This window comes from Ruegeria arenilitoris (assembly GCF_013030265.1).
Taxonomy (GTDB): domain Bacteria; phylum Pseudomonadota; class Alphaproteobacteria; order Rhodobacterales; family Rhodobacteraceae; genus Ruegeria; species Ruegeria arenilitoris_E.
Genome location: NZ_WPZQ01000004.1, coordinates 1 through 227,370 on the forward strand (window position 1 = coordinate 1; position 227,370 = coordinate 227,370).

At 55.8% G+C, this 227,370-nt stretch carries 221 protein-coding genes and 4 tRNA genes (1 of these 225 only partly in view); 127 read left to right on the top strand and 98 right to left on the bottom strand.

The window, feature by feature from the left end; translation table 11 throughout:
- The 4 genes from GOX61_RS07670 to GOX61_RS07685 all read right to left on the bottom strand — a co-directional run.
- The coding region (locus tag GOX61_RS07670; protein ID WP_170332636.1) for a M10 family metallopeptidase C-terminal domain-containing protein at positions 1–2,741 on the bottom strand (2,741 nt) is incomplete at its 3' end.
- A gap of 348 nt (positions 2,742–3,089) precedes the next feature.
- Positions 3,090–4,070 carry an ABC transporter permease gene (locus tag GOX61_RS07675; RefSeq protein ID WP_155147455.1) on the bottom strand — a complete coding sequence of 327 codons (981 nt, stop codon included), beginning with the start codon at positions 4,068–4,070 and terminating at the stop codon, positions 3,090–3,092.
- Positions 4,063–5,070, bottom strand: coding sequence for an ABC transporter permease (locus tag GOX61_RS07680; RefSeq protein ID WP_155147457.1), 1,008 nt, complete (start codon positions 5,068–5,070; stop codon positions 4,063–4,065). Before GOX61_RS07680 ends, GOX61_RS07675 begins: the two co-directional genes overlap by 8 nt.
- A gap of 94 nt (positions 5,071–5,164) precedes the next feature.
- Complete coding sequence (locus GOX61_RS07685; RefSeq protein WP_170332638.1) at positions 5,165–6,871, bottom strand: peptide ABC transporter substrate-binding protein; 1,707 nt, start codon at positions 6,869–6,871, stop codon at positions 5,165–5,167.
- Positions 6,872–7,156: 285 nt separating this feature from the next.
- Here GOX61_RS07685 and GOX61_RS07690 point away from each other — a divergent pair, with 285 nt between their 5' ends.
- The 5 genes from GOX61_RS07690 to GOX61_RS07710 are packed head-to-tail and all read left to right on the top strand — an operon-like array spanning position 7,157 to position 13,740.
- Entirely contained in the window at positions 7,157–8,977 is a 1,821-nt protein-coding gene (locus tag GOX61_RS07690; protein ID WP_170332640.1) for an ABC transporter ATP-binding protein, read from the top strand.
- A 5-nt stretch (positions 8,978–8,982) separates the two neighbouring features.
- A complete protein-coding gene (argE, locus tag GOX61_RS07695) occupies positions 8,983–10,149 on the top strand; it encodes an acetylornithine deacetylase (protein WP_170332642.1) in 1,167 nt (388 codons plus the stop codon).
- Between the two features lie 57 nt (positions 10,150–10,206).
- Positions 10,207–11,373: a M20 aminoacylase family protein gene (locus GOX61_RS07700; protein ID WP_170332644.1), complete on the top strand. Its 1,167-nt coding sequence runs from the start codon at positions 10,207–10,209 to the stop codon at positions 11,371–11,373.
- Positions 11,374–11,390: 17 nt separating this feature from the next.
- Positions 11,391–12,554 (top strand): M20 aminoacylase family protein, encoded by a 1,164-nt coding sequence (locus GOX61_RS07705; protein ID WP_170332646.1) that lies wholly within the window; start codon positions 11,391–11,393, stop codon positions 12,552–12,554.
- Between the two features lie 22 nt (positions 12,555–12,576).
- Entirely contained in the window at positions 12,577–13,740 is a 1,164-nt protein-coding gene (locus GOX61_RS07710; RefSeq protein WP_170332648.1) for a M20 aminoacylase family protein, read from the top strand.
- A 62-nt stretch (positions 13,741–13,802) separates the two neighbouring features.
- On the opposite strand, the gene GOX61_RS07715 is transcribed toward GOX61_RS07710, so the two are convergent.
- Together GOX61_RS07715 and moaA are read right to left on the bottom strand one after the other, a co-directional pair.
- Positions 13,803–15,101: a 3-deoxy-D-manno-octulosonic acid transferase gene (locus GOX61_RS07715; protein ID WP_170332650.1), complete on the bottom strand. Its 1,299-nt coding sequence runs from the start codon at positions 15,099–15,101 to the stop codon at positions 13,803–13,805.
- Between the two features lies 1 nt (position 15,102).
- Entirely contained in the window at positions 15,103–16,110 is a 1,008-nt protein-coding gene (gene moaA, locus GOX61_RS07720) for a GTP 3',8-cyclase MoaA (protein ID WP_155147470.1), read from the bottom strand.
- A 90-nt stretch (positions 16,111–16,200) separates the two neighbouring features.
- Between moaA and GOX61_RS07725 the strand changes: the two genes are divergently transcribed.
- Entirely contained in the window at positions 16,201–16,617 is a 417-nt protein-coding gene (locus tag GOX61_RS07725; RefSeq protein ID WP_170332652.1) for a hypothetical protein, read from the top strand.
- On the opposite strand, the gene GOX61_RS07730 is transcribed toward GOX61_RS07725, so the two are convergent.
- From GOX61_RS07730 to glmU, 4 genes are read right to left on the bottom strand one after another with little or no spacing between them, the layout of a single operon-like run.
- Positions 16,614–17,291, bottom strand: a complete 678-nt coding sequence (locus GOX61_RS07730; protein ID WP_170332654.1) for a DNA alkylation repair protein — start codon at positions 17,289–17,291, stop codon at positions 16,614–16,616. The two genes, GOX61_RS07725 and GOX61_RS07730, sit on opposite strands and share 4 nt — an antisense overlap.
- Before the next feature lie 7 nt (positions 17,292–17,298).
- On the bottom strand, positions 17,299–17,841 hold the full coding sequence (locus tag GOX61_RS07735; protein ID WP_170332656.1) for a pyridoxamine 5'-phosphate oxidase family protein: 543 nt from the start codon (positions 17,839–17,841) through the stop codon (positions 17,299–17,301).
- A 3-nt stretch (positions 17,842–17,844) separates the two neighbouring features.
- Complete coding sequence (gene glmS, locus GOX61_RS07740; RefSeq protein ID WP_170332658.1) at positions 17,845–19,668, bottom strand: glutamine--fructose-6-phosphate transaminase (isomerizing); 1,824 nt, start codon at positions 19,666–19,668, stop codon at positions 17,845–17,847.
- A gap of 3 nt (positions 19,669–19,671) precedes the next feature.
- Entirely contained in the window at positions 19,672–21,024 is a 1,353-nt protein-coding gene (glmU, locus tag GOX61_RS07745) for a bifunctional UDP-N-acetylglucosamine diphosphorylase/glucosamine-1-phosphate N-acetyltransferase GlmU (RefSeq protein WP_170332660.1), read from the bottom strand.
- A gap of 134 nt (positions 21,025–21,158) precedes the next feature.
- Here glmU and GOX61_RS07750 point away from each other — a divergent pair, with 134 nt between their 5' ends.
- Positions 21,159–21,830: an HAD-IA family hydrolase gene (locus GOX61_RS07750; protein WP_170332662.1), complete on the top strand. Its 672-nt coding sequence runs from the start codon at positions 21,159–21,161 to the stop codon at positions 21,828–21,830.
- A 39-nt stretch (positions 21,831–21,869) separates the two neighbouring features.
- Positions 21,870–23,060, top strand: coding sequence for a DegT/DnrJ/EryC1/StrS family aminotransferase (locus tag GOX61_RS07755; protein WP_170332664.1), 1,191 nt, complete (start codon positions 21,870–21,872; stop codon positions 23,058–23,060).
- 4 nt (positions 23,061–23,064) lie between these two features.
- Here the strand turns inward: GOX61_RS07755 and GOX61_RS07760 are convergent, their stop codons facing one another.
- Entirely contained in the window at positions 23,065–24,135 is a 1,071-nt protein-coding gene (locus GOX61_RS07760; RefSeq protein WP_170332666.1) for a Hint domain-containing protein, read from the bottom strand.
- Positions 24,136–24,327: 192 nt separating this feature from the next.
- Between GOX61_RS07760 and GOX61_RS07765 the strand changes: the two genes are divergently transcribed.
- A complete protein-coding gene (locus GOX61_RS07765; protein ID WP_155147487.1) occupies positions 24,328–25,491 on the top strand; it encodes an isovaleryl-CoA dehydrogenase in 1,164 nt (387 codons plus the stop codon).
- A 53-nt stretch (positions 25,492–25,544) separates the two neighbouring features.
- Here the strand turns inward: GOX61_RS07765 and GOX61_RS07770 are convergent, their stop codons facing one another.
- Positions 25,545–26,150 carry an OmpW/AlkL family protein gene (locus GOX61_RS07770; protein ID WP_170332668.1) on the bottom strand — a complete coding sequence of 202 codons (606 nt, stop codon included), beginning with the start codon at positions 26,148–26,150 and terminating at the stop codon, positions 25,545–25,547.
- A 136-nt stretch (positions 26,151–26,286) separates the two neighbouring features.
- Between GOX61_RS07770 and GOX61_RS07775 the strand changes: the two genes are divergently transcribed.
- From GOX61_RS07775 to GOX61_RS07935, 34 genes are all read left to right on the top strand, one after another.
- A complete protein-coding gene (locus tag GOX61_RS07775; RefSeq protein WP_170332670.1) occupies positions 26,287–27,813 on the top strand; it encodes an AMP-binding protein in 1,527 nt (508 codons plus the stop codon).
- On the top strand, positions 27,810–28,460 hold the full coding sequence (locus GOX61_RS07780) for a lysozyme inhibitor LprI family protein (RefSeq protein WP_170332672.1): 651 nt from the start codon (positions 27,810–27,812) through the stop codon (positions 28,458–28,460). The genes GOX61_RS07775 and GOX61_RS07780 overlap by 4 nt, the downstream gene beginning before the upstream one ends.
- Positions 28,461–28,656: 196 nt before the next feature.
- Positions 28,657–29,100: a hypothetical protein gene (locus GOX61_RS07785; RefSeq protein WP_217353804.1), complete on the top strand. Its 444-nt coding sequence runs from the start codon at positions 28,657–28,659 to the stop codon at positions 29,098–29,100.
- Between the two features lie 12 nt (positions 29,101–29,112).
- Entirely contained in the window at positions 29,113–30,717 is a 1,605-nt protein-coding gene (locus tag GOX61_RS07790) for a carboxyl transferase domain-containing protein (RefSeq protein WP_170332675.1), read from the top strand.
- Between the two features lie 10 nt (positions 30,718–30,727).
- Positions 30,728–31,126: a hypothetical protein gene (locus GOX61_RS07795; RefSeq protein WP_170332677.1), complete on the top strand. Its 399-nt coding sequence runs from the start codon at positions 30,728–30,730 to the stop codon at positions 31,124–31,126.
- Positions 31,126–33,057, top strand: a complete 1,932-nt coding sequence (locus GOX61_RS07800; protein WP_170332679.1) for an acetyl/propionyl/methylcrotonyl-CoA carboxylase subunit alpha — start codon at positions 31,126–31,128, stop codon at positions 33,055–33,057. The genes GOX61_RS07795 and GOX61_RS07800 overlap by 1 nt, the downstream gene beginning before the upstream one ends.
- A gap of 75 nt (positions 33,058–33,132) precedes the next feature.
- Positions 33,133–33,987, top strand: coding sequence for a hydroxymethylglutaryl-CoA lyase (locus GOX61_RS07805; protein ID WP_170332681.1), 855 nt, complete (start codon positions 33,133–33,135; stop codon positions 33,985–33,987).
- A 9-nt stretch (positions 33,988–33,996) separates the two neighbouring features.
- A complete protein-coding gene (locus GOX61_RS07810) occupies positions 33,997–34,785 on the top strand; it encodes a crotonase/enoyl-CoA hydratase family protein (protein ID WP_170332682.1) in 789 nt (262 codons plus the stop codon).
- A 187-nt stretch (positions 34,786–34,972) separates the two neighbouring features.
- Positions 34,973–35,338, top strand: coding sequence for an NADH-quinone oxidoreductase subunit A (locus tag GOX61_RS07815; protein WP_170332684.1), 366 nt, complete (start codon positions 34,973–34,975; stop codon positions 35,336–35,338).
- Complete coding sequence (locus GOX61_RS07820) at positions 35,329–35,862, top strand: NuoB/complex I 20 kDa subunit family protein (RefSeq protein ID WP_113824919.1); 534 nt, start codon at positions 35,329–35,331, stop codon at positions 35,860–35,862. The genes GOX61_RS07815 and GOX61_RS07820 overlap by 10 nt, the downstream gene beginning before the upstream one ends.
- 457 nt (positions 35,863–36,319) lie before the next feature.
- Complete coding sequence (locus tag GOX61_RS07825) at positions 36,320–36,925, top strand: NADH-quinone oxidoreductase subunit C (RefSeq protein WP_155147502.1); 606 nt, start codon at positions 36,320–36,322, stop codon at positions 36,923–36,925.
- On the top strand, positions 36,925–37,098 hold the full coding sequence (locus GOX61_RS07830) for a hypothetical protein (protein ID WP_010442775.1): 174 nt from the start codon (positions 36,925–36,927) through the stop codon (positions 37,096–37,098). Before GOX61_RS07825 ends, GOX61_RS07830 begins: the two co-directional genes overlap by 1 nt.
- Before the next feature lie 7 nt (positions 37,099–37,105).
- The gene (locus GOX61_RS22530) at positions 37,106–37,228 is read left to right on the top strand and encodes a hypothetical protein (protein ID WP_302478278.1); all 123 of its coding nucleotides are present in this window, start codon (positions 37,106–37,108) and stop codon (positions 37,226–37,228) included.
- A complete protein-coding gene (locus GOX61_RS07835) occupies positions 37,228–38,451 on the top strand; it encodes an NADH-quinone oxidoreductase subunit D (RefSeq protein ID WP_170332686.1) in 1,224 nt (407 codons plus the stop codon). The genes GOX61_RS22530 and GOX61_RS07835 overlap by 1 nt, the downstream gene beginning before the upstream one ends.
- Positions 38,448–38,822: a hypothetical protein gene (locus GOX61_RS07840; protein WP_170332688.1), complete on the top strand. Its 375-nt coding sequence runs from the start codon at positions 38,448–38,450 to the stop codon at positions 38,820–38,822. The genes GOX61_RS07835 and GOX61_RS07840 overlap by 4 nt, the downstream gene beginning before the upstream one ends.
- Positions 38,822–39,940: an NADH-quinone oxidoreductase subunit NuoE gene (nuoE, locus tag GOX61_RS07845; RefSeq protein WP_170332690.1), complete on the top strand. Its 1,119-nt coding sequence runs from the start codon at positions 38,822–38,824 to the stop codon at positions 39,938–39,940. The genes GOX61_RS07840 and nuoE overlap by 1 nt, the downstream gene beginning before the upstream one ends.
- Positions 39,941–39,982: 42 nt before the next feature.
- On the top strand, positions 39,983–40,210 hold the full coding sequence (locus GOX61_RS07850) for a DUF5337 domain-containing protein (protein ID WP_155147510.1): 228 nt from the start codon (positions 39,983–39,985) through the stop codon (positions 40,208–40,210).
- 7 nt (positions 40,211–40,217) lie between these two features.
- The gene (gene nuoF, locus GOX61_RS07855) at positions 40,218–41,516 is read left to right on the top strand and encodes an NADH-quinone oxidoreductase subunit NuoF (protein WP_058279630.1); all 1,299 of its coding nucleotides are present in this window, start codon (positions 40,218–40,220) and stop codon (positions 41,514–41,516) included.
- 331 nt (positions 41,517–41,847) lie between these two features.
- Positions 41,848–42,264, top strand: coding sequence for an MAPEG family protein (locus tag GOX61_RS07860; RefSeq protein WP_170332692.1), 417 nt, complete (start codon positions 41,848–41,850; stop codon positions 42,262–42,264).
- Positions 42,265–42,340: 76 nt separating this feature from the next.
- Positions 42,341–42,688, top strand: coding sequence for a hypothetical protein (locus tag GOX61_RS07865; protein ID WP_155147515.1), 348 nt, complete (start codon positions 42,341–42,343; stop codon positions 42,686–42,688).
- Between the two features lie 98 nt (positions 42,689–42,786).
- Positions 42,787–43,191: a DUF5333 domain-containing protein gene (locus tag GOX61_RS07870; protein WP_254436797.1), complete on the top strand. Its 405-nt coding sequence runs from the start codon at positions 42,787–42,789 to the stop codon at positions 43,189–43,191.
- Positions 43,192–43,194: 3 nt separating this feature from the next.
- Positions 43,195–45,216 carry an NADH-quinone oxidoreductase subunit NuoG gene (gene nuoG, locus GOX61_RS07875; RefSeq protein WP_170332694.1) on the top strand — a complete coding sequence of 674 codons (2,022 nt, stop codon included), beginning with the start codon at positions 43,195–43,197 and terminating at the stop codon, positions 45,214–45,216.
- 60 nt (positions 45,217–45,276) lie between these two features.
- Positions 45,277–46,314, top strand: coding sequence for an NADH-quinone oxidoreductase subunit NuoH (gene nuoH, locus GOX61_RS07880; RefSeq protein ID WP_170332697.1), 1,038 nt, complete (start codon positions 45,277–45,279; stop codon positions 46,312–46,314).
- Position 46,315: 1 nt separating this feature from the next.
- A complete protein-coding gene (gene nuoI / locus GOX61_RS07885) occupies positions 46,316–46,810 on the top strand; it encodes an NADH-quinone oxidoreductase subunit NuoI (RefSeq protein WP_155147523.1) in 495 nt (164 codons plus the stop codon).
- Complete coding sequence (locus GOX61_RS07890) at positions 46,810–47,499, top strand: DUF4259 domain-containing protein (RefSeq protein ID WP_170332699.1); 690 nt, start codon at positions 46,810–46,812, stop codon at positions 47,497–47,499. Before nuoI ends, GOX61_RS07890 begins: the two co-directional genes overlap by 1 nt.
- The gene (locus GOX61_RS07895; RefSeq protein ID WP_170332701.1) at positions 47,499–47,906 is read left to right on the top strand and encodes a carboxymuconolactone decarboxylase family protein; all 408 of its coding nucleotides are present in this window, start codon (positions 47,499–47,501) and stop codon (positions 47,904–47,906) included. The genes GOX61_RS07890 and GOX61_RS07895 overlap by 1 nt, the downstream gene beginning before the upstream one ends.
- The gene (locus GOX61_RS07900) at positions 47,903–48,505 is read left to right on the top strand and encodes an NADH-quinone oxidoreductase subunit J (protein WP_155147529.1); all 603 of its coding nucleotides are present in this window, start codon (positions 47,903–47,905) and stop codon (positions 48,503–48,505) included. The genes GOX61_RS07895 and GOX61_RS07900 overlap by 4 nt, the downstream gene beginning before the upstream one ends.
- Before the next feature lie 4 nt (positions 48,506–48,509).
- The gene (nuoK, locus tag GOX61_RS07905) at positions 48,510–48,815 is read left to right on the top strand and encodes an NADH-quinone oxidoreductase subunit NuoK (RefSeq protein ID WP_005984024.1); all 306 of its coding nucleotides are present in this window, start codon (positions 48,510–48,512) and stop codon (positions 48,813–48,815) included.
- Between the two features lie 6 nt (positions 48,816–48,821).
- Complete coding sequence (gene nuoL / locus GOX61_RS07910) at positions 48,822–50,975, top strand: NADH-quinone oxidoreductase subunit L (protein WP_170332702.1); 2,154 nt, start codon at positions 48,822–48,824, stop codon at positions 50,973–50,975.
- A complete protein-coding gene (locus GOX61_RS07915) occupies positions 50,975–52,516 on the top strand; it encodes an NADH-quinone oxidoreductase subunit M (protein ID WP_170332705.1) in 1,542 nt (513 codons plus the stop codon). Before nuoL ends, GOX61_RS07915 begins: the two co-directional genes overlap by 1 nt.
- A 15-nt stretch (positions 52,517–52,531) precedes the next feature.
- Positions 52,532–53,974 (top strand): NADH-quinone oxidoreductase subunit NuoN, encoded by a 1,443-nt coding sequence (nuoN, locus tag GOX61_RS07920; RefSeq protein WP_155147535.1) that lies wholly within the window; start codon positions 52,532–52,534, stop codon positions 53,972–53,974.
- Positions 53,975–54,028: 54 nt separating this feature from the next.
- The gene (locus tag GOX61_RS07925; protein WP_170332707.1) at positions 54,029–54,778 is read left to right on the top strand and encodes a biotin--[acetyl-CoA-carboxylase] ligase; all 750 of its coding nucleotides are present in this window, start codon (positions 54,029–54,031) and stop codon (positions 54,776–54,778) included.
- Between the two features lie 11 nt (positions 54,779–54,789).
- Entirely contained in the window at positions 54,790–55,569 is a 780-nt protein-coding gene (locus tag GOX61_RS07930; protein WP_155147537.1) for a type III pantothenate kinase, read from the top strand.
- Complete coding sequence (locus GOX61_RS07935; protein ID WP_170332708.1) at positions 55,566–57,233, top strand: ribonuclease J; 1,668 nt, start codon at positions 55,566–55,568, stop codon at positions 57,231–57,233. The genes GOX61_RS07930 and GOX61_RS07935 overlap by 4 nt, the downstream gene beginning before the upstream one ends.
- Before the next feature lie 13 nt (positions 57,234–57,246).
- On the opposite strand, the gene GOX61_RS07940 is transcribed toward GOX61_RS07935, so the two are convergent.
- Together GOX61_RS07940 and GOX61_RS07945 are read right to left on the bottom strand one after the other, a co-directional pair.
- On the bottom strand, positions 57,247–57,948 hold the full coding sequence (locus GOX61_RS07940; protein ID WP_155147540.1) for an NUDIX hydrolase: 702 nt from the start codon (positions 57,946–57,948) through the stop codon (positions 57,247–57,249).
- Between the two features lie 25 nt (positions 57,949–57,973).
- Positions 57,974–58,372 (bottom strand): DUF983 domain-containing protein, encoded by a 399-nt coding sequence (locus tag GOX61_RS07945; RefSeq protein ID WP_155147542.1) that lies wholly within the window; start codon positions 58,370–58,372, stop codon positions 57,974–57,976.
- An 82-nt stretch (positions 58,373–58,454) separates the two neighbouring features.
- On the opposite strand from GOX61_RS07945, the gene GOX61_RS07950 reads away from it, so the two are divergent.
- Genes GOX61_RS07950 through GOX61_RS07965 form a run of 4 tightly spaced genes read left to right on the top strand, consistent with a single transcriptional unit; the run spans position 58,455 to position 60,488 of the window.
- A complete protein-coding gene (locus GOX61_RS07950) occupies positions 58,455–59,051 on the top strand; it encodes an EF-hand domain-containing protein (protein WP_367646953.1) in 597 nt (198 codons plus the stop codon).
- A gap of 6 nt (positions 59,052–59,057) precedes the next feature.
- Positions 59,058–59,672, top strand: coding sequence for an RNA polymerase sigma factor (locus GOX61_RS07955; RefSeq protein ID WP_155147545.1), 615 nt, complete (start codon positions 59,058–59,060; stop codon positions 59,670–59,672).
- A complete protein-coding gene (locus tag GOX61_RS07960) occupies positions 59,665–60,018 on the top strand; it encodes a hypothetical protein (RefSeq protein ID WP_170332710.1) in 354 nt (117 codons plus the stop codon). Before GOX61_RS07955 ends, GOX61_RS07960 begins: the two co-directional genes overlap by 8 nt.
- Positions 60,015–60,488 (top strand): periplasmic heavy metal sensor, encoded by a 474-nt coding sequence (locus GOX61_RS07965; protein WP_170332712.1) that lies wholly within the window; start codon positions 60,015–60,017, stop codon positions 60,486–60,488. Before GOX61_RS07960 ends, GOX61_RS07965 begins: the two co-directional genes overlap by 4 nt.
- 5 nt (positions 60,489–60,493) lie before the next feature.
- On the opposite strand, the gene GOX61_RS07970 is transcribed toward GOX61_RS07965, so the two are convergent.
- Positions 60,494–61,894 (bottom strand): diguanylate cyclase domain-containing protein, encoded by a 1,401-nt coding sequence (locus tag GOX61_RS07970; protein WP_170332715.1) that lies wholly within the window; start codon positions 61,892–61,894, stop codon positions 60,494–60,496.
- 88 nt (positions 61,895–61,982) lie between these two features.
- Here GOX61_RS07970 and GOX61_RS07975 point away from each other — a divergent pair, with 88 nt between their 5' ends.
- The 5 genes from GOX61_RS07975 to GOX61_RS07995 all read left to right on the top strand — a co-directional run bounded on the left by GOX61_RS07975 (position 61,983) and on the right by GOX61_RS07995 (position 66,380).
- Positions 61,983–62,267, top strand: coding sequence for a DUF3572 domain-containing protein (locus GOX61_RS07975; protein ID WP_170332717.1), 285 nt, complete (start codon positions 61,983–61,985; stop codon positions 62,265–62,267).
- 28 nt (positions 62,268–62,295) lie between these two features.
- Positions 62,296–62,988: an HAD family hydrolase gene (locus tag GOX61_RS07980; RefSeq protein ID WP_170332719.1), complete on the top strand. Its 693-nt coding sequence runs from the start codon at positions 62,296–62,298 to the stop codon at positions 62,986–62,988.
- 120 nt (positions 62,989–63,108) lie between these two features.
- Positions 63,109–64,668, top strand: coding sequence for a trimethylamine methyltransferase family protein (locus GOX61_RS07985; protein WP_170332721.1), 1,560 nt, complete (start codon positions 63,109–63,111; stop codon positions 64,666–64,668).
- Positions 64,669–64,803: 135 nt separating this feature from the next.
- Complete coding sequence (locus GOX61_RS07990) at positions 64,804–65,391, top strand: heme NO-binding domain-containing protein (protein ID WP_170332723.1); 588 nt, start codon at positions 64,804–64,806, stop codon at positions 65,389–65,391.
- The gene (locus GOX61_RS07995; protein ID WP_170332726.1) at positions 65,388–66,380 is read left to right on the top strand and encodes a GGDEF domain-containing protein; all 993 of its coding nucleotides are present in this window, start codon (positions 65,388–65,390) and stop codon (positions 66,378–66,380) included. Before GOX61_RS07990 ends, GOX61_RS07995 begins: the two co-directional genes overlap by 4 nt.
- 81 nt (positions 66,381–66,461) lie before the next feature.
- On the opposite strand, the gene GOX61_RS08000 is transcribed toward GOX61_RS07995, so the two are convergent.
- The 8 genes from GOX61_RS08000 to GOX61_RS08035 all read right to left on the bottom strand — a co-directional run bounded on the left by GOX61_RS08000 (position 66,462) and on the right by GOX61_RS08035 (position 73,938).
- Positions 66,462–67,157: a CbiX/SirB N-terminal domain-containing protein gene (locus GOX61_RS08000; RefSeq protein ID WP_170332728.1), complete on the bottom strand. Its 696-nt coding sequence runs from the start codon at positions 67,155–67,157 to the stop codon at positions 66,462–66,464.
- A gap of 67 nt (positions 67,158–67,224) precedes the next feature.
- Positions 67,225–68,157 (bottom strand): AEC family transporter, encoded by a 933-nt coding sequence (locus GOX61_RS08005; RefSeq protein ID WP_170332730.1) that lies wholly within the window; start codon positions 68,155–68,157, stop codon positions 67,225–67,227.
- Positions 68,158–68,226: 69 nt separating this feature from the next.
- Positions 68,227–69,024: an MBL fold metallo-hydrolase gene (locus GOX61_RS08010; protein ID WP_170332732.1), complete on the bottom strand. Its 798-nt coding sequence runs from the start codon at positions 69,022–69,024 to the stop codon at positions 68,227–68,229.
- Positions 69,021–69,836 carry a TatD family hydrolase gene (locus tag GOX61_RS08015; RefSeq protein ID WP_170332734.1) on the bottom strand — a complete coding sequence of 272 codons (816 nt, stop codon included), beginning with the start codon at positions 69,834–69,836 and terminating at the stop codon, positions 69,021–69,023. The genes GOX61_RS08010 and GOX61_RS08015 overlap by 4 nt, the downstream gene beginning before the upstream one ends.
- Positions 69,833–70,954: a DNA polymerase III subunit delta' gene (locus GOX61_RS08020; RefSeq protein WP_170332736.1), complete on the bottom strand. Its 1,122-nt coding sequence runs from the start codon at positions 70,952–70,954 to the stop codon at positions 69,833–69,835. Before GOX61_RS08020 ends, GOX61_RS08015 begins: the two co-directional genes overlap by 4 nt.
- A gap of 7 nt (positions 70,955–70,961) precedes the next feature.
- A complete protein-coding gene (gene tmk, locus GOX61_RS08025; protein ID WP_170332739.1) occupies positions 70,962–71,588 on the bottom strand; it encodes a dTMP kinase in 627 nt (208 codons plus the stop codon).
- Positions 71,585–72,751, bottom strand: coding sequence for a D-alanyl-D-alanine carboxypeptidase family protein (locus GOX61_RS08030; RefSeq protein ID WP_170332741.1), 1,167 nt, complete (start codon positions 72,749–72,751; stop codon positions 71,585–71,587). Before GOX61_RS08030 ends, tmk begins: the two co-directional genes overlap by 4 nt.
- 14 nt (positions 72,752–72,765) lie before the next feature.
- Complete coding sequence (locus GOX61_RS08035; protein ID WP_170332743.1) at positions 72,766–73,938, bottom strand: SPOR domain-containing protein; 1,173 nt, start codon at positions 73,936–73,938, stop codon at positions 72,766–72,768.
- Positions 73,939–74,140: 202 nt separating this feature from the next.
- On the opposite strand from GOX61_RS08035, the gene GOX61_RS08040 reads away from it, so the two are divergent.
- Positions 74,141–74,230: transfer RNA gene (locus tag GOX61_RS08040), tRNA-Ser, on the top strand.
- A 29-nt stretch (positions 74,231–74,259) separates the two neighbouring features.
- Here GOX61_RS08040 and GOX61_RS08045 read toward each other — a convergent pair.
- Complete coding sequence (locus GOX61_RS08045; RefSeq protein ID WP_170332745.1) at positions 74,260–74,496, bottom strand: hypothetical protein; 237 nt, start codon at positions 74,494–74,496, stop codon at positions 74,260–74,262.
- Between the two features lie 67 nt (positions 74,497–74,563).
- On the opposite strand from GOX61_RS08045, the gene GOX61_RS08050 reads away from it, so the two are divergent.
- Entirely contained in the window at positions 74,564–76,357 is a 1,794-nt protein-coding gene (locus GOX61_RS08050; protein WP_170332747.1) for an AAA family ATPase, read from the top strand.
- A 33-nt stretch (positions 76,358–76,390) separates the two neighbouring features.
- On the opposite strand, the gene GOX61_RS08055 is transcribed toward GOX61_RS08050, so the two are convergent.
- Both GOX61_RS08055 and GOX61_RS08060 read right to left on the bottom strand, forming a co-directional pair.
- Positions 76,391–77,446 (bottom strand): TAXI family TRAP transporter solute-binding subunit, encoded by a 1,056-nt coding sequence (locus GOX61_RS08055; protein WP_254436798.1) that lies wholly within the window; start codon positions 77,444–77,446, stop codon positions 76,391–76,393.
- Between the two features lie 29 nt (positions 77,447–77,475).
- Complete coding sequence (locus GOX61_RS08060; protein ID WP_170332749.1) at positions 77,476–79,956, bottom strand: hypothetical protein; 2,481 nt, start codon at positions 79,954–79,956, stop codon at positions 77,476–77,478.
- 525 nt (positions 79,957–80,481) lie between these two features.
- Here GOX61_RS08060 and GOX61_RS08065 point away from each other — a divergent pair.
- Positions 80,482–81,819 carry an MATE family efflux transporter gene (locus GOX61_RS08065; protein WP_254436799.1) on the top strand — a complete coding sequence of 446 codons (1,338 nt, stop codon included), beginning with the start codon at positions 80,482–80,484 and terminating at the stop codon, positions 81,817–81,819.
- A 19-nt stretch (positions 81,820–81,838) separates the two neighbouring features.
- Here the strand turns inward: GOX61_RS08065 and GOX61_RS08070 are convergent, their stop codons facing one another.
- The 8 genes from GOX61_RS08070 to GOX61_RS08105 form a co-directional block, all read right to left on the bottom strand.
- Complete coding sequence (locus tag GOX61_RS08070; RefSeq protein ID WP_155139153.1) at positions 81,839–82,936, bottom strand: M56 family metallopeptidase; 1,098 nt, start codon at positions 82,934–82,936, stop codon at positions 81,839–81,841.
- Positions 82,923–83,318: a BlaI/MecI/CopY family transcriptional regulator gene (locus GOX61_RS08075; protein WP_155139155.1), complete on the bottom strand. Its 396-nt coding sequence runs from the start codon at positions 83,316–83,318 to the stop codon at positions 82,923–82,925. Before GOX61_RS08075 ends, GOX61_RS08070 begins: the two co-directional genes overlap by 14 nt.
- A 68-nt stretch (positions 83,319–83,386) precedes the next feature.
- A complete protein-coding gene (locus tag GOX61_RS08080; RefSeq protein WP_155139157.1) occupies positions 83,387–83,794 on the bottom strand; it encodes a DUF2160 domain-containing protein in 408 nt (135 codons plus the stop codon).
- Between the two features lie 8 nt (positions 83,795–83,802).
- Positions 83,803–84,600: a carbohydrate ABC transporter permease gene (locus GOX61_RS08085; RefSeq protein ID WP_155139158.1), complete on the bottom strand. Its 798-nt coding sequence runs from the start codon at positions 84,598–84,600 to the stop codon at positions 83,803–83,805.
- Positions 84,597–85,460, bottom strand: a complete 864-nt coding sequence (locus GOX61_RS08090; protein WP_155139160.1) for a carbohydrate ABC transporter permease — start codon at positions 85,458–85,460, stop codon at positions 84,597–84,599. Before GOX61_RS08090 ends, GOX61_RS08085 begins: the two co-directional genes overlap by 4 nt.
- Positions 85,457–86,533 carry an ABC transporter ATP-binding protein gene (locus GOX61_RS08095; protein WP_170332752.1) on the bottom strand — a complete coding sequence of 359 codons (1,077 nt, stop codon included), beginning with the start codon at positions 86,531–86,533 and terminating at the stop codon, positions 85,457–85,459. The genes GOX61_RS08090 and GOX61_RS08095 overlap by 4 nt, the downstream gene beginning before the upstream one ends.
- 1 nt (position 86,534) lies before the next feature.
- A complete protein-coding gene (locus GOX61_RS08100) occupies positions 86,535–87,584 on the bottom strand; it encodes an ABC transporter ATP-binding protein (protein WP_155139164.1) in 1,050 nt (349 codons plus the stop codon).
- An 82-nt stretch (positions 87,585–87,666) separates the two neighbouring features.
- A complete protein-coding gene (locus tag GOX61_RS08105; RefSeq protein WP_155139166.1) occupies positions 87,667–89,406 on the bottom strand; it encodes an ABC transporter substrate-binding protein in 1,740 nt (579 codons plus the stop codon).
- Between the two features lie 279 nt (positions 89,407–89,685).
- Between GOX61_RS08105 and GOX61_RS08110 the strand changes: the two genes are divergently transcribed.
- The 10 genes from GOX61_RS08110 to GOX61_RS08155 all read left to right on the top strand — a co-directional run bounded on the left by GOX61_RS08110 (position 89,686) and on the right by GOX61_RS08155 (position 100,470).
- On the top strand, positions 89,686–91,047 hold the full coding sequence (locus tag GOX61_RS08110; RefSeq protein WP_170332754.1) for a V-type ATP synthase subunit B: 1,362 nt from the start codon (positions 89,686–89,688) through the stop codon (positions 91,045–91,047).
- Complete coding sequence (locus tag GOX61_RS08115; protein WP_170332756.1) at positions 91,025–91,630, top strand: V-type ATP synthase subunit D; 606 nt, start codon at positions 91,025–91,027, stop codon at positions 91,628–91,630. The genes GOX61_RS08110 and GOX61_RS08115 overlap by 23 nt, the downstream gene beginning before the upstream one ends.
- Positions 91,627–93,423: a V-type ATP synthase subunit I gene (locus GOX61_RS08120; RefSeq protein WP_170332758.1), complete on the top strand. Its 1,797-nt coding sequence runs from the start codon at positions 91,627–91,629 to the stop codon at positions 93,421–93,423. Before GOX61_RS08115 ends, GOX61_RS08120 begins: the two co-directional genes overlap by 4 nt.
- A complete protein-coding gene (locus tag GOX61_RS08125; protein ID WP_155139174.1) occupies positions 93,420–93,863 on the top strand; it encodes an ATP synthase subunit C in 444 nt (147 codons plus the stop codon). The genes GOX61_RS08120 and GOX61_RS08125 overlap by 4 nt, the downstream gene beginning before the upstream one ends.
- Entirely contained in the window at positions 93,863–94,540 is a 678-nt protein-coding gene (locus GOX61_RS08130; protein WP_155139176.1) for a hypothetical protein, read from the top strand. The genes GOX61_RS08125 and GOX61_RS08130 overlap by 1 nt, the downstream gene beginning before the upstream one ends.
- Position 94,541: 1 nt before the next feature.
- Positions 94,542–95,234: a hypothetical protein gene (locus tag GOX61_RS08135; RefSeq protein ID WP_170332761.1), complete on the top strand. Its 693-nt coding sequence runs from the start codon at positions 94,542–94,544 to the stop codon at positions 95,232–95,234.
- The gene (locus tag GOX61_RS08140; protein WP_170332763.1) at positions 95,231–97,072 is read left to right on the top strand and encodes a V-type ATP synthase subunit A; all 1,842 of its coding nucleotides are present in this window, start codon (positions 95,231–95,233) and stop codon (positions 97,070–97,072) included. The genes GOX61_RS08135 and GOX61_RS08140 overlap by 4 nt, the downstream gene beginning before the upstream one ends.
- Before the next feature lie 133 nt (positions 97,073–97,205).
- A complete protein-coding gene (locus GOX61_RS08145) occupies positions 97,206–97,988 on the top strand; it encodes a DeoR/GlpR family DNA-binding transcription regulator (protein WP_367646950.1) in 783 nt (260 codons plus the stop codon).
- 3 nt (positions 97,989–97,991) lie between these two features.
- Complete coding sequence (locus GOX61_RS08150) at positions 97,992–98,765, top strand: inositol monophosphatase family protein (RefSeq protein WP_170332767.1); 774 nt, start codon at positions 97,992–97,994, stop codon at positions 98,763–98,765.
- Positions 98,766–98,769: 4 nt separating this feature from the next.
- Positions 98,770–100,470 carry a Na/Pi cotransporter family protein gene (locus GOX61_RS08155; protein ID WP_170332769.1) on the top strand — a complete coding sequence of 567 codons (1,701 nt, stop codon included), beginning with the start codon at positions 98,770–98,772 and terminating at the stop codon, positions 100,468–100,470.
- Positions 100,471–100,541: 71 nt separating this feature from the next.
- On the opposite strand, the gene GOX61_RS08160 is transcribed toward GOX61_RS08155, so the two are convergent.
- From GOX61_RS08160 to GOX61_RS08185, 6 genes are all read right to left on the bottom strand, one after another.
- Positions 100,542–100,616 (bottom strand) — tRNA-Glu (locus tag GOX61_RS08160).
- A 24-nt stretch (positions 100,617–100,640) separates the two neighbouring features.
- Positions 100,641–100,715: transfer RNA gene (locus tag GOX61_RS08165), tRNA-Glu, on the bottom strand.
- Positions 100,716–100,824: 109 nt separating this feature from the next.
- Complete coding sequence (recJ, locus tag GOX61_RS08170) at positions 100,825–102,567, bottom strand: single-stranded-DNA-specific exonuclease RecJ (protein WP_170332771.1); 1,743 nt, start codon at positions 102,565–102,567, stop codon at positions 100,825–100,827.
- A 98-nt stretch (positions 102,568–102,665) separates the two neighbouring features.
- Positions 102,666–103,643: a class II fructose-bisphosphatase gene (gene glpX / locus GOX61_RS08175; RefSeq protein ID WP_155135498.1), complete on the bottom strand. Its 978-nt coding sequence runs from the start codon at positions 103,641–103,643 to the stop codon at positions 102,666–102,668.
- Positions 103,644–103,714: 71 nt separating this feature from the next.
- A complete protein-coding gene (locus tag GOX61_RS08180) occupies positions 103,715–105,001 on the bottom strand; it encodes a homoserine dehydrogenase (RefSeq protein ID WP_170332773.1) in 1,287 nt (428 codons plus the stop codon).
- A 136-nt stretch (positions 105,002–105,137) separates the two neighbouring features.
- On the bottom strand, positions 105,138–105,386 hold the full coding sequence (locus tag GOX61_RS08185; protein WP_170332775.1) for a hypothetical protein: 249 nt from the start codon (positions 105,384–105,386) through the stop codon (positions 105,138–105,140).
- A gap of 101 nt (positions 105,387–105,487) precedes the next feature.
- On the opposite strand from GOX61_RS08185, the gene GOX61_RS08190 reads away from it, so the two are divergent.
- On the top strand, positions 105,488–106,075 hold the full coding sequence (locus GOX61_RS08190; RefSeq protein ID WP_170332777.1) for a TetR/AcrR family transcriptional regulator: 588 nt from the start codon (positions 105,488–105,490) through the stop codon (positions 106,073–106,075).
- Positions 106,076–106,110: 35 nt separating this feature from the next.
- On the opposite strand, the gene GOX61_RS08195 is transcribed toward GOX61_RS08190, so the two are convergent.
- Positions 106,111–107,022 (bottom strand): pirin family protein, encoded by a 912-nt coding sequence (locus tag GOX61_RS08195; RefSeq protein WP_170332779.1) that lies wholly within the window; start codon positions 107,020–107,022, stop codon positions 106,111–106,113.
- 147 nt (positions 107,023–107,169) lie between these two features.
- Here GOX61_RS08195 and GOX61_RS08200 point away from each other — a divergent pair, with 147 nt between their 5' ends.
- Positions 107,170–107,652, top strand: coding sequence for a hypothetical protein (locus GOX61_RS08200; protein ID WP_254436800.1), 483 nt, complete (start codon positions 107,170–107,172; stop codon positions 107,650–107,652).
- 3 nt (positions 107,653–107,655) lie between these two features.
- On the opposite strand, the gene GOX61_RS08205 is transcribed toward GOX61_RS08200, so the two are convergent.
- Genes GOX61_RS08205 through GOX61_RS08215 form a run of 3 tightly spaced genes read right to left on the bottom strand, consistent with a single transcriptional unit; the run spans position 107,656 to position 110,517 of the window.
- Positions 107,656–108,243, bottom strand: a complete 588-nt coding sequence (locus tag GOX61_RS08205; RefSeq protein ID WP_196223222.1) for a TadE/TadG family type IV pilus assembly protein — start codon at positions 108,241–108,243, stop codon at positions 107,656–107,658.
- Positions 108,230–108,793: a TadE/TadG family type IV pilus assembly protein gene (locus tag GOX61_RS08210; RefSeq protein WP_155135486.1), complete on the bottom strand. Its 564-nt coding sequence runs from the start codon at positions 108,791–108,793 to the stop codon at positions 108,230–108,232. The genes GOX61_RS08205 and GOX61_RS08210 overlap by 14 nt, the downstream gene beginning before the upstream one ends.
- On the bottom strand, positions 108,790–110,517 hold the full coding sequence (locus GOX61_RS08215) for a pilus assembly protein TadG-related protein (protein ID WP_254436801.1): 1,728 nt from the start codon (positions 110,515–110,517) through the stop codon (positions 108,790–108,792). Before GOX61_RS08215 ends, GOX61_RS08210 begins: the two co-directional genes overlap by 4 nt.
- Before the next feature lie 419 nt (positions 110,518–110,936).
- Here GOX61_RS08215 and GOX61_RS08220 point away from each other — a divergent pair, with 419 nt between their 5' ends.
- The 8 genes from GOX61_RS08220 (at position 110,937) to rpoD (ending at position 122,141) form a co-directional block, all read left to right on the top strand.
- On the top strand, positions 110,937–112,367 hold the full coding sequence (locus GOX61_RS08220; protein ID WP_170332783.1) for a Glu/Leu/Phe/Val family dehydrogenase: 1,431 nt from the start codon (positions 110,937–110,939) through the stop codon (positions 112,365–112,367).
- Between the two features lie 277 nt (positions 112,368–112,644).
- Positions 112,645–113,898 carry a sarcosine oxidase subunit beta family protein gene (locus GOX61_RS08225; protein WP_170332785.1) on the top strand — a complete coding sequence of 418 codons (1,254 nt, stop codon included), beginning with the start codon at positions 112,645–112,647 and terminating at the stop codon, positions 113,896–113,898.
- A 48-nt stretch (positions 113,899–113,946) separates the two neighbouring features.
- On the top strand, positions 113,947–114,210 hold the full coding sequence (locus GOX61_RS08230) for a sarcosine oxidase subunit delta (RefSeq protein WP_170332787.1): 264 nt from the start codon (positions 113,947–113,949) through the stop codon (positions 114,208–114,210).
- Positions 114,207–117,140, top strand: coding sequence for a sarcosine oxidase subunit alpha family protein (locus GOX61_RS08235; RefSeq protein WP_170332789.1), 2,934 nt, complete (start codon positions 114,207–114,209; stop codon positions 117,138–117,140). Before GOX61_RS08230 ends, GOX61_RS08235 begins: the two co-directional genes overlap by 4 nt.
- Positions 117,133–117,678: a sarcosine oxidase subunit gamma gene (locus tag GOX61_RS08240; protein WP_170332791.1), complete on the top strand. Its 546-nt coding sequence runs from the start codon at positions 117,133–117,135 to the stop codon at positions 117,676–117,678. Before GOX61_RS08235 ends, GOX61_RS08240 begins: the two co-directional genes overlap by 8 nt.
- Before the next feature lie 33 nt (positions 117,679–117,711).
- Positions 117,712–118,008, top strand: coding sequence for a hypothetical protein (locus GOX61_RS08245; RefSeq protein ID WP_155136102.1), 297 nt, complete (start codon positions 117,712–117,714; stop codon positions 118,006–118,008).
- A gap of 80 nt (positions 118,009–118,088) precedes the next feature.
- Entirely contained in the window at positions 118,089–120,038 is a 1,950-nt protein-coding gene (gene dnaG, locus GOX61_RS08250) for a DNA primase (protein ID WP_155136099.1), read from the top strand.
- Positions 120,039–120,152: 114 nt separating this feature from the next.
- Entirely contained in the window at positions 120,153–122,141 is a 1,989-nt protein-coding gene (gene rpoD, locus GOX61_RS08255; RefSeq protein WP_170332793.1) for an RNA polymerase sigma factor RpoD, read from the top strand.
- 174 nt (positions 122,142–122,315) lie between these two features.
- Here rpoD and GOX61_RS08260 read toward each other — a convergent pair whose 3' ends face one another.
- The gene (locus tag GOX61_RS08260; protein WP_254436802.1) at positions 122,316–123,317 is read right to left on the bottom strand and encodes a helix-turn-helix domain-containing protein; all 1,002 of its coding nucleotides are present in this window, start codon (positions 123,315–123,317) and stop codon (positions 122,316–122,318) included.
- Positions 123,318–123,713: 396 nt separating this feature from the next.
- On the opposite strand from GOX61_RS08260, the gene GOX61_RS08265 reads away from it, so the two are divergent.
- The 5 genes from GOX61_RS08265 (at position 123,714) to ribD (ending at position 127,325) form a co-directional block, all read left to right on the top strand.
- Complete coding sequence (locus GOX61_RS08265) at positions 123,714–124,169, top strand: thiol-disulfide oxidoreductase DCC family protein (RefSeq protein WP_367646951.1); 456 nt, start codon at positions 123,714–123,716, stop codon at positions 124,167–124,169.
- A 3-nt stretch (positions 124,170–124,172) separates the two neighbouring features.
- Positions 124,173–124,718, top strand: coding sequence for a DUF4166 domain-containing protein (locus GOX61_RS08270; RefSeq protein WP_170332797.1), 546 nt, complete (start codon positions 124,173–124,175; stop codon positions 124,716–124,718).
- A gap of 504 nt (positions 124,719–125,222) precedes the next feature.
- Entirely contained in the window at positions 125,223–125,636 is a 414-nt protein-coding gene (locus GOX61_RS08275) for a secondary thiamine-phosphate synthase enzyme YjbQ (RefSeq protein ID WP_170332800.1), read from the top strand.
- A gap of 121 nt (positions 125,637–125,757) precedes the next feature.
- Positions 125,758–126,228, top strand: a complete 471-nt coding sequence (nrdR, locus tag GOX61_RS08280) for a transcriptional regulator NrdR (RefSeq protein WP_155143426.1) — start codon at positions 125,758–125,760, stop codon at positions 126,226–126,228.
- The gene (gene ribD / locus GOX61_RS08285) at positions 126,225–127,325 is read left to right on the top strand and encodes a bifunctional diaminohydroxyphosphoribosylaminopyrimidine deaminase/5-amino-6-(5-phosphoribosylamino)uracil reductase RibD (protein ID WP_170332801.1); all 1,101 of its coding nucleotides are present in this window, start codon (positions 126,225–126,227) and stop codon (positions 127,323–127,325) included. The genes nrdR and ribD overlap by 4 nt, the downstream gene beginning before the upstream one ends.
- Before the next feature lie 8 nt (positions 127,326–127,333).
- On the opposite strand, the gene GOX61_RS08290 is transcribed toward ribD, so the two are convergent.
- The 3 genes from GOX61_RS08290 to GOX61_RS08300 form a co-directional block, all read right to left on the bottom strand.
- Complete coding sequence (locus GOX61_RS08290; protein ID WP_170332803.1) at positions 127,334–129,334, bottom strand: capsular polysaccharide biosynthesis protein; 2,001 nt, start codon at positions 129,332–129,334, stop codon at positions 127,334–127,336.
- 3 nt (positions 129,335–129,337) lie between these two features.
- The gene (locus tag GOX61_RS08295) at positions 129,338–130,471 is read right to left on the bottom strand and encodes a polysaccharide biosynthesis/export family protein (protein ID WP_170332805.1); all 1,134 of its coding nucleotides are present in this window, start codon (positions 130,469–130,471) and stop codon (positions 129,338–129,340) included.
- Positions 130,472–130,558: 87 nt separating this feature from the next.
- Entirely contained in the window at positions 130,559–131,857 is a 1,299-nt protein-coding gene (locus GOX61_RS08300) for a capsule biosynthesis protein (protein WP_170332808.1), read from the bottom strand.
- Positions 131,858–132,008: 151 nt separating this feature from the next.
- Between GOX61_RS08300 and GOX61_RS08305 the strand changes: the two genes are divergently transcribed.
- Positions 132,009–132,608, top strand: a complete 600-nt coding sequence (locus GOX61_RS08305; protein WP_170332810.1) for a riboflavin synthase — start codon at positions 132,009–132,011, stop codon at positions 132,606–132,608.
- Here the strand turns inward: GOX61_RS08305 and GOX61_RS08310 are convergent.
- Positions 132,566–133,663, bottom strand: coding sequence for a phosphatase PAP2 family protein (locus GOX61_RS08310; protein WP_254436803.1), 1,098 nt, complete (start codon positions 133,661–133,663; stop codon positions 132,566–132,568). The two genes, GOX61_RS08305 and GOX61_RS08310, sit on opposite strands and share 43 nt — an antisense overlap.
- 410 nt (positions 133,664–134,073) lie before the next feature.
- Here GOX61_RS08310 and ribB point away from each other — a divergent pair, with 410 nt between their 5' ends.
- The 4 genes from ribB to GOX61_RS08330 are packed head-to-tail and all read left to right on the top strand — an operon-like array spanning position 134,074 to position 136,593.
- A complete protein-coding gene (ribB, locus tag GOX61_RS08315; protein WP_155143433.1) occupies positions 134,074–135,195 on the top strand; it encodes a 3,4-dihydroxy-2-butanone-4-phosphate synthase in 1,122 nt (373 codons plus the stop codon).
- A 2-nt stretch (positions 135,196–135,197) separates the two neighbouring features.
- On the top strand, positions 135,198–135,749 hold the full coding sequence (locus GOX61_RS08320) for a 6,7-dimethyl-8-ribityllumazine synthase (RefSeq protein ID WP_170332812.1): 552 nt from the start codon (positions 135,198–135,200) through the stop codon (positions 135,747–135,749).
- The gene (gene nusB / locus GOX61_RS08325) at positions 135,746–136,228 is read left to right on the top strand and encodes a transcription antitermination factor NusB (RefSeq protein ID WP_170332813.1); all 483 of its coding nucleotides are present in this window, start codon (positions 135,746–135,748) and stop codon (positions 136,226–136,228) included. The genes GOX61_RS08320 and nusB overlap by 4 nt, the downstream gene beginning before the upstream one ends.
- A 59-nt stretch (positions 136,229–136,287) precedes the next feature.
- Positions 136,288–136,593 carry a hypothetical protein gene (locus GOX61_RS08330; protein ID WP_155143439.1) on the top strand — a complete coding sequence of 102 codons (306 nt, stop codon included), beginning with the start codon at positions 136,288–136,290 and terminating at the stop codon, positions 136,591–136,593.
- A gap of 214 nt (positions 136,594–136,807) precedes the next feature.
- Here the strand turns inward: GOX61_RS08330 and GOX61_RS08335 are convergent, their stop codons facing one another.
- Positions 136,808–137,233, bottom strand: a complete 426-nt coding sequence (locus tag GOX61_RS08335) for an SRPBCC family protein (protein ID WP_170332815.1) — start codon at positions 137,231–137,233, stop codon at positions 136,808–136,810.
- Entirely contained in the window at positions 137,230–137,550 is a 321-nt protein-coding gene (locus tag GOX61_RS08340) for an ArsR/SmtB family transcription factor (RefSeq protein WP_170332817.1), read from the bottom strand. The genes GOX61_RS08335 and GOX61_RS08340 overlap by 4 nt, the downstream gene beginning before the upstream one ends.
- Before the next feature lie 113 nt (positions 137,551–137,663).
- Here GOX61_RS08340 and GOX61_RS08345 point away from each other — a divergent pair, with 113 nt between their 5' ends.
- On the top strand, positions 137,664–138,095 hold the full coding sequence (locus GOX61_RS08345) for an MmcB family DNA repair protein (RefSeq protein ID WP_155143445.1): 432 nt from the start codon (positions 137,664–137,666) through the stop codon (positions 138,093–138,095).
- A gap of 4 nt (positions 138,096–138,099) precedes the next feature.
- Here the strand turns inward: GOX61_RS08345 and GOX61_RS08350 are convergent, their stop codons facing one another.
- Positions 138,100–138,288, bottom strand: a complete 189-nt coding sequence (locus GOX61_RS08350; RefSeq protein WP_155143447.1) for a DUF6324 family protein — start codon at positions 138,286–138,288, stop codon at positions 138,100–138,102.
- Positions 138,289–138,367: 79 nt separating this feature from the next.
- Between GOX61_RS08350 and GOX61_RS08355 the strand changes: the two genes are divergently transcribed.
- Together GOX61_RS08355 and GOX61_RS08360 are read left to right on the top strand one after the other, a co-directional pair.
- Positions 138,368–138,850: a GNAT family N-acetyltransferase gene (locus GOX61_RS08355; RefSeq protein ID WP_170332819.1), complete on the top strand. Its 483-nt coding sequence runs from the start codon at positions 138,368–138,370 to the stop codon at positions 138,848–138,850.
- Positions 138,851–138,897: 47 nt separating this feature from the next.
- Positions 138,898–138,974: transfer RNA gene (locus GOX61_RS08360), tRNA-His, on the top strand.
- A gap of 145 nt (positions 138,975–139,119) precedes the next feature.
- Here the strand turns inward: GOX61_RS08360 and GOX61_RS08365 are convergent.
- Positions 139,120–141,306 (bottom strand): xanthine dehydrogenase family protein molybdopterin-binding subunit, encoded by a 2,187-nt coding sequence (locus GOX61_RS08365; protein ID WP_170332821.1) that lies wholly within the window; start codon positions 141,304–141,306, stop codon positions 139,120–139,122.
- Between the two features lie 3 nt (positions 141,307–141,309).
- The gene (locus tag GOX61_RS08370) at positions 141,310–141,774 is read right to left on the bottom strand and encodes a (2Fe-2S)-binding protein (RefSeq protein ID WP_170332823.1); all 465 of its coding nucleotides are present in this window, start codon (positions 141,772–141,774) and stop codon (positions 141,310–141,312) included.
- Between the two features lie 140 nt (positions 141,775–141,914).
- On the opposite strand from GOX61_RS08370, the gene GOX61_RS08375 reads away from it, so the two are divergent.
- A complete protein-coding gene (locus GOX61_RS08375; RefSeq protein WP_170332824.1) occupies positions 141,915–142,523 on the top strand; it encodes a TetR/AcrR family transcriptional regulator in 609 nt (202 codons plus the stop codon).
- Positions 142,524–143,004: 481 nt separating this feature from the next.
- Here GOX61_RS08375 and GOX61_RS08380 read toward each other — a convergent pair whose 3' ends face one another.
- Positions 143,005–143,307, bottom strand: coding sequence for a DUF6476 family protein (locus GOX61_RS08380; protein WP_155143457.1), 303 nt, complete (start codon positions 143,305–143,307; stop codon positions 143,005–143,007).
- Between GOX61_RS08380 and GOX61_RS08385 the strand changes: the two genes are divergently transcribed.
- Positions 143,306–144,340: an RluA family pseudouridine synthase gene (locus GOX61_RS08385; RefSeq protein WP_170332826.1), complete on the top strand. Its 1,035-nt coding sequence runs from the start codon at positions 143,306–143,308 to the stop codon at positions 144,338–144,340. The genes GOX61_RS08380 and GOX61_RS08385 overlap by 2 nt on opposite strands.
- A gap of 147 nt (positions 144,341–144,487) precedes the next feature.
- On the top strand, positions 144,488–145,384 hold the full coding sequence (gene rpoH / locus GOX61_RS08390) for an RNA polymerase sigma factor RpoH (RefSeq protein ID WP_170332829.1): 897 nt from the start codon (positions 144,488–144,490) through the stop codon (positions 145,382–145,384).
- A gap of 78 nt (positions 145,385–145,462) precedes the next feature.
- Here rpoH and GOX61_RS08395 read toward each other — a convergent pair whose 3' ends face one another.
- Positions 145,463–146,641 (bottom strand): dipeptidase, encoded by a 1,179-nt coding sequence (locus GOX61_RS08395; protein ID WP_170332831.1) that lies wholly within the window; start codon positions 146,639–146,641, stop codon positions 145,463–145,465.
- A gap of 164 nt (positions 146,642–146,805) precedes the next feature.
- Here GOX61_RS08395 and GOX61_RS08400 point away from each other — a divergent pair, with 164 nt between their 5' ends.
- The 3 genes from GOX61_RS08400 (at position 146,806) to GOX61_RS08410 (ending at position 149,032) form a co-directional block, all read left to right on the top strand.
- Positions 146,806–147,780 carry a Gfo/Idh/MocA family protein gene (locus GOX61_RS08400; protein WP_170332833.1) on the top strand — a complete coding sequence of 325 codons (975 nt, stop codon included), beginning with the start codon at positions 146,806–146,808 and terminating at the stop codon, positions 147,778–147,780.
- A 66-nt stretch (positions 147,781–147,846) separates the two neighbouring features.
- Positions 147,847–148,116, top strand: a complete 270-nt coding sequence (locus tag GOX61_RS08405) for a DksA/TraR family C4-type zinc finger protein (protein ID WP_155143466.1) — start codon at positions 147,847–147,849, stop codon at positions 148,114–148,116.
- Between the two features lie 19 nt (positions 148,117–148,135).
- Entirely contained in the window at positions 148,136–149,032 is an 897-nt protein-coding gene (locus GOX61_RS08410) for a DMT family transporter (RefSeq protein ID WP_170332835.1), read from the top strand.
- A 6-nt stretch (positions 149,033–149,038) separates the two neighbouring features.
- Here the strand turns inward: GOX61_RS08410 and GOX61_RS08415 are convergent, their stop codons facing one another.
- From GOX61_RS08415 to GOX61_RS08430, 4 genes are all read right to left on the bottom strand, one after another.
- Positions 149,039–149,275, bottom strand: a complete 237-nt coding sequence (locus GOX61_RS08415) for a hypothetical protein (protein ID WP_170332837.1) — start codon at positions 149,273–149,275, stop codon at positions 149,039–149,041.
- The gene (locus GOX61_RS08420; RefSeq protein WP_170332839.1) at positions 149,272–151,092 is read right to left on the bottom strand and encodes a M3 family oligoendopeptidase; all 1,821 of its coding nucleotides are present in this window, start codon (positions 151,090–151,092) and stop codon (positions 149,272–149,274) included. Before GOX61_RS08420 ends, GOX61_RS08415 begins: the two co-directional genes overlap by 4 nt.
- Positions 151,093–151,184: 92 nt before the next feature.
- Complete coding sequence (locus GOX61_RS08425) at positions 151,185–152,162, bottom strand: alpha/beta fold hydrolase (protein ID WP_170332841.1); 978 nt, start codon at positions 152,160–152,162, stop codon at positions 151,185–151,187.
- Positions 152,162–152,452 (bottom strand): SCP2 sterol-binding domain-containing protein, encoded by a 291-nt coding sequence (locus GOX61_RS08430; RefSeq protein ID WP_155143473.1) that lies wholly within the window; start codon positions 152,450–152,452, stop codon positions 152,162–152,164. Before GOX61_RS08430 ends, GOX61_RS08425 begins: the two co-directional genes overlap by 1 nt.
- Positions 152,453–152,521: 69 nt before the next feature.
- Here GOX61_RS08430 and GOX61_RS08435 point away from each other — a divergent pair, with 69 nt between their 5' ends.
- The 6 genes from GOX61_RS08435 to GOX61_RS08460 all read left to right on the top strand — a co-directional run bounded on the left by GOX61_RS08435 (position 152,522) and on the right by GOX61_RS08460 (position 158,399).
- On the top strand, positions 152,522–153,091 hold the full coding sequence (locus GOX61_RS08435) for a tetratricopeptide repeat protein (RefSeq protein WP_209016008.1): 570 nt from the start codon (positions 152,522–152,524) through the stop codon (positions 153,089–153,091).
- Between the two features lie 22 nt (positions 153,092–153,113).
- On the top strand, positions 153,114–155,939 hold the full coding sequence (locus GOX61_RS08440; RefSeq protein WP_170332842.1) for a helicase-related protein: 2,826 nt from the start codon (positions 153,114–153,116) through the stop codon (positions 155,937–155,939).
- Positions 155,940–155,945: 6 nt separating this feature from the next.
- Positions 155,946–156,317, top strand: a complete 372-nt coding sequence (locus GOX61_RS08445) for an RNA-binding S4 domain-containing protein (protein WP_170332844.1) — start codon at positions 155,946–155,948, stop codon at positions 156,315–156,317.
- Positions 156,318–156,381: 64 nt separating this feature from the next.
- The gene (fdxA, locus tag GOX61_RS08450; protein ID WP_155143479.1) at positions 156,382–156,720 is read left to right on the top strand and encodes a ferredoxin FdxA; all 339 of its coding nucleotides are present in this window, start codon (positions 156,382–156,384) and stop codon (positions 156,718–156,720) included.
- 281 nt (positions 156,721–157,001) lie between these two features.
- The gene (locus GOX61_RS08455) at positions 157,002–157,514 is read left to right on the top strand and encodes a CarD family transcriptional regulator (protein ID WP_155143480.1); all 513 of its coding nucleotides are present in this window, start codon (positions 157,002–157,004) and stop codon (positions 157,512–157,514) included.
- A gap of 123 nt (positions 157,515–157,637) precedes the next feature.
- On the top strand, positions 157,638–158,399 hold the full coding sequence (locus GOX61_RS08460; protein WP_170332846.1) for an ion channel: 762 nt from the start codon (positions 157,638–157,640) through the stop codon (positions 158,397–158,399).
- On the opposite strand, the gene cobS is transcribed toward GOX61_RS08460, so the two are convergent.
- Positions 158,396–159,160 carry an adenosylcobinamide-GDP ribazoletransferase gene (gene cobS, locus GOX61_RS08465; RefSeq protein WP_170333239.1) on the bottom strand — a complete coding sequence of 255 codons (765 nt, stop codon included), beginning with the start codon at positions 159,158–159,160 and terminating at the stop codon, positions 158,396–158,398. The two genes, GOX61_RS08460 and cobS, sit on opposite strands and share 4 nt — an antisense overlap.
- A 79-nt stretch (positions 159,161–159,239) precedes the next feature.
- Between cobS and cobT the strand changes: the two genes are divergently transcribed.
- Positions 159,240–160,250, top strand: coding sequence for a nicotinate-nucleotide--dimethylbenzimidazole phosphoribosyltransferase (gene cobT / locus GOX61_RS08470; protein ID WP_170332848.1), 1,011 nt, complete (start codon positions 159,240–159,242; stop codon positions 160,248–160,250).
- 31 nt (positions 160,251–160,281) lie between these two features.
- Here cobT and GOX61_RS08475 read toward each other — a convergent pair whose 3' ends face one another.
- Together GOX61_RS08475 and GOX61_RS08480 are read right to left on the bottom strand one after the other, a co-directional pair.
- The gene (locus GOX61_RS08475) at positions 160,282–162,165 is read right to left on the bottom strand and encodes a monovalent cation:proton antiporter-2 (CPA2) family protein (protein WP_155143486.1); all 1,884 of its coding nucleotides are present in this window, start codon (positions 162,163–162,165) and stop codon (positions 160,282–160,284) included.
- Between the two features lie 19 nt (positions 162,166–162,184).
- Positions 162,185–162,640, bottom strand: a complete 456-nt coding sequence (locus GOX61_RS08480) for an Lrp/AsnC family transcriptional regulator (protein WP_155143488.1) — start codon at positions 162,638–162,640, stop codon at positions 162,185–162,187.
- Between the two features lie 146 nt (positions 162,641–162,786).
- Between GOX61_RS08480 and hppD the strand changes: the two genes are divergently transcribed.
- Entirely contained in the window at positions 162,787–163,884 is a 1,098-nt protein-coding gene (gene hppD, locus GOX61_RS08485) for a 4-hydroxyphenylpyruvate dioxygenase (protein WP_170332850.1), read from the top strand.
- On the opposite strand, the gene GOX61_RS08490 is transcribed toward hppD, so the two are convergent.
- Both GOX61_RS08490 and GOX61_RS08495 read right to left on the bottom strand, forming a co-directional pair.
- A complete protein-coding gene (locus GOX61_RS08490) occupies positions 163,881–164,519 on the bottom strand; it encodes a class I SAM-dependent methyltransferase (RefSeq protein WP_170332852.1) in 639 nt (212 codons plus the stop codon). The genes hppD and GOX61_RS08490 overlap by 4 nt on opposite strands.
- The gene (locus GOX61_RS08495; protein ID WP_170332854.1) at positions 164,512–166,530 is read right to left on the bottom strand and encodes a hypothetical protein; all 2,019 of its coding nucleotides are present in this window, start codon (positions 166,528–166,530) and stop codon (positions 164,512–164,514) included. Before GOX61_RS08495 ends, GOX61_RS08490 begins: the two co-directional genes overlap by 8 nt.
- A 164-nt stretch (positions 166,531–166,694) precedes the next feature.
- Between GOX61_RS08495 and GOX61_RS08500 the strand changes: the two genes are divergently transcribed.
- Positions 166,695–167,390 carry an SIMPL domain-containing protein gene (locus tag GOX61_RS08500; protein ID WP_170332856.1) on the top strand — a complete coding sequence of 232 codons (696 nt, stop codon included), beginning with the start codon at positions 166,695–166,697 and terminating at the stop codon, positions 167,388–167,390.
- Positions 167,391–167,392: 2 nt separating this feature from the next.
- On the opposite strand, the gene GOX61_RS08505 is transcribed toward GOX61_RS08500, so the two are convergent.
- The 3 genes from GOX61_RS08505 to GOX61_RS08515 all read right to left on the bottom strand — a co-directional run bounded on the left by GOX61_RS08505 (position 167,393) and on the right by GOX61_RS08515 (position 170,469).
- Positions 167,393–168,103, bottom strand: a complete 711-nt coding sequence (locus GOX61_RS08505; RefSeq protein ID WP_170332858.1) for a GNAT family N-acetyltransferase — start codon at positions 168,101–168,103, stop codon at positions 167,393–167,395.
- A 4-nt stretch (positions 168,104–168,107) separates the two neighbouring features.
- The gene (locus tag GOX61_RS08510; RefSeq protein WP_155143498.1) at positions 168,108–169,400 is read right to left on the bottom strand and encodes an O-acetylhomoserine aminocarboxypropyltransferase/cysteine synthase family protein; all 1,293 of its coding nucleotides are present in this window, start codon (positions 169,398–169,400) and stop codon (positions 168,108–168,110) included.
- Positions 169,401–169,473: 73 nt separating this feature from the next.
- A complete protein-coding gene (locus GOX61_RS08515; RefSeq protein ID WP_170332860.1) occupies positions 169,474–170,469 on the bottom strand; it encodes a hypothetical protein in 996 nt (331 codons plus the stop codon).
- Positions 170,470–170,626: 157 nt separating this feature from the next.
- Between GOX61_RS08515 and GOX61_RS08520 the strand changes: the two genes are divergently transcribed.
- The 3 genes from GOX61_RS08520 to preA all read left to right on the top strand — a co-directional run bounded on the left by GOX61_RS08520 (position 170,627) and on the right by preA (position 174,124).
- On the top strand, positions 170,627–171,259 hold the full coding sequence (locus GOX61_RS08520; RefSeq protein ID WP_170332862.1) for a cupin domain-containing protein: 633 nt from the start codon (positions 170,627–170,629) through the stop codon (positions 171,257–171,259).
- A gap of 160 nt (positions 171,260–171,419) precedes the next feature.
- Entirely contained in the window at positions 171,420–172,754 is a 1,335-nt protein-coding gene (locus GOX61_RS08525; protein WP_170332864.1) for an NAD(P)-dependent oxidoreductase, read from the top strand.
- A 65-nt stretch (positions 172,755–172,819) separates the two neighbouring features.
- Positions 172,820–174,124, top strand: a complete 1,305-nt coding sequence (preA, locus tag GOX61_RS08530; RefSeq protein ID WP_155143503.1) for an NAD-dependent dihydropyrimidine dehydrogenase subunit PreA — start codon at positions 172,820–172,822, stop codon at positions 174,122–174,124.
- A gap of 58 nt (positions 174,125–174,182) precedes the next feature.
- Here preA and GOX61_RS08535 read toward each other — a convergent pair whose 3' ends face one another.
- The gene (locus GOX61_RS08535) at positions 174,183–174,791 is read right to left on the bottom strand and encodes a TetR family transcriptional regulator C-terminal domain-containing protein (RefSeq protein ID WP_170332866.1); all 609 of its coding nucleotides are present in this window, start codon (positions 174,789–174,791) and stop codon (positions 174,183–174,185) included.
- Positions 174,792–174,962: 171 nt separating this feature from the next.
- Here GOX61_RS08535 and GOX61_RS08540 point away from each other — a divergent pair, with 171 nt between their 5' ends.
- From GOX61_RS08540 to GOX61_RS08585, 10 genes are all read left to right on the top strand, one after another.
- On the top strand, positions 174,963–176,213 hold the full coding sequence (locus GOX61_RS08540; RefSeq protein WP_155143507.1) for a Zn-dependent hydrolase: 1,251 nt from the start codon (positions 174,963–174,965) through the stop codon (positions 176,211–176,213).
- Positions 176,214–176,289: 76 nt separating this feature from the next.
- Entirely contained in the window at positions 176,290–177,744 is a 1,455-nt protein-coding gene (gene hydA, locus GOX61_RS08545; protein WP_170332868.1) for a dihydropyrimidinase, read from the top strand.
- Positions 177,745–177,799: 55 nt separating this feature from the next.
- Entirely contained in the window at positions 177,800–178,597 is a 798-nt protein-coding gene (locus tag GOX61_RS08550) for an ABC transporter ATP-binding protein (protein WP_155143511.1), read from the top strand.
- On the top strand, positions 178,597–179,028 hold the full coding sequence (locus tag GOX61_RS08555; protein ID WP_170332871.1) for a GNAT family N-acetyltransferase: 432 nt from the start codon (positions 178,597–178,599) through the stop codon (positions 179,026–179,028). Before GOX61_RS08550 ends, GOX61_RS08555 begins: the two co-directional genes overlap by 1 nt.
- Positions 179,025–179,942 (top strand): ABC transporter permease, encoded by a 918-nt coding sequence (locus GOX61_RS08560; protein ID WP_170332873.1) that lies wholly within the window; start codon positions 179,025–179,027, stop codon positions 179,940–179,942. The genes GOX61_RS08555 and GOX61_RS08560 overlap by 4 nt, the downstream gene beginning before the upstream one ends.
- The gene (locus GOX61_RS08565) at positions 179,939–180,784 is read left to right on the top strand and encodes an ABC transporter permease (RefSeq protein ID WP_170332875.1); all 846 of its coding nucleotides are present in this window, start codon (positions 179,939–179,941) and stop codon (positions 180,782–180,784) included. Before GOX61_RS08560 ends, GOX61_RS08565 begins: the two co-directional genes overlap by 4 nt.
- Positions 180,785–180,846: 62 nt before the next feature.
- Positions 180,847–181,836 (top strand): ABC transporter substrate-binding protein, encoded by a 990-nt coding sequence (locus tag GOX61_RS08570; protein WP_155143520.1) that lies wholly within the window; start codon positions 180,847–180,849, stop codon positions 181,834–181,836.
- A 159-nt stretch (positions 181,837–181,995) separates the two neighbouring features.
- The gene (locus GOX61_RS08575) at positions 181,996–182,709 is read left to right on the top strand and encodes an ABC transporter permease (protein ID WP_170332877.1); all 714 of its coding nucleotides are present in this window, start codon (positions 181,996–181,998) and stop codon (positions 182,707–182,709) included.
- Positions 182,702–183,436 (top strand): ATP-binding cassette domain-containing protein, encoded by a 735-nt coding sequence (locus GOX61_RS08580; protein WP_170332879.1) that lies wholly within the window; start codon positions 182,702–182,704, stop codon positions 183,434–183,436. The genes GOX61_RS08575 and GOX61_RS08580 overlap by 8 nt, the downstream gene beginning before the upstream one ends.
- A gap of 22 nt (positions 183,437–183,458) precedes the next feature.
- Positions 183,459–184,274: a substrate-binding domain-containing protein gene (locus GOX61_RS08585; protein WP_170332881.1), complete on the top strand. Its 816-nt coding sequence runs from the start codon at positions 183,459–183,461 to the stop codon at positions 184,272–184,274.
- 46 nt (positions 184,275–184,320) lie between these two features.
- On the opposite strand, the gene GOX61_RS08590 is transcribed toward GOX61_RS08585, so the two are convergent.
- The 10 genes from GOX61_RS08590 to GOX61_RS08630 all read right to left on the bottom strand — a co-directional run bounded on the left by GOX61_RS08590 (position 184,321) and on the right by GOX61_RS08630 (position 193,489).
- Complete coding sequence (locus tag GOX61_RS08590; RefSeq protein ID WP_170332884.1) at positions 184,321–185,193, bottom strand: helix-turn-helix transcriptional regulator; 873 nt, start codon at positions 185,191–185,193, stop codon at positions 184,321–184,323.
- Complete coding sequence (locus GOX61_RS22535; RefSeq protein WP_302478279.1) at positions 185,194–185,319, bottom strand: hypothetical protein; 126 nt, start codon at positions 185,317–185,319, stop codon at positions 185,194–185,196.
- A gap of 13 nt (positions 185,320–185,332) precedes the next feature.
- Positions 185,333–186,595, bottom strand: a complete 1,263-nt coding sequence (locus tag GOX61_RS08595; RefSeq protein ID WP_170332886.1) for a c-type cytochrome — start codon at positions 186,593–186,595, stop codon at positions 185,333–185,335.
- Positions 186,596–187,807 (bottom strand): formate dehydrogenase subunit gamma, encoded by a 1,212-nt coding sequence (locus GOX61_RS08600; RefSeq protein WP_170332888.1) that lies wholly within the window; start codon positions 187,805–187,807, stop codon positions 186,596–186,598.
- A gap of 75 nt (positions 187,808–187,882) precedes the next feature.
- Complete coding sequence (fdh3B, locus tag GOX61_RS08605; RefSeq protein ID WP_155143534.1) at positions 187,883–188,476, bottom strand: formate dehydrogenase FDH3 subunit beta; 594 nt, start codon at positions 188,474–188,476, stop codon at positions 187,883–187,885.
- 10 nt (positions 188,477–188,486) lie between these two features.
- Positions 188,487–191,381 (bottom strand): formate dehydrogenase subunit alpha, encoded by a 2,895-nt coding sequence (locus GOX61_RS08610; protein WP_170332889.1) that lies wholly within the window; start codon positions 191,379–191,381, stop codon positions 188,487–188,489.
- Positions 191,382–191,484: 103 nt separating this feature from the next.
- Complete coding sequence (locus GOX61_RS08615; protein WP_170332891.1) at positions 191,485–191,673, bottom strand: twin-arginine translocation signal domain-containing protein; 189 nt, start codon at positions 191,671–191,673, stop codon at positions 191,485–191,487.
- A 61-nt stretch (positions 191,674–191,734) separates the two neighbouring features.
- Positions 191,735–192,346, bottom strand: coding sequence for a TorD/DmsD family molecular chaperone (locus tag GOX61_RS08620; protein ID WP_170332893.1), 612 nt, complete (start codon positions 192,344–192,346; stop codon positions 191,735–191,737).
- A gap of 16 nt (positions 192,347–192,362) precedes the next feature.
- A complete protein-coding gene (locus GOX61_RS08625) occupies positions 192,363–192,938 on the bottom strand; it encodes a DUF3306 domain-containing protein (protein WP_170332895.1) in 576 nt (191 codons plus the stop codon).
- Complete coding sequence (locus tag GOX61_RS08630) at positions 192,935–193,489, bottom strand: DUF3305 domain-containing protein (protein WP_170332897.1); 555 nt, start codon at positions 193,487–193,489, stop codon at positions 192,935–192,937. The genes GOX61_RS08625 and GOX61_RS08630 overlap by 4 nt, the downstream gene beginning before the upstream one ends.
- A 261-nt stretch (positions 193,490–193,750) precedes the next feature.
- On the opposite strand from GOX61_RS08630, the gene GOX61_RS08635 reads away from it, so the two are divergent.
- On the top strand, positions 193,751–195,706 hold the full coding sequence (locus GOX61_RS08635) for a 4Fe-4S binding protein (RefSeq protein WP_170332899.1): 1,956 nt from the start codon (positions 193,751–193,753) through the stop codon (positions 195,704–195,706).
- On the opposite strand, the gene GOX61_RS08640 is transcribed toward GOX61_RS08635, so the two are convergent.
- Entirely contained in the window at positions 195,700–196,428 is a 729-nt protein-coding gene (locus GOX61_RS08640; protein WP_170332901.1) for a c-type cytochrome, read from the bottom strand. The two genes, GOX61_RS08635 and GOX61_RS08640, sit on opposite strands and share 7 nt — an antisense overlap.
- Positions 196,429–196,492: 64 nt before the next feature.
- Here GOX61_RS08640 and GOX61_RS08645 point away from each other — a divergent pair, with 64 nt between their 5' ends.
- The 4 genes from GOX61_RS08645 to GOX61_RS08660 are packed head-to-tail and all read left to right on the top strand — an operon-like array spanning position 196,493 to position 198,919.
- The gene (locus tag GOX61_RS08645; RefSeq protein ID WP_155143546.1) at positions 196,493–196,690 is read left to right on the top strand and encodes a DUF6494 family protein; all 198 of its coding nucleotides are present in this window, start codon (positions 196,493–196,495) and stop codon (positions 196,688–196,690) included.
- Positions 196,687–197,748: an Mrp/NBP35 family ATP-binding protein gene (locus GOX61_RS08650; RefSeq protein ID WP_170332903.1), complete on the top strand. Its 1,062-nt coding sequence runs from the start codon at positions 196,687–196,689 to the stop codon at positions 197,746–197,748. The genes GOX61_RS08645 and GOX61_RS08650 overlap by 4 nt, the downstream gene beginning before the upstream one ends.
- On the top strand, positions 197,745–198,443 hold the full coding sequence (locus GOX61_RS08655; protein WP_170332905.1) for a biotin/lipoate--protein ligase family protein: 699 nt from the start codon (positions 197,745–197,747) through the stop codon (positions 198,441–198,443). Before GOX61_RS08650 ends, GOX61_RS08655 begins: the two co-directional genes overlap by 4 nt.
- A complete protein-coding gene (locus tag GOX61_RS08660; RefSeq protein WP_170332907.1) occupies positions 198,440–198,919 on the top strand; it encodes a DUF6505 family protein in 480 nt (159 codons plus the stop codon). Before GOX61_RS08655 ends, GOX61_RS08660 begins: the two co-directional genes overlap by 4 nt.
- Here GOX61_RS08660 and GOX61_RS08665 read toward each other — a convergent pair whose 3' ends face one another.
- The 8 genes from GOX61_RS08665 to acs form a co-directional block, all read right to left on the bottom strand.
- Entirely contained in the window at positions 198,920–199,420 is a 501-nt protein-coding gene (locus GOX61_RS08665) for a flavin reductase family protein (protein ID WP_170332909.1), read from the bottom strand.
- An 88-nt stretch (positions 199,421–199,508) separates the two neighbouring features.
- A complete protein-coding gene (locus tag GOX61_RS08670) occupies positions 199,509–200,921 on the bottom strand; it encodes a 3'-5' exonuclease (RefSeq protein ID WP_170332910.1) in 1,413 nt (470 codons plus the stop codon).
- A 2-nt stretch (positions 200,922–200,923) separates the two neighbouring features.
- Positions 200,924–201,442: a hypothetical protein gene (locus GOX61_RS08675; protein ID WP_170332912.1), complete on the bottom strand. Its 519-nt coding sequence runs from the start codon at positions 201,440–201,442 to the stop codon at positions 200,924–200,926.
- A 61-nt stretch (positions 201,443–201,503) separates the two neighbouring features.
- A complete protein-coding gene (locus GOX61_RS08680) occupies positions 201,504–203,327 on the bottom strand; it encodes a DUF294 nucleotidyltransferase-like domain-containing protein (protein WP_170332914.1) in 1,824 nt (607 codons plus the stop codon).
- A 106-nt stretch (positions 203,328–203,433) separates the two neighbouring features.
- Complete coding sequence (locus tag GOX61_RS08685; RefSeq protein WP_170332916.1) at positions 203,434–205,218, bottom strand: sodium:solute symporter family protein; 1,785 nt, start codon at positions 205,216–205,218, stop codon at positions 203,434–203,436.
- 5 nt (positions 205,219–205,223) lie between these two features.
- Positions 205,224–205,508 (bottom strand): DUF4212 domain-containing protein, encoded by a 285-nt coding sequence (locus tag GOX61_RS08690; protein WP_155138626.1) that lies wholly within the window; start codon positions 205,506–205,508, stop codon positions 205,224–205,226.
- Between the two features lie 184 nt (positions 205,509–205,692).
- On the bottom strand, positions 205,693–206,376 hold the full coding sequence (locus GOX61_RS08695) for an adenylate kinase (RefSeq protein ID WP_170332918.1): 684 nt from the start codon (positions 206,374–206,376) through the stop codon (positions 205,693–205,695).
- Between the two features lie 7 nt (positions 206,377–206,383).
- The gene (acs, locus tag GOX61_RS08700) at positions 206,384–208,348 is read right to left on the bottom strand and encodes an acetate--CoA ligase (RefSeq protein ID WP_170332920.1); all 1,965 of its coding nucleotides are present in this window, start codon (positions 208,346–208,348) and stop codon (positions 206,384–206,386) included.
- Between the two features lie 429 nt (positions 208,349–208,777).
- Between acs and dctP the strand changes: the two genes are divergently transcribed.
- Genes dctP through GOX61_RS08715 form a run of 3 tightly spaced genes read left to right on the top strand, consistent with a single transcriptional unit; the run spans position 208,778 to position 211,890 of the window.
- Complete coding sequence (gene dctP, locus GOX61_RS08705; protein ID WP_155138622.1) at positions 208,778–209,794, top strand: TRAP transporter substrate-binding protein DctP; 1,017 nt, start codon at positions 208,778–208,780, stop codon at positions 209,792–209,794.
- A 59-nt stretch (positions 209,795–209,853) separates the two neighbouring features.
- A complete protein-coding gene (locus tag GOX61_RS08710) occupies positions 209,854–210,483 on the top strand; it encodes a TRAP transporter small permease (RefSeq protein WP_155138620.1) in 630 nt (209 codons plus the stop codon).
- A gap of 3 nt (positions 210,484–210,486) precedes the next feature.
- A complete protein-coding gene (locus tag GOX61_RS08715; RefSeq protein WP_155138618.1) occupies positions 210,487–211,890 on the top strand; it encodes a TRAP transporter large permease in 1,404 nt (467 codons plus the stop codon).
- A gap of 50 nt (positions 211,891–211,940) precedes the next feature.
- On the opposite strand, the gene GOX61_RS08720 is transcribed toward GOX61_RS08715, so the two are convergent.
- From GOX61_RS08720 to rocF, 3 genes are read right to left on the bottom strand one after another with little or no spacing between them, the layout of a single operon-like run.
- Positions 211,941–212,984, bottom strand: coding sequence for an ornithine cyclodeaminase (locus tag GOX61_RS08720; RefSeq protein WP_170332922.1), 1,044 nt, complete (start codon positions 212,982–212,984; stop codon positions 211,941–211,943).
- 6 nt (positions 212,985–212,990) lie between these two features.
- Positions 212,991–213,911: a citrulline utilization hydrolase CtlX gene (gene ctlX, locus GOX61_RS08725; protein ID WP_170332924.1), complete on the bottom strand. Its 921-nt coding sequence runs from the start codon at positions 213,909–213,911 to the stop codon at positions 212,991–212,993.
- The gene (rocF, locus tag GOX61_RS08730; protein WP_170332925.1) at positions 213,911–214,831 is read right to left on the bottom strand and encodes an arginase; all 921 of its coding nucleotides are present in this window, start codon (positions 214,829–214,831) and stop codon (positions 213,911–213,913) included. Before rocF ends, ctlX begins: the two co-directional genes overlap by 1 nt.
- A gap of 86 nt (positions 214,832–214,917) precedes the next feature.
- On the opposite strand from rocF, the gene GOX61_RS08735 reads away from it, so the two are divergent.
- Positions 214,918–215,346, top strand: a complete 429-nt coding sequence (locus tag GOX61_RS08735; RefSeq protein WP_155138610.1) for an Lrp/AsnC family transcriptional regulator — start codon at positions 214,918–214,920, stop codon at positions 215,344–215,346.
- Between the two features lie 157 nt (positions 215,347–215,503).
- Entirely contained in the window at positions 215,504–218,113 is a 2,610-nt protein-coding gene (mprF, locus tag GOX61_RS08740) for a bifunctional lysylphosphatidylglycerol flippase/synthetase MprF (protein WP_170332926.1), read from the top strand.
- A gap of 4 nt (positions 218,114–218,117) precedes the next feature.
- Here the strand turns inward: mprF and GOX61_RS08745 are convergent, their stop codons facing one another.
- From GOX61_RS08745 to GOX61_RS08765, 6 genes are all read right to left on the bottom strand, one after another.
- On the bottom strand, positions 218,118–219,695 hold the full coding sequence (locus tag GOX61_RS08745) for an efflux transporter outer membrane subunit (protein WP_170332927.1): 1,578 nt from the start codon (positions 219,693–219,695) through the stop codon (positions 218,118–218,120).
- 11 nt (positions 219,696–219,706) lie between these two features.
- Positions 219,707–220,852: an HlyD family secretion protein gene (locus GOX61_RS08750; RefSeq protein WP_170332928.1), complete on the bottom strand. Its 1,146-nt coding sequence runs from the start codon at positions 220,850–220,852 to the stop codon at positions 219,707–219,709.
- Between the two features lie 21 nt (positions 220,853–220,873).
- Positions 220,874–221,236, bottom strand: coding sequence for a DUF3302 domain-containing protein (locus tag GOX61_RS08755; RefSeq protein WP_155138602.1), 363 nt, complete (start codon positions 221,234–221,236; stop codon positions 220,874–220,876).
- A 35-nt stretch (positions 221,237–221,271) separates the two neighbouring features.
- On the bottom strand, positions 221,272–221,838 hold the full coding sequence (locus GOX61_RS08760) for a disulfide bond formation protein B (RefSeq protein WP_170332929.1): 567 nt from the start codon (positions 221,836–221,838) through the stop codon (positions 221,272–221,274).
- A gap of 15 nt (positions 221,839–221,853) precedes the next feature.
- On the bottom strand, positions 221,854–222,009 hold the full coding sequence (locus GOX61_RS22415) for a DUF5993 family protein (protein ID WP_302478280.1): 156 nt from the start codon (positions 222,007–222,009) through the stop codon (positions 221,854–221,856).
- Positions 222,010–222,125: 116 nt separating this feature from the next.
- Positions 222,126–222,887 (bottom strand): DeoR/GlpR family DNA-binding transcription regulator, encoded by a 762-nt coding sequence (locus GOX61_RS08765; protein ID WP_170332930.1) that lies wholly within the window; start codon positions 222,885–222,887, stop codon positions 222,126–222,128.
- A 253-nt stretch (positions 222,888–223,140) separates the two neighbouring features.
- Between GOX61_RS08765 and glpD the strand changes: the two genes are divergently transcribed.
- A complete protein-coding gene (gene glpD, locus GOX61_RS08770; RefSeq protein ID WP_170332932.1) occupies positions 223,141–224,736 on the top strand; it encodes a glycerol-3-phosphate dehydrogenase in 1,596 nt (531 codons plus the stop codon).
- A 66-nt stretch (positions 224,737–224,802) separates the two neighbouring features.
- Here glpD and GOX61_RS08775 read toward each other — a convergent pair whose 3' ends face one another.
- Positions 224,803–227,370, bottom strand: the 3' portion of a protein-coding gene (locus GOX61_RS08775; protein WP_170332934.1) for an efflux RND transporter permease subunit. It continues 570 nt past the right edge of the window; only the last 2,568 of its 3,138 coding nucleotides appear in the window; its start codon lies off the right edge, out of view — the gene reads right to left on this strand; its stop codon occupies positions 224,803–224,805.

Consider the following 227,370-nt stretch of genomic DNA (forward strand, 5'->3'; position numbering starts at 1 on the left):
GGGAAGCTATCTGGGCCAGCTTTGACACCGTCACGCGTCAACTCGACACTGCCATTGACCAGATAAACGCCGCGGGTTGATGACGCGAGCGATACGGAACCGGCGGTTTCGATGCTGGTTGTTTTGTGCCCGATCGTGCCGTCCCCGTTCAGGTCGACATTGTAGAACGTTTCGACATCTACAAAGTTGTCGAGGCTGGCACTACTCAGGTATTCACCGGCCGCATTGGTGATCCACTCACCGTAGGAGCCGTCTGCGTTTTTCCAGAGCACCTTGAAGCCGCCATTGAATGCCTCGGCGTGGATGGCCTCCCAGCCGGGGAAGCTATCTGGGCCAGCTTTGACACCGTCACGCGTCAACTCGACACTGCCATTGACCAGATAGACGCCGCGGGTAGAAGACGCGAGCGTCACGGAACCGGCGGTTTCGATGCTGGTTGTCTTGTGCCCGATTGTGCCGTCCCCGTTGAGGTCGACATTGTAGAACGTTTCGACATCCACAAAGTTGTCGAGGCTGGCGCTGCTCAGGTATTCACCGGTCGCATTGGTGATCCACTCGCCATATTCTCCAGCCGCGTTTTTCCAGAGCACCTTGAAGCCGCCATTGAACGCTTCAGCTTGGATGGCCTCCCAGCCCGGGAAGCTGTCGGGACCGGCTTTGGCACCGTCACGCGTCAGTTCGACGCTGCCATTGACCAGATAGACGCCGCGGGTAGAAGACGCGAGCGTCACAGAACCGGCGGTTTCGATGCTGGTTGTCTTGTGCCCGATCGTGCCGTCCCCGTTGAGGTCGACATTGTAGAACGTTTCGACATCTACAACGTTATCGACTGCAGCACTGCTAATATAGGTACCACTCGTGTCGGTGATCCATTCGCCGTAGTCTCCGTTGGCGTTTTTCCAGAGAACCTTGAAGCCACCTGTGATCGCTTCGGCGTGGATAGCCTCCCAGCCCGGAAAGCTTCCCGGTCCGGCATTGGCGCCGTCTCGGGTCAGTTCGATGTTGCCATTGACCAAATAGCCGCTGCGGGTCGAGGAGGAGAGCGCCACGGAGCCATCGCTTTCGATGCTTGTGGTCTTGTGCCCGATTGTTCCGTCACCGTTCAGGTCGGCGTTATAGAATGTCTCGACATCCACAACGTTGGATATAATCCGGTCAGAGGTGTGTTGCCCCTGGCTGTTGACCGTCCACTCCCCAAATCTGCCGTCTGCGTTTATCCACAGAACGCGGTAGCCACCGCCTGAAGCTTCGGCCTGAATGGCGTGCCAGCCTGCAATCGAGCCTGCCCCGATCACCTCACCGCGCAAGGTCAACGCAACGTTCGAGCCGGCTGAGTCCAGTACGTAGATACCGTGGTCCGCATGCTGCAGCGTCGTACCCGTTGTATCAACGTCAGACAGTTGCATGGCAGTTGCGATGTTCGACCAGGTTAACTGTTGTACGCCGTTCAGGAACTGGATCAGCTCAACATCATTTGCGATGGTGAAGGTGATACGTGTGATGACGTTCAAAAACTCGTAGCTGGTTCCGTTTCTCAGGAACAGATAATTGCTGATAGCGGTTGTAAACCTGATGGTATCCGTGCCGGATCCCCCGTAAAACGAGCCGTCATTACTCGTCACGATCGCTATATCGTTGCCCTGATCGCCAAATACTTGATCGGAGCCGGTACCGTGCGCGAGATAGATCGTGTCGTTCCCGTGCCCGCCATAGATTGTGTTGTTGTTGCTTCCGTTGGAAAGCGAGTAAATTGTGTCGTTCCCGTTGTTGCCACGCAAAACGTTCTGGGCATGGTTGCCATAGATCGTATCATTGCCGGACCCGCCTGATGCGTTTTCAATGGTGACGCCGTGGGCGATTGTAAATCCGCCCCTTACCCCGGCTGCGGATGATACGACACCACCACCGGTAGCCGTGTAGTCCAAAGTTGCGGGTCGCAGGTCGATCCGTGCGTCCGAGTTGCCCAGATGCTGGATGGTATCGTTGCCACCCGTATCCCAGATCGCCTGATACCCTGTGCCCGCAACGTTTGCGGACGGAAGGGTATAAACGTTGTTGCCGGAGTTAGTGGTGGTATTCGCGCCGTACATTGCTTGCAGTGCGGCAATGTCCAGAGCCCCGAAGCCGGTGGATCCGCCAAATGTCGAATTGCTAGGCAGAATTCCACTCGCTGAAGTCCAACCATCATTGTACGACATGACGGTGTAGACGCCCTGGTTGAGCGAGCCAACGCCAAATGAGTTGAAGGGCGAGGTAACACCGGTCATCACGGTCGTGCCAAACCCGGTGTCATGTGGATGCCCCAGTCCCAGCGCGTGACCTAGCTCATGAATGAGTGTCGTAAAGAAATACCCTCCTGGATCGCCGTTGCCGCCGGGGCCGGCATTCCAGTAGTTCGTGTTGTAGGCTCCGGTCGAAGGTCTACTTGACGGACCAAAATGAAAACCCAGGACATTGGGAGACGAAAAGGATGAAGCAGGTGCAATATACTCGACCAGATCGGCTGAAGATGATGAGGATTCGACAAATCGAATGTTTGCTACGGCTTCGATTGCCGCAAGGGCGGCACGGAATTCAGCCTTATATTCAGAGGTCCAGTTCTGCGTGTCGGACAGTTTTCCGAAATTATAGGTGATGGTGGTGACAGTTGCCGGGTTGCCGTCCCCGTATGCACGAGTACCCTGGATCGCACTAAGCGGTGAAGATGAAGAAGGTCTTGGGATATATGTCGTTGTAGCCATGTGTCTGCCTCAAATTCGGCGATTTTGATTGCGCGTACAATTCACGCGCAAGTTGTCATTTTCGTGGCGATGAAAGCCTGCTGCGCGCAAAATTAATTTTTTGTTATGGTAAGTCTAGCGGCTTTGGAAACTGCCACTGCACACGATGTCAGACCGCGGCATTTTGGTCTCGGTTGTTTGGTATTTTGATCGTGGGATTGCAGTCAAATCCACAACAAGTCCGGACATATGGGCGGCTGAGAATGGCAAGCCGTTAAACGAAGTCGTCACTAGAATTTGCAGGAATCATCAACTGGTATGTTGAGCAGTGAATAGACCGGTGCGCAGGTGCGCACCGGTCAGTTTTTGTCAGCGCCCGCGAATACGCGGATCAAGCGCGTCGCGCAGGCCATCGCCCAGATAGTTGACGCTGAGCACGGTCAGCGAGATCGCCAGACCGGGCCAGAAAACACGCTCGGGGTATTGCTGCAGATAGTCGACTCCATCGAACAGCAGTCGTCCCCATGTCGGGAAATCGGGCGGGAACCCGAGACCGAGGAACGACAGGGCACTTTCCGTAATGATCGCCGTTGCGATACCTAGTGTTGCCGACACCATGATGGGTGACAGAACGTTGGGCAGAATGTGACGCGTGATGATCTGCGTGTTGCTCGTGCCAATGGACCGTGCGGCCAGTACGAACTCACGCTCTTTGATCGCCAAAACATCACCACGAACGATCCGCGCAGTCGGCATCCAGGATGTCACGCCAATCGCTGTTACGATCAGGATAAAGATACCACGCTCAAGCCCGAATGCTGCAGACAGAGGCTCACGGAACAGCAACATCATGACCAGCAGCAGCGGCAGCAAGGGCAGGGCAAGGAAGAGGTCGGTCAAGCGCATCAGCGGCCCGTCAAGGCGTTTGAAGAACCCGGCGACCACCCCGATCAATGACCCCAGCAGCAGTGCCAGCAGCATCGCAGTGATGCCCACGGAAACCGATGTCTGACCACCTGCCATCATACGCGCCATGATATCGCGGCCCAGTTGATCTGTGCCAAAGGGATGCGCAAGGCTGGGCCCTTGATTCCGCGCCCGGATGTCAATCTGGGTGGGATCAATCGTCCAGATATAGGGGCCGAGATAGACCGCCGCGACGATGAAGATGAACAACATCGCCCCCAGCATTGCACCCTTGTGTGTTTTGAACTGATCCCAAACGTCACGCCATTGGCTGCGCGGCGGGGTAGCCAGCTCTTCCATCACATCTGTGGTCGGCAAGGCCGTTGATGCAGGTGCAAGACCTTCGTCGGGGACCAGAGTGTCGGTACGATCATGATCAGTCATAGCGAATCCTCGGGTCCAGAATGCCGTAAAGTACATCGGCGATCAGGTTGAACAGCACGATCAGCACAGCAAATATGAAGGTCAGGGTTTGGACCATCGGCAGGTCGTTGGCCTGAATGGCGCCAATCAGCAGTTGACCGATACCGTTTACCTTGAACACCTGCTCGGTGATGATTGCACCGCCGAAGATGGCGGGAATACCCAGAGCAATGACCGTGACAACCGGGATCATCGAGTTGCGCAGGACATGCACCATGACGACGGTATATTCGCTCAGTCCCTTGGCGCGTGCTGTGCGAACATAGTCCTGATTGAGGTTGTCCAGCATCGAGGCGCGCATGAAGCGGCTGAGCTGTGCCGTGATTTGCAGTGCCAGAACCATGACAGGCATGATCATTTGCTTCAGCTGAACGACAAAGCTGTCCCAGCTGTCAACAACATGGGTGGTGTCATAGATCGACGGGAACCAGCCAAGTTGAACCGAGAAGATCACGATCACCAGAACACCCGAGAAGAAGGGTGGGACCGAGAAGCCGACCATCGAGACGAACGTACCCATCTGGTCGAACCAGGAATACTGGCGATAGGCCGAATAGATGCCGATGGGCAGGGCGATCAGGATGGCGACCACATAAGCAGTGCCAACAACCCACAGGGTCTGCGGGATACGCTGAACGACGATGTCCATGACGGGTGAACGGGTTTGCCACGAAATCACGCGCAGATCACCTTCGGAGAAGGTTGTGCCAAAGATCGAGTCGATCAGCACCTGCGGTTCAATCCAGAAAAACTGCACGATCCATTTCCAGAACCGGATATGCATCGGCTGACCGAGGCCAAGTGCCTCGCGCATCTTTTCTTTGACTTCGGGAGGAACAGTGAGCGGAACCTGCGCCATTGGATCGCCTGGTGCGAACTCGAGGAGCAGGAAAATGACGAGGCTGATGAACAGAAGCGTTGGAACGGCCAGTATCAGTCGTCTGATAGTGAAGTTGAGCATTAAAAGGCGCCTTTATATGCGTCTTCTTGTTGGTGGAATATGCGAAAGACCGCGCCCCGATAAAGATCGGGACGCGGCTTTGCAAGGCTAACGCTTAGGAACCGGTTTTACGGTACCAGTCAGCGATGTTCCACAGTTCGCTGTCCCAGACGTTCAGGACAACGCCACCCAGCGTGTTCGAATGCGCCGACAGACGGCCACGGTGCACCAGCGGGATCATACCGCCGTTTTCAACCATGATGTCGTTCAGCTTTTTCGCGATTTCAGCGCGCTGCTCCAGACCTGCGGTCTCGGCCAGCTGACCATGCAGCTTGTCGAATTCCTCGTTGCAGAAGCGGCTGATGTTCTCACCCTGCCACTGGGAGTCAGGACGCGGAGCTTTGTCGCACAGACCGTTGCCCAGATAAGACTGCGGGTCGGTGCCGTTGAAGGTATTGGCATACATTTCAACGTCAGCATAGAACTTCTGGAAAGTGTCCGGCGAGCCCGGGTCACCACCAAAGAAGACCGATGCGTTGATGTTGCGCAGTTCGGATTCGATACCGATCTGGCTCCACCACTCTTTGATCAGCGCCTGGAAGTCCTGACGAACAGCGTTGGTCGAGGTCTGGTAGACGATTTTCAGCGGAACACCGTCCTTTTCACGAACGCCGTCACCGTCAGTATCTACGATGCCTGCGTCATCCAGCAGTTTCTTCGCACCTTCGATATCCTGCTTGTCACAGGTCATCGAGGTCGAGTTGAACGCAGCAGGAGCCGGAACCCAGTTACAGGTGACCTTACCGGCCTGACCGTAGCCGATTTCAACCAGCAGCGGACGGTCGATCGCCAGCGACATCGCTTTGTAAACAGCCGGGTCCGTCAGGAACGGATGCGGATGCTTGGCTGTCGAACGCTCGCCTTCCGGCAGTTCGGGCGACGGATTGGTCTGGTTCATCATGATACGCTCGACCAGCGGGCCGAAGCCTGCGACCGGGGTACCTTTGCCGCCTTCCTGCATTTGCGCGATCACTTCGGGCGCCAGCTGCAGGTTCCATGCGTAGTCAAACTCGCCGGTTTCCATGACTGCACGGCCAGCCGCGGTTGCATCGCCGCCACCTTTGAAGGTCACGGTCGCAAAGGCAGGTTTTGCGGGGTCACGATAGTTGTCGTTGGCCTTGAAGGTGATCACGTCGTTCGGCTTGAACTCGGTGACGACAAACGGGCCGGTGCCGATCGGGTTAAAGTTCTGCTCGGTGCACTCTGGGGCCTTTGCACCCATGCAGTTTTCAAACTGAGCTTTCTGGATGATGGGGCTCTCGCCGCCAACAAACGGTCCGTAGGGGAACGGGGTAGGCGCGTCGAATGTGACTTTGACAGTCATATCATCAACAGCTTCTACCGAGGTAACGCCTTCGAATTTGGTTACCTGCGCACAGCCACCTTCGGGATCCATGCAGTAATCAGCAGTGAATACAACGTCCGCAGCGGTGAACGGTGTTCCATCCGACCACTTGATGCCGGGTGCGATTTTCCAGGTGATCGAGGTCAGGTCTTCGCTGACGCCGCCATTTTCAACCGTAGGAATCTCGGACGCCAGGAAGGGTACCATGTTGCCGTCTTGGTCGTAGCGAGCCAGAGGCTCGATCACCAGCGAGGCCGATTCCACATCCTTGGTACCGCCCGACAGGAACGGGTTCAGGATTGAGGGTGCTTGCCAATAGATGATGCTGACATTGCCGTCCGATCCACGCTCGGCAAAGGCCATCGGGGCCATAGCCGTGCTGGCGATCGCACCAAGCAAAAGGGTCTTGATTTTCATCATACACTCCATGTTGGACACTTGCGTGTCTCGATTATCTCCGCAAGGCCTGCGGATTTGGCGTTGCCGTACTTGGGTGCAAGGCGCTGAAATGAAACATAAATGCAATTCACGTTTCGTGTTTTCCGCCCTCTCCCAAAAACGGTTACGCGGCGTATCGAAACAGAGTTTCTGAAAATTGCAAGCCTTGCCGCTGCGAAATTCGGTAATGCGTTTGACTTTTCCCGCTTTGCGGCCTTAGCGTTTGGCAATCAAAAAATATAAGCCGCCAAGGGGAGCGTGCGCGTGCTGGACCAGCCAATTGCCCAGATCAGAAAACTGCGGGTTGAATTTCAAACCAAAGATGGACCCGTCGTCGGGGTCGAAGACGTCTCGTTCGAAGTAAATCCGGGTGAAACCGTTTGTATTGTTGGCGAATCAGGATCCGGAAAATCGGTGTCCTCGCTTTCGCTGATGCGGTTGGTCGAGTTTGGCGGTGGTGAAATCGCGGGTGGCCAATTGCTGTTCGACCGACGTGATGGCGAAGAGATGGACCTGTCCAAAGCCGATCAGGATCTGATGAAACAGATTCGCGGCAACGAGATCGGAATGATCTTTCAGGAGCCGATGACCGCCCTGAACCCGGTGTTTACCGTCGGACGCCAGCTGACCGAAGGGCTGCGCATCCACAAGAACATGTCCAAATCCGAGGCCGAAACGCGAGCCCTGGAATTGTTGCGTCAGGTCCGAATCCCCGAACCCGAACGCCGCCTGAAGCAATATCCGCACGAATTGTCAGGCGGCATGCGACAGCGCGTTGTGATCGCCATGGCCATGGCTTGCGAGCCACGCCTTTTGATCGCGGATGAGCCGACGACAGCACTCGACGTGACCATTCAGGCCGAGATTCTGGCCCTGATGGATCGCCTCAAGCGGGAAACCGGCACGGCCGTGATGTTCATCACCCATGATATGGCGGTTGTGGCCCAGATGGCTGACCGGGTCGTCGTCATGTTCCGCGGCAACAAGGTCGAGGAGGGGTCGGTCAAAGAGATCTTTGAGAACCCTCAGCATGACTATACCAAAGCGCTGCTGGCTGCGGTTCCGAAGCTTGGTGAAATGCAAGGCAAGGCCGCGCCTGAACCAATGAAGCTGTTGGGTGTCGAAGGCCAGAACATCGCGCCAATCCCCGGCACCGAAGAGGTTCTGCTGACGGTCAAAAACCTGACGACGCGCTTTCCGGTCAAAGGTGGTTTGCTGCGCCGTACGATTTCCAATGTGCACGCGGTCGAAGATGTCTCGTTCACTTTGAACAAGGGACAAACGCTGAGTTTGGTCGGTGAATCCGGCTGCGGCAAGTCATCAGCAGGCCGTTCGATTCTGCGCCTCGTGGAGCCGATGTCTGGCGAGGTCGATCTGGATGGCGTCGATATCATGAAGCTGGATCCGGGCGGACTGCGTAAGGCCCGTCTGGACATGCAGATGATCTTTCAGGATCCGTTCGCCTCGCTGAACCCACAGATGCAACTGGTGGATCAGGTGGCAGAACCGATGCGCAATTATGGCGTCGCTTCGGGCACGGAACTTCAGGATCGTGTTGCGCAATTGTTCGACAAAGTGCACCTGCCGCGCAGCTTTATGCGGCGCTTTCCGCATGAGATGTCCGGTGGTCAGCGGCAGAGAATCGCGATTGCGCGTGCACTTGCACTGAATCCCAAGCTGATCATCGCGGATGAGGCGGTTTCGGCGCTGGACGTATCCGTTCAGGCGCAGGTTCTGAACCTGATGATGGAGCTTCAGTCCGAACTTGGCCTAAGTTACCTGTTCATTTCACACGATATGGCCGTGGTCGAACGTGTCAGCCACCATGTAGGCGTCATGTATCTGGGCCGGATCGTTGAGTTGGGACCGCGTGCGCGCGTCTTTGAGAATCCTCAACACCCGTACACTCAGGCCTTGATGAAGGCAGTTCCGATCGCAGACCCCAATAAGCGAAAGTCAGAAAAGGATCTGAATTTCAAGCCGATCCCTTCGCCAATTCATCCAATTGGATATGAGCCCGAGCCTTCGGTCTATCACGAAGTGGAACCGGGTCATTTCATTCTGACAACAGACAGCGGGTACTGAAACCCATGTCAAACCGCCTGACGCCGCTTGAGATCATGACCAAGCTGATCTCGTTCCCGACGGTGAGCCGCGACACCAACCTGCCGTTGGTCGAGTGGGTCGAAGGGTATCTGGACAGCCACGGGATCAAATCACATCGCTGGCCTGACCCGGATCAACCGCACAAGGCCGCCTTATTTGCCCATGTCGGCCCGTGGGAAGAGGGCGCTGTTGTTCTTTCGGGGCATACCGATGTTGTGCCGGTCGATGGTCAACCGTGGGACACCGATCCTTTTGTCGTTACCGAGAAAGACGGAAAGTACTTTGGTCGCGGTACCTGCGATATGAAGGGTTTCGATGCATTGGCCATTTGGGCTTTGGTCGAGGCGCAATATGCTGATGTTAAACGCCCGCTCCAGCTGGCGCTCAGCTTCGATGAAGAGATCGGATGCACCGGCGCACCGCCGATGATCGTGGCGATGCAGGACGTATTGCCCAAAGGTTCAGCCGTTGTCGTTGGCGAACCTTCGATGATGCAGGCGGTAACCGGCCATAAAGGAGGTATCGGTTTCGATACCCATATCGTTGGGTTCGAGGTTCACAGCTCGATTATGCACACCGGCGTCAATGCGATCATGGAGGCCGCGCCTCTGATTGACTGGGCCAACGATCAGAATGCCCAAAACATGGCCGCTGAACCCAGCGATATCGCAGCAATCTTTGACCCGCCATGGACCACCTGCCACGTGGGCATGATTCAAGGCGGTACGGCCCATAACATCACCGCCAAGGACTGCCGGTTCATGATGGATTTCCGCATGGTGCCGGGAGAGGCAGCCTCGCAATGGGAAAGCGCTTATCTGCAAGAGGTTCGGAAAGCCGAGGAGCGTATGCAGAAAGTACACCCCGAAGCCCGCATCGAGATTTCTCAGAACTTTGCGGTACCTGCCTTGGTCCCGGAACAGGATGGCGAGGCTGAGGCGCTTGTTAGGTCTTTGACCGGTGACAACGCGACCCATGTCGTGAGCTATGGTACAGAGGCCGGACAGTTTCAGGAGGCCGGGTATTCTGCCGTCATCTGTGGTCCGGGCGACATTGCACAGGCCCATCAGCCCAACGAGTTCATTACGATTGCACAATTTAACGAAGGTCAAAAATTCATGGAACGTCTGCTGGAGAAGCTTGCCGGCTGAACCGGGACGTAGCGTCTGAGTATTCGATTCAGGCAATAGCTTAAGGGAGGACGAACAATGCCCGTGAAGAACAGGCTTGCCGATATGCATGGCGAGATCACCAAGTGGCGCCGTCATCTGCACGCCCATCCCGAGCTGATGTATGACGTTCAGGAGACAGCTGCATTCGTAGTCGATCGGTTGAAAGAATTCGGTGTCGATGAGATCACCCCGGGGATCGGAAAGACCGGGGTTGTGGCTGTTATTCGGGGCAAGACTGATACCAAGGGGCGAGTGGTCGGGCTGCGGGCAGATATGGATGCTCTGCCGATCGAAGAAGCCACCGGATTGGACTATGCCTCAACCGTTTCGGGCAAGATGCATGCGTGTGGTCATGACGGCCATACCTCGATGCTGTTGGGGGCCGCGCAATATCTGGCTGAGACCCGGAATTTCGACGGCACGGTCGTTCTGATTTTCCAGCCCGCAGAAGAGGGTGGAGCCGGTGGTCTGGCAATGTGTCAGGACGGGCTTATGGAGCGTTGGGGAATTCAGGAAGTTTACGGCATGCACAACATGCCGGGTCTTCCGGTTGGTGAGTTCGCTATCCGGCCTGGTGCTCTGCTTGCGTCCTCGGATGAATTCGAGATCGTTGTGACCGGGAAGGGTGGGCACGCCGCTGCCCCCCATGATGCCGTGGATACGACGCTTGTGGCCTCACACATCGTGGTGGCATTGCAGTCGGTTGTGTCGCGTACGGTTGACCCGATCAAACGTGTTGTTCTGACGGTTGGCACTTTTGACACTGACAGCGTCGCATCAAATGTGATTGCGCATACGGTCCGGTTGCAGGGGACTGTCAGAACGCTGGATCCCGAATACCGCAAAATTGCAGAAGAGCGCGTGCGCAGGATTGGCGAGGATATGGCCTCGGCCTTTGGCGCCGAAGCTAAGGTGACTTGGACACCGGGATATCCGGCTACCGTCAATTCAGATGCTGAGACTGCGTTTGCAGCCGAGGCGGCAGAGGCTGTGGCGGGCAAAGTCAACGACAACACTGATCCGATCATGCCCTCTGAAGATTTCGCCTACATGCTTGAAGAACGGCCAGGAGCCTACATCTTCATTGGGAACGGGGATACGGCGATGTGCCATCACCCGGAATACAACTTTGATGACGACGCGATTCCCGCCGGGTGCAGCTGGTTTGCTGAACTGGTGGAACGACGAATGCCAGTGGCATAATCACAGGGGAGAATGACATGCCGATCAAGAACCGTCTCGCTGAAATGCACGATGAAATCACCGGCTGGCGGCGTGACATTCACCAACACCCCGAAATTCTATATGACACACACCGCACCAGCGCTTTGGTGGCCGATAAACTCCGCGCGTTTGGATGTGACGAGGTAGTCACCGGTATTGGTCGCACCGGCGTGGTCGGCGTGATCAAGGGTAAGGCAGACACTCAGGACCGCGTTATCGGGTTGCGTGCTGATATGGACGCGCTGCCGATGCAGGAGCAGACCGGTCTGGACTATGCCTCGCAGACGCCGAATGCCATGCATGCCTGTGGTCACGATGGTCACACAGCTATGGTTCTGGGTACTGCAAAATATCTGGCTGAAACGCGAAACTTCGACGGAACAGCGATCGTGATATTCCAACCCGCCGAAGAAGGCGGGAACGGGGCCGAAGCGATGTGCAAGGATGGCCTGATGGACCGGTTCGGCATTCAGGAAGTCTATGCCATGCACAACGTGCCGGGTGTACCGACAGGCCAATTTGCTATTCGGTCAGGCCCATTGCTTGCAGCGGCAGATGAGTTCGATATTCATCTCGAAGGTCATGGTGGTCACGCTGCCAAGCCACACGATACCGTGGATACCACTGTGATGCTGTCCCAACTTGTTGTTGCTTTACAGACAGTTGTGTCGCGTAACTCTGACCCGATCCAGCAAGGTGTATTGTCGGTCACCTCTGTAGAGACGTCCTCGAAAGCCTTTAACGTGATTCCGCAATCTGCCCGTGTGCGGGGTACTGTGCGCACCCATTCCAATGAGATGCGCGACCTGATCGAAAAGCGCCTGACAGAGATCACAGAAGGTGTTGCCGCCACCATGGGGGGAACCGCGACTGTGACCTATACCCGCGGCGTTCCAGTCACGATCAACGCCGAGGAACAGACAGGCTATGCCGAAGAGGCAGCGATTTCTGTGGGCGGCAGCTGTGCCGAGGCGCCGATGGTCATGGGGGGCGAGGATTTTTCTTTCATGCTCGAGGAACGCCCAGGTGCCTTCATTGTTTTGGGTAACGGAGACAGCGCCGGGCTGCACCATCCGGAATACAATTTTAACGACGAAATCATCCCGATCGGATGCTCGTGGTTTGCAGAAATGGTTGAGCGCCGCATGCCGGCGGCTTGAACTGAATTAGGAGAGAGAAGAGATGCCAGTTAAGAACCGCTTTGCCGAATTACAGGACGAAATCACTGCATGGCGACGCGACATTCACGAAAACCCTGAAATCCTGTTTGAAACCCATCGTACCAGCGCATTGGTTGAGGAAAAGCTGAAGGAATTTGGCTGTGATGAGGTTGTTTCCGGAATTGGCCGCACAGGGGTTGTGGGCGTTATCAAGGGAAAATCCGATAGCAAGGGCAAGGTGATTGGTCTGCGTGCGGATATGGACGCCCTGCCGATCCACGAGGCAACCGGTGTTGAATATGCATCGAAGACGCCAGGCGCAATGCACGCCTGTGGCCATGACGGACATACTGCGATGCTGCTGGGGGCAGCAAAGTATCTGGCCGAGACCCGTAATTTCGACGGGACTGTGGTTGTGATCTTCCAGCCCGCCGAAGAAGGTGGCGGCGGTGGTCGCGAGATGTGCGAAGACGGCATGATGGACCGCTGGAACATTCAGGAAGTCTATGGAATGCACAACTGGCCGGGTAAACCGGTTGGCAGCTTCTCGATCCGCCCGGGGGCGTTCTTTGCCGCCACTGACCAGTTCGATATCACGTTCGAGGGGCGCGGTGGTCACGCAGCCAAACCTCACGAGACGGTGGATACGACAATTATCGCAGCCAAGGCTGTCTTGGCGCTGCAGACCATTGCATCGCGTAATGCTGACCCAATCGATCAGGTCGTCGTCTCGGTAACTTCGTTTGAATCCTCGTCTAAGGCGTTCAACGTGATCCCGCAAAAAGTGCAGATCAAAGGCACTGTGCGTACGATGAGCAAAGATATGCGCGATCTTGCCGAACAACGGATCAACGAAATCTGCAACGGTATCGCAGCGACCTTTGGCGGCACAGCTGATGTCACTTATATTCGCGGCTATCCGGTCATGGTGAACAGCGAAGACCAGACCGACTTCGCAGCCGATGTTGCCCGATCGGTCGCAGGCGAATGTGAAGAGGCACCTCTGGTTATGGGGGGCGAGGATTTTGCATTCATGCTTGAGGAGCGTCCGGGTGCATATATTCTGGTGGGCAATGGCGACACGGCCATGGTGCACCATCCGGAATACAACTTTAATGACGAGGCGATCCCCGCCGGGTGCAGCTGGTGGGCTGAAATCGTCGAACAGCGGATGCCTGCTGCATAACCATCTGGGGCGGGATTCACCTCAGTACTCAGGCCCGGTGACTGATGAAGTTGCCGGGCTTTCTATTTCAGGTCGAGTTTCTCGCACAACGCATCAATGACACCATCGAGTGCGGATTTCTGGGTGTTCACACAAGCGCCCGCCGCGTTTCTGGCGTCGATCAGAGCAGCGTCATCCGATAGCCAATGGGCCACTGCATCTGTCAGTTCCTTGCTTGATTGAACTTCGACCGCTCCTCCGGCTTCGACCAGCGGGGCGAAGGTTTCAGCAAAGTTGTAATAGCCCGGCCCGGTGATGACTGCGGCACCTGCCTGCGCTGGTTCGAACGGGTTGTGGCCCCCGATTTCCTTAAGCGATCCGCCAAGAAACACGACAGGGCACAACGCGTACCATGTGCCGGTCTCTCCAAGCGTATCCGCAACATAGACCTGTGTGTTTGCGGTGATCTCATCACCCGTGCTGCGAAGCGCGAAAGATAATTCGGCAGTACTTACAAGCCCGGTCACTTCATCACGCCGTTCTGGGTGGCGTGGGATCAGCAGCAGCAGCAAATTGGGCCAGAGCTTTAGCAGTTCCTTGTGGGCCGCGAGAACCGTTTCTTCTTCGCCTGCATGTGTCGAACTGGCGATCCACACGGGTCGTCCATCCAACTGACGTCGAATATCGGCCAACGTCGCCTCATCCACCGGTAATGGGTCAGACATAGCCTTGAGGTTCGTGCCGGGATGTACCCGGTCCGCCGGGGCACCCATTGCGATCAGATTGGTCGCGGTTCTATCGTTTTGCGTCAGGAATAGCTGAAAATGATCTAATATGTATCGCGCCGTTTTGGGGCGTTTTTTCCAACCTTCCACTGATTTTTCAGAAAGTCGAGCATTCAGCAGCGCGAGCGGTGTGCCGCTATTGGCGTTTTCAACAATGAGTCTTGGCCAGATCTCGCTTTCAACAAAGATGCCAGCGTCAGGTCTCCAATGCTCCAGAAAACGATGAACGGGGCCGCCCGTATCCAGCGGCGGGTATTGGTGGCGCGTACGCGGCGGCATACGCTTTTCGATCAACGCCGCAGAGGTTGGTGTGCCTGATGTGATCAGGAATTCTGCATCTGGCAGGCGCTGACCAAGGCGTTTGATCAGGCTGAGGACCGACAGGCTCTCTCCGACGCTGGCTGCGTGAAACCAGATCAGCGTTTGGTTCGGGCGGGGCAGGGTGGCATACCCAAGGCGCTCTCTTTGGCGATCATTTGAAACGCCAGCCGTTTCCAGTTTGCTGCGTACAGTGCGCCATGCCAGGGGTGCTAGTACAGAGGTCAGGCCGCAGTACAGCTGGTACAGCAGCGTGGGTCGGCCTTCCTGATCTGACATTTCAGCCGCCTGTATGGCTCATATGACGGCTCATCTGACCGTCGACTGATTGGCGGGAATAATCAAAGTCATGCCCCTTGGGCTTGAGGTTGATCGCAGCCCGGATCGCATTCTCGAGCGGTTCTTCCGTATCGGGATAATCACGCAAAGGCCCGCGGAGATCTGCCATATCTTCCTGACCAAGGCACATGTACAGCTCACCGGTACAAGTCAGACGAACGCGATTGCAGCTTTCGCAGAAATTGTGGCTGAGCGGGGTAATGAAACCGATCTTCTGCCCGGTATCTTCAAGGCGGACATAGCGCGCGGGACCGCCGGTGCGCTCTGCCAGATCCGTGACCTGATAATGGTTTTCATACTCGGCGCGTACATCCTTGAGGGACCAGTATTGGTCCAGCCGGTCTTCGTTACCGATGTCCCCCATAGGCATGACCTCGATCCAAGTCAGATCCATGTCACGCTCGGCGCACCATTCGGTGATGTGGGGCAATTCTTCTTCGTTGAACCCCTTTAGAGCAACAGCGTTGATCTTGATCCGAAGCCCTGCTTTCTGAGCGGCATCGATGCCGTTGAGTACCTGCTTTAGCCGCCCCCAGCGCGTGACTTTGGCGAACTTGTCTTCGTCAAGCGTATCCAGCGAAACATTCACACGACGAACACCGGCGGCATAAAGATCATCGGCAAAACGTGACAGCTGCGATCCGTTCGTGGTCAGTGTCAATTCTTTGAGAGCACCGCTTTCCAGATGCCGGGTCATGGAGTTGAAGAACGTCATTATGTTACGGCGCACCAGAGGTTCACCGCCAGTAATGCGGAGTTTTTCAACTCCCATCTTCACAAAGGTCGAGCACATGCGATCCAGCTCTTCCAGCGTCAGCAGCTCTTTCTTGGGCAGAAAGGTCATATTTTCCGACATGCAATAGACGCAGCGAAAGTCGCAGCGGTCCGTTACAGAGACGCGGAGATAGGTGATTGCACGTGCAAATGGGTCGATAAGCGGAGCGGTCATGCGTCATAGGTAAAGCGGCGACTGGTCAGCGGCAAGTGTGAACTACGCTTTTGGCTGGTGCAGATGCGCGCAGGGCGATAGGTTTCGGGTATGAGAAATGCGTTATTGGTAACATGCGTTCTGCTTGCGGGATGCGATACGGTGCGGTCGGCGTCAGATCGTGTGTTTGGCGGGTCAGACAAGCCTGCCCAAGCTGAACCCACGGTGGTTGAAGACGCAGTAGAGCCACAGCCTGCTTCGGCTGCCAGTGTTGGCTGGACAGGCGCCAAAACGACGATTGCGGGGTTGGGGGACCCCAATAAAGGCGGTCGGTGGTTGGAAACCCCATTGGTGGATACAGAGGTGACTGCGCGTGTTGTGGTGCCCAAAACCGGTGCGCAGGCCTATATCACTCTGGTTCCCGTTCCAGGCCCTGAAGGGGGCGGCAGCCGCTTGTCGGTGGATGCAATGCGGGCCTTGTTGATACCCTTTGACGAACTCGTCGAGCTGGAAGTCTATTCCAACTAATCCTTCAGATATTTGCCTGCTTCTTTTCGAGCGAATGGCTTCATCGCGTCGCCATGCTTTGCCAGAAATGCGCGGACGCGTTCGGGGTCGTGTTTTGAAAGATCCCGAAGCCACCAGGCAACGGATTTCTGGATGAACCAATCCCGGTCGGGCACATATCCGGCGGCCCAGCCCAAGATGCGATCACGCCGTTGCAGGTCATCGGGTTTTGGGTGGTTCTGTTTTGTCCAGGGCAGGGTGGCCACCAATGCAGCGCGGCGTGTCCACATTTGATCCGATTTAGTCCAGTCCTCGACCTGATCGAGGCGCTGCGGGTCCGCGCTCAGACGTTTTTGCATCGCCATGCAGGCGTGATCCGCCATTGCCCATGCATCAAAATCCGGTACCCAGCTTTGCAACAGTTCCCAGACCGCTTCATCCGGGCGAATTCTGGCCTGCGTCAGCAGTTTAGCTGCTGCAAGCCGCCCTTCGTGAATATTGGTCTGCCACAGGGCACTGGCCAATTCCACTCGGGCGGGCACGTCCAACTCCTGTCGCCAGACTTTGGTCAGGTCGTTCAGTATGGGGTTGGTGACACCCAGATATGGTCGTTCCACCTTATGATACGCCGCCAACTGCTCGGCGCGTTCAGTATCAGCATGGGCTTTAATCTGATCGAGATGAGCGTCCAGCATCGTCTGATCAGACCTGACTGCGCGTAGGTTTACCATCAATGGTCTGGTGGTTTTTCTCGACCCAATAGGCGCGGATGTCGTCATCAGACTTGCTATCAACCCATTTCTGCATCGTATCCCGTTCAGACTGATATTCCATAAACGGAACGGCATAACCGCATGAGGTCTGAACGATATCGATGCTCAGGTCATATATTTGGCGAGCACTGCGATGATCTGGAAACAGCGCTTTGAGTTCTTCCCAGTCACGATCACCTTCGTGGATTGTTTGTGCCGTACCATAGGTACGCAAAATCAACGGCCGTGTGGTGAAGGAACACCACATGAGCGTCATGCGATTGACTTCAAGCAGATGACCAGCGGTTTCGTTCCCGCTGCCAGTCAGGTTCATCCAGACAATTCGGTTGGGCCCTAATACCCGCAATGAATCCATCCCCTTGGGCGAGATGTTGACGCGCCCGTCTGTTCCGGCAGTACCGACGAAGAACATGTGCTGCTCTTCGATGAACTTTTGATGTGGCGGGTCAAACTGCGGGAACTGTTTAGCCATGGGTCACTCCACCGTAACGGATTTCGCAAGGTTGCGGGGTTGGTCCACATCGGTGCCTTTGGCGACGGCTGTGTGATAGGCCAGCAACTGAGCCGGAACCGAATACAGGATCGGGGCGAGGCTGGGATGAACGTGCGGCATTCTGATAGTGCTCCAGACGCCATCTTTGGCCTCTGCAATACCATCGTCATCGGAAACAAGAATGACTTTGCCTTTGCGCGCCATCACCTCCTGCATGTTTGACACGGTCTTATCAAAGACCTCATCCCGAGGGGCCATGACGACGACCGGCATATGTTTGTCGATCAGGGCAATCGGCCCATGCTTCAACTCGCCTGATGCATAACCTTCGGCGTGGATGTAGCTGATTTCCTTGAGTTTCAGCGCTCCCTCCATCGCCAGAGGGAACATCAGGCCACGACCGAGAAACAGAACATCGCGCGCTTCACTGAGGCGCTGGGCGGATTTGCGAATGGCGCGGTTTTGGTCCAGCGCAGTATTCAGTACCGAAGGCAGCCCACGCAGGGCAGCCGCGTGATCAGCCAACTCCTCATCGGTCAGTGTACCCCGATCTGCCGCTGCCTTGAGTGCAAGCATCAACAGCACGCTCAGCTGGCAGGTGAAGGCTTTGGTCGAGGCAACACCGATCTCAACACCTGCGTGGATTGGCAGAGCAATGTCGCTTTCCCGCGCAATCGAACTTTCAGGGACGTTGACGACTGACACGATCTTGTCGGCTTTGCCTTCGCAATACCGCAGAGCGGCAAGCGTATCCGCAGTCTCGCCCGACTGGCTGACGAACAAAGCCAGTGACCGTTCAGGGATCGGAGGTTCGCGATAGCGGAATTCGCTGGCGATATCGACTTCGACAGGCATCCGCGCCAGTTTTTCGAACCAGTACTTCGCGGTCAGGCAGGCATAGAAGGCGGTACCACAGGCCACCATGGTAAGACGGTCGAGTTTGGTGAAATCCAAATCCGTATCGGGCAGAACAACCTGATCGCCACCGGTTGGCAGGTAGGACCGGATCGCTTCGGCAACCACTACTGGTTGTTCCGCGATCTCTTTGGCCATGAAGTGTTTATGCTCGCCCTTATCGGCCCGCGCATGGTCCAGCTTGATCTTGCGCTTTTCACGATTTGCAAGCTCACCCGCCTCATTCCGGATTTCCAGAGACGTACGGGTCAGAACAGCGCGATCACCTTCTTCCAGATAGGTGATTTGGTTGGTCAGCGGAGCCAGTGCTATGGCGTCCGAGCCCACAAACATCTCACCATCGCCATGGCCAATGGCCAGAGGCGAGCCTTTGCGGGCCGCGACGATCAGGTCGTCCTCTCCGTCGAACAGAAACGCCAGCGCAAAGGCACCTTGCAATTTGTCGATGGTTTTGAACGCGGCCTCAACCGGCGAAAGCCCGGAATCCAGGTAGTGGGCAGTCATGAGGGCGACAGTTTCAGTGTCGGTATCGGTTTCGAAATTTATACCGTTTTCGGACAACTCGTCACGCAGATCACGGTAGTTTTCGACAATGCCATTGTGCACAACGGCTACAGGGCCAGCCTTGTGCGGATGCGCATTGTTGACGGTGGGCGCGCCGTGGGTTGCCCAGCGGGTGTGACCGATCCCGGATTTGCCGGGCAGGGGATCATGGACCAGAAGGTCGCTGAGATTGACCAGCTTGCCAACCGCCCGGCGACGCCCCAGGACGCCCGAGTTTACAGTCGCAATGCCCGCGCTGTCATAGCCGCGATATTCTAGCCTTTTCAGTGCCTCAACCAGAATTGGGGCTGCTTCGTGTTGTCCAAGAACTCCGACGATACCACACATGGATCAGGCTCCTTTGTCGCGGCGAGCCTTCTTCGCCTTCAACATGTCAAACAGTTTACGCGCATAACCGGGTTTGTTGTCCTGCTTGGCGCGGGCTACGGCCAGCGCGTCCGGTTCCACGTCACGGGTCACCACAGTACCGGTCGCGGTCATCGCACCGTCGCCGACGGTGACAGGCGCGACCAGCATGGTATTCGAGCCGATAAACACGTTCTCGCCAATGGTGGTCTGATGTTTCATCACGCCATCATAGTTGCAGGTGATTGTACCAGCGCCGATGTTTGTCGCCGCGCCAACCGTCGCATCACCGATGTAACTAAGGTGATTGACCTTTGCCCCTTCGGCGATCTCGGCGTTTTTGATCTCAACAAAGTTCCCGATGCGGGCGTTCTCGGCCAGTTCCGCACCGGGACGCAGGCGGGCATAGGGGCCAACGACCGCGCCACGGCTGACGTGGCACCCTTCGAGATGCGAGAATGCACGGATCGTTGCACCGCTTTCAACGGTGACACCCGGACCAAACACAACATTTGGCTCAATGACAGTATCACGGCCAATTACCGTATCCGCAGCCAGATAGACGGTTTCCGGCGCCATCATTGTAACACCCAGATCCAGCAACTCTGCCCTTGCGCGGCTCTGGAATACCGCGTCCGCAACGGCCAGATCAGCGCGGGAATTCACGCCGAGTGTTTGCGCTTCGTCACAAGCAACAGCGGTCACCTTGAGGCCACGATTGCGGGCGATCTCCACAACGTCAGGCAGGTAGTATTCGCCCGACGCATTGTCGTTGCCAACCGCATCGATCAGGGAGAACAGCGTTTTTGCATCACACGCCAAAAGACCTGAATTGCAAAGTGTTATGGCGCGTTCTTCTTCCGAGGCGTCCTTGAATTCTACAATCCGTTCCAGCGTTTCACCCTGCATCACCAAACGACCATAGCGGGCTGGATCTGCTGCCTGAAATCCCAGAATGACCAGATCGTTGTTGGACCGTGCTGCAACCATCCGCTCAAGTGTATCGGGCTGCAGGAATGGTGTGTCACCATAGAGGACTACGATATCGCCCTCAAAATCCTTCAGTTCATCACGTGCCTGCGCGACAGCATGCGCGGTGCCTAACTGCTCTTCCTGAACTGCGATCTGAGCGATGTCGTCCTCGGCTGCTGCCGCCTTGGCGACTGCTTCGGCACCGTGCCCTGTTACGATGACAGTTTGCTCGGGCGACAGAACTGCACCTGCGCGCATCGCATGAACCAGCATAGGTACCTGGGCAATCGGGTGCAGTACTTTTGGAATATCCGAATTCATCCTGGTGCCTTTTCCGGCTGCAAGGATGACAAGGGCAATACTCATGAAATCGTTTTCTCTTTGTGTTTTGTTGCCGTCCGTTTTATCCGCTGAGGGCAAAGGCGCAAGCGGTTCGGGCATCAAACAAGATTGCCGTTTGCAACACGACATGGCGGAAACCTGCCGAGCAAGGAGAAAAAATGCGCACGGTCATCTTTGATCTGGACGGCACTTTGGCGGATACATCCGGGGATTTGCTGGCAGCTGCAAACCACTGTTTTCGTCATATGGGGCATGGGGATGTTCTGATCGAAGGGCAGGACGCTGCAGTCGCCTTGCGCGGTGGCAGAATGATGCTGACACATGGTCTGAAGCGTGTTGGAGAGTATTCTGAAGATACGGTTTTCGAGTATTACCCGATGCTTTTGGAGGCTTATTCAAAGGCGATAGATACGCACACACAGTTTTATCCTGGGGCACTCGAAGCCGTCGATATTCTTCGGGGTGCGGGATATGGCGTCGGTATTTGCACCAACAAGCCCGAGGGGCTGGCCGATTTGCTGCTGACGCGGTTAGGGGTGCGGGATCAATTCGCGTCTCTGGTGGGTGCCGATACTCTGCCTGTTCGCAAACCCGACCCGGAACCTCTGCGTGAGGCAGCGCGGCGTGCTGGTGGGCATCCGGATCTGTGCGTTCTGATCGGAGATTCCGATACCGACCGAAACACCGCAAAAGCTGCCGGCGTTCCATCCGTTCTGGTGACCTTCGGCCCGTCGGGTGACGATATGGCGGCGCTGGAGCCCGAAGCGCTGCTACATCACTTCGACGACCTGCCAGAGCTTGTGACCGACCTGATCGGTGCGGCAGCGTGATCCCTTGACCCGAACCCATCGCGGACCCACAACAGCACTATGACTGAAACGTTTTCTGGCAGCTTCACCCAGCAGGAACCCATCCCGGAAGAGGCTATCGAGGCCGCAATGGCCGTGCTGCGCCACGGGCGGTTGCATCGCTACAATGTTCTGCCCGGTGAGCTGGGCGAAACAGCTCTGCTCGAGCAGGAATTCGCAGCCCAGATGGGTGCCAAGTACTGTCTGGCGGTGTCCTCTGGTGGATACGCGCTGGCAACGGCATTGCGAGCGGTGGGGGTTCAGCCCGGTGATCCAGTTCTGACCAACGCGTTCACCCTGGCGCCAGTGCCGGGTTCAATCGCCTCGGTTGGGGCACGTCCGATCTTTGTCGGCGTGACTGAAAACCTGACCATCGATCTGGATGATCTGGAATCCAAGCTGGGGCAGGCCAAAGTCCTGATGCTCAGCCACATGCGCGGGCATCTGTGTGACATGGATCGCCTGATGCAGATGTGTGATGCGGCCGGAGTAATCGTGATCGAAGATTGTGCGCATACGATGGGTGCTGCGTGGCGCGGTCAGTTGTCGGGTCGTCAGGGTGCCATCGGATGTTATTCTTGCCAGACCTATAAGCACGTGAACTCGGGCGAGGGCGGGTTGCTCATCACCGACGATGAAGAGTTGGCGGCTAAGGCAACGATGTTGTCAGGGTCGTACATGCTGTACGAACGTCATCTGGCGGCTCCGGGCCCTGAAGTGTTTGAGAGGATAAAATACACCACGCCAAACGTGTCTGGACGAATGGATAACCTGCGCGCGGCGATCCTTCGGCCGCAACTGCGTGATCTGGATCGTCAAGTTCAGCGTTGGAATGAACGGTATGTCGAGATCGAAAGGGGCCTGCGCGGAACGCCGGGTCTGACGATCGTCGAACGACCGGAAGAGGAAACCTATGTCGGGTCCTCTATTCAATTCCTGTTGCTTGGCTGGTCGCCTGAGCGCATTGCTGATGTTATTCGTCGATGCGCAGAGCGCGGCGTTGAGCTCAAGTGGTTTGGCGGTGCCGAACCAAATGGATTTACCTCACGCTATGATAGCTGGCGCTACGCCGAATCCGAGCAGATGCCTGAGAGCGACCGTATTCTTGCAGGCATCATGGACATGCGCGTTCCGCTGACATTCTCGCTGGACGATTGCCGACTGATTGCACGTATCATTCGTGCGGAGGTGGGTGCGGTCTACCAGTCCTGAGCCTTTAGGCGCTTTCGTATTCTATCAATGGCTTATTGTTTTTGCTCAGCCGTTCCACAAAGCGTTTTTGCTGCTTTCCATGTGGGATCCGCAGTTGTGAATACGGTGCGTCGAGTCTAGGTCGGTCGGGAAATAACAATTCGATTTCGGCTCTTGCTTCTTCGGTCACCGAGGACAAGGCCGCATCAGTAAGCAGCAGACTCTCGCTAGGTGCGCCATTCGCAAAGACGATCTCATGTGCGTCGAACAGCAAGTGATAGTAGGTCACACTCTCAAGCACTTGATCGATCTCGATCCCCGGTAATTCGGTAAGTTTGATCGCTGACACCAGCACATCCGGCGTGCCGAACATGCGGTTGGCAACAACGGACGAGGTCTGCATCCGGTGTTGGCGCGATACAAGAAGGTCTCGGTTTGGCAACCCATTTCCCAAAGCCCCGACACCGATTCTGACAGGGTGAAGCTTTGGATGTATTGCCAGATCTGTTGCGTTTAGTGATCGTTTTCCAATCCACTGCAGAGGCTTCAAGCCATTCTGCGTCATGACCTTGTCACCTATGCGCAGGGTCTCGACCGGACGTTCACCGAATTCGGTTTCGATCTGCGTTCCCTGGCAAAAACAGACGATGAGTTTGATGTTGTCGACGATAGCGCCAAGGCTGTCATCCAGCCCCAGCTCTGTGAAACGCAGCGTGTAGTCACCGGCGCTAGGGAAATTGACGTCCAGCGAAATACTCTGGAAACTGTTCGTCGTGGGCAGAACGGTCATTGAAGCGATGACATTGCCGCCGCTGTCCAGAATCTCGACAACAAACCCTTCCTGACCGGCATTGCTGTTCGAGGCTGTGCGTAGTGCGGTATCCAGCGTCAACCTTCCCGAACTGGGGTCGGTGATCGTAAAGGTTTGCTCCATAACCGTTGTCTGACCAGAGTTGCCGTCAATCTCTGCCACGCGGTTCGATGAGCCATTTCCCAGATACGCGCCTTCGGTGTAGTTGGCCTCGATATCTGTTCCGGACCAATTTGCACTGCCGTTATTGAAGTCGCCATTTATAATCACATTGGTTGGGGGCATCTTTTCACTCACTTTCAAAAAACCAAACAGCCGTAGTCGGTTAGAGAGGTGATGTGTCAGAAATATGAAGTGTTCAAGCCGAAACTTCGCTTGTGGTAAGCACTCGGTTTGCGCGGTCTGCCTTGACCCGTCCCGGACTCTGTGACAGGTTATTTGAACAGGTGTTCATTAAAGGCGAAGAGGAGAGCGCAGATGTTCACGGACACGATGAAGTTCGATCTAGGTGAGGATGTGAACGCGCTGCGCGAGATGGTGCACCGCTGGGCGCAGGAACGCGTTAAGCCGCTGGCAGCCGAGATCGATCAAACGAATGCCTTTCCCAATGAGCTTTGGAAAGAAATGGGCGATCTTGGATTGCTGGGCGTCACGGTGCCTGAAGAGTATGGCGGGGCAGGGATGTCATATCTGGCTCACACCATTGCGGTTGAGGAAGTCGCTCGCGCATCTGCTTCGGTTTCGCTGTCATATGGTGCTCACTCGAATCTCTGCGTGAATCAGATCAAGCTGAACGGCAACGAAGAGCAAAAGCAAAAGTACCTGCCGCGACTGATCTCAGGCGAACACGTGGGCGCATTGGCGATGTCCGAGCCTTCGGCCGGATCCGATGTCGTGTCGATGAAGCTGCGTGCTGAAAAGCGCAATGATCACTACCGCCTCAATGGCAACAAATACTGGATTACCAACGGACCCGACGCGGACACTTTGGTCGTCTATGCCAAGACCGACCCGGATGCCGGTTCAAAAGGGATCACAGCCTTCCTTGTTGAAAAAGAAATGAAGGGTTTCTCCACCTCGCCTCATTTCGACAAGCTTGGTATGCGCGGTTCCAACACGGCTGAACTGATTTTCGAAGACGTCGAAGTGCCGTTCGAAAATGTACTGGGGGAAGAGGGTAAGGGCGTGGCCGTTCTGATGTCCGGGCTGGACTATGAACGCGTCGTTCTGGCCGGGATCGGAACCGGGATCATGGCTGCCTGCCTTGATGAGATCATGCCCTATTTGGCCGAGCGCAAGCAGTTCGGCAAACCCATCGGGACCTTCCAGCTGATGCAGGGCAAGATCGCGGACATGTATACCGCGATGAACTCGGCCCGGGCGTACGTATACGAAGTGGCAAAGGCCTGTGATCGGGGTGATGTAACCCGTCAGGATGCGGCAGCGTGCTGTCTGTATGCTTCGGAACAGGCCATGTCGCAGGCACATCAGGCTGTTCAGGCTATGGGCGGGGCCGGGTTCCTGTCAGACGCTGCAGTCAGCCGGATTTTCCGGGATGCCAAGCTGATGGAGATCGGCGCAGGTACCAGCGAAATTCGCCGGATGCTGATCGGGCGCGAGTTGATGAACAAAATGCTCTGAAAAAAGAAAACGCCTCGCAGACGAGGGAACTGCGAGGCGCTTGTATCGAAGGATCAGAAGCGATGGACGTAGGATACGCCGACCAGCCACGGATCAATTTCGGCCTTGCCGATATTGTTGCCGTTCAGCGTGACGTCCGAGTCGATGTCGAACCAGCGGACGTTCAGACGGACTGCGCCTTTGTCAGTGACCATATAGTCCAGACCGGCCTGCAGCGAGACGCCGAAAGAATTGTCGACCTTCAGATCACCCAGCGACGACTGCTCGTCGAAAAAGACGGTGTAGTTCAGACCGGCACCTACGTAGGGCTTCCATGCGCTGTTGGTCGGGAAGTGATAGTTCAGCGACAAGGTGGGCGGCAGGTGCTTGACAGTGCCAGCCTCAGTGCTTCCACCCAGTGTGACGGTGTGCTTGAACGGGGTCGCAGCAAGCAGCTCGATACCCAGGTTGTCACGGATGAAATACTCGGCGGTGAAGATCGGACGGGTATCCGAGTCGATGTCGGCGTTCAGGCCTGCCAGCGTCCCATTGTCGGATTTAGGGTCGAGGTACCCAACACCGACACCAACGGTCCAGTCACCCTGGTTCTGAGCGAAAGCGGGCGCAGCAAGCGCAACAAGCGCGGTGGAAAGAGTCAAAGCGGCGAGTTTATTGGTCATCATCTGGCCTTTGAATTTGTTGATGACTTCTTTTTGAGTAGATGCGTGCCTGCACACTCTGATCTGCATCAAGTTTCAGTGATTGACCGATATATCCAGGGACGCTCAAGTGATTGTAAAATAAAGGGTAAACGCTATGCGTCCCGCTAAGATCATACCGGGTTTGCGCCCTGAGGGTGGCTGGGACATCCCAGATCGGCTGAACATGGCGCAGCAGTGCCTTTCGCACCCGTCGGATCAGATAGCGATCGTGAATCTGACCGGCTCTGATGAGGCACGAGTGACTTATGGCGAACTCGCCCGAATGACCGACGGGATCGCGCGGGCTTTACTGCATAAGGTGGAGCGGGGTGATCGCGTCGGTGTGTTGCTTAGTCAGTCGCCATGGTGTGCGGCGGCGCATCTGGCGATTTGGAAGATTGGCGCAATTTCAGTGCCCCTGTTCAAGCTGTTCAAACACGACGCACTGGCATCCCGTCTGGGTGATGCCGGTGTTCGGTTGGTCTTGACCGACTCGGAAGGTGCCGCTCTGCTTGGCGCTCTGGCTGAGCCACTGATGGTAGATGAGATCGGTCAAGATGGTGATGCGATAGACTTCGCAGATACAGGTCCCGAAGATCCTGCGGTTCTGATTTACACCTCCGGTACTACTGGCAGTCCAAAGGGTGCCCTGCACGGACATCGGGTTTTGACAGGCCATCTGCCTGGCGTTTCCATCAGCCACAACCACCTGCAGTCAGGCGACTGCCTGTGGACACCGGCCGACTGGGCCTGGATCGGCGGGCTGTTTGATGTGTTGATGCCGGGACTGGCGCTGGGCGTTCCTGTCGTAGCGGCCCGGTTGGAGAAATTCACACCCGAAGCCTGCGCCGATGTGGTCGCACGTGGTGGTGTGCGGAATGTATTCTTCCCTCCTACTGCTCTTCGAATGCTCAAAGCTGCAGATCAGTCGATCCCCGGTCTGCGCTCGGTTGCATCAGGCGGTGAGCCACTGGGGGCGGAGATGCTGGCCTGGGGCGAGAGAGCATTTGGTCTGACGATCAACGAGTTCTATGGCCAGACCGAGTGCAACATGGTCGTGTCCTCCTGCGCCGAGGATTTCCCCGTACGCCCCGGTTGCATCGGTAAACCGGTGCCGGGGCACGAGGTGGCGGTGATTGATGAGAGCGGCAACCCGTCGGATGAAGAGGGCGACGTGGCCATCCGGCGCGGCTCGGCCTCGATGCTATTGGAATACTGGAACCGGCCCGAGGCGGTGGCTGAGAAATTCCGGGGTGATTGGCTGATTACCGGAGATCGCGGTGTTTGGGAGGATGACTACCTGCGCTTCGTCGGTCGCGATGATGACGTGATCACCTCAGCCGGATACCGCATCGGCCCTGCCGAGATTGAGGATTGCTTGCTGACTCATACGGCGGTGGCGACTGTGGGTGTGGTCGGAAAGCCTGATTCGCTGCGGACCGAGATCGTGAAAGCCTACGTGGTATTGAAACCTGGGGCCGAGGCTTCAGGGCCGGAGTTGCAAGATTGGGTCAAGGACCGCCTGGCGCAGTATTCTTATCCGCGTGAAGTGACGTTCTTGGAGGAGCTGCCGATGACCGTGACGGGTAAAGTGATCCGAAAGGAATTGAAGATGCGTGCGGCGGAGGAGACAAGAAAATGACATCGAAAGAGACATCAAGACTGAAATCTCATCTTGTCATATTGGCGTTCGGCGTAAGTGTTCTGGCTCAAACCTCTCACGCGTATGAGATCGCTTCCGAACAAAACGACAACTATTGGATAGAACCTGAAATCATTGAGGAATGCTTGGGCGATGCCCGAGAGGGACTCGAAAAGAAAAAGCCTCGGCGAGCAATCCCAGATGCGGTTTATGAGTGCATAGGAATAGCTGCACAAGACTGCATGGATCGTATGGACTACTCCACCTACGGCATGATCATGTGCTTCGACGCAGAAACAGTATTTTGGGACAGAATGCTGGACCAAAACTACTCAGATCTAGCGGCATGGGCTGAAAAAATTCATGGCCATGTCCCCCCGGATGATCATGCCTTCAAATGGACCGCACCTGAGACCCTCAAAAAGATGCAAGCCGAATGGAGAGTATACTCTGAGGCTGTTTGCCGATTTCGAGCCAGTGATTATTGGAGGGGAACCGCTGCTGGGCCGACCAGAGGCGCGTGTTGGATGCGCAGAACCGCTGAACAGGCTCTAAAAATGGAGCGAGAGATACTTGGCACCTGTAGCTGGCAGCAAGGCAGTATTATACGGGAAATTTGTGAAGCACGCGGGGTAGCTGAACGATGAAACTAACCTCCAAAGCTATGCCCGCCTCCGAAGGCTTCAAAGCAAAACGTACCGCTCGTCTCGATGCTCTGGCGCAAATCTCTGTCCCCGCTGGAGTCACGCGAATGGCCGTTATCAGCGGTAGAGGTCGATCATGAATCGTAAGGTGCAAAAGGCTTTTCTGACTGCGGCGGGTGTTCTTGGATTAGGCGCGCCAATGCTCGCAGAGACAGACAAAGGTCAAATATTTGACACCAGATCCTTTTTGGTAGCCTGTTCAGATCTTGTTCCAAACGTACCGCTCGCCATTCCGATGGATGCTCAATGTATCTCGCAGGGCTTAAAAATGTGTGAACTGGCTCTTCTGAATGCTGGAACTGAGAAGTGCCTTGAAGAAGTGACTGCGTGGATGCGTGAAGAGACTGATTCAAACTGGCATCTTGTACCGGAAGATATTCGGCTGGATCACGACAAACCTCCTACAGCCGCAGAAATGGCCAGTGATGGAACAATGGCCGTCATTGGAGGATCTCTGCCAAATTGTGAAACAATGCAAATCGAAGGGGCCACTCAGCAACAAATCTGTGAGTATTTGGATGCTCTGGCGGGATGGCAGACCCTTCGCATTCTTCAACGTTCAGCTGGCGAAGTTAATCAGTAGCGGGTAGCAGATATGAAACTCAATTCCAAAGCAATGCCCGCCTCCGAGGGCTTCAAACAAAACCGCGCGGCTCATCTCGACGCGCTGGCACAAATCTCTGATGCAGCCGACGCAGCGCGAATGGGTGGGGGCGAGAAATCCCGCGCAAGACATGAATCGCGGGGCAAGATGCTGCCTCGGCGACGGGTGGCGAACCTATTGGACCCGGGCTCTCCATTCCTCGAAATCGGCGCAACAGCGGCGCATGGGATGTATGGGGACGCTGCACCCTCTGCCGGTGTCATCGCGGGTATAGGTCGCGTGCAGGGGCAGGAGGTCATGGTGGTGTGCAATGACGCCACTGTGAAAGGCGGCACCTATTACCCGATGTCAGTCAAGAAACACCTCCGCGCGCAGGAGATCGCAGAGGAAAACAATCTGCCCTGCATCTATCTGGTCGACAGTGGCGGCGCGAACCTGCCCAATCAGGATGAAGTCTTTCCGGATCGCGACCACTTTGGCCGCATCTTTTACAATCAGGCGCGGATGAGTGCGAAGGGCATCCCTCAGATCGCAGTGGTCATGGGGTCGTGTACTGCGGGCGGCGCCTATGTGCCCGCAATGTCCGATGTGACGATTATCGTCAAAGAACAGGGCACGATCTTCTTGGCGGGGCCGCCTCTGGTCAAAGCGGCTACAGGAGAGGTGGTCAGCGCTGAAGATCTGGGAGGTGGTGACGTCCATACCCGCCTGTCCGGCGTGGCGGATTACCTGGCCGAGGATGATGCCCACGCGCTCGCCTTGGCGCGTCGTGCGGTTGGATCGCTGAACCGGCACAAGCCGCAAACGGTGGATTGGGCCAGCCCCGAAGAACCGGCCTATGATCCCGAGGAAATTCTGGGTGTCGTTCCGGCCGATCTGCGCACACCTTATGACATTCGCGAGGTGATCGCACGGCTGGTCGACGGCTCGCGCTTTGACGAATTCAAGCCCCGGTTTGGTGAAACGCTGGTGACTGGGTTTGCTCATGTCAAAGGCTGCCCGGTTGGGATCATTGCCAATAATGGCGTCCTATTCTCGGAAGCGGCGCAGAAGGGTGCGCATTTTGTCGAACTGTGTTCGCAGCGCAAAATCCCCCTGGTGTTTTTGCAAAACATCACCGGCTTCATGGTTGGGCGGAAATACGAAAACGAAGGCATCGCACGGCACGGTGCCAAGATGGTGACGGCTGTGGCCACGACGAATGTGCCTAAGATCACGATGCTGGTCGGCGGATCGTTTGGTGCGGGGAATTACGGCATGGCCGGTCGCGCGTATCAGCCGAGGTTCCTGTGGACCTGGCCCAACTCACGCATCTCGGTCATGGGCGGTGAACAGGCGGCGGGTGTTCTGGCTACAGTCAAGCGTGATGGGATCGAGCGGCAAGGAGGCTCCTGGTCTGCCGAGGAAGAGGCTGAATTCAAACGCCCCACATTGGAGATGTTCGAAGAACAATCGCATCCTCTCTACGCGTCAGCCCGACTTTGGGACGATGGAATTATCGATCCTCGCAAAAGCCGGGATGTGCTGTCGCTGTCACTGAATGCTGCACTGAATGCGCCAATCGAGGAGACACGCTTTGGCGTGTTCAGGATGTAAGAAGACAACTATGACTGAACTTTCAAAAGATAAACTTGCCTATCTATGGGTAGAGCACAGCAACAAAATGTGGCGTACGGTCTACGCGACTCCCATTGTAGCGGTACCTGTGATTGCTGGCTGGTTCGCTCTGCACAGCGAAGGTGAAGCAACTTTCGCATTTCTAACCGCCTTTTTGGGAATGCTATTGATGATCGTGCAATGGGCAATCATAACTCGGATGGCGCAATTTGACGGCGCCTTTTTGAGCATTCTGGAGGCTGCCCTTCCGGATTTTGGCGCACCTATTCTCAGACTTAACGGAAAACTGCTGGCACAATCCGTGCCGCTAATTCTTCTGCTGATTTTCTTCTTGTTAGCGATTGTTTCGTTCACTTTTCCATTTGTCGAAACAGGTGGAGGTTCCTGATGTTCACTAAAATCCTGATTGCCAACCGGGGTGAGATTGCCTGTCGGGTGATGGAAACGGCTCAGAAGATGGGTGTCTTCTGCGTTGCAGTGTATTCGGATGCGGATGCTTCGGCCAAACATGTTCAGAAGGCGGATGAGGCCGTGCATATCGGTGACTCGGCTCCGGCTGAAAGCTATCTGAAGGGCGACGTGATCATTCAGGCCGCGCTGGACACAGGCGCGCAGGCGATCCATCCGGGGTATGGGTTTCTGTCTGAAAACCCTGATTTCGTTGATGCCGTCGAAGCTGCGGGGTTGACTTTCATCGGGCCATCGGCGGATGCGATCCGCAAGATGGGTTTGAAGGATGCAGCGAAGGTTCTGATGGAACAGGCAGGTGTGCCCGTCGTGCCAGGATATCATGGCGATAATCAGGACCCGGAACATCTGTCTGGTGCCGCAGATACCATCGGCTATCCCGTGCTCATCAAGGCCGTCGCTGGCGGCGGCGGCAAAGGAATGCGGCTTGTTGAAGAGCCCGAGGATTTTACCGCTGCGCTGGACAGCGCACGTGGTGAGGCTCGTACCGCGTTTGGTAATGATGCGGTTCTGGTTGAAAAATTCGTGGCCAAACCGCGGCATATCGAGGTGCAGGTGTTTGGCGACGGCACCCATGCCGTGCATCTGTTCGAACGGGATTGTTCGCTACAGCGTCGACATCAGAAGGTGATCGAAGAGGCTCCGGCACCCGGAATGACGCCAGAGATGCGTGAGGCGATGGGGCTGGCGGGTGTGCGCGCGGCTGAGGCCATTGGATACAAGGGGGCAGGTACGGTGGAGTTCATCGTGGATGCCTCGGAAGGACTGCGCCCGGATCGGTTCTGGTTCATGGAGATGAACACACGTCTGCAGGTCGAACATCCTGTCAGCGAAGCCATCACCGGTGTCGATCTGGTCGAGTGGCAATTGCGCGTTGCGGCCGGTGAAACCCTGCCCAAGCAGCAGCAGGAACTGTCGATCAACGGCCATGCTTTCGAAGCTCGGCTTTATGCTGAAGACGTGCCCAAAGGTTTTTTACCTGCAACGGGTACGCTGACTCATCTGCAGTTTCCATCCTATTGCCGTGCTGACAGTGGCGTCAGGGCAGGAGACGCGATTAGCCCCTGGTATGACCCCATGGTCGCCAAAGTGATTGTTCATGGGCCCACACGTGAAGTCGCGCTGGAGTCGCTGCATCGAGCGCTAAAGCATACCGAGGTCGCGGGTACGGTGACCAATCTTGCCTTCCTCGGTGCTTTGACACGGCATCAGGGATTTGCATCAGGTGATGTGGATACGGGTCTGATCGGACGAGACCTGGACAATCTGGTTCAGGAGGCATCAGTGACATCATGTTCGCTGGTGGCCGCGGCCATGGTTGCCCTGAAACTGGACGATCCAGATGAAGAAAGCGGTTTCACACTTTGGGCCTCGCTGCATCGTGCCGTCCAGTTGATGCAGGGTGGTGAGGTCGTCGATCTGGATGTTCAGGTTGAAAGCCCTGAACGGCAGATCTGGCAGGTTGGTCCCGAGACTGTGGTTGCAGAAAGAACAAATGGGCGTTGGAGCCTCGACGGAACTCCGATGCCAAATGTTGCTGTGTCCGGCTCTGAAATTACGGTGTTCGACAGTTACGGTCAGGTGTTTGGGTTCGCTGATCCGCTGGATCGGGACACCAGTGCGGCAGGCGATACGAATGTGGTTGAGGCACCGATGCCCGGTTTGGTGAAGGCAGTCTTTGCCACTGCTGGAGATGCGGTGAAAGAAGGTGATCGTCTTGCCATTCTCGAAGCCATGAAGATGGAGCATTCTTTGTTGGCTGCGCGTGATGGTGTCGTTGCTGAGGTTCTTGCAGAAGCTGGCGCGCAGGTTGAGGCCGGGGCGGCACTGGTTCGTTTGGAAGAGGAATGATCTTTCTGCTTGTCGCCTGGCAGCAGCTTGTGGTGCTGTGAAGCATAGAAATAGAGATCCGGGAAAGGGACGGCCATGGGTGAACGCGTTGAGGTTTTTGAAGTTGGTCCGCGAGATGGACTGCAGAACGAAAAACGTGAAATTCCGGTGGCCGAAAAGGTGGCGCTGGTCGATTGCCTGAGCCGCGCCGGGTTCAGCAGAATTGAGGTGGCCAGCTTTGTCTCGCCAAAGTGGGTACCGCAGATGGCGGGCAGTGCCGAGGTGCTGGCCGGTATCAATCGTGCATCTGGTGTGCGTTACGCGGCATTGACCCCGAACATGCGCGGTTACGAAGATGCTTTGGCGGCCGGGGCTGATGAGATCGCCATCTTTGCGTCGGCATCCGAGGGTTTCTCGAAGGCCAACATCAACGCCACAATCGCTGATTCGATCGAGCGTTTCGTTCCGATACTCGAAGCAGCACGTCACATTGATCTGCCGGTGCGAGGCTACGTATCCTGCGTGACAGACTGCCCATATGACGGACCAACACCGCCTGAGAAAGTTGCCGAAGTGGCCGATATGCTTTTTGCGCGCGGTTGCTACGAAATCTCGCTGGGGGACACGATCGGGCAAGGCACGCCCGACACGATTGTCCGAATGCTGCTGGCGGTTCGCGAACGGGTGCCTGTGACACGGCTTGCTGGCCATTTCCACGATACCAATGGTCGTGCCATCGATAACATCGACGCATCCCTCGCGCTGGGCGTTCGTGTATTTGACGCGGCAGTCGGCGGATTGGGTGGATGCCCCTACGCACCGGGCGCTGCTGGCAATGTCGCGACCGAAGCGGTTGCGGCACATCTGGAGCGTTTGGGTTACGAAACCGGTCTGGATATGGCGGTTTTGGAAGAGGCCGCGGAAATGGCGCGTGCAATGCGAACGAATTAAGAGGCAAGCATGTTTGAAACAATTACCTTGGCAACGGACGCGCGCGGTGTAGCAACGCTGATGCTGAACCGCGCGGACAAGCACAATGCCATGTCGGCGCAGATGATTGCAGAACTGACGCAGGCCGCAAGGCAGCTCGGCGAAGATGAGGCCGTAAGGGTAGTTGTCCTGACAGGTGCCGGCAAAAGTTTCTGTGCCGGTGGTGATCTGGGATGGATGCAGGCACAGATGGCCGCGGATCCTGCGACACGCTTTGTCGAGGCGCGTAAGCTGGCCGAGATGTTACAGGCGTTGAACACACTGCCGAAACCCCTGATTGGTGCTTTGCAGGGCAACGCATTCGGTGGCGGGGTCGGGATGGCCTCGGTTTGTGATGTGGCCATTGGCGTCGACAGCCTGAAAATGGGCCTGACCGAAACGCGCTTGGGCCTGATCCCGGCTACAATCGGCCCGTATGTTGTCGCCCGAATGGGAGAAGCACGCGCCCGTCGCGTCTTTATGTCCGCCAGGCTGTTTGACGCGACAGAAGCGGTTGATTTGGGACTGCTGGCAAAAGCCGTGCCTGCCGAGGCTCTTGCAGAGGCAGTTGAGGCAGAGGTCTTACCCTATCTTTCCTGTGCGCCCGGGGCTGTTGCTTCAGCGAAAGAATTGGTCAGAACCCTGGGTCCCACTATTGACGACGACTTGATTGATCATACCATCAAGGCACTGGTTGACAGATGGGAAACAGATGAGGCGAAGGAAGGAATCGGCGCATTCTTCGATAAACGAAAACCTGTATGGAATAGTAAGGTTTAGCCGTATCTCCTAATTTAACGGTGAACTGGAAACTGCGGTGAATTTTGCGGTTGTCACAAACGGATTATTCCACCTCTTTGCGCCTGTGTTCTGTTGACCCTCAGACCCCACACGGATACAGAATGTCCAGTCAACACGCCAATTGACGGCGCATCCAGATGATGGGGGCGCAGGAAAGGAGCTACTCGTGGAAGACCTGTTGCGGGAATATCTCCCGATCCTGGTGTTTCTGGCCGTTGCCGTAGGCCTTGGCCTTGTCCTTATTTTGGCTGCTGTCGTGCTTGCTGTTCGCAATCCCGACCCCGAAAAAGTCAGCGCCTATGAATGTGGTTTCAACGCGTTTGATGACGCGCGTATGAAATTCGACGTCCGATTCTATCTGGTCTCGATTCTTTTCATCATCTTTGATCTGGAAATTGCCTTCCTGTTTCCCTGGGCAGTCGGTTTCCGTGACATCAGCGATGTCGGGTTCTGGTCGATGATGGTGTTCCTGGCAGTGCTGACCATCGGCTTTGCCTATGAGTGGAAGAAGGGGGCCCTGGAATGGGAGTGATGACGGGCGCAAACACCGCAGGTGCCGACAAAGAAGTCGCCACCCAGGCCCTGAATGCCGAGTTGCAGGACAAAGGGTTTCTGCTGACCTCGTCCGAAGACATCATCAACTGGGCGCGTACCGGTTCGCTGCACTGGATGACATTTGGTTTGGCCTGTTGCGCGGTTGAGATGATGCACACCTCGATGCCGCGTTATGATGCGGAACGGTTCGGCATCGCTCCACGTGCGTCCCCTCGTCAGTCAGACGTGATGATCGTGGCGGGAACACTGACCAACAAAATGGCCCCGGCGCTGCGCAAGGTTTATGACCAGATGCCCGAGCCGCGCTATGTGATCTCGATGGGGTCCTGTGCGAATGGCGGTGGTTACTATCACTACTCCTATTCAGTCGTACGCGGTTGTGACCGCGTGGTGCCCGTAGACATTTACGTTCCGGGCTGTCCTCCAACTGCCGAGGCGCTGCTGTACGGCCTGATGCAGCTGCAACGCAAAATCCGCCGTACAGGGACGATTGTCAGATGAGTGGAGCGCAAAGATCATTAGCGCTTATATCTCTCTCATGCGCTTTAGGGGTTTTAGCGTTCTCGGCGAATAGTGAAGCGATCGAGCAAATTACGTTCACATACTCTTTGGACGACAAGGATACCGGTCCTGTGTTGCAGATCACGAACAATTCCAAGTGTTCAGTGAACTATTACTCTGTCCGATACGAGTGGTACTATGTCGACTATCCTGAGAAGCCGGGCTTTTCAGCTTCCGGAAGTCTACTGGGCGAGGCAATTCGACCAGGAGAAGCTTTAGACGTTCATCTAAGGAGGGATAGCGCTACTGAATCCGAGATTGATAGCGAAGCAAAACTGTCACATGCGGTCTTCACTAAGGTTTCAGTGAAAGATTTGTCGAAGGTCTCGCGCAGAATCTCTGGTGAATGGGAGTTCGCAGAAAACACAGCTACTTTGAACGTGGAGAAATGCTGGTCATGAGCGAAGCACTCAAAGAACTTGGCGCGCAGCTGGAATTGAAACGAGCCGATTGCGTTCTTTCATGGGACGTCACCCACGGAGAACTCAACGTTGATGTGGCGCCTTCGAACCTGGTTGAGTTCGTCGAGTATCTGAAGGCTGACCGTACGTGCCAGTTTTCAACCCTCGTGGACATCACCGGTGTCGACTATCCCGAGCGCCCAAAGCGGTTCGATGTCGTCTATCACTTCCTGTCGATGTACCAAAACCAGCGGATTCGACTACGCGTATCTATCCGCGAAGAAGACATGCTGCCATCGATTGTTGAGGTTCACCCGTCGGCCAACTGGTTCGAACGCGAAGTGTATGACATGTTCGGTATCCTGTTCTCGGGGCATCCGGATCTTCGGCGTATCCTGACGGACTATGGTTTCCGCGGTTATCCTTTGCGCAAGGACTTCCCGACAACCGGCTATACCGAGGTTCGCTATGACGAAGCGCAGAAGCGTGTGGTTTATGAACCCGTATCGCTGGTGCAGGAATACCGTCAGTTCGATTTCATGAGCCCTTGGGAAGGTGCGAACTACATTTTACCAGGGGATGAGAAGCAGGAGACCGAGTAATGGGTGGAATCTGGTGGCTGATCCTGTCTGCGCTGACCATCATTCCGATGGTGAAGATTTTGCCTTTCTTTGGGATCAACAAATACTGGTGTCTGCTCTGTTTGGTTCCCTTTGGCACGATCGCGTTGCTGTGGTGGGTCGGGCTTAAGCTACAAGAGTTGGAGCGCCGCTGAGATGCTGATGCTGGGGGAACTGATCGTAATTGGCGCACTGGGCGTGCTTTTGGCTGGGGCGGCAGCTAAGGTTGCTGAGGCCGAAAAGGTTCGCGTGCGGGCCGAAGCAAAAAAGAAGCGGGGGCGTTGATGGACGGCTCAAGATACGATGACGGCAGCACGGATGCGCTGAGCGGAGAACAGAAGATCCGCAATTTTAACATTAACTTCGGCCCGCAACACCCTGCGGCGCACGGAGTTCTGCGTCTTGTGCTTGAGCTGGACGGTGAGATCGTCGAACGCTGCGATCCGCATATCGGTCTGCTGCACCGTGGCACCGAAAAGCTGATGGAAAGCCGGACGTATCTGCAGAATCTGCCGTATTTCGACCGTCTGGATTACGTGGCGCCGATGAATCAGGAACATGCCTGGTGTCTGGCCATCGAAAAGCTTACGGGCGTGGAAGTGCCCCGGCGCGCCTCGCTGATCCGGGTTCTGTATTCCGAGATCGGCCGTATTCTGAACCACCTGCTGAACGTGACCACGCAGGCAATGGACGTTGGTGCGCTGACCCCACCTCTTTGGGGCTTTGAAGAGCGTGAAAAGCTGATGGTGTTCTATGAGCGTGCATGTGGTGCCCGCCTGCACGCAGCTTACTTCCGCCCCGGTGGCGTGCATCAGGACCTGCCGCCGGAATTGCTGGACGATATCGAAGCATGGAGCCACGAGTTCCCCGCTGTGATGGATGACATTGACGGACTGCTGACCGAAAACCGCATCTTCAAACAGCGCAACGCCGATATCGGCGTCGTGACCGAGGATGACATTCAGAAATACGGTTTCTCGGGCGTCATGGTTCGCGGTTCGGGCTTGGCATGGGACCTGCGCCGTGCGCAGCCCTATGAATGCTATGATGAGTTCGAGTTCCAGATTCCCGTCGGGAAGAACGGCGACTGCTACGACCGCTACCTTGTCCGCATGGAAGAGATGCGGCAGTCGTTACTGATCATCCGTCAGGCCATCGCCAAAATCCGCGAGTGCCCCGGAGATGTTCTGGCGCGCGGCAAGATCACCCCGCCGAAACGCTCGGACATGAAAACCTCGATGGAGAGCCTAATCCATCACTTCAAGCTTTATACCGAAGGCTTCCACGTCCCCGCGGGCGAAGTCTACGCCGCAGTAGAAGCACCCAAGGGCGAGTTCGGCGTTTATCTGGTCGCCGACGGCACCAACAAACCCTACCGCGCAAAACTGCGCGCGCCGGGGTTCCTGCATCTGCAAGCCATGGATCACGTTGCGGGGGGGCATCAACTGGCGGATGTGGCCGCGATCATTGGGACGATGGATGTGGTGTTTGGGGAGATTGATCGGTGAGACCATTTCTAATTTCAGTCGCCTTCATATTCGCGGCCAACGCCAGCTTCGCTCAAAACGGTTGGGTGTTGTCAACAGACGGGAGTTCGGGGGACGTTTCGGAAGGCGCGATTTACATTCAAGAACTCTTGGACGGCTATACGGACGAAGGTTCTGCCGCGCTCTATGATACAAACTCACCAGAAGCAAAAATTGAGTTCTGTAAAAGTCGACTGAGCTATGCAGAACGCTCACTTGCTCAGGCACTGTCGGACTTTGAGTATTCCGTCAGCATTTCTGTCAAAGGCGCTGCTCCCCACAATCTGGGCACCGAATGCACACTAAATTCAACTCGTAAAGCTGAAATCAAACTCGAAGGGCCGACTGAATAATGCTCCGCCGTCTTCACCCCAAACAACCTGAAAGCTTTGCCTTTACCGCTGCCAATCAGCAATGGGCCGAAGCGCAGATCACCAAGTATCCCGAAGGCCGTCAGGCCAGCGCGGTGATCCCTCTGCTGTGGCGCGCGCAGGAGCAAGAAGGCTGGCTGAGCCGTCCGGCGATTGAATCCGTCGCCGACATGCTGGGCATGGCCTATATTCGTGTGCTTGAGGTTGCGTCTTTCTACTTTATGTTCCAGCTGCAACCGGTTGGTTCGGTGGCACATATTCAGGTCTGCGGCACGACCTCCTGCATGATTTGCGGGGCAGAGGATCTGATCGCGGTCTGCAAGGAAAAGATCGCGTCCAAACCGCATGAACTGTCCGCTGATGGCAAGCTGAGCTGGGAAGAAGTTGAATGTCTGGGCTCCTGCACCAACGCACCGATGGCACAGATCGGTAAGGACTATTACGAGGACCTGACTGCCGAGAGTTTTGGTAAAATCCTCGATGATCTGACATCTGGGAAGGTTCCGGTTCCGGGGCCGCAAAACGGTCGATATGCAGCGGAGCCACTGAAAGGTCTGACCAGCCTTGTTGAACATGACGCCGGCAAACCACGTTATAATGCAAGCGTAGAGCTGGCGGCTGATCTGCACGACACGGTCAAGCGCATCGACGGAACCGAAGTACCGATCCTGACCCCTTGGCTGGATAAAGATGGTAAACAAGCTGGTGCGAGTGCTGCTGCAGAACCTCCGAAAGCGCCAGAAGCTCCGAAGCCTGCGGTAAAACAGGCCGAAGAGGCAAAGAAAGCCAAATCTGAAGCCAAGGTCGAGGAAGATGCGCCCGAACTGTTGTCAGGGGCGCGGGATGGCAAGCCTGATGACCTCAAGCTGCTGAAAGGTGTCGGGCCAAAGCTGGAACAGACACTCAACGAGTTGGGTTTCTACCACTTTGATCAAGTTGCTGCCTGGACACCGTTGCAGGTGGCTTGGGTCGATGCGCGCCTGAAGTTCAAGGGTCGTATTGAGCGTGACGGCTGGATTGAACAAGCGGCCAAACTGGCGGCAGGTGAAGAAACCGAGTTCGCCAAGCGCGCTAAGGAAGACGGTACCTACGACGAGTAGGTCAAACAGGAATGAGTACGCCTGAAGGGGCACACAGACGAGATGGACCAAGACAAAGAACAGGCCATGGCCCGAAAAGGGCGCCATATCGGAGTGGTGATTGCCGTCACCATGTTGGCTTGGCTTGCGATGTCATTGTTCATCGGCCCTGCACTGGGACTGCCGGGGCGATATGCGCTGCTGTTCGATTTCGCCGCTCTGGGTGGTTTCGTTTACGCGGGCGTCAACATTTTTCAACTCTGGCGCATGCGTCAGGATAGCCAAAGGTAAGCTAACGATGCTGAAGGATCAGGACCGGATCTTTACCAACATCTACGGGATGCATGAGCGTACGCTGAAAGGCGCGCAAGCCCGGGGGCATTGGGACGGCACGGCTGGCCTGATCGGCAACGGGCGTGATTGGATTATCCAGACGATGAAGGACTCGGGACTGCGTGGTCGCGGAGGCGCGGGCTTCCCCACCGGTCTGAAATGGTCGTTCATGCCCAAAGAAAGCGATGGCCGTCCAGCTTATCTGGTTGTGAATGCTGACGAATCCGAACCTGGAACCTGCAAAGACCGCGAGATCATGCGCCATGATCCACATACTCTGATCGAAGGCTGCCTGATCGCTTCCTTCGCGATGAATGCGCATACCTGCTATATCTATCTGCGCGGCGAGTACATCCGCGAGCGCGAGGCACTGCAGGCTGCGATCGACGAAGCTTATGACGCGGGTCTTTTGGGTAAGAACGCCGCTGGATCGGGCTGGGATTTCGACCTGTTCCTGCATCACGGCGCAGGGGCTTACATCTGCGGTGAGGAAACCGCGTTGATTGAAAGCCTTGAGGGCAAAAAGGGTATGCCGAGGATGAAACCTCCGTTCCCGGCTGGTGCGGGGCTTTATGGCTGTCCGACCACTGTGAACAACGTCGAATCCATTGCGGTTGTACCGACCATCCTGCGCCGGGGCGCCGACTGGTTTGCGGGCTTTGGTCGTCAGAACAACGCGGGCACCAAGCTGTTTGCCATCTCAGGCCACGTGAATAACCCGTGCGTGGTGGAAGAGGCGATGTCGATCCCGTTCGAGCAACTGATCGAAACTCATTGCGGCGGCATTCGTGGTGGTTGGGACAATCTGCTGGCTGTGATCCCCGGAGGCTCGTCAGTGCCATGTGTGCGTGGCGAAGACATGCGAGACGCGATCATGGATTTCGACCATCTGCGCAATGACTTGGGGTCGGGTCTTGGAACGGCGGCGGTGATCGTCATGGACAAGTCCACCGACATTATCAAAGCGATCTGGCGGCTGTCGAAATTCTACAAACACGAAAGCTGCGGCCAGTGTACGCCTTGCCGTGAAGGTACGGGTTGGATGATGCGCGTGATGGACCGCCTGGTGCGCGGTGAGGCCGAACTTGAAGAGATCGACATGTTGTTCGATGTGACCAAGCAGGTCGAAGGCCACACAATCTGTGCCTTGGGCGATGCTGCGGCCTGGCCGATCCAGGGCCTGATCCGCAATTTCCGGGAAGAGATCGAGGACCGCATCAAGGCTCAGAAATCGGGCCGCATGGGTGCGATGGCAGCGGAATAAGATGACAGTTGTTTCAGCATACCTAGCTGTTTTGGGTCTAGGCCTGATTGTTTTTGCTCTGGCGACATTGCTGAGAGCGAACGGGGCCAACCGACTCGTAGCGATTTGCGTGAGCATCAGCCCTTTGGTTATCGGGTATGCACTGTCGTTTCTGTCCGTCGGCCTCGGTTATGGAGGATCGTTGTACGCTCCGATTTTTGGCACAATGATCGCGGTTATCGGATCCATGGTGACTTGGCAGGCTCAAAAAGCCGCAAGGAGATTGTCGGATGCCAACTAAGCGTTTTCACCAGACTGAAGTACTTTGCAGATTTAACGCAGAGGTGAGTTAATGGAAGTCTATGCTGAGTATTCCCACGCAATCGCCTCGCTGGTGATTTTTACCCTGATCGTGTTGTTTCTGTCGCCTTTCTCGGCACTTGCAAAGGCCAGCAAAGGTCTGGCTCCAGGTGCGACGCCTGATCAGGACTATTCGGAAAAGGCTTATCGCCTAAACCGCGCTTATCTTAACGGAACTGAAACCCTGCCAGCGTTTCTGACCGTCACTGTGGCCGCGATTTTGCTGGGGGCTAGCCCGTTCTGGGTGAACCTGCTTGCTTCTATAGCGTTGGTTGCACGAGTAGTGATGTTGATCGTCCATATACGTGGGGTCGGCAAACCGCACAGCGGGCTACGATCTGTTCTCTATGTCATTGGATGGGCTTGCATGATGGTGTTGGGGGTGATGGCACTGGTGGCCTCGTTTTGAATTGGGACAGAATACGTTGTAACACCGGTCGGACAAAACGACTGACTGTTACTAAAGGGTATCTGGGGATACGGAAATGAATAAAAATACTCTTGTTATTGGGGTGTTAGTGGCGACAACGCTGGTCGCTTCGTGCGGCAAATCGAAGAGCGAACGGGTTCTGTTCGATGGGCAGGCCTTCCGCGCCAAAGCCAGCTATGTAGATAAGAAAGTCTCGCGCGCCGATTTTACTGTCACGATCAACGGCGTTTCGGCGTCTCTGGATGGAGCGCGTGAGGCGGGGCGGTATGAGGGCACCCGGTTCTGCATTCAGAACTTTGGCACGTCCAAAATCGTGTGGAAAGTGGGGCCGGAGACTGAACCCCAGAACCTGCGTATCGACAATGACAAGCTGACATTTGCAGGTACCTGCCAAAGACCATGAGCAAAGTTATTGCATATCAGCGCATGGCCTCGGTGTCGTTATTGCATAGCAATGCCTCGGTGCTTCGTCTTGGGAGACCCAAGACGAAAGGAAATACCATGTCTTTTGTGAAAACGATTGCTCTCGCCACTCTGATGGCGGTACCGGTTGCGGCCGAAGCGAAACCCCCTTTGCGCGATGTCAAAGAGATCGACAATGAACTCTATTACATCGCGATCGCAAATGAGATTTCCGAGTACTGCCCATCAATCAGCGGGCGCAGGATGAAAGCAATCGGTGTGATCTGGGGACTGAAATCCAAAGCCAACAAGCTGGGATACTCGGATAAGGAAATCCGGGCTTATGTGGATTCGGATGCTGAAAAGACGCGTATGCGTTCCATGGGCGAGGCGTATCTGGCGCAGCATGGTGTGACCTACGAGAATCCCGAAACCTTCTGTACTTTGGGACGCGCGGAAATCGAAAGAAACAGCGCCATTGGCGTTTATTTGAGGGCGAACTAGACCATGTCTGACCTCCGCAAGATCAATATCGACGGGCAGGAAATCGAAGTCGACGGCGCAATGACCCTGATCCAGGCCTGTGAACAGGCCGGGGTTGAAGTGCCGCGCTTTTGCTACCACGAACGCCTGTCGATTGCCGGTAACTGCCGGATGTGTCTGGTGGAGGTCGTTGGCGGCCCGCCCAAGCCTGCAGCGTCTTGCGCGATGCAGGTGCGTGATTTGCGTCCGGGGCCTGAGGGGCAGGCGCCCGTGGTCAAGACAAACTCTCCCATGGTCAAAAAGGCTCGTGAGGGTGTGATGGAGTTTCTGCTCATCAACCACCCGCTCGACTGTCCGATCTGCGATCAAGGGGGCGAATGCGACCTGCAGGATCAGGCCATGGCTTATGGTGTGTCGGGGTCGCGTTTCAAAGAAGCAAAGCGCGCGGTTGATGATCTGGATTTAGGACCGCTTGTTGGCACCGCGATGACCCGCTGCATCAGTTGTACCCGCTGTGTACGGTTCACGACCGAGGTGGCCGGGATCACGCAGATGGGTCAGACCGGGCGTGGAGAAGATGCTGAGATCACCTCGTATCTCAACGAGACGCTGCAATCGAATTTGCAGGGCAATATCATTGATCTGTGTCCAGTTGGCGCACTGACGTCGAAACCCTATGCCTTCACTGCACGTCCGTGGGAGCTGACAAAAACCGAATCCATCGATGTGATGGATGCTTTGGGCTCGAATATCCGTGTAGATACCAAGGGTCGTGAAGTGATGCGCTTTCTGCCGCGCAACCACGACGGCGTGAATGAAGAGTGGATCAGCGATAAAACCCGTTTTGTCTGGGATGGTTTGCGGCGTCAGCGGTTGGACCGTCCTTACGTGCGAGAGAACGGCAAGTTGCGCCCGGCCACTTGGCCCGAAGCGTTGAACAAAGCAGCTGACGCACTAAAAGGGGCTGAGAAGCCTGCGGGGATTGTTGGTGATCTGGCTCCGGTCGAAGCTATCTTTGCGCTGAAACAGATGATCGAAGGGCAGGGTGGCGTAGTTGAATGCCGCACTGACGGAGCTAAACTGCCCGCAAGCAACCGGGGCGCCTATGCCGGCACCGCCGCCATCGAAGACATAGATACTGCTGAGCGTATCCTGTTGATCGGGACCAACCCGAGAGATGAGGCACCGGTTCTGAACGCACGCATCCGCAAAGCATGGGCCCATGGTGCTGACATTGCTTTGGTCGGTCCGGCTGTCGATCTGACCTACAATTACCATCATGTTGGCGATGACCGCGCTGCCCTGCAGAAAGTGGTCGACATGGGCGGTGATGACGAGATCAAGGGAAAACCCTCGCTGGTCGTTGTGGGGCAAGGTGCATTGCAAGAAGCTGATGGGGCAGCTGTTCTGGCAGCTGCGCAAACCATCGCTACAAATACAGAAAGCGGCCTGATCGTTCTGCATACAGCCGCTGCTCGGGTTGGTGCGATGGATGTTGATGCCACCAATGCAGGTGGTATGGAGGCGATCAGCGCTGCGGATGTGATCTATAATCTGGGCGCGGACGAAGTCGAAATCGGCGAAGGTGCCTTTGTGATCTATCAGGGCAGCCATGGTGATCGCGGTGCGCACCGCGCTGATGTAATCCTGCCTGCTGCTGCCTACACGGAGGAGAACGGTCTTTTCGTGAACACCGAAGGGCGTCCGCAGCTGGCTATGCGCGCTGGGTTCGCACCGGGTGAGGCCAAGGAAAACTGGGCTATCCTGCGGGCCTTGTCCGCCGAACTGGGGGCGACATTGCCCTTCGACTCGCTGGCGCAGCTGCGTAGCGCTCTGATCGAGGCCGTGCCCCATTTGGCGCGTATCGACGAAGTGATCGAGAACGAGGTGCAACCGCTCGAGGCCGGATCACTGGGCAACGCAACGTTCCGAAATGCGATCAAAGACTTCTATCTGACCAACCCGATAGCACGCGCCTCTCAATTGATGGCAGAACTATCGGCGCAAGCTCAGGCACTTAAAACCGACAGGATCGCAGCAGAATGATGCGACCCGTTTCAATATCGCGCGCCCGCGCAATCCCGACGACCCACGGTGTGAGGACCAATGGCTGACTTCTTTAACACCCCGGGCGGAATAGCCCTCATCATTCTGGCGCAAGTGCTTGCAGTTGTTGCGTTCGTGATGATCTCGCTGTTGTTCCTTGTTTACGGCGACCGCAAGATCTGGGCGGCGGTTCAGATGCGCCGGGGCCCGAACGTTGTGGGCGTCTACGGCCTGCTTCAATCGGTGGCTGACGCGCTGAAATATGTGGTCAAAGAAGTCGTCATTCCTGCGGGTGCTGACCGAACGGTTTTTATCCTTGCACCGCTGACATCCTTCGTTCTGGCGATGATCGCCTGGGCTGTGATCCCATTCAATGACGGCTGGGTGCTGTCAGATATCAACGTCGCCATTCTTTATGTCTTCGCTGTATCATCGCTGGAAGTTTACGGCGTGATTATGGGTGGTTGGGCGTCGAACTCAAAGTACCCGTTTCTCGGCTCTCTGCGCTCTGCCGCGCAGATGATCTCTTACGAGGTTTCGATTGGCCTGATCATTATCGGCGTGATCATCTCGACCGGATCGATGAATTTCGGGCATATCGTCGAAGCGCAAGACGGCCGCTTTGGCTTCTTCAGCTGGTACTGGCTGCCGCATTTCCCGATGGTGTTCCTGTTCTTCATCTCGGCATTAGCCGAAACCAACCGTCCACCATTTGATTTGCCCGAGGCGGAATCGGAATTGGTTGCCGGTTATCAGGTCGAATACTCGGCCACGCCCTTCCTGCTGTTCATGGCCGGTGAATACATCGCGATCTTCCTGATGTGCGCACTCACCACGCTGCTGTTCTTCGGCGGCTGGCTGTCGCCGATCCCGGGCCTGCCTGATGGCGTGCTGTGGATGGTTGCGAAGATGGCGTTCTTCTTCTTCCTCTTCGCGATGGTCAAGGCGATCACACCCCGCTACCGCTATGACCAGCTGATGCGTCTGGGTTGGAAAGTGTTCCTGCCATTCTCGCTGGCCTGGGTGGTCTTCGTGGCCTTTGCGGCGAAATTCGACTGGTTCTGGGGCGCATTCGCCCGTTGGAGCGTAGGAGGCTGATATGACCCAAATCGACTATACCCGCGCTGCCAAGTACTTTCTGCTGCAGGACTTCTGGGTCGGCATGAAGCTGGGGCTGAAGTATTTCTTTGCCCCCAAAGCCACTGTGAACTACCCGCACGAAAAAGGCCCTCTGTCGCCGCGTTTCCGGGGGGAACACGCCCTGCGCCGCTATCCGAACGGCGAGGAGCGCTGCATCGCCTGCAAACTGTGCGAGGCGGTCTGCCCTGCACAAGCCATAACCATCGACGCCGAACCACGCGAGGACGGCAGCCGCCGCACCACGCGCTATGACATCGACATGACCAAGTGCATCTATTGTGGCTTCTGTCAGGAGGCCTGTCCGGTCGATGCCATTGTCGAAGGCCCGAATTTTGAATTCGCCACCGAAACCCGGGAAGAACTGTTCTACGACAAGGAAAAGCTGTTGGAGAACGGCGAACGCTGGGAAGCCGAGATCGCCCGCAATCTGGAAATGGACGCGCCGTATCGCTGATGGGAACCTGGGGACCACATAGCTTTGAGAACGACACCGCGTCGGACTTGTTGGATCAGATTCGTGGTTTGGACCAGCCCGCCGATCAGGCCGAGGCCGTGCGTGAGCTTTTTGGTAACGTCTTTGCGATGGGTAACGAATACCTGGACGCTGATGAGGCGTCAGCAGCAGTGGCGGGGGCTGAAATCGTGGCCTCGGCGCTTGGGCATCCAAAGAATGGAACGGCAGCGCCCTTTGATCTCGCTGCTTCGATTAATTTCTATGAAGACACCGTTGGTATGGCGCTTGCAGCGGTCAGACGGGTGACGGCGGACGAGTCTGAACTGGTGGAACTGTGGGGCGAGACTGACGAAGCCGATACTTGGCGGGACAGTATCGCCGATCTCACATCGCGACTGAATGCAGCTGCCGAAGCTAACAATCTGAATCCGGATTTCGATCCAGATGGACCTGATGCCGATCCTGAGATTGCTTTGCGTACCCAGGTCGAGCAGGTTTACGACGACATGATGTCCGAGATCGAGCGTATCGCGAACAGCGGTGCTGGGGATGCTCAGGTTGAAGTTCTGCGCCATCTCGTGCGCAAGATGAACCTGATCCACAAGGATATCACAAACATGCGGTACTTTGTTGTCGATAGCCTTGAGGCGTTGACTGACCGTATCGACGGTCTGGAGAAAAAGCTGTGATGGCCGATGACAATAACCCATTCGCCGTGATGATGAAGCAAGCTCAGGACATGGCCAAGGCGATGAATCCGGCGATGGAGAATTTCTCGCCTAAAGGGTTCGAGGCGCTGTGGCCGACCATGCCGAAAGAAGTCATGGAGATGATGTTCGGCAACACCGTCAATAAGGACGGGCTGGATGCCAAGACCCGCTTGCTGCTGACGTTGGCCGGGCTGACCTGTCAGGGCGCGCAAGCGGACTCGGCAGTGCGTCAGACTGTGCGCCACGCGTTGGAAGCTGGCGCCAAGAAACAAGAGATCGTGGAAACGATCGGTCAGATGTCGGTCTTCGCCGGCATTCCGGCCATGACCCGTGCGCTGGAATTGGCGCAAGAGGTCATGGGCGACAACGAGGATGAGGATCAATGACCGTCTTTGCCTTCTATCTGTTTGCCATAAGCGCCATCACCGGCGGGCTGTTCACAGTGATCAGCCGCCAGCCGGTGCACTCGGTGCTTTGGCTGATCCTGTCATTCCTGTCGGCAGCGGGGCTGTTCGTTCTGCTGGGGGCCGAGTTCGTGGCGATGCTGCTGATTATCGTCTACGTGGGCGCGGTCGCGGTCCTTTTCCTTTTCGTGGTGATGATGCTGGACGTGGACTTTGCCGAGCTCAAGGCCGAGATGGCGCGCTATATGCCATTGGCCCTGCTGATCGGTCTGGTCATACTGATGCAGTTTGTCATGGCCTTTGGCGCATGGGACAGCGCGCAGGGCGCGGCGGCCAATCTGGCTCAGCCAACCCCGGCTGACCGCCACAACACCGAGGCGCTGGGTGTCATTCTTTACGATCAATACTTCCTTCTGTTCCAACTGGCGGGCCTGATCCTGCTGGTGGCGATGATCGGTGCGATTGTTTTGACGCTGCGCCACCGTCAGGACATCAAGCGTCAGGACATCGTCGGCCAGATGATGCGCGACCCGGCCAAGGCGATGGAACTGAAGGACGTGAAACCGGGGCAGGGACTTTGAGAAGATGATCGGACTTGAACACTATCTTACGGTCGCGGCGACGCTGTTCGTCATCGGCATCTTCGGTCTCTTCCTGAACCGCAAGAACGTCATCATCCTGCTGATGAGCATCGAACTGATGCTGCTGGCGGTGAATATCAACCTTGTGGCGTTCTCAAGTTTCCTCGGCGATCTGGTCGGGCAGGTGTTTACGCTGTTCGTTTTGACCGTCGCAGCGGCTGAGGCGGCGATTGGTCTGGCCATTCTGGTCTGTTTCTTCCGCAACCGCGGCACCATCGCGGTTGAAGACGTCAATATGATGAAGGGGTAAGGGAATATGGAAACCACCATCCTCTTTGCCCCGCTGGTGGGCGCGCTGCTCTGCGGTTTCGGCTGGAAGTTCATTGGTGAGAAAGCCGCCATGTGGACCGCGACGGGCCTGCTGTTTCTGGCCTGTCTGCTGTCGTGGATCGTGTTCTTTACCTTTGACGGCGTGACCCAACAGATCGAAATCATGCGCTGGATCGAGAGCGGATCGCTGTCGACAAGCTGGGCCATTCGTCTGGACCGTTTGACCGCGATCATGCTGATTGTTGTGACCACCGTTTCCGCGCTCGTGCACCTCTACTCCTTCGGCTACATGGATCACGACCCGCAATGGCGTGAGGGTGAGAGCTATAAGCCGCGCTTCTTTGCCTATCTGTCCTTCTTCACCTTCGCGATGCTGATGCTGGTGACGGCGGACAACTTGGTTCAGATGTTCTTTGGCTGGGAAGGCGTCGGCGTCGCGTCTTATCTGCTGATCGGGTTCTACTATCGCAAGCCATCTGCAAACGCGGCCGCAATCAAGGCGTTTGTCGTCAACCGGGTCGGCGACTTTGGCTTTGCGCTGGGGATTTTCGCGCTGTTCTTCCTGACGGACAGCATCAACTTCTCGGACATCTTTGCATCAGCGCCTGCACTTGCAGAAGAGAAGTTGCACTTCCTTTGGGGAGAGTGGACCGCGATTGAGGTGATCTGCGTCCTGCTGTTCATCGGCGCGATGGGCAAATCTGCGCAGTTGATCCTGCACACCTGGTTGCCGGACGCGATGGAAGGCCCGACGCCTGTATCGGCGCTGATCCACGCTGCGACCATGGTTACTGCGGGTGTGTTCCTTGTTTGCCGGATGTCTCCGCTGTTCGAGTTCGCTCCGGGCGCGGCTGGTTTCGTGACCGTACTGGGCGCGACTACCGCATTCTTTGCGGCGACTGTCGGGCTGGTTCAGACCGACATCAAACGCGTGATTGCCTATTCGACCTGTTCGCAGTTGGGCTACATGTTTGTTGCGGCTGGCGTCGGCATGTATTCGGCCGCGATGTTCCACCTATTCACCCACGCCTTCTTTAAGGCGTTGTTGTTCCTTGGCGCCGGTTCGGTAATCCACGCGATGCATCACGAGCAGGAGATGACCGAGTATGGCGGGTTGCGGAAAAAGATTCCTTATACCTTCTGGGCCATGATGATCGGGACACTCGCGATCACTGGCGTGGGCATTCCGCTAACGACAATCGGGTTCGCCGGGTTCCTGTCAAAAGATGCAATCATCGAGAGCGCATATGCAGGTGGTTCGGCTTATGGCTTCTGGCTGTTGGTGATCGCGGCTGCGTTCACCTCGTTCTACAGCTGGCGCCTGATCTTCCTGACGTTCTATGGTGAGCCGCGTGGAGACAAGCACACTCATGACCACGCGCACGAAAGTCCGATGGTTATGCTGGTGCCTTTGGGCGTGCTGTCTCTGGGTGCGGTTTTCGCCGGCATGATCTGGTACAGCAACTTCTTTGGTCACGCAGACAAAGTTGGTAAGTTCTACGGCATTCCTGTTGCCGAAGCGTCAGAACATGCCGAAGCCGGTGATCATGGCAAGGCCGAAGGGCACGGTGATGAAGCGGCACATGCCGACACCGGGCATGCAGATGATAGCCATGCCGATGACGCTGCGCATGGCGACAAGTATGCGAAAGAGGGCTATCACCACTACGTATTCGCTGGTGAGCCGGGCGAGGGCGCGATCTATATCGCTCCTGACAACCATGTGCTGGATGACGCGCATGCGGCCCCGAAATGGGTAAAGGTTTCGCCGTTTGCCGCGATGCTGCTGGGCTTTGTCATCGCTTACTGGTTCTACATCAGGAATACTGCGTTGCCCGCGCGTCTGGCTGCAAACCAGCGTCCGCTGTACCTGTTCTTGCTGAACAAGTGGTATTTTGACGAAATCTACGATGCGGTCTTTGTCAAACCAACCGTTGCGTTGGGCCGTTTCCTGTGGAAGCGCGGCGATGGCAACGTGATCGATGGCTTCCTGAATGGAGTAGCAATGGGGGTTGTTCCCTTCTTTACCCGTCTCGCTGGCAAGGCGCAGACCGGGTACATCTTTACTTACGCCTTCTGGATGGTTCTGGGCATCGCAGCCCTTGTCACCTGGATGTCGATCGGCGGAGGCGCACACTAATGGATAATATCCTCTCCATTGTTACGTTCATCCCCGCCATCGCGGCAGCGCTTATGGCGCTGTTCCTGCATGGGGATGACGAGGCGGCACAGAAAAACGCCAAGTGGATCGCGTTGCTGGCGACGACAGTGACTTTCCTGGTCTCGATTGGGATCTACACGGACTTTGACCCCTCCAACACCGGCTTCCAGATGGTGGAAGAAGGCCAGTGGCTGATGGGGCTGAACTACAAGATGGGTGTGGATGGTATCAGCGTCCTGTTCGTACTGCTGACCACCTTCATTATGCCATTGACCATTCTGGCCAGCTGGGAAGTGACCGATCGCGTCAAAGAGTACATGATCGCCTTCCTGCTGCTTGAAACGCTGATGCTGGGCGTATTCATGGCGCTGGACCTGGTGCTGTTCTACCTGTTCTTCGAGGCAGGTCTGATCCCGATGTTCCTGATCATCGGTATCTGGGGTGGCAAAGATCGTATCTATGCCAGCTTCAAGTTCTTCCTCTACACCTTCCTCGGCTCGGTACTGATGCTGGTGGCGATGGTTGCGATGTACTCGGATGCGGGTACCACGGATATCGAGGCGCTGATGCACCATCAGTTCTCGTCCGAAGGCTTCAGTGTGCTGGGCATCTATGTGGTAGGTGGCCTGCAAACCCTGATGTTCCTCGCCTTCTTTGCCAGCTTTGCGGTGAAGATGCCGATGTGGCCGGTTCACACCTGGTTGCCGGATGCCCACGTGCAGGCGCCAACCGCGGGTTCGGTCGTGCTGGCGGCAATCCTGCTGAAAATGGGGGGCTATGGTTTCCTACGTTTCAGCCTTCCGATGTTCCCGGTGGGATCGGCGGTCATGACGGATGTCGTGTTGTGGATGTCGGCGATCGCCGTGGTCTACACCTCGCTTGTCGCGCTGGTGCAGGAGGATATGAAAAAGCTGATTGCCTACTCCTCGGTCGCGCATATGGGTTTTGTGACCATGGGTATTTTTGCAGCCAATCAGCAGGGTATCGATGGTGCAATCTTCCAGATGCTCAGCCACGGTTTCATCTCAGCCGCGCTCTTCCTTTGTGTCGGTGTGATTTATGACCGGATGCACACGCGCGATATTGAGGCTTATGGCGGTCTGGTGATCCGGATGCCCGCCTATGCGCTGGTCTTTATGCTGTTCACCATGGCCAATGTTGGCTTGCCGGGTACCAGCGGGTTCATTGGCGAATTCCTGACATTGATGGGCACGTTCCAGGTTAACACCTGGGTCACCGCTGTCGCGGCGACGGGTGTTATTTTCTCGGCAGCATATGCGCTGTGGCTCTATCGGCGGGTGGTCTTTGGCGACCTGATCAAGGAAAGCCTCAAGTCGATCACCGATATGAGTTCGCGTGAGCGGCTGATCTTCGCGCCGCTGATCCTGATGACCATACTGCTTGGGGTATATCCATCTCTGGTTACGGATGTGATCGGGAACTCTACCGCAGCGCTGATTTCGAACTATGACACGGCTCTGGCCGCGGCTGAGGCCGCGACCCAGGTCGCCTCGCACTAAGGGAGCTTTGGAGACATGATCCAAGCTGATCTGAATGTAATCCTGCCAGAGATTGTTCTGGCGATCTATGCGATGGTGGCGCTGCTTGGGGCTGTCTATACAACCAAGGATGCGCTGGCGCCTGTTCTGGTCTGGACGACAGCGGGCCTTATGGCGCTGTTGTCCTTCTGGATCGTGACAAACGGTGCCGGTACACGTGTAGCTTTCAACGGCATGTTCGTCGATGACGGGTTCGCCCGGTTTGCGAAAGTGGCGATCCTGCTCTCTGCTGCGGCGGTTCTTGTGATGAGCCAAGACTATATGACCCGCCGCGATCTGCTGCGCTTTGAATATCCGTTGCTTGTGGCACTTGCAGCCGTTGGCATGATGATGATGGTCAGCGCAGGTGATCTGATGTCGCTCTACATGGGGCTGGAGCTGCAATCGCTGTCGCTCTACGTTGTTGCGGCATTGCGGCGCGATAGCGCGAAGTCGACCGAAGCGGGCCTGAAGTATTTTGTGCTGGGCGCACTCAGCTCGGGTCTGCTGCTGTATGGTGCGTCGCTGGTATATGGTTTCACCGGCACCACCCTGTTTTCGGGCATCGTCCAGACGGTTCATCACGGCGAAGTGTCGTTGGGGCTGCTGTTCGGGTTGATCTTCCTGATTTCGGGCTTGGCCTTCAAAGTTTCGGCTGTTCCGTTCCACATGTGGACACCGGATGTGTATGAGGGATCGCCAACACCCATCACCGCTTTCTTTGCGACAGCACCCAAAGTGGCTGCAATGGCCCTGTTTGCACGCTTGCTGCATGACGCCTTTGGAGGTGTGGTGCAGGACTGGCAGCAGGTGATTGTGCTGTTGTCTGTATTGTCGATGCTGCTTGGCGCCGTTGCCGCAATTGGGCAGCGGGACATCAAGCGGCTGATGGCTTTCTCGTCGATTGCACATATGGGATACGCACTGATCGGTCTTGCTGCAGGAACCGAACTGGGGATCAAGGCGATGCTGATGTATCTGGCGATTTACGTCACGATGAACATCGGTACGTTTGCCTTCATCCTGATGATGGAACGTGACGGGAAGCCGGTGACAGATATCGACGCGCTGCGCCAGTTCGCTAAACGTGATCCGGGCAAGGCTCTGGCGGTTCTGATCCTGATGTTCAGCCTCGCCGGTGTCCCGCCGATGCTGGGCTTTTTCGCCAAGTTCGGCGTCTGGCAGGCAGGTATCGATGCTGGTCTGACCGGATTGGTTATCGTTTCTGCAATTTCTTCGGTCATCGGTGCGTTCTACTATTTGCGGATCGTTTTCTACATGTACTTCGGTGCTGAAAACGAAGACCCGATTGAAACCAATCCTTCTCCGGTCCTGTGGGTGGCTCTGATGGGATCAGCAGCGCTGATGCTGATCGGTGTATTCTATCAGTTCGGTATCGAAGGGGCAGCTGCGGCTGCGGCGGTCACACTTGTCAACTAAAACGACCCAACTCAAGCAAAAGGGGGCTCGGTCAATGGACCGGGCCTTTTTGACGTGAACGACTGGCCAAGTGGATATGGGCTGCACGTTGTGCAGGAGGTGGACAGTACCCTGAACGAGGCTGCGCGTATTGCGCCCACTGCGCAGGGGCCAGTCTGGATCATGGCCCATCACCAGACGGCGGCGCGTGGTCGGCGGGGACGGGCATGGGCCAACCCCAAGGGAAACCTGGCTGCAACATTGCTGCTACGTCCACAGGGCAACCCCGAGCAGGCTGCCCTTCGCAGCTTCGTTGCTGCACTTGCGTTGTTTGATGCATGCGTCGCTGTGACAGGTCGCGCCAGTGGTCTGTCGTTGAAATGGCCGAATGACGTCCTGCTGAATGGTGGCAAGCTGGCAGGAATTCTGCTGGAAAGCACCGGGCAGGGGCGAGGCGTCTCACATTTGTCGATCGGAATAGGGGTTAATCTGGCCGAAGCCCCGGGTGCGGACATGGTCGAGGCTGGGGCTGTCCGCCCGGTCTCACTACTGTCGGAAACCGGTGCGCATGTTACGCACGAGGACTTTTTGACGGAACTTGCGGCTGCTTATGCCCGGTATGAGACGCAGTTTGTCACCTATGGTTTCGAACCAATACGGACCGCCTGGCTCTCGCGGGCGGCACGGTTGGGGGAGGTCATCACCGCACGTACCGCAGCGTCGGAAACGGTCGGGACCTTTGAAACGGTGGACGCAGGGGGCAACCTTGTCCTAAACACCGCCAAAGGCCGCGTCAGCATTCCCGCGGCGGATGTGTTTTTCTGAAAGGGGCGCAGATGCTTCTGGCAATCGATTGCGGCAACACCAATACCGTTTTCTCGATCTGGGACGGCGAGACATTCCTGTGCACCCTGCGCACCTCGACGCACCACGCGCGCACTGCTGATGCCTATTTCACGTGGTACTCCACGCTGGTCAAACACTATGGGATCGAAGCGGACATCACTGATGTGATCATTGCCTCGACCGTACCGCGTGTTGTGTTCAACCTGCGCGTTTTCGCGGATCGTTTCTTTGGTTGTCGACCTCTGGTAGTCGGTAAACCCGAATGTCTGTTGCCGGTGAATCCCCGTATCGACGAAGGGACAGTGCCAGGTCCGGACCGTTTGGCAAATGCCGCTGGTGCGTTTGATCGCCATGGCGGCAATGTGGTCGTGGTCGACTTTGGAACCGCCACGAATTTCGACGTTGTTGCGGCGGATGGGGCGTATGTTGGTGGCATCATCGCACCGGGTGTGAACCTAAGCCTTGAGGCGCTGCACCAGGGGGCCGCTGCGTTGCCCCATATCGACATCACCCGGCCGGAAAAAGTGATTGGCACAAATACGGTTGGCTGCATTCAGTCCGGCGTGTATTGGGGCTATTCCGGGCTGATTGAGGGACTGATCTCCCGCATCAAGGCTGAATATGGAATGCCGATGAAAGTCGTTGGAACCGGTGGGCTGGCGCCTTTGTTCGATCAGGCCGACGTGGGGTTCGACGCAATCGAAGATGATCTGACGATGCACGGTCTGACCGTGATACATCGCTATAACAAGGATAATGGCTCGACATGAGCAGCGAACGACTGATCTACCTGCCGCTGGGCGGCGCAGGCGAAATTGGCATGAACGCCTATGTTTATGGCTATGGCAAACCGGGGCAGGAGCGTTTGATCCTTGTGGATCTCGGTGTGGCATTCCCCGATATGGATACCTCGCCGGGGGTGGATCTCATCTTTGCGGACATCAGCTGGCTGAAAGAGCGGGCCGATCGTCTGGAGGCGATTTTTATCACCCACGCGCATGAGGATCATATTGGTGCCGTAGCGCATTGCTATGAGGCGCTTGGGACACCGGTATACGCACGCGCATTCACAGCGAATATCGCGCGTCGAAAAATGGATGAACATGGCCATCCGGTCGAAGCTGTTCGTACAGCATCATCATGGCCAGAGCAGATCGAGGCGGGGCCGTTCACAGTTGGTTTCCTGCCTGTTTCGCACTCGATCCCCGAAAGTGCCGGGCTGGTGATCGACACGCCAAGTGGACGGGTTGTGCATACGGGTGACTTCAAGCTGGACGCTGATCCGATTGTGGGCGAGCCTTTTGATCCGGATCTATGGGCCGAAGTGTCAAAATCTGGTGTTAAGGCATTGGTTTGCGACAGCACGAACGTCTTCTCAAAACATCCGGGGCGCTCGGAATCCGATGTTGGACCTGAAATCACAAGGTTGGTTGAAGAGGCCGAGGGCATGGTCATTGCGACCACCTTTGCTTCAAACGTCGCGCGTGTGAAAACTCTGGCAGAGGCGGGGGCAAAGGCCGGCCGCTCGGTGGTTCTGTTAGGGCGCGCTATGCGGCGCATGATTGAGGCGGCTACTGAGACAGGCATTCTGACGGATTTTCCGCGTGTGATCAGTGCTGAAGAGGCGCTGGATTTGCCGCGTCAAAACCTGATGTTGATCGTGACCGGCAGTCAGGGGGAACGCCGTGCCGCAAGCGCGCAGTTGGCACGCGGAAAGTACCGCGGGCTTGAGGTCAAGGATGGTGACCTTTTCCTGTTTTCTTCCAAAACGATCCCTGGAAATGAACGCGGTGTGATCCGTATCATGAACCAGTTAAGCGAGAAGGGCGTGGATGTCGTAGATGACAGTTCGGGTCTTTATCACGTTTCCGGTCACGCCAACCGTCCGGACCTAGAAAAGGTTCATGCTCTTGTAGACCCTCAGATGGTGATCCCGATGCATGGCGAACATCGCCATCTGCGCGAACACGCCAAGCTGGCCGAGGCTGCAGGTCGAACAGGTATTCTGGCGGTTAATGGTACGATGCTGGATCTGACCGGCAACGCGCCACAAGTCGTCGATTATATTGAAACGGGTCGGACCTATTTGGACGGCACCGTCAAAATTGGTGCGCTGGATGGTGTCGTACGCGACCGCATTCGGATGGCGCTGAACGGGCATGTGACGATCACAGTTATTCTGGATGAAGAAGACGAACCACTGGGCGAGCCGTGGTGTGACACGATGGGTCTGCCTGAAACAGGTACCTCGCGCGCAGCATTGATCGAAGTGCTGGAAGAAGATCTGAACCAGTTCCTGATGCGGGCAGAGGCAAAAACTCTGCGCGATGACGACAAGTTGGAGGAAGGCTTGCGCCGGATTGCCCGTCAAAGTGCGCAGGTGGAAATCGGCAAAAAGCCCGAGGTGACTGTCGTAATCAGCAGGATGCGCTAAACGACCATGCCGGCTATCCGGTCTCTGGCATCGGGTAGCCCTTGAGCTGCAGAAACAGGCTCGCCTCTTCGTTATTCAAAAAGAACGGAACAGTCTCCGGTGGGGTGCGATCTGCAGCACGCGCGGCAACTTCGGCCAGAACAACCTCGGTGATGAAAGGCAGATCGAAGTTGCGCGCCTCGTGCAGTTTGATCCACTGCAGATGGGACAGTTCGTCCGACGCATGGGTGAAATCGTCCAGATCGCCCTGAATGGCTTCGGCATCTACTAGAAAGAACCGCGCATCAAAGCGGCGTGGTCGTCCCGGTGGTGTGACCGCACGGAACACGAATTGCAAACCTTCAGCGGAAGGAACAAACCCCATGTCTGCGAAGGATTGCCAATCGGCTGGCAGGGCACCTGACCATTGGCCCGGTTGTCCTAGCACCAATCCGGTTTCCTCCCAGAGTTCGCGAATTGCAGCTGCTGCCAAAGCGTTCTGCAATCCTTCCGGTGATTTCTCAGCCAGCCGTTGATGACAAATGTCGGGTAGGGCAGTGGCCAAAGGAACTTCGGCATCCGCCGGGTCAACGGCACCGCCAGGGAACACAAACTTGTTCGGCATAAAGGCCGCAGAGGCGCCGCGCTGCCCCATCAGGATTGCTGGGTCGCTCTGGCGGTTGCGCAGAACGATTACAGTCGCGGCATTGCGAATTGCGGTCTTGTCGATGGTCATGTCCCCTCCGCTCTGGTGGAAGGGATCAGTCGGTTTTATCGAAACCGTGCATCCGGCGTGCCCACTGATAGGCAACGACGACTCCCTTTAGCCTCGGCAGAAGGTACAGCGACAGTGCGACGCAGCCAACCGAGAACATCAGGGCCATCGTCAAAGGATCGGGTCGCCAGTGCACATATGAGACATGCAGCGCTGGCGCCAGCAAGTGACCCACGATCAGGATGGTCAGATAGGCGGGCCCGTCATCGGCGCGATGATGGAACAATTCCTGACCGCAGTTTGAGCAATTGTCGTTTACTTTCAGATAGCTGTGCAAAAGCTTACCTTTGCCGCAATTGGGGCAACGGCATTTGAAGCCTTTAACTACAGCTGGCCATGTCGGACGTTCGTCTTCCGTAATGGTTTCGATAGTCTGATCTGTCATCTTGATACTCGCGCGTTCGAATTGGGCTGATACTGCTATTGTTTTGGGCTGTATAAAAGGGGGGTGCGTCGCTTTGCGGCGGGTGGACTGCGACACGCGCTCTCACACAAACCTACAAAAAATTCTCTCTGGTGGCGACGGAAATCCATTGGTGCTGCGTTTGAATAGGTATGAGCAGCGGCACTGGGCCGCCAAAAAAGGGAAGAATGTTATGAAAAGTGCAACGTTTATGTCCGCTATCGTTCTGTCTGCAGTTGCTATCACGGGCACAACAGCCCTGGCGAAAGGGCAAGGCGATCGCGAGCCGGTCACTTTCCAGCAGCTTGATGCCAACGGTGATGGTCAGGTGACCAAAGAAGAAATGCAGGCGCATCGCACCCAGAGATTCACCAATGCTGACACCAACGGTGACGGTCAGCTGAGTGTCGAGGAGATGCAGGCGGCTGCCCAGAAAAAAGCCAGTGACCGCGTGACAAAGATGTTTGAAAAGCATGATGCCAACAGCGATGGTTACCTGAGCGAAGACGAGCTGCCGAAACCACGCCGCGCCGGCAAGATGTTTGACCGGATCGACGCGGATGGCAACGGATCGATCTCGGAACAGGAATTCGCCGATGCAAAAGACAAGATGGGTCGGCACAAGAAGAAGCGTGATAATGCGGGTTCAGACAGCAACTGATGCAGGATGGAGGATCTGACTTCCTCACCGCACGAGGTTCGCGGCGACCAGTTCGCCGCGACCGAACTCAGCGACGATATGTTGCTGAGGCAATTTGCCGATGGTGATGCTGGTGCTGCCCGTTTGCTGACGGACCGGCTTGGACCACGCAGTTTCTCGGTCGCGCTAAGGATGCTGAGCAATCAGGCTGAGGCCGAGGATGTGGCGCAAGAGGCAATGATGCGCCTTTGGCAGATGGCGCCAGACTGGGTTCCGGGGCAGGCAAAGGTCTCGACCTGGTTGTATCGGGTTACGTTGAACCTGTGTGTGGACCTTCGGCGTAAAAAGACCCACGCCGCTTTGAATGAAGTTGCTGAACCAGAGGATGGCTCAGCAAGCGTGGTTGAAAAGATGCAGGATGAGGCGCGGAAAGATGCATTGCAGACCGCCTTGTCGCAATTGCCTGAACGGCAGAGGGAAGCCGTGGTCCTCAGGCATATCGAGGAATTGTCTAACCCCGAAATTGCTGGGATCATGGACATTTCCGTAGAAGCGGTCGAGAGCCTGACCGCGCGTGGAAAACGGTCTCTGGCTGCAATACTGGCCGGGCGTCGAGATGAACTGGGGTATGACAATGACTGACGATGATACAGAACTGGATCGTTTGTTCGCCCAGGCGCGACAGGAGCGTTCGCAGCTGCCTGATGATTTGGCTGTTCGGATGATGACAGACGCCGAGTCTGTGCGGTTAGGCCGGCTTGCGCCGCAAACCGAAGCGAAGCGCAGATCATGGTGGCACCTGTTTGACAACGTAGGTGGATGGCAGGGGATGGGCGGACTGGTTGCAGCCAGTGCTGCTGGTGTTTGGATCGGCTTTTCTGCACCGTCATTTCTGCCTGATCCTGCAAATTACCTGATCTCGCAGGAAACAGCTTATCTGGTCGCTGATCTTGGTCTGGATACAGCCTATTTGGAGGATGCGGAATGAGCGAAAATTCCAAGCCAAAACGCCGCTGGATGCCCATTTTGCTGACGGTTTCTCTTGCCCTCAATCTGTTGGTGGTGGGCGTCGTTCTGGGAACCGCACTAAGGTTCCGCGGTGGTGAACATGCAAAAACGCCTCCCGGATTCGGGCCTGCTCTCTACAGGGCGTTACCAGGGGCTGATCGCAAAGCTTTGCGAGGTGAGTTGTCATATCTGCACAAAAAGGGGTCCAACACTCGTAGGCAGGACTTTGAAGCGTTGAGCCAGGCTTTGCGCACTGTGCCCTTTGATCCTGATGCAGTTCAGGTCCTGTTGGCGCAGCAGGCGCAATCGACCGCCGATTTGCAGCAAGCCCTGCAAGAGCAATGGTTGTCGCGCGTTGTCGAAATGAGCGACGATGAGCGGATTGTTTATGCCGATAGGCTGCAGGAAGTGGTGGAACGCGGGCCACATCGGCATAAGAAGAAAGATTGAACTGTTCAGGCCGCGCTCTGTCTCATACGGACTTGGTTGCGGCCTGCTTTCTTGGCCGCATAGAGCGCTTTGTCGGCACTCTGCATCAGGTCTTCGACAGTTTCCATATCCTCAGAGACAGTTGGGAACGGAGGTTCGCCGACCTTCAGGCCTATGCTGATTGTAACCTCGATCCGGGCCGTGCGCCCCGGCAACAGGAAAGGGTTTTCACAGATACAATCACAAATCCTCTCGGCCATGCGCATCGCGCCCTGCCTCGTCACGGCAGGAATTCCAATCATGAACTCTTCGCCACCTATACGTGCGACAAATCCGGTTTCGCCTAGTGCATCCTGGATACGTTTGCCCGTTTCGGTCAGAACCAGATCACCGACCGAATGACCGTGTTGATCGTTGATGGCCTTGAAGTGATCAAGATCCGCCAACATAAGCACAAACCCTTGTTTGGCTTGTACCGATTGCCGAACTATCTGCGCCATCGCAGACATCGCAAATCGGCGATTGTGCAGACCGGTCAACGGATCGATCCATGAATCCGCTAGTCCTTTTCGAAGCGACGCGCGCATTTGATCATCCCGGGACTTGCGTGCAACCAGTGTATCGACCCTCAGAGACAGTTCGTGGGGGCAGAACTCGCCCATGCAGACGGCATCAGCCCCCATGTCCAGTGCCTCGGCTGCCAATTGACCATCTTCCTCAGGCAGGACCCCGATCAAAGCGGTGTGTCGAGTCGCACTGCGGGATCGCAAATCTGCCAGCACATTCAGGCCGTTGGTATCGTTACCCAATTCGACGACAATCGCATCAGGAACCTGACCTGACAAAATGCCTTTCAGGTTTGATTGAGTGTGGCAGGTCAACTGGTGACGTGTTTTCGTAGCCAACGCACGTTGCCAAAGTGTGCTAGTGCGATGGCTTTGTGTCACTATGCCGATCTGACCAACAGAGGGTGGTGATATCAGCGCAGCTGCGGGATCCGCGAGACCCATAGTTTGTGGATCGTCCTTGATCCTTAAGTCCTGTATATCGGCCCGCATACGCAAGAAGCTGCGAATTCGTGCAAGCAGCAGAGTGTCCTTAAAAGGATAGGCCAGGACATCATCCAGCCCGTCAGACAAGGCGCGAAGGCGCGCAGCCTTGTCGTTGTGTGGGGCGATTGCGACCACCGGTACATCTCTGAGCATGGGGTCGGCGAGCATGAGTTTTTTTACGTCAGAGGCTGAACCGTCGGGTAGTGATTGCGATGTCAGAACAAGGTCTGGCCGCGTTCGCCGAAGCAATGGTCCAAGACCATTCAGCTTTTCACCCTGCACGACGTGATACCACGCTGCTGTCAGCTGAACCTTCAGCATGATACGATTGGTCGATACCCCGTCGAGGACAAGGATGGTTCCCTGCACGGACATAGTTGTTCACCGTTGATTGCACGCGTTAGCAAAGTGTTTATGACTCTGGTTAATAAACCCTTTCCAAACTCCAATCAGAGGCTTGTTGATGGCGATCTCTGCTGAATCTGCGGAAACACTGGCGCTAAAAGTACTTGGCTGGCTTGTCGGCAACGAAGAACTGCTTCCGGTTTTTCTGGGGGCAACAGGTGCGACGACCGATGATTTGCGTGAAAGGGCTGGCGAGCCCGAGTTTTTGTCTTCGGTTTTGGACTTTCTGATGCTTGACGATTCGTGGGTCGTGGACTTTTGTGACGCCAACGCGGTGCCCTATGATCTTCCCGGTCAGGCCCGCATGCAGTTATCCGGCGGTTCAGACGTCCATTGGACCTGAACCCAGTGCATTTGTAGGAGCACCAGGAATGCCAATTGACGCCCTCTTGTTCGATAAGGACGGCACTCTGTTTGATTTCGCTGCGACTTGGGGAGCATTTGGTCGCGCTGTTCTGTTGCGCCTTGCCGACGGTGATGAGACCCGAGCTGCTGAATTGGGGCAGGTCATCGGCTTCGATCTCGCCAATAGCCAGTACTCTGAAGACAGCGTGGTCATTGCAGGTACAGTTGATGAGATTGCTGAGGTGCTGTTGCCGCATCTAGGAGATGTTTCGCGGGATGAACTCGTAGGAATGCTGAACAGGGAATCGGCTCAGGCCCCGCAAATTCCGGCGGTGCCATTGACTGCATTTTTCGAGGAACTTCGAAACAGTGGCAAAAAGGTGGGACTGGCCACAAATGATGGAGAAATGCCCGCGCTTGAGCATTTGGCCTCGGTGGGCATTCGCGATCATTTCGACTTTGTCGCAGGCTATGACAGCGGCCATGGATTCAAACCAGGGCCAGGGCAATTGCTGGCCTTTTCAGAACATGTAGGTATCGATCCATCGAATATCGCGATGGTGGGTGACAGCCTGCATGATCTGGAGGCTGGGCGCGCTGCGGGTATGACGACGATTGGAGTGCTGACCGGTCTTGCGACCGCTGAAGATCTCGCCCCAATGGCGGATGTCGTGCTGCCCGATATCGGGCATATTCCGGGATGGCTTGCAGAAAACTGACCATCTAGGGCAGGTTTCGGCGCTTCATCTATTAAAACCGACACAACCTGTCGCAGACAGAGCGGCCATAACCTGTCGCTTCGGGGCTTGCTTGAAAAATAGCAAATGCCGGAGGAGCAAATGGCCGACAACACGACACGCAGGCGCCGTGGCGGCGGCCGTGCTGGAGCCGCAGCCCGCAGAGGTGCCGAAGTCATCGAGCAGATGCCCTGGAACCCGCCAGTGAACATTGATCGGCCGACCGAACCATTGGGTCCCGAAGGCGTTGAAGCGATTCACGAGGGGGCAATGCGCATCCTCGAAGAGATCGGGATCGAATTCTATAACGAAGAAGCCAAAGCTATCCTGCGAGAGGCGGGGTGCATCGTGAATGGCGATAACGTTCGCATGGGGCGCGACTTCGTTATGGAAATGATTGGCAAGGCCCCGAATAAATTTACGATCACGCCCCGAAACCCGGACCGTACAATCGATATCGGTGGTAAAACCATGGTGTTCGGGAACGTGTCTTCACCCCCGAACTATTGGGATATGGAGATTGGAAAGAAAGTTCCGGGCAACCGTGAAATGTGTCGGAACTTGCTGAAACTGACTCAGTATTTCAATTGCATCCACTTTGCCGGCGGTTATCCGGTTGAACCGGTCGATATTCATGCAAGTGTCCGCCATCTGGACGTTCTCTATGACAAACTGACCCTGACGGATAAGGTAATGCACGCCTATTGCCTTGGAAAAGAGCGGGTCGAGGACGTGATGGAGATGGTCCGCATCGCCGGTGGTCTGAGTCATGAGGAATTCGAGGCGACTCCGCGGATGTATTCCAACATCAATTCGACTTCGCCGTTGAAGCATGACCATCCGATGATCGATGGCTGTTTGCGCCTTGCCCGTCGTGGTCAGGCCGTTGTCGTGACGCCGTTTACACTTGCCGGCGCGATGGCGCCTGTAACCATGGCCGGCGCGGTGGCGCAGTCGCTGGCTGAGGGTCTTTGCGCAATTGCTCTATTTCAGTATGTCCGGCCTGGAATCCCATGTGCGATCGGTACTTTCACCTCAAATGTAGACATGAAATCCGGTGCACCCGCATTTGGTACACCTGAATATATGCGATCCACTCAGATGACAGGACAAATGGCGCGGTATTATGGCCTGCCAATGCGTTCTTCAGGTGTCTGCGCAGCCAATGTGCCGGATGGACAGGCTATGTGGGAGACGTCTAATTCTCTGTGGGCCGCTGTCCAATCAGGGACCAACATGGTTTACCATGCCGCCGGCTGGCTTGAGGGCGGGCTGATTGCCAGCCCCGAGAAATTTATCATGGACTGTGAAATCCTACAGCAAATTCAGCGCTATATGGATCCGCAGATCAACGCCACCGGTCCCGACGAAATTGCGCTCGATGCGATCCGCTCAGTTGGCAATGATGGCCATTTCTTTGGAATCCAGCACACGCAGGACCGCTATACCACGGCGTTCTATCAACCCTTCCTGAGTGACTGGAAGAATTACGAAGGTTGGGAAGTGGCTGGTGGCATCTGGACGGCCGAGCGTGCGCACTACATGTTCAAGGAAATCATAGGCAGCTTTGAAGCACCGCCGATGGACGACGCTGTGCGAGAGGAGCTGGCAGATTTTGTTGCGCGAAGGAAGGCTGAAGGCGGAGCTCCCACAGACTTCTGATCTGTTTGCCAAGCGAAGGAACAATTGGTGTATCAAGTTGAGATTACAGGGCATTTACTGCAATCGATAGCTTGTCTTCGGTATTTGTTAAGCTTTGTCGGTTGAAGTGGTGCATGTGTTCGAGTGAGGCGTTCCATGCACGGGTTGATCAACAGCGCGATACAGTCGTTTGTCTGCGCAACATATGGTCGTGCGTGCTGGCTGCGCGCGACTGAGGCAGCAGGATTGGGCTTTGCTGAATTCGAGGCGATGCTGGTCTATGAAGAGGGTCTATCGAGCCGCGTTCTTGATGCGCTTTGTGCTGATTTGAAACGCCCAAAATCAGAGTTCCTTGAGGATTTGGGAACGTACCTGGTCTCACACCCAAATATGGAAGGATTGCGCCGATTATTGAGGTTCGGCGGTGTGACCTATGTCGAGTTTCTACATTCGCTGGACGATCTCTCGGATCGGGTCAGGCTGGCGGTGTCTGATCTAGATTTGCCTGCGCTTGAATTGTGTGAGCTTTCACCATCCGAATATGAACTGAAATGCCATCCGGGGTTGCCCGGTTACTCCAGTGTCATGGTGGGGGTCCTGCGGGCGATGGCGGATGACTATGGTGCATTGGTTATGCTGTCTCATGACGGAGATAGGGACGGCGTCGAAGTGATCTCGATGTCTTTGTTTGAAAGTGCATTTTCCGAAGGACGCCGGTTTGATCTGGGGGCACGCAAGCAATGATTGAGCAAAACGATCTCGCAACCCTCCTGGAAACTCTGTGCCCGATGTTTCTTTTGTTGAATAAGGACGGGGAAATTCAACAGGTTGGGCCAACGTTGCAGAAGTTACGACCTGATATGCAGATGACAGGGACGAGGTTTCTTGATCTGTTTGAGCTGCTGCGACCAAGGAATGTATCGACGGTTCCGGCACTCATGTCGATGGCGGGCACAAAGGTACACCTGAAATTTCATGATGAGCCACGAACTGCCCTCAAGGGGTTGGTTGCACCATTGCCGACCGGAAACGGTGCGGTCATCAATCTGTCTTTTGGGATTTCGATTCTGGACGCTGTTCGCGACTACGCCCTGACTAGTGCGGATTTCTCTGGCACAGATCTGGCCATTGAGCTCCTATACCTCGTCGAAGCAAAATCAGCAGCTATGGAGGCGTCTAGATCGCTGAATTTGCGCCTGCAGGGGGCTATGTTAGCCGCTGAAGAACAGGCAGTTACCGATACGCTGACAGGTCTTAGAAACAGACGGGCAATGGATCATGTTCTGGAGCATTTGATCGCTTCCAAATTGCCATTCGCGCTGATGCATCTGGATCTGGATTTCTTCAAATTGGTCAATGACAGGTTTGGTCATGCTGCAGGGGATCAGGTTCTTAAGGTGGCTTCACAAATCATGCTGGATGAAACCCGCCGAGACGATACTATTGCCAGGGTAGGTGGCGATGAATTTGTATTAATCCTCAAGGGGTTGGTGGATCCTAACATATTGGCGCGGATTGCCGAGCGTCTGATCTCTCGGTTACAGGAACCGATATCATTCCAGGGCGCATCCTGCGAAATTTCCGCGAGTATCGGTATAGCATTGTCAACACAGTTTCAGGTGCCGAAAGTGTCGGAGGTACTGCATGCGGCTGACCTTGCATTGTACGAAGCCAAACGCAGCGGCCGCTCCTGCAGTTGCTTTTACTCCGTCCCTAGCAACGCTCAGCTGTGATACTCAGCCCTGCGGTCAATGCGAAGAACAGAGCAATACTGGCTCAGGTGCAATCTGGCGGCGCCTGTTTGGTATTTCTTGTCAGGTTGCAAAGGCCTTATCCAGAATTCCCGCAATATGCTGCTTGATTGGGGGTAATTCACCTATCACCGGCAGCGTCTGCCCGCGGAAACCCGCTTTACTCAGTTCCTGCGGGACATCCTCTAGAACATGCCCACCTCTACAGGCGAAGAAAGGAAGGCAAAGTGCCTGATCCCCGGTATTTGCGGCGGCTTCGGCAATCGATGGGAGTTCCTCAACAAAGCCCAGACGCATGCTCTGAAATGGCATTCGTTTGGTCAGTTGATCCACAAATTCACCGGCCACAGCTGACGGGTTTCGGCTGCGACCAGAGCCATGGGCCGCAATCACCAGATCAGTAGACTCTGTCTGCCAGCCAAGTTCTGAAACTGCGTTCCATACGCTGCTCGCAACGAGATCAGGCAGATCCGGGTCGATACCCAGCGGATCAAGTATCCTGATAATCCGATTCCCAACACGCTTAGGCAATGCACTGGTCACGAACCATCCCTTGGCCATGAAAAGCGGGTATATCACGCTGTTTTCGGGCAAGCTGTCGAGAGCGGCCTCCAGCGCGTCCGGCGCAGCGAGTGTGGCCGAATGAACGGAAACCCGCTTCGCCAGTGTTGAGATATCGGAAGCAAACTCAGCCAGCGCAGCCTCGGCTGGCTCCGGATCAGATGGCTGACCATGGGCAACAATAACAGCGTGCGACATCCGCTAAGCTCCTGACAATTTAGCGTTAAGTGTACCGCTTTGGCTCATAGTCAACAGAGATTTTTCCCTAACCGAGCAAAGTTAGCCACATCCATACTGAGAGGATTGAAACCCCTGTACCGATAAGCACAGATGATGCCGCGACGCGTTTAGCGCGGCCGTATATACTTGCGAATATATAGCCATTGAATCCTGGCGCCATCGCAGCCGTAAGAACGCCAGAGCGAAACAGATCCTGCGGCAAAGCAGTCAGAGAGCCAAACATCCATACCAGAGCCGGGTGCAGGATCAGCGAGATGCAGCAGACAAAACTGATTGCTACAAGATCTCCCTCAGGCTTGTATTTGACCAATACTCCGCCCAATGCGAACAACGCGCCGGGTAATGCGGCCCGCGTGATCAGATCCAAAGCCTCATCCACAACGGCCGGGATGATCATTCCGGAAAGGTTGACCAGAAACCCCAGTGCGATGCCCAGAATGAGGGCGTTTTTGAACATCGCTGAAAACACGGATTTGACCATGCGTGCACTTCCATGACCGCGATTTCGAATGACCTCCATAACCGTGATCCCGACGCCGTAGCAAAACGGAGAGTGGAAGGCGATGATGGCGTAGTTTCCGGTCAGGCTATCTGGGCCGTAAGCTCGTTCTGTGATGGGCAACCCCAGCAGAACAGAGTTAGAGAAGAGGCAGCAAAAACCAATGGCAACGCAATCCTCCCAGTCGCGTTTAAAGATCAAACGCGCACCGAACATACCAGCCGTGAAACAGAGGGCCGCTGCTGTGTAGAAACTGACCAAAAGTCGCGGATCGAAGCTGGCGCTTAGATCGAGGTGAGCGATTGCGAGGAACAACAGGCATGGGATCGCAAAGCCCTGAGTAAACTTCATCAGCCCGTCGATATGGATTTCCTTGAAATATCCCAAACGGGTGGAAGCATATCCTGCACCGATCACAAGGAAGACCGGCAGAATGACGTTGATCAGGCTTTGGAGCATCTTATCGTCCCTGCCAGTCTGACTTGTCCGCCGCAGACGGTGATATGATGGGAGCGCGCAGCGGTCCGCCTATAGTGGCTGATGGATCACCATCCCGTCGTAGGCAGGGGTGATGTGATCAGGGGTTTCAGAATCGACCGTGGCATAGTCGAGATCGATGTGCATGTTAGTCAGAACGGCCTGTTTGGGATTCAGGCGTTCGATCCATTCCAGTGTTTTATCCAGATGTGCATGTGTGGGATGCGGCGTACGGCGCAGCGCGTCGATGACAAGGTAGTCGAGCCCTTCTAATTCCGACCAGGCGTCATCGTAAATCTCAGCAACATCAGGAAGATACACCAGATCGTTCATCCTGAAACCCAGTGAGTCGATTGATCCGTGATTGACCTTGAATGGACGAAATGGAATTGGACCACCGGGGCCATCAATTTCAAACGGCCCGTCGATGGACTTGAGATCCAGGATCGGCGGGTACGGAGAGCCCTCTGGCTGTATGAAGGCATAGCCGAAACGCCCGAGCAATGCGTTTTGGGTGTCGCCATCAGCCCAGACCGGAACCCGGGTCCGCATGTTGAAGACAATCATGCGCAGATCATCGATGCCATGGACATGATCGGCATGCGAATGGGTGTAAACGACGCCATCCAGCCGCCCGGTACCGGTGTCCAGCAGCTGGCTGCGCATATCCGGAGTGGTATCGATCAGGACCGAGGTCGTACCGCCCGGCCCATCCCGCTCCACCAGCATCGAGCAGCGACGGCGAATGTTCCTTGGATTGTCCGGATCACAATCGCCCCAATGTCCACCCAAACGGGGGACACCACCGGACGAGCCGCAACCCAGAATGGTGAAGCGCAAACCGCTCATGCAGCGACCTTGTAAGATGCGGCCTTTGCAAAGAGCCGGTCAAAATTGGCCTGCGTTTGTGCAGCGAATTCGGGGTAGTCTATCCCGAACACCTCGGCGCCTTTGCGCGCAGTATGAGCGGTGTAAGCAGGTTCATTACGCTTGCCGCGATATGGAGGGGGCGCAAGATAGGGCGCATCCGTTTCAACCAAAACCCGGTCAACAGGAGCCATCGCAAATATGTCGCGTAGTTCCTGGCTTTTGGGGAAGGCAGCTATGCCCGACATCGACAGATAAAAACCCAGGTTCAACGCGGCTTTTGCAAGCTCGGCCGCGGAAGAAAAGCAATGCATGACGCATGTGTAGGGTGCGTTGCGATGCTCTTCTGCCAGGATACGCGCCATGTCATCGTCTGCAGCGCGGGCGTGAATGATCAGCGGTAACCCTGTGCGTTGGGCTGCCTCAATGTGGATGCGCAGCGATGTTTTTTGTACCTCGGCACTGTCGGCGGTGTAGTGGTAATCCAGTCCGGTTTCCCCAATACCCACGAATTTGGGATGTTTCGCCAGGTTAACCAGCTCTTCCACTGATGCCATTGGCTCTTCAGCCGCACTCATCGGATGCGTACCCGCCGCATAAAAAACTGGCGCGTGGTTTTCGGCAATGGCCCGAACAGTTGGCTCATTCCGCAGCCGGGTGCAGATTGTGACCATCCGAGTAACTCCGGCCTCGGCTGCACGGGTAATAATCTCGTCCAATTGGCCGTCAAAATCCGGGAAATCCAGATGGCAATGGCTATCGGTGATCTCAGGGGGAATTGTGGTATCGCTCATCTGCTCTGACCGGCGGTTTCCTGTATCTTGAACACCGTATCTAGGACCAGAGCGGCAGGGTCAAGGTTCACCGCCTGACCATGTCGCGCCCGCGCCGTGATCAGCGCCGCAGCTTCGGCCCATTGCCGGGCCTTTTGGGGTGAGGTGGACAGGCGAGCCAGCGTCTCTTCCTCGTTTGGGGCGGCCTCGGGAACAGGCGGGCTGCCGGTGGCTCCGGTCAGTGCCAATCTGGACAAAGCGATATCGATCAAGGTCAGAAGCAGCTCGAAGCGTTCTGCCGCACCGCGTTGGGCGGCACTTTCTGCCAGCAGCAAAGCGCGCTGCCGGTCCAGCCGGGGCAGGGTGCCCAAAATAGCTATCAGTTCGGCGTATATCTCCAATCCACCCAGATTGATCAGGCGGACAGCATCGCCAACAGAACCAGAAGCGAGCGCGGCCAGATGATCTGTCTGCGTTGGTGCTTCAGCACCGGTCTGGGTCAAGGCGGCTTGCATGTCTTCTGGCCCAAGAGGCGAAAGACGCAGTGTGCGGCAGCGCGAACGTATTGTCGGCAGTAATCGCGATGGCTGGTGCGAGATCAGCAAAAGCGTTGTTCGGGCCGGGGGCTCTTCGAGCATTTTCAGCAGCGCATTTGCAGCACTGATGTTCATTTCATCCGCCGAATCCACGATGACCACCCGCCGACCACCATCCGCAGATGACAGGCCAAAGAACCGACCAAGTTTACGAATGTCATCCACTACGATCTCATTCCGTAGCTTTCCCTGATCATTCAAGGATCGGGTGATCGCAGCCAAACCGGGTTCTGCGCCCGCCAGAATGCGGTGCGAAACGGGATGTTCTGAGCCGATATTCAACGACGTCACAGGGGGAGGGGCCCCAAACAACCCATTCTCTTCTGTAGGAGGTGTCGCCAGAAGGAAACGCGCGATCCGCCAAGCAAGTGTCGCCTTACCCACACCCTTTGGGCCTGTCAGAAGCCAGCCATGATGTAACCGTTCCGAGTTAAAGGCGTCGAGAAACGCCTGTTCGGCCGCATCTTGTCCGAACAACTGCTCGGTTTCGCGCGGGTGGGGCGCGCCGGGCGCCTGATCTGGGGTTGGAATATCGTCGCTCATCCGTCGTCTATCGCAAGGCTTGCAAGACGATTTCTGTCACATCTTGTGCAACGCTGTCCATGTCCCGGTTGCCATTCACAATCTGAAAACGTTCCGAGAATTCATCAGCCAGAGCCAGAAAACCCGCGCGCATTTGCCGTTGTAGTTCCGGACCAAAATCCTCGAACCGTTCTTCGGTACCCTGCCGTCCCTTGGCGCGAGACAGGCCGGTTTCCGGGTCCATATCGATCAATAGTGTCATATCCGGCTCTCGCCCGATCATCAGACTGTGCAATTGATCAACCAATCCACGCAGATCACCGCGTGACAGGCCTTGATACATGCGGGTGCTGTCCGCAAACCGGTCACAGATCACAACCTTTCCCGCGTCCAAGGCAGGTTCAATCGTGCGTTCAAGATGATCGCGGCGGGCCGCGGTGAACAGCAGAATCTCTGTTTCCGCCGACCAACGGTCAGGATCTCCCTCAAGAACCAGCCTGCGAATTTCTTCGGCCCCCGGCGAACCACCGGGTTCACGGGTCAGAACGACTTCATGGCCTGCTTTCTGCAAGCGCTCAGCCAGCAAACGTGCCTGAGTAGACTTGCCCGATCCGTCGATTCCTTCGAATGTCAGGAACAACCCCCGCCGCGTCACATCGACTCCAGCGGGATATTGATAACGTCTTTGAGTACTATGCCACCCACCGTCATCAGGCGTACGACAAATCCACCCTGCGGCACGTCCTGTGCTGCGACCAATGGCCGACGAATCTCTGGCAAACCTTCGGGCTTGATCACCAGTTCAGCCAATTGCTGCCCTTTGGCGACAGGGGCGTTGATGGGACCTTCATAAACAACTTCGGCCTCTACATTCTGATCGCTCAGAACGGGGAACAATACGCTCAGATCCTCTTCCGGAACCAGACCAACGGTTTTCTGAGCGCCCATCCACAGCTTGGCCTCTGCTATGGGCGTGTCGGCTTGGGCAACTGTCCTCTCGACAAAATTTCGAAACGACCAGTTAACCACGGCCTCAGCCTCCTCTGCGCGACGGGCTGTGCTGTCCAGGCCAGAAAGAACGAAAACTACCCTGCGATCCCCTTGTTTGGCAGACCCGACGAGGCCATAGCCTGCCTCCTGCGTGTGTCCAGTTTTCAGGCCATCAGCGCCGATATCCAGTTTCAGCAAGGGGTTTCGGTTGCGTGCGTTCGATGGGGCCCGACCGTCGAACTCGAAAATCTCTTCGGAAAACAGCGGGTAGTATTCGGGGAAATCCGAAATCAGTCGATCCGCAAGAACAGCCAGATCATGCACGGACATCATGTGCCCAGCCGCTGGCCATCCATTCGAGTTAGCAAAGTTTGAGTTATCCATGCCCATTTGCTTGGCGCGTTGGGTCATATAGCGGGCAAACCCTGCTTCGGTTCCATCGGGACTGAGCGCTTCGGCGATCACAACGCAGGCGTCATTGCCGGACAGAACGATAATGCCGCGCAAAAGATCTTCGACCCGGACTCGATCTTGCGTATTCAGGAACATGGTCGAGCCACCATAGCTCATGGCGTGCTCAGACACTGGCAGAGTTTCATCCAGAGTTAGACGACCATCTCGCAACGCTTCGAAAGCCACATATAGCGTCATCAGTTTTGACATGGACGCCGGGGGCAGGGGCTGATCCGCATCCTTGGACAGCAGTACGGTGCCAGTCTTCTGGTCCATGACATAGGCAGCACGCGCTGTGGTGTCGAACGCTTGTACCGGAAGGGCCATAAGGGCCAACCCAAAAGCCAGAGCAGTTGATCGTAATGAGGAAAGCATATGGAGCATCCTTCCTAGTTTTTCACCGTGAAGGCATCGGCAAAACCGAGATCTTTCACATCGCCGAGGATCGCCTTTCGCTCGGCTCTTGTCATGGCTGGGCCGACCAGCACACGCCAAACGGGTTTATCCCCCGATTTTAGCTCACGCACTTCGGCAAGCATACCATTGCTGCGAATCTTGTCGGCTGCACTGTTCGCATTGGCCTCGATTCCGAAGGTGCCAACCTGAATATAGGGTTTGGTCAGGGCTGATGTGCCCGAGGTACTGGCTGCAGCCGGAGTTGGCTCGGATGCTTCAATTGCGGCTGCGGCGCCTGCGATCGGGTCCAGTGGGGTTTCAGTGATTTCGTTTGGTTTCTTTTTCTGCCACCATTTCCGCTTTGCGGGTTTTTCAGGCGGCGGTGCAACAGGGGCATCTGACAGAGCGGCCGTTGGAGATGCGGTTTCTGCAATGGCTTCCGCCGCTTCGGCAGCAGTATCCCCTGAAGCTGCATTCCCTGAAGCTGCCACGGCAGCAGCTCCGGCTGCTGCCCCAGCAGCGACGGCGCCCGTGTTTTCAGGCTCTTTCTTTTGCCACCATTTACGTTTGGCTGGCTTTTCGGCGGCTTCTACTGGTGTTTCCGAAGTCGCGTCTGCAGCTGTTGCCGCGGTTTCCTCGCCTGTGGTCTCTTTCTCTTCAGTTTCGGCGGGTGCAGGCGGCGGTGTCGGTTCGGTTTCCTCACGGCGCAGCGCCACAACTTGCAAGCGCGTCGGCGACCCTGCCAGCATTCCCAACTCACTCGCGGCCGCAGATGAAACCTGAAGCACAGGTCCGGGCAGATCCCGTTCTCTGCGGAACAACGCACCTGTCACCTTTTTGTTGTTGGCCGTATTTTTGATCAGAACACGTTCGGGCTGTTTCGCGTCGGGGTGCGCAACCCAGATACCACCCAGTGATGGGCGTCCATCCCAAAGTCCTGCTTCGGTTGTTTGAAAAACATCGGGTGCTTCGACATCGCGTTGTGGACCACTCGGAACCGGTAGCAATTCGACGGTACCGTCGTTTGCCTGCGCCTCATCGGATTCCGGATCGGTTGAAGTATTTCCAGGAATCAACGCCTCGTCACACGCAGTTAAAGCCGTCAACGTCACTGCCAGAACCGCTAGCCGATGCGGCCCAAAGCGTGTCCCTGTCGCTCGCTTCATTTTGTCATCCCTTGCCTGAAAGGGCTGTGTTCACCCAGCCCCAACCGCTGATCGACTGGTTCTTGTGCCAGTCTCTTGCGGCCTTTCGCCGGGATCATAACGCGGGTACTGTGGCATGGAAAGACCGCTGCTCGGGCTTCGGCAAAAATTCCCTCTTTTGACTTGCCACCGTTTCAACTTGGCCTTAGACCCTGCCCGCAGCGGGGAGGTGGCAGAGTGGTCGAATGCGGCGGTCTTGAAAACCGTTGGGCGTGAGAGCGTCCCCAGGGTTCGAATCCCTGTCTCCCCGCCATAAGAATTAGGCGAAGCTTACGACCACAGTTAGCCACCAAGACGCTCGATATTGGCGTTTCTTCCGATAAATTGTCCCAAGACCACCTCCTGTTCCTGTTTCGCGCTCTCAGGATCTGGACTTGCTTCGCGAATCGTTTGTGATTTGCGTGCTTGGAACACAACCATCGCGATCCTAGATTTTTCTCGTGTTTTCCGGCAAAATAACCGGCGCTGCCGACCAAGAATAATAAACTGACGATTCAGAATGAGCAGGATGTGAGACACTCACATCTTCGCCGTATCGACGGATGCGCCCCTGGTTTTTAGGGAGCGGCGAAGTCCGCGACTCAGAATGGGCCAGATTTGTGAGTTTTTAAGAATTTATAGCGAGTGGGAAATGGAAGGCACCAAGGGGCAACCCGAACTACCTTTAGGCGCGAAGTCCGGGCCAGAGAACTCCGCGAAGATTTATTGGAGCCAAGTTCATAAACTAGCGTTCGAACGACTGCGTTTTGCAGCGACGAGCCGCGCACCGCTAACGATTCTTGGGGGGCGCTCCGGAACAGGGCGGACCCGGCTGGTTCAAGAATTGATCGCGGCAAAAACCCCCGGCTTCACAATCGCAGCAATTCTCGATCCTCGACACCTCACGGGTGACGTGCACTCGGACGCGTTGTTGGCTTTTGACCCCAAGCGAACTCGCTCCGATGATATTGAAAGCAATCAAAACGAATTAACGAGTCTTTTGGGCTCGCTTCATGCAGCACAGAGATTTCCGGTTTTGGTTGTAGACGATGCTGACCAATTAACTGACACATATCTCGGTAATTTGTGTTCGCTGTGCGACGAAAGCGCGGGCACACGACCCAAGTTGAAGCTCGTCCTCGTTGGGAGCACCAATCTAGCTGATATTTTGTCGAACACACAGCCAGATCTCACCGGTCCTGCATTTATGCTGGAGGTGATGAGCGAAGAAGATGTGGGAGGATATGCGCGGGCAAATCTGGTTGCGCTTGGTTTCAGCGATCTCGGCCTTACGGACGACGCTGTGAGAGAGATGTTTCTGCAGACGAACGGTATACCTGCCAAAATAAATATTATCTGCGATGGAATTCGCCATTTTATGGATGAGAGAAATCTGACCGAAATAGATCGCGAGAGCATTCGCAAAATTGCTGCCGATATCAGAAGCAATAAGCCCGAAAAACTGGTCGAGGATGAACCTCCATCGAACGGGTTGAGCCCATTGGCGCCCGCGGGCTTAGGTGCACAAGCCATTGCTCACCATGCTGGAACTGATGCGCAGTTCTCAACTAAGGCAGGTTTTTCCCAACCTCATGACACACAGGGGATCACAAGTTTTTTTGGCCGAAACACAGCAGTTGTGACCGGTCTGCTAGGGTTGGCGACGGTTACGACCGCAGCATATCTGTTGATGTCAGCAAGCGGCTTTGATGAGTATCGGTCGTCATTGATCGGAGAGAGCGAAGCAACCCCGCAGAATCTTCCGGGAATCAATCCCGCTGGCAATAGTGTTGAGGTCGGTGGAGATATTCAGAAGGCTATCGAGGCCCAAGCACGTGTCACAAGACTGTCGGATGTAATAGCTGAGGTCGATCCCAGCGCCAGCGGCCTGTATCAAGCCGCGCTCCGGCTGGCGGGAACTGACGCCGATGCTGCGGTCGCTAGCTATGCCCGAGCGGCATTAGCCGGGCATGATAGGTCCGCTTATTATCTTGGCCAGATTTACGAAACGGGTGAAGGCGTGCCTGTGGACCTTGCGTTGGCCAGGGCTTGGTACAAGATGGCTGCCCCGGAAATAGGTGGCGCTGTCGATCGGCTCAACGATCTGCACTCAAACTACGAGAGTGGAGCGTTGACAGAACCAACGCAGCTTTTTTCGAACTTGTCGGCCGACGGAGTTGCTGAATTTGTCTGGACAAGTGGGGAGGGGGCGGATCCGTCTGCCTACCGTATCGAGGTCGCCTCGCCAGAAGGAAGCGTGATCCTCGACGTGCCAGATTTAGAGCTATCAGCGGTGCGATTGATGGTACCGACGGATGCGCAGCAATGGCGTGTTGCCGCGATTGATGAAATTGGCGGGCAAGAAGCGGTATCGCCTTGGGTAGACATCAGTACGAACTAGGCGCTACCGCTTTGCCGAACCTTTCTCGATTGATCAACAGCCGATTACGGCGCAAATTCTGTTGCGATAAGCGGTGTTTGCCTCGCTTTCGATACTGGGCTGCCCCGACGACACGACGGGACCGCAGGCAAGTTCGTAGTCTTCGCTAAGCCCCAGATTGACGCATTCCGAAATGTTCCAGCCCGGCGGTATGTCATTCAGGTCCACGTCATTCCATTTCGGATGGCCGGATTGCTGCAGTGTCTGGAACTCTTTTGCAATCAGATGGGCCACATCCGCGACCGCTTTGCAGCTTTCCTGATGGTAAGAGTTACGCGCGCGATCGTATTCGTATGTCATCAAAACGGCCTTTACCGCGACCACGTCGATGGTTTCGGTTTGGAACGGGTAGGTACCAGCCTCGATCTTTGACGGAGTGTAAACCGCTGCCAAAGTAGGATCCGTGACCGACAGAAGATGCAGCTTTTCAGGGTCGATCTGATCGGTTTGAAAAATCTTGGTGGGCGCCCCGGCAACGTAGAAGAACGCATCGATACTACCATCAAGCAGCATCTGCAGTGACGTATCGGCATTGATGGTGAGACGCTCGGCAGGCACCACGCCAGCGAGATCCAGAACGAGTGACGCGGTCAGAAATGTTCCGCTATCCTCTACGCCAACCGCCACGCGGCGACCGTTAAGATCTGATAAGGAGTTGATGTCACGCTTAGCAAGAATATGAACTTCCTCGTTATACAGCGGGAAGGCAATGCGGACGCCGAAAATCGCGCGGGCGATCTCGGGGTCTTCGCTGGAATAGGTTTTCAGGTACTCCAGAACGTCGCTCTGTACGATCCCAAGCTGGGTGTGGCGGCGCTTGCGAACCCCCAAGAAATTCTCCAGCGATCCTGCACTTTCGCGGACATTGAGTTCGATCCCGCAAGCGGAAGCAAGGTCACTCATGTCGCCGCCGATCTGAATATATGTTCCTGTGGGGCCACCGGTCAGAATGTTCCGCTCAAATGCCGACGCGGATACCGGTATCGCCAGCCCCAGCACCATTGGGAACACCGTTCTGGTGAGGACATTAACCAGTTTGAATAAATTCATCTTACCCTCCCTCGAAAATAACAAAAAAATCAGCAGAATTCTCCGGACCGGACCAAATGCAACAGGGTTTGCCGGTTGATCTCACCGGTAGCGGCTTCCAGTGCATCAACAGCACATGATCCGCTGGCAAGATCGGCAATAAGGCTTTCAAGTGTTTCTATCGGCAGATCGCTCAGCCCAGGAGCGCCGATCAGTATGGCGCGAATGGCATCAGTAGATTGTCCTACGTTTGGAACGGGCAGGGAACCGGTCGCTGCATCGACTGCAGCTGGCGAGGTCAAATCCTCCTGCGGTTCATCGGTCAGCGAAGAAAATCTGGAATCCGCTTCGACAGCACGACGTTCCAGTTCTTCCAGACTGGCGGCCAGATTTGCAAGCTCGTCACGATAGGCCGCTGCCTGTTGTCGCAATGAATCAAGTTCGGCCCGAGCGTTGGCCGCATTCGTTTCCGATTCCGAAAGAACAGCCTGATTGTCCAAGTGCTGTGCCCGAGCGTTCTCGACTTCCTGTGTAGCTTTTGCTCGTTCCTCCTCGAGTTCGGAAACTTGAGTCGCCGCTGCATCGCGCCGTGCTTCGGCTTCGCTCGCTTCTGCGATCAGCCGGTTCAGTTCCTCACGGGCAAGCGCGAGTTCTTGCTGTATCTCACTCAGTTCGGATTTGGCGTCGGCAAGCTGAGTGTTGATCTCTTCCAGAGATTGCGATGCGGTGTCGGTCGCGGCGGTTTGATCATTTGCTTGTGCTACTTCCGTATTTAGCTGGCTGAGCTCTGTGCGCCGGGATTCAAGTTCACCCAAAAGCGAATCCAACTCCTCTTTCGCCGCCGAAACCCCTCCGCTGGTCCGCTGAAGTGAGGCGACCATTTGGTCACGCTTTTTGGTCACAGCCTCTGTTTCAGTCTTCAACTCTGTAAGGGTAGCGTTGGCTTGGGTGATTGTTTGCCGGGACTGAGACAGTTCTTCGCCGGAACTGGCGATATCATCATCCAGTCGATCTCGCTCTTTACGCAAATCATCCAGTGATGCAGTCAGATCTGCTTTCGTTTTCTCGTCTTCCTGCAGTTGGTCAGCTAGCGTCTGCAATTCGGAGGTCAGTTCGCTAAGCCTTGCCTCGTTCTGGGAAAGCTCACTTCGCGAAGATGAAGCCTGGGATTGCAACTCTGCAAGAGCTGACTGTGCTTTGGAATGCTGAGACTGCCCATTCGCGATTTCAGCTTGCAGATCCTCAAGCGTCGCGCGTGCTTGCACAATTTCCTCTGCGACAGCTTTTTGATCAGCACGTTCCCGCCCAGGGTTCGTGACTTCGACCTGCAAAGAAACAAGCTTGGTTTGTAGCTTTGTCAGCTCGGATTCTGCGGCTGCCTTTCCTTCTTCTGCTGCTCGGGCGGCCAGTTCAGCGCGCGAACGTACGGCAGAAAGCGTTGCAAGCTCGATGGACATCGTGTCACGGCGATCGGCCAGCTCTGTCAGCGCAGCATCAGTTTGTTCGAACTCTGCCTGTGTCGCTGCCAGTTCCTGCTTAAGATCGCTCAGGTCTTCTTCGGCAGAGCGGCGCTGTTGCGCCAGTTGAGTCAGTTTTTGGGAGGTTGCTTCGATATCATTTGTTTCGGCGCGCGTCTGTTCGATTTTCTTAGCCAAGCTTTCATATTCTTTGTTGCGACTGACGATCTGTGTCTCCAGCGCTTCTTTCTCTTGTTTGCGCGACTGAACCGCGTCCTGAACGCGCTTGAGTTCTGCCGTGACGTCGACAATTTCTTTCTGGAGTTTTGACAGGCCTGATCGGTCCGCCTCAAGCTTAGCCTGCGTCTCGCTTACGGCTGCCTTCAGAGTTTCCAGATTGCCTTGTTCATGGGAAAGTTCAGTTGAGACTGTTTCCAGGCTGGCTTTGGTCCCGATCAGTGTCTCGTTAAGAGCATCCACTTCAGCGCTGACCTGAAGCTGGCTTCGCGTCAACTCGTCAACATCTGCTGTCAATTGATCGGCCAGCATCTGGTCCGCTTCCATCTTGCTCCTGACGTCGCGCATTTCCAGTTTCAGTTGCTCAAGATTACCGATCTCTGCTGCAGCGGTTTCGATTTGAACGTTGAGTTCCGCCAGCCTGACGCTGGCTTCTTGTTTGCTAGTCTCAAGATCCACAAGCTCTGCCTGCCGAGCCACGATCGCGGCCTCGCTTGCCTCGTTCTCAGTTGTCAGCAGGGTCCGGGCTTCTTCCAGCTCGGCGATCCGCGAGGCATGGTTCAACCTCTCAGAATCGACTTCCGCAATCTGGGCGTGCAGCGCGGTCAGATCATCTTCGGCTTTGGTGATGTCTTCGAGTAAGTTGTCTCTGGTTGACTGCGCCCGGTCGATTTCTTCTTCCAGCAGCGCAAGGATTTGTCGAAGCGAGGCGGCTGTCTGCTTCGAGCCTTCAGAATTAATTGCAGGCTTTTCGGTGCCTTGCGCAAAAACAACAGGCGCCCAATTGCCAAACACTAGAATAAAAACCAATACCCAATACAGCCGAAGCTGGAACATACCCCCACACCCCAAACAAAAACGGCAGGGTAAGCATCTCACAAATTAGCCAAAAAGTCGAATCTGGGCCGCATGTAGGGACGCCCGTTCTTGTGCCAAAACGTCCTCTGAGTAAGCATTGCAGGAACTCATTGAGATAGGTTGCTGCCACTGCGAAGCAGCAGAAAATGCCATCATAGCATGAGCAAACTAAGGGTGCTGAGATCAGATAAATCCGACGCCCATAAGCCTGAGCCAATCTGTTCAGACAGAATTCCTGTCATCAGTATGTACTTCGTCGGATTGTACTTTTTGGGCCAGGAATGTGACCTGACATGGCTCTCTTCGGTAGACATTTTGGTCGCAGTGAATCCGATCTGGATGGCAAACAGCGCCTAAGAAGCTTTCGCACCTCTTGCTGTTGGTAAGATAACCTCTGCAGAGTGCTTGCGAGCAGGGCAGTGAGGAATCATCTCAAGAATGGCAACCCAATCTGAAAACCACGCTGTATTTCTAAACGGCAGCCTAATGCGGCATGTCGTAAGAATGTCGTTGACCACCAGCATCGGACTGATGGCGATCTTTGCCGTGGACTTCGTCGATATGGTTTTCATCTCGATGTTGGGCAACGATGCGCTTGCAGCGGCAGTCGGTTATGCCGGTACGCTTTTGTTCTTTACCAATGCGGTCAATATCGGCCTGTCCATCGCGGCCGGAGCGTTAGTTGCGCGCGAACTGGGTGCAGGGCGGCCTGAACAGGCGCGAAACTACGGGTCCAGCGTCGCGATCCTGGGTATCGTGGTTGGCTTGGCGCTTTCAGCACTGGTGATGATGAACGTCGAATTCTTGTTGTCGTTACTTGGTGCAGAGGGAGAGGTTCTGAGACTGGCGTCCCGCTATGTTTCGATCATTCTGCCAACTATGTGGGTTATGGCCGCTGCCATGACCAGCATGGCTGTATTGCGTGCGCATGGTGACGCTCGTCGATCCATGATGGCAACGATATATGGTGGCATTGTAAACGCCGTTCTTGATCCGGTGTTAATTTTTGCGGTTGGACTTGGATTGGATGGCGCTGCCATTGCGTCGGTATTGGCGAGAATCACGATGCTGGGGGCAGCGTTGTTACCTGCCTTGAAGGTTCACAATGGCTTTGCACGACCATCACCTCGTCAGGTGTTTGACGACTTCGGTGCGGTTCGCGCAATTGCCTTCCCAGCTATCCTAACAAATATCGCAACACCGATTGGAAATGCGATCGTGGTTCGGGAAATCGCCAGCTATGGGACAGATGCGGTTGCAGGTATGGCGGTGATCGGTAGGCTGCTGCCCGTCGCATTTTCGGTCATTTTTGCGTTGTCGGGGGCCATTGGCCCGATCATTGGGCAGAACTTTGGCGCAGGGCGTTATGACCGGGTCAGGTCTGCCTTTTATGCCGGGGTTCAGTTCACCGGGATATATGTGTTGATCATGGCAGCGGTTCTGTTTCTGCTACGCGCCCCTATCGCGGATTTGTTCGAGGCTCAGGGTGAAACGCGGACACTGATCTATCTGTTCTGCGGACCGCTGGCGCTGGCTGCGTTTTTTAACGGGGTCATTTTTGTCACCAACGCCAGTTTCAATAATCTGGGCCACCCCATCTATTCCACGTGGATAAATTGGGGGCGTCACACCATCGGAACATGGATTTTTGTCGTCATCGGCTCGTATCTGGGCGGGGCATCCGGAGTTTTGTTGGGGCAGGCCTTTGGAGGCGTGATCTTCGCCGGAATTGGTTGGTATCTGGTGGGACGCGTGGTCTCGAACCTGTCACGGCCAACCGAGGTCGAGCCGTTTACCGAGCAGAACCGACTGCATTCGTTGTTCGGGCGTCGCGGCTGGTGAGCCTGAACTGGCTGGCCAATTAGTTCCCCTGGTTGCGTGCTTCCAACCGTTCCAAATTGACGACGGTCGACAGCATGAGCCGATCATGGCTCCAGTCCTGCGTTTGCCTGATCGAGGCTGAACCCAAGGCAAGAAGCAACGCAAAAACCAGCGTCAGTCCAAGAAAGGCCATTGGCAGATGAGATTGGGCTGACGGTGCATCAGCCAACGCGATGACCCGCTGTCGCAGCACGCGCTTTGCTTTTCCGCCCGAAACCAGTGCCACATTCAAAACACGAGGGCTGCCACGCGACACGGTCCGAGCGCAGTAATCCAGCAAACACGCTGTGTAGTCGCGTGTATCGATACCCTTGCGGGTGACGACTGACTGATCGCAGGCCAGCTCACGCAGTCGGCTGAACTGATACTTCAGGATCAGGTAGGCCGGGTTCCAGAATAGTAGCGGACGCAGCAGTTCAAAGCCCAACTCCCATTCGACATCATGCGCGCGAACGTGCTGCAACTCGTGAGCGAGGGCAAACCGCAAGTCGCGTGGCGTGTCCAGAAGATGGCTTGGCAGAACAACATGGCGTCGGCGCAATCCACGAACTGCAAAAGGCACGCTGATGCGATCTGAAAGACGAATGTCTACTTTGGCAGAACGCCGCCACAGAAAGCTGGTTCGGACAGTGTGCCGGATTGCCAACGCATCACGGAAGGCCCGAAAGGCAAATACGGCAGAGAGCAATACGGCACTCACAATAAGCGCAGTCAGCAGGCGGTACTCTCCGGATAAGATCATTTCAATCCAGCGCTGGCGTGTATTCAGCAGTGTTTCGAACTGCGTTGCCGGCATGGCGATATCGCCGCGCAGATAGGCAGCTACAGCGATGTCCCCAAAGGCAACAGCCTGACCCGGCCAGATCTGGCCGGCAACTAAAGTGGCACCCAATGCCAACAGTGGACTGAGTAACACACATACACATAGCGCCTTGAGCGCACGCAGTTGCACAATATAGCTATGGCCCAGCGCAGTGCGTGACAAAGCTGCCCGCGCAGCCAGCCAGATTACAGCCGACATAGCCAGAACTATGTTCAATTCGAGATACGCATCGAGAACCGGTTTAACCGCTGTCATTTTGCAGTCTCCTCTCTACCAGTGCCCGAATTTCCTCCAAATCGGCTTCACTAAGCCCCGCATCATCGACCAGTCGCGCGACCAAGGTCGCGGGTGTGTCGTCAAACAATGTGCGAGATAGGTTCTGAAGCGATCTTGCCTGATACCTGTCTTTTTCCAGAAGCGGCCTGTAAATCAGCGTCTTGCCGTCCTTACGGCTCTCGACAAAGCCTTTTTCGTCGAGAATCCGCAGGATGGTTGCACCGGATGTATAGGCCAAATTGCGCTCTGGCGGCAGACGATCCAGGACATCACGTACCGAGCCTTGCCCGAGGACCCAGAGTTCGTTCATGAACTCAAGTTCAACCTCGGTCAGAAGATTTCCCGTCTTTCTTTTTCGCATTGATCTCGGTGTCGCCATTTTACCTAGTGTGCCTGCCAGACAAGCATCCTTTTGCCTTTACGCAAAGCCTAAACTTTCCAGAACACGAAAACGCCCCATCCAATCGACAGGAAAAGCGGCGTCCAGACCGGTTGTCCCACCAACCCGAGCCAGGCGAGGAAGATATAGGCCGAGCCAAGCAGTGTGATGAACAACCGGTCGCCAAGAGTTGTCGTTAGGCCCAGAACACCACGACGTTCCAGCCCGTCCCGGAATTTTACTACCTCGAGCACTCCGATCAGGGCGATGGCGGAAAAGATGCCCACGAAGACGGCCAGAGTTGCGGGTGTCCAAGCCATCCAGAAATCAGGCCACAGAGGATCAGTCCAAGAGAACCCTTTTTCCTCTTGTTGGCCGACATTCCCCCAACCGGCCTTGGCCTGAGCGAAGGCTGTCGATGGGGCAATAAAGGAGAGGGCGAGAAGAAGTTTACGCATATCGAACCTCACACACGTCCCATCGCGAAACCGCGCGCGATGTAGTTGCGGACAAACCAGATGACGATGGCACCGGGGATGATGGTCAGGGTTCCTGCGGCAGCCAGCAGGCCCAGTTCGTATCCCGCACTGGAAGCTGTACGGGTCATCACAGCGGCGATGGGTTTCGCCTCGACCGCCGTCAGGGTCTTGGCCAGCAGCATTTCCACCCAAGAGAACATGAAGCAGAAGAACGCCGCGACGCCAACGCCCGCTTTGATATTGGGCAGGAAGATGGTCACGAAGAAACGCGGGAAGGAATAGCCGTCGACATAGGCCGTCTCATCCAGTTCCTTCGGAATGCCACGCATAAAACCTTCCAGGATCCACACTGCCAGCGGCACGTTGAATAGGGTGTGCGCCAGTGCCACGGCCAGATAGGTGTCGAACAGGTGGATCGACGAATAGAGCTGGAAGAACGGCAAGGCGAAGACTGCGGCAGGGGCCATCCGGTTGGTCAGCAGCCAGAAGAACAGCTGCTTGTCACCCAGAAACCGATAGCGCGAAAACGCATAGGCCGCAGGCAAGGCAACACAGACCGAAAGTACAGTGTTCAGAGTCACATAGGTGATCGAGTTGATGTAGCCCCAGTACCACGTTGGATCAGTGAAGATCGTGATATAATTCTCCAGCGTAAAGGTCTGGGGAAACAGGGAAAAGCCCGACAGGATCTCATTCGTGGTCTTGAAGGACATCGCAACCAGCCAATAGATTGGTAACATCAGGAACGCGATATAGAGGATCGGGATGATGGACCGCTTCTTCATTGCGCGTCATCCTTTGTCATCAGAGTGTAGAAGAGCCATGAGACCAGCAGCGTGATGGCGAAATAGATCAGGCTCATCGCGGCCGCAGGGCCAAGGTCGAACTGTCCCAGTGCGATCTTCACAAGGTCGATCGACAGCAGGGTGGTTGAGTTGCCGGGGCCGCCGCCGGTCAGAACGAAGGGCTCGGTATAGATGTTGAAACTGTCCATGAACCGCAGAAGTACGGCGATGGTCAGGACGGTCTTCATCTTGGGCAGCTGAATGTATCGGAACACCGACCACGGACTGGCACCGTCGATCTTGGCCGCCTGATAGTAGGCGTCAGGGATCGAGACGAGACCCGCGTAGCAAAGCAGCACCACCAGCGAAGTCCAGTGCCAGACATCCATCACGACGACTGTGATCCAGGCCGACAGCGGCTGTTGTGTCATGTCATAGTTGATGCCCAGAACGTCATTCAGAAAGTATCCCAGAAGACCGATCTGGGGCAGGGTGAAGATATTCCACATCGAGCCGACCACGTTCCACGGGATCAGCATCGGCAGGGCCATCAGGACCAGACAGACAGGCACCCAGAAACCTTTGCGCGGCATCGACAGGGCCACGATGATACCAAGTGGCACCTCAATGATCAGGATCAGGAAGGTGAACAGGAATTGCCGACCCAGCGCGGCTTGGAAGCGGTCGGATCGCAGGATCTGTTCGAACCAGCCCAGACCTTCCCAGAAGAACTGGTTGTTGCCGAAGGTTTCCTGAACCGAGTAATTCACCACCGTCATCATCGGCACCAGCGCGTTGAACGCGACCAGCGCCAGCACCGGCAGGACAAAGAACCATGCTTTTTGGTTTTCTGTTCTCATTGCGCCCGCTCCTCGGTTGCGATCCAGCCGTCGCGGTAGACGCGGGATTGTTCAGGTTTGAATTGAAGGAAGACCTGTGATCCGGGCTCGGGCACGCTGTGTTCGGTCACGGCCTTTAGGGCGGTGTTGCCGACCATGGCGCTGACCACATAGTGGCGACCGATGTCTGAAACTTTAGTCACGTGCGCCGGGATGCCTGCATCGCCAAAGCCCACGTATTCTGGGCGAATACCCAGGTCGGTGCGACCTCCGTCGCCGTTGGTCGGGCCTTCCAGCATAACCTCGTGACCTTCGAACACGGCGCGGTCACCTTTCGCCTCACAGGGCAGAACGTTCATGCCGGGCGAGCCGATGAAGTGGCCGACGAATGTGTGCTGAGGGCGTTCGAACAGTTCGACCGGGGTGCCGATCTGTACCACTTCGCCCTCCTGCATCACCACGACCTCATCCGCGAAGGTCAGGGCTTCGGTCTGGTCGTGGGTCACGTAGATCATTGTCGCTTTGACGCGTTGGTGCAGCTCTTTCAGTTTGGAGCGGAGTTTCCATTTCAGATGCGGGTCGATCACGGTCAGGGGTTCATCGAACATCACCGCGTTCACGTCATCTCGCACCAGACCGCGACCCATCGAGATCTTCTGTTTGTTATCCGGACTCAGACCCGATGCGCGCGTGCCCAGCATATCCGTGACGTCCAGCATTTCGGCGATCTCATCGACGCGACGCTTGATTGTGGCCGGGTCAACCCCCCGGTTTTTTAGCGGGAAAGCAAGGTTTTCGCCCACGGTCATCGTGTCGTAGATCACCGGGAACTGGAATACCTGCGCGATGTTGCGCTGGTCAGGGGGTAGGGCGGTTACGTCACGATCGTCAAACAGGATCTGTCCTTCGGACGGCGTCAACAGACCTGAAATGATATTCAGCAGTGTGGACTTGCCGCAGCCTGACGGACCGAGCAGCGCATATGCCCCGCCATCGCGCCAAGTCACGTCGATTTCCTTCAGTGCATAGTCCTCCGGGCTTTTCGGCGTCGGCATGTAGCTGTGTCGAAGGTTTGAAAGCTTGATCTGTGCCATGTCAGGCCACCCTTTTGCCGTCTTGGCCGAAATACCGGCAGTGAGCCGGGTTCATGTAGAAGCTGTGATCTTCGCCAACCTGATACGGATGCACACCCGTGGCGAGCGATACCCACGCATCATCGCCATGCTGGAAATGCGCGCTGGAATCCGAGCCGGACAGTTCGGTCACAATCACGCGGCCGGTAAGCTCCACATCATCATCGGAAGAGCGAAACGGGGTCACCCGATGGGGTCGTACAGCGACCATGTAATCTCCATCGGCCATATCGGTGACAGCCCAGCCACCTCCACCAGCCAATTGCGCCTGAGCACCAGAAACGGTGATGCGCGCGACATTGATCGGCGGATCCGAAAAGACCCGCGCGGCGGCAATGTTCTCAGGGTTGCGATAAATGTCAGCGGTCGGCCCGAATTGGGTCACGCGGCCATCTTCCATCAGGGCAGTGTATCCACCCAGTAGCAGTGCTTCTTCGGGCTCTGACGTGGCATAAACCACCACAGCGCCACGACCCGCGAATAGATCGGGCAGCTGCTCGCGCAGTTCTTCACGCAGTTTGTAATCAAGGTTGGCCAACGGTTCGTCGAGGAAGACGGCGCGGCTCTCTTTTGCAATGGCACGCGCCAGAGCGGTACGTTGCTGTTGTCCACCCGACAACTCATGCGGGCGGCGGTGCAGCATCGGGCGCAGTTGAAGCAGATCGGCGGCCTCTTCGACGCGGCCTTCGATCTCGGATTGCGCCATGCCTGCCACGCGCAGCGGTGAGGCGATATTGTCGAATACTGTCATATGCGGGTAGTTCACGAAGAACTGGTGCACGAGGCTGATTTTCCGCTTTTGTGTATTCAGCCGTGTGACGTCTTGCCCATCCATCAGGACCTTGCCCGAGGCGATCGGGTCCAGTCCGGCCATCATCTTGATCAGAGAGGTCTTGCCCGAGCCCGTCGCACCGAGCAGCACGTTGAAATGGCCTGTTTGAAGGGTCAGGTTTGTGGGCTTGATATGGATGACGTTGCCGACCCTTTTGGTCGCGTCTTGAAGTTCGATCATGTCCGTGGGTTCCGGTCCTTCAGTGCGGTGCACTGGTCTTGAGGTGGGGGTGCCTGATGCGGCACCCCCGGGTTTCATTGGCTTACTGAGACTGCCAGCGCTGAACCAGTTCGTCATAGTTGACGGTCTGGCCTTGCGGCTTTTCATTCTCAAGCTTGGCCTTTGGCGAACCCGCTTTTTCCAGCCAGAAGGCGGGGTCCTGCGGGTCGTTCAGGCGTGGGCCACAGCCACCGTAAACACCGGCGCTTTCATCTGCGGCCTGCATGCGGGCCATGGTGATGTCCATCTCTTCGGCCAGACGGTCCATCGCCTCTTGTGGTGTAAAGGCACCCGAGTTCACGTCACCGATCTGCTGCCACCAGATTTGGGCCAGCTTCGGATAATCCGGAACGTTAATGCCAGTCGGCGACCATGCCACACGGTCAGGCGAGCGATAGAACTCGACCAGACCACCCAGCTTGGGTGCGCGTTCGGTGAACGACTCGTGGTTGACCGAGCTGTCGCGGATGAAGGTCAGACCCACGTGGGACTTTTTCACATCGACAGTCTTGGAGGTCACGAACTGGGCATAGAGCCACGCTGCCTGAGCACGATCCTCGGGGGTCGACTTCAGAAAGGTCCAGGAACCCACGTCCTGATAACCAACCTTCTGGCCTTCCTCCCAATAGGGGCCATGCGGGCTAGGCGCCATCCGCCACAGCGGCGTGCCTTCGTCATCCACGGTGTTGTTGCCTTCGGACTTCGGCTTCACCATGTCTGCGGTAAAGGCGGTGTACCAGAAGATCTGCTGGGCCACGTTGCCCTGGCTGAGCGCCGGCAGAGACTGGTAGAAGTCATAAGACGCCGCACCCGGAGGCGCATAGTTGCGCAGCCATTCGTCCCACTTGCGGATCGCATAGACCGCAGCCGGACCGTTTGCAGCACCACCACGCGAAACGGACGCACCAACGGGGTTACAGGTGCCCGCTTCCATGCGGATGCCCCATTCATCGACGGGTACACCATTCGGCTCACCCTTGTCGCCGGCACCAGCCATCGACAACCAGGCGTCGGTCATACGCCAGCCAAGGTCGGGCGCGCGCTTGCCATAGTCCATGTGGCCGTAGATCGCCACGCCATCGACTTCTTTCACGTCATTTGTGAAGAACTCGGCGATGTCCTCGTAGGCCGACCAGTTGACCGGAACACCCAGGTCATAGCCGTACTTCTCTTTGAACGCGGCTTTGTTGGCTTCGTCGTCAAACCAGTCTTTACGGAACCAGTAGAGGTTCGCGAATTGCTGATCGGGCAGCTGGTACAGCTTGCCGTCCGGACCAGTCGTGAATTGAATGCCCATGAAGTCATTCAGGTCCAGCGTCGGCGATGTTGTTGCCGCCCAGTCGCCTTCCATCATGTCGGTCAGCGGGTAGGCCAGCTGCAGACGCGAGTGGGTACCGATGAGGTCGCTGTCGTTGACGTAGCCGTCATACAGGTTCCGGCCGGTTTGCATCTGGGTCTGTACGGCCTGAACCACTTCGCCTTCGCCAAGGATCTGGTGGTTGACCTTGATGCCGGTGATTTCCTCGAATGCCTTGGTCAGAACCTCAGATTCGTAAGAGTGGGTCGGAATGCCCTCGGACAGGACGTTGATTTCCATGCCAGCGTAGGGTTGTGCAGCTTCGATGAACCACTGCATTTCCGACATCTGTTCGTCTTTCGACAGGGTCGATGGCTGGAATTCGTCGTCGATCCAACGTTGTGCTGCGGCTTCGTCGGCCCAAGCAGAACCGTGCCCCGCAATGACGGCAGCCGCCGCCACTGCGGAAAGTAGATGTCTCCGCATCTGTTTCCTCCCAAAAAATTATGGTTACCCGGTGGGGACCGGATGGCGGGCAGCATCAGCGATTTGTTGCGCATCTGTCAAACTAAAAATTTAGTAAATGAATTTTGGAGCGCCTTTGCCTAGCCTACTCATGGTTTCAAAGCCCCCGAACATGGCAAACCATCTTCGCTTGCTTATAATTGAATTCGTTGTAAGCTGAGCGTGAAATTAAGCAGAATAATCAAGGGTTTTCACTGCGCTAATTTCGGAAAAATTCGTTTGGACTAATGAGGATAAGATATGTCCCAAAGTCTGTTGAAGTACACTCGCGTTTTGGAAATTGTCGGCGATACCATCAAGGTTCGCGTACCTGTCGAAGGCTCGGCCGACTCGGAAGTTCGGTTCAATGATCTGGCCGTGATCGAGACCATTGATGGGCGAAAGACCCTGGCTCAGGTCATTTTCATTGATAGGGATGTTGTGACCCTGCAGGTCTTCTCGGGGACCAAGGGGATCTCGACCGAGGCGACAGCATCGTTTCTTGGTCACCCGATGCAGACACCGTATTCCGCAAACATATTGGGGCGCGTTTTTGATGGTGCCGGCGTTGCGATTGATGGCGGACCTGATCTTTCTGCGGAGCCTCGGATCGATATCGGTGGACCGACAGTAAACCCCGCCGAACGGGCCGTGCCCAACAAGATGATCCGAACCGATGTGCCGATGATCGACGTGTTCAACACATTGGTCGAGAGCCAGAAGATTCCGATTTTTTCGGTCTCAGGCGAGCCGTTCAACGCGTTTCTGAGCCGAATCGGTATTCAGGCGGATGCCGATATTGTTGTGTTTGGCGGGCTGGGTTTGATCTTTGACGACTACCACACGTTCCGGACCTCGTTTGAGGATGCAGGTGTGTTTTCCAGAACCGTGATGTTTGTGAATCAGGCAATGGACCCCTTGGTTGAACGCCTGTTGGTGCCCGATATGGCGCTGGCGGTCGCCGAGAAATTCGCGGTGGAAGAGGGCAAGCGTGTTCTGGTTCTGATGACCGATATGACCGCTTATGCCGACGCGATGAAAGAAGTCGGGATCAGTCAGGAACGTGTGCCTTCCCAGCGCGGCTACATGGGTGACCTTTATTCCCAGCTTGCGCGTCGGTACGAGAAGGCCTGCGATTATGCCAAGGGCGGATCGGTAACTGTGCTGACAGTTACGACGATGCCCGGAAATGATGTGACCCATCCTGTACCTGACAACACGGGCTACATAACCGAGGGCCAGTTTTATTTGCACTCTGGCGTGATTGATCCATTTGGCAGCCTTTCGCGCCTAAAGCAGAATGTGATTGGCAAGACCACACGCGAAGATCACGGGCAGATCATGAACACGATGATCCGGTTCTACTCAGAGAGCCGTGATGCCGCGCAAAAGCAGGCGATGGCGTTTGATCTGTCTGACTATGACCACCAGTTGCTGAAATTCGGCGATCTGTTTCGGACCAGGTTCATGGATATTAACGTTTCCATCCCACTGGAGGAGGCCTTGGATCTGGGCTGGAAAACTCTGGCCGAGTGTTTCGCACCAGAACAGTTGCTGATGAAGCAATCCCTGATCGACAAGTATTTCCCGAAGGATGCCAATGGCGCGGTTGCAGCTGAATAAATCGTCGCTCGCACGCGAGCAGACGCAGCTGAAAAGCTATGAACGGTTCCTGCCGTCGCTGGATCTGAAACGCCAGCAGTTGATGGCAGAACGTGTAAAGGCACGGGAAAACGTTCGTAAGTTACAGGATGAAGTTCAGGAGTTGGCCCGACAGGTCGGGGAAAAGCTGCCTATGTTGGCTCAGCGCGGCATCGATCTGGACGGGTTGGTTGAACTCAAGGATTACCAGGTCAAAGAGGTCAACGTAGTAGGGGTCAAAATGCCTGATCTCGATCGGATCGAGGTCGTAGTACGCCCATATTCAACGCTGGCCAAACCGCATTGGGTGGATACGACTGCAAGCCTGCTGCACGACATGATCGAGGCTCGATTACGGGTCAAAGTGGCTGAGGAACGAGTTAGAATATTCGATAAGGCGGTGGCGACAATAACACAGCGGGTCAATCTGTTTGAAAAGGTTCTGATCCCGCGCGCAAAGGCCAATATCAAGAAAATCCGCATCTATCTGAGCGACGAACAGATGCAGGCTGTGGTCCGGTCGAAGATTTCCAAGCGCAAACATGCGCAGGAGGCTTTGACATGACGGTTGCCCGGCTCAAAAAGCTGTCATTGGTCGGGCCTGCTGCGCACAAGACAGCGACGCTTGAGGCACTGCAGGATCTTGGCTGCATGCATGTGCTGCCCCTTGCACCGCCCCCCAACGAACCCGAGAAGATCAGTGAGCGCGGCGCAAGAGAAGCCTACAAGGCGCTGCGTTTCTTGGCCGAGGTTTCAGATCCGAGGCGTCAGATACAACGTGATCCCGACTTTGAAATGGATGCATTCGTCAAGGACGTACGAGACCTGATGCAGCGAAGCCGCGATATGATGGATCGTCGGGATTTTCTGGCGCATCGTATCGCGCAGGTGCGTCCTTGGGGGGATTTGGACTTTCCGCCAACGGATGTGTTGGCCGGTAATCGATTGTGGTTCTATCAGTTGCCGCAGAAACACCGCGACGCACTATCCAGTGTCGATCTTCCCTGGGCCGTTCTGCACGAGGATCACAGGTTTCTTTACGCTGTCCTGATCTCACCGGATGAGCCCGATGACGACATCCTGCCCATACCGCGTACGCATGTGGGATCGTTGCCGATCCACGAACTGGAAGCGCAACTGGAAGAGGCAGAGATAGCTCTGGAAGCTCTGGAGGCTGAGCGAGTTGCTCAGACCCGATACCTGACATTGATGCGGCGCAATCTTTCGGTGGCAGAAAGTGCTGCTGAGTTGGCCCATGCCACTCAAAAGGTTCGCGATGAAGAGGCAATGTTCGCGTTGCAGGGCTGGGTTCCCGAAGATCGCGTTGACGCCGTTCTGGATATGGCAAATGCCAACAAATCGGCAGTTCTGATCGAAGAGCCGACTTCGGACGACACCCCGCCAACACTGTTGGAGCAACCTGACAAACGCGCAGCTGCCGTCGATCTGGCACTGTTTTATCAGGTGCCGGGCTATCAGGATTGGGATCCGAGTGCGATCGTATCAGCCTCGTTTGCCCTCTTTTTTGCGATGATTATCGCTGACGCCGGCTATGGAGTCGTTATCCTGCTTGGCCTGCTGTTCTTCTGGAAGCGGATGGGCTCAACGGTATCTATGAGATCCTGGCGTCGCTATGGGCTGATTATTTCAGGTGCAACCATTCTGTATGGGGTGATGGTCGGCAGCTACTTTGGGGCGTCCCCCGATGCGGGTTCGATCTGGGCCAAGCTTAAGGTTCTGGATATCAATAACTTCAGTGCGATGATGATGGTTTCGATCGTTGTTGGAGTGTTGCATCTGATCCTGGCCAATGCGCTGGCGGCGCGTGCGGCATGGGGGCAACGCAAGGCGATTGCAAATCTGGGTTGGATTGCTGCTTTGATCGGCGGTTTTGTCCTCTGGCTTAGCTATATGAAAGGCCAATCCCCAAATCCTGGTGCAGCGATCCTGTGCGTGGGTGTGATTGCCATCGTTCTGTTCTCAAGCGAGCGCGTGATAAAAAAACCAACGGATTGGGTGTGGCGTCTGATCGAGGGCTTGCAAAGCCTGGCAGGTGCTATGGGTGCATTTGGCGATGTACTGAGCTACATGCGCCTCTTTGCGCTGGGCCTTGCATCGGCTTCTTTGGCGATCACGTTCAACGATTTGGCCGTATCAGTGATGCATTCACTCAAAGGGCCGGGTATCTTGTTCGGGTTGCTGATCCTGATCATCGGCCACGTTCTCAACTTCGCCCTCGCGATCATGAGTGGCGTCGTTCACGGGCTACGTCTCAATTACATCGAATTCTTTAAATGGGGTCTGCCGGACGAGGGCACTATCTTTCGTCCGTTTGCCCGCAAGGAGGTTCAGGAATGAATGAGCTTGTTGTCACATTGGGTTGGCTGGGCATCTACGCGCCGATGGCGCTGGGCGCTGCGGCAAGTGCCATTGGTTGTGCCATCGCGGGACAAGCCAGTATTGGCGCGATGACCGAAACCGATGGGGGATATGGCCGGTTTGTTGGCGTCTCGGCCTTTCCGTCGACGATGGTGATCTATGGCATTGTGATCATGTTCACGCTGAACCGGGACGTAACGCCCGAAAACGCAGGCGGATTGTTTGGGATTGGGATCCTGTCGGGGATCGCATTGATGTATTGTGGCATCTGGCAGGGGCGCGCCTGTGCGGCTGCGATCAATGCGACCAAAGAGAAACCCGAGATCTTTGGTCTCGCACTTGCTCCGGCAGCGATCATCGAAGGGTTCGGAGTGTTTGCGTTTGTCTTCGCTCTGGTGATCAGCGCGGGGATCAGCTGATGGCACAGGATGGCACAATCTCTCATGGTGTCGACGCCCTGATTGACAAGTTGCGCAATGATGGGGTCGCGGCTGGTCAGGCTGAGGCGGAAAAACTGCGGTCGGACGCCAAGGCTGAGGCGGCCCGCATCGTGGCGGACGCCAAGCGCGAAGCCGAAGATTACATGAAAAAGGCACGGTCAGATTCTGACAATTATCGCGCGGCAGGCGAAGAAGCTCTGAACACAGCCATGCGAGATGCAGTTCTGACAATGAAGGCTGGTTTGACCGATCGTTTCAAAGAAGATGTAGAACGGCTGGTCACCAAGGACATGGCTGATCCGGAGTTGCTGAAGCAGATGATCCTCGAAGTCGTCGGGCGAGCGGCTGAGGGCGCAAATCTGGATGGCAAGGTTCAGGTCATTCTGCCAGCCAAAGTCGCGACACAGGAAGATATCAAGCAAAACGCAGATGATATTCAGTCGGGCAAATTGACCAAGTACGTGTTGGGTCTGACCGCCAAAATGTTACGGGAAAACGTAGAACTGCACGCTTCTGATGATACGCAGGAGGGAATTCGCGTTCGGGCCGAAGATCAGGGTGTTGTGCTCGATCTGACGGACAAAGCGGTAGCCTCGTTGTTGATGGAGCATCTGCAGCCGAGGTTCCGTGCAGTGCTGGAAGGCGTGATCCGCTGAGATGTCAAACCCCGACGCCTATATCTCGCTGATCTGCAGCCTGCCGGGTTCCGAGCGTTTGTTCATTGCTAAACAGCCGCCGTTGTCACGTCTTAGGCTGGATCGTCGCCTGAAGGCTTTGAAACCTGAAGATGCGCGTGTGTTGCAGGTGCTGGAGAACGCGCTGAGCTGGAGCGCCTATGACATGGACGTTACGGATGCGCAGGCCATGGGACGTTGTAAACAGGCGCTCAAAGAGGTCCCGCAGTCGACACTGCGTAAGCTGTTCATGGAACGGATCGAAATGCGTACCGTGATCGCTGCGATGCGTCTGCGTAAACGGGGTGAGGGGGCACCTTCCGGCGCATTCGGAATGGGCCGCTGGAGTCGGCATATTCCCGCAAACTGGAGCGATCCGGGGTTTCGATTGGAAACACCCATGCCTTGGGTGAAAGAGGCGCATCAGTTGCTGGAAAGCGATGATCCACTTGGTCTGGAAAGGCTGCTTTTGTCGGTCAGTCAAAAACAGCTCAAACGGCACGCCGCCCGCCATTTCTTCGATTTCGAAGCGGTCGCGATCTACGTGTTGATCTGGAACATATTCGATCGCTGGTCCCAAAGTAATGCCGAAGACGCGGCAAAGAGATTTGAGGCACTGGCACAACAGGCGATGGCCAATGTCACCGATATTGATTTTGAGGGAGTAAGCGCATGACAGCCCCAACCTCATCGACCCAGACCGCAACCGCGCGCGTTGTTTCAGTGCAGGAAGGCCTTGTGCAGATTCAAGCCAACAAGGATGCTTCGGGCCAGCCAGGACAGTTGGTCAAGAACGAGGTCGTGTTCATCCTTCCAACACTTGCAGGTCCCGGTGGCCGTCAGGAACGTCTCAAGGCCGAAGTGTTGCGGGTGCGCGGCGATACTGCGGATGTGCAGGTTTATGAGAGTACGGATGGTGTAGCGGTCGGCGATCCGGTTGAGCAGTCTGGTCAATTGCTTTCGGTTGAGCTGGGGCCGGGCCTGCTGGGGCAGGTGTTCGATGGGTTGCAGTCTCCTCTACCCAAAGTTGCCGCCGAATTCGGAACCTTCTTGCCGCGTGGTGCAGATGTTGCCCCACTGGATGATCAGGCGAAATGGTCGTTTACGCCATCCGTGAAGGTTGGTGATACGGTTAATGCCGGAGACAGTATCGGGACAGTTCCCGAGGGTCGTTTCAACCACAAGATCATGCTGCCGTTCAATTGGGCAGGTGAGTACAAAGTGGTCTGGGTACAGAAGGGCGCGGCGACGATCCACGACATCGTCGCCCGCTTAGAGGACGAGCAAGGCGGGGAACACAAGTTAACCCTTTCGCAGAAGTGGCCGGTTCGGCGGGCGCTGCCAGAGAACATCCTGAAACGCACTTTATCAGAGAGGCTGTACCCAACTGAGCCCGTTCTGACGTCGCAGAGGCTGATTGATACGTTCTTCCCTATTGCACGCGGCGGTACAGCCTGTATCCCCGGGCCTTTTGGGGCGGGGAAGACCGTTCTTCAGAACCTGATCGCGCGAAATGCCAAAGTGGATATCGTGATCGTGGTGGCCTGCGGTGAGCGCGCGGGCGAAGTGGTCGAAACCATATCCGAGTTTCCCAAGATGACCGACCCGACATCTGGTGGCAGCCTGATGGACCGGACAATCATCATCTGTAACACGTCGTCCATGCCTGTGGCGGCACGTGAAGCTTCGATCTTCACCGGGATTACACTTGGCGAGTATTACCGACAGATGGGTTATGACGTGCTTTTGATTGCTGACAGCACCAGCCGATGGGCACAGGCGATGCGGGAAACTTCTGGCAAGCTTGAGGAGATTCCGGGTGAGGAGGGGTTTCCGGCCTATCTTGAGAGCTCGATCAAAGGACTGTACGAGCGGGCCGGAGCGTTGAAGACAAATGATGGGGATCTGGGCAGTCTGACCCTGATCGGGACAGTTTCACCTGCAGGTGGTAACTTTGATGAACCTGTCACTCAATCGACGTTGTCCACAGTCAAATGTTTCCTCGGATTGTCATCCGAGCGCGCCTACAAACGCTTTTACCCGGCGGTGGACCCGATGCTCAGCTGGTCACGCTATCTGGATCAGCTTTCCGACTGGTATGACAAAAATGCCGAACCGGGCTGGACCGGAAAGGTGCGGGACTTGCTGTCACTCATCGAAAAGGGTGAGCAGGTCGACCAAATGATGCAGGTCACGGGCGAAGAGGGTGTCACGATTGAGGATTTCGTGACTCAGCAAAAAGCACTGTTTGTTGATATGGTTTACCTGCAGCAAGACGCCTTTGATAAGGTGGATGCCACCGTCCCGCTTGAGAGACAGAAACAGACCTTCAAACTTGTCTATGACGTTACTCAGTCAAAGGCTGGGTTTGCTGACAAGGCCGAGGTTCGTCAGGTCTTTACTCAGCTGACAGGTTTGATGAAGAACTTCCACTATGCCGCTGAAAACACGCCGGAGTTCAAGTCTATCTGGACCCAGATCGAAGAACTCTGCCGCGAAAAATTCGGCATCTGAAGCAAAAAATTCACCAAAAATGTGGTAACAGCGCGATGATCAGGCAGCGATATGCCTGAATCACGGGATACGGGTTGTTGTTGACCATATTATGTGCCCTTATGTGGGGATATTTGGGAATTTGGAGCCGCCTGTGAAAAATCGCGCACCTCATACGCACCGAGAATTGGAGCTGCTGGATGTCCTGCGGCGACTTGGCGGCACAGCCCGAAATTCAGAACTGGCAAAGACCCTTGATGTGTCCGAAGAGACGGTCCGGCGTACCATCAAATCCCTGTCCAAAACGGGCGCTGTCGAGCGCGTCCATGGTGGTGCGTATCTGGCGGGAACGCAGGGGGATCCCAGTTTCTTCAGCAGAATATCGCAACACTCAGATGAAAAACGACAAATTGCGGTTCATGTTGCAAAGCTGGTGCAAAGCGGAATGACCATCTTTCTGGATGTCGGTTCGACAACGGCTTTTGTGGCCGAGGAGCTGAGGCAGATCGGAAATCTGACAATCGTCAGCAATTCCATCGGTATTGGCCAGACGCTGGCGGGAACCAACGGAAACCGTGTGCATCTGTTAGGTGGTGAATTACAGAGCGATGAGCGTGGAACCTTTGGATATGTCGCTCATAGACAGGCACAGCGATATGCCTTTGACATGGTGCTGCTAAGTATCGATGCCGTCTCGGCAGAAAAGGGTTTCATGTATCGCAGCGCTGCAGAAGCTGAACTGTCTGCAATGATTGCGGAAAATGCCGATCAGGTCGTAGTCGCAACGGCGCATTTCAAGTTTGGTGAAACAGCCCCTTATGTCGGCCCGGACCCCCGGGATGTTGACCTGCTCGTATCCGACAAACTTCCCAAAGGCGCGCTGGCCAGCGCGTTAGAGGGCTGGGGTGTGAAAGCCCAAAAGGCAAGTGGAGCATAGATGATGCTCGTTCGTAATGATCATGCGGCACATGCGATGCGTGTGTCGGAAATAGCATCAGAAACCGCGCGCGAATGTTTCCGTGGTCGCCTTGGTATCGAGTTCAAGGCGGACGAAAGCCCGGTGACACAGGCCGACAAGGCAGTCGAAGCCAAGGTGCGCGAATACCTGCAGGAACACTTTCCTGATCATGGGATCGTTGGTGAAGAACACGGTGTTCAGGGTGGCGACCGGCGCGAGATGTGGATAATCGACCCTATCGACGGGACCCGTTCCTTTCTGTCGGGTCATCCTTTGTTCGGTTTCTTGCTCGGACATCTGGTTGATGGGATTGCCGATTTGGGTGTCGTTGCAATGCCTGCACTGAATGAAGTGTTTCTGGGCGTGCAGGGGCAGGGTGCGACACTGAACGGTGAGAGTATCTCGGTCTCGGAAAAGACCCAGCTTGAACAAGCGATTTTATATGTGAATGAAGGCGATAAGCTTCATCGTGATCATCCGACTGTGTTTGATCGACTGATGCAATCGGGGCAAACGCGCCGCTTTGCCTATGATTGCTATCCGCACGCCTTGCTGGCAGCCGGGCATGTGGATGTTGTGATCGATTACGATCTTCAATCCTATGACTTCCTGCCGGTTTCGGCCCTGGTGCAGGCTGCGGGTGGTATAATGACGGATTGGGACGGTAAGCCTTTGAAACTGAGTTCAGACGGTAAGGTCATTTCGGCAGCAACGCCGGAACTGCATACTCAGATGCTGCAGCTCGTCCACGGATAAGAAGATGGCAATAGTAAGTTTTTTGATTCAACTGGCCGGTGCCACCATGCTGCTGCTTTTTGCGGTACGGATGGTGCGTACGGGGATCGAGCGCAGCTATGGCGCGTCCTTCCAGCGCGTCATGACAGGGCAGCAGAACTATGTGCAGGCTTCGGGCGTGGGCATTGCAATGGCCGTTGTCCTTCAAAGCTCTGCCGCTGTGGCGTTGCTGACGTCTGGCTTTGCTGCTAGCGGACTCCTGAGCTTTCCTGTTGGTCTGGCGATTGTATTGGGCGGCGACCTCGGCTCGGCGTTGGTTATTCAGATATTGTCATTCCGAATGGACTGGCTGGTTCCACTTCTGTTGGCTGTGGGCGGGTATCTGTTCGTCAAAACTGAAGCTAAGAAAGCCCGACAGTTAGGGCGTATTCTGATGGGGATCGCCTTCATCCTGATATCGCTGCGCTTTCTGCGCGAGGCGATGGATCCCATTCGCGACAGCGCGTTTCTGCCTGCCGTTGCTGACTATCTGGCCCGCGACTACATAACTGCCTTTTTGGTCGGTGGTGCGCTGGCTTTTGTCATGCACTCCTCGGTGGCCGCGATCCTGATGTGTGTCACTCTTGTCCAGATCGGAGCAATTCCGTTCGAGGCAGGTTTGTCGCTTGTCCTTGGCGCTAACTTTGGGTCGGCTTTCATTCCGGTTTGGCTGAGCCGTGGTATGGAAATGCCAGCCCGAAGAATACCCTACACAAACCTCGTTCTGCGCGGCACGTGGGCGATCGTCGTACTATTTGCCTGCAACTTTGCCTTACGGTCGGGGCTGGTGGATACGCCTGGTGGAGGGCAGATGCTCGTCAGCGCGCATCTTGCGTTCAACGCATCGCTGCTTTTGCTCGCCTTGCCGATCTGTGGACGATTGCAGCCCCTGGCAGAGCGTCTATTGCCAGAGCAGCAGACCAGTGTAGATTTGGCTCAGCAGGCACGCCCAGCAAGCGCGCTGGACCCTCGCAACATCGGAAGCCCCAGTCAGGCCGTTTCCAGCCTCAAGCGTGAGCTGCTGCGCATGTGCGATCTGGTTGAGGGCATGTTCCGGCCAGCGCTCGAGTTGTACCGGTCGGGTGACAAGGATCAGATACGTGCCGTGCGCGCGATGGACGGCGATGTGAACGAATGCCTGTCGGGAATTCGGGCATTTGTCGCCACGATCCCAACCGATAGCTTTGGCAAAAAGAATGCCAAACTCGCACGTGATATGATGGAATATGCCATCCGCCTTGAAACAGCCGGTGACGTTGTGGCCAAGCGACTTACCCAGTTGGCAGATGAAATGCGTAAGAAGGGGGCCACGTTCTCAAAAGAAGGCTGGTCCGAACTGGTGCAGATGCATGAGAGCATTCTGGCCAATGTGAAGCTGGCTTCGAACGTTCTGATTTCCGATGACCTCGAAAGCGCTCGCCTTCTGAGCTTGGAAAAGAGCGAGATCAAGCGAGCTGAAAGAGACAGCCGCAAGCGACACCTGCGACGACTTCAGCACGGTACGACCGAGAGCTTTGAGACCAGCGATATCCATCTGGAAACCTTGCGGGCGTTTCGTGAGTTCAACAGCCATATCTCGGCCGTTGCGTACCCGATCCTTTATCGCCACGGTCAGTTGCTGGAGACCCGCCTGATCGAGGAGTTGCCTCAGATGGCTGACGAGGATCTGAATGGCGCCGATAACTAGGGTGAGGAACAGTGTTTCCGGCGGGCAATATCGCCGGAGAAATCCGTACTCTGCGAGATTGTTTGGGAAAATGGTAGCCCGTAGGGGAATCGAACCCCTCTTTCCAGGTTGAAAACCTGGCGTCCTAACCGATAGACGAACGGGCCATCTGAGAATGGCACAAGCACAAGTGGTAGCCCGTAGGGGAATCGAACCCCTCTTTCCAGGTTGAAAACCTGGCGTCCTAACCGATAGACGAACGGGCCACGCTGGCTTGTGGAGGGCCTTTTACGGTTTACCTCGAACCCCCGCAAGCCGAAAAATGCAGGGATGTGAAACTTTTTTACCAGATAGAATTTATGTCTGGAATCGCTCTCAATTCGCCTCGGCGGCGTCTTCAAGCCGGAGTTGGACATTCTGGCGTCCACCCCATGAATTTATCTCGAGCCGACCAGCAAAATGGAACCGGGCGCCGCCGTGATTTGACAGGCGTTCTCCCATCGGGCCGTCGAAAGCGCCAAAGGCGATTGCGTCTACTCCGCCGCTCATCCCATCGGATAGCGAGAGTTTCAGGTGAGATTCGCCCACACGCTTGGCAAAACGTATCTGCAGGTCAGGCAGCGCGTATCGTGGGGCAGGGGCACCTGCTCCAAACGGGCCAGCCTGTTCGATCTGCTCAATCAGATCAACGGTTGCAGCACCGGGCATCAGGGCGCCATCCAGTTTCAGATCGACAGGGCCGCCTTGACCAGCACCTTGTTTGGCCAGCAGTTCGCTCAGACGCTCCATGGCTGGTTCCAGCTTGTCACGCATAACTGTCAGGCCCGCTGCCATCTTGTGGCCACCGCCCTTGACCAAGAGCCCTTCGGCCGCCAGCCGTTGGATCGACGCGCCCAAATCCACACCAGAGACAGACCGGCCGGATCCCTTGCCCTCATCCCCATCGAAACCAATGACGATTGCGGGTCGGTTGGCTGCCTCTTTCAAACGCGAGGCGACAATTCCGACAACGCCGGGATGCCAGCCTTCACCAGCCGCCCAGACCAAAGGTGCAGCCAGCCCGCGTTCTTCGGCCTGTTCCAATGCGGCCGCGCGCACGGCGTTTTCAATGTCACGGCGTTCGGTGTTCAGTTCATCCAACCGCTGCGACAAGGCTTCGGCCTCGGTCATTGAGTCTGTACTGAGCAGCCGCGCGCCCAGATCCGCCTGACCGATCCGCCCGCCGGCGTTTACACGCGGTCCGAGAAGAAAGCCAAGGTGATAGCTGTTGGGGGCGGAATCCATACGTGACACGTCTGACAGGGCCACCAAACCGGGGCGTTGACGGCGCGCCATGATCTTGAGGCCCTGCTGCACCAGTGCCCGGTTTGCGCCTATTAGTGGCGCAACATCAGCCACTGTTGCCAGCGCCACTAAATCCAACAGCGAGATCAGGTCTGGGCCTTTGATCCCGGCTTCGCGCATCTGGCGCCCGGCCTCGACCAGCATCAGGAACACGACGCCTGCTGCACAGAAATAGCCCAGATCACCGCTTTCATCCTGTCGATTAGGATTCACCACCGCGACGCAATCCGGCAGCGTTTCTCCACCAAGGTGGTGATCCAAGACGATGACGTCTGCGCCTTTGGCAGCGGCAATCGGTTCATGGCTCAGCGTTCCGCAATCGACACAGATGATGAGGTCGTGAGACGCCGCCAGCTCCTGCATTGCAGGTACATTGGGGCCGTACCCTTCGTCGATGCGGTCCGGAACATAGAGAGTGGCCTGCAGGCCCATCTGGCGCAGCCAGACAATCAACAGTGCTGCGGAACTGCCGCCATCCACATCATAGTCTGCAAAGACCGCAATCCGCTGCCTGCCGCGGACAGCTTGGATAAACCGTTCGGCGGCTTTTTCCATATCCTTGAGGGTACGCGGATCAGGCAGCAGTTCCTTGAGCTTGGGTTCCAGAAATCCACGCGCCTCCATCGGCGGCACACCGCGTCGGGCCAATACCTGACTTACAGCACGAGGAAGGTCGGCTTGCTGAACAAGCATCTCCGCCGCCCTCTCAACGTCTGCGGAAGGGCCGACCCAGCGTCGTCCGGTTAGTGACTGCTCAACTCCAAGAAAGCTCAATGTCTGCTCCCGATAAAACAAGGCCGGACCCAATCGGACCCGGCCTTATGATCTAATACAGATACTCACGCGACAGGCGAGAGTTCAAGCCATCAGCCTCAGTCGTGAGACCACATCGGAGTGCGATAGGACATGCGGCGCACGGAACCTGTTTTCGAACGCATCAGCAAGGTGGTTGTCTCGACCCAACCCGGCTCGCGCTTGATGCGCGGTAGCAGCGAACCACCAGTTACGCCGGTTGCAGCAAAGATCACGTCCGCCGTCACCATTTCATCCCGCGAATACACGCGATCCAGATCGGTGATCCCGGCCTTGGCTGCGCGTCCGCGTTCATCATCGTTGCGGAACAGCAGGCGACCAAAGATCTGCCCGCCCATACATTTCAGTGCGGCAGCGGCCAGAACACCCTCGGGCGCTCCACCCTGACCCATATACATGTCGATGCCGGTCACTTCACTTTCAGCACAGTGCATGACGCCCGCGACGTCACCGTCGGTGATCAGGCGGATCGATGCGCCGGTCTCGCGCACCTCGGCGATCATTGCTTCGTGACGGGGGCGTTCCAGAATGCAAACGGTGATGTCTGCAGGCTCGCACCCTTTTGCCTTGGCTAGGGCCTCGACACGTTCGCGTGGGCTCATGTCCAGATTTACAACGTTTTCGGGAAAGCCCGGACCAATTGCCAGTTTGTCCATATACACGTCAGGGGCATGCAGCATCGAGCCACGCGGACCCATTGCAATCACGGTCAACGCGTTTGGCATATCCTTGGCTGTAAGCGTGGTGCCTTCCAGCGGATCCAGCGCGATATCAACGCCGGGTCCGTTGCCGGTTCCAACCTCTTCACCGATATACAGCATCGGCGCTTCGTCCCGCTCACCTTCACCGATGACGACAACGCCGGAAATATCCAGCAGGTTCAACTGTTCGCGCATCGCGTTTACGGCGGCCTGATCGGCAGCCTTTTCATCACCCCGGCCAACCAGCGAGGCTGAGGCCAGCGCCGCCTGTTCGGCAACCCGCGCGAGGCCCAGAGACAGCATGCGGTCGTTAAAGTCGGTTTTGGCAGCGTTCATGCGATGTAATCCTTTGGTCAGCGAAGACATTATGTCCGGCATAGCCCGCCCATGGTGCAGGCTGCAAGAGTTCAGACCTGTTCAATGCGCAGTGCGACAGGTTCGCCCGAGACAACGTCCGTGGTTCTGAGATCATCAAGCGCCAGATCCAGCGTGGCGCGGGTGGTCTTGTGGGTAACGATGAGAACTGGTGCGGTGGCTTCGGAATGTGCGTATTGGCGCATACGGTCGATTGAAACGCCTGCGTTGCCCAGAATCGCCGCCACCTTGGCGAGTGCACCGGGTTTGTCCAACAGGGCGAGGCGCAGATAGTAAGGCGCGGGCAGGCCTGTCCGTGCTGGCAACGCCTCTGTCAGAGTGTTCGCCGGGCGGCCGAAGGTCGAGATTTGCAGGCCACGCGCCAGATCACAGACATCACCCATGACGGCGCTGGCAGTCGGACCTTCGCCGGCACCGGGGCCGCGCAGAACGACCTGTTCAACAGCGTCACCTTCGATCACGACCATATTCGTTCCGCCTTCGAGCTGACCCAGAGGTGAATCGCTTGGGACAAGGCAGGGCTGCATCCGTTGTTCCAGGCCACGGGCAGAGCGTTGCGCAACGCCCAGCAGCTTGATGCGATAGCCCATATCGGCGGCCTGATGGATATCATCGAGGCTGATGTGCTGGATGCCTTCGATCTCAATGCCGTCGAAATTTGGCTTTGTCCCGAAGGCAATTGAGGACAACAGAGCCAGCTTATGCGCCGCGTCAATACCACCTACATCAAGGTTGGGATCAGCTTCGAGGTAACCTAGTTCGGCGCATTCCTCGAACAGCGCGTTGTAGCCCAGTTCCTGCGATTGCATGCGGGTCAGGATATAGTTGCAGGTGCCGTTCATTACGCCCATGACGCGCGTGATTTCGTTACCAGCCAGACCTTCGGTCAGGGACTTGATGATCGGGATGCCGCCTGCGACGGCTGCCTCGAACCGGATCACTCGGCCAGCATCTTCGGCGGTTTCAGCCAGTTCCTGACCATGGATCGCCAGCAGCGCCTTGTTTGCAGTCACGACATCCTTGCCGCTGGCAAGTGCGGCCTCGACCGAGGCTTTGGCTGGCCCGTTTTCACCGCCCATAAGCTCTACGAAAATGTCGATGTCGTCCCGTTTGGCCAACGCCACCGGATCGGTTTCCCAAGCATATTCAGACAGGTTTACGCCGCGATCCTTGTTTGGGTCGCGCGCCGACACAGCAACGATTTCGATGGGGCGGCCCGTACGCGCCTGCAGCAGATCGGCATGACGGCGTACAATCTTGACGACACCAATGCCCACGGTTCCCAAACCCGCAATTCCAAGCCGCAGCGCCTTTGTCATTCCGTGGGTCCTTTCCGCTCGATCTGCCGTATTAGACGAAACGTCCTTTGCAGGCTGCCTTAGCGGGTTCGGGGCAGGGGTGCAATGCGTCATCCACCAGCAAAGCCGGTGAATTTTCTGTGTCAGAATCGGTGTGTCAGTTGATTTCAGCGGCCTGCAGAGCTGCGGCTTTCTTGGCCAGCTCTTCACTGCGGGAGGTCAGTTCCTCTTCGACCTCAGATGCCTCGCTGACGGGATCAACAGGGGTGCCAAGTGTTTCCTCAAGCGGGACGAGCTTGGGATAAGCCGCATTGCGGATGGATGGGGCCTCTTTCCCTTCCAACTCGGGAATATCCGTACATCCGGCGAATGCCAGTAACAGGGTCAGCAGAGATATGTGTTTCATGACCAGCCTTTCGGGGATGCGTCCGGGTTCTGTGATGCATCTTTTACGAAGCTGGTTCAAGCAGGCTTCTATCTGAACATTTGTTCAGATACGGTGGCCTTATGGCACGTACTCAAGGTTCTCATTCTGACATAACAGGCCCGCGTATCCGGCAGGCAGCGCTGAGGCTTTTTGCCCGGCACGGCTATGCTGCGGTTTCCATGCGTCAGATCGCTGGTGAAGTCGGTGTACAGGCGGGGGCGTTGTACAACTACACGCCAGACAAGCAGAGCCTGCTCTTCCGCCTGATGCAGCAGCATATGCAGGACCTGCTTGCGGCTTACAACGATCTGGAGACACAACCAGATGCCCTTGGCGCTTTGCGTCAGTTCGTGGGTTTTCATATCCGGTTCCATCTTGAACGGCCTGATGAGGTTTTCATCGCTTATATGGAGCTGCGGAATCTCTCGCCCGAGAACTTTACCGAGATCGAAGGGCTGCGCCGCAGCTACGAAAACTCGCTGGAGAATGTTCTGCGAGAGGGCCAGCAAGCAGGCCTGTTCTCGATCGCAGATACCAAAATCGCCACTCTGGCGGTGATCGCCATGCTGAACGGCGTCATGACATGGTACCGGTCGGGTGGGAGATTGTCGTTGGATGAGGTTGAGCTGATCTATTGGGATATGGTGCGTAAAGCAGTCACGTCCTGAAAATGCCCGACCAAAAACGGTCGGGCATTTGGGTTTCAGTGCGCGGGCTGAATGAAAGTTCCATTTCGCAATTCACGAAAAGCCTGCTCCAGCTCTGATTGAGTGTTCATGACTATTGGACCATGCCATGCCACCGGTTCATTGATCGGGGCACCAGATATCAGCAGAAATCGAACACCTTCAGGCCCGGCCTGAACCGTGACCTCATCCCCTGTTCCAAACCGGACCAGAGTACGGTCACCGGACATATCGCGAATGTTGACTTCTTGTCCCGCGACTTCTTTTTCAAGAAGGATACCAGTTGGTTGCGATGCATCGGCAAACGCAGCTTGCCCTTCAAAAATATAGGCAAACGCCCGGCGGTAAGTATCTATGCGGAAAGTTTTTTTCACTCCCGCTGGAATTGAGATGTCCAGATATTGTGGGTCAGCTGCAATCCCATCAACTGGCCCGGTTCGCCCCCAGAATTCCCCAACGATGATCCGAGCTATAGTACCGTCATCATCGGTAACCTCAGGGATTTCTTTGCTTTTAACATCTTGATACCGCGGAGCAGTCATCTTCTGCGCAGAGGGAAGATTGCCCCAAAGCTGAAACCCGTGCATCTGGCCATTTGTGTTTCCGCTAGGCATCTCCTGATGCAGGATTCCTGATCCGGCAGTCATCCACTGGATATCACCTGCGCCCAGAGAACCGCTATTGCCCAGCGAGTCGCTATGTTCGACCGTGCCTGACAGCACGTAAGTTATCGTCTCGATCCCGCGATGCGGATGCCAGGGGAAACCTGCCTGATAGTCTTCTGGCCTTTCATTCCTGAAATCGTCGAACAAAAGAAAAGGATCCAGTTCGGAAGGGTCCTGAAATCCAAAGGCTCGGTGTAGTTTGACGCCTGCACCCTCCATGGTTGGAACAGCTTTGCGTGTTTCTAATGTTGGTCTGAGGGACATAGCGACCTCCTGCTTGTACGAGCACTATGTATTTCGTGCAATCGTGCGGTCAATTTGCACTCGGGCACTACATCTGTGCAAATTTGTTCGTTTCATTTCGAGGTCTGTTGTCCGGCTGCGAAAGTCGCTAAACGACAAGGAAATCAGATGGAGACGACTATGCAGGACGAAGTGCTGGCAACAGTTGAGGCATCCGCGCCCAGACGTTGGATTGGGGTAGGGATGCTGACAACGGTTGGGGTGTTGGTTCTGTACGTCGCGCTTGCCTCGCCCCCAGCATTGGGGTGGCAATTGTTCCTGATTGTTGTCGGTGGGGCTGCGTTCTGGCTGGCCTATCGCATGTGGTTTGCAACCGCAGACCGGATCGAATTGACTCAATCGGAAATCAGAACAGGTTCCGGCCACAAGATTGCAGATGTGCAGGATATTGAGAGCGTGGATCGCGGGGTTTTCGCGTTCAAGCCGTCCAATGGATTTCTGATCCGTACCAACACGTCAACCGGTGCCCGATGGGAACCCGGCCTTTGGTGGCGACTGGGGCATCGGGTCGGCGTAGGCGGGATGACCGCCGCCGCCGAAACCAAATTCATGTCAGAGATTCTGTCCGCGATACTCGCCGAAAGGGGATGACCCTTAGCAGTTGTTCTCAGCGTTGATGTTGTCGAACACACGCGGGTGCGTGAAAACAAAGTTGTTCATGTAGTAGGGCGGGCGCGTGACAAGCAGCTTGAAAGGCGGGCGATAGAGGTTGCTTGTTTCGACCACGATCATCTTGCCATTGTCCGGCATAGTGGGCAGACGGTCTTCGAGCTGATGAATGTTGCCGTTGTCCCACTTGGTGGTAAAGTCAGCACCCCGGGCGCAGGACCACAAGACATAGTGGCGCTTGTCAGGTTTGTCGTAGCGCAGGAATGAGATGCGCATGTTCATGTCAGACCGCTCTTCGACCATATTCTGCATCAAAGAATACAGCGTTTCGACATAAGTGGACGTAATGGTGCCACGTTCACGAGAGATGATATCTGCTACCGCATAAGCGGCTTTCAGATTTCTCGCACTTTGGTGATAGCTGTTGAAGAACGTGTAGGATGCGGTCAGAGACCAGAACAGGACGGGCACCATCAACACTGCTTCGATCGTAATCAGTCCATCCTCGCTACGTTTGAAACGCTTGAGGTGGATCCGTAGTTTTCTGACGATTGAACTATTAAGCAGGCTCATGGACGAATACCGTTGTGGAATGTAATTCGAATTGACCGCTGGCATTCTCCCTGACGCCCTGGCCCAGGATTGTACTGATCCAAACGGGAGCAACCTCCATACATGCACGAATGATCATCAACTCGTTGGATGCACCCGCTTCAAAGACCCGATCCTCAGGTTTCCGGACTTCTTCGGGCGTGTCCGCGCAAAGTGGAGTTTGATTCAAATTCTGCGCTGCCAAAGAAGAGAAGGGGTCGAGTGATTTCATCTCCAGAGACAGGTTTGCGCCGCAATCGGGAAGAAGTCGAGCGCGGTCACAGATCATATCTTTGAGCAGGTCATGCTTCCATTCGGTCTCACCTGCAGGCAATCTGTTCAGCCGTACTTCGCGGATGGTTTCGTCCAGCGCACGTTCGAGATTTGCGTGATGGAACGACATCAAACCCAGATCAACGCCGGAGTAGGTTACCCAGATAAAGAAGGGAAACCAGAACAGCAGTTCAATCGTGGCGCTGCCGTCTTCGCGACGCCGAAACCGGCGCAGCCATATGGTCGCGCGGCGGATCATTGGGTCAACCGCAGGTTCTGAATTGTCGAACCGATCGAGGCAAAGACGTCAACGATATCCTCATTGGATGCCTCGTAATATGCGCCGTCGTCACTGATGCAGTATTTCAGCAGATTTTTAGCCGCTGTTGGGGCGTCAAAGGCGATTGAGAAAGTGATGACCTTCTCTTCCTTTGCTTTGTCACACAGCGATCTGACACGCGGGTCTTTGTCCGGCTGATCGAGTTCGTCCGATGCAGCATAGTACCAGTCGTAGGCATAGCTTGAGCCGTAAGCATCGTAGAGCATCTGATAGATACGATACTTGGTTGTACGTTTCCAAAGGTCTGGCCACGACAGCTCTACAACATCGGTGCCTTCTGACTTTTCTCTGGATCGGCTTCGGTTCATCGAATAGCAGGTACCGTTGCTGTAAGATGTGCATTGGTATTGCATATACTTCCTATTGCCTTCCCCATAGGCGTGATCCTGACGCTCGTCTCTCGCCCAATACCAACCCCTGCTGGAGTTGTATTCCGTCATCTCAACATCAGGCCAAATATAGTTGCTTTGATCGCGGTCGTAGAAGGAATAGATATCGTCAGATGCATTCCACCAGACGTCAGATGTACCCTGATGATAAGGCGGGAGGACCAAATGCTGCTTGGTATTTGCCCCGTCAGTCATCAGCACAACAACTTTCAGCGTATCCGCACTTTTGTTTGGTGCAGGGCGCGCTTTGAACTCTGTCGGTATATGACCGTCTTTGGACATTTCATTGGTCAGGTAACGGAAGCTCTCGTCCAACAGCGTCAGACCCCATTTCAGACCTACATCGATAGATGTCCAGCCATCCGCTTGCAGCAAGGCAATCTCATCCTTTAGCTTCTGAGCGTCCTTTTGCATAATCGTGATTTCACGATGGCTTGTGGCTGTGTTTGGCAAGCATGTGTAGCTTGTTACCACGCCGTTAGAGGGCCGATAGTCTGCATTTCCTGAATCGGTAAAGTGAAGTGTTTTGGGAATTGGCGTACCAACGCGGACGACTTGGCCGCTGTTTGGATCTTTGGCGTCAAAATTGTCAAAAGTTGTTGTTGTGAAGTCACCGCTGTTAAAGTCGATACAGTTGGCGATGTCGTTTTCACCTTCAGTTTTAAGCAGATCCATCAGGTAACTGGGTATCGCAACCTGTTCGGAATAGGGCACGATCGAGATCGATAATTTGCCGTCCTCGGACTTGTTGATCATCTCGTCGATAAAATTGTTGGCAGCTTTCTTGAGGTTGGTCAGCTTGGTGCCGCGCATCGAGCCCGAGACGTCCAGAACCAGCGAAATTTCCACGTTGCCGATCGACTCTTCAGCCACGCTGGAAGCGACGCTGGCGATTGTTTCAACACCGCGCCACTTCATGAAGTGCATTTCGATGTCCATCTTCGCGCTCGCTTCGACACGGCGATAGCCTTCAAGCACCACCGCTTGCGATCCGCAGGTCTCCGGTTCGACTATGGGTTCTCCCACCAGATACTGATCCAGACCTTCCTTTTTGAGGTAGTCTTTCACAACGTCTTTCGGGCACAAATCCTGATCAAGGTCGGCAGCGGCAAGAACCGCCCGGTCCAGGGCATACTGCAGTTTGGCGCGCTCGCGATCATATCGCATGACATCCACGGCAAATCCTGCTGCAACAAAAACGATCATTATGAGGAACAGTGTGAGTATGGTCATCGCGCCGCTTTCCGACGCCATGAATGCCTCCAGCCATTTTGGGCGAGCGCTCTTCAGGCTGGGCTTATTGAATCTAGACTTCCAATCAAAATTTCTCATAACGAGTCCCCTTGGCGGCCACGCACACGGATACGGCACGCTGAAACCAGACCTTCGCAACTTTAATAATTTAGATGTGGAACGTGGCGAGATTTGGGCGGATTCGACACTATGTTGCTATTATTGAATGGAAATTGGCTTTAGTTCGCGCGCTCTCTGCGGGTTTGTTTCGTCGGTAGGGACAATGCGCTTCTATTTGTTAACCACAGCGACTCGCCGGTAAGCGGCGAAACGGGTTGTTTATTTTTTGATGAAAAAAAGTGCAGTTGGCGATTGCAGTGATCCGTTAGGGGTGCGACAAAACGTCAATATGTAAGTCATTTACCTGCACGGAGGATTTTATGACGCCCATCAATGAACCCAGCTTTCGTGAAAGTGTTGATCTGATGTTTAACAGGGCTGCGTCCCTGATGGACCTGCCGCCGGGGCTGGAGGAAAAGATCCGGGTGTGCAACGCCACCTATACCGTGCGATTTGGCGTTCGCCTGCGCGGGCAAATCCACACTTTCACAGGTTATCGATCGGTTCATTCCGAACATATGGAGCCGGTAAAGGGTGGTATTCGCTATGCCACGGCGGTGAATCAGGATGAGGTTGAAGCCCTTGCAGCGCTGATGACGTATAAATGCGCGTTGGTCGAAGCGCCGTTTGGTGGATCAAAGGGTGGATTGTGTATTGATCCGCGTCAGTATGAAGAACATGAACTGGAGCAGATCACCCGTCGTTTCGCCTATGAGCTGGCAAAACGTGACCTGATCAATCCGTCTCAGAACGTGCCTGCTCCTGATATGGGAACGGGTGAGCGTGAAATGGCATGGATCGCTGACCAATACGCTCGGATGAACACCACGGACATCAACTCGCGTGCTTGCGTTACCGGTAAGCCGTTGAATGCTGGCGGTATCGCGGGGCGCGTGGAAGCAACCGGTCGCGGTATTCAATACGCCTTGCGCGAGTTTTTCCGTCACCCCGAGGACGTCAAGAAAGCGGGAATGTCCGGGAAACTGGATGGCAAGCGGGTAATCGTGCAGGGGTTGGGCAATGTGGGCTACCACGCCGCCAAGTTCCTGAGCGAAGAAGACGGCTCTCGCATCGTGGGTATCATCGAATGGGATGGGGCACTCTATAATCCCGACGGGATTGATGTGGAGGCTGTACGCCAGTGGATCGTCAAGCATGGCGGTGTAAAAGACTATCCGGATGCGACCCACACCGCCGAAGGTGGCGCAGTTCTGGAGCAGGAATGTGACATCCTGATCCCGGCGGCACTGGAAGGTGTGATCAACTTGTCCAATGCAGAGAACATCAAGGCACCGTTGATCATCGAGGCCGCAAACGGACCGGTGACGGCGGGTGCAGATGAGATCCTTCGCAAGAAAGGTACCGTTATTATCCCCGATATGTACGCCAACGCGGGTGGTGTGACGGTCTCTTACTTTGAATGGGTCAAGAACCTTAGCCATATTCGGTTCGGTCGCATGCAGCGTCGTCAGGAAGAGGCGCGGCATGAACTGATCGTCAGCGAACTGGAACGGCTTGATCGCTACCTCGGCGATGCATGGTCTATGTCTCCGGACTTTAAGGCCAAGTATCTGAAAGGTGCGGATGAGCTTGAACTGGTGCGGTCAGGCCTCGATGACACCATGCGGATCGCCTATCAGTCGATGAGCGAGGTTTGGCATGACCGGGCCGATGTCGATGATCTGCGGACTGCTGCCTATATCGTAGCGATTGACCGCGTATCGAAAAGCTACCGCGCAAAAGGTCTGTAACTGAAAACGAGCGACAATCGGCTTGGAATTGGTGAGCCGATTGTCGTTTTTCTTGAACTATGCGCAACACCAGGCAGAGAATACTGTCTGATTTGGTTAACTATCAGATTTATATATCTTTCACTCGATGCTGACTTGCAAAGCGTAAGTCGTGATGCCCGTATTTTTAGTCGCCGATAGACAAGTTCTTGTCGAAAACAGAGGCGGAACCGTTTCACCGCATTGCTACTGCTTTCGGGAGTTGGTTTGATGCCGACGAACTCGCAGGGAGATCTGAATGCGTTTTTCCGGCTTACGCGTCCTCAAAGAGGGTTTGACTGGTAACAAAGGGTGGACGCCGCATTGGCGCGATCCTGAGCCGAAAGCTGAGTATGACATCGTCATCATCGGCGGCGGCGGTCACGGTCTGAGCACCGCGTATTATCTGGCCAAGGAACATGGCCTGACAAATGTTGCGGTGCTTGAGAAGGGCTACATCGGTGGCGGCAACGTTGGTCGAAATACGACGATCGTGCGCGCCAACTACTTCCTTCAGGGAAATTCCGAGTTCTATTCACATTCGTTGAAACTGTGGGAAGGGCTGGAAGAAGATCTGAACTACAACGTCATGCATTCGCAGCGCGGTATCATCAACCTGTTCCATTCCGACGGCCAGCGGGACGCGGCCGCACGTCGTGGAAACATGATGATCAGTCAGGGCGACGACGCAGTATTGCTGGGGCGGGACGAGCTGAAATCAATGCTGCCGTACCTCAATTACGACAATTTGCGCTTTCCGATTTACGGCGGCCTCTATCACGCGCGTGGTGGGACCGCCCGTCACGATGCTGTGGCATGGGGATACGCGCGCGGAGCGGATCAACGCGGTGTTGATCTGATTCAGAACTGCGAGGTTACAGGAATTGACATCGAAAACGGTGTGGTTCGAGGTGTGCAGACCTCTCGCGGTCCGATCCGGGCTAAGAAAGTCGCTATGGTCGCTGCCGGGCGTTCGGGGCAGGTGGCCGCGATGGCAGGAATGCGACTGCCGGTCGAAAGCCATGTTTTGCAGGCCTTTGTGACCGAAGGGCTGAAGCCCTGTATCGATCACGTCGTCACCTTCGGCATGGGGCATTTCTATATCAGCCAGTCGGACAAGGGTGGCCTTGTCTTCGGTGGTGATCTTGATTTCTACGCGTCCTACGCCGCACGCGGCAATCTGCCGACCGTCGAAAGCGTTATGGAGGCCGGTGTCACGCTTTTGCCGATGATCTCAAAGGCCAAGGTTCTGCGATCGTGGGGTGGGATCATGGACATGTCGCCTGATGGTTCTCCGATTATCGATACAACGCATATCGAGGGGCTCTACCTGAATTGCGGCTGGAACTACGGTGGTTTCAAGGCCGTACCAGGATCGGGCAACGTCTTCGCGCATCTGATCGCCACGGGGCAGTATCACGAGAATGCAACCGGCTTTCGACTGGATCGGTTCCGGACAGGGCGTGGGATCATAGATGAAGAGGGCAAAGGCTCTCAGCATAACCTGCACTGAGGTTGGGTAGATGCAGTTTCATAACAAAGTACAGCAAGGGGCGCGGTCATGAGGATCACCTGTCCGCATTGCGGAGAACGGGACCGGCGTGAGTTTTACTATCGCGGCGCAGCGGTCGATCTTGAGCGTCCGGCGCCTGACGCGGGTGAAGAGGCATGGGATAACTTCGTTTATCTACGTGATAATCCAGCCGGTGTGACGCGCGACCTCTGGTACCACGAAGGCGGCTGTGGGGCATGGATCGTCGTGACCCGGGACACCGTCACGCATGAGGTTCTGAAGACTGAACTGGCATCGGAGGCGAAATCATGAGGATCAATGGTAAAGGTCTGATTGATCGTTCAAAGCCTGTTCCTTTCGTCTTTGACGGTATCAGCTATTCCGGGTTTGAGGGCGACACGCTTGCCTCAGCTCTGCTTGCAAATGAGCAGCGACTGATGGGGCGGTCTTTCAAATATCATCGCCCGCGTGGGGTTTTGACGGCGGGCAGCGAAGAGCCAAATGCGCTTATGACAGTTGGAAGTGGTCCGACACAGGAGCCTAATGTGCGCGCCACGATGCAGGAGATTTATCCTGGTCTTGAAGCACGCAGTCAGAACCGCTGGCCCAGCCTGAACTTTGATCTTTTGTCGCTCAACGATCTGGCGGCCCCGTTCTTGGGGGCGGGGTTCTACTATAAAACCTTCATGTGGCCCAAGAGCTTTTGGGAAAAGGTCTATGAACCCGCGATCCGGCGCGCTGCCGGACTGGGTGCATTGTCTGGGCGGGACAATACGGACAAGTATGAAAGCGCCTATGCCTTCTGCGACTTGCTCGTTATCGGTGCCGGACCCGCAGGGCTGATGGCAGCACTTACCGCCGGGCGCGCTGGCGCTGACGTCATTCTGGCCGATGAAAGCAACCGGATGGGCGGGCGTCTGCTGGCTGAAACCTATGAAATCGATGGGAAGCCTGGAAATGTCTGGGCCGACGAGGTTTTGGCTGAACTGAAGTCGATGGACAACGTTCGGCTGATGACACGGACGACGGTTGCAGGCGCTTATGATCAGGGCACTTTTGCCGCCGTTGAACGTGTGCTGCATCATACCGAGCGTCGACCGAACGGCGCACCGTTGGAGACCTATTGGCGCATTGTGGCCAAGCGTTCGGTACTGGCGGCTGGCGCTTTGGAGCGCCCGGTTGCCTTTCGCGACAACGACCGCCCCGGGATCATGACCGCTGGCGCGGTGCGGGCCTATCTGAACCGATGGGGAGTCAGCGCGGGTCGGAATGTCACGATCTTTGGTAATACGGATGACATTCACCGTACAGCGCGTGATTTGCTGGATGCTGGTGTTCATGTCGCGGCCGTGATCGACAGCCGTCATGACGCTCCGCTGTCGAAGGACTATCAGGTTCTGCGCGGTGCTCAGGTTTGTGGTAGTTCGGGCCGAAAAGGGCTTGAATCCATTACGGTACGGCGCCCAAGCGGCGAGGAACGTATTCACACAGACTGCCTTGCCATGACCGGAGGCTGGAACCCGTCGGTGCACCTGACCTGCCACATGAATGGACGACCCACGTGGCGGCGCGATATCGAAGCGTTTGTGCCGACACCTGGATCAGTACCCGGAATGTCGATTGCAGGGGCCTGCAACGGTTCGTTCTCGACTTCGGCCTGTTTGCGCGAGGGAATTGCTGCGGCGGGTGAAGCGCTGGAAGGGCTTGGACTGACAGCACCGGATATAGCATTGCCTGTAGCAGAAGATGCGTCTTACGAGATCACGCAGCTTTGGGCGGTTCCGGGCAAAGGACGCGCGTGGCTGGATTTCCAGAACGACGTGACTGTCAAAGATGTCAAACAGGCGGCAACCGAAAACTTCCGCTCGGTAGAGCATATGAAGCGCTACACCACACAAGGTATGGCGACGGATCAGGGTAAGAACTCGAATGTTGCAGCGCTGGCTATTTTGGCGGATGCGACGGGGCGGGGCATTCCGGAAACCGGGACCACCACATTCCGGCCGCCATATTCGCCGATTGCTATCGGGGCCTATGGCGCTGGTGCAGAAGGCGAGGGCTTCAAGCCTCAGCGTTTTACAACTTCACACAAAGCTTCCGTCGCGCGAAATGCTCCGATGATCGAGGCAGGATTGTGGTATCGGCCGAGCTACTTCCCCAAAACGGGCGAAACCACTTGGCGGGAATCCTGTGATCGTGAGGTCAAACAGGTGCGTGATGCGGTCGGTGTCTGCGATGTCTCGACGCTGGGCAAGATCGATATTCAGGGCCCGGATGCGGGAAAGTTTCTGGATTTCGTCTATACCAACATGTTCTCGACGCTGAAGGTCGGGCGTGTGCGCTATGGCCTGATGCTGCGCGAAGACGGCTATGTGATGGATGACGGCACGACTGCGCGTTTGGGTGAAAATCACTACCTGATGACAACGACAACCGCTGCGGCGGGTGAGGTGATGAAACATCTCGAGTTTGTGCATCAGGGTTTATGCCCAGATCTGGATGTGTCTTTCACGTCAGTCACAGAGCAGTGGGCACAATTCGCTGTTGCCGGACCGAAATCACGAGAATTGCTGAGTGGCCTTTTGGATCAAACACTTGACGATGAAAGCTGGCCTTTCATGGCTTGTGGGCAAGTCGAAGTGCTGGGTGTCAAAGGGCGTTTGTTCCGCATCTCATTCTCGGGTGAACATGCCTATGAAATAGCAGTTCCTGCCCGCTACGGAGCCAGCCTGTTCGATATTCTGATTGAACGGGCCGAGGCGCTGGGTGGTGGTTTGTACGGTATGGAAGCCCTGAACGTTTTGCGGATCGAAAAAGGTTTTATCACGCACGCGGAAATCCATGGTCGCACTACCGCCTATGATATCGGCATGGGCCGGATGGTTTCGCAGAAGAAAGACTGTATCGGTAAAACGATGTCAGAGCGACCGGGTCTGGAAGAGGCGGGGCGCGAACGACTGGTCGGCCTCAAGCCAATCGGAGAAAGCAGGCAACTGCTGGCCGGGGCACATCTTTACAATGAAGAAGCCGAACCCGTGCGGACCAGCGATCAGGGATACATAACATCGGTTTGTTACTCTCCGACGCTGGAAACCATGATCGGGCTGGCGTTTCTGGCGGATGGGCCAGACCGCGAAGGCGAGGTTGTGAAAATGGTGGATCACCTGCGTGGCGTAACCACGCTTTGCGAAGTGGTAAATCCGGTGTTCTTTGACCCCGAGGGAGGGCGCGTTCGTGGATAAGCTGATTGCCAAGACAGCCTGTGCCGGTCTTTTGCCTCTGACCGTTGGATCGGTTTCTGTCAGCGAGGAGGATGTCGGTGCCATCACTTCAGTTTCGCCATTGAAGGGACAGAAGAAGGCCCTGTCCGATGCGTTGAAGGCTGCGCATGGGATGGCATATCCCGCCGCCAATCGTGCGACAGGAAAGTCTGGCGCACGCGCGGTCTGGCTCGGGCATTCTCATGCGATGCTGATAGGGCCAGAGCCGGATGCATCGCTTGAGAAACATGCCGCTGTGGTGGATCAGTCTGATGCCTGGGCGGTTGTCCGGCTGGAAGGTGATCGGGCTGAGCAGGTATTAGCGCGATTGGTGCCTGTTGATCTCAGGTCTGGGCATTTCAAACGCGGTCATACGGTGCGCAGCCTGTTGTTTCACATGACGGCATCGATCACGCGTGTCGGTGAAAATGCGTTTCAGATCATGGTGTTTCGCTCGATGGCTGAGACATTGGTTCACGATTTGAAAAGGGCGATGGAAGGCGTGGCCACGCGAGGGTAAGCTACGGCAAAGAAACGATTCCGGGAGAACCCCATGTTGCGTATTGCCGTTGCCGCTGCATTGCTGGCTACACCTCTGGCTGCTGCTGAGACCAAGGAACAAAGCTGTCAGTATCAGGCAGATGTTGTTGCTGCTGTCCAAAAGGCACGACTCGACAAGGTCAAGGAACGCGATGTGGCCGAGGCGGTCGCCGCAACTGGTCCTACATGGCCCGAGAACTACAACGCGGCAATTCCGTTGATTACGCCTTGGGTCTATGAGCAAAAGATGCGCGATGTGCGCAAAAAGGACCTTGGTGCTGCCTGGCTGGAGCTGTGTTTACAGCAATAATCCACAGGTTTGCGAATTCGCTGTGGACAAACGCTCGTCAATCCCTTGGCGAGCGTTTCTGTTTCTGTCAGGTTTGATACATGTCACTGCCCCCTGGATTTCTGGATGAACTACGTACCCGACTGAGCCTGTCTCAGGTCGTGGGGCGCAAAGTTACTTGGGATGCCCGCAAGTCCAATCAGGGCAAGGGGGATATGTGGGCACCTTGTCCTTTCCACCATGAAAAGACCGCTTCATTCCACGTCGATGACCAAAAAGGGTTCTACTATTGCTTTGGCTGTCACGCCAAAGGCGACGCGATCAGCTTTGTGAAAGAGACCGAAAACGTTTCGTTCATCGAAGCGGTTGAAATCCTCGCCCGAGAGGCTGGTATGCCTATGCCTGCGCGCGATCCAAAAGCGCAGGAAAAGCAAGATCGCCGCAGTCAGCTTGCCGATGTGATGGAGCAGGCGGCGCAGTTCTTCCGCCTGCAGCTCAAAACAGCGGCAGGGGCAGAGGCGCGGGATTATCTCTCGCGCCGGGGTTTGGATGAAAAGGCGCTGGATCGCTGGGAGATCGGATTTGCGCCTGACGGTTGGCAGGGGCTTTGGGATCACCTGCGCGGCAAGAGCATTGAGGAGGATCTGATCCTTGGTGCGGGACTGGCTAAGCCTTCGAATAAAGGCAAAAAGCCCTACGATACGTTCCGCAACCGGATCATGTACCCGATCCGGGATCCGCGCGGGCGGTGCATTGCCTTTGGCGGGCGAGCGATGGACCCCAACGACAATGCCAAATACCTGAACTCACCCGAGACTGAATTGTTCGATAAAGGCCGAAGCCTTTATAATCACGGGCCTGCGCGACAGTCTGCGGGCAAGGGCCAGCCGTTGATTGTCGCCGAAGGCTATATGGATGTGATTGCGCTGGCCGAGGCCGGGTTTGGTGCGTCTGTTGCGCCGCTTGGAACTGCGATTACCGAGCATCAGCTTCAACTGCTTTGGCGTATTTCGGACGAGCCGATCATCGCGCTGGATGGTGATACGGCGGGTTTGCGCGCGGCGATGCGGGCGGTTGATCTGGCGTTGCCGTTGCTGGAAGCGGGAAAATCGCTGCGCTTTGCGCTGATGCCAGAGGGTAAAGACCCTGACGATCTGCTGCGGGCAGAGGGGGCAGGGGCCGTTCAGACTGTTCTGGAAGGTGCGATTCCCATGGTCAAGCTGCTGTGGCAGCGAGAGACTGAGGGAAAGGTCTTTGACAGTCCTGAACGCAAGGCCGCTCTCGACAAGTCACTGAGGGAAAAGATTAAACTGATCCGCGATCCTTCTATCCGCAATCACTACGGACAAGAGATAAAAGACCTTCGCTGGCAGCTGTTCCGGCCACAGCGCCAATCGCAAAACCGAAACTGGCAGCCGCGCGGAAATTGGAAGTCCCAACCTCAACCTGCGTCGCCAGGGGCAAGGACCTCATTCTTGGCCTCATCCGAGAATGCGGACATTCAACTGCGTGAAGCAGCCATTCTGGCCATCGCAATCCTGAACCCAAAGGTAGTTGTTCAGTTTGAACATCAGCTGGAAGAAATGGAATGCCATGATCCCGATCATGCTGCGCTGCGCGAGGCCATATTGCGGCATGCGATTGACGATCCGGACAACCTGCAAGACCACATTATTGCAGCAATGGGCCCGCATGCCCTTGAAAACCTGCTGAGCCTTCGCCATGTGGCAGTAATCCCCTGTGTGTTCAAACCAGGCGACGTTGAAAAGGCCGAGATGACGCTGGCCGAGGAACTCGCAAAAATCAAAGCGCTCCGGGGGTTGGATGCCGAGATTGCCGAAGCTGCGGAAGAACTGTCCGATCTGGCTGATGAGGCGCTGACGTACCGGTTGGCTCAGGCCGCCGAAGAACGTAACCGCACAAGCCGTAGCCAGAACGAAGACAGGGCGGTTTTCGATGTCGCTGACAATGGCGCGCGAATCAACCGAGACGAGAAAGACGCGTTTGCGGCGATCATGTCGGGTATCAATTTTGAACGGAAACGCCGGTAAAGTGGTGTTTTCGTAAGGCACTGGAAAAGAAAAACGGGTAAACGGGTAGCCGAATCACTTCTTCGCGCTAATGATTCGGTTCAAACGAATCACCCATCCCTGCAGGAGCACTGAATGGCCGCCAAGGACACGACTGAGGATCGCAAATCCGAAGAGCAGGAACAGGAAATCTCGCTGGACATGAGCCAGGCCCAGGTCAAAAAGATGATCGCCGAGGCCCGCGAGAAAGGTTACATCACCTACGACCAGCTCAATCAGGTTCTGCCGCCTGATCAGGTCAGCTCGGAACAGATCGAAGACGTTATGTCGATGCTGTCCGAGATGGGCATCAACATCATCGAAGATGAAGAGGCCGAGGAGGAAGAGAATAAAGGCTCGACCGAACTCGTCACAACCGAAAGCAACCGTGAGGTTGCACTTGCTGGTGCCGCCACCGAAAAGTTGGATCGCACCGATGACCCTGTGCGCATGTATCTGCGCGAAATGGGCTCGGTCGAACTGCTGAGCCGCGAAGGCGAGATTGCCATCGCCAAGCGGATCGAGGCCGGTCGGAACACCATGATCGCCGGACTGTGCGAAAGCCCGCTGACCTTCCAGGCGATCACCATCTGGCACGACGAATTGCTGTCCGAAGATATTCTTCTGCGTGATGTCATCGATCTGGAGGCCACATTTGGCAACCAGATGGACGAAGACGGCGATGTTGAAGAACCTGTCGTGGATACCTCGGCAGTGCAGGCGGCAAAGCCAGCCAAGGATACGGGTCCTGAGTTGGATGCCGATGGCAACCCGCTGAACAACGATGACGACGACGATGATGACGAACAGGCCAACATGTCTTTGGCCGCGATGGAAGCCGCACTGAAAGATCAGGTTCTGACCACTCTGGAACGGATCTCGACCGACTTCTCAATGTTGTCTGAAATGCAGGACAGCCGGATTTCGGCCACACTGAATGAAGACAATTCGTTCAGCGAGAAAGACGAAGCGACTTACCAGAAGCTGCGAGCCGAGATCGTAGAACTGGTGAACGGCCTGCATCTCCACAACAACCGTATCGAAGCGCTGATTGACCAGCTTTATGGCATCAACCGCCGGATCATGTCGCTGGACAGCTCGATGGTGAAACTGGCCGACCAGGCCCGCATCAACCGTCGTGAATTCATCGACGCCTATCGCGGGCGCGAACTGGACCCGAACTGGTTGGCCGACATGGCTGAAAAGCCGGGCCGGGGCTGGCAGATGTTCATCGAACGCTCGACCGCCAAAGTTGAAGAGCTGCGCAACGACATGGCTCAGGTCGGTCAGTATGTCGGTCTGGATATCCCTGAATTCCGCCGCATCGTGCAGCAAGTTCAGAAGGGTGAGAAAGAGGCGCGTCAGGCCAAGAAAGAAATGGTCGAGGCCAACCTGCGCCTGGTGATTTCGATCGCCAAAAAGTATACGAACCGTGGCCTGCAATTCCTTGATCTTATTCAGGAAGGTAACATCGGCCTGATGAAGGCGGTGGACAAGTTCGAATACCGCCGTGGTTACAAGTTCTCAACCTATGCGACCTGGTGGATTCGTCAGGCAATCACGCGCTCGATCGCGGATCAGGCCCGTACAATCCGTATTCCGGTTCACATGATCGAAACGATCAACAAGTTGGTCCGGACCGGACGTCAGATGCTGCACGAGATTGGCCGCGAACCGACGCCGGAAGAATTGGCCGAAAAGCTGCAGATGCCGCTGGAGAAGGTTCGCAAGGTGATGAAGATCGCCAAGGAGCCAATCTCGCTCGAAACGCCAATTGGCGACGAAGAAGACAGCCAGCTGGGCGATTTCATCGAGGACAAGAATGCTGTGCTGCCGCTGGACAGCGCCATTCAGGAAAACCTCAAGGAAACGACGACACGGGTTCTGGCCTCGCTCACCCCGCGTGAAGAGCGGGTTCTGCGGATGCGCTTTGGCATCGGCATGAACACCGACCATACGCTGGAAGAAGTTGGTCAACAGTTCAGCGTGACCCGCGAACGTATCCGTCAGATCGAGGCGAAGGCGCTCCGCAAGCTGAAGCACCCCAGCCGGTCGCGTAAACTACGATCTTTCCTGGATCAGTAAAAACAAAGGCGCCTCATTTGAGGCGCCTTTTTTGTTGGCCAAACACCAACATGTGGCCATCTGTGACATCACTTTGGCGAGATTTCACAAGGCATTGAGTTGTCCCGGTTTTATGTCTCTCATGTCCACTCATGGGGCTGGCCGGGGCGAGGCATTCTAGCTGATGACCCCCGGTTACCGTTTCGACACGTTGATGGGGTGGCTCACCCGTTTTTTGAATGTGCTCGGTGCTTGTCCAGTCCACCGTTTAAAGGCATTCGAAAACGCTGCCTGATCAGCGTATCCAAGCGAGTATGAGATCTCGGACAGGGTCATTCCGTTTTTGATAAAGGTTTGAGCCAGATCGCATCGCAGGTCTTCTACGACCTCGCGATAGCCGGTCCCCTCGGATTGCAGGCGGCGTGTCAGTGTTCTCGGGCTCATTCCCAAGCGGGCGGCTGCTTCTTCGGCGGGAATGACATGACCCGGCATTGAGCGGGTGATCAGACCCTCGACTTGTGCACGTACCATGTTCTTGGTCGATTGGCTTTCGGCAAGCAGGCGTTCCCCGTAGTCCAACAGATGCGCGCGCAAGCTGGGGTCATATGTGGGAATACCAATGTCGAGGGCAGAGAGCGGTAAAACAATTTCCATTTTCTCCGCACCAAACACCACCGGGAAGCCGTCGATCTTTTGGTAAATCGCTTCGTGATGTCCGATCTCGTGCTGAAAGCGAATCTCAATCGGGTAGATTTTAGATTGTGTGAGCGTGCGCATGCGCGCCAGCGCAGCAAACATCAGAAATTCAGTTCTCCGATGATACCGGGCAAAGCTCGGGTCTTTCCAGTCAGCCTCCAGCGATGCGAAGTTCCCTGAAATACGCAGGCTGAAAACAATGGCCGGATCAATGAACTTGTGAAACCGGCCTGCATTCTCCATGGCCTGGCGAAGATCGCGTGAGTATTTGCTGATATAGGCCGTCAGGCTGGAGGAGGAAGAAACCAACAAACCAGACCTGGCGCCAAATGTAATGTCATCCAATGCATCGCATGCGTATCGGACAAACAATGCTTCGCCATGGGCGCTGTAGACAGTTGCGGGTGGGGCAATGTCTTCCTCTTTCAGGCCACTGTTTTTCATGACCTGACTAACGAGCGGCTGATCCTGCGTCTGCTCATTCAGCGCCTTGATCAGCATATGGATTCTGGAAACATCGACATCCATCGTGAAGTCTGAACCCCGTTTAACCAGATATCATATTAGCAAGTTTGAGAATTTTGGACACATGGCTTTGTTGGAGGTAGTTTTTTCTACTTCTGAACCGCAGAGCGTCAGCCCCGTTAGTCATATGTCTGCGCCATTTTGACCGATACTCACAAATCATTGTCAGTTTCGAGAAAGAGAATCCACGGGCAGGTTCCTAAATGAAAGGATGTGTCGGGTCGGTGCCTTTTGGGGATTAGGCTGAGCTCCGGACATCACCGGTCCGAAGCTCCCCGACACGTCTCCACTCTGAAAAAAACAATGCCTTGGCAGCCCTACATGTCGCATTGCCGGGTGCAGACCGGCGTGGCAGTTTTGACTGAGTGTGTAGTGCAGCAGAGATCAGGATTGCCGGAAAGTTCATCTGACATAACGGGTTATGAAGACGACCTCATCGTATTCGATGGCGAATGCGTTTTGTGCTCGCGCTTTTTCCGCTTCATGCTGAATCATGACCGGAACCGACGGTTTAGCTTTGCCACGGCGCAATCCCCGGTGGGACAGAAACTCTATTCAGAGCTGGGCTTGCCAATGGATGATTTCGAAACCAACCTCGTGATCGTGAGGGGCGTTGTTTATCAAAAGCTGGATGCATTTGCCGCTGCCATGAGGGTTCTGCCGGGCCCTTGGCCGGTGCTTTCTATTTGTCGCTTCTTGCCGTCAATTCTCAAAGATCCATTGTACAACTTAATTGCCCGAAATCGTTATGAGTTCTTCGGTCGATACGACACCTGTATGGTGCCCGATGAGGCGATCAGGTCCCGATTTTTGCCGCAAGGGTTCTGAAGAATGCATGATCCGTTTCTAGTGTCTCTTGCATCAGGCGAACCTGTTCCACCTGCTGTCAGACATTTGCATAGTGGGTCGGGCGCTTATGTTGGGCGTTGCCGGATTGAACGTGGTGAGAGGGGGGTGATCTCACTATTGCTCAGACTTGGCGGTTTCCCGGCAGCATCAGAGGACGCGCCAGTCTCACTCGAGGTTGTAAGTCAGGAGAAGAACTGGATCTGGGAGCGGAAGTTCGGCACGCATTTAACCCGATCTCAGCTGACCTATGACCCAAGTCTTGACTGTGTGCGTGAGCGCATCGGGGCTTTGTCTATCTGGTTGAAGCCCGTCATGCTTGGTGAGAAATTAAGTATAGAAATTCTTCGTCTTCACGTTCTTGGGGTGCCGTGTCCGCGATTTCTTCTGCCGCGCTCCAATACTGTTGAATGGCAAGATGATGAGGGACGATTTCGGTTTGATGTTTCAGCCGATGTGCCCGGATTGGGCATGCTGATAAGATATCAGGGATGGTTGTCTCCGGTTCACGCGGAACTGGTCGACGTTTGAAATGATTGTGAACTTCACTGTCCTGATAATTGCGACATACTAGTCTTTGTTTCAGGTCAACATAGGAAAGATGTTAATGATGAAACAGATTGTTAGAGTTTCAGTTCTCACAGCGGTGGCGCTGAGCGCAGCTATCGAGGTAAGTGCAGCCCCGAACGGTTATCGGACAGAAGCGATCAACAGCACCGATTTTGAAGTTATTCCAAGAACTCGAAGAGATGTGGATGGCTATTGGTGTGCTGCCGCTGATTTTGCACGGCGAACTCTGGGTGCTGGATGGCAGCAGAGAATATACGTACTGAGAGGTTACGGTCCCAGTGTTACCACCGGCCGCCGCACGGCTGTACAGTTTACGCTTAAGGCCCCAACTGGTGGCGCGCCGCAACAGGGCAGTTTCGTCTCTGCCGGTTTTCAACCCGGTGACAGCATGTCGGTACAAGGGGCAAACGGGCGTTGCAATCTCCGGCCCTTCATAGACAGATAAATCATCGGTAAAAGGCTGAAATGCAGACCGAGTTCATTGTTCAAACGCGCGGTTCAAGACTCTATGAGTTTACTGCGGAAATTCGTGCTTGGCTGAACTCGGTCGGTGGGGACGGGCTGTTGACGCTGTTCGTCCGCCATACTTCGTGTTCATTGCTGATACAGGAAAACGCTGACCCTGAGGTTCAGACGGACTTGCAGACATTTTTTGAGCGTCTGGTCCCGCCTTCGGATCATCCTTCAATGTCTTATCTGCGGCACACCTATGAAGGTCCTGATGATATGCCCGCCCATATCAAAGCGGCAATGATGCCGGTTTCGTTGTCGATTCCTGTTGTCAAAGGGCAGCCGGTATTGGGCACATGGCAAGGCATCTATCTGTTTGAACACCGCAGCGCACCTCATGCGCGTAAGGTGGCTGCGCACTTCGCCTGACCCCTTTATCTTGCGTTGAAAAATTCCGACTACCCAAATCCTAGCGGGTCGCCTATAGTTGTGGATAAGTCAGCCGTAGTGCTTACAAAAAGAGGCGGAACAAGGGACGAGGAGACGGCGGATGCGCTGCCCGTTTTGCGGAAATATCGATACTCAGGTCAAGGATTCACGCCCGGCAGAGGATCACGTCGCGATCCGCAGGCGCCGGTTCTGCCCCGCTTGCGGAGGCCGCTTCACGACCTATGAACGTGTTCAACTGCGCGATCTGGTTGTGATAAAAACAAACGGTAAGCGCGAAGATTTTGATCGCGACAAGCTGGAACGATCAATCCGAATTTCCATGCAGAAACGCCCGGTTGAGCCGGACCGGATTGATCAGATGATCTCGGGTATCGTGCGCCGTCTTGAAAGCATGGGCGATACGGATATTCCATCCAACAAAATCGGTGAAATCGTCATGGAGGCGCTGGCGCGGATCGATACCGTAGCCTATGTTCGCTTTGCGAGTGTCTACAAGAATTTCCAGGCGGCCGATGACTTCGAGGAGTTTGTCCACGAACTGCGCCCGCCGCAGCCTTCGACGGACGAGTGAGCGAAACTGATAAGCGATATATGGCGTTGGCCCTTTCATTAGGGCGGCGCGGGCAAGGCACGTGTTGGCCCAATCCGTCCGTCGGGTGCGTACTCGTTCGTGATGGTCGGATTATCGGACGCGGTTGGACGCAGCCAGGTGGTCGTCCACATGCCGAGACCGAGGCCTTGGCACAGGCGGGCGAAGCTGCGCGTGGTGCAACCGCCTACGTCTCACTCGAGCCCTGCTCGCATCATGGACAGACACCTCCCTGTGCGCAGGCCCTGATTGATGCTGGGGTGGCGCGTGTTGTCTCTGCCATCGAAGACAGTGATCCGCGTGTAGCCGGGCAGGGCTTTACGATGCTACGCGATGCTGGCATCGAGGTCACAACGGGCGTCTTGATGGAGCAAGCCGCATGGGATCTTGCAGGCTTTTTCCTCAAAACCGAACAGGGGCGTCCGTTCGTTACGCTAAAACTGGCAAGCAGCTTTGACGGCAGGATCGCTACCTCCACTGGTCATAGCCAATGGATCACCGGACCTCAGGCCAGGCGTGCCGTGCATGCGATGCGTGCGCGACATGATGCTGTGATGGTTGGTGCGGGGACTGCTCGCGCAGACGATCCGTCGCTGACGGTGCGCGATCTCGGCGTGTCTCAGCAACCCGTGCGGGTCGTGGTCTCACGGCATCTGGATCTGCCTTTGATGGGGCAACTCGCTCGCACAGCCAAGGAAACTCCGGTCTGGTTATGCCATGGGCCGGCACCCGATGCCGAACGCGCACGTGCATGGGAAGGGCTGGGCGCACGTCTGATACCCTGTGCTCTGAGTGATCATCACATAGATGCCTCTGATCTCTTGCAACAGCTCGGGCAAGCCGGGTTGACCCGGTTGTTCTGCGAGGGCGGAGCCGCTTTGGCCGCGTCCCTACTGGCTGATGACCTTGTCGATGAGTTGGTCGGGTTCAGCGCTGGTTTGACCATCGGTGCAGAGGGTCTGCCTGCGGTCGGATCACTCGGTCTGGAGACGCTTGAAAGCGCCCCTCGCTTTGAGTTGATTGAAACGCAGGCGATCGGTGGCGATATCCTGCATCGCTGGCGGCGCGCATCGCGCTGAACACCCAACTAACGCCAGATATGCGCGTGTGTGGCCAATGCACCCTGCAGCTTAGATAGAAGTCGGTTCAGTGGACCTGCCTGAGGCGAATTTCTTTCTGCAAGACGATCCACAGCCACTTCGACGGGGCACGGTTGACGGGTAACGGGATCATAGTAACGCGGATAGTCGATCAGGGATGCATGAACCAACCCCATTAAAGAGGGGCGAGCACCTCGTCGGGCGGGAACAGATCCAAGATCAGTTGTAAGACCCCAGCCAGCGTAGAATGGTGCGCCCAAGGTTGTCACCTTGATGCCGCGCAGTAACGCTTCGAACCCCAACAGCGAGGTCATGGTCCACACTTCGTGAACCTCGGGCAACAATACCGCCGGGTCGACATCGGTCGCGATGACATCCGCCCATTCATGAGCTTCGACTTTTCCGTCGCGCAGGCCAGCTTCGACGTCGGGATGGGGTTTGTAGATCAGGACCGCATCAGGGTTCGCTTCGCGCACAGTGCGCAGTAGATCTAAATTTGTGCGTACTGTATTGGTGCCCAGCAGAATGGATGCGTCATCCTCCACTTGGCCTACCACAAGAATGCGATGCCCTTCGGGCAATGACGGAACTGAACTGCCGATGTTGTATTTGCTTAAGCCCAATGATGTCAGGCGGGCGACAAGGCGCTCAGCGCGCTGTTCCTGATCCGGGCGAAGTGTTTCCCGGGCGGATATCAATTCTTCAAGCCGGCTGGGCCGGGTTGGATCGTAGTAGATGCCGAGGTCATCTGTGACCAGAGACAGGGGAGGTACAAGACTGGCACCCAGACCGCGAGATCGCAGAAAGCCATCTTCGATGCGAACGGTATCTTCCGCATCACGATCCTGACTGGCCCAAACCATATGCGGCTTTTCGGAAGATCTAGTTGGACCGCTGGTAAAGCGAAGCTTGCGGTACCGTCCAAACATCTTCTGGAGGTGTTTACGCTTCCACAGTCTCATTCCGGACGCGGTCCAGCCCTTGTGGTCTTGCCGCCAGGCACCTGTTTGCGCCTCCAGTGTGTTCAATACGGTTTCGATTTCGCAAAGCTGGTCCCGATAGGGATCGTACCAGGTCGGGTACAAAATCATGGCCGCCGCAAATAGCTGCGCTCGAGTCAGAGCGCGTCGGCGGTTCGGTAAAGTATCCTGATCCTGTGTCAGTTCCCAACCGGCGTAAAACGGCTGTCCGAAAACGCGGGGCTTATGACCGGCCAGTATTGCTTCGAAACCGAGTTGAGAAGAAAGGGTGTAAACCCCAACAGCACCTTCCAGCAGTGACCATGGACTAATTGCATCGCGTAACAGCGACACGCGATCAGACAGATCCTGATCCGAGAAATACCCCGCGCGATGTCCAGCAAGTGTTTCCGGGTGTGATTTGATGATCACGCGCGCGCCGGGGTTTTCCTCCTGCGCGATGACCAGCATTTCGCGAAACTTCGCGTAATCACCTCCGCTCGCGGTGACAGCTGCATCGCCCTGCGTCTGGTCCACAACCAGAACATAACCCGGGGCAGGGGGGGCGAGGTTCAGGTCAAAGGCTGAATACTTGCTAAGATGAAGCTCACCTATTCTCTCCATCGCCTCACGTGCACGATTAAGCAGGGCCGTGTCATCAAGCGGGTGTTTTGACAACAGGTTTTCGAGATCAGACGGGCTGGTTGGATCAAAGTGCACGCCTTTTCGGTCAAGCAGCAAACCAAGTGGTGCTTCTCCGTCTCGCCCTGGATGCAGTGACCTCAGAAAGGCATCCTCAACACGGAGAATTGGGCTTGCGTACTTTTGCGCGACATTCAATCCGCGATACGCGGTAGGGCTGTTGCCCCAAACACCTACGATATCGCCGTCTTTTGGCAGGCCCAGCCGAACATCGTATCCTGCCAGTGCCAGGATTCGGCGAACCCGGCGCTGCCTCAGAAAGCCGCCATTATAAACAAACAACCGAGAGCGTTCACTCCCGGTCGACTGTTCCAACTCTGGGTGCATCCATCAATTACCTGTCAGCGTTTTTACGTTCGCCAGCGGCGTCAACCCACCTGCAATGAGCGAGATGGACTTGGTCCACTGTGCATAAGGCGCTTCGGTTACATAGATGGTGTCGTCGTCGCGAATAACGAAGTCGCGTGCAACAAAAAGCCCGTTGGGTGCTGTAAGATTCAGCAGGTAGATCATGCGTTGCTCTCCCTGCAGGTCGGGTCGTCCCATAACTTTTCGTGCGATATCCTGACGTTCGTCTCGCAAGACAAAGATACCGGTTGGGTCAGAAGACAACGATTGCAGACCGCCGACCTGTGCCAGAGCTTCCAGCGCGGACAAATCCTGACTTTCAAAGGCAACGCGGGACTGACCGCCGGTCGCACCCAAGGCAATGTACGAACGGGTATCCTGTTCAACAAGAATACGATCACCGCCGCGTAAGGCGATGTCGCTCTTGGGGTTTCGGAACAGGTCATTGTACCAGATGGTACCGCGTTGATTGCCGCGGATCACGGTGACCAAGGCAATGTCTGAGGCGACTGCCACACCGCCTGCCTGAGCTAACATGCCCGACAAAGTGCGGCTCGGGCGCTCGATCGGGTAGATGCCGGGCGCACCGATTGTTCCCGACAAAGATACCGTTGATCCGTCGCCTGCAATGCGGCGCACCTGAACCTGCGGATCGGGTGTTTGTTCATCAAGTTTGCTGGAAATCAGGGCACGCAGCTGCTCGGGCGTGTTGCCCGCTGCACGGAGACGGCCTGCGTAGGGGACAAAAATGTACCCATCGCTGTCCACCTGAACCTGATCGAGGATGGTTGCCCCGCCCAGATCGCTGGTCAGCAAACCGTCGTCGACGTTTTCCCAGATTGAAAGCCCTAACACGTCACCGGGACGAACTGTATCTGCGGTAAGACTTTGCGCGCTTGTAAATGTGGAAGAAAAACCAAATTGCGGGATTGCAGATGTTGCTTTCGCGACCCTGTCATCCACTTCGACAACAAATGCATTTCCGCCATTTGCAGTGGAGCCCGCCAGAATTTCATTCTTGTTTGGACCGGACTTTGGAAGCTGGCACGCCGCCAGCAAGCCGCATACGGCGACAAAGGATACTCCCCGTACCCAACGGATTGCAAAGCGCTGCACTGCCGATATTCCTCAAACGTCTTTGGTTGCTTGTTTTGGGCAGGCTAACTGTTTCAGCCCACAACATCCAGCGACAGGTTGCCAATATCACTCAACGATTTTCAACTGTGGCGTCATGGCCGCTGTATCGTTCATCATGGATTGATATGGGTCGTTTGCACGCAGCATCATATCTGTGGCGCGACGCAGCAACTGGCGCCGACCGCGCCGGGAGTAGAACCCACCCGGCACCTGGCTGGTTTCCAAAAGAAACTGTCGATAACGTTTGTATGCATCGCTGTAAGGAGCTGAGGGGGTCGCAAAAAACTCTGCAACTGACTGCTGAGATACAAACTCGGGCTTGTCATAAACGGACCGGCCAAAGATGCGTAACGGAATGCCACGCCACAACACCTGTTGCCCGGCGGTCGAGTTGACAGTGACTGCTGAACTTGCGTCATCAAGCAGTTTGGCGAGCTTGCCACCTGGCACATAATGCACCCGGTTCGATATGCCATGCGCAGTTGCCATTTCGCGAACGCGTTTTCTCAGCGGTTCGCGGTGGTTTTCCAATGGATGTTCTTTGACGACCAGATGGTGGTGAAGCGGGGCACCTTCAGCGAACCCGGAAATGACCTGCTCAATAAAATCAGACATGCCAGAATAGTCCGAATGCGCTTGAACCGAGCTGTCGTGCCCCAGTTGCAACAACACGAGGTGATAGGGAAAACCGCCTCGCCTGACACGAGCAGTCGCCCAGCTGCGCTGTAAGCGATGAATGGGCATCAGGGCCAGGCGTTTGAAATATAATCTGAATTCTTTGGATACAGGCAGTTCGCGATGAGGGCGAAAGCTTCGGTACTTGTGATTCAGGAACATGACAAACCCATGGTACAAAGCACCGTAAAAGATGTGCTGGCGCATGTCTCCCCAATGAGAAGGCGGCGGGGGCGTCTGCGTGTCGGATTGTTCAAGAGCGAGCTGCATCTGTTCGACGCTCAGGTCCATAAGGCGCGAATTGCCGTTCGATCCACCTCGCTCATAAGTTATCCACCAAGGGCGTAGGTACCCTTCTTCGAAAACGTGAACGGTTATGCCCCGTGACTTCGCAATTTCGATAGCGCGAGCGTGAATGGGACGGATGTCGCCATATAGAACAATATCAGTCACGTCATTCGCGATGATGAGATCCGTCAACGTTGCGGGCCAGTCTTCGGGTGGGTTCCGGTATGGGATGTAGGTATTGCGATCAAACCAGAATGCCTCGTCACCTGCGTTGAATCCGACACGTAACACTTTTGCACCGGTGGTGCGCAGCGATCGTCCAAGCTTGCTGAAAAACGGACCATGTGGTCCCTGCAAGAACAGAAACACGCGGCTGTCCGGATTGATCTGTGCAAATGGCATTTCTGCTGCTCGAACTCTGATATTTTCGTGTTTATTAATAAAATTATGCCTGTTTACGGCATTCCGGGCAAGCCGGGGCTTGCTCAGTACGTGCCATGGCCTTACCTCGGCGTTGATATCAGAAACAAGCTAGGCTCAGAGGGTTAACAGAATGTTTACAGGGATCGTCACCGACATCGGTACAATCGTCGAGCTGGAACAGCAGGGCGATCTTCGAGCTCGGATCCGAACCGACTATGACACGGCAACGATTGATATCGGCGCGTCAATTGCCAGCGATGGCGTCTGTTTGACTGTCATCGCTCTGGGTGATGACTGGTATGACGTGCAGATCAGTGCTGAAACGGTTTCAAAAACCAATCTCGACAAGTGGCAGGTTGGAAAGCGGGTAAACCTCGAACGCGCCCTGAAGGTTGGCGACGAACTTGGGGGGCATATCGTTTCAGGCCATGTGGACGGCGTAGCTGATGTGGTGTCGGTAGAGGACGAGGGGGACAGTACACGGGTTGTGCTGCAGGCCCCCGCTGATCTGGCCCGCTTTATCGCCCCCAAGGGATCTGTGGCGTTGAACGGAACATCCCTTACTGTGAACGACGTGGAAGGCCGCGAGTTTGGAATCAACTTTATTCCACACACCAAAGAGGTCACAACTTGGGGTGATGTCGCGGTCGGCGATCGGATCAATCTGGAGATTGACACTCTGGCGCGTTATGTCGCGCGGCTTGCAAGTGCTAACGCAGGCGCAGAATAATACCTTTTGGTCAACGCGTTGGCGAGCCACCAGCACGCCAACGCGATTATCGCTCCCAGATAGCCATCGACAGCATAGTGCCACGCTAGGTGGACCGATCCGATCTGGATCATGATGGCGAAAATCGTAAATGCCCAGCCCAGCCAGCGAGAATATTGGAAGGCGAAAAGCGCCATGAGCACGCTGGATGCCACGTGCATGCTGGGCATGGCAGATATGCCCTTTATCACACCCCCACCGCTGAATTCGGCCAATAGCCTTTCCTGAACCTGCAGGGCCCAGACGGGGCTTATCCGATCAAGATCATACAGGTTTTGCATTTGCTGGGCGTAGGTGTCCCCAAATCCGAAATGCTCGTAGTAGACTGGACCGACTGATGCAAAGACTGTGGCCAGCAAGTTGCCCCCAACAATGAACACCAAAGCAAAGGCCACTAGATAGGTCATTCCGCGCTGCGTGTCGCGCTTGTCAAAACAGGCGGCAAACAAGGTCAGATAGATCAGCGCGAACCATAGATGATAGGCGACATTCAGCACCGTCGTCAGAGTGGTGTTCCCGAACACCGGCCACAACAGCAGCCAAACGTCATAGCCACCGTGCAGGGTTCGATCCAGTTCAGCAAAGAATGGGTCCCACGAAAACGGGTTTATCAGGACGATGATGTTTTTAAGGCAGGTGAAGCTGGTAATCAAAAAGCCGATGGATAAAAAACACACGGTGCCGTCGACCAGAGTTATGTTCCTTGCGATGTACTTGCGCGTATCCTGCATCATCCATTGAATGGGTTTTGCGGGTCTGATCCAAATCGCGGCGTATACGAACCTGAAGACAAAGAATATGGCCCCAATAACGATGGCATATTTGATCAGGCGTCCCACGATCTCGATAAGGCTGTAACCCAATACAGTCCAATACGGCAGGCCTGCGTAATGGCTTATGACTGCGCCTCCAATCACGTGAAGGGCAATAATGATCAGCAACAACCTGTTCCGCAGGATAGATGAGAACAGACCATTTGCCTGAGATGGCTGGTTAAAGACATCAGCACTATTCATCTATTATGCCCACACATGACGACCGAGTTTGAACGCCTGCCTAAGGTGCGTTCATACTTTGGCCCGGCGAGGGCCAGAGTTGGGCTATTCTGGGGCATGCGAGAACGCTGTGTTTCCATTTCGAACACAGTATTGCGGGCACTTCCTATTGCACCCAGAGTATTTCATGCGTCGCCAATTCTGGGTTGAGAGATCGTTCAGCACGCGGTTGCTATTTGCCGGGACTGTTCCGTTTGTGGGGCACTCGGCTTGTCCGGTGGGTGCTACTCAGATGCCCATGCCTCTGGTCGGGTGACGACGGCATCGGTTGGAAACAGTGATCATATGCCGCCGTTGCGTCTGTGGTCTGGTGTTTGGCGCCGTACTGGTCTATCCCGCGCAGCAACACATGCTCTGCGAAAGGCTGCCCAATGAGCTTTGAAACACCCGGACCGGTCGAGGCCCAGCTGCGTGATGCGATCAGCCCGATCGAAGAGATCATCGAAGAGGCACGCAAAGGCCGGATGTACATCCTGGTCGATCATGAGGATCGTGAGAACGAAGGCGACCTGGTCATCGCAGCAGAGTTTGCGGATGCGGATGCCATCAACTTCATGGCTACCCATGGCCGGGGTCTCATCTGTCTGCCCATGACGGCGGAGCGGATTGACAGTCTTGGATTGCCGATGATGGCTGTGAACAACTCGTCCCGCCATGAGACCGCGTTCACTGTTTCCATCGAGGCCCGTGAGGGCGTGTCTACAGGCATCTCGGCTGCCGACCGGGCGCTGACTGTTGCGACCGCCATCAATGAGCAGAACACCATGGCTCAAATCGCAACGCCCGGTCATATTTTCCCGCTTCGCGCCAAGCGGGGAGGGGTGCTGGTTCGGGCCGGACATACCGAAGCTGCGGTAGATATCTCGCGGCTGGCGGGGCTGAACCCCTCGGGTGTGATCTGCGAGATCATGAAGCCTGACGGCACCATGGCGCGTTTGCCCGATCTGGTTGCTTTTGCCAAAGAACACGACATGAAGATCGGCACGATTAGCGATCTGATCAGCTATCGGTCCCGCAACGACAATCTCGTGGTTGAGACATCGCGTGAGATGGTCACCTCGGAATATGGCGGCGAGTGGGAGATGCGGCTGTTCACCGATCAGACACACGGCATTGAGCATGTGGTCATGATCAAGGGCGACATCACCACGCCCGAGCCGGTACTGACCCGGACCCATGCGCTGCATGAGGCACCGGATATTCTGGGGCTCGGGCCGAAATCCCCGCAGGAGTTGCCGCGGGCAATGGAAAAGATTGCAGCCGAAGGCCGCGGCGTTGTTTGCCTTTTCCGCCAGCCGCGCAACTCGCTTTATGCAGCGGATGACGAAGGACCGCGCACTATCAAACAAACCGGTCTGGGTGCGCAGATTCTGTCGAAGATGGGCATTCAGGAACTCGTATTGCTGACCGACTCGCCGGAAACCGTATATCTGGGCCTCGATGCCTTTGGGCTGTCGATTGTGGGGACCCGCTCAATTCTCAAGGATGACTGATCGTGGCTGAACAAGACAAACACGGCGTGCTGCCGACACCGACATTCGACAAGCCGGTGAAACTGCTGATCGTTGTGGCGCCGTTCTATCGTGCCGTTGCGGACAATCTGGTAGCTGGTGCCAAGGCCGAGATCGAAGCGGCAGGCGGCACATGCGAAGTCGTTGAGGTGCCCGGTGCGCTGGAAATCCCCACCGCCATTGCAATGGCTGATCGCCAGTGCAACTTTGACGGCTATGTCGCGCTGGGCTGCGTCATTCGCGGTGAGACCACGCATTACGAGACTGTCTGTAACGATTCCAGCCATGCGATCCAGTTGATGGGCCTTCAGGGGCTGTGCATCGGCAATGGTATCCTAACCGTCGAAAATGACGATCAGGCCGAAGTCCGCGCAAATCCCGAAAAGATGAATAAAGGTGGAGGAGCCGCTGCTGCGGCCTTGCATCTGATCGCGCTCAGCCGTAAGTGGGGCTCTTCCAAAAAGGGCGTCGGATTCAAGCCGCCGTCCGAGTCCATCCTTGTGGCGGGCGACAGCAACGGACCCACGACAGCATGACCCAGACCGACGCGCCGAAGCCGGCCAATCAGAAACGCCTTATGAAGTCTGCCGCGCGGCTCTATGCCGTGCAGGCCCTGTTCCAGATGGAGCAGTCCGGGCAAACGACCGAGCAGGTTGTAAACGAGTTTCTGGATCACCGGTTCGGCGCTGTCTATGAGGGTGAGGAAATGCTGGATGGTGACATCAGCGTTTTCCGCAAGCTCGTGGATGATGCTGTGAACTATCAGGCGCCAATCGATCAGATGACCGACCGAGCGCTGGTGGCGAAATGGCCGATTTCCCGGATTGATCCGACTTTGCGCGCACTGTTCCGGGCAGCCGGGGCCGAGTTGACGCAGAGCGACACGCCCCCCAAAGTTGTCATCACAGAATTTGTCGACGTCGCACGCGCGTTTTTCCCTGAAGGGAAAGAGCCGAAATTCGTCAACGCGGTGCTGGATCACATGGCGCGTGAGGCGCAGCCCGAGGCATTCTGACGCCTTTACCCGAACCAGATATGCGCTAACCTGAATGTCATAGCGCAATGAGGTTCATCATGCCCAAACTGATCCGCCTGTACATCACGCAAGTCGCCTGGGGTTTTGTTATCTCGGCTGTGTTTGTCGGGGTGCTACTGGCCCTGAACGTCGCAAATCTACGTCACCTGATCACCAGTTCTGAAATCGGCCTGATCGCGTTGGCGATGATCTGGTTCATGAACGGGATCGTTTTTGCTGGCGTTCAGTTCGGCTACAAGATCATGAGCATGGCCGAAAAGCCCGGCGGACCGCGTCGTGGATCGCCTGTTGTGCACAGCTTTGAACCAGCTGTCGTCAAGCAAGAGGCGAAATCAGCGCGCTGATTTTCAAGGAAAATGTGGCGGGACCACCAGTCAACCGTGGGGCTTTGATTCCCGAGGACCTGTATATACAGGTGGGCGCCAGGTAATCAGGCCAGGACCTGAACAGAGCCAGCTCCCTCGGAATTGCTTAAGGCCACCGGAATGCTGCCTGTCACGAGAAGGGCAGAACCCGCCACGCGCCTAAGTAGGGTGTGCGGCGGGTTTGCACAAGGGGTCACGCATCAACGGTTTCGTGTAAGGCAGTGCGCATTTTGACGAAATGCTCATCCCAGCCACTATCCAGCGACAGGATCAGACCAAAGGCTTCTGCGCTCTGAGGCAGGCCCTCGTGCACCAATCCTAGGCGCGTACCTCCGGCCACGGGCTCCAGTGTCCATTTGACGGTGCTAACGGCGTCGCCCATCGGTTTAACTGTGAAAGTATATTCCAGATATTCGGGCGGTCGCGCCTCGCGTACTTCACCCCTGATCAGAAGGTCGCCGCTGGTTGTCCCGTACATCTCAAGCTTTTGTCCTGTCGCAAGTGGGCGCTCTGGTTTGTGAAACCACTCGGCCAACCGCTCGGGCTTTGTCAGATAATCCCATACCGTTTCCGGAGTGGCGCGTAAAAAGATCGATTTCTGCAATACTGCTTGGGTCATTTCTGGGTTCCTTCAATAGCTTTCTTGAGATCGGCCAGGCGTTCATCCCAGAACTGGTCGAAGTAGCTGAGCCAGTCCAGAACAGGGGCCATGCCCTGTGGTTCAAGTCGGTTGATGCGTTCCCGGCCTCTTGCTTCAACCGAAATAAGCCCGCCGTCCGACAGTACCGTCAGGTGCTTTTTGACAGCGGCACGGGTCATATCGAAACGATCTGTCAGTTGCGCGATGGTCATATCCTTGACCGCAAGCATCTGAACGATGTCCCGACGGGTTGGATCCGCAAGAGCGCGGAACGCGTTTTGGGTCTGTGTATTCATGGTAAACCTCATTGAGATACCATTAGGTATCATATTAATGGGATACTAAATGGTATCATGTCAAGGGGGTGTCTGGGCTTGATTTTTGTTCACCAATTGTTCACATTCGTCGGATGATGCTAGATCTGCAACCCGGACAAAAACTGGCCCGAGGTGTTTCACGGCACCTGACGACCCATGGTTATGTTTCGATTGAAGAATTTGTTCCTGCCCGCGGTTTGCGCGTGGACGTAATGGGGCTGGGTCCCAAAGGTGAGCTATGGGTGATTGAATGTAAATCCGGTCGAGCTGATTATCAGTCGGATTCCAAATGGCAGGGCTATCTGGAATGGTGTGACCGATTCTTTTGGGCCGTCGATACCGAGTTTCCGGTGGATCTGCTGCCGCCTGAAACAGGTCTGATCATTGCGGATGCCTATGACGCAGAGATAATCCGTATGGGACCAGAGGCCAAAGTGGCCCCGGCGCGCCGAAAGAAAATGATTCAGAAGTTTGCAACAGATGCGGCACGCAGGTTGCAAACACTGCGAGACCCCCGCGTCTAAGAGGTCAGTCTTTAACGGCCCGCGCTGCCTGAGCAGCCGCACGAATTTCCTCGGCGATTTCTTCAGCTTCTTCGGGGTCGAAATCCATGGGAATTTCAAGATTGTCCGCCTCGATGAACAGGCGCACCATGCCATGGTCGGTTGGACCAATCTGCAGGTTTGCTTCGATGTCGCGTTCGGTGTTGATGCTCATGTTCGCCTCCGGGGACTGAGCGTTCCTGCTAGCGCGCAACGGGTTGAGAATCAAGCGGCCTATGGGGTCTGATGGGAACATGGATGACATCGTACTCAGACCTTTTCGTCCCGATGATGCGCCTTGGCTGGTCGAAAGGCACGGCACGCTTTACGCGCAGGATGAAGGATTTGACCATACATTCGGTCCGCTTGTTGCGCGTATTCTGGATGAGTTCATTGCAGATCATGACCCCAAGCGAGAACAAGGATGGATCGCGGAGCGGGCAGGGGAGCGGCTGGGCAGCATTTTCTGCGTCGCACTTGGCGAGAATACCGCGAAATTGAGGTTGTTCCTTTTGGTTCCCGAAGCTCGAGGATTGGGTCTGGGTAGGCGCCTGCTGGTGGCCTGCATGAGATTTGCCCGACAGGCGGGATACCGTGAAATGGCCCTTTGGACACATGAAAGTCACCGGGCAGCTTGTGCATTATATCGGGCGAATGGTTGGCAGTTGATGGAGAGCAAACCAGTCCATTCCTTTGGTGTCGATCTTGTCGAACAAAGCTGGAAAATTCAGCTTTAATCCTCTTGCATTCCCCGTGCGCGTTGGGTACATCGCCCCTCACAAGTGCCGCCTTAGCTCAGTTGGTTAGAGCGCTGGATTGTGGATCCAGAGGTCCCCTGTTCAAGCCAGGGAGGCGGTACCATCTCCCAAACATCAACGCTCTCACAAAGCTAAGTAGCTTTGATCACTACAATTCTGCTTTTAGAGGGATTTGTGGGTGCTGCCGGATCTTTCCAGGCAACGAATTACCGCGCCGCATCCATGGATACGGCGCGGTTGATGATGCATCAGGCGAAACTGACGCCGTTTTCTGCCATTGGCAGGTTGGTCACCTGCACGCCTGACAGTTTAGCGATGGCATTGGCCAGAGCTGGTGCAGAAGGTGGAGTGCCCGGTTCTCCTACGCCAGTAGGAGCTTCGGCTGATGGGATAATATGCACGTCAATTGCAGCAATATCACCAATCCGCAGAGGCTCGTAATCAGGGAAGTTGAACTGATCCACAGAGCCACCTGTCAGGGTGATCTGATCACGCATGACATGGCCGATTCCGTATCCGATGCCACCTTCCATCTGGGCACGCACGACATCGGGATTCACCGCGATTCCGCAATCGACGGCACAAGTCACTTTTTCGATGCGAATGCCTTCTTCCGCATCGCCTGAAACTTCGACCACCTCGGCGACATAAGAACCAAACGACTTATGCACGGCGATGCCCTGCGATCGCCCTTCGGGAACGTTGCCCCAATCGGCTTTTTCCGCTGCCAGTTTCAGGACACCAGCTTTGCGTTGCTGATCGGCGTCACCGCTATCCGTCAAGTGGGACAGACGGAATTCAACCGGATCACGGCCAGCCGCGTTTGCTGCCAGATCCATCATGGTCTCCATCACGTAAGCTGTATGTGTGTGGCCCACCGATCTCCACCACAGGACCGAAGTCGCCTTTGGGGTGTCGGTCAATCCCAACGCCATTCCGGGGATCTGATACGGGCTGTCCGCGATACCCTCGATCGAGCTGTGATCCACGCCGTCATGTACCGCAAACGACTCGAATGCGGTTCCTTTCATGATGGACTGTCCGGCAACCTGATGCTGCCATCCGACGATATTCCCACCTTCATCAATGCCGATGCGGACCTTGTGGCCGAAGGCTGGGCGATAGTACCCGCTCCGGATATCGTCCTCACGCGTCCAAACGAGCTTGACCGGGCGAGAACGGTCGGTGACGACGAAGGCAAGCGCCGCTTCGACCTGGTAGTCCGCATCCGGCGTTGCGCGCCGCCCAAACGATCCGCCAGCCAGCATCGTATTGATCTGGATTTTCTCCGGCGGCAGACCAAAGATCTGCTGATACGCCATATGAGGTCCTGTCGGCATCTGGCTGCCGTCATGCAGTACGATGTTACCATCTGCAGTCTGTTCGATCGTGCAGTTGAGCGGCTCCATCGGTGCATGAGCCAGAAGCGGAAAGTAGAAGGTCTTTTCGACAACTGTATCCGCGCCATCAATGGCGGCTGCAACAGATGCTACATCGGCCTTGTTCACGTTGTAGGTTGGCTCGGCATCCAGTGCCGACATGATCTCGGCCTCAATCTGATCCGAGTCGCGCGTTTCGGCAGCGGATAGGTCCCACTCTACTTCCAGCGCGTCTCGTGCCTGAATGGCGGCCCAGGTGTTTTCGGCGTAGACGGCGACACCGGCCTGATTGGGAAGCACAGCAGCGCTGATGTAGCCTTTAACATCTTTCGATGCGCTGTCGTCGAAGCCGGTGACAAGACCACCGCGCGATTCCGGACGTTTGATCATGGCGACCATCTGATTTGGCAGATGAACATCCATGGCATACATCGCCTGACCGTTACCTTTGATTGCTGAATCCTTGCGGCGCACAGCTTCGTTCCCGATCAGTTTGAATTCTGCCGGGGCCTTCAGACGAGGTTCGACCGGTGGCTCCAACTGAGCTGCCGAAGCAACGAAGTCACCAATCGGGGCTGACTTGTCTCCTGCCTTGATGATGCCTTCCTCGATTGTGATGCCGGATGCATCGACGCCCCAATCGGCAGCAGCGGCAGCGATCAGCATTTCACGCGCTGCAGCGCCCGCCTGGCGATATTGCAACCACGAATTTGCCATTGCGGTTGAACCGCCGGTGCCCTGGAAGGGGCCGAATAGCAGGTTATTGTAGACCTCGGGGTTGGACGGAGCGAATTCGTATTCGATCTGGTCCATACGCAGGCCGATTTCTTCGGCGATCAGTGTAGGCAGGCCGGTTGCCGGTCCCTGACCCTTTTCAAAGTGCTTTACGATGGCTGTCACAGTGCCATCAGCATCGATTTTCACGAATGGGTTTAGCTGTGCAGTCTCAGAAGAGGCGGCGGCCAATGCCCCGTCAGTGCGCGCACCGATCAGCAGGACAGCCCCCGCTGCAGCTGCGCCTTTCAGGAAACCGCGGCGAGATGTGTTGATGGTCATTGATCAGGCCTCCAGAATATCTGATGCGCGCTGAATGCCGGCGCGGATACGTTGATAGGTGGCACAACGGCAGGCGTTGCCAGACATATACTCGTCGATTTCCTCAGCCGATGGCTTCGGGTTTTCGGACAAGAGACCAACGGCTGACATCACCTGACCAGACTGGCAGTAGCCACACTGGACGACGTCCAGTTCGACCCACGCCTGCTGAACGGCAGCGCCGATCTTGTCTTCGCCCACGGCCTCAATGGTCGTGATTTCGGCATCTTCGACATCTTCGATGTAGGTCTGGCAGGATCTGATGGGTTCGCCATCCATATGAACGGTGCAGGCGCCGCACGAAGCTACGCCGCAGCCAAATTTTGTTCCGGTCAGCTTAAGCTCATCCCGGATCACCCAAAGCAGGGGCGTGCCGGGTTCGGCGTCAACCGTGTGGGTCTCGCCATTCAGTTTCAAAGTCAAAGCCATGAGGGGACTCTCCTGTTCGCGCTGGTTTCCTGAATCGGTAAACTGGCGCGTTTACAATAGCCCGGAATATAGGTTTGTAAACTGATAAGTTTACCACATGGTTTGACCAGCGAAGAGAATTGCGTCTATAGGTGGAGATCATGAACGAATGCAACGCTCCGAATGCGTCGAAACACGCGCAGATCATCGAAGCGGCTGTGGCAGAGTTCCAGGAAAAGGGGTTCGTCGCAGCCAGTATGGATCGCATTTCGGCACGGGCCGAAGTGTCGAAGCGCACGTTGTATAAGTACTTTGAAAGCAAGGAAAACCTGTTTCGATCGATCGTGATCGAGCTTTCTAATCGTTTTTCGGAAGTACTGGAGATTCGCTATCAGAAAGGGCGTGATGTTCGCGAGCAACTGACCGAGCTGGCCTGGGCCGAAGGGCGTGTTTTGATGTCTCCGGACGTGATGGCCATGTCGCGTATGATTATCAGCGAAACCATGCGCAATCCTGAACTGGCGGCAGCTGCACAAGGCAAGCTGGACAAAACTTCCATCTTCATTTCGATGCTGAAAGATGCGGCCGAAGACGGCCAACTGAGTATCGATGATCCGGAGCAGGCCGGGAAGGAACTCATTGGTCTTATCAAGGCCAAGGCTTTCTGGCCCATGGTCTTCAGCGGATCAGTTCTGAGCCATTCCGAGATGAAGGCGACAATAGACAGCAGTGTCGAAATGATGATGTGCCGGTACGGCGGTAGCGCGTGAAGCCACAGTATTGGTCATTCTGCGTCATGAACACATGGCGACTTGCATCAACCTGCATTGAACTACTTTCCGATCAGTTCTGTTCTCGCCGCTTTCAGCGTAGATTTGTTTGAAGGTTCTGAAAGCTCTTTGAAAAGCTGGACGATCTGAAAATCGTCGTGTCGAGGTCGACGGAGCGCTCGCAAAAAATACGGCAGTAAACTCTGACTTTTTGAGCAGGAGGCGGGTGCAGTTACCGAACCAGAACAATGCTGTGAACGAGAACCATCTGTAACATCAGATTGAGGTGTATTTATCGGCGTGCGAAAGGATCGCACGGGCGCGCGGTCACTTATGATACTGACCTGCATCCGTTTGGCCTGAGATTTGGCCACTGTCTGGGGAGGTGTCGAAGCTATTCAACCCGCGGCGTGTGAGGCGTTTCAGCCGGCTTCAGAAATTGGCTTTGAAAAACTGAAACAATCGGCCTTGGTACATCGCTTTATTCGATCGTGATTTCCTGTCTCTGACGACCTGTCGTTTTGTCAAATATGAGAATGCGGTTGTCATCTGTCACGACCGCGTACCAGTTGTTGCCAATGGTCAGTGCCTGCGCCTTGGCCCCATCCGGCAATTCGATCTGATCGGGCAGGGCGGGTGTCCGGTCCGATAGGCGGATGACAATCAAGGCAAATGTCACTAGAACGCCGCCAATCATCACCGCGGTCAATAACATGACCATGCGTCTCAGCAGGCGAAGCTGAGGCGTTTCCTGCGGTTCTTGGGGATCGGAAGGGACAGTCATGGGCACTCGCCAGATAGAATTTCAGATCGCGGCCGCTCCGCCGCCCCGCCTTGATAAGGCGCTTTCGCGGGATGTGCCAGCCGAGGAAAGCCTGTCCAGGACGCGGTTGGTTCGCTTGATCGAAGATGGTGCGGTTTTTATCGACGGATCAGAGATCCGCGATCCCAAAGCCAAGATTGCCGAAGGGGCTTTGGTGGTAATCACGGTAGCCGAGGCAGAAGATAGCCATATCGGCCCCGAGAACATTCCTTTGGACATCGTGTTCGAAGACGCGGACCTGATCGTCGTCAACAAACCGGCTGGTATGGTGGTGCATCCTGCGCCCGGTTCACCAAATGGTACACTTGTAAATGCACTGCTGCATCATTGCGGTGAGGATCTTTCCGGTGTGGGCGGCGTAAAGCGGCCCGGTATTGTGCATCGTATCGATAAAGACACCAGCGGGTTGCTGGTGGTTGCCAAATCTGACGCGGCCCATCAGGGTCTGGCGGCTCAGTTTGAGGCACACACTGCTGAGCGCTATTATCGCGCCATTTGTTATGGTGTGCCGGATGCCAATGACCCTCGCTTGCGCGGTGTAAAGGGCGTCAGTTTCGAGCCCGGAAACATCATGCGTCTGACCACTCAGCTAGCGCGGCACAAGACCGACAGACAAAAACAGGCGGTATTGTTCCATGGTGGCCGCCATGCCGTCACACGAGCGCGCGTGGTCGAGACATTTGGTGCTCCAGGTACCATATCGCTGATCGAATGCTGGCTTGAGACCGGTCGCACCCATCAAATACGCGTGCACATGGCCCATGCCGGTCATGGATTGGTTGGTGATCCCGTCTATGGCGGTAAGCGAAAGTTGGCTGCCCGTGCCTTCAGTGCCGCTACTGCTGAGGCTGTGCGCGGATTCCCTCGTCAGGCCTTGCATGCAGCCGTTTTGGGCTTTGAGCATCCGGTAACCGGCGAGGTTTTGCGATTTGAGGCCGAACTTCCTGCGGATATGGAAAATCTGATTGCTCAGCTGCGCGAACCACTGTCATAATTCGCAAACAGACGTGAGTAAGAGTTTCTTATCTTTCCTTTACCAAAGCTTAATTTCAGACTGTTAAGCAGCACCTCTTGAACGGACCGGGTATGACACCCATATCCTATGTTAAAGCTATAAACATTTGTCGGAGGGACATGAAACATGGCAAATTACGCAAATCTCCCCGCGCCGACGCCTGAGGGCGGCCTGAACCGCTATATGCAGGAAATTCGCAAGTTTCCCCTGCTGGAGCCGGAAGAAGAATACATGCTGGCCAAGCGCTGGGTCGAAGAGCAAGACACTGAATCCGCGCATAAAATGGTCACGTCGCACCTGCGACTGGCGGCCAAGATCGCTATGGGCTATCGCGGCTATGGCCTGCCACAGGCCGAGGTGATTTCCGAGGCCAACGTTGGCCTGATGCAGGCCGTGAAACGGTTTGATCCGGAAAAGGGTTTCCGTCTGGCAACCTACGCAATGTGGTGGATTCGCGCCTCGATTCAGGAATACATCCTGCGGTCGTGGTCATTGGTCAAACTTGGCACCACGTCGGCGCAGAAGAAGCTGTTCTTCAACCTGCGCAAAGCCAAGGCTCGCATCGGTGCCTTGGAAGAGGGTGACCTGCGTCCTGAGAACGTCAAGCAGATCGCGAATGATCTGGGCGTGACCGAGGATGAAGTCATCAGCATGAACCGCCGTATGTCCGGTGGGGATGCTTCGCTGAACGCGACTGTAGGGTCCGAAGGCGAAGGCACCATGCAGTGGCAGGATTGGCTTGAAGATGAAGATGCCGATCAGGCTGGTGACTACGAGAAGCGCGATGAACTGGATGCACGTCGCGAGTTGCTGACTGCAGCGCTGGATGTGCTGAACGACCGCGAAAAGGACATTCTGACTCAGCGTCGTCTGATGGATCAGCCTGTCACACTGGAAGAGCTGAGCAACCAGTACAACGTCAGTCGCGAGCGGATTCGCCAGATCGAAGTTCGTGCTTTTGAAAAGCTTCAGAAAAAGATGCGCGAACTTGCACGTGAAAAAGGTATGCTCGGCACTGTCTGAGATATCTCCCAAATTGAGAAACCGGCCTGATGTTTCAGGCCGGTTTTCTTATGCGCATATGTAACGGGGAAGTTGGGTTCAGTTGAGCTGCTGGCGAAAGACCCGAACCATGTTTGCCCCCATGACTTTGCGAACCTGATCTTCAGTCAGGCCTTCGTCCAGCAGGGCTGAAGTCAGGGCAGCAAGTTCAGAAGTATCAAACGCGGTCTCGACCGACCCGTCGTAATCTGATCCGAGTGAAACGTGATCTTCCCCAACCGTTTCGATGGCTGCTTTGATCATCTTTGCAATTCCAGCCGGGGCAATATCTCCGCATGTCACATCCGCCCAGTATCCCATGCCGATAACACCGCCGGTTGCTGCAATTTCCTGCATCAGATCATCCGGATAGTTGCGTTTGACTGGGCAGAAACCATGCAACCCGCCATGACTTACGATCAGCGGAACATCAGTCATATCCAACACATCTCGCGCCACTTGTGGGCTTGAGTGAGCGAGATCGATGACAACAGGTCGTTGCGCAAGCTCAGCTACGACCTCGCGCCCGAATTCAGTTAGCCCCGAATTCGCTTGCCCATGCAGGGATCCCCCGAGTTCGTTGTCAAAAAAGTGCTGCAGACCGAATACACGATGACCGGCGTCGAAAATCGGGTCGAGGTTGTTCAAATCGCCCTCAAGCGGATGGGCGCCTTCAATTCCCAGAATGCCTCCGACAACCTGTTCTCCATTGGCGCGCGCCTGCAGAACCTCCTCCAGATCTGCGCGGGTCTTGATGACTTTCAGGTGACCATCGGATGCTTCTTCGAACTGGTGCAGCTTTTCCGCCTGATAAATCGCACGTTCTTTCAGGCTGTCCCATGTGCGCAGAGGCCAGAGCTGGCCGATGGCCAACAGGGTGATGTTGTCGAACGCTTCTGCTGAGTTTGCTTCGTAGTTTTGCCCTGCCGGAGATTTGGTCACCGCAGTAAACACCTGCAGCGCTACATTGCCTTCAATCAGGCGCGGAATATCAACCTGACCTCGTGTTCCACGCTCGGTCAGATCGCGACTCCACAGGAGCGGATCTGCGTGCAAATCGCCGACAATCAGTGTTTCGTGCAGCACGTTTGCATCATCCGATACAGGATAGGGATCATGATCAATCACATTGTTCCGGGCGCCTTCGATGTAAGGCGGCAGAAACACGAAGAATATGATTGCTCCGACGACCACAGCCAAGACGACAATGGCTGCCAACCATTTCAGAAATTTGCGCATCTGTTATCCCTCCCAATACGTAAAGGCAGCTTACGGCTGAAGATTTTCGAGAAAAGCCTGACTTGGCGTCGGTTGGTTGATAGAGAGGTTCCGACGCAGCGTCCTTTTGCGATTTTTAGAAAGGAAGCAGCGAAAAACTTTGCCAGCGCACGTGGGAGAATATCATGCAAAAACCGGTTCAGTGGGGCATTCTTGGCGCAGCTAAATTTGCCCGTCAGTTCATGGCGCCAGCAATCCACGCCGCAAGTGGTGTACGATTGGCAGGACTGGCAACTTCCGATCCCGTGAAGGCCGAACCATTCCTAGACTTCTGTCCTGATTTGCAGGTGCATGACAGCTATGAAGCCTTGTTGGCTGACCCTGAAATCGAAGCTGTCTACATTCCGCTGCCCAATCACCTGCATGTTGAATGGAGCCTGAAGGCGCTTGAGGCCGGAAAACATGTTCTGTGTGAAAAACCAATGACCATGACGGCGCCGGAGTTTGACACGCTGATCGCAAAGCGGAACCAGACCGGTCTGCTCGCAGCAGAAGCATACATGATCGTGCACCATCCACAGTGGCAGTTGGTAAGAAAACTGATTGCAGACGGCGCGATCGGCAAGCTGGTACACGTCACCGGAGCCTTTAGCTTCGACAACCGGGCAGATACCGGAAACATCCGCAACCGCGCCGAAACGGGTGGGGGCGGATTGCGTGACATTGGTGTCTACGTGATCGGCGGCACACGTTTTGCTACGGGGCAAGAACCGGTTTCGGTACAATCAGCAATCCGCTGGCAGGATGACATCGACATCTTCACCGAAATCCGCGCGCAATTCCCCGATTTCACCTATTCCAGCTACGTCTCCATCCGAATGCACCCGCATCAGGAAATGGTGTTCCATGGCGAAGGCGGGCTGATCCGTCTTACAGCACCTTTCAACGCACGTGTCTTTGGCGAGGCGCGGGTTGAACTGCATCGCCCAGGTCTGGAGGTTTTGGTGACGCGCTTCCCCGGTGATGATCACTACAAACTGCAGGTCGAGGCGTTTTGCAGGTCGGTTCGCGAGGGGGAGGAGTATCCATGCCCACTTGAGTTCTCGCGTGGAACGCAAGAAATGATCGATCAGGTTTTCAGTCAGGCAGTATCGCTCTGATCCACTCACTTGCGCTAGATGGCAAGGCTCGGCTAGCCTATCGGGTACCTATTCAGGAGGTGCCCTATGGCTGGCGGGTGGGCGCGCGATGGCGCGGTAAGTGAACAGATTGAGGCGTCAATTTCCGATGAGCTTGCACGGATGCAGGCGCAAAAACGCCCTGTGGGCGAAAGCCTTACCCATTGTGCTGAATGCGAAGAGCCAATTCCCGAGAAGCGGCGCAATGCGATCCCCGGTGTGAAACTGTGTCTGGACTGTCAGCAGGAACGCGACGGAACATTCAAAGCCCGCAGCGGCATCAATCGGCGCGGGTCAAAAGACAGCCAGTTGAAGTAAATTCCAGCGGAGCGGCTCCTTGCAAGATAACCCTGCCAAGCATCTATCCTTCCTGCAAAACGGTTTGGTTCTTGGTTTTTTGGCTGCGTTCCTGTGGGGCACTCACAGCGTCATCGTTCGCTACCTGACCAGCGATTTGGGTGGAATGCAGATCGCAACGACCCGGCTGTTCATCGCCGCACTTGCAATCTACTGCATGTTGCGTGCGATGGGGGCATCAGTTTCGATCCGGTTTGGGGATTGGAATTTTCGTCTGGCTGTGTTGTCGACGGTGGTGAATTACATTCTGTTCCACATCGGATTGGAGCATACCGGTGCCGCCAACGCGATGGTGCTGGAAAATACAGCGCCTTTCTTCGTTCTGGTATTTCTCTATTTCTTTGCGGACACACCAGTTGGCAGGACGGATGTGTTGGCGACTGCGCTGGCCATAATCGGGGTGTTTCTGACCGTATTTCGCGATTTTCAGGGAGGGGGAGAGCCCTTATTGGGCGACCTTATGGAGATCGGTGCGGGATTGAGCTGGGCCGTGTTCCTGATTTCCAGCAGCCGGGCCATGAGAGCCTCTGAATCCACTCCTGAACGTTTGAATTTCCTGTTTGGGATATTCATCTGTTCAGGCGTTATTCTGTTGCCGCTTTCACTGTTTGGATTTCAGATGCCAACAGCAAACGATATTGTTTTTCTGGTGCTTCTTGGCGTGTTACCGACGGCGCTGGCGTATTACCTTTGGTACGAAGCGGCAGCGCGGGTATCGACCCTGACCGCAACTTTGATGTTCGCCGCTTCGGTGGTGTTCACCTTCATCAATTCAGCACTGTTTCTGGGGGCATCCATCACGCCAATGGCTGCAATAGGTGCTGTGTTGATCGTTTTGGCCATATTCCTCACGACCAAATCCAAAGAGAAAAACTAGAGAATCTTAGCGAGATTGCCGACGCCATCGCCGGTACAGGTTGATGTCCATGGCTGCCACCATGATGCCCAATGGGATCATCCAGAAACCCAAAATGGGGAGAAATCCGAACACACCGCCGATCATCAACAGAATACCCACAACGATCCGCCATCCCCTAGGCACGGTTCGGCGAATTCGGTTTAGGGCAGGGCGCAGGCGCGACTTCAATGCGGCCCAACGCCCTGTGGATTGGGTGTTCACCCCTCCATCGCCTCAAGCTCATCAATGAAGCCAGAGATCATGGACAGGCCCTTATCCCAGAACTTGGGATCACTGGCATCAAGGCCAAACGGAGCAAGCAGTTCCTTGTGGTGCTTTGATCCACCGGCGCGCAGCATTTCGAAATACTTGTCCTCGAACCCTTCAGAGCCGCTTGCGTAGACCGAGTAGAGCGCGTTCACCAAGCCGTCGCCAAACGCATACGCATAGACGTAGAAGGGCGAGTGGACGAAGTGTGGGATATAGGCCCAGAAAGTCTCATACCCATCCATGAATTCGAACGCGGGCCCAAGGCTTTCGGCCTGAACGCTCATCCACAATGCGTTGATGTCGTCTGGCGTCAGTTCGCCTTCCCGACGCGCCGCGTGCAGCTTGCATTCGAAATCGTAGAAAGCGATCTGGCGGACAACCGTGTTGATCATATCTTCGACTTTGCCTGCCAACAGCACTTTGCGCTGTTCCGGGGTTTCAGCCTGATCCAGCATTTTGCGGAAAGTCAGCATTTCGCCGAACACAGATGCTGTTTCAGCCAGCGTCAGCGGCGTCGATGACAGCATCTCTCCCTGATCAGCGGCCAGAACCTGATGAACACCGTGGCCCAGTTCATGCGCCAGCGTCATCACGTCGCGAGGTTTGCCCAGGTAGTTGAGCATCACATAGGGGTGCACCTCGGTGACCGTTGGATGCGCAAATGCGCCCGGTGCCTTGCCCGGTTTTACAGCAGCGTCGATCCAGCCTTTCGAAAAGAACGGCGCTGCGATTTCGCCCATGCGCGGGTCGAACGCATTATAGGCGTCCATCACGGTTTTCTCGGCTTCGTCCCAGCCCACGATGCGGGTGTCTTCCATCGGAAGCGGCGCGTTGCGATCCCAGACCTGCATGACGTCCAGACCAAGCCACTTACGCTTCAGTTCGTAGTAGCGATGGCTGAGCTTTGGGTAGGCGGCAACGACGGCCTCGCGCAGGGCTTCGACCACCTCGGGTTCGACATCGTTAGACAAGTGACGACCGGTCTGCGCGGTTGGCATATTGCGCCAGCGGTCGACGATTTCCTTTTCCTTAGCCTGCGTGTTGTGGACACGGGCAAAGGTCTTGATGTTGTCCTGAAACACGCTGGCCAGCTCGCGAGAGGCGGCCTCACGTTTGGCGCGGTCCTGCTCGGTCAGCAGGTTCAGGGTGCCTTCGATATTCAGCTCTTCGCCATCCACTGTGAAAGTCAGGCCAGCGATGGTCTCGTCAAACAGGCGTTCCCATGCGTCGCCAACAACGCCGAGGTCGTGCAGGAATTTCTCAAGCTCATCCGAGAGCTGGTAGGGCTTCATCGCGCGGATGCGGCGGAAGACAGGCTCATAGCGTGCGAGGTCTGAATTTGCTTCGAAATTGGCCTTCAGAACGTCATCGTCGATGCGGTTGATCTCGAGCGTGAAGAACACCAGCGGAGTGGTGAAGATCGTGATCTTTTCCTGCATGTCCGACAGGAATTTGGCACGTTCGGCATCCGTGGTCAGCTGGTAATAGCGCAGACCAGCAAACGACATGATGCGGCCGGCGATGGAATTGATTTTCTCATTGCGCTGAACGCAGGTCAGCAGACCTTCGGCATCCAGATCGGCCAGCTTGCCCTCGTAATCTGCGGCAAACGATGCGCATTCCTGTTCCAGCCAATCCAGATCGCGAGACAGTTCGGGCGCGTCTTCCGATGCATAGAGATCTGTCAGGTCCCATTCCGGCAGGTTGCCAAGATTGTCGGCGCCCCCGGCGGCATTTGCGTCACGGACGGGAAAGGGAAGGTCGCGCATGGATCACCTCGAAAAATTGCTTTGGGCAACATCTAGGCACAGGACGCAAGGATCACAAGCGGCCTGTCGATTTGTGCTGACTTGTAGCCGGGTTAGCGTGCCGCCGCCCCCTCAGGCTGACTTTCAGTCTGGCTGGAGAGGAAATGAGACGCCAACTCCTCAAAGACCGGGCCGCGCACCTCGGGGGCTTCCATCATGACTTCATGCTCGCCATTTGGAATTTCGATCAACCGTCCGAGAGGCCAGTTTGCCATGCGCGCACGGATCGCTTTTCGATCCACGATCTGTTCGTGACTGCCCAGATAGGTCAGGCAAGACATGTTGGGGGCAGGTTGGGCCATCAGATAGGCGCATTCATCCAATGCCTCACGCAACCAGATGGTAGATGGAGCACCAAGGGCCAACTCAGGATGTGCGGCCAGCTGATCCTGCATCATTTTGTACATCTCCGGATCGCGGGTCAGTACGTTGCCTTCGAAAGGCTGTGAAACGACATAGCTTTCCAAAGAAGTCGTCGGTGGCGTTCGCTCACCCAATCCAAAACGTGGCCCCCAATAGGCGGTCAGCCGACTGAGCGGCCTCATGATGGGGGTAAAAAAGATACCCCACATGGGGCCAGTAAAGGCGCAAGCCGAGAAGCAATCGTTTTCGAGAATCGCGCGCATCCCGATGGCGCCCCCCATAGAGTGTCCGATGACATACCATGGCTTTGGCAAATCCAGATTGCGTGCCAAACCCAAAACAGCCTGAACGTCTTTCTGATAGTCGGGGAAATGTTCAACGTGGCCGATACGATGATCGTGCAAAAGTCGGTCAGCAAGACCCTGACCGCGCCAGTCTATCGACAGAAATGCAAATCCCCGACCAGTGAACTCACCAGCCGCGTTGCCATATTTCTCGACATATTCCGTACGGCCCGGGAACATCATCACCGTGCCTTGGACTTCACCCTGGGGCACCCAATGGCCCACACGGATGCGCTTTCCGTCCGATGTCGTCAGCCAATGGGCTTTGCCACCGGCAGGACCGCCGGCCACATCTTCAAAAAAGGGGGCCGGCGACGTTTCCATCAGGCCAGCACCGAGGCGAGTTTCATGGCGATTCCCATGTCTCCGTCAACGCTCAGCTTGCCGGACATGAACGCACCAGTCGGGTTCAGGTCACCGCTGAGGATTTGTTCGAATGTATCTGCGTCCGCGCTCAGGGTTACGTCTGCTTCTTCGTCGCTCACGCGGGCGCCGTTCGCATCCAGAACGATAGCGCCCAGATCCGCGATGGCGAATTTGGCAGATGCGTCGAAATCACCGCCTGCCAGTTTTTCGTTCAGCGCGGCTGCCGCCTTTTCAAGAATCTCGCTCATGGTCTTCCTCATTTTGTTTGTGCGCCGTGAATGGACATCCCCGGTCGCAACGCTACACTGAACATTGTTATGAGCATTGCAATCTCCAATCTCAAAGGTACCGTTGCGGCACTTGCCGTCATAGTCACGTTTTCCACCAGTTGTTTCGCGCAACAGGCGGATTCGCGGGACGAGACTGCGCTGTTGGAACAACTCTCACAAGCCACGCCCGAACAGGCTATCAGCATTGACCGGCAGTTACAGGCCCTATGGTCGCAATCCGGTTCCGCATCGGCGGATCTGTTACTGGAAAGAGGGCGTGAGGCGCTGAATGATGGGGATATAGACGCCGCGCTTGACCATCTGACCGCGCTTACCGATCACGCCCCTGAGTTTGCCGAAGGTTGGCATGTTAGGGCATCAGCATTCTTTGGTTTGGAGCGGTTCGGCATGGCCGTTGCTGATCTTGAGTACGCTCTGACGCTAAACCCCAATAATTACGAAGCTATCTATGGCCTCGGTTTGATTTTCGAAGTGATCGGCCAGCCTGAAGAGGCGTACGAAGCCTATTCGCGAGCATTGTCTATACATCCTCATCACGAAGAAGTAACCAATGCCGTGAATCGGCTGAAGCCTCAGATCGAAGGCAAAGCACTCTAAAGGTCCGGGGCAGGGGGCAAAGGTGAACGGGTCATCCCGAATCGTGGCCGTTCTCGGCCCGACAAACACAGGTAAAACCCATTACGCGATTGAGCGGATGCTGGGGCACCGAACAGGTGTGATCGGCCTACCGCTGCGTCTTTTGGCGCGCGAGGTGTATGACAAGATTGTTGCCATCCGAGGGCCGTCTGTCGTCGCTTTGGTTACGGGTGAAGAGCGGATCGTTCCACCTCGCACCCAATATTGGGTGTGTACCGTCGAAGCAATGCCCGAGGGTATGGGCGCTGATTTCGTAGCTATCGACGAAATCCAGCTATGTACCGATCCTGAACGCGGCCATGTCTTTACTGACCGCCTGTTGCGTGCACGCGGCACAAACGAGACGCTGTTTTTGGGGTCTGACACGATGCGCGGCCCAATCGCGGCACTGGTGCCTGAGGCACAGTTTGTTCGCCGCGAACGCATGTCTCAGTTGGTTTATGCTGGTTCAAAAAAGATCAGCCGAATGCCGCCGCGCAGCGCGATTGTCGGTTTCTCTGTTGAAAATGTATATGCCATCGCTGAATTACTGCGTCGCCAAAAGGGTGGGGCAGCAGTCGTTATGGGGGCACTAAGCCCGCGGACCCGGAACGCACAGGTTGATCTCTATCAGAATGGCGAGGTCGACTATCTTGTTGCCACCGATGCCATCGGGATGGGTCTTAACCTCGATGTGAATCATGTGGCGTTCTCGTCCTTAACCAAGTTCGACGGACGACGGATGCGTCCGCTTGCCCCGAATGAGTTGGCACAGATCGCCGGTCGGGCAGGGCGCGGCATGTCTGATGGTACCTTTGGCGTGACGGGCGAGGCACCCCCGCTGGACGAAGGTGTTGCACAGGCCATCATGGACAGCCGGTTCACGCCGATGAAAAAGCTGAACTGGCGGAATGCCGCTTTACGATTTGGTTCGATCGATGCGTTGATCGACTCGCTTGAGATCAGTCCGAATGATGAACATTTGATCAAGGCGAGGCCCGCTGATGATCTGAATGCGCTTAAATCGCTATCGCAGATAACCGAGGTCGCTGCGCGTGCCAGCGATGGCCCATCGATCCGTTTGCTGTGGGATGTGTGCCGAATCCCCGATTTTCGCGGCATCAGCCATGCCGAACACGCCGGTTTGCTCGAGGTTATCTATGGGTACCTGCACGAACGTGGCTCGATTCCCGATGATTTCATGGCGCGGCAAATCCGCCGAATCGACAGAACCGACGGAGATATCGATGCTTTGTCTAAAAGGTTGGCATATATTCGCACCTGGACATATGTTGCGCAACGAAATGGTTGGGTGCGTGACGAATCTCATTGGCGTGATGAAACGCGCACTGTAGAAGACAGGCTGTCAGACGCTCTTCACGAACGTTTGACTCAAAGATTTGTGGACCGGCGCACGTCCGTTTTGTTGCGCCGGCTCAAACAGAAGGAGGCCCTTTTGGCCGAAGTAAATGACAAGGGTGAAGTGACCGTCGAAGGTGAATTCGTCGGTCGTCTGGAAGGGTTCCGGTTTAGTCCGGACAAAAGCGCGCAAGGAACCGAGGCGAAAGCGCTCAAATCGGCATCTCTGCAAGCACTCGCGCCGCAATTCCATCTGCGTGCCGATCGCTTCTACAATGCACCCGATACCGAAATTGATTTCACTGATCAGGGCGGCCTGATGTGGGGCGAATACGCAGTCGGGAAACTGGTTGCTGGTGCCGAACCGCTCAAGCCCGTGGTTGAAGTATTTGTGGATGAGGCTGCAGGCCCGGAAGTTGAACAGAAGGTTCAGCGGCGCCTGCAACATTTCATCGATCGCAAGATCGCAGCGCTTTTCGAGCCGCTGTTGAACCTGTCGCGAGATGAGGAGCTGAGCGGTCTGGCCAAGGGATTTGCGTTCCGGATGGTCGAGGCGCTGGGCGTGCTGCCGCGTGCAGGTGTCGCGCAAGAGGTCAAAGATCTGGATCAGGATGCCCGCGGTGCGCTGCGCAAGCATGGCATTCGGTTTGGACAATTCACGATCTTCATGCCGCTACTGCTGAAACCCGCTCCGACGCGCCTGCGTTTGGTACTGTGGGCGCTGGCTGGCGGTTTGCAGGAGTTCCCCGAAGCACCTCCTCCTGGTCTGGTCACAGTGCCGGTCGCCAAAGGCGCACCCGAGGGTTATGACACAATGTGCGGCTACCGCGATGCGGGAGATCGTTCGATCCGTATCGACATGCTGGAACGCCTGGCAGACATGCTGCGCGCCGAAGACAGCCGGGGTGGGTTCGAAGCCAAGCCCGACATGCTGTCCATCACCGGTATGACTTTGGAGCAGTTCGCTGACCTGATGCAGGGGCTTGGCTATAAGGCCGAACGGGGCGAGCGTGAGAAGGCCAGAGCGGTACCGGCTGAAGTGGCTGCGGCACCTGAACCCGCTGCGGAAGCAGCTGCGGAGCAATCCGTAGCCGCGGAAACACCGGCAGCTGAATCCGTGAGCGATGAAGTCGTTTCACCCGCTGAAGCACCAGCGGAGACTACCGAAAGCGCCGAAGCGCCAGCTGAGGCTCCCGCATCCGATGAGCCTGAGGTCGAAGTGTTCTACACCTTTACCTGGGGCCGTCAGCGTCAGGCCAATCGTGGTCCGCGCCGCGAACAGCGGCAGGGGCAGGGCAAAGGCAAACCGCGCGGCAAACCTCAGGAAGGGCGTGGTAAACCGCAGGGCAAGAAGGGTGGCAAGCCTCAAGGCGCCAAGACTTTCTCGTCGCGGCCTCCCAAAAAGGAAAAGGCTATCGACCCTGACAACCCCTTCGCCGCGGCGCTTATGGGTTTGAAAGAAGGAAACTAACCTACTATGGCCGAAGCACAGGCCAAGCTGCGAATTGACAAATGGTTGTGGCAGGCGCGGTTCTTCAAGACCCGCAGCCTGGCTGCCAAACAGGTAAGCGGCGGTCATGTGCGTGTAAACGGAAACCGGGTGCTGAAGCCAGCTCAGGCTGTGGCGCCCGGCGACGTTCTGACCTTTCCGCAAGGGCGCATCGTCCGGGTCGTGCGCGTCGAAAAACTAGGGGAACGACGAGGTCCAGCGCCCGAAGCGCAAACGTTGTACTTCGATATGACGGAAAAGAAGGACACGCCGCCCAAGAATCCGGGGTTTGAGGGAAAAGGTCGTCCAACCAAGAAAGATCGGCGGGCACTTGATCTTTCTCGCACCCAGGAAGGCTGATCCTATCTTGAAGACAGGGTCAGACTGGATTAGCTAAACGCCAAACCGCAAACTGGAAATAACCATGACTTATGTTGTCACCGAAAACTGCATCGCCTGCAAATACACCGACTGCGTCGAAGTTTGCCCGGTGGACTGTTTCTACGAAGGTGAAAACACACTGGTCATTCATCCCGATGAATGCATTGATTGCGGAGTATGCGAACCGGAATGCCCGGCAGATGCGATCCGTCCCGATACCGAGCCTGGGATGGAAACGTGGGTCGAGTTCAACCGCAAATTCGCTGAACAGTGGCCTGTCATCGTTACCAAAAAGGATCCTCTGCCAGAAGCTGAGGAACGTGATGGCGAAGAAGGTAAGATGGAGAAGTACTTCTCCGAAGCGCCGGGCGAGGGCGGCTGAGCGATTCGCCAGGTCAAATTGACCTAAATCTGGCACGATTGTGCTGTAACTCGTTGGAAACGTGGCGATTGTCTAAAATTGCCTGTGCGTAACCTTTCGGGTGTCGCTTTTTTGTGATATACTTAACTCTTACATGATGACCGAGATGGGATGCGCTCCGTAAGTATGCTCGCTTTGGGGTTCTAAATTTTTGACAATATAGCCGCCTGACGGGGCCTGACCGGTCCCGCTTGTGGTTTTTTGTCGCCTCTGTCCCGCTCTTCAACCAAGGATACACGTGAATGACAAAGTCGAAAAAGCTTGAGTTCCGCCCGAACGACTATGTTGTCTACCCCGCACATGGCGTGGGTCAGATCATCTCGATCGAAGAACAAGAAGTTGCGGGATTCTCGCTTGAGCTATTCGTCATCTCTTTTGAGAAAGACAAGATGACGTTGCGCGTGCCGACCAACAAGGTGACCGAATCCGGCCTTCGCTCGCTGAGCTCACCGGATGTGATCAGCCAGGCGATGAAAACGCTCAAGGGTAAGGCCAAGGTCAAACGCGCAATGTGGTCGCGTCGTGCTCAGGAATATGAGCAGAAGATCAACTCGGGCGATCTGATCTCGATTGCCGAAGTGGTCCGTGATCTGCACCGCACCGATGACCAGCGCGAACAGAGCTATTCCGAGCGTCAATTGTACGAAGCCGCTTTGGAGCGTCTGACGCGTGAAGTGGCTGCCGTTTCCGGCGCTGACGAAATCTCTGCTGCCAAGCAGGTCGACGAAGTACTGATGTCGCGCGCTGCCGCCTGATATCGCTGCACTTTAGTTTGAGGCCGCTCCAGTTTTGGGGCGGCCTTTTTTGTACCGTGTCGCTTGGTCTGAAAACGGTTTTTCGTTATTTTCCAGAAAGGTGAAGCCGAAATCGGGTTTTGGATGAAGCAAACGGTCAAATTCCTGTACATAGGCAAGGAACCGATCTCGATCCGGTTCCGCTACCTTCTGATCCTGTTTGACGCAGCGACGATCGTATTCTTTGTTGCAACCGCGCATGTGCCGCACGGCCCTGGCTTGATCGCAGCAAGTTGGGCTGTAGGGCTGGTAATCCTTTTGGATTTTTCTGCAAGAATGTGGATCGCCAAAGACAGATGGAAACTGCTGCGGCAGATTTATACGCTTGCCGATATCGTGGTGATTGTTTCCTTGATCCTGGATCCGTTCCTTACTGGAAGCTTGGCGTTCCTCAGGATATTGCGTGCCTTGCGGCTGATCCATTCCTATCATCTGCTCAGAGATCTTCGAAGGGACAGCAGTTTCTTCAGAACTCACGAAGACGCTGTGATAGCTGCGATAAACCTGCTCGTTTTTGTATTTGCCACTGCAACAGCAGTGCTGGTATTTTTTATTCCGGAAGATAGCAAGACGCCCTATATCGACGCCCTGTATTTTACGATGGCGACGCTGACGACAACAGGGTTCGGGGACATCACGCTGCCCAGCCCGGGGGGTAAACTGTTCTCGGTGTTCATCATGGTGGTCGGCGTTGCGCTATTCGTACGCCTCGCGCAGGCAATATTCATGCCTCAAAAGGTTCGTCACAAATGCCCCAGCTGCGGGCTTTACCGGCATGATCCGGATGCCGTGCATTGCAAACACTGTGGCGAGACCTTGCGTATTGAAACCGGCGGGGCGGCTTAGATCAGTGCTGCCAGGGCAAGCAGAAACGTGATTTCACTAATCTGTTGGGATGCGCCGAGAATATCGCCTGTCTGACCGCCAATCTTGGCCTTTGCGATGACTGCCAGAATGCCAGCTGCCAAGAGCGCGCATAGGGCTGGCAACAACGCGAGTGTTCCAATCAGCAGCAATGCCAGAATTATGGCTATCCCCAAACCAGAAACAACGGCAAGAGATGAGGGTGCGCCGACGCTGTGACTCAGTCCCGATTTCCGGGCGTTTGGCAACGCGCTCATCAGTATGGGCATCGAGGCGCGGGAAACAACGCAAGCTGCCAGTATGCCGGTCAGAGCGCCATTACCCAGCAAAACCATGACTGCTGATATGCGCAGCAATTGCGCGATACCCAACACCAGCACGCCATATGTGCCAATATGGCTGTCTTTCATGATCTCAAGACGGCGTTCGACGGTGAAACCGCCCCATAACCCGTCGAAGGTGTCTGCGAGCCCGTCCTCATGCATGGCGCCGGTCGTGGCAATTAACACTGCGACCAAAAGGGTCGCGCATGCCAGAACAGGTAGGTTCAAGGCCATGGCCAACCAGCCGACGGCGCAGGCAATCAAACCAACGACCAGGCCGCTTAGGGGAAAGGCCCATGCCGCTTGTGCCTGACGGGTAAAAACCTGCTCAGGCAAACGTGGCAACGGCAAACGCGTCAGCAGAACCAGCGCCAGCGGAATATCCCACGCGGAAAACGGGGTGGTGTCGTTTTTGTGCACTCCCAGGCCTTTCAGGGTCTTGTCGGTTTGCTTGCTTCGGTTAAACACGCAGGACCACTCTGATGCAACGAGGCTTTGAATGCTGCCCGAACTGAATGATCTGAATACGTTCCGGGAAGCCCTGAAAGGGGCGCCTGGACCTGACGAGTCCGCCCTGCAGGGCGCAACAGACCGTAATGGTCAATTGACCAAGCCGCCCGGAGCATTGGGCAGGCTTGAGGATCTGGCGATCTGGTATGCAGGCTGGCGTGGGGATGCCCGGCCGCAGATCTCGTCGCCACAAGTCATCGTGTTTGCAGGAAACCACGGAGTGACGGCACAAGGGGTGTCTGCGTTTCCGTCAGAAGTGACAGTGCAGATGGTCATGAACTTCCAGCACGGTGGCGCGGCGATCAATCAACTTGCGAAAGCCGCAGGTGCCAAGATGGATGTGCATGCGCTTGAACTGGATCGCCCGACTGCGGATTTCACCAAAGAAGCGGCGATGAGCGAGCAGGAGTTGCTCGAAGCGCTGCGTACCGGCTGGAACGCCGTGGATGCCGGGGCGGATCTTTTGGTCGTTGGTGAAATGGGCATCGGCAATACCACCCCCGCAGCGGCAATCGCGTGTGCGTTGTTCGGCGGTGATGCTGCCGATTGGACCGGGCGTGGTACCGGTGTCGATGATGCAGGTCTTGCCAATAAGACGCGTGTTGTGGCCGAAGGTGTGGCGCTGCATGGCAGCTCTGATGGGCTGGAAGTTCTGCGCTGTCTTGGCGGGCGCGAAATTGCCGCCATGGCAGGAGCAATTGCCGCGGCACGCGTGTTGCGTATCCCTGTTGTTCTTGATGGCTTCATATGTTCTGCGGCTGCGGCGTGTTTGGCGCAGGTTTCGGACAACGCTCTGGACCACACTGTAGCAGGCCACCAGAGCGCCGAGGGCGCCCATGGTGCCGTTTTGGCCAAACTGGGTAAGGAACCCCTTCTGAGCCTTGGTTTGCGTCTGGGCGAAGGATCGGGCGGAGCCTTGGCCATCAACATCGTCAAAAGTGCGGTCGCCTGCCATTCAGGCATGGCAACGTTCGCTGAAGCAGGTGTTTCAGACGGATAAACGCCAGTCCTGATCCAAGGAACGCCTTGGGTCAGGCTGATTTCTTTGCGTGTTCTTCGGCCAGTTCCAGCAACGCAGTTTCCAAATCCTTTTCAAGTTTCTGGGCGCGCTCAATGTACTTCTTGTTCTCAGCCGTAGGCATTCCGGGGATCCATAGTTCCGCCAGATCACGGATCGATTTCCGGTCATGATGGTAGAAGGTCTGCTCGGCCTGCGCGGCTTCGTATTCACTGAGACCAATATTCTCGAGAACATAGCGCCCCGCACGCAATGAGCTGTCAAACATCTCGCGAACGATGTCATTCGCGCCAGCCTGATACAGTTCGTAGACGTGGTTACGATCATGTGCGCGTGCTACGATATGCAGATCGGGCCGTTGGCGCCGCGCATAGCCGACAAGGCGGGTGACCTGCTTGCGATCATCCATCGCTGCGACCAGTACCGCAGCCTTTTCAATGCCTGCTGCGCGCAATAGTTCTGGGCGGGTGGGATCGCCCAGAAACCCTTTGACCCCAAAACGCCGCATCAACTGGATCGTCTCGATGTTATGGTCGAGAACAACCGTTTTGAAGCCACTCGCCTGCACCAGCCGGTTTACGATCTGACCGAAACGACCAATACCTGCGATGATCACGGGGCCCTTTTCGTCGATAGTGTCTGCCTCGACCTTAGGGCTGCTGTCTCCAATATAACGAGAAACCATATCGTAGATGATGAACAGCAGCGGCGTGATGAGCATTGTCAGTGCGATGATCATCAGCAGCTTTTGTGACAGGCCAGGCGGAATGACATTCTGTTGTGTCGAGAAGGCGAGCAACACAAATCCAAATTCACCAGCCTGCGCAAGCCCAAGCGTAAAGAGCCAATGATCTCGTCCCCGCAGCTTGAACGCACGGCCAACGATGAACAGGATGATGCCCTTGGCCAGAATGACCAACAGGGCCAAACCGATCAGGTCAAACGGGTCGGCAAAGAAGTAACCGACGTCGATACCGGCCCCGACGGTGATAAAGAATAACCCGAGCAGCAGACCTTTGAACGGCTCAAGGTCACTCTCCATTTCGTGCCGGAATTCAGAACTCGCCAGAACGACACCCGCCAAGAAAGCGCCCAAAGCCGGTGAGAGCCCCACCAAGGTCATCAGGAACGAGATACCGACCACGATCACCAGGGCGAGTGCGGTATACATCTCGCGCAGGTGGGTGGCGTGGATGAAACGGAATAGTGGGCGGGTCAGATAGATGCCGGCGAGCACAACAAAAGCGACGGCACCGATCGTGACCAAAGTAACGGCCCACCCGGGCAGACCCTCGACCAGCGAAAGGGCGTGGTGTGCGTCTGCGCCATGCGCCGCATCGCCACCGCGGTCGATCGAGCCATCATCCTCGATATGAATGCTGGCAGGCAGCGCCAGCAATGGCAGAAATGCAAGGATCGGAATGACCGCAATGTCCTGTGTCAGCAACACCGAAAAGGTTGCTCGACCGCCGTTTGTTTGCATCAGACCCTTTTCTGAAAGGGTTTGAAGAACGATTGCGGTTGACGAGAGTGACAGAGTTAAGCCTACCGCCAACGCAACAGACCAGGGTTGTCCTGTGTAGATCGCAACGGCTGCGATCACGATGGTAGACATAGCCACCTGCAGCCCGCCCAAGCCCAACAGCTTGTCACGCATGTCCCATAAGGCGCGCGGTTCCAGTTCCAGACCAATCAGGAACAGCATCATAACGACGCCGAATTCTGCTACATGCTGAAGGCTTTCGGTTTCTGCACCTACCAAGCCAAGAATAGGTCCAATCGCGATACCCGCCGCCAGATACCCCAACACGGACCCCAATCCCAAGCGCGCCGACAAAGGTACGGCTATGACTGCCGCTGCCAGGTAAATCGTGGCTTGGTAGAGGAATTCTTCCATAGTGGTTCTTTCTCGATTTTCAGGTCGGCAACGGGGCGTCGCGCTTGAGTTGGTCCATGACGATCTGGCTTTGCACTCGCGCCACTGCAGGATGCGGCAGGATAACCTCATGAAGCAAGCGGTTGAGGGCGGAAAGGTCGTCGCAGTAGACGTGTAGCAGATAATCTGCCTCACCTGTCATCGTCCAGGCGCTGGTAATCTCGCTGCGACTGTCGACCATGCGGGCAAAACTTGCGGATTGGTCAGGGCCATGCGTGCCGAGATGTACCTGAATGAAGCCCTGAACCTGCAAGCCCAGCTTGAGTGGGTCCAGCCGGGCGGCATAGCCTGTGATGTAACCATCGGCCTCAAGCCTTTGTCTTCGGCGGCCCGCCTGACTGGGCGAGAGATTCAGTAATTCGCCCAGTTGATGTGCCGTGAGGTGAGCGTCTTTTTGAAGTGCTGACAGCAGACGTGTGTCGGTGGCATCCAGCATATGCGGAGAAATCCCGGTTTTTTATCAAAGCGTGCGGCAATCGCGCGCGTAATCATAGTTTACACGAAAACAATGCGCAGAAACAGCACCAGTTAAAGCGTATTTTTGAATCAGCAAAGAAATTCCTGTTTTGGAGGAGACGCGCCATGGGTCCTTTCCCGCATAACGCCCCGAAATCAACGATCAGTGAAGAAAACCCAGCCGGCACCGATGGCTTTGAATTTGTCGAGTTCGCGCACCCGGAACCGCAGGAACTGCGTGACCTGTTTGCAAAGATGGGATTCGAACTGGTTGCGCATCACAAGGATAAGCCAGCCGTTGAGCTTTGGCAGCAGGGTGATGTGACTTACATCCTGAATGCCGACCCCGAGAGCTTTGCTGCAAAGTTCGTCGCAGATCATGGTCCTTGCGCCCCGGCGATGGGCTGGCGTGTTGTGGATGCCCAAAAGGCTTATGAGCACGCAGTTTCAAAGGGGGCAGAACCTTATGATGGCACGGATAAGACCATCAATGTTCCAGCGATCAAAGGCATCGGTGGTTCGCTGATCTACTTCATCGATCAGTATTATGAGACGTCACCCTACAATCAGGAATTCGAGTGGCTCAAGCAATCCAAGCCACGCGGGGACGGTTTCTACTATCTCGATCACCTGACCCATAACGTCTATAAAGGAAACATGGACAAGTGGTTCCGTTTCTATGGCGATCTGTTCAACTTCCGTGAAATCCGGTTCTTTGACATTCAGGGTAAATTCACGGGTCTATACAGCCGTGCCTTGACCTCGCCGTGTGGTCGTATCCGCATTCCAATTAATGAGGATCGGGGTGAAACCGGGCAAATTGTGTCGTATCTCAAAAAGTACAACGGCGAGGGCATTCAGCATATCGCGGTTGGTAGCGACGATATCTATGAATCCACCGATGCGATTGCGGAGAAGGGTCTGAAGTTTATGCCCGGTCCGAACGAAGCCTACTATGACATGTCGTTCGACCGGGTTTCGGGTCATGATGAACCCAAAGATCGCATGATGAAGCACGGTATTCTGATCGATGGCGAAGGTGTCGTTGATGGAGGCGAGACCAAGATTCTGCTCCAGATCTTTTCGAAGACCGTGATTGGCCCGATCTTCTTTGAATTCATCCAGCGCAAGGGCGATGACGGTTTCGGTGAAGGTAACTTCAAAGCCCTTTTCGAATCCATCGAGCGCGAGCAGATTGAATCGGGTGAAATCTCGGCTGCTTAACAGCCTGCCTTCAAATCAAACTCCGGCGCGTCCAACACCAGCCAGGTCCAAGTGACCCCGGCGCGCCGGTTTGCCGGCTGGATAGATCCATTCTCAGACCGATGGCGTACGTCAAATCCGCATTGCACCGCTACTTCCGTGATCAGATCCGCCGATACTGAGAACCCGGGACGAGATGCAGGGCAGGGACCATGTCGAAGAGACAGGATCATGCGTCCGGATGGTTTCAGCAGGCTTGCAAACGTTTCGATGGCAGCTGCTTGATCGGTAGGTACCAAATGATGAAGCACCCCGATGGCCAGAACGGTATCGAAATCCCCTTTGCTGAAACCTATGCCACTGAGCATTGGCAGTCGGCCATTGTGCCATGACACGTTCCTGCTCGGATAGCCGTTTTTCCCATGATTCCGGAATGTCTTGGCAGGTTCTACCGCTGCTACCTCACATCCGCGCGAAGCCAGCCATACAGCGTTTGTGCCGATACCCGCGCCGACATCAAGCACTTTGCCTGTGTCAGGTAGAAACTCAGCGACTGGTGCCAGAACATCTTCGGGACACAGCTGCCCATAAGCCTCTATCAGGTAAGGCGTTTCAGTCTCATAACCATGGATGATCTTATCCGCGTAGTCAGCCACGAGGCATTTTCAACGTCACATTACGCCCGCGTTTCTGGTAGCGCAGTTCGCTGTCACCGATGGCGATTACTTTGCCACCATCGACCCGGTCCCCAACTTTCAGCTTTTTGTAGCGTCCACTGGGAAGCCGGACCAATGCGCGTCGATTTGCAGGTGTGCCATACACCCCGATCAGGTTGAGTTTTCGCAGGTTAAGCGCGTTATCCAACGTCGCCTGTCGGGCAACCGAGGCTGTTGTCGGAATTTTGGGTGCAACGGATTTCGGCTGGAATGTTCCGGCTTCTTCACTCGATTGTGCAACAGCAGCCGTTGAACCCAACGGGGCTGTACCGGTGCTTGCCTTCCTTGAGGCAATCACTGCGATTGAGGCTGGTCGGATCTTAGGGCGAGGGACTCTTACAACGGCCAAGGCTGTTGGGGTATGGTCAACCTTTGGCGTATCTTGCAGTGATTTGGGGCGTAACTTGGGGCGTAGCACGGCCAGTTCTTCGAGAGACCGCCCACCAAGTTGCTGCCGCTCAAATTGCTCAATCAGATCGCCGGGGCGGGCTCGGGGGCGTGTGTCGGCCAACACATCGACTTCCTCGATCACATCAGGATCGGTTTCGAAACGCACCGGTACTTCTGGCGGGACTTTGGAAGGGCGACCAAGATACACGACGATGCCATCCGGGTTCAGCGTGCCCTCTGCGGTAGGGATCACCAAGCCCCGGTCGTCAAATTCGAAACGGGTACCTGCGACGCTGGATTGCCCGGCTTGCTCGAACGGAAGATCGGTATCAAAGCTCTCAACAGGAGGCAGGGCGACAGCATCCTGAGACAGGTCCGAACGATCAATCGAGGCAAGGTAAAGCTCTTCGGGTTCCTCCAGCGATGGCGCGGTCGGTGCTTGCGGAGGTGTAGGAGCCAACCCGGTGACTTCATAAAAGACCTCTTCACTCTCAGGATCCCGAGCGACCTGTTCGACCGGTTGAGGTTCGATATTCAGGGCTTCCAGAATCGCAGTGTCAGTCGCGGTCAGTTCCAGTTCTTCATCGGGGGCGACGTTTTCGAGCTCTGTTTCCGCCGGCAGAGCGATTTGCGTTTCAGGTTCGGGGACGGGGGGTGAAATGGTTTCTTGGGGCTCGGTGGTTGTGACGACCTGTTCCTGAGGTGTCTCTTCCTGTGACAAATCCGAAATCGCTTCGGCTTCGTCGCCTTCGGAGCCTGTCAAAGTCCATGCGCCTACGGCCACACCAACTGCGACGACAGCAGCGGCCAAAGGGATCAGTTGCTTTGGACGTTTGGTTGATGTCCCGGCAGATGCAGGAACATCAGAAGTAATCTCTGGCGATCGAAACACGTCCGGGTCGGCAGTTCCTGCGATTGGGTGAGCAGTTGGGGCAGCCGGATCTTCTGAATCAGTGCTTTCGACTTCCAACACAGGCGATGCTTTTGTGGTTTCGGTCGGTTCGGACGGAATGACCGGCACGGTTTCAGTTGGTTCGGGTGAGGTTTCCGACTCGATTGAGTCCGCGCTTGCCTCCGTCAGCCTTGCAGCATCAGAAAGCAGATACTCTGATATGGAACCCTCTTTCGATTCCAGATCGTTGGCGGTGAAGGTTGTTGGGATAAATCCATGACCCATCGCGAAGGAATGGGCTTCTTCGATTGTTTCCTTGGCCACCGCCGCAATACGGATCGAGTCTCCCTGCTGCTGTGTCGCAAACTCCAATTCAGCCAGCGAATATGGTGTTTCGGACGTCAGGGTTTTTGCTACCTTCTGATCCAAATCTTCGGGACTAAAGCCCTCAGCATCCAAGGTGAGATACTTTACCTGATCTGAAGGAATGACCACTTTGCAGCTTAGGTCATTTTCCAGTGCGAACCCCTGTTCGCGCAGTGCTTGCATGCGGTCACTCAAATCAGGTGCATCAACCGGAACAGTTCCCACACAAAACCATTCGCCATCCGAGTGATGGTGTAAGGTAATCCCGGTATCATCAAAAGACAGCGCGAAGGCGGGTTTCATAATCTGGCAGAACCATATTTGTCAGAATTCGCGCAAACGCGCTTGCGTCTGCCCTCTGAGATTAAAGCAGGAACCCGCCGAGGGAAAGGAAAAGGCAAAATCTCCCCTTGTCCGGCAAAGGCTTGCCAACCCATGTATAGGATAAGGCAAAAGGAGGGATCACCTTGAAGACACTTGCTTTTCTGGCCGCGATGATAGCGGCGACCTCGGTTGGGATGGCGCATGCGGAAGAACGTCGCATCACCGTTAGCGGAACGGGAACTGCGTTGGCGGAACCAGATATGGCGACCATCACCCTGGGCGTGACGAACGAGAATGCGCAGGCATCTGATGCAATGAAGGCAACGTCTGACGCAGTCGCTCAGATTTTGGCACGCCTGAATGACATGGGGATCGAGGCGCGCGATGTGCAAACCCGTGATCTGTCATTGTCGCCGGTTTGGGCAGGGCGTCACAATCCTGACGGTGAGGCCCCTAAAATCTCTGGGTTTGTAGCGTCCAATCGCGTTTTTGTCCGGGTGCGGGATCTGAGCAACCTGGGTGAGATCATGGATGCCGTGATTCGGGACGGTGCCAACGATTTTGGCGGCCTCAGCTTTGATGTGCAGGAGCCGAAACCGCTGGAGGCCAAAGCGCGTGCCGAGGCGGTGGCCGATGCAACCGCCAAGGCAGAACAGCTTGCGCAAGCCGCCGGGATCACATTGGGGTCTGTTGTGTCGATCACGGATCAGGGCGGCGGTGCACGCCCAATGATGCAGATGCGCGAAATGAGCTTTGCCGATGCCGGATCAGTTCCGGTGGCGGGCGGTGAAGTTGGGGTTTCGGTCAATATCTCGATGGTCTTCGAGATATCCGAGTAAACTTACGTCTGTGCGCGGGCCTTCAATGACTGACGTTGTTGGCCCGACGCATCAAAGTTGTCGGGCTCAAGCCATGTTTCGAACGCATCCCGGACACGTGGCCATTCACTATCGATGATCGAATACCAGGCAGTATCTCTGTTCCGACCTTTGTAGTGTGTCGCCTGACGGAATATGCCCTCGAAGGTAAAGCCCAAACGCTCTGCCGCGTTGCGAGACGGGGCATTCAACGCATCACATTTCCACTCGTACCGACGATAGCCCAGTTCATCAAAAACCCGGCGCATCATCAGATACATGGTTTCGGTCGACATAGGAGTGCGTTGGAGGAGGGGTGAGAAATGGATGTGGCCAACTTCGATCGAGCCAGCTGCCGGTGCAATTCTGAGAAACGACGCAAGACCAACAGGCGTCTCGTCTCGATCCAGTACCGTATGGAACATCGGGTCAGCATCGGCACAATTGGCTCGGACCCAGTCTTCAAACTCAAGTTCAGCACCGAATGGCCCGTAAGGCAGGTAGGTCCAATTATGACCGTCAGCGTCTTGCGCAAACGCCCGGTAAAGTCCGGGCGAATGCCGATTTATGTCCAGTGGCACGACGGTGCAGAACCGGCCTTCCATCGGTGTGTATGGTGGCGTCGGGCGCGGGAAATCGCCCGATACCGGCGACCCGATAGGTTGACCCAGTTCGTTGGTGTAGTGCTTTGCCATCGTATCAGGCGCTGGCTTTGGACAGGGCCTGATCCAGATCGGCGATCAGATCATCTGCATCTTCGATGCCAATTGATACGCGAACCACGTTCGGGCCTGCGCCTGCAGCCTCTTGCTGTTCCGGTGACAGCTGGCGGTGCGTCGTTGATGCAGAGTGAATGATCAGCGACCGGGCATCACCCAAATTGGCCACATGGCTGAAGATTTCGAGCGCGTTCACCAGTTTGACGCAAGAGTCGTAACCACCTTTGACGGCGAAGGTGAACAAAGCGCCCGCGCCTTTGGGGTAATTCTTTTTGACCCGGTCATGATAGGGCGAGGATGGCAGGCCCGCATAGGTTACATAATCGACGCGATCATCTGCTTCGAGCCAGGCCGCGATTTTCTGAGCATTCTCTACGTGACGCTCCATCCGCAGGCTGAGAGTTTCGATGCCCATCAATGTATAATGGGCTGCTTGTGGGTTCATGGTCATCCCAAGATCGCGCAATCCGATCGCGATACCATGGAAGGTGAATGCAAGCGGGCCAAAGGTCTCGTGAAACTTGAGGCCGTGATAGGCCGTTTCAGGCTCGCTGAGGGATGGAAACTTGTCGTTGGCCGACCAGTCGAACTTGCCCGAATCCACGATGCAGCCGCCGGTAACGGTGCCATTGCCGGTCAGGTATTTTGTGGTCGAATGCACTACCAATGTCGCGCCGTGTTCGATCGGGCGGCACAGATATGGTGTGGCCGAGGTGTTGTCGACGATCAGCGGAATTCCGGCATCGTCGGCCACATCTGCCAGTGAGCGAATGTCGGTGACATACCCGCCCGGGTTGGCGATGGATTCGCAGAACACTGCACGCGTGTTTTCGTCAATTGCGGCTTTCACGGCATCCAGATCGTCCGTGTCCACGAACTTGGCTTCCCATCCGAACCGTTTGATGGTCTGGCTGAACTGCGTGACCGTGCCCCCGTATAGACGGGTCGAGGCGACCACATTGCATCCCGGACCCATCAGAGGGAACAGGGCCATGATTTGCGCAGCATGACCTGAGGAACAACAGACCGCACCAACGCCCCCTTCAAGTGTCGCCACACGTTCCTGCAATACTGCGACGGTCGGGTTGGTCAGGCGGGAATAGATGTATCCAACTTCCTGCAGGTTGAACAACGCGGCTGCGTGTTCGGCATCACGGAAGACATACGCTGTCGTCTGATAGATGGGTGTCTGCCGCGCTCCGGTCGCCGGATCAGGGCGGGCACCGGCGTGGATTTGCAGGGTATCAAAGCCGTAAGTGGGGCCATCAGACATATTTTAATCTCCCGTTGGATTCTTCGCGTTGCTGAATCTCTAGGGCATTGCTGGTCCGCGCACAACGATCCCGTCAGCGCAGCCAAAGCCCCTTGGCCTTGATCGCTTTGCGGATGACCTGCTCTCGCTGAGGCAGATTGTTGCGATCGAACATGTCTCTGATCTTTGAACCCTTGCCCTGTATCACCAGCCGCTTCATCGGGTCATAGTTCTTGAGAACCTTCTTGATCTTGTTCGGTGCGGCGACGGTTTCCAGTACATCAACTACTTGATCGTTTTCGCGAGCGTAGAGCAAAGGGAACAGTCGATAGTGGCAACTCACAGAGCCATCGAGAAGACCGGGGGGGAGGGCGTCTCGCCCGCCGCCAAAGGAATGTATGACTAAAGGCAATGCAGCCTGATCCAGCCACGGGTCTAGGTTCTGTCCGGTCAATTCGGGAATGTTCTCATCGCGAATGACGCGGGCATATTCCAGAAAGCGCTCTCCGAACAAGCGCGGGCATTTGTAGAAGAAATAGCCTGCGTTGAAATACAGATAGCGCCGCCAGTAGTCCTCGGGCTGATCGGTATCCAACGAGCTTTCCAGATCCAGCCCGAACCTGCGATACAACGCGCTCCAGATGCCCTCATAGCTTGGCCCATACAGGGTCGGCTTGGGCCAGCTCCCCTCGACCTTCAGAGACGCACCAGGGCGATCAAAGTCAAAGGGTACGTCGGTCAATTCACCCGTGATCAACGTGTCGGTGTCGAAAAACACAAATGGCTCGCCTTCGGGAAGCGCGCTGAGAGCTTCGATCTTGTTTCCGTACGGATAGCTTTCCCCGAATACCTGCGATTCAAATGGCAGTATCTCGGCATCCAGTTGTTTCAGCGCTTTGAGGACATCGGGATTCTGGATGCTTGGATCGTGATGCCAGCGCGGCCCGGGTTGTGGAACGGCGACAAACAGCCGGCCTTGGAAATTCGGCGAAGAATAACGCAATGAGGCTGCAAACAGGACTGCCTCATATTGCAGTCGGTTGTTTTGCCCGACGATAATAATGTTAAACTTCGGGGGTTGCGCCTGCATTCACGTGCTTTCCGATTGGGTGCTTGTTGTTGCACTTAACTGCTCAAACGGGACTACAGCAACCTGCTCGGGGCGTCAAAACCCGTATTTCGAAACGGATTGATAATCGTAAATTTTGGGACATGTATTAACCAAGCCAATGATCAGGAGGTCGACCATGCGGGTCAACGCGGATTTCAGCAAACGAGTGGCAGTTCATTTCGACGACAATGAGTGGGTCGCTTCACCGGCTGCAGGCGTCGAGCGAAAGATGCTGGATCGTATAGGGGATGAAGTGGCGCGCGCGACGACGATCGTGCGATTTGCACCCGGCAGTGCCTTTGCGGCGCACACCCACGATGGGGGAGAAGAGTTTCTTGTACTCGATGGCGTCTTTCAGGACGAAACCGGAGATTTCCCCGTCGGCAGCTATGTCCGCAATCCTCCGACCACCTCTCATACCCCGTCTGCAAGTGAAGGGGCGACAATTCTGGTCAAACTGCACCAGTTCGACCCAGATGACCGTACCGAAATCAGGCGCTCGATAAATGGACAGGGAACTGTTCGCCTGTTCAAGGATGAACGCGAGGACGTACAGGTGCAGAACTGGGCCGCAGGCGAGACTATAGATTTGGATGCCACCAAAGGGTTGGAAGTGTTCGTGGTCGAAGGCAGTTTTGCTGAAGATGGCGAAGAGTTTTCCGGATGGGATTGGCTGCGATTGCCGCCCGGGACGCAATCAAAAGCAGTAGCAGGAGTGGCAGGTGCGCGCGTGTGGGTCAAATCCGGGCACCTGAATGGCATGGTTTAGATCTCTTACTGCATCATAAACAGGCAGAGTAGCCAGAAAACCGGGTCGAAAAGCCCGGTTTTTTCATTTTTTGACCATTTGGCAAATTTTACCAATTGATAAAAAATTTGTTTGTGGCAAGCTGGGGGGCATAACAAACATATCTACAGGGAGTAGAGTGATGGCACAGGGCCAGATGGCACCCGGTATCGTATCCGGGCGGCTTTCCAGCGATGAGCTGACCTCGAATTTTGCCGATCTGCATCCGCCTCTCGCGCCGCATGAAGCGGCCGTCGCGGCAGATCGCTGCTATTTCTGCTATGACGCGCCATGCGTGACAGCCTGTCCGACGGATATCGATATCCCGCTGTTCATTCGTCAGATCCAGGCTGGGCAGCCGCAGGCGGCAGGTCGCACAATTCTCGAACAGAATATTCTGGGCGGCATGTGTGCCCGGGTTTGTCCGACGGAAACACTGTGCGAAGAAGCCTGTGTGCGCGAAGCAGCCGAAGGCAAACCGGTCGAAATCGGGCGACTGCAGCGTTTTGCCACCGATGATGTAATGGCGTCAGGTGAACATCCGTTCGAGCGTGCTGCACCGACAGGCAAGACAGTTGCTGTAGTTGGGGCAGGGCCAGCCGGTCTGGCTTGCGCACACAGGCTGGCGATGTTTGGACATGATGTGGTCATTCACGAATCCAAGCCCAAGCCGGGCGGGCTCAATGAATATGGCATCGCAGCATATAAATCGACGAACGATTTCGCTCAGGCCGAGGTGGACTGGTTGCTGAAAATCGGTGGTATCGCGATCGAAACCGGATCAGTTCTGGGTGAGACCATTTCGCTGGATGGATTGCTTGAAAACTATGATGCGGTATTCCTGTCTATTGGTCTTGCGGGTGTGAATGCACTTAGGGCGCAGGGGGCTGACAAGGATGGCGTGCGTCACGCGGTCGAGTTCATTTCGGATGTGCGACAAGCCGGCGATCTGGCGCATCTGCCTGTTGGGCGGAACGTTGTTGTCATTGGCGGCGGCATGACTGCGGTGGATGCCGCGGTGAAATCCAAGCTTCTGGGCGCTGAACATGTGACCATTGCCTATCGCCGAGACCGCGATGCCATGGGGGCCAGCCGCTATGAACAGGACCTGGCCGCTTCGCATGGGGTTCGGATCATGTGCAACGTGCAGCCCGTGGCTGTTCATGGAAATGGTGCAGCGGCCGAGATCGAACTGGAGTATACTGCGAGCCATAATGGCAACCTGACCGGAACTGGCGAGACTGTTCGCGTACCGGCTGATCAGGTTCTGAAGGCGATTGGACAAACGCTGGAGGGCGCACCCGAAGGGCTGACGCTTGATGGCAGCAAAATCGCTGTCAGCGAAACAGGCCGTACGTCGTTGGAGGGTGTCTGGGCCGGCGGTGATTGTGCAGCTGGCGGAGATGATCTGACCGTGACGGCAGTGGCCGAGGGTCGGGATGCTGCGATGGATATACATGCCAGCCTGTCGGCGTAGTGGCCGTCCGCTGAGTATGCTCACAATTTTTCAAGATGCAAAACTGCATCAGGGAGGCCGGATAAATGGCTGATTTAACGACAAACTTTCTGGGAATCTCAAGCCCGAACCCGTACTGGCTGGCATCTGCGCCGCCGACGGATAAGGAATACAACGTGCGCCGTGCATTCGAGGCCGGATGGGGCGGCGTGGTCTGGAAAACGCTGGGGTCCGAAGGGCCTCCGGTCGTGAATGTGAACGGACCCCGCTATGGCGCGATCTATGGTGCAGACCGGCGATTGCTCGGGTTGAACAACATCGAGTTGATCACCGATAGACCTCTGGAAGTGAACCTCGAAGAAATGGCGCGGGTCAAAGCGGATTATCCCGACCGTGCACTAATCGCTTCGATTATGGTGCCTTGCGAAGAAGAAGCCTGGAAAGCGATCCTGCCGCGTGTCGAAGAGACAGGCGCGGATGGTATTGAGCTCAACTTTGGATGTCCGCACGGGATGAGCGAGCGCGGCATGGGCTCGGCCGTCGGGCAGGTGCCCGAGTACATCGAAATGGTCACACGTTGGTGCAAAAAATACTATGATCGCCCAGTGATCGTAAAGCTTACGCCGAATATCACCGATGTTCGTAAACCTGCTGCTGCCGCGAGAAATGGCGGTGCGGATGCGGTGTCGCTGATCAACACGATCAACTCGATCACCAGCGTCAATCTGGACACCTTCAGCCCTGAGCCGTCGATTGATGGCAAAGGTAGTCATGGCGGATATTGCGGTCCGGCCGTCAAGCCCATCGCACTTTCTATGGTTTCTGAGATCGCACGGGCCGAAGCGACGCATGGTCTGCCGATTTCCGGCATCGGCGGTGTCACCACATGGCGTGATGCGGCAGAGTTCATGTCTTTGGGCTGCGGAACCGTTCAGGTCTGCACAGCTGCAATGACCTACGGCTTCAAGATCATTGATGAACTGACAGCTGGCCTGTCCGAATGGATGGATGAGAAAGGCTATAGCAATGTATCCGAAGTCGTTGGACGTGCAGTGCCCAACGTTACGGATTGGCAGTATCTGAACCTGAACTACGTGGCCAAGGCCAAGATCGATCAGGATCAGTGCATCAAATGCGGTCGCTGCTATGCAGCTTGTGAAGATACCAGCCACCAGGCGATTTCGATGTCCGCAGACCGCGTGTTCGAGGTGAAGGACGAGGAATGCGTCGCTTGTAACCTCTGCGTCGATGTCTGCCCGGTCGAAGGGTGTATTTCGATGGTGCCGATGGATGCTGGTGAGGTCGACCCCCGTACCGGCAATGTTGTGCAGCCGGACTATGCGAACTGGACCACGCACCCGAACAACCCGATGGCGAAAGCCGCAGAATAGTCGGTGACTTTGACAGGTCCTGATTGGATTTGGATGAGGGCCGCGTTGCGGCCCTTTTTCATGGTGTAAGCAGTTTCCGGTAAAGCGTACCGATAAAGGGTTCTGCACCTTCGAACGGGTCTTCATCCCCGAGAATAGCGCGCACCTGAACATCAAAATCCGCATAGTGCTGCGTGAGCGCCCAGATCGAAAAAATCAGGTGATGAGGGTGGACACGTGCGATTTTGCCCTGATCCATCCAATGCGTGAGAATTCGCGTTTTTTCATCGACAAGCGATTTCAGATCGTTTGACAGCGCGTCATGAATGCGGGGCGCACCCTGTACCAGTTCATTCGCAAACAGGCGACTTTCGCGGGGCAGTTCCCGGCTCATCTGTAGCTTGCGATGAATATAGGACAGGATTTCCTTCAGCGGGTCGCCGTTTTCATCCAGGTCGTGCAGAGGCGCTAGCCACGTCTCTAACAAGCCCGACAGAAGGGCGGTATGGATCGCCTCTTTTGACGGGAAGTAGTACAGAAGATTTGGTTTGCTGAGGCCGGCTTCGGTTGCGATCTGGTCAACTGTCGCTCCGCGAAAACCATGCGCTGAAAACACGTTCAGAGCGGCTTCGAGAATCGCGGCGCGGTTCTTTTTCTGAATTCTGGTCGGGGCACGGTCTTTGGGCATGTTTCCTGGTCGTCTCTTTTTCCGCCAAGCGGGCACCAAATATGCCGAAATTTGCGGCGGCGCCATGCAATTTCTTGACTGATGTCGAACCCGTGATAGCGTGAGTTTGACCAGATGGTCAAATCAAGACACCAAAAGCGAGCTAAATCGCAAGCAACAGGGGAAAACAAGATGGCAGCTCCGGCGCAGAATCTCAGGATCAATGGCGACAGGCTATGGGATAGCCTGATGGAGATGGCGAAAATCGGTCCCGGAGTTGCTGGGGGAAATAACCGTCAGACACTGACGGACGAAGATGCCGAAGGACGCGCATTGTTCCAGAAATGGTGCGAGGATGCGGGCTGTACCATGGGGCTGGACCAGATGGGCAACATGTTTGCCCGCCGCGAGGGAACCGATCCCGAAGCGCTGCCGGTCTACGTCGGTTCGCATCTCGATACACAGCCCACTGGCGGAAAGTACGACGGTGTTCTCGGTGTGCTTGGTGGTCTTGAGATCATTCGGACGCTCAATGATCTGGGGATCAAAACAAAACACCCGATCATCGCAACCAATTGGACGAATGAAGAAGGCACGCGCTATGCCCCGGCGATGCTGTCCTCGGGCGTGTTTGCAGGCATGCACACACAGGAATGGGCCTATGATCGCGAAGATGCCGAAGGCAAGAAATTCGGAGATGAACTGAAGCGTATCGGTTGGCGCGGTGACGAAGAAGTCGGTGCGCGCAAAATGCACGCGTTCTTTGAGCTACACATTGAGCAGGGGCCGATCCTAGAGGCCGAAGAAAAGGACATCGGTGTTGTCACGCATGGGCAGGGCCTGAGCTGGACGCAGATCACCATCACCGGCAAGGATGCTCATACCGGTTCAACCCCGATGCCTATGCGCAAGAACGCCGGGCTCGCCATGGCGCGGGTTCTGGAAAAGGTAGACGAGATTGCCTGGTCACACGCCCCGCATGCCGTTGGTGCAGCAGGGCATATCGATGTTTATCCGAACTCACGCAATGTGATCCCGGGTAAGGTCGTATTTACGGTCGATTTCCGCTCGCCCGAACTTGAGGTCATCAAGGACATGGAAAACCGGTTGCGTGTTGCGGCCGAAGATATTGTCGAAGAGATGGGCCTGAAGATTGAATTCGAGAAAGTAGGCGGATTTGATCCGGTGAAATTCGACGAGCAATGTGTGGCGGCTGTGCGCGATGCGGCTGAGCGCCTAGGTTACTCGCACACGAACATCATCTCAGGCGCGGGCCATGATGCTTGCTGGATCAACCGGGTTGCGCCGACAGCCATGGTCATGTGCCCATGTGTAGACGGGCTGAGCCACAACGAGGCCGAAGAGATCAGCAAGGATTGGGCCGCTGCTGGCGCAGATGTCCTGCTCCATGCGGTCGTCGAGACAGCGGAGATCGTAGAATAAAAGGTAGGTCTAACAGAGGTCTACCCAACAGAATTCGAACAAGACAGAGGCGCAAAGCGCCCGCAGGGAGAATAGCATGTCAACTGTGATCAAAAACGGAACCGTCGTAACCGCTGATCTGACCTATAAGGCTGATGTTAAGGTCGAAGGTGGTGTCATCACCGAGATCGGGCCCAGTCTGAAGGGTGACAAGGAACTCGATGCGACCGGGTGCTATGTGATGCCGGGTGGGATTGATCCACATACGCATCTCGAGATGCCCTTCATGGGGACCTATTCCAGCGATGATTTCGAAAGTGGGACGCGCGCCGCGCTGGCGGGTGGTACCACGATGGTTGTGGATTTCGCTCTGCCCAACCCTGGTGAAAGCCTGTTGGACGCGCTTAAACGTTGGGACAACAAGTCGACCCGTGCAAACTGCGATTATTCGTTCCACATGGCGGTAACCTGGTGGGGTGAGCAGGTGTTCGATGACATCAAGACCGTGATCGAACAACGCGGCATCAACACCTTCAAGCACTTCATGGCCTACAAAGGCGCATTGATGGTGAATGATGATGAACTTTATGCGTCATTCCAAAGGCTTGCTGAGCTTGGCGGTGTGGCCATGGTACATGCTGAAAACGGCGATGTGGTAGCAGAACTTAGCGCCAAGCTGCTGGCCGAAGGCAATACTGGCCCTGAGGCGCACGCTTATTCCCGACCGCCACAGGTTGAAGGTGAGGCCACCAATCGTGCCATTATGATCGCTGATATGGCCGGTGTACCGCTTTATGTCGTTCATACGTCTTGCGAGGAGGCACACGAAGCGATCCGTCGCGCCAGAATGCAGGGCAAGCGGGTCTGGGGTGAACCTCTGATCCAGCACCTGACGTTGGATGATAGCGAATACTTCCATCACGATTGGGACCACGCCGCGCGCCGGGTCATGAGCCCTCCGTTCCGTAACAAACAGCATCAGGACAGCCTGTGGGCTGGTCTGCAATCTGGCTCATTGAGTGTTGTGGCCACAGACCACTGCGCCTTTACGACCGAGCAGAAACGTTATGGTGTGGGTGATTTTACCAAGATCCCGAATGGGACAGGTGGTTTGGAGGACCGGATGCCAATGCTATGGACACATGGCGTTGGTACAGGGCGCTTGACGCCAAACGAGTTCGTGGCGGTAACTTCAACAAATATCGCCAAGATATTGAATTGTTATCCGAAAAAGGGTGCGGTTCTGGTGGGTGCAGACGCTGACCTTGTGGTTTGGGATCCTGAAAAGTCGAAGACGATCCAGGCGTCGAGCCAGCAGTCGGCGATTGACTATAACGTGTTCGAAGGCAAGGAGGTCAAAGGCCTGCCTCGCTTTACGCTGACACGCGGACAGGTGGCTGTGCACGACGGAGACATCCGAACTCAGGAAGGTCATGGTGAGTTTGTGGCGCGTGAACCAAACAGCCATGTGAACAAGGCACTGAGCACCTGGAAAGAGCTGACAGCGCCGCGGCCGGTCGAACGGTCAGGCATCCCGGCAACCGGCGTTTGATGCGTGCGGGCCGTCTGAAAGGCGGCCCAAAGCCAACTCTTTTCAAGGCAATGGAATGAACACTGAAAGCACTACCCAGCCCGTGATCGAGGCAAGGCAGCTTGATCTGACCTTCCAGACAAATGATGGTCCGATTCATGCGCTTAAAGACGTAAACCTTACGATCGACAAGGGTGACTTCGTCAGTTTTATCGGTCCGTCCGGCTGCGGCAAAACCACCTTTTTGCGCTGTATCGCTGCGCTTGAGACACCAACCGGAGGCAGCTTGACTGTCAACGGAATGACGCCGGATGAAGCGCGCAGAAACCGGGCGTATGGCTATGTTTTTCAGGCGGCAGGATTGTACCCCTGGCGAACCATTGCGCGGAACATAAAGCTGCCGCTCGAGATCATGGGATATTCGGCCAGTGAACAAGAGGATCGCGTTAACAAGGTCTTGGAACTTGTTGATCTAAAAGGTTTCGGTGGAAAGTTTCCGTGGCAATTGTCGGGCGGGATGCAGCAACGTGCCAGCATCGCGCGCGCCTTGGCGTTTGATGCGGATATCCTTTTGATGGACGAACCCTTTGGTGCCTTGGACGAAATCGTTCGGGACCATCTGAACGAACAACTCCTCGCGCTCTGGGCGCGCACTGAAAAGACCATTGGATTTGTGACGCACTCGATCCCCGAGGCTGTGTATCTCAGCACAAAGATCGTCGTCATGAGCCCTCGTCCGGGCCGTATAACGGATGTCATCGATAGTCCGCTGCCGAAAGAGAGGCCGCTGGATATCCGTGACACTCCTGAGTTTATCGAGGTCGCCCATCGTGTGCGTGAAGGTTTGCGGGCAGGGCATGGAGATGATGTCTGATGGGGGTGAATGACATCAGACGGGCAACAACCGGGGATGTCCCGGCATGCGCGCGCATCATAGCGACGTGGATGGCTCAGACCGAATGGATGCCAGAGGAATTGCCCGAGGAGAAACTGGAGGAACTGATCCGCGAAGCATTTCCGGTAAGGGAAATCTGGGTCTCTGGTGACCCCGTCGATTGCTACATGTCGGTTGACCCCAAAGAACTGAAAGTTGGCGCGCTTTATTGCCTGCGAACAGGTGAGGGTATCGGTAAGCAGTTGTTGGATCAGGCTAAAAAGGGCCGGGACTACCTGTGGCTGACTGCACATGAGCCGAATATCGCAGCGCAGAGATTTTACCGGCGCGAGGGGTTTGTCGCGACAGGAACCGAGCCGCCCACACCGCCCGAAACCTTGCCGGTTATCCGGATGGAGTGGCGGACATGAAACAGATACTTGCCGTACTCACTGTGTTGGCCGCCATCGTCGTGTTCTGGTACGTCGCCTGTATTCCGATGAACATCAAAGGGGTGCTGACGGAACAGGAACGCGCCGGTGCAGAAGTACAACCGCCATCTGCGAAAGAACGTCGGGACATGAGCGAAATCGGTCTGGCCCTTAGCAACAGTTTTGCCATTCCCGCGACCTGGGAACAGGAGCGTCCCCGTCTTCCGGCCCCTCATCAGGTTGCGATTGAACTGTGGGAAACGACGGTTGAAAAGAAAATCACGTCCAAACGGTCTTTGATTTATCACGCCTGGGTGACTCTGAGTGCCACAATGCTTGGGTTTGCTATTGGTACGGGGCTGGGCATTCTGCTTGCCGTCGGGATCGTACATAGCCGGGTCATGGACTTGTCTGTCATGCCCTGGGCTATCGTCAGCCAGACCATACCTATTATCGCGCTGGCTCCGATGATTATCGTGGTGCTCTATTCGGTTGGCGTTCAGGGGATCATTCCCAAAGCCGTGATCTCGGCCTATCTGAGCTTTTTTCCGGTTGTGGTCGGCATGGTTAAGGGATTGCGCAGCCCGGATGCTATGCAGTTGGACCTGCTGCGCACCTACAATGCCAGCCGGTCTCAAGGGTTCTGGAAGCTGCGGCTTCCGGCATCCATGCCGTATCTCTTCACGTCGCTAAAGATTGGTGTTGCCGCCTCGCTGGTCGGCGCAATCGTGGGCGAACTGCCAACAGGCGCGGTCGCCGGATTGGGTGCACGACTGCTCGCCGGCAGCTACTATGGGCAAACCGTACAAATCTGGTCCGCTCTGTTTGCAGCCGCCATTCTGGCAGCCTGCCTTGTTGGTTTGCTGGGCTTGATAGAGCGAACAGTTCTGAAACGGATGGGGATGGCGCAATGATGTTGGTGCTGTTTGCAATTGTCCTTTGGTTGTTTGGTTGGTGGCTGAACAGCCGCCTCGCAAGCGGCCCGCAGGCTGATACGCCTTTGGTGAAGTTTCTTGCCCCGTTGATCTTTGGCCTGACCATAGTCGGAGTGTGGGAGCTGCTGGTGCGCGGATTGGAGGTGCCTTTGGTTATTCTTCCGGCCCCATCTCTGATCGCAGTGCGTTTCGCCGATAGCTTGCCGGTGCTTTGGGCGGACTTTGTTCAAACCATCATCAAAGGAGCGCTCAGCGGTTACATCATCGGATGCGGCGCTGCGTTTCTGATGGCGATTGCCGTCGACCGGTGGGATTTTCTGCGACTTGGCTTGTTGCCGGTGGGCAATTTTGTCGCCGCGCTGCCCATTGTGGGGACTGCCCCCATTCTGGTGATGTGGTTCGGTTTCGACTGGCATTCCAAAGCCGCAGTGGTTGTGGTGATGGTCTTCTTTCCCATGCTGGTCAACACTGTCGCTGGTTTGCGCGAAGCCACCGCCATGCAGCGCGACCTGATGGAGACCTATGCAGCAACGTATTGGCAGAGCTTTCTGAAACTGCGCCTGCCAGCGGCGATGCCCTTTATCTTCAACGGGTTGAAGATTTCTACCACTCTGGCTCTGATCGGCGCTATCGTGGCTGAGTTCTTTGGTTCACCCACCTTGGGCATGGGCTTTCGGATTTCGACCAGTGTCGGGCAATTGTCGCTGGATATGGTGTGGGCCGAAATCGTTGTGGCCGCGTTGGCCGGGACCGCATTTTACGGTCTGGTGGCCATGATCGAAAAGGCGGTGACCTTCTGGCATCCGTCGCAGCGGGGATAAGAAAAGGAAAAATTCAACAGATCCCAAAAACGGGACAACAATAGCAACTAGGAGAAATGAAGATGAATAAGCTACTCAGCGGGGCGATTGCTGCCTTTAGTCTGGCCGCCAGTTCGGCTTTGGCTGCGGATGACGTGACATTGCAATTGAAGTGGGTCACTCAGGCGCAATTCGCAGGTTACTACGTCGCCAAGGACAAAGGTTTCTACGAAGAAGAAGGTCTGGACGTCACCATTCTGCCCGGTGGCCCGGATATCGCCCCGACACAGGTGATTGCCGGCGGTGGGGCTGATGTGACCGTCGAATGGATGCCGGCGGCGCTGGCGGCGCGTGAAAAGGGCCTGCCACTTGTCAATATCGCGCAACCCTTCAAGAGCTCTGGCATGATGCTGACCTGCTGGAAGGATGCGGGCATCTCATCTCCTGAAGATCTGAAAAACCGTACCTTGGGTGTTTGGTTCTTTGGCAACGAATTCCCGTTCATGAGCTGGATGAGCCAGCTGGGCATCGACACCGGTGGCAAGAGCGAAAGCGGTGTAGAAGTTCTGAAGCAGGGCTTTAACGTGGATCCGCTGCTTCAGCGTCAGGCCGATTGCATCAGCACGATGACCTACAACGAATACTGGCAGGTTATCGACTCGGGCGTCAGCCCGGACGAACTGGTGACATTCAAGTACGAGGATCAGGGCGTGGCGACGCTTGAGGATGGTCTGTATGTGCTGGAAGAAAACCTCAGCGACGCGGCTTTCGTGGACAAGATGGAGCGCTTTGTGCGCGCCTCTATGAAAGGCTGGAAATACGCAGAAGAGCATCCGGATGAAGCGGCAGAGATCGTTCTGGAAAATGATGCAACCGGTGCCCAGACCGAGGAGCATCAAAAGCGGATGATGGGCGAAATTGCCAAACTGACCGCCGGATCGAACGGTGCGCTGGACCCAGCGGATTTTGAGCGCACGGTAAGCACGTTGCTGGCAGGTGGTTCTGATCCTGTAATCACCAAGCAGCCTGATGGTGCCTGGACGCATCAGATCACCGATGCCGCGCTGAACTAAACTTCAGCGACACAGTCAACAAATTGAGCGCGGTTCCGACAGGGGCCGCGTTTTCAATTTCGGATGTCGGGTTTGTGTCTGTACTTGCACCGCAAAAGGATTAGTATTTTGCTGTAATACAACGCATTTCATGCGATACAACTTGTCATTCGGTAAGGTATGCAGAACTTTGCAGCAGAATTCAGTCACGCGCTTTCTCTGATTTTCACTGGAGACTCAGAGCTCTGGGCGATTGTGCTTCTGTCTTTGAAGGTTTCTGTTCTGGCCGTGCTGATTTCAGCCGTCATTGGCATGCCTGTTGGTGCAGCTCTGGCAGTTGCCCGGTTCCCCGGGCGGCGGATGATGATCATCCTGATGAATGCGCTTATGGGGTTTCCTCCTGTTGTGGTCGGCCTGTTGGTGTATCTGATGCTGTCGCGTTCGGGTCCGCTGGGCGTTCTGGAATTGCTGTATACGCCGACGGCGATGATAATTGCTCAAATGGTGTTGGTCATTCCGATCATTGCAGCCCTTACGCGGCAAGTGGTCGAAATGCTGGCCGAGGAATACTCGGAACAGCTCCGATCCTTGGGCGTGTCGCGCCTTGCATCTGTGCCGGTTCTTTTGTGGGATGCGCGTTTGGCTCTGGTGACCGCGCTTCTGGCCGGTTTTGGACGGGCGATTGCCGAGGTCGGCGCAGTGATCATCGTTGGCGGCAATATCAATCACGTCACACGGGTAATGACGACGACGATTGCCCTCGAAACCTCAAAGGGAAATCTGGCACTGGCATTGGCACTGGGTGCGATCCTGATTGGTATCGCAATTGCGGTAAACGCTATGGTGAGTGCGCTTGCACTACGGGCAGAGCAGGAAGGATTGCGTCATGCGTGATTTGTTGCCTGAAATGCCTTCTGCGCTGGATGTTAAAGATTTGCATATCTCGCGCAAAGGCAAGGTACTGCTGGACGTGTGCAGTCTCAGCCTCGATGGGCCGGGGCCGACGCTTATTCTTGGGCCAAACGGATCAGGAAAGAGCCTGCTGTTAAGATGCCTGCATGGTCTAATTTCGCCTGACAGAGGAGAGGTTACTCAAGATGGCCTGCCTTTGGGTGCTGAGCAAAAGGCAAACCAGGCCATGGTGTTTCAGAACCCTGTTTTGTTGCGGCGGTCGGTATCGGCCAATCTGGATTTTGTGTTGAAACGACAGGGGCTGAACCGCATTCTGCGCAAACAGCGGATCACTGAGTTGCTGGCTGAAGGTGGGTTGGAAGACAAAGCGCGTCAGTCAGCACGTTCACTTTCAGGGGGCGAGGCGCAAAGGCTTGCGATCCTGCGCGCTCTGGCCTCAGAACCGGAAACCCTGTTCCTTGATGAACCCACCAGCGCGCTTGATCCCGGTGCGACCCAGATGATCGAGCGTATGGTCCTGAGGGCGTCATCACGAGGTGTTCGCATCGTGATGGTTACGCACGATATCGGGCAGGCACGTCGGCTTGCAGCCGATATCGTGATGATGCAGGGTGGTCAGATTGTCGAACACGGAGCTGCGAAAAAGGTGCTAGATGCACCTGAAAGTGACGCGTCGCGTCGCTATCTTGCAGGTGGATTAGTCGTCTGAAAAAAGACAAACGGAGAGTGTGATGATCCGAAACTTCATTCGGGCAGCATTGATAGCGCTTGGAGTGGCGGCTGGCCCTGCGATGGCAGAAGAGCCGTTCATAGTGGTGCAATCTACAACCTCGACCCAGAATTCGGGGCTGTTTGATTACATTTTGCCGTGGTTTGAGGCAGAAACCGGGATCGATGTTCGGATTGTGGCGGTTGGAACCGGGCAGGCGATCCGGAATGCAATCAACGGTGATGGCGATGTCCTGTTGGTTCACTCGAAACCTGACGAGGAGCAGTTCGTCGCCGACGGCTGGGGCGTCGAACGTTTTGATGTCATGTACAATGATTTCATTCTGGTTGGGCCGAAATCGGATCCGGCGAAGGTCAAGGGCGGATCAGACATATTGTCCGCACTTACGGCCATTGCCGAGGCTGAAGCGCCATTCGCATCCCGTGGAGATGACAGTGGTACTCATAAGGCTGAGTTGGCCCATTGGGGCGCTGTTGATGTCGATCCAACGGATGCGTCGGGAACGTGGTACCGTGAGACCGGTTCAGGCATGGGCGCGACGCTGAATGTTGCAAGTGGGATGGGGGCTTATACCCTCACGGATCGGGCAACATGGCTGTCTTTTGGCAATCGTGGTAATCTTGAGGTTCTTGTCGAAGGTGACCCCCGTTTGTTCAACCAGTACGGCGTGATCCTTGTGAACCCCGAAAAACACGCTGGTGTCCGCGCAAATGCTGCTCAGCGATTTATCGATTGGTTGGTCGGGCCAGATGGTCAGGCTGCGATCGCTTCTTATGTGATTGACGGAGAGCAGCTGTTTTTCCCCAACGCCAAGTAAATACGCAGCATATGTCCAGGGCGTTGGGCATGCTGTCTGAGCGTAGCTAGCCGCTGGCCCCATTGTGATGAATTCGCCCCAGATGTGACAGGTCATACCCGCCCAGTTCAGAAGCTCGTGCAGCGAACCTTTCAGATTGCAGGAATGCCAGCAGGTTTTGCACGGGGGGATCAAAGTACGCTCGTCGCCAGATGGCAAGATCCAAGCGTTCGGAATGCGTAGGTACAACCTCCAGACTGTAGAGGCCAGCCAGAGCGGCGAGACCAAAGCCAGCTTCGGCTTTGTTTTCACGTAAGGCGATAGCCAGCTCTTCTTCGGTGCGGGCGCAGACGGGCAGGGTGATCAGATCATCCAGTGCCAGATCATGGGCTGACAGCTGCGTTTCGAATAGTCGTTGGCTCGCGGCGCTGCTTTGCCGCAGGACCACCCGTCGTCCCTTCAGATCTGAAAAGCTCGAAATGCCCTCGGTACCGGGAGAAAGCAATAATCCACGCTGACGTTGGGCAATCTCAAACAGGATAACAGGGGCTTCTCCCATCTTGTCCCGGATCGAATGGGTGTTGAACCCCTCGGACTCGTGGATGTGCAGTACGGCTGCCTGGGCACTGCGGTCAGCAAGACGTGTGAGGCCGTCGAACGATCCGTCATAATACGTGGCCAATCCAGAACCGCTTTCGCGCAAGGCCCAATCGAGCAGCGGATCATGGCTGCCGGCGACAATTGGGGGCAGGGGCGGCTCTGCGACTTGAGGACCAGAACGCGACGCGTTGAGCCATGCAATGATCTCGGCCCTTGGGAACAGCAGTTTACCCATGGCACGAACGCAGGGGATTTCGCCGGATGAGGCCAGGTCATAGGCCTTGCGCTCACCGATGCGCAGCAGATCGGCCAGTTCTTTGGTGGTCAGGTATTCGGACATTCAGTCGAGACGCACTGCCGAGCCGCTGCCAGCTTCGGCGGCAGATGGACCCAGCCGATCCAGCGTGAATGGCGCAGCAGCAGTTATGACAACCATCGTCGCGACGGCGGCAAGAAAGGCTTTCATATTCTCCTCCGGCTCAGTCTTTCGGTACCGTTGCGCGGCGCAGAAAGGCGATCAGGTCGGTTCGGTCTTGAGGCTCAGCAATCCGTTGCATCGGCATCTTGGACCCCGGAATGTAATGGTCCGGCCCCTGATCGAAAAGAGCATTTATGGTCTCGTCATTCCAAATGATATCAGAGTCTTGCAGCGTCTCCGAGTACAAATATCCTTCGAGTGTTCCTGCCTTGCGCCCAAACACCCCGTGCAGGGTTGGTCCCGCGCGTCTTTGGCTGTCAGGTGTCAGGCTGTGACAGATCGAACATTTGCGTGCGAACTGGCGTTCGCCATTGTCCATTTTTTCGGGGTTCTTCAAAAATACCGGTTCAACCCCGGCCATCTGCTCATGATCGCCCAGAGAAGAAACTGGCCAGCTATACATGGCTTCGTCAATGCCTCCGGCGTGGATGTTTTGACCGTCCGTTGAGAAGGCCAGCGCCCAAACCGGACCGCGTAAAGTGGCCCTGAAATCGTGGACAATGCGCCATTCGTCCGTATCGATGACCATGATGTAACCCTCACCATCACCAACTGCCAGCAGCCGCCGGTTCGGACTGAGGGTAAGTGCAAGGATTGGGCGGCGCTCCAGCGTAAAATCACGCTCTTCACCAGTGGTCAGGTTGTAAATGCGTGTCACTCCATCGACTGCGCCGTAGGCGATCCACCCGTCTTGCTCATTCAGGACCAGTTCGTTGATTCCGAACCCATGTTCTATCAAACGGCGCGTTTCCTGACCGGTATCGACATCCCAAACACGCAGAGAGCCGTCCATTCCCGCCGAATACAGGGTTTTACCGTCTGCAGAAAACGCGACCGCATTCACACCGCTGCCAGTTGGGCCAAGCATCTTTGTGTCTGTGCCATTCACCGGCCAGATGCCGATTGTGCCGTCCCAGCTTGCTGTAGCCACATGCGTTTTCGAGGCAGCAAGTCCGACGATCTTTCCTTTGTGCTGTCCCACGATTTCTCCGCCGGGCCAGCGCCGCAAAGTGAAATCGTCGCCTGCTGAATAAATTGCTGTGCCATTGAATGCGACGCTGTTTACCGCCGCCTCGTGCCCGTCCAGCCAAACCGGCTGACCCTCGGACCACAATCCGACGGAATTGTCGAAACTCGCCGTTGCAATTCGCCCGTCAGGTGCGGTTGCGATTCCCATGATGGGACCACCGTGGCCTTTTAGCGTAAAGAACTCTGCCTCTGCGGTCAGAGGCAGAAGGCTTAGCGCCAGAACCAGTCGACGCATCTATTCAGCAGGAGAGGCCGCTCCCTCGCTGGCCTCTTTCGCCTGTACCTCTTCCAGCCACAGCGAGTGATGCTCGCGCGCCCATTGTTCTTCTACTTCGCCGGTGCCCATGGCGTCGAATGCGCCCTCCATGCCGACCGAGCCCAGATAGATGTGAGCCAGGATGATCGCGATGAAGGCATAGGCGACCATGACGTGCCAAACCTGCGCGTATTGCATTTCCTCCTGTGGGGACATTTGCGCCGGCAGGTTCAAGCCCAGCATTTGCGGGATCCCAGTCGCGTTTGCGATCGAGAAGGTCTTGGCAAACAGCGGCATCTCAAACGGGAACAGCAGAGACAGACCGGACAGGCTGATTGATACGCCCAGCAGGATGCAAAGCCAGAAGATGATTTTTTGACCCGCATTAAATTTCTTGGCTGGGGGATGGCTGCCTTTCGTGAACAAACCACCACCAGCGGCGAGCCATTTCAGATCGACTCGGCTGGGCAGGTTATGCGAAATCCAATTCACGGTGACGATGATCAGCCCCAGCATGAAGGCCCAAGCGAGGTTGTTGTGCAGCCACTTGCACCCTTGGGCGATTGTCGCAAACCCTTCTTTCCCAAACAGAGGAATGAGGAAATCGCGGCCATACAACGTCAATAGGCCCGTGAGTCCGAGGATCAGGAACGATCCGGCGAACAACCAATGCCCGAACCGTTCAAATCCTGTGAACCTGGTAACCGTTCTACCGGTCTTTTCACCGTCTATCCTGATCTTGCCGCGGATGAGGAAGAACAGCAGCAGCAAGATGAGCATGCCGCCCAGAATATATGTTCCGTAGTCGCGCAGCGGCCCGGTTCGAAAATTCAGCCACCACATGCCTCCATCCTGAATGAGGACGCTTGCCGCAGGGCCGCGGGATGACACGGTCACATCGGCTGAGCCGTAGCGCAGCGCACGATAAACGTCACTGTCAGAAGCAACCCCGCGCGTTCCCAACTGCCCGAACAGGCCTTCTGCGTTGGCCTGGCCGGTGTTGTCCGCGCGATACGAGTCATCAACACTCTCGCCACGCTGACGTGCCATTATGTCTTCAAGCGTCGTCGCACCGCCGGTTTCGCTGCGTTCGTCTGTCGTCTGTGCGCTCTCTTCGGTGGTGTCCGATTGCGCGGCAGCGAACTGCGTCATTCCGATTGTGAACAGAAAAACTATAAGTAAGCGGAACATCTGAACCTCGGTCAAAATTCCTGAGTGGATGACCCGCTGTCGCGGATCATCCATGTTCATTTGGTCACGGGGGTGTCAGCCGTCTTTCTGATCGTAGGCTGTGCCCCAACCCCATGCGCCCGAGCCAAACCCGCGCGCAACAACGCGCTCGCGGTAGATGGCCGAGACCACATCGCCGTCACCGGCGAGCAGGGCCTTGGTCGAACACATCTCGGCGCAGATGGGCAGTTTGCCCTCGGCGATCCGGTTGCGTCCGTATTTGGCAAACTCTGCAGTCGAGTTGTTTTCTTCGGGACCGCCAGCACAGAAGGTACATTTGTCCATCTTGCCGCGTGATCCGAAGTTGCCTGCCTGTGGGTATTGTGGCGCGCCAAAGGGGCACGCATAGAAGCAATAGCCACAACCGATGCACAGGTCCTTGGAGTGCAGGACGACGCCTTCTTCGTTCTGATAGAAGCAGTCGACCGGGCACACCGCCATGCAAGGCGCATCCGAGCAATGCATGCAGGCCACCGAGATCGAGCGTTCGCCCGGTTTGCCATCATTGATCGTCACCACCCTGCGGCGGTTGATGCCCCAGGGTACCTCGTGCTCATTCTTGCACGCGGTTACGCAGGCATTGCATTCGATGCAGCGTTCAGCGTCGCAGAGAAACTTCGCTCTAGCCATTTTGTCCTCCTTACGCTGCCCAGATCTTGCAGAGAGTCGCTTTGGTCTCCTGCATCTGGGTCACTGAATCATAGCCATAGGTCTGAGCGGTGTTGGAGCTTTCGCCCAGCACATAGGGATCAGCGCCTTTCGGGTATTTCTCCCTCAGGTCTTCACCCTGGAAATGGCCGCCGAAATGGAATGGCATAAAGGCCACGCCGGCACCGACTCTCTCAGTCAGCATCGCCATCACTTTGACCTTGCCGCCTTCGGGACCTTCGACCCAGACCTGGCTTCCATCGCGAATACCAAGGTTGTTGGCATCGCGCGGATTGATCTCGACGAACATGTCCTGCTGAAGCTCGGCCAACCACGGATTGGACCGGGTTTCCTCGCCACCGCCCTCATACTCGACCAGACGACCAGATGTCAGGATTATCGGGTAATCCTTTGAAAAGTCGTTCTTCTGGATCGATGCATACAGGGTGGGCAGGCGATAAGCGTGCCGGTCCTCGTAGGTCGGATAGTCCTCCACCAGATCGCGCCGGTTCGTATAGAGCGGCTCGCGATGCAGTGGGATCGGATCCGGGAAGGTCCAGACAACCGCACGGGCTTTGGCGTTCCCGAAGGGCGCACAGCCATGGGCGATCGCGACCCGCTGGATACCGCCAGACAGGTCGGTTTTCCAGTTGGTCTTGGGGCCGGCGACGGCATCGATCGCAGCGCGCTCTTCTGCCGTCAGATCACCATCCCAGCCAAGATCCATCAGCATCTGCATCGTAAATTCGGGATAGCCATCCTGAATCTCCGACCCTACGCTGTAGACCCCTTCGGCCAGCAGGTTGTCGCCTTCACGTTCCACACCGAAACGGGCGCGGAAGGTCAGGCCGCCTTCGGCCACCGGTTTGGACATATCATAGAGGTTTGGTGTCCCCGTATGACCCATTTCCGGCGTTCCCCAGCATGGCCAGGGCAAACCATAATATTCGCCGTCGTTTGGTCCACCGATGGCTTGCAGCGTGGTTCTGTCGAACGTGTGCTGGTTGGCCATATGGCTTTTCAGACGTTCTGGCGACTGACCGGTATAGCCGATGGTCCAGAGGCCCGAGTTGAACTCACGCGTGATGCTTTCAACATTCGGTGTCTCGGGGTCTTCCATCTCGATATTGCGGAAGAACCGATCTGCCCAGCCAAACTTGTTGGCGAACTTGGCCATGATGACCTCGTCCGGCAGGCTTTCGAACAGCGGCTCAACAACACGGTCCCGCCATTGCAGCGAGCGGTTCGATGCCGTGACAGAACCACGGGTTTCGAACTGCGTACAGGCTGGCAACAGATAGACGCCATCGGTGCGGTCATGCAGAACGGCCGAGACGGTGGGATACGGGTCGATCACGACCAGCATGTCCAGCTTCTCCATCGCCGTTTTCATTTCCGGCCCGCGAGTCTGCGAGTTCGGAGCATGCCCCCACAAAACCATGGCACGGACGTTGTTGTCCTGATCCATGTTCGCCGGGTCTTCCAAAACACCGTCGATCCAACGGGAAACCGGGATGCCGCGTTCATTCTGTAACGGCTTGTCCTTGCCTTCCTTGTCCTTGATCGTGGCAAATTGGCCGGCCAGCCATTCCGGTTCTTCTCCCCAGACACGTGCCCAATGGCCCCATGCGCCTGCGGACAGGCCATAGTAGCCGGGCAGGGTGTGGGACAGAACGCCAAGATCCGTCGCGCCCTGAACGTTGTCGTGGCCGCGGAAGATGTTGGTGCCACCACCCGAAGTACCCATGTTACCAAGCGCAAGCTGAAGCACGCAGTAGGCGCGGGTGTTGTTGTTACCATTGGTGTGCTGCGTACCACCCATGCACCAGATCACGGTGCCGGGACGGTTGTTGACCATGGTGCGGGCAACACGCTTCAGCTGTGAGCCCGGAACGCCGGTCACACGCTCAGTTTCTTCTGGTGTCCAGTTTGCGACCTCTTCGCGGATCTGGTCCATGCCCCAGACACGGGTTCGGATGAACTCTTTGTCTTCCCATCCGTTGTCGAAGATGTGCCACAACATACCCCAGATCAGAGCGACGTCTGTTCCGGGACGGAAACGGACATACTCATCTGCGTGGGCCGCAGTGCGCGTAAAGCGCGGGTCGCACACGATCAGCGGCGCGTTGTTCTGCTCTTTCGCGCGCAGAACGTGCAACAGCGAGACGGGGTGCGCCTCGGCCGGGTTGCCGCCGATGATGAAGATGGCTTTGGAGTTGTGGATGTCGTTGTACGAATTGGTCATGGCGCCGTAGCCCCATGTATTCGCAACACCCGCAACAGTGGTTGAGTGGCAGATACGGGCCTGATGGTCCACGTTGTTCGTGCCCCAGTAGGCAGCGAATTTGCGGAACAGATAGGCCTGTTCGTTGTTATGTTTCGCAGAACCCAGCCAGTACACACTGTCCGGCCCGGATTCTTCGCGGATGCTCATCATGCCATCGCCGATCTCGTTGATCGCCTCTTCCCAGCTGATGCGCTTCCACTCGCCGCCTTCCTTTTTCATCGGATATTTCAGGCGACGTTCGCCATGGGCGTGCTCGCGAACCGAGGCCCCCTTGGCGCAGTGTGCACCCAGATTGAACGGGCTGTCCCAACCGGGTTCCTGCCCGATCCAGACGCCGTTCTGCACTTCGGCAACGACCGTACAGCCGACCGAGCAGTGGGTGCATATGGATTTGATATTCTCAACGGCTTGGTTGGCCGCTGTTTGGGCGCTGGCTGGTGTCACGGTTCCACCCGTGGCGCTGATCGCGGCAAGTCCGCCGATCGTCAGGCCCGATCCACGCAGGAATGCGCGGCGATCGACGGTTTTCTCGCCGACCTGGGACAGGATACTTGTCCGCTGGGGGCGTCTCGCAACCCCGTTGGTCTTTTTCCTAAGCATTTCTTTCCTCCCTTGCTGGCCATGTAAGCCATGGCTGGCTTGGTACTGCTGGTGCCGACGTCAGGGCCAATCGCAACCGTCAGTCGGAGAGACTTCGTCCGGATTAGAACCGGGCGCTGTCGAGGTAAGCGCGCGTATGCGCGGTGTCCTGAATGCGGGTTTCATCCGCAGGCAGTTCGGCTGCCTCTGCTTCACCGCTCAGGCTGGCTGCGGCCACCGCAGCAGGTGCTGCAGTTCCGGCCAGTTTCAGGAAGTCTCGGCGGGTTGCGCCGGTTTCCTTGGTCTTGCTCATGGGATCCTCCTTTCCCATTTGCGATCTAGCACCCGTCAGGATGCTGGCGAGTGGCAACGGATCACGCTGCCGTCATTCGGAATGCCTCGCGCTCGATCTCCATAAAGACCCGTCCGGCAGTACCGACCGAGGCGTAGAGAACCGAGTTCTCGGCTGCTTCCAAATCCGAGTAGAAATGTGCGGCCCATGGGCCGATATGTTTGTTCCAGAAGTTTTTTTGCTCATCCAGCGGAGCGGGCGTGCCAAAGCGGCCCACGATCATACCCGCCATCATCTCCATCAAAGAGGCGATGTTATCCTCGGGCTCAAAGACGTTCTTCGCCCGTGTAATTCCGCGTACAGCCATGTCATTTCGCAGTTGCGCCAATGGCTTTTCGTTCAGGAACCCCGTCAGATAAAAACTTGCATAGGGCAAAAGTTCACCGCGACCCAATCCGATGAACAGAGTGTTGAACTCTCTCTCTGCAGCAGCCGGTTTTGTCACTTTCGCGACCCGTGCCATGGCCTGAATGGCCTGACCCAGATCAGTTTCGTCCCCGGACAAGCCAGCCATTTGATCCAACAGCATCTGATCGGGTGGAGCAGCCAAAAGAAGCCCCAGAAAATTGTAGAAATCCGCGCGTAGTCGATCCTCGGCTGAGACATCCAGATTATGCGCACTGCCTGCGGTCATTTAGTCATCCTTCTAGTCATCCTTCGAATTCGAACTTCATGCGACGTGGAGCAGGGGGCATTTCCATCTCCTCCGGCTCTTCCGTCTCAGGTGCCAGTGCTACAACCTCGGCGACATCCTCGATTTCGTCATCAAGCGCTTCGGGTGCTTCTTCCAAATCTTCGGCTGGCAAAGCCTCATCTTCGGTCTCGTCTGCAGCGAGCGCTTCGATGTGCGCCAACATCCCTTTGCCGACCTGATAGGCGGTCTGAATATTCTCGATCACACAGGCCGCGTCCGTGTAGTCCTCGCCGTAATCCACCAGACCATCTACGTTGGCCAGTACGGGGTTGAGCCGCCAAAGGCGTCGCAATGCGCGGCGGCGCAGGCGGTCCGGTATGGCCTTTTTCATAAAACCGGACACATCTTCGCCGGGCTTCAATTGATCGGGATCGGGCAGGTTGAATTCGGCCAGAATTTCATGATCGGGCTTGGCTTCTAACTCGGTCTGCTGATCAGCTACGGCTTTGGCTTCGATCGCCTCGCGTTCTTCATCGGCCTCTGCCAGTACGGCCGCCTTGCGGCGGGACCAGAAATCGCGGGCTTCGGTCATTGCACGATCCTCCGCGGGGCGCGATAGACATCCGAGTCTTGTCTTATGCGGGCATCTCCGCGCCCGTCTTCAACAAGATCAACGCGCTTCTTGTCCCGGCGGCGTTTGACAAACTCTTCATCCCGCCGGTGCAATTGTGCGAAGTCGCGCACCCAGGCGATCAGGCCGTCAGTCATGGGGATCTTCTCAACAATCTCTTCGCCTGTATCTGCGTAGTCTTGTCCTTCGAAAGGAGACGCGGTGATCAGTACTGCGTTCAGGGGTCGATCGCCTTCAAGTTCGTCGCGTAGCACGAGATAGATAGATGGCTGTCCGTCTGCCAGATTGGTCAGATAGGCTTCGGTCTCATCCGGCCAAAGGGTAAGGGGAAGGGTGGCGGCGTGGTATTCGACGGCATCACCTTCGCGACGCAGCTCGACCCAATCCGCCGGGCCTGCGCCCGGCAACGCCGCCACGGCGCGCCAACTCCATCGCGCCCAGCGGGTCACTCCGGGTGTTTTGCGCACAACGACGCCAACAGGCATTTCAATCTGGCTTGCGGCCTTCGCCACTGGCTCCTCCCCGGAAGGCTCTCCCCTGCCTTCCACGTGATGTACTATGGTACATAATTCAGTCATCTGCCAAGCCCAGAGTGATATGAAAATGTCGCAATCACCAACTGTTTATTCGTATTTTTTCCCATGAAAAGTTGCGGTGAAATCAAAATGTGAAAAATAATGCATGTTTTTTCGTTTTGAAGACTGCCTCGCATTGCCGCCGACGTGATTTAGCCTAAGGTGCAAGAGGACGGAAAGAAGACCCCGGGGGAGGATATGGCCGCAAAACTCTTGCTTTGCGATTGCGCAGGAACTCAGGCACTGAATTCTGAGCTGATATCTTCAACCTGCGGTTTGGAATGCTCGAAGGTTCACACTGCTCTTTGTACGCGTGAGATCAGAGCCGCTGCTGAGTTCATGCAACATGAGGATGGCATTGTCATTGCCTGCCAGCAGGAGGCCTCGGTCTTTTCTGAACTTGCGGATGAACTGGGGGTGAACCATCCCGGGTTCGTCGATTTACGAGATCGCGCTGGTTGGTCGGAAGAGGGGCAAGATGCCTCTCCAAAGATTGCAGCGCTGGCGGCCGAAGCAATGCTGCCCCAACCGGTAACGCCCAGTGTGGATGTTGTCAGTGAGGGCACGTGTTGCATTATCGGGTCTGGCGATGTGACGTTTGATCTGGCTCAGCGCCTGTCTGCTGTGCTTGCAGTAACCGTTCTTACCACAGATGACGCCGAACCAATGAGCCGGGATTATGATGTTGTGCGTGGGCAGATCAAATCACTCAGTGGTGCGCTGGGCGGGTTTAGACTGCGTATAGACAATCTGCAGCAGCTTGAGCCTGGCGGTCGCGGTGGATTTGGGTGGAGCGGATCACGTGATGGTGCCGTTTCGCGTTGTGATATTGTTCTTGATCTAACAGGTGGAACGCCTCTGGTTACTGCGCCCGACAAGCGAGAGGGATATCTGCGGGCTGATCCGCGAGATGCGGTCGCGATCGCGGCTTTGGCATTCGATGCGGCCCAATTGGTCGGGACCTTTGAAAAGCCTCTCTATGTTCGTGTCGAAGAGACTCTGTGCGCCCATTCGCGAGCCGAACAGGTGGGATGTTCAAACTGCCTGGATATCTGTCCAACCGGAGCAATCACACCTGCAGGAGAGCATGTTGAAATTGATCCGATGATCTGTGCGGGCTGCGGGGAATGTGCAGCGCTGTGTCCATCAACAGCGATTACGTATGAAGATCCGCCAGTTTCTGCTCTGCTCTCAAGGATGCACATTCTGGCCCGAACCTATCGCCGGGCGGGTGGGCAGGCGCCTAGGCTTCTGGTGCATGATGGTCATGGCGCTCAGATGATCCGCATGGCTGCTCGTTTTGGGCGCGGGCTGCCTGCTGATGTCATTCCTCTGGAATTGGGAGTGGTTTCCGGGTTTGGACATGCCGAGATGCTGGCCGGGCTCGCCCATGGCTTTGCGCGGGTCGATGTACTGATGTCACCCAAAACGGAACGAGATGCTTTGGAGCGCGAGCTTATTCTTGCACATGCTATAGGGGGGCAGGAAGGTCTTGGTCTGATTGATGAGGCGGATCCGGATGCCCTGACGGAGCTTCTCTACACGCAGAATGTGCCAGCACCGTTGCAGGACGCCGTATTGCCTTTGGGTAATCGTCGTCAAATCTCTCGCCTTGCGGCGCAGGCGTTGAACCCCGAAGCAGCGGAGCCGCTGACACTGCCTGAAAACGCTCCGTATGGCGCAATCGCAGTAGATACGGATGCCTGTACCCTTTGCCTTAGTTGCGTTTCGCTCTGCCCGTCAGGGGCTCTGATCGATAATCCCGATATGCCACAGCTCAATTTTCAGGAGGATGCTTGTCTGCAATGCGGGTTGTGTCGGACCATCTGTCCGGAAAATGCGATCACGCTGGTGCCACAACTGAACCTGAGCGACGACGCACTATCTCAGAAGGTGCTGAACGAAGAAGAACCCTTTGCCTGCGTCGAATGCGGGGCTTTGTTTGGCGTAAAGTCCACGGTCGAGCGGATCATGGAGAAGCTTTCGGGTACGCATCCAAGGTTTGCGACAACCGAGCAGGCTAGAATGATCCAGATGTGCGATGACTGCCGGGTTCAGGCGCAATTCCACAGTCAGGACAACCCGTTCACATCAAATCCCAAACCAAAGGTTGTGACAACGGACGACTATTTCGGTAAGCGCAGGGATCACTGAAGTTGAAGGGGTGCGCCCAGATCAGCAGCAGATACCACGGCGACAAAGGCAAGAATGGCTTCAAGCTCTTCTTGGGTGATTGCCAAAGGGAAGATGGGCGATGGGCGCTGAGGATCAAACGGAGGCGTAATGCCTTCGATCTGAGTAAAGGCGGGATGCGGGTTCAACACATAGAACGCCTCGAACCGTTCGGACCAGTCCGGCATCGCGCGCAAGACCGCAAACGACGGGGTCGAGCCCAATCCATTCATACGGTTCTGAGGGCCTATGACGTGACAGCGCCCGCAATGGGTCAGAGACAGCTCCTCTCCAAGGGCGGCATCGCCGTCGATCTCGATCTCCTCTTCGATGGCGGTAATCTCGAAACTCGCACTGAAGGCCCCCCCATCTGCTGGGGCAAAACTCTCAACGGTCCGTTTACCGATGTCCGAAAGCAGCCAGTCGCGAAACCTAAGTTGTCGTGCGTCGTCTTCGATACGCAGGTGGTAGATGATAGCGTCGCGTTCAAACACCGGATCACCCGGGGGGCCGACCGCCAGCTCCATTTCGCCGGTTTCTGCTGCAACAACGCGGATCCCGGTCTTGAGTGAGAAGCGTGGGAGAATATGTTTGAGGAGACCGGATTGCTGTACCTCATCCGGCGCTGCAAGGCCAAGTTCCTCCTGCGACCAAGAGGGACTGGCGTAGAGCGTCAGGCTCAGGCACAACAACACACAGCGCATGGCCTAACCTAACGGTGATCGGCTAAATGCGTCAAATGAACTGAATGAGACGGAGACCCATGCGATGAGCGGCGATTACAATATGTCGATGCGCAAATTCCTCAAGCAGGTTGGTGTGACCAGCCAGCAGGCGATCGAGGAAGGCTTGCGTAAGGCAGGAAGCCCCGCGGGCAAAAGCTTTGAGGCCAAGATGGTTCTGACCATCGATGGGCTGGAGGTCGAGCATGTGGTGACAGGTCAGATCAAGGACGGCGACGCATGAGCATTCGCGACGCGGTTCTCGCGAACCTGAAAAAGATCACAGACCCGGTTTCCGGTCAGGACATTGTCAGCGCCGGTATCGTACGTGCGCTGAATGTTGAAAACGACACTGTGCGTTTCGTGCTGGAGATTGATCCGAAGCAGGCAGACAAGATGGAGCCGGTAAGGGCCACCGCAGAAAAAGCTGCGCAGATGGTCGAAGGCGTGTCCAAAGTGTCTGCAATGCTGACAGCGCATTCGGATAAGGCGCCACCAGATCTGAAACCCAAGCCGAAACCCTCGCAGACCGGTCCTCAGGCCGTGCCAGGTGTGGACCGGATCATCGCTGTCGCTTCGGGCAAAGGCGGCGTGGGTAAGTCGACCGTGTCGGCGAACCTGGCCTGTGCACTGGCTGCCGAAGGCCGTCGGGTTGGATTGCTGGACGCGGATGTTTACGGCCCGTCACAACCTCGAATGCTGGGTGTTTCAGGTCGTCCTGCCAGCCCCGACGGAAAGACAATCCTACCTCTGCGTAATCACGGCGTCACCATGATGTCGATGGGGCTGATGACCAACGAAGGACAGGCGGTTGTCTGGCGTGGCCCGATGCTGATGGGGGCCTTGCAGCAGATGATGAGCCAAGTGCAATGGGGTGCGCTGGATGTGCTGATCGTCGACCTTCCACCCGGAACAGGTGATGTGCAGCTGACCCTGAGCCAGAAGTTCAAGGTGGACGGTGCCATCGTCGTGTCGACACCTCAGGACGTTGCGCTGATTGACGCGCGTAAGGGGATCGACATGTTCCGGCAGCTCAAGACGCCGATTGTCGGAATGATCGAAAACATGTCCACCCACATTTGCTCGAACTGCGGGCACGAGGAACATGTGTTTGGTCATGGTGGGGTTGCTAACGAAGCGGCAGCATTGGATGTGCCTTTGCTTGGTGAGATTCCGTTGCATCTGGATATCCGGGTGGCGGCTGATGGGGGTGCGCCCATCGTGGTCAGCAAACCTGACAGTCCTCAGGCAGAGGCGTTCCGGCTTATCGCTCGTGACCTGATTGCCAAAGGCAACGCATGAGCGAACCGGTCTTTCCCCCCTTGCTGACGGGCCATCCTGTGCAGGGTGGGGAAGACCCGTTTGAACGTGCTCAGGCCATGGCGGCGCTGGGCTGCGATGCCGGCAGCGTAGTCTATAACATTCAGGCAGACCGTTTGCGCGTGGCGATCGTTTTCGCGCCCGAGGTAACGCTGCAGGACGCAATGTCGATGCTTCCGCTATGTGCGGTTGGTTTCCAGAACGCGCTGGGCGCGTTGGCCCCGCCTGAGGTGGCGGTGCATCTTGGGTGGGACGGACTAATCTGTGTGAACGGTGCGAAATGTGGTCAGTTTCAAACCGCTGCCTCGACTACTGATACAAGCGCCATACCGGATTGGCTGGTGGTTGGATGGGAACTTGCCTTGCTGCAAACCGGCGATGCACCTGGTGTTAATCCGGATGTTACCGCGCTCTATGACGAAGGCTGTGCAGATGTTTCGCCGACACAGCTTGTCGAAAGCTGGTCACGCCATATGCTGACATGGCTCAATCGCTGGCAGGACGAGGGGAATGCCCCCTTGCACAGCGAATGGATGGGCTTGCTGCGCGGGGTAGGTGAGCCGTTAGGAGATCAGGGTGTGTTTCTCGGCACGGATGAGCGGTTTGGAATGCTGATCCGTGATGGTGCCGAAACGCATCTGCGCCCGCTGACGCAATTGTTGGAGACCACCCAATGAAACTGGCCCGTGCAATTCACTTCGATGAAAGCGACATGAATGTCTTTCACTCTCCGGCAAGAACCGGTGAGTGGTGCATATCCGGGGGATTTGAGTTTTCAAACTGGGGCGAAGGCGATCTGGAGGGCAAGGCACGACAGGCTTTTGCCAATGGGTGGCTGGGGCTTGAGACGTTTGGACGTGTGACTTTCGTGGCGGTCACTCAGATAGAACCTGCCGAAGTAGAGCAGCTCAAACAGAGCCTTGCTGAGCATTTTGTTCGTCTCTACGGCGCTCCATCACTTGAAGCGGCTATCGAAGTGGCGCAGGTCGAAATCGACCATATGTCTGAGATGTGCGAAGATCATGCGCCCAACACGCTGCTGACTGTCGCACGCGAGCTGACCGGGGCAGGGGTTCACGAAGCATTCCGTGTGATCACGCCGCAGGAAACACAGCTGGAAGCGCTGGCTGTTCACGGTTCGCTGGACGAGTAATCAGATCAGATCGGCAAACCCGCCAAATTGCCCGCGTTTGAAGATCAGCCCTTTGCCCGACCGATGCATTACGGTCTCGACCCGGCCAACAAGGATCAAATGATCGCCGGCTTCATGGCAATCGTGCAGGCTACAGTCAAAACGGGCGAGACAATCAGCTAACCTGGGTCGTCCGGCATGATCGCTTTCCCAATCAGCGTGTGAGAAATCCAGTCCGTTGCGGGCGAATTTCAATGCCTGATCCTGTTGTTCTTGCGCCATGACGTGAATGGAATAATGCTGGCACGTACTGAACGCATCGAACCGGTTGGAATCTTTGGCCAAACACCAAAGCACCAATGGTGGATCAAGCGACACCGAAGCGAATGAGTTCACGGTGATCGCGATAGGGCCGTTGGCGGCATTGGTTGTGACCACCGTCACACCGGTGCCAAAACACCCCAGGGCCTCACGAAACGCAAGGCTTTCATCCGGGCCGGGGGTAAAGGTTTTCTCGGTCATCGCGCGCTCATTCAGTAGCCGCGCCTCAGGTGCCACGCTGCGCAGGGATTGTCCATGAAAAGCTGTATCCGGATTGAAGGAATTCCAATCAGTTCAGATCTTCCAGCAATCGCCCATGTTTGCGGGTTTCCTTGATGACATCGCCAAACGTGGTCATTCCGCGTGCATTCAGGATGGGTAGCATCTTTACCAAGGCTTCAGCGGTGGCGACCGCATCTCCCAAAGCCGTATGCCGAAGGGTCTCTGGAATCGTGATACCCAGCCGCTCACAAACCGCATCAAGTGTATGCGTTTCGCTCGCCCCGAACACCACTGCCGACAGCAACACAGTATCCAGGATTGGATGAGACCACTCGACATCCATCCTCTTCGAATGGCGGTGTAGAAACGCCATGTCAAAGGGTGCGTTGTGAGCAACGATAACGGCATCGCGTGCAAAGTGGTGAAACATGCGACCAGCCTGTGCGATATCGGGGGCACCCTGAACCATTTGGTCACTGACTTTGTGGACTTTGGTCGAGGCAGCCGGGATCGGAATTCCCGGGTCAACCAGAGTATTCAATTGCTCACCCTCGACGATCTTTCCTTTGACCACACGAACTGCGCCGATCTGAACAATTTCGTCCTTATGGGGCAACAATCCGGTGGTTTCAGTGTCGAATACCACAAAGCACAAATCTGACAAGGCGCGGTTTTCAAACGCCTCATCACTGGGCGTCTCGAGCAGATCAAAGTCATAGACCAGTGGGCGCGCAGCTTCGGGTGGTATACGCGCGACGCTGTCTTCGAAAATCAGCATGTATCCTGGTGCATCACCCAAGGGCTTCATGCGCACGGTATAGGTCTGCATTCCATCCGCACTGGTCAGGGTGCAGTAAACATCCAACCCGGTTTTGATGAGCTTGGCATACGCATCCGTAAGCGGTTTTCGTTCAAGGTAGTCAAAGAGAGATGCGTTCAGGCGGGGGTGCGCAATCTGTGCCAGTACACCGGCGGCCTGTGCATCATATAGCACGATCTGATGTTTCGGACTGGCCAGCAGCATGGCAACGGGGATTTCAGACAACAGGTCTGTCAGCCGCTTTTTTTCAAAGGCCAGATGCGCGGTTTCGGCGGCGACAGCTTCGGCCGTTTGCATCGCGTTTTCTGCCAATTGCTCGGCAAGCCCAGCAGCGGCAGGGGCCAGATCCCCCAGATAGCGAGCGGCCCGAAGATCCAGATCGCTGCTGACTCCGGCATGGGCACGTGCGCGAAGCTCAGCCGATAACCGCTCAATTGGTTTGGCAACATTGTCATCAAACAGCAGCCAGACACCTGCAATCAGCGCTAGCAGGCCGAAGGCGATCAGGATCTCCGCAAATATATAAGCGTTGGCAAGATCAGGGTCACCAGCACGTGCATAGCTGATCCACAAAGCAACGGAACTTATGACAAGACCGCCAAAAGCCAGCAGGCAAAAGAACAGAAATATCCTCAGACGTAGGCTCAAACGGGTCAACATGATCAAACCCCGCAGGTGGCCTCAATGATTGGATCATCGGATGGCACTTTGATCCAGTCGGCATTCAGAAGGCGTCCATCATCGGCGAAATCGGCCCCGTCTGCCAGATTGGCCCGACGGTTTTCTGCGCAGTCTACAGCTACAGGCACTTTGGATACGGGGGACCAGCGACCGAAGAGGTACAGGTCAACCAACCGCTCGTCAGGCACCTGCTCATGGGTGCGAACCGATACCGTGTCGATGGCCGCAAAGCGATCAATGAAGGGGATAGCGTAAGTCCAGGGGCGATAGAAAGCGCGGCTTTCAACCTCCTGGATTACTGCCAAACCTTCGGGCAGGGTGTCCTTTGTGCGCTTGTACCAGGAGTATTCGCTGGCGACCGTCATGCTGATCATACCCACGCCGGCGGCAACCGGCGCGGCCCAACGGGGCAGGCGGCCACCCGTCATCTTGTTCAGCACCATGATGATACCTGCAAAGGCGAGCCCTGCGAAGATTGTGCCTACCAATTCCAGAAACATTCTGCTTCTCCGTATTTCCGGCTATCTGCGCCTTCAGTTTCCCGACTTGGCCGCCCGCAGGTCAGCCCAACATACCCTTGCCATGCCCAACCGCTGATTGCATCGTTTTTACCACGACAAATGCATCTCGTAGATGACTTCGCTCAAAGTCGGACAAGGCTGAAGGCGGCATGTAGTTGTCTGGCTTTTCACCGGATTTGACCAGCCTTACCTGATGTTCAAGCCGCGTTTCAGCAATCAGATCATACGCATCCAGCAAATCCCGAGCCCCCGATGCGCTGAGCACACCCGCGCTTTCGGCTGCTTTCAGGCGGGCACGTGTGTTCGCTGGGGTCAGTTGCCCTTGCAAGCTGTAGATGCGGGCGAGATCGACCACCGGCACAACGCCGTTGTGTTTCAGATCCAGAGTATTGCGATGCTCGCCCGAACGTATTGTCGCAAATCCGCGCAACAAGCTCAGCGGTGGGGTGTGCTTTAGTGAGTTGGAGATCATATGGGCCACAAAGATCGAATTGGTGTTGGCTTTGGCAAGCGTATCTGCTTGCAGGTCCGAGAACAGCTCGAACGCACCTCCGATGGGGCGCAGGTCGAACATAACGGACGCCAGCATCTGCGCCTCGGGGTTTGGCTTGTTGATCCAACCACCAAAATAATCGCGCCAGACACGGGCAGGCTGACACCAGCGTGGGTTTGTCGCCATCATGTCCCCCGGGCAATAGAAATACCCACACGCGTCCAATCCATCAGAAACAAACTTTGCCAGAGCGTGGAAGTAGACCATGTCGGTATCGGACACGCTGTCGTCCAGTATCATGCAGTTGTCCTGGTCCGATACGCCCGTCTGTTCCTGCCGACCCTGAGAGCCGCAGGCCAGCCATAGATACGGCACCGGCGGTGGGCCCATCTTCTGTTCCGCCAAGGCGAGTAGTCGGCGCGTCACCGTGTCTGCAATATCGGTGATGAGACGGGTCACAGTCTCATGCCGGTTTCCACCAGCCACCAATTGCACCAGCAGCTGGGGTATTTCGGCTGTGACCGATGCCATTTCCTCAGCTGAATTTGCCTGCGCTATCCTACGTACCAATTCGGCCGAGCTTACAGCCTGATAATGTGTAAGATCTGTCTGAGTCACTATGCCCACAAGCCGGCCATGGTCGGTGATGGGAATATGGCCGATGCCGCGTTCCATCATGACATGAAGCACGTCAGAGCCGATATCTGTGGGGGACAGCGTGATCGGATTGCGCGTCATGATCGCCGAGATTGGCGTATCTGGCGCCATCGCATCTGCGACGTACTTTCCCGAAATATCGCGCAGGGTTGCGATGCCCAGCAGGTTGTCGTCGTCGGTCACGCAAAGTGAAGATATCCCCTTGTCCCGCATCGTCCGTGCAGCGTGCTGAACTGGGGTGGAAGGGGGGCAGGTCGTCGGATCCGAAGCCATCAGAATGTCGACCGAACTGGTGGCCAGACTTTGCGGACCAGCCCGCTCACCCCGGCTGCGGTTGAAGAATTTGGAAACGACGTCATGCCCGTCAATCAACTCGCGCACCAAAGCCGGGGGCAGGACAATCAGAATGGAAGGGGCATGCGCCCGCGCCTTGGTGGCGGCCTTACCGTTTTTGAGCAGGCCCCGCTCACCGAAAGAATTACGAAGACCGAGATGGGACACGATGGCACCATTCTCATCCGTGATTTCAACCTGACCTTCATAGATGACGAATACGCCGGGCAATGTATGGCCCAGATCGTAAACTTCTGAATCCTCATCAACCTCCCAGACCTCGATCTGTTTTGCTACCTGCTCGAGTACAGGGGCGGGCAGGGCGTCATAGGGATGAACGGATTTCAGGAACCGGGTGATCTGGTCATGGGACAGGGGCATCAGATTTCTCCGGTATTCTGGAAAAATCCCGCCCGGTGGAATGCCGGGCGGGAATAGTCAGTCGAAAGACGCGGCCCTTGGAAAGTAGCCAGAGGCCGCATCATGCTCAATGGTCCTGAGCTGCGCCCGCGCCACGGGGAATGCGGATGCTTTCGACCATATCTTTGATCTCCTGTGGGGTCTCCTTGGTCATGCCGGAAACTACATAGGCGACGCCGAAGTTGACCATTGCACCGATCGCGCCGAACGAGGTCGATTTGATCGGACCCAGCAGCGGGTCAGCATCGGTGAACGAGTTGGTGCCCGGAATGAACAGCCAGCCCTTGTGCAGGAAGATATAGACCAGTGTGACGGTCAGACCGGCCAGCATACCCGCAACCGCGCCGGTGTTGTTGATGCGGGTCGAGAAGATCCCCATCATCAGCGCCGGGAAGATCGAGGCCGCCGCCAGACCGAAGGCAAGTGCAACCGTCTGCGCCGCAAAGCCCGGTGGGTTCAGACCCAGGTAGGTTGCGACAACGATTGCCACGGCCATTGCGATCCGCGCCGACAAAAGCTCGCTTTTTTCCGAGATTTGCGGATTGATCGCGCCCTTGATCAGGTCGTGGGACACAGCCGACGAGATCGCCAGCAACAGACCCGCAGCGGTCGACAGAGCAGCCGCAAGACCACCGGCAGCGACCAGACCGATCACCCAACCCGGCAGGTTGGCAATTTCGGGGTTGGCCAGAACCAGGATGTCGCGGTTGAACTTGGTCAGCTCGTTCCCGACCCAGCCTTTTTCTTCGGCAAGCGCCTGCATGTCGGCATTTTTGTCGTTGTAGTACTGGATCTTGCCGTCGCCGTTCTTGTCTTCCCAGTCCAGCAGACCGGTTTTCTTCCACGTGGCCATCCAGTCATAACGCGCGTCATTGTCGATCTGTTCGACCTTCACAGCACCGCCATCAATGCCACCATTGGGCCACATCATGTCGGTGATGTTCAGACGAGCCATTGCGCCAACCGCAGGTGCGGTCAGGTACAGCAGCGCGATGAAGACCAGCGCCCAGCCAGCGGACCAACGTGCGTCAGATACTTTCGGTACGGTGAAGAAGCGCATGATTACGTGCGGCAGACCGGCGGTACCGATCATCAGCGACAGCGTAAACAGCACCATGTTCAGCGTATTCGAGTGGTGGGCAGTATAGTCGTTGAAGCCCAGCTCGGTCACAATGGCGTCCAGTTTGGTCAGCAGTGGCTCACCGCCGGCAGTATCACCAAACAGCCCCAGAGCGGGGATCGGATTACCTGTCAGCTGCAACGAGATGAAAATGGCCGGGATAGTATAGGCGGTGATCAGTACGCAGTACTGAGCGACCTGAGTATAGGTCACGCCCTTCATCCCGCCAAACACCGCGTAGGCAAACACAACGCCTGCACCAATCAACAACCCTGTGGTGTTTGACACTTCGAGGAAGCGGCCAAAGGCCACGCCAACGCCGGTCATCTGGCCGATCACGTAGGTCACGGAAGCTACGATCAGGCAGATTACCGCAACGATGCGCGCGGTCTGACTGTAAAAACGGTCGCCAATGAACTCTGATACCGTGAATTTGCCAAACTTACGCAGGTAAGGAGCAAGTAGCAGTGCCAGCAGAACGTAGCCACCGGTCCAGCCCATCAGGAACGAGCTGTTGTCATAACCGGTAAAGGCGATGAGGCCAGCCATCGAGATGAACGAAGCCGCAGACATCCAGTCCGCCGCTGTCGCCATACCGTTGGTGACCGGATGAACGCCGCGCCCGGCGGCGTAGAATTCCGATGTGGAACCCGCGCGGGCCCAGATCGCGATGCCGATGTATAGCGCAAAGGACGCGCCCACAAACAGCAGGTTGATTGTAAACTGGTCCATTCCGCTTACTCCTCGTCCACGCCGTATTCTGCGTCCAGCTTGTTCATGCGCCAGGCGTAGTTGAAGATCAGCACTAGGAAGACCAAAATCGATCCCTGCTGGGCGAACCAAAAGCCCAGATCGGTGCCGCCTACGGGGATACCTGACAGCAGCGGACGCAGCAGGATGCCGAATCCAAATGACACCAGCGCCCAGATGATCAGGCTGATGACGATAAGGCGCAGGTTGGCCTGCCAATAGCCCTTATCGGACTCGGCAGTCTGCGCGGAGTTTGTTGATTGATCCGCCATTGCGGGTTCCTCCTTGCTTCCTCCTTGGGCGACCCTTTGTCCATTTCCTCCAGCGCGCAGGGCCGCTTTTCGATATGCCGAATGCCCGGGTGGCATCAGGCAAGACTTCTCTGGTCCGCCAAGGCGGTTCCTTTGAAGTTTTCCTTTAGGAATTCGGCCCTTATTCAGGGCGGGCCGACTTCCCTTAGTTCATCGCGTCGTTGACGATCCTTTCCAGATTGCCTGCGATGTCGTTGATATTGCCCATGGCGTTCAGGCCTTTCAGAACCCCATGATCTTGGTAGTAAGTAATCAGCGGCGCGGTCTGCGCGTGATAGGCCGCCAGACGCGATGCAACTGTCTCAGCGTTGTCATCGGCTCGGCGCTTGAACTCGGTGCTGCCGCACTTGTCACATTCACCTTCGACAGTCGGGACTTTGAACGTGTCGTGATAGCCTTCACCGCATCCGGCGCAGGTGTAACGGCCCGAGATACGGACCACCATTTCAGCGTCTTCAACTTCAAGGCTGATAGCTGCGTTGATCTTCTGGCCTGTTTCCGCCAGCAGCCCATCCAGTGCCTCGGCCTGAACCGTGGTGCGCGGGAAACCGTCCAGAATGACGCCCTTGGCACAGTCCGGTTCAGCCAGTCGATCCCGCAGAATAGCGATGACGATCTCGTCACTGACCAGATCACCGGCCTCCATTACCGCCTTCGCGGCTTTGCCAGCCTCTGTCCCGGCCGCAACAGCGGCGCGCAGCAGGTCCCCGGTGCTGAGTTGCACCAGACCGAACTTGTCTTCAAGCATCCGCGCCTGTGTACCCTTCCCGGCGCCCGGAGGGCCGAGAAGGATCAGAACAGCGGGTGTGGTGATCGTGGCAGCGTCCATCACATCCTCACTTGTTCGCACGGTTTTCAATCAGATCTTCGACTACCGAGGGATCGGCCAAGGTCGAGGTGTCACCCAACGAGCCAAAGTCGTTCTCGGCGATCTTGCGCAGGATGCGGCGCATGATCTTGCCCGAGCGGGTCTTGGGCAAGCCAGGGGCCCACTGGATCACGTCAGGCGAGGCAATCGGGCCGATCTCGGTCCGGACCCAGGTGCGCAGTTCTTTCAACAGCTCATCCGAAGGTTCACGGTCGTTCATCAAAGTGACGTAGCAGTAGATACCTTGTCCCTTGATTTCATGTGGGTAACCAACCACAGCGGCCTCGGCCACAGCGGCATGTGCGACCAGAGCGCTTTCGACCTCGGCAGTGCCCATACGGTGACCTGAGACGTTGATCACGTCGTCAACACGGCCGGTGATCCAGTAATCACCATCCTCGTCACGGCGGCAGCCGTCACCGGTGAAATAGTAGCCTTTGTAGTCTGAGAAATATGTCTTCTCGAACCGCTCGTGATCTCCCCAGACGGTGCGCATCTGGCCGGGCCAGCTGTCTTTGATACACAAAACACCTTCGACGCCATTGCCGTTGATCTCGACGCCGGACTGAGGGTCCAGAACTACCGGGACAATGCCAAAGAAAGGTTTCATTGCCGAGCCGGGCTTCATCGCGTGGGCACCGGGCAGGGGGGTCATCAGGTGACCGCCAGTTTCCGTTTGCCACCATGTGTCAACGATCGGGCAACGTCCACCGCCAACCACTTCGTTATACCAGTTCCACGCCTCTGGATTGATCGGCTCGCCGACTGTGCCCAACGTGCGCAGGTCGCTCAGGTCGCACTTCTCGACCCACTCGTTGCCTTGTCCCATAAGAGCGCGCAACGCAGTTGGAGCGGTATAGAACTGGTTCACCTTGTGCTTTTCGCAAACTTGCCAGAAGCGCGAGGCGTCCGGATAGGTGGGTACACCTTCGAACATCAGTGTGGTCGCACCGTTGGCCAGCGGGCCATAGACGATATAGCTGTGGCCCGTGACCCAGCCAACATCCGCGGTACACCAATAGATGTCACCTTCATGGTAATCGAACGTGATCTCATGCGTCATCGCCGCATAGACCAGATATCCGCCGGTCGTGTGGACGACACCTTTGGGCTGACCGGTCGAGCCTGAGGTGTAAAGGATGAACAGCGGGTCTTCGGCGCTCATCTCGGCCGGCGCGCAATAGTCATCCGCCTCAAGCGCCATTTCGTTGTAGTCATAATCGCGACCGTCGATCCAGGTGGTCTGGCCACCGGTGCGTTTTACAACCAGACATTTGACGGTGTCCTTGCAGTGCAGCAGCGCTGCATCTGCATTGGATTTCAGCGGGGTTTTACGACCACCACGAGGGGCTTCGTCTGCGGTGATGACAACCTTGGCGTCACAGCCATTGATCCGGGCAGCCAGAGCGTCGGGGGAAAATCCAGCAAAAACAATCGAATGGATTGCGCCGATCCGGGCGCATGCCAGCATGGCATAGGCCGCCTCGGGGATCATCGGCAGATAGATAACGACCCGGTCGCCTTTGCGTACACCCATCGATTCCAGAATGTTGGCCATCCGGCAGGTGCGACGGTGCAGCTCGGCATATGTGATGTGCTGCGCTTCGTCATTTGGATCATCCGGCTCCCAGATGATTGCTGTCTGATCACCGCGGGTTTTCAGATGTCGATCCAGGCAGTTGGCGGAAACGTTCAGCGTCCCGTCCGCATACCAGTTGATTCCAACAGAGCCGAAGTCATAGCTGACATCCTTGACCTGCGTGTAGGGCTTGATCCAGTCCACCCGCTTGCCCTGCTCATCCCAGAACGCCACAGGGTCGTTGATGGAGGCCGCATACATCTCGTTGTATTTTTCAGCGTTGACATGCGCGCGGGCTACAGTGTCGGCGGACGGCGGAAAGGTCGTGGCATCTGCCTGGGCAGCGGTTGTCATTCTGAGGCTCCTCCCTCTGGACTATATTGAACTGGGCCGATTTTGCCTGCTGAACCGGCAATGTCGACCCATATCCTCCCTGGTGGCAATAATACGGAGAGCTGAAAACAATGAAATAAATTACAGATATCTCAGGATTAGTTTGTAAATTAGTTTCATCAAACCTTGAAAATCTGTAAATATAATTTCGTATGATTTGTGGAAATACAATGAAAATAATGACTTGGCTGTAACGGATTTCTAAGGTTGCAATCGGCCTCTCGATATTCAGTAAAAGTCATTCTGGACTCATCTTTTGGTTGTTAGCGTATGACGGTTCCGTTCACCCTTGATCAGGAATGTCACCCGGGGGTTGGCACATACCGATGTTGGCGCTAGCTTTGGGCCTAAGCGCCCCGGCAAGGGGGTGCAGCAATGGGAGAAATCACTATGAAAAAGATGTTGAGCGGCGCTGCTGTTGCCGCTTTGGGTGTTGCGTTCGCGTCAGAAGCCGTCGCAACAGAATGGAACGCCTCAGTCTGGGGTAAGCGCCGCGCATTCACCGAACATGTTGAAAAGCTTGCAGAACTGGTGAGTGAAAAGACCGGCGGCGATTTCACGATCAACGTCAGCTATGGCGGCCTCTCAAAGCCGAAAGAGAATCTGGACGGCATTGAAATCGGTGCGTTTGAGATGGCTCAGTTCTGTGCTGGATATCACCGCGACAAGAACCGTGCCATTACTGTGCTTGAGCTTCCGTTCCTGGGTGTAAACACGCTGGACGAAGAAGTGGCTGTCAGCCACGCAGTATATGATCATCCGGCTGTAAAGGATGAGATGGCGCAGTGGAACGCGCGCATCATCATGACCTCGCCGATGCCGCAGTACAATCTGGTCGGAACCGGTGATCCAAGGGATGAACTGGCAGAGTTCGATGGTATGCGTGTCCGCGCAACCGGTGGACTGGGTCAGGCGTTCGAAGCAGTAGGGGGTGTGCCGACATCCGTACCTGCAACCGAAGCCTACAACGCAATGGAATCCGGTGTTGTTGACACCGTGGCGTTTGCACAGCACGCACATTTGTCGTTCGGAACCATCAACGAAGCAGATTGGTGGACCGCCAACCTGAACCCCGGAACGGTGAACTGCCCGGTGGTTGTGAATATCGAAGCATACGAAGCGCTGTCGCCGGAACATCGTGAAGCGCTGGACAGCTCGATTGACGAAGCCATCGACCATTATCTGGCAAACTATGGCTCGTTGCTCGAGAAATGGGACGGTGTGCTTGATGAAAAAGGCGTTCAGAAAGTCATGATCGACGACGCTGTAATTGCCGATTTCCGCGCCAAGGCAGCAGACCCGATCCGCGAACAATGGATTGCCGACATGTCCGCTCAGGGCCTGCCTGCGCAGGATCTCTATGATCTGGTACAGACGACGTTGCAGCAGCAACGCAGCGGTAACTGATCGACAAAACCCGGGCGCCAGAAGGCGCCCGGTCACTTTCAGAAACAGGGGATTACCGGATGGCAGGACAGGCCACGGTATTGGAAGACGGCAGTCTGCTCAGCCGTCTTGATCGTCGTTTGCTTGGGATTGAGAAGTTTCTTGCCCTTATCAGCGGCCTGGCGGTGTTTGGATTGATGCTGCTGGCCGTGATTTCCGTCAGCGGGCGCAACGCAGTCAATGTGCCCTTGCCGGGTTACGTGGACTGGATCGAGCAGATGATGCCGCTGATTGCATTTCTCGGCATATCTTATGTTCAACGAGACGGCGGGCATATTCGCATGGATATCGTAATCTCTCGGCTGCATGGCCGTGCGCTGTGGTTGTTCGAACTGTTGTCAGTTGTGCTGATCCTTGTTCTCATGCTGGCGCTGGTCTGGGGCAGTTGGGCGCATTTTGACCGGTCTTTTGACTTTGGTGCCCCAATGTGGAGCCGCGACAGCTCGATCGATATCGGCATCCCGATCTGGCCTGCCAAACTATTGGCACCCGTAGCATTTTCGGTGCTGTGTGTTCGCTTGGTTTTGCAAGTGTGGGGATATGGGCGTGCTTTCCTGCTGGGGTTGGAAACTCCGGTTGCGGTGCCGTTGATACAAGACGCGGCGGCGCAGGCAGCTGCCGAAGCCGAGCAGTTTGAAGGGCAGGACTAACACATGGACACGATCGAAATTGGCCTGTGGGTTACAGGCGGCTTGTTGGTTCTTGTCGTCACCGGAATGCGCGTTGCCTTTGCTGCTGGGCTGGCTGGGCTCGTCGGGCTTGTCTGGATTTTCTGGGCCAAGTTTGGTTATGATCCGGACCGTTTCGGAAAGGCGCTTACCGTTGCCGTAAAGACAGCGGGGCAGGTGCCGCATTCCAAGGTGGCATCACATACGCTCAGCCTGATCCCGACATTCATCCTGATCGGATACCTCGCTTATTACGCAGGGCTGACCCGGGCTTTGTTCGAGGCGGCCAAGCGCTGGATTGCCTGGGTCCCGGGGGGGCTTGCGGTTTCGACAGTATTTGCGACGGCAGGTTTTGCAGCCGTGTCTGGCGCATCTGTTGCTACGTCGGCGGTGTTCGCCCGTATCGCAATCCCTGAAATGCTGGATGTCGGTTACAACAAACGCTTTGCGGCTGGCGTGGTGGCTGCCGGGGGTACGTTGGCGTCGCTCATACCGCCGTCGGCAATCCTTGTGATCTATGCGATCATTGTTGAACAGAACGTAGGTATGCTGTTGCTTGCAGGGTTTATTCCCGGCGCATTCTCGGCGCTGATCTATGGGTTGCTGATCGTTGGCATCGCAGTGGTCTTTAAATCCGTGGGTCCGCCAGTCAGAGGGTTCACTTGGAAACAGCGTTTCTCGTCATTACCAGGTGCGTTGCCGATCGTTGCCGTGGTTCTGATCATCATCTGCTTTGTCTATAACCCGTTCGGTGAAGACGCATGGGGTACACCAACGGAAGGTGGAGCCATCGGAGCCTTTATCGTATTCTGTTTCGCGCTGTTTCACGGCATGCGTTGGGCCGAGTTCAAATCAGCGCTGCTAGAGACCGCAAAGCTGACGGCGATGATCTTTGCCATCATCTGGGGCGTTCTGATCTATGTTCGGTTTCTGGGGTTTGCGGACCTGCCGGGGGCATTCTCGGATTGGATAACCTCGCTCGAAATGTCACCGATGCTGATCCTGATCTGCATCCTGCTGGCTTATGCGGTGCTGGGTATGTTCATGGATGCCATCGGTATGCTGCTGCTGACGCTGCCTGTGGTGTATCCGGCTGTGATGGCTCTGAACGGTGGTGAAGCTGTGAGTGCTGCAGAAAGTACCTTTGGTATGTCTGGCCCCATGTGTGCGATCTGGTTCGGCATTTTGGTGGTCAAAATGGCAGAGTTCTGTCTGATCACGCCGCCCATTGGCCTGAACTGTTTTGTGGTTGCAGGTGTACGTCCGGATCTGAGTGTTCAGGATGTCTTCAAGGGTGTCACACCGTTCTTTGTGGCTGACGCAGTTACCATTGCGCTGCTGGTCGCATTCCCGGGTATCGTTTTGTACTTGCCATCCCTTGCAGGGTAAAAAAAAGCCCCGGCCAATGGCCGGGGCGAGTTGCCTGAATGTGCAGGTTCTTATTTTGCCCGCATCAACATTCCATACAGATCACGCGGATCGTCGGGGTCTGCGAGCATATCCAAAGGCTCAAAGAATTCAGTGCCTTCAATGGCAGTTTTGATATAGCGCAGAGCCGAAAAATCTTCGATCGCGAAGCCTACACTGTCGAACAATGTGATCTGCCGATCATCGGTTCGCCCTTTGGCTTGACCCGTCATCACTTGCCACATTTCAGTCACCGGGTGATCGTCATCAAGTGCCTGAATTTCACCCTCAATCCGTGTTTGTTCAGGATATTCCACAAAAATTTCGGATCGCAGCAGAATGTCGCTGTGCAGCTCGGTCTTGCCCGGGCAGTCGCCACCAATGGCATTGATGTGGACGCCGGGTCCGACCATGTTGTCCGTGAGGATCGTGGCATATTTCTTGTCAGCGGTGCAGGTGGTGATGATCTGGGCGCCTTCGATTGCCTCTTCAGCCGTTTTACACGGGACAACCGTGAGCCCTTTGCCTTGCAAGTTGGCCGCGCATTTGGCCGTGGCGTTGGCGTCGATGTCATACAGTCGAACCGTATCGATTCCGCACATCGCCTTGAATGCGAGGCACTGGAACTCTGACTGAGCCCCATTGCCGATCATCGCCATCGTGGTCGCACCCTTCGGCGCGAGATAGCTGCCCACAAGTGCCGATGTCGCCGCCGTCCGCAAAGCAGTCAGGATGGTCATTTCGGTCAGCAGCGTGGGGTAGCCGGTGTAGACATCCGCCAGAAGTCCAAACGCTGTGACGGTTTGCAGCCCTTCCGAGGTGTTCTTGGGGTGGCCGTTGACGTATTTGAACCCGTAGGCCTCGCCATCCGAGGTGGGCATCAGCTCGATCACGCCATGGGGTGAATGCGCCGGGATGCGGGGCGTTTTGTCAAAGCTCTCCCAACGTTTGAAATCGGATTCGATCTGAGCCGCAATTTCGGTGATCACCCGCTCGACACCGATGTGGTGCACAAGTTGCATCATGTTGTCGACGGAAACGAAGGGCACAAGGGCCTTGTCTGATGGTTGCATCATGCACTCCTATCGGCGCGAAAGGTGGATGCCGGCGATCATACACCGCACCGATCCACCTGCTGTTTCAATTGTGGGAACCGAGAGCGGCAGCGGCGTCGCGCTCGCTTCGATTGTTTGAGTCTGTTCGGGTCTGAGCGCTGCAAGCGCGCGGCTGGAAAGCGCAAGGACCAATCCATCGCGTCCCGAGAGCTCGATTGCGTTTCCTGCGAATTCCGCAATCTGTTCGTGGCTGAGATCGATCACTGTTCGCCCGGATTCCTCCAGCCGGTTGCGAACAGTCTGGCGGCGTTCGGTGTCTGCAATCATATCCAGACAAATCAGGGCATAATGCGTTCCAATGCCCATGAGAACATTGGTGTGATAAACGTCACGACCATCAACGTCACGTGCTTCGAATGCGATCGGTTCATAGTTAAAATGCGTGCAAAAGCGTTCAAGCAGGACCGGGTCTGCGCGATTGGATTTGACCGTGTAAGCGATACGCCCCACATGGTCGAGCACCATCGCACCAGTGCCTTCCAGTGCAAGGTCATCTTGTTCCAAACCCGAATAGTCGATCACGTCCTGAACGCGGTACTCCTGTTTGAGCAGCTCGATCACATCCATTCGCCGTTCGCGCCTGCGTGAAGGGACGAACATCGGATAGATTGCTACATGCCCGCCATGATGGGTCGAAAACCAGTTATTCGGAAACACGCTGTCCGGCGTATTGTCCTGACCTTCGTCATCAAAGACATGAACTGTGACGCCTGCTGAACGCAATTGCTCAACAGCGCGATCATGTTCATCCCGTGCAGCCATTGAGGTCGCTTCGATTGAGCGATTGGACAGTGTTTGAAAGGCATTGTCGCCATGCGTTTCGGGATTCGAGGTAAACGCATGTGGACGGATCATCACAACAGCGGGGGGGGCCTGAAGTGACAGCATCAGAAACTCCGCGTCGGGCGGTCAAAGATACGACGGCCAAGCAACGATGCAGCCAAATCGACCATCAGCTTGGCGGTACGGCCGCGTTCATCCAGAAATGGGTTCAACTCGACCAGATCCAGCGAACAGACCAGCCCGCTTTCGTGCAGCAATTCCATGACCAGATGTGCTTCGCGCTCGGTTGCGCCGCCTGGTACCGTTGTTCCAACTGCAGGTGCGATGGCAGGATCCAGAAAGTCCACGTCCAGCGAAACATGCAGAATGCCATTGGCAGCACGAACCTTGTCGAGGAAAGCCAGTAGCGGAGCCTTGATCCCGTGTTCGTCGATGGTGCGCATGTCAGCGAGCATTGCACTGTCTTTTTCCAGTGCTGCGCGCTCTTCCGGGTCCACTGAACGCAGGCCAATCATGCCGACGCGGTCCGTGGGGACCGGCGCGGCTACTTTGGGAAACGCATCAAAGCCGGGTTGTCCCGTGAAATAGGCGACGGGCGTTCCGTGCAGGTTTCCGCTGCCGGTGCTATTGGGCGTGTGAAAGTCACTATGGGCATCCAGCCACAGTACGAACAGGGGGCGATCAATCTTCTGGGCATGAGCCGCGATACCAGTAACGGTGCCCATCGACAGCGCATGATCCCCGCCCATGAAGATTGGGAGGCCTTGCGTTGCGGCTTCCTCAGCGGCGCGACTCAGGGCCTGCGTCCAACCCACACACTCAGGCAGAGCAAACAGATGTGAATGCTCGGGCATATCGACGACATCAGGTCGTGTATCGCCTAGATCTGTGACGGTGTGGCCCAAAGTTGCTAACGCTGCTTCGATACCTGCGACGCGATAAGCGTCGGGACCCATCCGGCAGCCCTGACGCTGTTTGCCGGCGTCCATCGGAGCGCCGATCAGAATGACGTTCTTTTTATCCATACGTTCATTTACCGGCTCAGCATGGGTTGCAGGAAGATAGCAAAATGTTCAAAATGAAACCCTCTCATGCAAATTGGAAAGCACATATGGACGATTTGGATAGTCGATTGCTCAGCGCTCTGCATCGGGATGCCCGTGCCTCGTTATCTGAACTGGCCGAACTGCTGGGTGTGACGCGGACCACGGTGCGCAGCAGGCTTCAACGATTGAAGCAATCGGGCGAGATCGTTGGCTTTACAGTGCTGACCCGCCGCGATGTTGCGGAAAGCCCGGTGCGCGGTCTCATGATGCTTGAGATCGAAGGGCGCGGAACCGAGAGAATTATGGCCAGAATAGCAGCCATGCGGCAGGTGCGGGCAGTACACACGACCAATGGCAGCTGGGACCTGATTGCGGAAATCTGGGCAGATACGTTGGCTGAGCTTGATGAGGTCCTGTTCCAGATACGCCGGATGGAAGGGATTACGCGTTCAGAAACCAATCTGCTGCTGTCGACCCGCAAGGGACGTTATTGACCTCTGCTTCTCAGTTCCTGTCCTTCCTGGCGTGCAGTGCTTTGAAGATCAACGAAATTGTGCCAAAGTTCGGTAACAGGCCGATTTGATTTCAGGGCATATTTTCTGCTGCGAGATCCATTGGTCCAAATGCGGCAGCAGGGCAGGGAAGCTCAATATGTCCATACAAGAGACAGGCGAAGAATCGCGAGCGGTGCGTTGGGTAGAACGCATTACCGAGTTGCTGGAGAAACCTTGGGTCAGACTGGCAATTCCACTGTTGATCACGCTGATTGCACTGACGGTGCTGCATGATCTGTCTGCGCATGTGAAGTGGGCGGATGTCAAAGCTGACATTGCAGGCACATCATGGCGTCTGTTGTTCTTTGCCGTTTGCTGGACAGCTTTCAGTTTTCTCTCACTTTCATTTTACGATGTTTTCGCGGTTCAGAGCGTCGCTGAAGGAAAGGTGCCGCTGCCGGTCGCCGGAATGGCGGGGGCTAGCGGCTATGCGGTTTCGAACTGCCTCGGCTTTTCATACATAACAGGAACCGCCATTCGGTATCGCATATACGCATCTCTGGGGCTGGATCTGGGTCGCGTAGCCGGAGTGATCGCCACTTCATGGGTCGCATTCTGGATGGGATTGGTTTTGATACTGGGTATTCTGTTGACTACCCATCCAGACGGTATCTCGAAAGTGATGCCGATAAGTGAGATCACCGAAACCTCGATCGGTGTCGCCATGCTTATCGGTCTGATTTCGCTCTTTATCTGGCTTTCAAGCGGCGGTCGCCGGCTTGCTTTCGCTGGGGTTGGTTTCAATCTTCCCGGAGGGCGTCTGGCTGGTTTGCTGACTGTCGCCGCCGTTGGTGACCTGTTCGGAGCATCCATGTCACTTTATGTGCTGATGCCCGATGATCTTGGTGTCGGCTACCCGTACTTTTTTACAATTTATATCGCGGCTATCGCGGTCGGCATATTAAGCCACGCACCGGGTGGTCTGGGGGTGTTCGAGGCGACGTTGATTGCCGGATTGGGCGCATCAGGGCGGTCGGATGTGATTGCTGCGTTGCTGCTCTATCGGGTGGTTTACACGTTTCTGCCATTTGGTATCGCAAGCGTATCCATCGCAGTCGCATCAGCATTGACCCAACGCCATAGGATCGGTGGGGCTGCAACATGGGTCTACCGGGTGATCCGGCCAATTGTACCGATGGTAGCAGCAGGTATTGCTGCAGTTGCTGGTGTGATCCTGCTTGTATCCGGCGCCTTGCCAGCCAGTTCGCAGAGTCTGGGTGCGTTGCGAGAGTTTCTGCCTCTGTCCTTTGTCGAAGCCTCGCATTTGGTGGGCAGTGCGGTCGGCGTGCTGTTGATCCTTGTGTCCCGTGGATTGTTCCGCAAGCTGTACCGGGCTTGGATCGTTGCCATGATCCTGATGCTGGCCGGTTTCTTTGCTTCGCTTGCAAAGGGACTGGACACACATGAAGCGCTCAGCATGTTGGGTACAATCGCGCTGCTCGCGTTGTTCAAGGGGGCGTTCTACAGGGTTAGCGGAGCATCAATCTTTCGTCTGAACATACCCTGGCTTGTCAGTGTCATCGCATTGCTGGCTGTGATCTTTTGGGTCGGCTTGTTTGCCTATAAACACGTCGAGTACCAGAACGCTTTGTGGTGGGAATTTGCCTGGAATGGTGATGCGTCACGGTTCCTGCGATCCAGTTTCGTTGTTGCGGTGATATTGGGTATCGTTGCCGTGAACTCGTTATTCGGGCGCGAAATCCCTCAGGTAAAGCGCACTGAAATTCCCGAGGTTGTTGAACGCCTTGTGATGGAAAGCGAAGACACTGAGGCGCAGATTTCCCTGACCGGTGACAAGCAATTCCTGATCTCCCCCGATGAAACTGCATTCATCGCTTACGCCGATACGGGCAACGCCCTGATCAGTAAAGGTGAACCAGTTGGTGAAGAACATGCTGGTCAACAACTGATCTGGCAGTTGCGCGAGATGGCGGATCGCGAAGGAAAGCTCTGCGCATTTTATAGTGTGTCGACCAAGTATCTGCCCACGTTTCTGGATTTGGGACTTTCGATCCTGAAGATCGGAGAAGTTGCCCGCGTTCCTCTTGAGGATTTCTCTCTGGACGGGAAGCCGCGCAAGCGTTTTCGGCAGGCCAAAAACCGTGCTGAGCGTGAGGGATATGTATTCGAGATCGTTCCGAAAGAGAAATTGGCCCCGTTACTTCCAGAGCTGCGTCAGATTTCCGATGACTGGCTTGCCGGTAAATCTGGTGAGGAAAAAGGCTTTGCTCTTGGCGGTTTTGACGAGGAATACCTGTCTTACTTTGATCATGCGATTTTGAAAAATGGCGAAACGGGAAAGATCGTTGCATTTGCCAATCTGTTTCAGGGTGGAAACAAGTCCGAATTGTCGCTGGATCTGATGCGGTATGAGCCTGACAGCCCCAGCTTTGTTATGGATGCTCTGTTTGCGGAAATGATGGTGTGGGGGGCCGAGCAGGGCTTCCACTGGTTCTCGCTTGGCGCGGCACCTTTTTCGGGCATTGAAAATCGGCAGTTGGCGTCACTTTGGAACCGGATTGGCGGGTTCGTCTATGAGCATGGCGAGCAATTCTATCACTTTGAAGGATTGCGCTCATTCAAACAGAAATTCGAACCGGAGTGGAGCCCGAACTATCTAGCCAGCCCTGGGGGGCTGGCTGCACCGCGTATCCTTTACGAGGTGAACATTCTGATCTCGGGTGGTCTGCGGGGGCTGACGAAGTAAGCCTTCAGTTCAGGCTGGCACGTGTTGGCGTTTCCTCTAGCAGGTCGCCCCAATCCGTACGGTAAGCCATTTCGGCAAGCACGGTTTCAGGCAGAAACTCCTGATTTTGCCGGATTTGCCAGCCGCCACCCAGTCCCTTGTAAACGGCAACCAGGTTGGCAGAAACCTGTTGCCTTGCCTCAATCAGATTGGCCTGAGAACGCAGCAGGGCGGTTTGCGTATTCAGAATTCTGGAATAGCTGGCGATGCCGTCACGATACTGGTCGACTGCGATGGCGGCCGCCTTGCGGGATGCATCGACACTGCGTTGATAGAACGTTACCTGCTTACGCGCCTCAGCATAGGCGACCATCGCGCTTTCCACTTCGGAGTAGGCGGTTAGAACCGTGTTCTGGTAGTTTGCGATCAAAGCCTGATAGGCGGCGTCCTGTGCTCGCACGTTGTTCTGTATGCGCCCGTAGTTCAGCACGTTCCAGACCACCCCGGCGCTTGCCAGACCCGTGTTGCTGTTCGAGCTGAACAGGTCGCGACCACCCGAAGCCTGAAGCCCAACAGAGCCAGACAATATGAATTGCGGATAGAGATCTGCCATCGCGATACCAACCTGTGCGGATTGGGTCGCTGCGGCCAACTCAGCCGCTCTGACGTCCGGTCTCCTGCGCAGCAGTTCAGCCGGAACGCCCACAGCGACGTTAGATCGTGCGGTTGGAATGCGGCCGTAGTTACCCAGCAGGTTCGTCATGCGCGACGGAGTTGCGCCAAGTAGCACCGCAAGCGCGTTCTTGGCTTGTTGCAGGTCGCTTTCAATCGTCGGCACCAAGGCTTTGGTGTTGTTCAGAAGGGCGGTTGATTCCTGCACGTCCAGCTCGGTCGTGACACCGTTGTTGAACCGGAGCTGTGTGAGATCTGCGGATTCCTGCTGCAACTTTATGTTCTCGCGCGCGATCGCGAGTGACTCCTGCAAAGCGCGGATATTGATGTACAGCGCAGCGACGTCCCCGGTAAGGGTAACGAGCGCATCGTCATAGTTGGCAACCTGCAAGGCCAGATTGGACCGGGCCGCCTGAACGCCACGTCGCTGTGCGCCCCAAACATCAAGTTCCCACTGTGCGTCAAAGCCGACTTGTGAGGTCGAGAACTCAGTGTCCAGCGGGATGATTTGCCTGATATCCGAAACCGGTCCAAGGTTGTCACTGATTTGGCGGCGTTGCAGTGATCCGCCGATCGCTTGGGATTGAGGGTATAGCTCTCCAAACGCGATGCCCAATTGAGCACGAGCCTGAAGGACGCGAGCGCCTGCCACTTGCAGTGTCAGGTTCTGGGCGTAGGCCTCGGCAATCAGCTTGTTTAGCGTTGGATCGTTGAATGTCTCCCACCACTTCACAACGGGCGCGCTGCGAGATGTCAGGCCGCTGCTCTGGCTGGCACTTGGGCTGTTAACTTCGATCCACTGCTTTACCACAGGTGAGTTGGGGCGGACAAAATTCGGGCCAACAGGGGCACAACCAACAAAGATCGACGCACATAGGGCCGTTCCCATAAGCCTTCTTAACAGATGCTTCTTGGAATTGGGCCATTTCATAATGCGCATCCTCAGATATCCAGTGGTCGGATGAAGTTGGCGAATGAGTAAAGCCGCATGTTGATACGGCGCAGAAACTCAAAGCTTTGACCGCGACCGGTGTAGATTGCGACCGCCGCGTGACCGCCTGCAGGGAAAGTGTGGCCCTCGGGTACGTCGACCGTAATCTGTACCGCTATGCGTCCGGGTAGCTTGGGAAGTTCAAAGCCGGGCAGGCGGCCAGATGGCAGATATTGACCCTGTCTGGTGGCCCACCAGATCGCCTCGACCTTGCCGTTCAGAATCTCACCGGGATAAAGGTCCAGTGCGACTTCAACCGGTTGGCCGGGTTCCACGAACTTCAGGTTTTGCTGACGGAAGGTGGCAAGAATATAGGGCTCGTCTTCTGTCACGAAACTGGCGATAGCACCCAAGCGAATTTCGCCTACAACGAGACCGGGTCGGGCCTGTTGCGATACGATCATCCCGTTTTCAGGTGCGTATATCGTTGTATTTTCTAGGAAATACTCAGCTTCTTCCAACTGAGTCTGTGCCTGAATGATCCCGGTGTTTACACCATCGATCTGTGAAGCCAGAGCGAGGTTCGCTTTTTCCAGATTGGCCTCGGCCTCTTTTACCTGTGCTTGATCCTCGGCGACCTGCTCATTCCAACGATCGAGTTCATCCTGTCGCGCACCACCAGCGGGGACCAAATTTTCATATCGTGCCTTTTGAGTCAGGGCATAGGCGAGCTGCGCATTGGCACGTTCGATAGACTCAGTCGCCGCAATCACATCTTGTTCCAGAATTTTGGCGTTCTGTTCGGCGGCTACCAACTGGGCTTTGGCATTGTCTACCGCCAAAGAGAACACGGTATCGTCAAAGCGATACAGCGGTTCTCCCTTGGTGACCCATGTGTTTGGCTCCACCAGAACTTCGGTCAAAAGGGTTGGCTGCGTCAGTCTCGGGACGATCTGGATGGTCGAGCGAACTACGTGGCTGTCGGCAGAGAAGGGCTGAAAGAAGCGCAGTGCGACCAGAAAGATCAGCAGCAGATGCGCGCCCACCCAGAATGAAACAACACCCCAGGTGATGTTGAATTTCAGCCATTGTGCCTTGAAGAAAATGAACCAGACAAAAATTATGTAGAACAGCGTGATGCCGAGGGCCATGAACATGTTGTTTTGCTTCCTCTGGCCTTAGCTCTGCTCTGTGTCGTCGGTGTCGAGACGATCCCGGTACTCAGGCTTTACTTTGCCGCCTAAGCGTTTGATTTCATCCCGAATTGCGTCGCGTTCATCATCCGGCATACGCCGCAGATCGACGGTGACGCCGTCATGGAACGCCCACATAAAGGCGTGCACCCACGGAACAACGGCCAGAAAGCCCATCCATCCCATGATCTTGACGGCCTCAGCATGAGGATGATTGCGTTTGATGGCGATCCGTCCCGGCAATCCCATGAGGAATAGAAACAGCGCCATGACGGCTGCCAGAAGCAGGATCAACGCCACGAAAGTCAGGTAGTCATAGTAGCCCAGCGGCTGCCCCAATAGTCCCATCTACATGCCTCCTTGTGGGAAGGTTGAAACCATCCTCAATTGTTGTTGCCCAGTTCGTCAATGAGTTTGTAGCTGGTTGGCGGGTCAGCGCAAACCGTTGGGCCACATTCGATCAGTGTGGAGACCGCATTCAAAGCAGCTAAACCTAGCATGATAAAGAATGCGACTTTTGCCAGTGTGCTACCGCCAAAGCGCTGTTCTGTTGATCCGTTTTCATATTGCTTCTCGAACATCAGCATGATCGAGGTGCCGAGCAGGATCAGAAAAAAGCAGATTGCAGCCCAAGTGTAATAGTGCAGCCCCAAAACGGGAGATCCATAGTGACCGGTTCCCGGGACGATGTGCAAAAGGATTTGGCGAACGGCAACGCTCACTCCGAACAGTGCACCCAGCAGCATGAGTGCATAGTGCCGTGCCCGGGCACCATAAAGCAGATTGAGGCCGAGGCCGACGCCCACCGCAACAAAACCAACCCGCTGTAGCAAGCACAAAGGGCAGGGCAGTTCATAGAGCTTGAGCTGATAGAAGTACGCCAGCACCAGGACCAGGCTGACGGCTAGTGTTCCAAGCGCATTCAGAGTGCGGGACAGTTCAAGTGTCATGGTCTTGTCCCTCGCTCACAACTGAATGGTTAGTTGGCTGGTGGCGTGGTACTTCAGCCAGTACACACTCAACGCCAGCGTGATAAAGAAAATGGTATTGGCTATCCCGGTTCTTCCAAAGTAGTTCAGCCCCATAACGGCTGTAAGTAACGCAAACAAAAGCGCTATCATGGCCCGGTCCCTCCCTCCCGTGCAACGATTGCAATATGGTTTGATACTGTCAGGTGCGCCGCCATCTGGCAAGAAAGGCGTTCGGGTACTCGCGCTAAATGAGAAGTTTCAAGGAGCTATTCGCAAAGAACCAGACGCGTCTTCCACTCACCGCATTGGCTTGTCAGTTCGGTCGATAGCGGAAGATCGGTGTAGAATGCGCTGACTTCAGAAAGTGATCCGATGCGCGCGGGCGCGGCGCGGTGAAATTTGGAGTTGTCCGCCACAAGGCAGGTCTGCCGCGCCTGGGCAATGATGGTTTGGCTGACATGGACCTCCTGAAAATCGAAATCCAGCAGATCACCCTCAGCATCAAGTGCTGAGCATCCAATAATGGCATAGTCGAATTTGAACTGTTTGATTGTGGAAACGGTTAGGTTTCCGATCAAACCTCCATCAGATCTTCTTAGCACCCCGCCCGCTACAACGATCTGACAATCAGGGTTGGCGACCAGTATGTTTGCGACGTTCATATTGTTCGTCACGACCATCAGGTTTTTATGGTTCAGCAACTGCTTCGCGACGGCTTCGGTCGACGTGCCAATGTTCATGAAGATCGAAGCGCCATCCGGGATATCGGCTGCACATTTCGCTGCAATCCGCGATTTGGCATCTTCGTTCAGTTCGCGACGATCTTCGTACCCAATATTCGAGACACCGGATCGCAGGACCGCGCCTCCGTGAACCCGATCCAGTTTGCCGGCCTCTGAAAGCTCTGAAAGATCACGGCGGATGGTCTGAACAGTTACGCCAAACTTATCCGCCAGCTCTTCGACCGCGACGCGTCCGTGTTGCTTGGCGATTTCCAGAATGTCGGACTGGCGAAAGGAAAGGGACATGTAGGGCTCCGGTGAAACATTCACCTGTTCGTTTTTGTTCTTTTCTCAGAAGAATTCAATGATTTGTTTCGTCACTACAGCGAGCGATTTGATGGCCTTGATCAATCCAGTTGTTAATCTGAAAGCTCGTTCAGGTATTTTCGATCTGATGCTTGTACCCATTAAAACGAATAAAAACGAAAATACAAGTTGACGATACGAATGTGCGTAGGGTTAATGCCCTCGACCTCTCTCAACAGAAGAATCGAGTTCCATGGAACAGCCAGATACCCGAATTACCGACCTTTTCATTATCGGCGGTGGGATCAACGGATGCGGGATCGCACGCGATGCAGCTGGTCGCGGATTGTCAGTCACGTTGGCCGAGATGAACGATCTGGCGTCAGCAACGTCTTCGGCATCAACCAAGTTGTTTCATGGTGGTCTTCGTTACCTCGAATATTTTGAGTTTCGGCTTGTTCGTGAGGCATTGATTGAGCGGGAAACTCTGTTGCACGCAATGCCCCATATCAGTTGGCCAATGCGGTTCGTGCTGCCTTACCATGACGATATGCGGTTTGACTCGCATACACCGACTTCGCATTTGTTGAGCACCGTTATGCCTTGGATGCATGGTCGGCGCCCGGCTTGGTTGATCCGTTTGGGACTGTTTCTTTACGACCATCTTGGCGGCAGAAAGATATTACCAGGCACCAAATCACTTGATCTGCGAAAAGAACCCGAAGGCGCTCCGCTGCAGAACAAGTTTGAAACCGCTTATGAATACTCCGATTGCTGGATCGAGGATTCACGGTTGGTCATCCTGAATGCACGTGATGCTGAAGCGCGTGGCGCAGAGATTCTGGTGCGTACCGAAGTACAATCCGCTGAGCGCGTCGATGATCTGTGGCATGTGACCATTCTTGATAAGGACAGCGGCGATACACGTCTGGTTCGTGCCCGGATGCTGATCAACGCGGGTGGCCCTTGGGTCGGCGATATCATCCAGTCCAAAATTCGCGTGAATTCGCGCGAGGGTGTTCGGTTGGTTCGTGGCAGCCATATCGTGACCCATAAGCTGTTCGATCACGACAAGTGCTATTTCTTTCAGGGTGAGGATGGCCGCATAATCTTTGCAATCCCGTATGAGCAGGATTTCACCCTTATCGGCACGACCGATCAGGATCACGAAAATCCCTCTGAACCACCGGTTTGTACTGAAGCAGAACAGGACTATTTGTGTGCCTTTGCAACAAAGTACTTTGAGCGCCCTGTTACACGCGAAGATATCGTGTGGACCTATTCTGGTGTTCGCCCGCTGTATGACGACGGAGCGCACAGCGCGACAGCGGCCACCCGCGACTATACGCTGAAGGTAGATGCTGCTGGCGGGGCGCCGGTGCTAAACGTGTTTGGTGGCAAGATCACGACCTATCGCCGCCTGGCTGAAAGCGCGCTCGAGAAAATAGCCGAACATTTCCCTAACTTGCCCGGTCCTTGGACGGCAGGCGTTTCTCTGCCGGGCGGCGACTTTCCCGTTGATAGTGCCGCACATCTGGCGAACGATCTTCTAATGGACTACGGCTTTCTTGACCAATTCTGGGCGAACCGATTGATCCGTGCTTATGGCACTGAGGCGCGGTCAATTTTGGGTAACGCGCAAACTGCCGGGGATCTGGGTGAAGATTTTGGCGCAACGCTTACCGCTCGCGAGCTGGAGTGGCTTATGGACAAGGAATATGCGCGGACAGCAGACGATGTCGTCTGGCGGCGCAACAAGCTGGGTTTGCGGTTGAATCAGGTGCAAATAGCAAGAATTCAGGCATGGATGGACGAGCATCACATCAACGCCGTTGCAGCTGCCCAGTAAGCTGAGCCAGACAAAAGAAAACGCCCCGCGAATTTCGCGGGGCGTTTGGCGTTCTACTCCTGCGCTTTAAGCGGCTTCTTCGGAAGGACCAGAGCCCTTGTTGCCGCCTTTCAGCCATTCTCGCATCCCCTGCATCACCGCATATAGTACGGGGACAAGAATGACGCCAAACAACGTTGCAGCAAGCATGCCACCGAATACGGCCACACCGATGGCCTTTTGGCTGGCGGCACCCGCGCCACTGGCAGCCAGCAACGGAACAACGCCCAGCAGGAAAGATAAAGCCGTCATCATAACCGCACGGAAACGCTGATGCGCAGCCTCGGCCGCGGCGTCTTTGATGGAGAGGCCATTAGCGCGTTGCTCCATCGCGAACTCGACGATCAGAATCCCGTTCTTGGACGCCAGTCCCACAAGCATGATCATACCGATCTGCGTATAGAGATTGATGTCACTTCCGACGATCGCAACTGCTGAAACAGCCCCGAATAGAGCGACGATCACCGATAGCAGGATTGACACCGGCATGGTCCAGCTTTCGTATTGGCCGACAAGGAACAGATACCCGAACAGGATTGCCAGACCGAGGATCACAACAACCAGACCACCTGATGCCAACTGCTGCTGAGCGGTCCCGGTCCACTCAAAGGCATATCCGGGGGGCAGGGCGGTTGCAGACTCTTCCGTCATTACGCTGATCGCATCGCCTGTCGACAACCCTTCTGCTGGGACGGCGGTTACTGTCGCAGAACGGAACAGGTTGTGCCGTTTCAGCAGAACCGGGCCCAGTACATTCTCAACATCGATCAATGTCCCAAGAGGAACCATCTCGCCTTTTGTCGAACGCACATAGAGGTTTGAGATATCCTCGACATTGTCGCGATAAGAGCCTTCCGCCTGGATCATCACGCGATAGACGCGGCCAAACAAGTTGAAGTCATTGACGTAATAGGAACCCAGTTGCGCCTGCATTGTCTGGAAGATCTCAGCCACGGACACCTGAAGCGTCTTGGCTTTCTCACGATCCAGATCGACGAACAGCTGCGGAACGTTTGCGCGGAAGGTCGTATAGGCCTGACCGATCTCTGGACGTTGGTTCGCCGCATAAACGAAGGAACCAACGGCTGAGGCAAGATCCTGAGGCGTACCACCACCGGTTTGCTGAACCTCCATTTCAACGCCGGCAGACATACCGAGACCCTGAATCGGGGGCGGGTTGAAGGCGACAATGGAAGCTGCGGACTCTCCGTTGGCAATTGCCAGAACCTTACCGAGGATGGCATCGGCACTTAGATCTTCCTCCTGTCGATCATCCCAGTTTTCAAGGTTAACAAAGATCGCTGCACCATTGGTGATCGTCCCGTTCAGCAATGAGAAACCGTTGATCAAAACGGTGCTCGAAACGCCCGGAATCTGTTGGATCTGTTCATCAACCCGTGCCGAAACCAGCTCGGTCCGTTCCAGTGTAGCAGCATCCGGCAACTGGATGTCGACGAACAGATAACCGTTGTCCTCAAGCGGCAGGAAGCCGCTGGATGTATTGGACATGATGGTCACGCCGCCGAATGCGAAGGCCGCAATGATACCCAGCGAAACGACGGGTATGATCAGCAATTTCCGGACGATGGCCACATACCCGCTGCGCATTGACCCGATGAAACCTTCGAACACAGCCAACAGCCCTTTGGGAGGGCCGGACCGTGCTTGCAGCACCAGTCCGCACAAGGCAGGAGAGAGTGTCAGAGCGTTGATCGATGAGATCACAACCGCGGTCGAGATCGTGACGGCGAACTGTGAATAAAGCCGTCCTGAAATGCCGGGCATGAAGGTAACCGGCACGAATACAGCCAACAGAACCAGCGTGGTTGCGATCACCGGCCCGGTGATTTGGCCCATAGCCTTACGAGTTGCTTCGGCCGGTGGCAGACCTTCATCCGCAATGATGCGTTCAACGTTTTCGACCACAACAATGGCGTCGTCCACCACGATACCGATGGCCAGAACCAGAGCGAACAATGAGATCGTATTGAGCGACATTCCAAACAGCAGCAGGAATGCAAATGTACCGATCAGTGATACCGGGATCGCAACCGCGGGAATGATGGTCGCGCGCCAACTGCCCAAAAACACAAACACGACCGAAATCACCAGAATGAACGTCAGGATCAGGGTTGTGACAACGTCATTCAACGATTGCTCGACAAAGTCCGTGGTATTGAACGGGACCTTGTACTCAACGTCAGTTGGGAAGGCGCGAGACAGACGCTCCAACTCGGCCTGAACGCGGTCGGACACTGCAAGTGCATTGGCGCCGGGGGCCTGATAAATGCCGATGACTGTGGCAGGAACACTTTCGAAATATCCAGAGGCTGCATAATACTCGGCACCAAGCTCGACTCTGGCGATGTCTCGGACACGTACGATTGAGCCAGCGTCACCTGTCCTGATCACGATGTCACCAAACTCGGTCGCAGATGTCAGACGCCCTTTGGTCTTGATCGTGTACTGGAATGTCTGTCCTTCAGGTACCGGAGGAGCGCCAATGGAACCTGCAGACACTTCGATATTCTGCTCCCGAATAGCGTTGATGACGTCCCCAGGTGTGATCGATAGGGCCGCCATCTTGTCCGGGTC

What these genes read in the sequence shown, in the direction of transcription:
- GOX61_RS07675 (WP_155147455.1), bottom strand. Translation starts at nt 4,070, where the DNA reads ATGACTGATCATGATCGTACCGACACTCTGGTCCCCGACGAAGGTCTT.
- GOX61_RS07680 (WP_155147457.1), bottom strand. Translation starts at nt 5,070, where the DNA reads ATGCTCAACTTCACTATCAGACGACTGATACTGGCCGTTCCAACGCTT.
- GOX61_RS07685 (WP_170332638.1), bottom strand. Translation starts at nt 6,871, where the DNA reads ATGAAAATCAAGACCCTTTTGCTTGGTGCGATCGCCAGCACGGCTATG.
- argE (WP_170332642.1), top strand. Translation starts at nt 8,983, where the DNA reads ATGTCAAACCGCCTGACGCCGCTTGAGATCATGACCAAGCTGATCTCG.
- GOX61_RS07700 (WP_170332644.1), top strand. Translation starts at nt 10,207, where the DNA reads ATGCCCGTGAAGAACAGGCTTGCCGATATGCATGGCGAGATCACCAAG.
- GOX61_RS07705 (WP_170332646.1), top strand. Translation starts at nt 11,391, where the DNA reads ATGCCGATCAAGAACCGTCTCGCTGAAATGCACGATGAAATCACCGGC.
- GOX61_RS07710 (WP_170332648.1), top strand. Translation starts at nt 12,577, where the DNA reads ATGCCAGTTAAGAACCGCTTTGCCGAATTACAGGACGAAATCACTGCA.
- GOX61_RS07715 (WP_170332650.1), bottom strand. Translation starts at nt 15,101, where the DNA reads ATGTCAGATCAGGAAGGCCGACCCACGCTGCTGTACCAGCTGTACTGC.
- moaA (WP_155147470.1), bottom strand. Translation starts at nt 16,110, where the DNA reads ATGACCGCTCCGCTTATCGACCCATTTGCACGTGCAATCACCTATCTC.
- GOX61_RS07725 (WP_170332652.1), top strand. Translation starts at nt 16,201, where the DNA reads ATGAGAAATGCGTTATTGGTAACATGCGTTCTGCTTGCGGGATGCGAT.
- GOX61_RS07730 (WP_170332654.1), bottom strand. Translation starts at nt 17,291, where the DNA reads ATGCTGGACGCTCATCTCGATCAGATTAAAGCCCATGCTGATACTGAA.
- GOX61_RS07735 (WP_170332656.1), bottom strand. Translation starts at nt 17,841, where the DNA reads ATGGCTAAACAGTTCCCGCAGTTTGACCCGCCACATCAAAAGTTCATC.
- glmS (WP_170332658.1), bottom strand. Translation starts at nt 19,668, where the DNA reads ATGTGTGGTATCGTCGGAGTTCTTGGACAACACGAAGCAGCCCCAATT.
- glmU (WP_170332660.1), bottom strand. Translation starts at nt 21,024, where the DNA reads ATGAGTATTGCCCTTGTCATCCTTGCAGCCGGAAAAGGCACCAGGATG.
- GOX61_RS07750 (WP_170332662.1), top strand. Translation starts at nt 21,159, where the DNA reads ATGCGCACGGTCATCTTTGATCTGGACGGCACTTTGGCGGATACATCC.
- GOX61_RS07755 (WP_170332664.1), top strand. Translation starts at nt 21,870, where the DNA reads ATGACTGAAACGTTTTCTGGCAGCTTCACCCAGCAGGAACCCATCCCG.
- GOX61_RS07760 (WP_170332666.1), bottom strand. Translation starts at nt 24,135, where the DNA reads ATGCCCCCAACCAATGTGATTATAAATGGCGACTTCAATAACGGCAGT.
- GOX61_RS07765 (WP_155147487.1), top strand. Translation starts at nt 24,328, where the DNA reads ATGTTCACGGACACGATGAAGTTCGATCTAGGTGAGGATGTGAACGCG.
- GOX61_RS07770 (WP_170332668.1), bottom strand. Translation starts at nt 26,150, where the DNA reads ATGACCAATAAACTCGCCGCTTTGACTCTTTCCACCGCGCTTGTTGCG.
- GOX61_RS07775 (WP_170332670.1), top strand. Translation starts at nt 26,287, where the DNA reads ATGCGTCCCGCTAAGATCATACCGGGTTTGCGCCCTGAGGGTGGCTGG.
- GOX61_RS07780 (WP_170332672.1), top strand. Translation starts at nt 27,810, where the DNA reads ATGACATCGAAAGAGACATCAAGACTGAAATCTCATCTTGTCATATTG.
- GOX61_RS07785 (WP_217353804.1), top strand. Translation starts at nt 28,657, where the DNA reads ATGCTCGCAGAGACAGACAAAGGTCAAATATTTGACACCAGATCCTTT.
- GOX61_RS07790 (WP_170332675.1), top strand. Translation starts at nt 29,113, where the DNA reads ATGAAACTCAATTCCAAAGCAATGCCCGCCTCCGAGGGCTTCAAACAA.
- GOX61_RS07795 (WP_170332677.1), top strand. Translation starts at nt 30,728, where the DNA reads ATGACTGAACTTTCAAAAGATAAACTTGCCTATCTATGGGTAGAGCAC.
- GOX61_RS07800 (WP_170332679.1), top strand. Translation starts at nt 31,126, where the DNA reads ATGTTCACTAAAATCCTGATTGCCAACCGGGGTGAGATTGCCTGTCGG.
- GOX61_RS07805 (WP_170332681.1), top strand. Translation starts at nt 33,133, where the DNA reads ATGGGTGAACGCGTTGAGGTTTTTGAAGTTGGTCCGCGAGATGGACTG.
- GOX61_RS07810 (WP_170332682.1), top strand. Translation starts at nt 33,997, where the DNA reads ATGTTTGAAACAATTACCTTGGCAACGGACGCGCGCGGTGTAGCAACG.
- GOX61_RS07820 (WP_113824919.1), top strand. Translation starts at nt 35,329, where the DNA reads ATGGGAGTGATGACGGGCGCAAACACCGCAGGTGCCGACAAAGAAGTC.
- GOX61_RS07825 (WP_155147502.1), top strand. Translation starts at nt 36,320, where the DNA reads ATGAGCGAAGCACTCAAAGAACTTGGCGCGCAGCTGGAATTGAAACGA.
- GOX61_RS07830 (WP_010442775.1), top strand. Translation starts at nt 36,925, where the DNA reads ATGGGTGGAATCTGGTGGCTGATCCTGTCTGCGCTGACCATCATTCCG.
- GOX61_RS22530 (WP_302478278.1), top strand. Translation starts at nt 37,106, where the DNA reads ATGCTGGGGGAACTGATCGTAATTGGCGCACTGGGCGTGCTTTTGGCT.
- GOX61_RS07835 (WP_170332686.1), top strand. Translation starts at nt 37,228, where the DNA reads ATGGACGGCTCAAGATACGATGACGGCAGCACGGATGCGCTGAGCGGA.
- nuoE (WP_170332690.1), top strand. Translation starts at nt 38,822, where the DNA reads ATGCTCCGCCGTCTTCACCCCAAACAACCTGAAAGCTTTGCCTTTACC.
- GOX61_RS07850 (WP_155147510.1), top strand. Translation starts at nt 39,983, where the DNA reads ATGGACCAAGACAAAGAACAGGCCATGGCCCGAAAAGGGCGCCATATC.
- nuoF (WP_058279630.1), top strand. Translation starts at nt 40,218, where the DNA reads ATGCTGAAGGATCAGGACCGGATCTTTACCAACATCTACGGGATGCAT.
- GOX61_RS07860 (WP_170332692.1), top strand. Translation starts at nt 41,848, where the DNA reads ATGGAAGTCTATGCTGAGTATTCCCACGCAATCGCCTCGCTGGTGATT.
- GOX61_RS07865 (WP_155147515.1), top strand. Translation starts at nt 42,341, where the DNA reads ATGAATAAAAATACTCTTGTTATTGGGGTGTTAGTGGCGACAACGCTG.
- GOX61_RS07870 (WP_254436797.1), top strand. Translation starts at nt 42,787, where the DNA reads ATGTCTTTTGTGAAAACGATTGCTCTCGCCACTCTGATGGCGGTACCG.
- nuoG (WP_170332694.1), top strand. Translation starts at nt 43,195, where the DNA reads ATGTCTGACCTCCGCAAGATCAATATCGACGGGCAGGAAATCGAAGTC.
- nuoH (WP_170332697.1), top strand. Translation starts at nt 45,277, where the DNA reads ATGGCTGACTTCTTTAACACCCCGGGCGGAATAGCCCTCATCATTCTG.
- nuoI (WP_155147523.1), top strand. Translation starts at nt 46,316, where the DNA reads ATGACCCAAATCGACTATACCCGCGCTGCCAAGTACTTTCTGCTGCAG.
- GOX61_RS07890 (WP_170332699.1), top strand. Translation starts at nt 46,810, where the DNA reads ATGGGAACCTGGGGACCACATAGCTTTGAGAACGACACCGCGTCGGAC.
- GOX61_RS07895 (WP_170332701.1), top strand. Translation starts at nt 47,499, where the DNA reads ATGGCCGATGACAATAACCCATTCGCCGTGATGATGAAGCAAGCTCAG.
- GOX61_RS07900 (WP_155147529.1), top strand. Translation starts at nt 47,903, where the DNA reads ATGACCGTCTTTGCCTTCTATCTGTTTGCCATAAGCGCCATCACCGGC.
- nuoK (WP_005984024.1), top strand. Translation starts at nt 48,510, where the DNA reads ATGATCGGACTTGAACACTATCTTACGGTCGCGGCGACGCTGTTCGTC.
- nuoL (WP_170332702.1), top strand. Translation starts at nt 48,822, where the DNA reads ATGGAAACCACCATCCTCTTTGCCCCGCTGGTGGGCGCGCTGCTCTGC.
- GOX61_RS07915 (WP_170332705.1), top strand. Translation starts at nt 50,975, where the DNA reads ATGGATAATATCCTCTCCATTGTTACGTTCATCCCCGCCATCGCGGCA.
- nuoN (WP_155147535.1), top strand. Translation starts at nt 52,532, where the DNA reads ATGATCCAAGCTGATCTGAATGTAATCCTGCCAGAGATTGTTCTGGCG.
- GOX61_RS07930 (WP_155147537.1), top strand. Translation starts at nt 54,790, where the DNA reads ATGCTTCTGGCAATCGATTGCGGCAACACCAATACCGTTTTCTCGATC.
- GOX61_RS07935 (WP_170332708.1), top strand. Translation starts at nt 55,566, where the DNA reads ATGAGCAGCGAACGACTGATCTACCTGCCGCTGGGCGGCGCAGGCGAA.
- GOX61_RS07940 (WP_155147540.1), bottom strand. Translation starts at nt 57,948, where the DNA reads ATGACCATCGACAAGACCGCAATTCGCAATGCCGCGACTGTAATCGTT.
- GOX61_RS07945 (WP_155147542.1), bottom strand. Translation starts at nt 58,372, where the DNA reads ATGACAGATCAGACTATCGAAACCATTACGGAAGACGAACGTCCGACA.
- GOX61_RS07955 (WP_155147545.1), top strand. Translation starts at nt 59,058, where the DNA reads ATGGAGGATCTGACTTCCTCACCGCACGAGGTTCGCGGCGACCAGTTC.
- GOX61_RS07960 (WP_170332710.1), top strand. Translation starts at nt 59,665, where the DNA reads ATGACTGACGATGATACAGAACTGGATCGTTTGTTCGCCCAGGCGCGA.
- GOX61_RS07965 (WP_170332712.1), top strand. Translation starts at nt 60,015, where the DNA reads ATGAGCGAAAATTCCAAGCCAAAACGCCGCTGGATGCCCATTTTGCTG.
- GOX61_RS07970 (WP_170332715.1), bottom strand. Translation starts at nt 61,894, where the DNA reads ATGTCCGTGCAGGGAACCATCCTTGTCCTCGACGGGGTATCGACCAAT.
- GOX61_RS07975 (WP_170332717.1), top strand. Translation starts at nt 61,983, where the DNA reads ATGGCGATCTCTGCTGAATCTGCGGAAACACTGGCGCTAAAAGTACTT.
- GOX61_RS07980 (WP_170332719.1), top strand. Translation starts at nt 62,296, where the DNA reads ATGCCAATTGACGCCCTCTTGTTCGATAAGGACGGCACTCTGTTTGAT.
- GOX61_RS07985 (WP_170332721.1), top strand. Translation starts at nt 63,109, where the DNA reads ATGGCCGACAACACGACACGCAGGCGCCGTGGCGGCGGCCGTGCTGGA.
- GOX61_RS07990 (WP_170332723.1), top strand. Translation starts at nt 64,804, where the DNA reads ATGCACGGGTTGATCAACAGCGCGATACAGTCGTTTGTCTGCGCAACA.
- GOX61_RS07995 (WP_170332726.1), top strand. Translation starts at nt 65,388, where the DNA reads ATGATTGAGCAAAACGATCTCGCAACCCTCCTGGAAACTCTGTGCCCG.
- GOX61_RS08000 (WP_170332728.1), bottom strand. Translation starts at nt 67,157, where the DNA reads ATGTCGCACGCTGTTATTGTTGCCCATGGTCAGCCATCTGATCCGGAG.
- GOX61_RS08005 (WP_170332730.1), bottom strand. Translation starts at nt 68,157, where the DNA reads ATGCTCCAAAGCCTGATCAACGTCATTCTGCCGGTCTTCCTTGTGATC.
- GOX61_RS08010 (WP_170332732.1), bottom strand. Translation starts at nt 69,024, where the DNA reads ATGAGCGGTTTGCGCTTCACCATTCTGGGTTGCGGCTCGTCCGGTGGT.
- GOX61_RS08015 (WP_170332734.1), bottom strand. Translation starts at nt 69,836, where the DNA reads ATGAGCGATACCACAATTCCCCCTGAGATCACCGATAGCCATTGCCAT.
- GOX61_RS08020 (WP_170332736.1), bottom strand. Translation starts at nt 70,954, where the DNA reads ATGAGCGACGATATTCCAACCCCAGATCAGGCGCCCGGCGCGCCCCAC.
- GOX61_RS08030 (WP_170332741.1), bottom strand. Translation starts at nt 72,751, where the DNA reads ATGCTTTCCTCATTACGATCAACTGCTCTGGCTTTTGGGTTGGCCCTT.
- GOX61_RS08035 (WP_170332743.1), bottom strand. Translation starts at nt 73,938, where the DNA reads ATGAAGCGAGCGACAGGGACACGCTTTGGGCCGCATCGGCTAGCGGTT.
- GOX61_RS08050 (WP_170332747.1), top strand. Translation starts at nt 74,564, where the DNA reads ATGGGCCAGATTTGTGAGTTTTTAAGAATTTATAGCGAGTGGGAAATG.
- GOX61_RS08055 (WP_254436798.1), bottom strand. Translation starts at nt 77,446, where the DNA reads ATGAATTTATTCAAACTGGTTAATGTCCTCACCAGAACGGTGTTCCCA.
- GOX61_RS08060 (WP_170332749.1), bottom strand. Translation starts at nt 79,956, where the DNA reads ATGTTCCAGCTTCGGCTGTATTGGGTATTGGTTTTTATTCTAGTGTTT.
- GOX61_RS08065 (WP_254436799.1), top strand. Translation starts at nt 80,482, where the DNA reads ATGTCGTTGACCACCAGCATCGGACTGATGGCGATCTTTGCCGTGGAC.
- GOX61_RS08070 (WP_155139153.1), bottom strand. Translation starts at nt 82,936, where the DNA reads ATGACAGCGGTTAAACCGGTTCTCGATGCGTATCTCGAATTGAACATA.
- GOX61_RS08075 (WP_155139155.1), bottom strand. Translation starts at nt 83,318, where the DNA reads ATGCGAAAAAGAAAGACGGGAAATCTTCTGACCGAGGTTGAACTTGAG.
- GOX61_RS08080 (WP_155139157.1), bottom strand. Translation starts at nt 83,794, where the DNA reads ATGCGTAAACTTCTTCTCGCCCTCTCCTTTATTGCCCCATCGACAGCC.
- GOX61_RS08085 (WP_155139158.1), bottom strand. Translation starts at nt 84,600, where the DNA reads ATGAAGAAGCGGTCCATCATCCCGATCCTCTATATCGCGTTCCTGATG.
- GOX61_RS08090 (WP_155139160.1), bottom strand. Translation starts at nt 85,460, where the DNA reads ATGAGAACAGAAAACCAAAAAGCATGGTTCTTTGTCCTGCCGGTGCTG.
- GOX61_RS08095 (WP_170332752.1), bottom strand. Translation starts at nt 86,533, where the DNA reads ATGGCACAGATCAAGCTTTCAAACCTTCGACACAGCTACATGCCGACG.
- GOX61_RS08100 (WP_155139164.1), bottom strand. Translation starts at nt 87,584, where the DNA reads ATGATCGAACTTCAAGACGCGACCAAAAGGGTCGGCAACGTCATCCAT.
- GOX61_RS08105 (WP_155139166.1), bottom strand. Translation starts at nt 89,406, where the DNA reads ATGCGGAGACATCTACTTTCCGCAGTGGCGGCGGCTGCCGTCATTGCG.
- GOX61_RS08110 (WP_170332754.1), top strand. Translation starts at nt 89,686, where the DNA reads ATGTCCCAAAGTCTGTTGAAGTACACTCGCGTTTTGGAAATTGTCGGC.
- GOX61_RS08115 (WP_170332756.1), top strand. Translation starts at nt 91,025, where the DNA reads ATGGCGCGGTTGCAGCTGAATAAATCGTCGCTCGCACGCGAGCAGACG.
- GOX61_RS08120 (WP_170332758.1), top strand. Translation starts at nt 91,627, where the DNA reads ATGACGGTTGCCCGGCTCAAAAAGCTGTCATTGGTCGGGCCTGCTGCG.
- GOX61_RS08125 (WP_155139174.1), top strand. Translation starts at nt 93,420, where the DNA reads ATGAATGAGCTTGTTGTCACATTGGGTTGGCTGGGCATCTACGCGCCG.
- GOX61_RS08130 (WP_155139176.1), top strand. Translation starts at nt 93,863, where the DNA reads ATGGCACAGGATGGCACAATCTCTCATGGTGTCGACGCCCTGATTGAC.
- GOX61_RS08135 (WP_170332761.1), top strand. Translation starts at nt 94,542, where the DNA reads ATGTCAAACCCCGACGCCTATATCTCGCTGATCTGCAGCCTGCCGGGT.
- GOX61_RS08140 (WP_170332763.1), top strand. Translation starts at nt 95,231, where the DNA reads ATGACAGCCCCAACCTCATCGACCCAGACCGCAACCGCGCGCGTTGTT.
- GOX61_RS08150 (WP_170332767.1), top strand. Translation starts at nt 97,992, where the DNA reads ATGCTCGTTCGTAATGATCATGCGGCACATGCGATGCGTGTGTCGGAA.
- GOX61_RS08155 (WP_170332769.1), top strand. Translation starts at nt 98,770, where the DNA reads ATGGCAATAGTAAGTTTTTTGATTCAACTGGCCGGTGCCACCATGCTG.
- glpX (WP_155135498.1), bottom strand. Translation starts at nt 103,643, where the DNA reads ATGAACGCTGCCAAAACCGACTTTAACGACCGCATGCTGTCTCTGGGC.
- GOX61_RS08180 (WP_170332773.1), bottom strand. Translation starts at nt 105,001, where the DNA reads ATGACAAAGGCGCTGCGGCTTGGAATTGCGGGTTTGGGAACCGTGGGC.
- GOX61_RS08185 (WP_170332775.1), bottom strand. Translation starts at nt 105,386, where the DNA reads ATGAAACACATATCTCTGCTGACCCTGTTACTGGCATTCGCCGGATGT.
- GOX61_RS08190 (WP_170332777.1), top strand. Translation starts at nt 105,488, where the DNA reads ATGGCACGTACTCAAGGTTCTCATTCTGACATAACAGGCCCGCGTATC.
- GOX61_RS08195 (WP_170332779.1), bottom strand. Translation starts at nt 107,022, where the DNA reads ATGTCCCTCAGACCAACATTAGAAACACGCAAAGCTGTTCCAACCATG.
- GOX61_RS08200 (WP_254436800.1), top strand. Translation starts at nt 107,170, where the DNA reads ATGGAGACGACTATGCAGGACGAAGTGCTGGCAACAGTTGAGGCATCC.
- GOX61_RS08205 (WP_196223222.1), bottom strand. Translation starts at nt 108,243, where the DNA reads ATGAGCCTGCTTAATAGTTCAATCGTCAGAAAACTACGGATCCACCTC.
- GOX61_RS08210 (WP_155135486.1), bottom strand. Translation starts at nt 108,793, where the DNA reads ATGATCCGCCGCGCGACCATATGGCTGCGCCGGTTTCGGCGTCGCGAA.
- GOX61_RS08215 (WP_254436801.1), bottom strand. Translation starts at nt 110,517, where the DNA reads ATGGCGTCGGAAAGCGGCGCGATGACCATACTCACACTGTTCCTCATA.
- GOX61_RS08220 (WP_170332783.1), top strand. Translation starts at nt 110,937, where the DNA reads ATGACGCCCATCAATGAACCCAGCTTTCGTGAAAGTGTTGATCTGATG.
- GOX61_RS08225 (WP_170332785.1), top strand. Translation starts at nt 112,645, where the DNA reads ATGCGTTTTTCCGGCTTACGCGTCCTCAAAGAGGGTTTGACTGGTAAC.
- GOX61_RS08230 (WP_170332787.1), top strand. Translation starts at nt 113,947, where the DNA reads ATGAGGATCACCTGTCCGCATTGCGGAGAACGGGACCGGCGTGAGTTT.
- GOX61_RS08235 (WP_170332789.1), top strand. Translation starts at nt 114,207, where the DNA reads ATGAGGATCAATGGTAAAGGTCTGATTGATCGTTCAAAGCCTGTTCCT.
- GOX61_RS08245 (WP_155136102.1), top strand. Translation starts at nt 117,712, where the DNA reads ATGTTGCGTATTGCCGTTGCCGCTGCATTGCTGGCTACACCTCTGGCT.
- dnaG (WP_155136099.1), top strand. Translation starts at nt 118,089, where the DNA reads ATGTCACTGCCCCCTGGATTTCTGGATGAACTACGTACCCGACTGAGC.
- rpoD (WP_170332793.1), top strand. Translation starts at nt 120,153, where the DNA reads ATGGCCGCCAAGGACACGACTGAGGATCGCAAATCCGAAGAGCAGGAA.
- GOX61_RS08260 (WP_254436802.1), bottom strand. Translation starts at nt 123,317, where the DNA reads ATGCTGATCAAGGCGCTGAATGAGCAGACGCAGGATCAGCCGCTCGTT.
- GOX61_RS08270 (WP_170332797.1), top strand. Translation starts at nt 124,173, where the DNA reads ATGCATGATCCGTTTCTAGTGTCTCTTGCATCAGGCGAACCTGTTCCA.
- GOX61_RS08275 (WP_170332800.1), top strand. Translation starts at nt 125,223, where the DNA reads ATGCAGACCGAGTTCATTGTTCAAACGCGCGGTTCAAGACTCTATGAG.
- nrdR (WP_155143426.1), top strand. Translation starts at nt 125,758, where the DNA reads ATGCGCTGCCCGTTTTGCGGAAATATCGATACTCAGGTCAAGGATTCA.
- GOX61_RS08290 (WP_170332803.1), bottom strand. Translation starts at nt 129,334, where the DNA reads ATGCACCCAGAGTTGGAACAGTCGACCGGGAGTGAACGCTCTCGGTTG.
- GOX61_RS08300 (WP_170332808.1), bottom strand. Translation starts at nt 131,857, where the DNA reads ATGCCATTTGCACAGATCAATCCGGACAGCCGCGTGTTTCTGTTCTTG.
- GOX61_RS08305 (WP_170332810.1), top strand. Translation starts at nt 132,009, where the DNA reads ATGTTTACAGGGATCGTCACCGACATCGGTACAATCGTCGAGCTGGAA.
- GOX61_RS08310 (WP_254436803.1), bottom strand. Translation starts at nt 133,663, where the DNA reads ATGAATAGTGCTGATGTCTTTAACCAGCCATCTCAGGCAAATGGTCTG.
- ribB (WP_155143433.1), top strand. Translation starts at nt 134,074, where the DNA reads ATGAGCTTTGAAACACCCGGACCGGTCGAGGCCCAGCTGCGTGATGCG.
- nusB (WP_170332813.1), top strand. Translation starts at nt 135,746, where the DNA reads ATGACCCAGACCGACGCGCCGAAGCCGGCCAATCAGAAACGCCTTATG.
- GOX61_RS08330 (WP_155143439.1), top strand. Translation starts at nt 136,288, where the DNA reads ATGCCCAAACTGATCCGCCTGTACATCACGCAAGTCGCCTGGGGTTTT.
- GOX61_RS08335 (WP_170332815.1), bottom strand. Translation starts at nt 137,233, where the DNA reads ATGACCCAAGCAGTATTGCAGAAATCGATCTTTTTACGCGCCACTCCG.
- GOX61_RS08340 (WP_170332817.1), bottom strand. Translation starts at nt 137,550, where the DNA reads ATGAATACACAGACCCAAAACGCGTTCCGCGCTCTTGCGGATCCAACC.
- GOX61_RS08345 (WP_155143445.1), top strand. Translation starts at nt 137,664, where the DNA reads ATGATGCTAGATCTGCAACCCGGACAAAAACTGGCCCGAGGTGTTTCA.
- GOX61_RS08350 (WP_155143447.1), bottom strand. Translation starts at nt 138,288, where the DNA reads ATGAGCATCAACACCGAACGCGACATCGAAGCAAACCTGCAGATTGGT.
- GOX61_RS08355 (WP_170332819.1), top strand. Translation starts at nt 138,368, where the DNA reads ATGGATGACATCGTACTCAGACCTTTTCGTCCCGATGATGCGCCTTGG.
- GOX61_RS08365 (WP_170332821.1), bottom strand. Translation starts at nt 141,306, where the DNA reads ATGACCATCAACACATCTCGCCGCGGTTTCCTGAAAGGCGCAGCTGCA.
- GOX61_RS08370 (WP_170332823.1), bottom strand. Translation starts at nt 141,774, where the DNA reads ATGGCTTTGACTTTGAAACTGAATGGCGAGACCCACACGGTTGACGCC.
- GOX61_RS08375 (WP_170332824.1), top strand. Translation starts at nt 141,915, where the DNA reads ATGAACGAATGCAACGCTCCGAATGCGTCGAAACACGCGCAGATCATC.
- GOX61_RS08385 (WP_170332826.1), top strand. Translation starts at nt 143,306, where the DNA reads ATGGGCACTCGCCAGATAGAATTTCAGATCGCGGCCGCTCCGCCGCCC.
- GOX61_RS08380 (WP_155143457.1), bottom strand. Translation starts at nt 143,307, where the DNA reads ATGACTGTCCCTTCCGATCCCCAAGAACCGCAGGAAACGCCTCAGCTT.
- rpoH (WP_170332829.1), top strand. Translation starts at nt 144,488, where the DNA reads ATGGCAAATTACGCAAATCTCCCCGCGCCGACGCCTGAGGGCGGCCTG.
- GOX61_RS08395 (WP_170332831.1), bottom strand. Translation starts at nt 146,641, where the DNA reads ATGCGCAAATTTCTGAAATGGTTGGCAGCCATTGTCGTCTTGGCTGTG.
- GOX61_RS08400 (WP_170332833.1), top strand. Translation starts at nt 146,806, where the DNA reads ATGCAAAAACCGGTTCAGTGGGGCATTCTTGGCGCAGCTAAATTTGCC.
- GOX61_RS08405 (WP_155143466.1), top strand. Translation starts at nt 147,847, where the DNA reads ATGGCTGGCGGGTGGGCGCGCGATGGCGCGGTAAGTGAACAGATTGAG.
- GOX61_RS08420 (WP_170332839.1), bottom strand. Translation starts at nt 151,092, where the DNA reads ATGCGCGACCTTCCCTTTCCCGTCCGTGACGCAAATGCCGCCGGGGGC.
- GOX61_RS08425 (WP_170332841.1), bottom strand. Translation starts at nt 152,162, where the DNA reads ATGGAAACGTCGCCGGCCCCCTTTTTTGAAGATGTGGCCGGCGGTCCT.
- GOX61_RS08430 (WP_155143473.1), bottom strand. Translation starts at nt 152,452, where the DNA reads ATGAGCGAGATTCTTGAAAAGGCGGCAGCCGCGCTGAACGAAAAACTG.
- GOX61_RS08435 (WP_209016008.1), top strand. Translation starts at nt 152,522, where the DNA reads ATGAGCATTGCAATCTCCAATCTCAAAGGTACCGTTGCGGCACTTGCC.
- GOX61_RS08445 (WP_170332844.1), top strand. Translation starts at nt 155,946, where the DNA reads ATGGCCGAAGCACAGGCCAAGCTGCGAATTGACAAATGGTTGTGGCAG.
- fdxA (WP_155143479.1), top strand. Translation starts at nt 156,382, where the DNA reads ATGACTTATGTTGTCACCGAAAACTGCATCGCCTGCAAATACACCGAC.
- GOX61_RS08455 (WP_155143480.1), top strand. Translation starts at nt 157,002, where the DNA reads ATGACAAAGTCGAAAAAGCTTGAGTTCCGCCCGAACGACTATGTTGTC.
- GOX61_RS08460 (WP_170332846.1), top strand. Translation starts at nt 157,638, where the DNA reads ATGAAGCAAACGGTCAAATTCCTGTACATAGGCAAGGAACCGATCTCG.
- cobT (WP_170332848.1), top strand. Translation starts at nt 159,240, where the DNA reads ATGCTGCCCGAACTGAATGATCTGAATACGTTCCGGGAAGCCCTGAAA.
- GOX61_RS08475 (WP_155143486.1), bottom strand. Translation starts at nt 162,165, where the DNA reads ATGGAAGAATTCCTCTACCAAGCCACGATTTACCTGGCAGCGGCAGTC.
- GOX61_RS08480 (WP_155143488.1), bottom strand. Translation starts at nt 162,640, where the DNA reads ATGCTGGATGCCACCGACACACGTCTGCTGTCAGCACTTCAAAAAGAC.
- hppD (WP_170332850.1), top strand. Translation starts at nt 162,787, where the DNA reads ATGGGTCCTTTCCCGCATAACGCCCCGAAATCAACGATCAGTGAAGAA.
- GOX61_RS08495 (WP_170332854.1), bottom strand. Translation starts at nt 166,530, where the DNA reads ATGAAACCCGCCTTCGCGCTGTCTTTTGATGATACCGGGATTACCTTA.
- GOX61_RS08505 (WP_170332858.1), bottom strand. Translation starts at nt 168,103, where the DNA reads ATGGCAAAGCACTACACCAACGAACTGGGTCAACCTATCGGGTCGCCG.
- GOX61_RS08510 (WP_155143498.1), bottom strand. Translation starts at nt 169,400, where the DNA reads ATGTCTGATGGCCCCACTTACGGCTTTGATACCCTGCAAATCCACGCC.
- GOX61_RS08515 (WP_170332860.1), bottom strand. Translation starts at nt 170,469, where the DNA reads ATGCAGGCGCAACCCCCGAAGTTTAACATTATTATCGTCGGGCAAAAC.
- GOX61_RS08520 (WP_170332862.1), top strand. Translation starts at nt 170,627, where the DNA reads ATGCGGGTCAACGCGGATTTCAGCAAACGAGTGGCAGTTCATTTCGAC.
- GOX61_RS08525 (WP_170332864.1), top strand. Translation starts at nt 171,420, where the DNA reads ATGGCACAGGGCCAGATGGCACCCGGTATCGTATCCGGGCGGCTTTCC.
- preA (WP_155143503.1), top strand. Translation starts at nt 172,820, where the DNA reads ATGGCTGATTTAACGACAAACTTTCTGGGAATCTCAAGCCCGAACCCG.
- GOX61_RS08535 (WP_170332866.1), bottom strand. Translation starts at nt 174,791, where the DNA reads ATGCCCAAAGACCGTGCCCCGACCAGAATTCAGAAAAAGAACCGCGCC.
- GOX61_RS08540 (WP_155143507.1), top strand. Translation starts at nt 174,963, where the DNA reads ATGGCAGCTCCGGCGCAGAATCTCAGGATCAATGGCGACAGGCTATGG.
- hydA (WP_170332868.1), top strand. Translation starts at nt 176,290, where the DNA reads ATGTCAACTGTGATCAAAAACGGAACCGTCGTAACCGCTGATCTGACC.
- GOX61_RS08550 (WP_155143511.1), top strand. Translation starts at nt 177,800, where the DNA reads ATGAACACTGAAAGCACTACCCAGCCCGTGATCGAGGCAAGGCAGCTT.
- GOX61_RS08555 (WP_170332871.1), top strand. Translation starts at nt 178,597, where the DNA reads ATGGGGGTGAATGACATCAGACGGGCAACAACCGGGGATGTCCCGGCA.
- GOX61_RS08560 (WP_170332873.1), top strand. Translation starts at nt 179,025, where the DNA reads ATGAAACAGATACTTGCCGTACTCACTGTGTTGGCCGCCATCGTCGTG.
- GOX61_RS08565 (WP_170332875.1), top strand. Translation starts at nt 179,939, where the DNA reads ATGATGTTGGTGCTGTTTGCAATTGTCCTTTGGTTGTTTGGTTGGTGG.
- GOX61_RS08570 (WP_155143520.1), top strand. Translation starts at nt 180,847, where the DNA reads ATGAATAAGCTACTCAGCGGGGCGATTGCTGCCTTTAGTCTGGCCGCC.
- GOX61_RS08575 (WP_170332877.1), top strand. Translation starts at nt 181,996, where the DNA reads ATGCAGAACTTTGCAGCAGAATTCAGTCACGCGCTTTCTCTGATTTTC.
- GOX61_RS08580 (WP_170332879.1), top strand. Translation starts at nt 182,702, where the DNA reads ATGCGTGATTTGTTGCCTGAAATGCCTTCTGCGCTGGATGTTAAAGAT.
- GOX61_RS08585 (WP_170332881.1), top strand. Translation starts at nt 183,459, where the DNA reads ATGATCCGAAACTTCATTCGGGCAGCATTGATAGCGCTTGGAGTGGCG.
- GOX61_RS08590 (WP_170332884.1), bottom strand. Translation starts at nt 185,193, where the DNA reads ATGTCCGAATACCTGACCACCAAAGAACTGGCCGATCTGCTGCGCATC.
- GOX61_RS22535 (WP_302478279.1), bottom strand. Translation starts at nt 185,319, where the DNA reads ATGAAAGCCTTTCTTGCCGCCGTCGCGACGATGGTTGTCATAACTGCT.
- GOX61_RS08595 (WP_170332886.1), bottom strand. Translation starts at nt 186,595, where the DNA reads ATGCGTCGACTGGTTCTGGCGCTAAGCCTTCTGCCTCTGACCGCAGAG.
- GOX61_RS08600 (WP_170332888.1), bottom strand. Translation starts at nt 187,807, where the DNA reads ATGTTCCGCTTACTTATAGTTTTTCTGTTCACAATCGGAATGACGCAG.
- fdh3B (WP_155143534.1), bottom strand. Translation starts at nt 188,476, where the DNA reads ATGGCTAGAGCGAAGTTTCTCTGCGACGCTGAACGCTGCATCGAATGC.
- GOX61_RS08610 (WP_170332889.1), bottom strand. Translation starts at nt 191,381, where the DNA reads ATGCTTAGGAAAAAGACCAACGGGGTTGCGAGACGCCCCCAGCGGACA.
- GOX61_RS08615 (WP_170332891.1), bottom strand. Translation starts at nt 191,673, where the DNA reads ATGAGCAAGACCAAGGAAACCGGCGCAACCCGCCGAGACTTCCTGAAA.
- GOX61_RS08620 (WP_170332893.1), bottom strand. Translation starts at nt 192,346, where the DNA reads ATGACCGCAGGCAGTGCGCATAATCTGGATGTCTCAGCCGAGGATCGA.
- GOX61_RS08625 (WP_170332895.1), bottom strand. Translation starts at nt 192,938, where the DNA reads ATGACCGAAGCCCGCGATTTCTGGTCCCGCCGCAAGGCGGCCGTACTG.
- GOX61_RS08635 (WP_170332899.1), top strand. Translation starts at nt 193,751, where the DNA reads ATGGCCGCAAAACTCTTGCTTTGCGATTGCGCAGGAACTCAGGCACTG.
- GOX61_RS08640 (WP_170332901.1), bottom strand. Translation starts at nt 196,428, where the DNA reads ATGCGCTGTGTGTTGTTGTGCCTGAGCCTGACGCTCTACGCCAGTCCC.
- GOX61_RS08645 (WP_155143546.1), top strand. Translation starts at nt 196,493, where the DNA reads ATGAGCGGCGATTACAATATGTCGATGCGCAAATTCCTCAAGCAGGTT.
- GOX61_RS08650 (WP_170332903.1), top strand. Translation starts at nt 196,687, where the DNA reads ATGAGCATTCGCGACGCGGTTCTCGCGAACCTGAAAAAGATCACAGAC.
- GOX61_RS08655 (WP_170332905.1), top strand. Translation starts at nt 197,745, where the DNA reads ATGAGCGAACCGGTCTTTCCCCCCTTGCTGACGGGCCATCCTGTGCAG.
- GOX61_RS08660 (WP_170332907.1), top strand. Translation starts at nt 198,440, where the DNA reads ATGAAACTGGCCCGTGCAATTCACTTCGATGAAAGCGACATGAATGTC.
- GOX61_RS08665 (WP_170332909.1), bottom strand. Translation starts at nt 199,420, where the DNA reads ATGACCGAGAAAACCTTTACCCCCGGCCCGGATGAAAGCCTTGCGTTT.
- GOX61_RS08670 (WP_170332910.1), bottom strand. Translation starts at nt 200,921, where the DNA reads ATGTTGACCCGTTTGAGCCTACGTCTGAGGATATTTCTGTTCTTTTGC.
- GOX61_RS08675 (WP_170332912.1), bottom strand. Translation starts at nt 201,442, where the DNA reads ATGTTTCTGGAATTGGTAGGCACAATCTTCGCAGGGCTCGCCTTTGCA.
- GOX61_RS08680 (WP_170332914.1), bottom strand. Translation starts at nt 203,327, where the DNA reads ATGCCCCTGTCCCATGACCAGATCACCCGGTTCCTGAAATCCGTTCAT.
- GOX61_RS08685 (WP_170332916.1), bottom strand. Translation starts at nt 205,218, where the DNA reads ATGGACCAGTTTACAATCAACCTGCTGTTTGTGGGCGCGTCCTTTGCG.
- GOX61_RS08690 (WP_155138626.1), bottom strand. Translation starts at nt 205,508, where the DNA reads ATGGCGGATCAATCAACAAACTCCGCGCAGACTGCCGAGTCCGATAAG.
- GOX61_RS08695 (WP_170332918.1), bottom strand. Translation starts at nt 206,376, where the DNA reads ATGGACGCTGCCACGATCACCACACCCGCTGTTCTGATCCTTCTCGGC.
- acs (WP_170332920.1), bottom strand. Translation starts at nt 208,348, where the DNA reads ATGACAACCGCTGCCCAGGCAGATGCCACGACCTTTCCGCCGTCCGCC.
- dctP (WP_155138622.1), top strand. Translation starts at nt 208,778, where the DNA reads ATGAAAAAGATGTTGAGCGGCGCTGCTGTTGCCGCTTTGGGTGTTGCG.
- GOX61_RS08710 (WP_155138620.1), top strand. Translation starts at nt 209,854, where the DNA reads ATGGCAGGACAGGCCACGGTATTGGAAGACGGCAGTCTGCTCAGCCGT.
- GOX61_RS08715 (WP_155138618.1), top strand. Translation starts at nt 210,487, where the DNA reads ATGGACACGATCGAAATTGGCCTGTGGGTTACAGGCGGCTTGTTGGTT.
- GOX61_RS08720 (WP_170332922.1), bottom strand. Translation starts at nt 212,984, where the DNA reads ATGATGCAACCATCAGACAAGGCCCTTGTGCCCTTCGTTTCCGTCGAC.
- ctlX (WP_170332924.1), bottom strand. Translation starts at nt 213,911, where the DNA reads ATGCTGTCACTTCAGGCCCCCCCCGCTGTTGTGATGATCCGTCCACAT.
- rocF (WP_170332925.1), bottom strand. Translation starts at nt 214,831, where the DNA reads ATGGATAAAAAGAACGTCATTCTGATCGGCGCTCCGATGGACGCCGGC.
- GOX61_RS08735 (WP_155138610.1), top strand. Translation starts at nt 214,918, where the DNA reads ATGGACGATTTGGATAGTCGATTGCTCAGCGCTCTGCATCGGGATGCC.
- mprF (WP_170332926.1), top strand. Translation starts at nt 215,504, where the DNA reads ATGTCCATACAAGAGACAGGCGAAGAATCGCGAGCGGTGCGTTGGGTA.
- GOX61_RS08745 (WP_170332927.1), bottom strand. Translation starts at nt 219,695, where the DNA reads ATGAAATGGCCCAATTCCAAGAAGCATCTGTTAAGAAGGCTTATGGGA.
- GOX61_RS08750 (WP_170332928.1), bottom strand. Translation starts at nt 220,852, where the DNA reads ATGTTCATGGCCCTCGGCATCACGCTGTTCTACATAATTTTTGTCTGG.
- GOX61_RS08755 (WP_155138602.1), bottom strand. Translation starts at nt 221,236, where the DNA reads ATGGGACTATTGGGGCAGCCGCTGGGCTACTATGACTACCTGACTTTC.
- GOX61_RS08760 (WP_170332929.1), bottom strand. Translation starts at nt 221,838, where the DNA reads ATGACACTTGAACTGTCCCGCACTCTGAATGCGCTTGGAACACTAGCC.
- GOX61_RS22415 (WP_302478280.1), bottom strand. Translation starts at nt 222,009, where the DNA reads ATGATAGCGCTTTTGTTTGCGTTACTTACAGCCGTTATGGGGCTGAAC.
- GOX61_RS08765 (WP_170332930.1), bottom strand. Translation starts at nt 222,887, where the DNA reads ATGTCCCTTTCCTTTCGCCAGTCCGACATTCTGGAAATCGCCAAGCAA.
- glpD (WP_170332932.1), top strand. Translation starts at nt 223,141, where the DNA reads ATGGAACAGCCAGATACCCGAATTACCGACCTTTTCATTATCGGCGGT.